187 protein-coding genes, 3 tRNA genes and 3 pseudogenes (2 of these 193 running past the window's edge) are annotated in these 230,686 nt (G+C 55.7%); 92 read left to right on the plus strand and 101 right to left on the minus strand.

What is annotated here, in order from left to right:
- The 5 genes from SH661x_RS14035 to ltrA form a co-directional block, all read right to left on the minus strand.
- Positions 1-437, minus strand: the 5' portion of a protein-coding gene (locus SH661x_RS14035) for a hypothetical protein (protein WP_437222499.1). 817 nt of this gene lie to the left of the window's left edge; the window shows 437 of its 1,254 coding nt (coding positions 1-437); the start codon lies at positions 435-437; its stop codon lies beyond the left edge, outside the window.
- Positions 438-868: 431 nt separating this feature from the next.
- A complete protein-coding gene (locus tag SH661x_RS14040) occupies positions 869-1,540 on the minus strand; it encodes a sigma factor (RefSeq protein WP_437222501.1) in 672 nt (223 codons plus the stop codon).
- Positions 1,541-1,646: 106 nt separating this feature from the next.
- Entirely contained in the window at positions 1,647-1,769 is a 123-nt protein-coding gene (locus SH661x_RS14045; RefSeq protein WP_437222504.1) for a hypothetical protein, read from the minus strand.
- Positions 1,770-1,778: 9 nt separating this feature from the next.
- Complete coding sequence (locus tag SH661x_RS14050; RefSeq protein ID WP_437222506.1) at positions 1,779-1,964, minus strand: hypothetical protein; 186 nt, start codon at positions 1,962-1,964, stop codon at positions 1,779-1,781.
- Between the two features lie 396 nt (positions 1,965-2,360).
- Positions 2,361-4,031: a group II intron reverse transcriptase/maturase gene (gene ltrA, locus SH661x_RS14055; protein ID WP_437222508.1), complete on the minus strand. Its 1,671-nt coding sequence runs from the start codon at positions 4,029-4,031 to the stop codon at positions 2,361-2,363.
- A 586-nt stretch (positions 4,032-4,617) separates the two neighbouring features.
- On the opposite strand from ltrA, the gene SH661x_RS14060 reads away from it, so the two are divergent.
- Both SH661x_RS14060 and SH661x_RS14065 read left to right on the plus strand, forming a co-directional pair.
- The gene (locus SH661x_RS14060) at positions 4,618-5,472 is read left to right on the plus strand and encodes a hypothetical protein (RefSeq protein ID WP_437222511.1); all 855 of its coding nucleotides are present in this window, start codon (positions 4,618-4,620) and stop codon (positions 5,470-5,472) included.
- Positions 5,473-5,529: 57 nt separating this feature from the next.
- A complete protein-coding gene (locus SH661x_RS14065; RefSeq protein ID WP_437222513.1) occupies positions 5,530-5,658 on the plus strand; it encodes a hypothetical protein in 129 nt (42 codons plus the stop codon).
- A 422-nt stretch (positions 5,659-6,080) separates the two neighbouring features.
- Here SH661x_RS14065 and SH661x_RS14070 read toward each other — a convergent pair whose 3' ends face one another.
- From SH661x_RS14070 to SH661x_RS14100, 7 genes are all read right to left on the minus strand, one after another.
- Positions 6,081-7,505, minus strand: a complete 1,425-nt coding sequence (locus SH661x_RS14070) for a transposase (protein WP_437222516.1) — start codon at positions 7,503-7,505, stop codon at positions 6,081-6,083.
- Between the two features lie 3 nt (positions 7,506-7,508).
- Complete coding sequence (locus tag SH661x_RS14075; RefSeq protein WP_437222518.1) at positions 7,509-8,111, minus strand: hypothetical protein; 603 nt, start codon at positions 8,109-8,111, stop codon at positions 7,509-7,511.
- A gap of 1,040 nt (positions 8,112-9,151) precedes the next feature.
- The gene (locus tag SH661x_RS14080; protein ID WP_437222521.1) at positions 9,152-10,390 is read right to left on the minus strand and encodes an MFS transporter; all 1,239 of its coding nucleotides are present in this window, start codon (positions 10,388-10,390) and stop codon (positions 9,152-9,154) included.
- 126 nt (positions 10,391-10,516) lie between these two features.
- Positions 10,517-11,494, minus strand: coding sequence for a dihydrodipicolinate synthase family protein (locus tag SH661x_RS14085; RefSeq protein WP_437222523.1), 978 nt, complete (start codon positions 11,492-11,494; stop codon positions 10,517-10,519).
- 113 nt (positions 11,495-11,607) lie between these two features.
- On the minus strand, positions 11,608-13,260 hold the full coding sequence (locus SH661x_RS14090) for a fucose isomerase (RefSeq protein ID WP_437222525.1): 1,653 nt from the start codon (positions 13,258-13,260) through the stop codon (positions 11,608-11,610).
- Positions 13,261-13,544: 284 nt separating this feature from the next.
- Complete coding sequence (locus SH661x_RS14095; RefSeq protein ID WP_437222527.1) at positions 13,545-15,194, minus strand: ribulokinase; 1,650 nt, start codon at positions 15,192-15,194, stop codon at positions 13,545-13,547.
- Positions 15,195-15,251: 57 nt separating this feature from the next.
- The gene (locus SH661x_RS14100) at positions 15,252-16,283 is read right to left on the minus strand and encodes a sialidase family protein (protein WP_437222529.1); all 1,032 of its coding nucleotides are present in this window, start codon (positions 16,281-16,283) and stop codon (positions 15,252-15,254) included.
- Positions 16,284-16,535: 252 nt separating this feature from the next.
- Between SH661x_RS14100 and SH661x_RS14105 the strand changes: the two genes are divergently transcribed.
- Entirely contained in the window at positions 16,536-16,814 is a 279-nt protein-coding gene (locus tag SH661x_RS14105; RefSeq protein ID WP_437222532.1) for a hypothetical protein, read from the plus strand.
- A gap of 3 nt (positions 16,815-16,817) precedes the next feature.
- On the opposite strand, the gene SH661x_RS14110 is transcribed toward SH661x_RS14105, so the two are convergent.
- Positions 16,818-17,855 carry an IS630 family transposase gene (locus SH661x_RS14110; protein ID WP_437221960.1) on the minus strand — a complete coding sequence of 346 codons (1,038 nt, stop codon included), beginning with the start codon at positions 17,853-17,855 and terminating at the stop codon, positions 16,818-16,820.
- A gap of 581 nt (positions 17,856-18,436) precedes the next feature.
- Between SH661x_RS14110 and SH661x_RS14115 the strand changes: the two genes are divergently transcribed.
- Positions 18,437-18,625, plus strand: coding sequence for a helix-turn-helix transcriptional regulator (locus tag SH661x_RS14115; protein ID WP_437231204.1), 189 nt, complete (start codon positions 18,437-18,439; stop codon positions 18,623-18,625).
- On the opposite strand, the gene SH661x_RS14120 is transcribed toward SH661x_RS14115, so the two are convergent.
- Positions 18,558-18,794, minus strand: a complete 237-nt coding sequence (locus SH661x_RS14120; RefSeq protein ID WP_437231245.1) for a hypothetical protein — start codon at positions 18,792-18,794, stop codon at positions 18,558-18,560. The genes SH661x_RS14115 and SH661x_RS14120 overlap by 68 nt on opposite strands.
- A 586-nt stretch (positions 18,795-19,380) precedes the next feature.
- Between SH661x_RS14120 and SH661x_RS14125 the strand changes: the two genes are divergently transcribed.
- Positions 19,381-20,421 carry a DUF1559 family PulG-like putative transporter gene (locus SH661x_RS14125; RefSeq protein ID WP_437222534.1) on the plus strand — a complete coding sequence of 347 codons (1,041 nt, stop codon included), beginning with the start codon at positions 19,381-19,383 and terminating at the stop codon, positions 20,419-20,421.
- A 993-nt stretch (positions 20,422-21,414) separates the two neighbouring features.
- On the opposite strand, the gene SH661x_RS14130 is transcribed toward SH661x_RS14125, so the two are convergent.
- Positions 21,415-21,969, minus strand: coding sequence for a transposase (locus tag SH661x_RS14130; protein WP_437222537.1), 555 nt, complete (start codon positions 21,967-21,969; stop codon positions 21,415-21,417).
- Between the two features lie 14 nt (positions 21,970-21,983).
- On the opposite strand from SH661x_RS14130, the gene SH661x_RS14135 reads away from it, so the two are divergent.
- A complete protein-coding gene (locus SH661x_RS14135) occupies positions 21,984-23,051 on the plus strand; it encodes an IS110 family transposase (protein ID WP_437222539.1) in 1,068 nt (355 codons plus the stop codon).
- A 608-nt stretch (positions 23,052-23,659) separates the two neighbouring features.
- Here SH661x_RS14135 and SH661x_RS14140 read toward each other — a convergent pair.
- The 12 genes from SH661x_RS14140 to SH661x_RS14195 all read right to left on the minus strand — a co-directional run bounded on the left by SH661x_RS14140 (position 23,660) and on the right by SH661x_RS14195 (position 40,242).
- Positions 23,660-25,096, minus strand: a complete 1,437-nt coding sequence (locus SH661x_RS14140) for a transposase (RefSeq protein WP_437222541.1) — start codon at positions 25,094-25,096, stop codon at positions 23,660-23,662.
- A gap of 74 nt (positions 25,097-25,170) precedes the next feature.
- Positions 25,171-25,506, minus strand: coding sequence for a GYF domain-containing protein (locus tag SH661x_RS14145; protein WP_437222544.1), 336 nt, complete (start codon positions 25,504-25,506; stop codon positions 25,171-25,173).
- A 567-nt stretch (positions 25,507-26,073) separates the two neighbouring features.
- Positions 26,074-26,352, minus strand: coding sequence for a hypothetical protein (locus tag SH661x_RS14150; RefSeq protein WP_437222546.1), 279 nt, complete (start codon positions 26,350-26,352; stop codon positions 26,074-26,076).
- 1,004 nt (positions 26,353-27,356) lie between these two features.
- The gene (locus SH661x_RS14155; RefSeq protein ID WP_437222549.1) at positions 27,357-28,799 is read right to left on the minus strand and encodes a DUF1501 domain-containing protein; all 1,443 of its coding nucleotides are present in this window, start codon (positions 28,797-28,799) and stop codon (positions 27,357-27,359) included.
- A gap of 3 nt (positions 28,800-28,802) precedes the next feature.
- Positions 28,803-31,928, minus strand: a complete 3,126-nt coding sequence (locus SH661x_RS14160) for a PSD1 and planctomycete cytochrome C domain-containing protein (protein ID WP_437222552.1) — start codon at positions 31,926-31,928, stop codon at positions 28,803-28,805.
- Between the two features lie 299 nt (positions 31,929-32,227).
- On the minus strand, positions 32,228-33,382 hold the full coding sequence (locus tag SH661x_RS14165; RefSeq protein WP_437222554.1) for a 3-keto-disaccharide hydrolase: 1,155 nt from the start codon (positions 33,380-33,382) through the stop codon (positions 32,228-32,230).
- Between the two features lie 158 nt (positions 33,383-33,540).
- A complete protein-coding gene (locus SH661x_RS14170; protein ID WP_437222557.1) occupies positions 33,541-34,995 on the minus strand; it encodes an alkaline phosphatase D family protein in 1,455 nt (484 codons plus the stop codon).
- Positions 34,996-35,756: 761 nt separating this feature from the next.
- The gene (locus SH661x_RS14175; RefSeq protein ID WP_437222559.1) at positions 35,757-36,734 is read right to left on the minus strand and encodes a DUF1559 family PulG-like putative transporter; all 978 of its coding nucleotides are present in this window, start codon (positions 36,732-36,734) and stop codon (positions 35,757-35,759) included.
- A 76-nt stretch (positions 36,735-36,810) separates the two neighbouring features.
- Positions 36,811-38,316: a hypothetical protein gene (locus tag SH661x_RS14180; RefSeq protein WP_437222561.1), complete on the minus strand. Its 1,506-nt coding sequence runs from the start codon at positions 38,314-38,316 to the stop codon at positions 36,811-36,813.
- A 6-nt stretch (positions 38,317-38,322) separates the two neighbouring features.
- A complete protein-coding gene (locus SH661x_RS14185) occupies positions 38,323-38,928 on the minus strand; it encodes a sigma-70 family RNA polymerase sigma factor (RefSeq protein WP_437222563.1) in 606 nt (201 codons plus the stop codon).
- 427 nt (positions 38,929-39,355) lie between these two features.
- Complete coding sequence (locus tag SH661x_RS14190; RefSeq protein ID WP_437231205.1) at positions 39,356-39,862, minus strand: IS5 family transposase; 507 nt, start codon at positions 39,860-39,862, stop codon at positions 39,356-39,358.
- Complete coding sequence (locus tag SH661x_RS14195) at positions 39,748-40,242, minus strand: transposase (protein WP_437222566.1); 495 nt, start codon at positions 40,240-40,242, stop codon at positions 39,748-39,750. Before SH661x_RS14195 ends, SH661x_RS14190 begins: the two co-directional genes overlap by 115 nt.
- Before the next feature lie 85 nt (positions 40,243-40,327).
- Here SH661x_RS14195 and SH661x_RS14200 point away from each other — a divergent pair, with 85 nt between their 5' ends.
- Positions 40,328-41,188 (plus strand): IS5 family transposase, encoded by an 861-nt coding sequence (locus SH661x_RS14200; protein ID WP_437222568.1) that lies wholly within the window; start codon positions 40,328-40,330, stop codon positions 41,186-41,188.
- Positions 41,189-41,520: 332 nt separating this feature from the next.
- Here the strand turns inward: SH661x_RS14200 and SH661x_RS14205 are convergent, their stop codons facing one another.
- From SH661x_RS14205 to SH661x_RS14220, 4 genes and pseudogenes are all read right to left on the minus strand, one after another.
- Entirely contained in the window at positions 41,521-41,907 is a 387-nt protein-coding gene (locus SH661x_RS14205; RefSeq protein WP_437222570.1) for an IS5 family transposase, read from the minus strand.
- Between the two features lie 8 nt (positions 41,908-41,915).
- Positions 41,916-42,311: an IS5 family transposase gene (locus SH661x_RS14210; RefSeq protein ID WP_437222573.1), complete on the minus strand. Its 396-nt coding sequence runs from the start codon at positions 42,309-42,311 to the stop codon at positions 41,916-41,918.
- An 85-nt stretch (positions 42,312-42,396) separates the two neighbouring features.
- Positions 42,397-42,939, minus strand: coding sequence for an IS5 family transposase (locus SH661x_RS14215; protein WP_437222575.1), 543 nt, complete (start codon positions 42,937-42,939; stop codon positions 42,397-42,399).
- Positions 42,940-42,950: 11 nt separating this feature from the next.
- Positions 42,951-43,205, minus strand: a pseudogene (locus tag SH661x_RS14220) (transposase); the annotation flags it as partial.
- A gap of 196 nt (positions 43,206-43,401) precedes the next feature.
- Here SH661x_RS14220 and SH661x_RS14225 point away from each other — a divergent pair.
- The 6 genes from SH661x_RS14225 (at position 43,402) to SH661x_RS14250 (ending at position 49,221) form a co-directional block, all read left to right on the plus strand.
- A complete protein-coding gene (locus tag SH661x_RS14225) occupies positions 43,402-43,695 on the plus strand; it encodes a hypothetical protein (protein ID WP_437222577.1) in 294 nt (97 codons plus the stop codon).
- A 1,727-nt stretch (positions 43,696-45,422) separates the two neighbouring features.
- Positions 45,423-45,923, plus strand: coding sequence for a hypothetical protein (locus tag SH661x_RS14230; protein ID WP_437222579.1), 501 nt, complete (start codon positions 45,423-45,425; stop codon positions 45,921-45,923).
- A gap of 16 nt (positions 45,924-45,939) precedes the next feature.
- Positions 45,940-46,299 (plus strand): His-Xaa-Ser system protein HxsD, encoded by a 360-nt coding sequence (gene hxsD, locus SH661x_RS14235; protein WP_437222582.1) that lies wholly within the window; start codon positions 45,940-45,942, stop codon positions 46,297-46,299.
- A gap of 27 nt (positions 46,300-46,326) precedes the next feature.
- Positions 46,327-47,802, plus strand: a complete 1,476-nt coding sequence (gene hxsB, locus SH661x_RS14240; RefSeq protein WP_437222584.1) for a His-Xaa-Ser system radical SAM maturase HxsB — start codon at positions 46,327-46,329, stop codon at positions 47,800-47,802.
- 10 nt (positions 47,803-47,812) lie between these two features.
- Positions 47,813-48,994 (plus strand): His-Xaa-Ser system radical SAM maturase HxsC, encoded by a 1,182-nt coding sequence (hxsC, locus tag SH661x_RS14245; RefSeq protein WP_437222586.1) that lies wholly within the window; start codon positions 47,813-47,815, stop codon positions 48,992-48,994.
- 11 nt (positions 48,995-49,005) lie between these two features.
- Positions 49,006-49,221, plus strand: a complete 216-nt coding sequence (locus SH661x_RS14250) for a DUF350 domain-containing protein (protein ID WP_437222589.1) — start codon at positions 49,006-49,008, stop codon at positions 49,219-49,221.
- A gap of 312 nt (positions 49,222-49,533) precedes the next feature.
- Here SH661x_RS14250 and SH661x_RS14255 read toward each other — a convergent pair whose 3' ends face one another.
- The 4 genes and pseudogenes from SH661x_RS14255 to SH661x_RS14270 all read right to left on the minus strand — a co-directional run bounded on the left by SH661x_RS14255 (position 49,534) and on the right by SH661x_RS14270 (position 55,141).
- On the minus strand, positions 49,534-51,414 hold the full coding sequence (locus SH661x_RS14255; RefSeq protein ID WP_437231206.1) for a DUF4132 domain-containing protein: 1,881 nt from the start codon (positions 51,412-51,414) through the stop codon (positions 49,534-49,536).
- Positions 51,415-51,420: 6 nt separating this feature from the next.
- A pseudogene (locus SH661x_RS14260) lies at positions 51,421-53,979 on the minus strand (DUF5724 domain-containing protein); the annotation flags it as partial.
- A 12-nt stretch (positions 53,980-53,991) separates the two neighbouring features.
- On the minus strand, positions 53,992-54,666 hold the full coding sequence (locus tag SH661x_RS14265; RefSeq protein ID WP_437222591.1) for a hypothetical protein: 675 nt from the start codon (positions 54,664-54,666) through the stop codon (positions 53,992-53,994).
- A 1-nt stretch (position 54,667) separates the two neighbouring features.
- The gene (locus SH661x_RS14270) at positions 54,668-55,141 is read right to left on the minus strand and encodes a hypothetical protein (protein WP_437222593.1); all 474 of its coding nucleotides are present in this window, start codon (positions 55,139-55,141) and stop codon (positions 54,668-54,670) included.
- Positions 55,142-55,157: 16 nt separating this feature from the next.
- Between SH661x_RS14270 and SH661x_RS14275 the strand changes: the two genes are divergently transcribed.
- Entirely contained in the window at positions 55,158-56,594 is a 1,437-nt protein-coding gene (locus tag SH661x_RS14275) for a transposase (RefSeq protein ID WP_437222594.1), read from the plus strand.
- A gap of 432 nt (positions 56,595-57,026) precedes the next feature.
- Here the strand turns inward: SH661x_RS14275 and SH661x_RS14280 are convergent, their stop codons facing one another.
- Together SH661x_RS14280 and SH661x_RS14285 are read right to left on the minus strand one after the other, a co-directional pair.
- A complete protein-coding gene (locus SH661x_RS14280) occupies positions 57,027-57,278 on the minus strand; it encodes an exodeoxyribonuclease VII small subunit (RefSeq protein ID WP_437222596.1) in 252 nt (83 codons plus the stop codon).
- Positions 57,271-58,410, minus strand: coding sequence for an exodeoxyribonuclease VII large subunit (locus SH661x_RS14285; protein ID WP_437222599.1), 1,140 nt, complete (start codon positions 58,408-58,410; stop codon positions 57,271-57,273). The genes SH661x_RS14280 and SH661x_RS14285 overlap by 8 nt, the downstream gene beginning before the upstream one ends.
- Before the next feature lie 4 nt (positions 58,411-58,414).
- Here SH661x_RS14285 and SH661x_RS14290 point away from each other — a divergent pair, with 4 nt between their 5' ends.
- The gene (locus tag SH661x_RS14290; RefSeq protein WP_437222601.1) at positions 58,415-58,660 is read left to right on the plus strand and encodes an alpha-ketoglutarate-dependent dioxygenase AlkB; all 246 of its coding nucleotides are present in this window, start codon (positions 58,415-58,417) and stop codon (positions 58,658-58,660) included.
- 97 nt (positions 58,661-58,757) lie between these two features.
- On the opposite strand, the gene SH661x_RS14295 is transcribed toward SH661x_RS14290, so the two are convergent.
- The 6 genes from SH661x_RS14295 to SH661x_RS14320 all read right to left on the minus strand — a co-directional run bounded on the left by SH661x_RS14295 (position 58,758) and on the right by SH661x_RS14320 (position 65,065).
- Positions 58,758-59,024, minus strand: coding sequence for a hypothetical protein (locus tag SH661x_RS14295; RefSeq protein ID WP_437222604.1), 267 nt, complete (start codon positions 59,022-59,024; stop codon positions 58,758-58,760).
- A complete protein-coding gene (locus tag SH661x_RS14300; protein WP_437222606.1) occupies positions 59,021-59,557 on the minus strand; it encodes a hypothetical protein in 537 nt (178 codons plus the stop codon). The genes SH661x_RS14295 and SH661x_RS14300 overlap by 4 nt, the downstream gene beginning before the upstream one ends.
- A gap of 66 nt (positions 59,558-59,623) precedes the next feature.
- The gene (locus SH661x_RS14305) at positions 59,624-60,181 is read right to left on the minus strand and encodes an NADAR family protein (protein WP_437222609.1); all 558 of its coding nucleotides are present in this window, start codon (positions 60,179-60,181) and stop codon (positions 59,624-59,626) included.
- A 2,370-nt stretch (positions 60,182-62,551) separates the two neighbouring features.
- On the minus strand, positions 62,552-63,100 hold the full coding sequence (locus SH661x_RS14310) for an RNA 2'-phosphotransferase (protein ID WP_437222612.1): 549 nt from the start codon (positions 63,098-63,100) through the stop codon (positions 62,552-62,554).
- 111 nt (positions 63,101-63,211) lie between these two features.
- Positions 63,212-64,609 carry a dihydrolipoyl dehydrogenase family protein gene (locus SH661x_RS14315; protein WP_437222614.1) on the minus strand — a complete coding sequence of 466 codons (1,398 nt, stop codon included), beginning with the start codon at positions 64,607-64,609 and terminating at the stop codon, positions 63,212-63,214.
- A gap of 111 nt (positions 64,610-64,720) precedes the next feature.
- Positions 64,721-65,065 carry a hypothetical protein gene (locus SH661x_RS14320; RefSeq protein ID WP_437222617.1) on the minus strand — a complete coding sequence of 115 codons (345 nt, stop codon included), beginning with the start codon at positions 65,063-65,065 and terminating at the stop codon, positions 64,721-64,723.
- A 739-nt stretch (positions 65,066-65,804) separates the two neighbouring features.
- Between SH661x_RS14320 and SH661x_RS14325 the strand changes: the two genes are divergently transcribed.
- From SH661x_RS14325 to SH661x_RS14375, 11 genes are all read left to right on the plus strand, one after another.
- The gene (locus SH661x_RS14325) at positions 65,805-66,104 is read left to right on the plus strand and encodes a hypothetical protein (protein ID WP_437222619.1); all 300 of its coding nucleotides are present in this window, start codon (positions 65,805-65,807) and stop codon (positions 66,102-66,104) included.
- A gap of 87 nt (positions 66,105-66,191) precedes the next feature.
- Positions 66,192-66,386 (plus strand): hypothetical protein, encoded by a 195-nt coding sequence (locus SH661x_RS14330; protein WP_437222621.1) that lies wholly within the window; start codon positions 66,192-66,194, stop codon positions 66,384-66,386.
- A 16-nt stretch (positions 66,387-66,402) separates the two neighbouring features.
- Positions 66,403-66,576: a hypothetical protein gene (locus SH661x_RS14335; RefSeq protein WP_437222623.1), complete on the plus strand. Its 174-nt coding sequence runs from the start codon at positions 66,403-66,405 to the stop codon at positions 66,574-66,576.
- 46 nt (positions 66,577-66,622) lie between these two features.
- Complete coding sequence (locus tag SH661x_RS14340) at positions 66,623-66,844, plus strand: MoaD/ThiS family protein (RefSeq protein WP_437222625.1); 222 nt, start codon at positions 66,623-66,625, stop codon at positions 66,842-66,844.
- 72 nt (positions 66,845-66,916) lie between these two features.
- Positions 66,917-67,999: a hypothetical protein gene (locus SH661x_RS14345; protein WP_437222627.1), complete on the plus strand. Its 1,083-nt coding sequence runs from the start codon at positions 66,917-66,919 to the stop codon at positions 67,997-67,999.
- A gap of 16 nt (positions 68,000-68,015) precedes the next feature.
- Entirely contained in the window at positions 68,016-68,606 is a 591-nt protein-coding gene (locus tag SH661x_RS14350) for a hypothetical protein (RefSeq protein ID WP_437222629.1), read from the plus strand.
- On the plus strand, positions 68,596-69,252 hold the full coding sequence (locus SH661x_RS14355; protein WP_437222632.1) for a ThiF family adenylyltransferase: 657 nt from the start codon (positions 68,596-68,598) through the stop codon (positions 69,250-69,252). The genes SH661x_RS14350 and SH661x_RS14355 overlap by 11 nt, the downstream gene beginning before the upstream one ends.
- A gap of 172 nt (positions 69,253-69,424) precedes the next feature.
- Entirely contained in the window at positions 69,425-69,793 is a 369-nt protein-coding gene (locus SH661x_RS14360; protein ID WP_437222635.1) for a DUF1257 domain-containing protein, read from the plus strand.
- Complete coding sequence (locus tag SH661x_RS14365) at positions 69,790-70,005, plus strand: DUF2997 domain-containing protein (protein ID WP_437222637.1); 216 nt, start codon at positions 69,790-69,792, stop codon at positions 70,003-70,005. Before SH661x_RS14360 ends, SH661x_RS14365 begins: the two co-directional genes overlap by 4 nt.
- A gap of 70 nt (positions 70,006-70,075) precedes the next feature.
- Positions 70,076-71,575 carry an AAA family ATPase gene (locus tag SH661x_RS14370; protein ID WP_437222639.1) on the plus strand — a complete coding sequence of 500 codons (1,500 nt, stop codon included), beginning with the start codon at positions 70,076-70,078 and terminating at the stop codon, positions 71,573-71,575.
- Positions 71,576-71,770: 195 nt separating this feature from the next.
- Positions 71,771-72,082, plus strand: a complete 312-nt coding sequence (locus SH661x_RS14375; RefSeq protein ID WP_437222642.1) for a hypothetical protein — start codon at positions 71,771-71,773, stop codon at positions 72,080-72,082.
- Positions 72,083-72,086: 4 nt separating this feature from the next.
- Here the strand turns inward: SH661x_RS14375 and SH661x_RS14380 are convergent, their stop codons facing one another.
- Positions 72,087-72,308, minus strand: a complete 222-nt coding sequence (locus SH661x_RS14380) for a helix-turn-helix domain-containing protein (RefSeq protein ID WP_437222645.1) — start codon at positions 72,306-72,308, stop codon at positions 72,087-72,089.
- A gap of 180 nt (positions 72,309-72,488) precedes the next feature.
- On the opposite strand from SH661x_RS14380, the gene SH661x_RS14385 reads away from it, so the two are divergent.
- The 3 genes from SH661x_RS14385 (at position 72,489) to SH661x_RS14395 (ending at position 74,706) form a co-directional block, all read left to right on the plus strand.
- Positions 72,489-73,340, plus strand: coding sequence for a hypothetical protein (locus SH661x_RS14385; RefSeq protein WP_437222648.1), 852 nt, complete (start codon positions 72,489-72,491; stop codon positions 73,338-73,340).
- 173 nt (positions 73,341-73,513) lie between these two features.
- Entirely contained in the window at positions 73,514-74,458 is a 945-nt protein-coding gene (locus SH661x_RS14390) for a hypothetical protein (RefSeq protein ID WP_437222650.1), read from the plus strand.
- Positions 74,455-74,706: a hypothetical protein gene (locus SH661x_RS14395; protein ID WP_437222652.1), complete on the plus strand. Its 252-nt coding sequence runs from the start codon at positions 74,455-74,457 to the stop codon at positions 74,704-74,706. The genes SH661x_RS14390 and SH661x_RS14395 overlap by 4 nt, the downstream gene beginning before the upstream one ends.
- Before the next feature lie 166 nt (positions 74,707-74,872).
- Here SH661x_RS14395 and SH661x_RS14400 read toward each other — a convergent pair whose 3' ends face one another.
- From SH661x_RS14400 to SH661x_RS14430, 7 genes are all read right to left on the minus strand, one after another.
- Positions 74,873-75,289, minus strand: coding sequence for a hypothetical protein (locus tag SH661x_RS14400; RefSeq protein ID WP_437222654.1), 417 nt, complete (start codon positions 75,287-75,289; stop codon positions 74,873-74,875).
- Between the two features lie 33 nt (positions 75,290-75,322).
- Entirely contained in the window at positions 75,323-76,078 is a 756-nt protein-coding gene (locus SH661x_RS14405; RefSeq protein WP_437222656.1) for a hypothetical protein, read from the minus strand.
- Between the two features lie 97 nt (positions 76,079-76,175).
- Positions 76,176-76,601, minus strand: a complete 426-nt coding sequence (locus SH661x_RS14410) for a hypothetical protein (protein ID WP_437222658.1) — start codon at positions 76,599-76,601, stop codon at positions 76,176-76,178.
- A 1,062-nt stretch (positions 76,602-77,663) separates the two neighbouring features.
- On the minus strand, positions 77,664-78,956 hold the full coding sequence (locus SH661x_RS14415; RefSeq protein ID WP_437222660.1) for a reverse transcriptase domain-containing protein: 1,293 nt from the start codon (positions 78,954-78,956) through the stop codon (positions 77,664-77,666).
- Entirely contained in the window at positions 78,956-80,464 is a 1,509-nt protein-coding gene (locus SH661x_RS14420) for a hypothetical protein (RefSeq protein WP_437222662.1), read from the minus strand. Before SH661x_RS14420 ends, SH661x_RS14415 begins: the two co-directional genes overlap by 1 nt.
- A gap of 491 nt (positions 80,465-80,955) precedes the next feature.
- Entirely contained in the window at positions 80,956-81,330 is a 375-nt protein-coding gene (locus SH661x_RS14425) for a hypothetical protein (protein ID WP_437222664.1), read from the minus strand.
- Between the two features lie 491 nt (positions 81,331-81,821).
- On the minus strand, positions 81,822-83,327 hold the full coding sequence (locus SH661x_RS14430) for a hypothetical protein (RefSeq protein WP_437222666.1): 1,506 nt from the start codon (positions 83,325-83,327) through the stop codon (positions 81,822-81,824).
- Between the two features lie 1,018 nt (positions 83,328-84,345).
- Here SH661x_RS14430 and SH661x_RS14435 point away from each other — a divergent pair.
- Entirely contained in the window at positions 84,346-84,639 is a 294-nt protein-coding gene (locus SH661x_RS14435) for a DUF1580 domain-containing protein (RefSeq protein WP_437222668.1), read from the plus strand.
- Positions 84,640-84,750: 111 nt separating this feature from the next.
- Here SH661x_RS14435 and SH661x_RS14440 read toward each other — a convergent pair whose 3' ends face one another.
- The 4 genes from SH661x_RS14440 to SH661x_RS14455 all read right to left on the minus strand — a co-directional run bounded on the left by SH661x_RS14440 (position 84,751) and on the right by SH661x_RS14455 (position 87,938).
- A complete protein-coding gene (locus tag SH661x_RS14440) occupies positions 84,751-85,803 on the minus strand; it encodes a hypothetical protein (protein WP_437222670.1) in 1,053 nt (350 codons plus the stop codon).
- Between the two features lie 62 nt (positions 85,804-85,865).
- Positions 85,866-87,095: a tyrosine-type recombinase/integrase gene (locus tag SH661x_RS14445; protein ID WP_437222673.1), complete on the minus strand. Its 1,230-nt coding sequence runs from the start codon at positions 87,093-87,095 to the stop codon at positions 85,866-85,868.
- A 117-nt stretch (positions 87,096-87,212) separates the two neighbouring features.
- Positions 87,213-87,286 (minus strand) — tRNA-Arg (locus SH661x_RS14450).
- A 424-nt stretch (positions 87,287-87,710) separates the two neighbouring features.
- Positions 87,711-87,938, minus strand: a complete 228-nt coding sequence (locus SH661x_RS14455; protein WP_437222675.1) for a hypothetical protein — start codon at positions 87,936-87,938, stop codon at positions 87,711-87,713.
- 446 nt (positions 87,939-88,384) lie between these two features.
- Here SH661x_RS14455 and SH661x_RS14460 point away from each other — a divergent pair.
- Positions 88,385-88,471 (plus strand) — tRNA-Ser (locus SH661x_RS14460).
- A gap of 234 nt (positions 88,472-88,705) precedes the next feature.
- Here the strand turns inward: SH661x_RS14460 and SH661x_RS14465 are convergent.
- From SH661x_RS14465 to SH661x_RS14525, 13 genes are all read right to left on the minus strand, one after another.
- A complete protein-coding gene (locus SH661x_RS14465) occupies positions 88,706-89,890 on the minus strand; it encodes a tyrosine-type recombinase/integrase (RefSeq protein ID WP_437222677.1) in 1,185 nt (394 codons plus the stop codon).
- A 62-nt stretch (positions 89,891-89,952) separates the two neighbouring features.
- A complete protein-coding gene (locus SH661x_RS14470; protein ID WP_437222680.1) occupies positions 89,953-90,234 on the minus strand; it encodes a hypothetical protein in 282 nt (93 codons plus the stop codon).
- An 85-nt stretch (positions 90,235-90,319) separates the two neighbouring features.
- Complete coding sequence (locus SH661x_RS14475) at positions 90,320-91,537, minus strand: hypothetical protein (protein ID WP_437222682.1); 1,218 nt, start codon at positions 91,535-91,537, stop codon at positions 90,320-90,322.
- 86 nt (positions 91,538-91,623) lie between these two features.
- A complete protein-coding gene (locus SH661x_RS14480; protein WP_437222684.1) occupies positions 91,624-92,280 on the minus strand; it encodes a HesA/MoeB/ThiF family protein in 657 nt (218 codons plus the stop codon).
- A complete protein-coding gene (locus SH661x_RS14485) occupies positions 92,280-92,915 on the minus strand; it encodes a hypothetical protein (protein ID WP_437222687.1) in 636 nt (211 codons plus the stop codon). Before SH661x_RS14485 ends, SH661x_RS14480 begins: the two co-directional genes overlap by 1 nt.
- A complete protein-coding gene (locus tag SH661x_RS14490; RefSeq protein ID WP_437222690.1) occupies positions 92,902-93,981 on the minus strand; it encodes a hypothetical protein in 1,080 nt (359 codons plus the stop codon). The genes SH661x_RS14485 and SH661x_RS14490 overlap by 14 nt, the downstream gene beginning before the upstream one ends.
- Positions 93,982-94,115: 134 nt before the next feature.
- Positions 94,116-94,298, minus strand: coding sequence for a hypothetical protein (locus SH661x_RS14495; RefSeq protein WP_437222692.1), 183 nt, complete (start codon positions 94,296-94,298; stop codon positions 94,116-94,118).
- A gap of 96 nt (positions 94,299-94,394) precedes the next feature.
- Positions 94,395-94,613, minus strand: a complete 219-nt coding sequence (locus SH661x_RS14500; RefSeq protein WP_437222695.1) for a MoaD/ThiS family protein — start codon at positions 94,611-94,613, stop codon at positions 94,395-94,397.
- A 148-nt stretch (positions 94,614-94,761) separates the two neighbouring features.
- On the minus strand, positions 94,762-95,055 hold the full coding sequence (locus SH661x_RS14505; RefSeq protein WP_437222698.1) for a hypothetical protein: 294 nt from the start codon (positions 95,053-95,055) through the stop codon (positions 94,762-94,764).
- A gap of 75 nt (positions 95,056-95,130) precedes the next feature.
- Positions 95,131-95,394, minus strand: coding sequence for a hypothetical protein (locus SH661x_RS14510; RefSeq protein ID WP_437222699.1), 264 nt, complete (start codon positions 95,392-95,394; stop codon positions 95,131-95,133).
- The gene (locus SH661x_RS14515; RefSeq protein WP_437222702.1) at positions 95,345-95,566 is read right to left on the minus strand and encodes a hypothetical protein; all 222 of its coding nucleotides are present in this window, start codon (positions 95,564-95,566) and stop codon (positions 95,345-95,347) included. The genes SH661x_RS14510 and SH661x_RS14515 overlap by 50 nt, the downstream gene beginning before the upstream one ends.
- A gap of 108 nt (positions 95,567-95,674) precedes the next feature.
- Entirely contained in the window at positions 95,675-96,148 is a 474-nt protein-coding gene (locus SH661x_RS14520; RefSeq protein WP_437222705.1) for a hypothetical protein, read from the minus strand.
- The gene (locus tag SH661x_RS14525; RefSeq protein WP_437222708.1) at positions 96,148-97,365 is read right to left on the minus strand and encodes a hypothetical protein; all 1,218 of its coding nucleotides are present in this window, start codon (positions 97,363-97,365) and stop codon (positions 96,148-96,150) included. Before SH661x_RS14525 ends, SH661x_RS14520 begins: the two co-directional genes overlap by 1 nt.
- 143 nt (positions 97,366-97,508) lie before the next feature.
- On the opposite strand from SH661x_RS14525, the gene SH661x_RS14530 reads away from it, so the two are divergent.
- Complete coding sequence (locus tag SH661x_RS14530; RefSeq protein ID WP_437222711.1) at positions 97,509-97,730, plus strand: helix-turn-helix domain-containing protein; 222 nt, start codon at positions 97,509-97,511, stop codon at positions 97,728-97,730.
- Between the two features lie 7 nt (positions 97,731-97,737).
- Here SH661x_RS14530 and SH661x_RS14535 read toward each other — a convergent pair whose 3' ends face one another.
- Positions 97,738-98,049: a hypothetical protein gene (locus SH661x_RS14535; RefSeq protein ID WP_437222714.1), complete on the minus strand. Its 312-nt coding sequence runs from the start codon at positions 98,047-98,049 to the stop codon at positions 97,738-97,740.
- A 354-nt stretch (positions 98,050-98,403) separates the two neighbouring features.
- On the opposite strand from SH661x_RS14535, the gene SH661x_RS14540 reads away from it, so the two are divergent.
- The 3 genes from SH661x_RS14540 to SH661x_RS14550 all read left to right on the plus strand — a co-directional run bounded on the left by SH661x_RS14540 (position 98,404) and on the right by SH661x_RS14550 (position 99,495).
- Positions 98,404-98,658, plus strand: a complete 255-nt coding sequence (locus tag SH661x_RS14540) for a hypothetical protein (protein ID WP_437222716.1) — start codon at positions 98,404-98,406, stop codon at positions 98,656-98,658.
- Positions 98,659-98,736: 78 nt separating this feature from the next.
- Positions 98,737-99,099, plus strand: a complete 363-nt coding sequence (locus SH661x_RS14545) for a winged helix-turn-helix domain-containing protein (protein ID WP_437231207.1) — start codon at positions 98,737-98,739, stop codon at positions 99,097-99,099.
- A 120-nt stretch (positions 99,100-99,219) separates the two neighbouring features.
- Complete coding sequence (locus SH661x_RS14550) at positions 99,220-99,495, plus strand: transposase (RefSeq protein ID WP_437231208.1); 276 nt, start codon at positions 99,220-99,222, stop codon at positions 99,493-99,495.
- 330 nt (positions 99,496-99,825) lie between these two features.
- On the opposite strand, the gene SH661x_RS14555 is transcribed toward SH661x_RS14550, so the two are convergent.
- The 4 genes from SH661x_RS14555 to SH661x_RS14570 form a co-directional block, all read right to left on the minus strand.
- The gene (locus SH661x_RS14555; protein WP_437222719.1) at positions 99,826-101,379 is read right to left on the minus strand and encodes an alpha-L-fucosidase; all 1,554 of its coding nucleotides are present in this window, start codon (positions 101,377-101,379) and stop codon (positions 99,826-99,828) included.
- A 449-nt stretch (positions 101,380-101,828) separates the two neighbouring features.
- A complete protein-coding gene (locus SH661x_RS14560; protein WP_437222721.1) occupies positions 101,829-104,471 on the minus strand; it encodes a hypothetical protein in 2,643 nt (880 codons plus the stop codon).
- Positions 104,472-104,788: 317 nt separating this feature from the next.
- Positions 104,789-105,850, minus strand: coding sequence for a DUF1559 family PulG-like putative transporter (locus SH661x_RS14565; protein WP_437222723.1), 1,062 nt, complete (start codon positions 105,848-105,850; stop codon positions 104,789-104,791).
- A 77-nt stretch (positions 105,851-105,927) separates the two neighbouring features.
- Positions 105,928-107,013: a Gfo/Idh/MocA family protein gene (locus tag SH661x_RS14570; protein WP_437222725.1), complete on the minus strand. Its 1,086-nt coding sequence runs from the start codon at positions 107,011-107,013 to the stop codon at positions 105,928-105,930.
- Between the two features lie 421 nt (positions 107,014-107,434).
- Between SH661x_RS14570 and SH661x_RS14575 the strand changes: the two genes are divergently transcribed.
- The 4 genes from SH661x_RS14575 (at position 107,435) to SH661x_RS14590 (ending at position 112,410) form a co-directional block, all read left to right on the plus strand.
- Entirely contained in the window at positions 107,435-108,550 is a 1,116-nt protein-coding gene (locus SH661x_RS14575; RefSeq protein WP_437222727.1) for an ROK family protein, read from the plus strand.
- Positions 108,551-108,816: 266 nt separating this feature from the next.
- Positions 108,817-109,785: an aldo/keto reductase gene (locus SH661x_RS14580; RefSeq protein ID WP_437231209.1), complete on the plus strand. Its 969-nt coding sequence runs from the start codon at positions 108,817-108,819 to the stop codon at positions 109,783-109,785.
- Between the two features lie 89 nt (positions 109,786-109,874).
- Positions 109,875-110,936 (plus strand): TauD/TfdA family dioxygenase, encoded by a 1,062-nt coding sequence (locus SH661x_RS14585; RefSeq protein ID WP_437222729.1) that lies wholly within the window; start codon positions 109,875-109,877, stop codon positions 110,934-110,936.
- A 148-nt stretch (positions 110,937-111,084) separates the two neighbouring features.
- A complete protein-coding gene (locus tag SH661x_RS14590) occupies positions 111,085-112,410 on the plus strand; it encodes an MFS transporter (RefSeq protein ID WP_437222730.1) in 1,326 nt (441 codons plus the stop codon).
- A 904-nt stretch (positions 112,411-113,314) separates the two neighbouring features.
- Here the strand turns inward: SH661x_RS14590 and SH661x_RS14595 are convergent.
- The gene (locus SH661x_RS14595) at positions 113,315-114,553 is read right to left on the minus strand and encodes an ISL3 family transposase (protein ID WP_437222029.1); all 1,239 of its coding nucleotides are present in this window, start codon (positions 114,551-114,553) and stop codon (positions 113,315-113,317) included.
- A 49-nt stretch (positions 114,554-114,602) separates the two neighbouring features.
- On the minus strand, positions 114,603-115,568 hold the full coding sequence (locus SH661x_RS14600) for a DUF1559 family PulG-like putative transporter (RefSeq protein ID WP_437222732.1): 966 nt from the start codon (positions 115,566-115,568) through the stop codon (positions 114,603-114,605).
- Between the two features lie 485 nt (positions 115,569-116,053).
- On the opposite strand from SH661x_RS14600, the gene SH661x_RS14605 reads away from it, so the two are divergent.
- Entirely contained in the window at positions 116,054-117,958 is a 1,905-nt protein-coding gene (locus tag SH661x_RS14605; protein WP_437222735.1) for a chloride channel protein, read from the plus strand.
- Between the two features lie 578 nt (positions 117,959-118,536).
- On the opposite strand, the gene SH661x_RS14610 is transcribed toward SH661x_RS14605, so the two are convergent.
- Positions 118,537-119,336 (minus strand): IS5 family transposase gene (locus SH661x_RS14610; protein ID WP_437221910.1). Its coding sequence is split into 2 segments (ribosomal slippage): positions 118,537-118,997 and positions 118,997-119,336, totalling 801 coding nucleotides; the frame shifts between segments, so codons are not numbered across the junction.
- Positions 119,337-119,472: 136 nt separating this feature from the next.
- Here SH661x_RS14610 and SH661x_RS14615 point away from each other — a divergent pair.
- Both SH661x_RS14615 and SH661x_RS14620 read left to right on the plus strand, forming a co-directional pair.
- A complete protein-coding gene (locus SH661x_RS14615) occupies positions 119,473-120,393 on the plus strand; it encodes a DUF1559 family PulG-like putative transporter (RefSeq protein ID WP_437222737.1) in 921 nt (306 codons plus the stop codon).
- 106 nt (positions 120,394-120,499) lie between these two features.
- Positions 120,500-121,537 carry an IS630 family transposase gene (locus tag SH661x_RS14620; protein ID WP_437221960.1) on the plus strand — a complete coding sequence of 346 codons (1,038 nt, stop codon included), beginning with the start codon at positions 120,500-120,502 and terminating at the stop codon, positions 121,535-121,537.
- A gap of 145 nt (positions 121,538-121,682) precedes the next feature.
- Here the strand turns inward: SH661x_RS14620 and SH661x_RS14625 are convergent, their stop codons facing one another.
- Both SH661x_RS14625 and SH661x_RS14630 read right to left on the minus strand, forming a co-directional pair.
- The gene (locus SH661x_RS14625) at positions 121,683-122,528 is read right to left on the minus strand and encodes a hypothetical protein (protein ID WP_437222739.1); all 846 of its coding nucleotides are present in this window, start codon (positions 122,526-122,528) and stop codon (positions 121,683-121,685) included.
- Positions 122,529-123,592: 1,064 nt separating this feature from the next.
- The gene (locus tag SH661x_RS14630) at positions 123,593-125,542 is read right to left on the minus strand and encodes a recombinase family protein (RefSeq protein ID WP_437222741.1); all 1,950 of its coding nucleotides are present in this window, start codon (positions 125,540-125,542) and stop codon (positions 123,593-123,595) included.
- A 653-nt stretch (positions 125,543-126,195) separates the two neighbouring features.
- On the opposite strand from SH661x_RS14630, the gene SH661x_RS14635 reads away from it, so the two are divergent.
- Both SH661x_RS14635 and SH661x_RS14640 read left to right on the plus strand, forming a co-directional pair.
- Positions 126,196-127,632 (plus strand): transposase, encoded by a 1,437-nt coding sequence (locus SH661x_RS14635; protein ID WP_437222744.1) that lies wholly within the window; start codon positions 126,196-126,198, stop codon positions 127,630-127,632.
- A 79-nt stretch (positions 127,633-127,711) separates the two neighbouring features.
- Positions 127,712-128,860 carry an IS5 family transposase gene (locus SH661x_RS14640; RefSeq protein WP_437222747.1) on the plus strand — a complete coding sequence of 383 codons (1,149 nt, stop codon included), beginning with the start codon at positions 127,712-127,714 and terminating at the stop codon, positions 128,858-128,860.
- Positions 128,861-129,012: 152 nt separating this feature from the next.
- Here SH661x_RS14640 and SH661x_RS14645 read toward each other — a convergent pair whose 3' ends face one another.
- Positions 129,013-129,936 carry a helix-turn-helix transcriptional regulator gene (locus SH661x_RS14645; RefSeq protein ID WP_437222750.1) on the minus strand — a complete coding sequence of 308 codons (924 nt, stop codon included), beginning with the start codon at positions 129,934-129,936 and terminating at the stop codon, positions 129,013-129,015.
- A 451-nt stretch (positions 129,937-130,387) separates the two neighbouring features.
- On the opposite strand from SH661x_RS14645, the gene SH661x_RS14650 reads away from it, so the two are divergent.
- From SH661x_RS14650 to SH661x_RS14685, 8 genes are all read left to right on the plus strand, one after another.
- Positions 130,388-131,512: a DUF1559 family PulG-like putative transporter gene (locus SH661x_RS14650; protein ID WP_437222752.1), complete on the plus strand. Its 1,125-nt coding sequence runs from the start codon at positions 130,388-130,390 to the stop codon at positions 131,510-131,512.
- A gap of 41 nt (positions 131,513-131,553) precedes the next feature.
- A complete protein-coding gene (locus SH661x_RS14655) occupies positions 131,554-132,006 on the plus strand; it encodes an Ig-like domain-containing protein (protein ID WP_437222754.1) in 453 nt (150 codons plus the stop codon).
- An 85-nt stretch (positions 132,007-132,091) separates the two neighbouring features.
- Complete coding sequence (locus SH661x_RS14660; protein WP_437222756.1) at positions 132,092-134,035, plus strand: thioredoxin fold domain-containing protein; 1,944 nt, start codon at positions 132,092-132,094, stop codon at positions 134,033-134,035.
- A 177-nt stretch (positions 134,036-134,212) separates the two neighbouring features.
- Entirely contained in the window at positions 134,213-136,039 is a 1,827-nt protein-coding gene (locus SH661x_RS14665) for a hypothetical protein (RefSeq protein WP_437222758.1), read from the plus strand.
- Between the two features lie 100 nt (positions 136,040-136,139).
- Positions 136,140-138,125, plus strand: a complete 1,986-nt coding sequence (locus tag SH661x_RS14670) for a protein-disulfide reductase DsbD family protein (protein ID WP_437222760.1) — start codon at positions 136,140-136,142, stop codon at positions 138,123-138,125.
- A gap of 62 nt (positions 138,126-138,187) precedes the next feature.
- A complete protein-coding gene (locus tag SH661x_RS14675; protein WP_437222762.1) occupies positions 138,188-139,417 on the plus strand; it encodes an OsmC family protein in 1,230 nt (409 codons plus the stop codon).
- A gap of 197 nt (positions 139,418-139,614) precedes the next feature.
- On the plus strand, positions 139,615-140,514 hold the full coding sequence (locus SH661x_RS14680; protein WP_437222765.1) for a helix-turn-helix transcriptional regulator: 900 nt from the start codon (positions 139,615-139,617) through the stop codon (positions 140,512-140,514).
- 187 nt (positions 140,515-140,701) lie between these two features.
- Positions 140,702-141,352, plus strand: a complete 651-nt coding sequence (locus SH661x_RS14685) for a hypothetical protein (protein ID WP_437222767.1) — start codon at positions 140,702-140,704, stop codon at positions 141,350-141,352.
- A gap of 91 nt (positions 141,353-141,443) precedes the next feature.
- On the opposite strand, the gene SH661x_RS14690 is transcribed toward SH661x_RS14685, so the two are convergent.
- The 5 genes from SH661x_RS14690 to SH661x_RS14710 all read right to left on the minus strand — a co-directional run bounded on the left by SH661x_RS14690 (position 141,444) and on the right by SH661x_RS14710 (position 146,566).
- Positions 141,444-142,508 carry a metallophosphoesterase gene (locus tag SH661x_RS14690; protein WP_437222770.1) on the minus strand — a complete coding sequence of 355 codons (1,065 nt, stop codon included), beginning with the start codon at positions 142,506-142,508 and terminating at the stop codon, positions 141,444-141,446.
- Positions 142,509-142,791: 283 nt separating this feature from the next.
- Positions 142,792-144,063, minus strand: coding sequence for a purple acid phosphatase family protein (locus SH661x_RS14695; protein WP_437222773.1), 1,272 nt, complete (start codon positions 144,061-144,063; stop codon positions 142,792-142,794).
- Positions 144,064-144,133: 70 nt separating this feature from the next.
- Positions 144,134-144,568 carry a carboxypeptidase-like regulatory domain-containing protein gene (locus tag SH661x_RS14700; protein ID WP_437222776.1) on the minus strand — a complete coding sequence of 145 codons (435 nt, stop codon included), beginning with the start codon at positions 144,566-144,568 and terminating at the stop codon, positions 144,134-144,136.
- Between the two features lie 77 nt (positions 144,569-144,645).
- Positions 144,646-145,818, minus strand: coding sequence for a DUF1559 family PulG-like putative transporter (locus SH661x_RS14705; protein WP_437222778.1), 1,173 nt, complete (start codon positions 145,816-145,818; stop codon positions 144,646-144,648).
- Positions 145,819-145,993: 175 nt separating this feature from the next.
- Positions 145,994-146,566, minus strand: a complete 573-nt coding sequence (locus SH661x_RS14710; RefSeq protein WP_437222781.1) for a sigma-70 family RNA polymerase sigma factor — start codon at positions 146,564-146,566, stop codon at positions 145,994-145,996.
- Positions 146,567-147,571: 1,005 nt separating this feature from the next.
- Between SH661x_RS14710 and SH661x_RS14715 the strand changes: the two genes are divergently transcribed.
- From SH661x_RS14715 to glnT, 8 genes are all read left to right on the plus strand, one after another.
- Positions 147,572-150,610, plus strand: a complete 3,039-nt coding sequence (locus tag SH661x_RS14715; RefSeq protein WP_437222783.1) for a PVC-type heme-binding CxxCH protein — start codon at positions 147,572-147,574, stop codon at positions 150,608-150,610.
- A 93-nt stretch (positions 150,611-150,703) separates the two neighbouring features.
- On the plus strand, positions 150,704-151,606 hold the full coding sequence (locus tag SH661x_RS14720) for a DUF1559 family PulG-like putative transporter (RefSeq protein ID WP_437222785.1): 903 nt from the start codon (positions 150,704-150,706) through the stop codon (positions 151,604-151,606).
- 321 nt (positions 151,607-151,927) lie between these two features.
- On the plus strand, positions 151,928-152,245 hold the full coding sequence (locus tag SH661x_RS14725; protein ID WP_437222788.1) for a carboxypeptidase regulatory-like domain-containing protein: 318 nt from the start codon (positions 151,928-151,930) through the stop codon (positions 152,243-152,245).
- 139 nt (positions 152,246-152,384) lie between these two features.
- Positions 152,385-153,548, plus strand: coding sequence for a hypothetical protein (locus SH661x_RS14730; protein ID WP_437222790.1), 1,164 nt, complete (start codon positions 152,385-152,387; stop codon positions 153,546-153,548).
- A gap of 177 nt (positions 153,549-153,725) precedes the next feature.
- Positions 153,726-155,192, plus strand: a complete 1,467-nt coding sequence (locus SH661x_RS14735; RefSeq protein WP_437222793.1) for a Gfo/Idh/MocA family protein — start codon at positions 153,726-153,728, stop codon at positions 155,190-155,192.
- A gap of 161 nt (positions 155,193-155,353) precedes the next feature.
- A complete protein-coding gene (locus SH661x_RS14740; protein ID WP_437222796.1) occupies positions 155,354-156,292 on the plus strand; it encodes a fatty acid desaturase in 939 nt (312 codons plus the stop codon).
- A gap of 59 nt (positions 156,293-156,351) precedes the next feature.
- Complete coding sequence (locus SH661x_RS14745; RefSeq protein WP_437222799.1) at positions 156,352-157,377, plus strand: alpha/beta fold hydrolase; 1,026 nt, start codon at positions 156,352-156,354, stop codon at positions 157,375-157,377.
- 32 nt (positions 157,378-157,409) lie between these two features.
- The gene (gene glnT, locus SH661x_RS14750) at positions 157,410-158,711 is read left to right on the plus strand and encodes a type III glutamate--ammonia ligase (RefSeq protein ID WP_437222801.1); all 1,302 of its coding nucleotides are present in this window, start codon (positions 157,410-157,412) and stop codon (positions 158,709-158,711) included.
- Between the two features lie 160 nt (positions 158,712-158,871).
- Here the strand turns inward: glnT and SH661x_RS14755 are convergent, their stop codons facing one another.
- Complete coding sequence (locus SH661x_RS14755) at positions 158,872-160,329, minus strand: DUF1501 domain-containing protein (RefSeq protein WP_437222804.1); 1,458 nt, start codon at positions 160,327-160,329, stop codon at positions 158,872-158,874.
- 67 nt (positions 160,330-160,396) lie between these two features.
- Positions 160,397-163,021 carry a PSD1 and planctomycete cytochrome C domain-containing protein gene (locus tag SH661x_RS14760; RefSeq protein WP_437222807.1) on the minus strand — a complete coding sequence of 875 codons (2,625 nt, stop codon included), beginning with the start codon at positions 163,019-163,021 and terminating at the stop codon, positions 160,397-160,399.
- Between the two features lie 863 nt (positions 163,022-163,884).
- Between SH661x_RS14760 and SH661x_RS14765 the strand changes: the two genes are divergently transcribed.
- From SH661x_RS14765 to SH661x_RS14860, 20 genes are all read left to right on the plus strand, one after another.
- Complete coding sequence (locus SH661x_RS14765) at positions 163,885-165,294, plus strand: MFS transporter (RefSeq protein ID WP_437222810.1); 1,410 nt, start codon at positions 163,885-163,887, stop codon at positions 165,292-165,294.
- Positions 165,282-166,217 (plus strand): acetamidase/formamidase family protein, encoded by a 936-nt coding sequence (locus SH661x_RS14770; RefSeq protein WP_437222812.1) that lies wholly within the window; start codon positions 165,282-165,284, stop codon positions 166,215-166,217. The genes SH661x_RS14765 and SH661x_RS14770 overlap by 13 nt, the downstream gene beginning before the upstream one ends.
- A gap of 27 nt (positions 166,218-166,244) precedes the next feature.
- On the plus strand, positions 166,245-167,444 hold the full coding sequence (locus tag SH661x_RS14775) for an aminotransferase class V-fold PLP-dependent enzyme (protein ID WP_437222815.1): 1,200 nt from the start codon (positions 166,245-166,247) through the stop codon (positions 167,442-167,444).
- Positions 167,441-169,834 (plus strand): penicillin acylase family protein, encoded by a 2,394-nt coding sequence (locus tag SH661x_RS14780; protein WP_437222818.1) that lies wholly within the window; start codon positions 167,441-167,443, stop codon positions 169,832-169,834. Before SH661x_RS14775 ends, SH661x_RS14780 begins: the two co-directional genes overlap by 4 nt.
- Entirely contained in the window at positions 169,828-171,417 is a 1,590-nt protein-coding gene (locus SH661x_RS14785) for a N,N-dimethylformamidase beta subunit family domain-containing protein (RefSeq protein ID WP_437222821.1), read from the plus strand. Before SH661x_RS14780 ends, SH661x_RS14785 begins: the two co-directional genes overlap by 7 nt.
- Positions 171,418-171,425: 8 nt before the next feature.
- Positions 171,426-172,319, plus strand: a complete 894-nt coding sequence (locus tag SH661x_RS14790) for an amidohydrolase family protein (RefSeq protein ID WP_437222823.1) — start codon at positions 171,426-171,428, stop codon at positions 172,317-172,319.
- Positions 172,320-172,455: 136 nt separating this feature from the next.
- Positions 172,456-173,412 (plus strand): dihydrodipicolinate synthase family protein, encoded by a 957-nt coding sequence (locus tag SH661x_RS14795; RefSeq protein ID WP_437222825.1) that lies wholly within the window; start codon positions 172,456-172,458, stop codon positions 173,410-173,412.
- Positions 173,413-173,578: 166 nt separating this feature from the next.
- Positions 173,579-174,532 (plus strand): LysR family transcriptional regulator, encoded by a 954-nt coding sequence (locus SH661x_RS14800; RefSeq protein ID WP_437222828.1) that lies wholly within the window; start codon positions 173,579-173,581, stop codon positions 174,530-174,532.
- A 242-nt stretch (positions 174,533-174,774) separates the two neighbouring features.
- Entirely contained in the window at positions 174,775-178,230 is a 3,456-nt protein-coding gene (locus tag SH661x_RS14805; protein WP_437222831.1) for a DUF1553 domain-containing protein, read from the plus strand.
- A gap of 11 nt (positions 178,231-178,241) precedes the next feature.
- Positions 178,242-179,729, plus strand: a complete 1,488-nt coding sequence (locus tag SH661x_RS14810; RefSeq protein ID WP_437222833.1) for a DUF1501 domain-containing protein — start codon at positions 178,242-178,244, stop codon at positions 179,727-179,729.
- Between the two features lie 110 nt (positions 179,730-179,839).
- Positions 179,840-180,838, plus strand: a complete 999-nt coding sequence (locus tag SH661x_RS14815) for a DUF1559 family PulG-like putative transporter (protein WP_437222836.1) — start codon at positions 179,840-179,842, stop codon at positions 180,836-180,838.
- 57 nt (positions 180,839-180,895) lie between these two features.
- On the plus strand, positions 180,896-181,354 hold the full coding sequence (locus SH661x_RS14820; RefSeq protein ID WP_437222839.1) for a hypothetical protein: 459 nt from the start codon (positions 180,896-180,898) through the stop codon (positions 181,352-181,354).
- 258 nt (positions 181,355-181,612) lie between these two features.
- Positions 181,613-182,710 carry a hypothetical protein gene (locus SH661x_RS14825; RefSeq protein ID WP_437222840.1) on the plus strand — a complete coding sequence of 366 codons (1,098 nt, stop codon included), beginning with the start codon at positions 181,613-181,615 and terminating at the stop codon, positions 182,708-182,710.
- A gap of 939 nt (positions 182,711-183,649) precedes the next feature.
- A tRNA-Ile gene (locus tag SH661x_RS14830) sits at positions 183,650-183,723 on the plus strand.
- A 778-nt stretch (positions 183,724-184,501) separates the two neighbouring features.
- Positions 184,502-185,671 (plus strand): XylR family transcriptional regulator, encoded by a 1,170-nt coding sequence (locus SH661x_RS14835; protein WP_437222843.1) that lies wholly within the window; start codon positions 184,502-184,504, stop codon positions 185,669-185,671.
- A gap of 404 nt (positions 185,672-186,075) precedes the next feature.
- Positions 186,076-187,155: a DUF1559 family PulG-like putative transporter gene (locus tag SH661x_RS14840; protein WP_437222845.1), complete on the plus strand. Its 1,080-nt coding sequence runs from the start codon at positions 186,076-186,078 to the stop codon at positions 187,153-187,155.
- Positions 187,156-187,372: 217 nt separating this feature from the next.
- On the plus strand, positions 187,373-187,849 hold the full coding sequence (locus tag SH661x_RS14845; RefSeq protein WP_437222847.1) for a hypothetical protein: 477 nt from the start codon (positions 187,373-187,375) through the stop codon (positions 187,847-187,849).
- Positions 187,850-187,865: 16 nt separating this feature from the next.
- Positions 187,866-189,338 carry a sulfatase family protein gene (locus tag SH661x_RS14850; protein ID WP_437222850.1) on the plus strand — a complete coding sequence of 491 codons (1,473 nt, stop codon included), beginning with the start codon at positions 187,866-187,868 and terminating at the stop codon, positions 189,336-189,338.
- 197 nt (positions 189,339-189,535) lie between these two features.
- Complete coding sequence (locus tag SH661x_RS14855; RefSeq protein WP_437222853.1) at positions 189,536-190,165, plus strand: DJ-1/PfpI family protein; 630 nt, start codon at positions 189,536-189,538, stop codon at positions 190,163-190,165.
- Between the two features lie 58 nt (positions 190,166-190,223).
- On the plus strand, positions 190,224-191,540 hold the full coding sequence (locus SH661x_RS14860; RefSeq protein WP_437222856.1) for a Gfo/Idh/MocA family oxidoreductase: 1,317 nt from the start codon (positions 190,224-190,226) through the stop codon (positions 191,538-191,540).
- A gap of 301 nt (positions 191,541-191,841) precedes the next feature.
- On the opposite strand, the gene SH661x_RS14865 is transcribed toward SH661x_RS14860, so the two are convergent.
- Both SH661x_RS14865 and SH661x_RS14870 read right to left on the minus strand, forming a co-directional pair.
- The gene (locus SH661x_RS14865) at positions 191,842-192,990 is read right to left on the minus strand and encodes an IS5 family transposase (RefSeq protein ID WP_437222747.1); all 1,149 of its coding nucleotides are present in this window, start codon (positions 192,988-192,990) and stop codon (positions 191,842-191,844) included.
- A 112-nt stretch (positions 192,991-193,102) separates the two neighbouring features.
- Positions 193,103-194,140, minus strand: coding sequence for an IS630 family transposase (locus SH661x_RS14870; RefSeq protein ID WP_437221979.1), 1,038 nt, complete (start codon positions 194,138-194,140; stop codon positions 193,103-193,105).
- 152 nt (positions 194,141-194,292) lie between these two features.
- On the opposite strand from SH661x_RS14870, the gene SH661x_RS14875 reads away from it, so the two are divergent.
- Both SH661x_RS14875 and SH661x_RS14880 read left to right on the plus strand, forming a co-directional pair.
- Positions 194,293-195,204 (plus strand): sugar phosphate isomerase/epimerase family protein, encoded by a 912-nt coding sequence (locus SH661x_RS14875; protein WP_437222859.1) that lies wholly within the window; start codon positions 194,293-194,295, stop codon positions 195,202-195,204.
- 1,214 nt (positions 195,205-196,418) lie between these two features.
- A complete protein-coding gene (locus SH661x_RS14880; protein ID WP_437222861.1) occupies positions 196,419-200,066 on the plus strand; it encodes a CsgG/HfaB family protein in 3,648 nt (1,215 codons plus the stop codon).
- 437 nt (positions 200,067-200,503) lie between these two features.
- Here SH661x_RS14880 and SH661x_RS14885 read toward each other — a convergent pair whose 3' ends face one another.
- The 7 genes and pseudogenes from SH661x_RS14885 to SH661x_RS14915 form a co-directional block, all read right to left on the minus strand.
- Positions 200,504-201,331, minus strand: coding sequence for a hypothetical protein (locus SH661x_RS14885; RefSeq protein WP_437222864.1), 828 nt, complete (start codon positions 201,329-201,331; stop codon positions 200,504-200,506).
- A gap of 205 nt (positions 201,332-201,536) precedes the next feature.
- A pseudogene (locus SH661x_RS14890) lies at positions 201,537-201,635 on the minus strand (VOC family protein); the annotation flags it as partial.
- Entirely contained in the window at positions 201,632-203,056 is a 1,425-nt protein-coding gene (locus SH661x_RS14895; RefSeq protein ID WP_437222866.1) for a DUF1501 domain-containing protein, read from the minus strand. The gene SH661x_RS14895 and the pseudogene SH661x_RS14890, both read right to left, overlap by 4 nt.
- Positions 203,057-203,127: 71 nt before the next feature.
- Complete coding sequence (locus tag SH661x_RS14900) at positions 203,128-206,349, minus strand: DUF1553 domain-containing protein (protein WP_437222869.1); 3,222 nt, start codon at positions 206,347-206,349, stop codon at positions 203,128-203,130.
- 153 nt (positions 206,350-206,502) lie between these two features.
- Positions 206,503-207,483 carry a DUF1559 family PulG-like putative transporter gene (locus tag SH661x_RS14905; protein ID WP_437222872.1) on the minus strand — a complete coding sequence of 327 codons (981 nt, stop codon included), beginning with the start codon at positions 207,481-207,483 and terminating at the stop codon, positions 206,503-206,505.
- A 106-nt stretch (positions 207,484-207,589) separates the two neighbouring features.
- A complete protein-coding gene (locus tag SH661x_RS14910) occupies positions 207,590-209,296 on the minus strand; it encodes a FecR domain-containing protein (protein WP_437222875.1) in 1,707 nt (568 codons plus the stop codon).
- Between the two features lie 6 nt (positions 209,297-209,302).
- Positions 209,303-209,863, minus strand: a complete 561-nt coding sequence (locus tag SH661x_RS14915; RefSeq protein ID WP_437222877.1) for a sigma-70 family RNA polymerase sigma factor — start codon at positions 209,861-209,863, stop codon at positions 209,303-209,305.
- 250 nt (positions 209,864-210,113) lie between these two features.
- Between SH661x_RS14915 and SH661x_RS14920 the strand changes: the two genes are divergently transcribed.
- The 3 genes from SH661x_RS14920 (at position 210,114) to SH661x_RS14930 (ending at position 213,390) form a co-directional block, all read left to right on the plus strand.
- On the plus strand, positions 210,114-210,506 hold the full coding sequence (locus SH661x_RS14920; RefSeq protein ID WP_437222879.1) for a diacylglycerol kinase: 393 nt from the start codon (positions 210,114-210,116) through the stop codon (positions 210,504-210,506).
- 150 nt (positions 210,507-210,656) lie between these two features.
- Complete coding sequence (locus tag SH661x_RS14925; protein ID WP_437222881.1) at positions 210,657-212,477, plus strand: C45 family autoproteolytic acyltransferase/hydolase; 1,821 nt, start codon at positions 210,657-210,659, stop codon at positions 212,475-212,477.
- A gap of 190 nt (positions 212,478-212,667) precedes the next feature.
- A complete protein-coding gene (locus SH661x_RS14930; RefSeq protein ID WP_437222883.1) occupies positions 212,668-213,390 on the plus strand; it encodes a YebC/PmpR family DNA-binding transcriptional regulator in 723 nt (240 codons plus the stop codon).
- A gap of 161 nt (positions 213,391-213,551) precedes the next feature.
- On the opposite strand, the gene SH661x_RS14935 is transcribed toward SH661x_RS14930, so the two are convergent.
- The 3 genes from SH661x_RS14935 to SH661x_RS14945 all read right to left on the minus strand — a co-directional run bounded on the left by SH661x_RS14935 (position 213,552) and on the right by SH661x_RS14945 (position 217,940).
- On the minus strand, positions 213,552-215,006 hold the full coding sequence (locus SH661x_RS14935) for an MFS transporter (RefSeq protein ID WP_437222886.1): 1,455 nt from the start codon (positions 215,004-215,006) through the stop codon (positions 213,552-213,554).
- Between the two features lie 10 nt (positions 215,007-215,016).
- Positions 215,017-216,543, minus strand: a complete 1,527-nt coding sequence (locus tag SH661x_RS14940; RefSeq protein ID WP_437222888.1) for a M81 family metallopeptidase — start codon at positions 216,541-216,543, stop codon at positions 215,017-215,019.
- Between the two features lie 275 nt (positions 216,544-216,818).
- Positions 216,819-217,940, minus strand: coding sequence for a mandelate racemase/muconate lactonizing enzyme family protein (locus tag SH661x_RS14945; RefSeq protein WP_437222891.1), 1,122 nt, complete (start codon positions 217,938-217,940; stop codon positions 216,819-216,821).
- Positions 217,941-218,166: 226 nt separating this feature from the next.
- Here SH661x_RS14945 and SH661x_RS14950 point away from each other — a divergent pair, with 226 nt between their 5' ends.
- The 7 genes from SH661x_RS14950 (at position 218,167) to SH661x_RS14980 (ending at position 227,272) form a co-directional block, all read left to right on the plus strand.
- Positions 218,167-218,793 carry a GntR family transcriptional regulator gene (locus tag SH661x_RS14950; protein WP_437222894.1) on the plus strand — a complete coding sequence of 209 codons (627 nt, stop codon included), beginning with the start codon at positions 218,167-218,169 and terminating at the stop codon, positions 218,791-218,793.
- A 547-nt stretch (positions 218,794-219,340) separates the two neighbouring features.
- Complete coding sequence (locus tag SH661x_RS14955; RefSeq protein ID WP_437222896.1) at positions 219,341-220,282, plus strand: DUF1559 family PulG-like putative transporter; 942 nt, start codon at positions 219,341-219,343, stop codon at positions 220,280-220,282.
- 149 nt (positions 220,283-220,431) lie between these two features.
- Entirely contained in the window at positions 220,432-220,893 is a 462-nt protein-coding gene (locus tag SH661x_RS14960) for a hypothetical protein (RefSeq protein ID WP_437222898.1), read from the plus strand.
- A gap of 153 nt (positions 220,894-221,046) precedes the next feature.
- Positions 221,047-221,991: a DUF1559 family PulG-like putative transporter gene (locus SH661x_RS14965; RefSeq protein WP_437222901.1), complete on the plus strand. Its 945-nt coding sequence runs from the start codon at positions 221,047-221,049 to the stop codon at positions 221,989-221,991.
- A 169-nt stretch (positions 221,992-222,160) separates the two neighbouring features.
- Positions 222,161-222,580: a hypothetical protein gene (locus SH661x_RS14970; protein ID WP_437222904.1), complete on the plus strand. Its 420-nt coding sequence runs from the start codon at positions 222,161-222,163 to the stop codon at positions 222,578-222,580.
- Positions 222,581-222,705: 125 nt separating this feature from the next.
- Positions 222,706-225,783: a PSD1 and planctomycete cytochrome C domain-containing protein gene (locus SH661x_RS14975; RefSeq protein ID WP_437222906.1), complete on the plus strand. Its 3,078-nt coding sequence runs from the start codon at positions 222,706-222,708 to the stop codon at positions 225,781-225,783.
- Between the two features lie 82 nt (positions 225,784-225,865).
- Entirely contained in the window at positions 225,866-227,272 is a 1,407-nt protein-coding gene (locus SH661x_RS14980; RefSeq protein ID WP_437222908.1) for a DUF1501 domain-containing protein, read from the plus strand.
- A 14-nt stretch (positions 227,273-227,286) separates the two neighbouring features.
- On the opposite strand, the gene SH661x_RS14985 is transcribed toward SH661x_RS14980, so the two are convergent.
- The 3 genes from SH661x_RS14985 to SH661x_RS14995 form a co-directional block, all read right to left on the minus strand.
- Complete coding sequence (locus tag SH661x_RS14985; RefSeq protein WP_437222911.1) at positions 227,287-227,739, minus strand: (deoxy)nucleoside triphosphate pyrophosphohydrolase; 453 nt, start codon at positions 227,737-227,739, stop codon at positions 227,287-227,289.
- Positions 227,736-228,476 carry a 1-(5-phosphoribosyl)-5-[(5-phosphoribosylamino)methylideneamino]imidazole-4-carboxamide isomerase gene (gene hisA / locus SH661x_RS14990; protein ID WP_437222913.1) on the minus strand — a complete coding sequence of 247 codons (741 nt, stop codon included), beginning with the start codon at positions 228,474-228,476 and terminating at the stop codon, positions 227,736-227,738. Before hisA ends, SH661x_RS14985 begins: the two co-directional genes overlap by 4 nt.
- 222 nt (positions 228,477-228,698) lie before the next feature.
- Positions 228,699-230,686 carry the 3' portion of an efflux RND transporter permease subunit gene (locus SH661x_RS14995; protein ID WP_437222916.1) on the minus strand. 1,087 nt of this gene lie beyond the right edge of the window, so the window shows 1,988 of its 3,075 coding nt (coding positions 1,088-3,075); the start codon falls outside the window, past its right edge; its stop codon occupies positions 228,699-228,701.

Here is a 230,686-nt window from a genome sequence, read left to right on the forward strand (position 1 = left end):
ATTGGTTGTTGCTTGTACTCTCCATCACGTCGAACACGACGGGCATTGCCTGCCTTCAGAGTGGATAGGCCATTTTCTGAAAGCCCGATTGCATCGACCAATCCCTCGATCACATGGACTTCATCCCCTCCCAGTTCGTCAACTTTCACCACAAATCGTGTTCCGCGATCAATTAACTGAGAACTAGGGGTCAAAACTTCAAATCCTTCACTTCCGTCCGGAGCATGCACCGAACAGCTTCCATAAGAAACCAGGATCTGCTCAACAGTATTAATACGAAATACTGACGGTGCGGAAAGAATGGCTTTTGCCCCGCGAGGAAACAGGAGTTCCAAATGGCCTTGCTGAAGGACATATTTGTGATCGAGTTCCAACTGTGACCCGACCTTGGGAGTTAAGTCCTGATAAAAAATCGCTCCCGCTTCCTGCAGAAGCACCACCCCGCGATCATGTGCCGCAATCAGAACGGCCCCATCAATACCGGTCTCTTGCTGAGCAAGGTTCGTGGCTGGCTGATACCCCTCAGGTGGAGACGTCATCGAGAAGAGGGAGAAAAGAATGAATCCCAAGATCAGAAGAGAGACTGACGACATGCCGACAATTCGCCAGTTGAGTCGCCAATCGGAACTGCATGGCGAAGAATTCAATTGGCGCGCCAGCTGAACGAAGAACTCCTCTTCTTCCAGGCCACTTTCCAGACGCCGGAGATTCCGATGATTGTCGATCTGCGTCAGATAAACAGAGCGAGCTTTCGAATCGCCCGACAAAATGGCCTCCAAGCGGAGGTGATCCGCCTGCGAGATCTCTCCGTCAAGAAGCTGACCAATCAGGAGGTGAAAGTCCTCAGGGAGCAGCGAACTGGGTTTCATCATTCACTCCCTTCGATGGCCAGTTTTTTCTGCACACACTCAGCGAGAACCTTTCTGATCCGCCACAGTTGATGATAGAGCGATTTCAATTTCACTCCGTTGACTTCCGCCATTCCCTTTAGCCCTCGCGAGGTCTCGTAAGCTTTTTTGATCAATTCTCGATCACTGGCTTTGATGAGCTTCAGGCAGGCCTGCAGATGCAGAAGAGAACCTTCCCGACCATCAACTTCGGCAATTCGCTGATCTGCGAGCTGAGACATCAACTCAGAGTTGAACTGCAGATGTTTTCGACTGGCAGAACGGAGAAAGTTTCGAACCTCATAGAAGGCAACCCCACAAGCCCACCCACGAAAGCTCCGGCTACGATCATATTCGTCGAATTTTTGCCACAACAGAATACTGCACCGCTGCAAAACATCTTCCGCATCCGCGGCGTTCGGCAGCAATGCATGAATGTAAGACGCCAGAAATTCGCGAACTTGTGAGAATTCTCTAACGAATTCTTCGCCTTTATCGATGGGCAGTGAGTGTGGGGCCAACAAATCGCCGCTTTGTCCAGATGAAGTGTTCGAATGTTTCCGTCTGATAGAAACTCGTAACGATGTCGGAAATGTTCTGCAAGAATTTCCGCTGGATTTCCATGGCGCAATCCGCCAAATTCCGCAAGACATTTGCGGCAAGACAAATGTGGCAATATCGTGTTTAAACCTACGTGATAATTTATCCTCTGAAAAATGCCGCTCTCAAGCCGCTGCAATTTCAGCGAAAGTCCCTGAGTCAGTTTGGAATTCTGGTGATCCGTTCGGTCAGATCACGCATGCGGAAGACGATGACGTGGATCACCCTTTCGGCTTTCTGCACCTTGCCGGTGATCAGCAGCGCTGCTGAGTGCCGCGCCACGCGGCAGAATTACTCCCAGGTGCTGTGCCATACGACCAGATTCACCTGCACGGCCTCGTCTTCCATGTTCATGAACGTGATCCCTTTGGCGGTACCCGGACGCTGCCGCAGCAGGATCTTGCCGGCGACTTTCACGATGCTGCCGTCGTCGATTTCCCGCAGATCGATGGCCGGGATTGCTCCCAATCGCAGCACAGCGTCGCGCAGAAATTTGAACAGATGGGCCGTCGAGGAACGCCGACAAACGACTGTCGTGGCCGATCAGTCAGCCCTCAAACTCTGAGAGCAGCTGACGGACTCAGCCGATACTTGCGAGATCGGCAACGCATTTGTGGACAACTTTCGCTCCGCTGCCCTAAAGTGGTTTGCCCCCTACACGGTCAACCTGTACTCGGGCGCTTGCCGCAGCATTCTGCGAAGGATTGCCTCCGCCACGGACCGGGAACTCGCGAAGTACATCCAGTTCATGAAGGAAGAGAACAAGATTCTCAGGGCGGGAGTTCCTGGTGGTGTAGGCCGGGGGATTTCACCCCGGCCCCAACCCCAAACCGGACGTGCGAGTTTCCAGGCATCCGGCTTTCCAGACGTCTCTCAACGGTCTTGGGCAGTCTTGGCCTGATGACATTCCTGACATAGGATCTGGATGTTCGTCAAACGGTTGGCCTGCTCAAAGCTGGCAAAGCAGTGAACGGGTTCGATGTGATCGGCTTCTGAGTCTTCGTACGTCACGGTCGTGCCGCACGTTCTGCAACGGGATCCATCGCGGAAGAGTGCGAACACTTTGGTGTCCAGGCGTCCGGGTCGCCGACCTTCCAGCAAGGGAATGTCCGCTTCCCAGTCCAGATCCTCCAGATAGCAGCCTGTGCCAGGCTGGTAGGGTTCGGGGGCGCGAAGGTGATAGGTCATCTTCGTCTCCTGTGCCCGCAACAGCATGCAGCTTTTACTTATGCCGATGCCAGCTCCGGTTCCATACTTGCCCAGGCACCGCGGCGTACTCAGGTCAAACTTTCGGCACAGCGCTTTCGTCGCAATCCAGAATGCGTAGTAGTCCACCGTGTTCGCTGCCCGATTGAAATCATGGGCAATGCGAAAATAGTTGGACCAGCCACGGATGATGGTCGACCCGCGAATAATGCGGGCCGCACCACTTTCCTGCATCGGTCGATAGCGCATAGCTTCATTCAGCCTTTGCACGACACGCGTCACCGCTGTCCGGGGAACATTGACCTTGGGCACCAGTTTGCCGCTTTGCCCAACTCCCAGAGCCAGGTGAAAACCGAGAAATTCGAATCCGTCGCGAACGTGGGTGATGCGGGTCTTTTCCTCCGACAACTGGACACCGCATTCGCGGGTTAGTAATAGTCGGATGCGCTCACGCAGTCTCTGCGCATAGCGTTTGGAACTCCGCGTGATGAACACGCACCAGTCGTCCGCATAACGCACGAATCGAACATTGGGACGTTGCCAGCGGGCAGCGTCATCACCGGCCTTGCCGTAGCGACCTTGTTCATGCAGGAACCAGTCCAGCTTGTTCAAGACCACATTGGCCAGTAATGGTGAGACGACCCCGCCTTGCGGCACACCCTTCTCGGTTGGCTGCACAACCCCTTCAACTTCCACGCCAGCTTTAAGAATGTGCTGAATGAGAGCCAGGAAGCGGTTGTCCATCACCTTTTCTCGCAGGCAGCCCAAAATGGCTTTGTGCGAGATTTCATCGAAGCACGCCTGAACATCCCCCTCAATCACCCAGGTGAACCCTGTCAACAGGGTTTGCTGGCAGCGATTGATGGCATGCTGCGTACTTCGATGAGGCCGAAACCCATACGAACTGTCATGGAATTCCGCCTCGAAGATCGGCTCCAGGGCCATGCGAATGGCTTCCTGAACGATCTTATCCCGCAGACAGGGAATGCCCAAGCCTCGCAGTTTGCCATTGGCCTTGGGAATCATCACCCGTCTGAGAGGACGCGGCTGATACGTTCCACGCTTGAGTTCCAGGCGCAGTTGCTCGAGGTGATACCGGCGTCTTCTTTCGAAATCTGCCGGTGTCACTCGATCTACGCCTGCTGCTTTCCCTCGGGAACGTCTCAGGACCCGGTCGCACGCCGCCGCAATCCATTGCGGCTGATGCATCAAGTCCATCAGATTCCGTACCCGCCCGGCATAACGATCGACGGGAAAGAGTGGAGAATCCGAGTCCTTGTGCTCCCGGTGTTGCTGCGACTGTTCCCACAGTCTCTTCTGGACCACTTCCACGTTCATCGGGAACCCTCCCGATGGCTGAACCTTTCCGCAGTCCAGAACGAAACATCCTGTCGCCCTTCGCCAAGTGGCCGGCTTTCCCGGCCTCGGACTACTACGGCGACTCCGCCACTCGTCCGCTTCATCGGTGGAGTCTGAGCCGATGCAGATCGGCCTGACTGCGTGACCACCCTATACGAACGAGCTTCCCTGGTTCCCTTGTTGACACTCAAACATCCACGCTTAGGCTTCGATGCACGGACACCCGTCAGCGGACTGCTGCTCCCTCGGAACATCGCGGAGTCACTGGTTGTTCCTGCGAATCTCATGATCCATCCGATCATTGGGGCTGGTCGCCTCTGACCATGGCTTCCAGCCGTCCGAGCCATTCCCTAGTCCAGGCCACAAACCCTGGACGACCTCAGTATTGGCGGGAATGAGGGGTATGTTTCCCGAAGGTGTTCATCGATTCCTGTGAGTAGCCATACGCGGACTCTACCTGGCGGGACGACCACGGCTATGAGGTGTCGCCTGTGCCCCGCGTTGTCGGGAGAGTTCTCTGGCCGATTGAATCACGCGATTCCATCAACGTACTCCCTAGGTACAAGTGGCCGACCAGACGGCCACGGTTCAAACGAACATTGCCAACAAAGTGTCCCGCCCCTGGATTCATCCTGAATCCAAGAACGGTACGTCAGGCACACGCCAGATCCACACGAAGCCTGCCGGGCGAGAACGACTGATCAAGTTTGGCAAAGCACTCGGAAGAGCAGTGGAGGAACTGCTGACGATCGTGTCTCCTTCAACGTTCTACCGCTGGCTGCGGGAAGAGGATGTTCCAAAACGAAAGCAAAACCCCAAAGGAGGCCAGAGGAAACCCAGAGAGATCCGAGAGTTAGCCATCCAGATCGCGACGGTGACCGGGTTTGGATATTCCCGCATCCTGGGAGAACTTCGGAAGCTGGGGATCAAGAAGATGAGTCGACAAACCGTCCGGAACATCTTGAAAGAGGAAGGGATTCAGCCTGGACCGGATCGAACCAGCGACTCCTGGTCCAATTTCCTGGAACGCCACAAAGAGATATTGTGGGCGACCGACTTCTTCAGCGTGAAGACCGTGGCCAGACGCGGCCTCCAGGACATGTATGTGCTGGTTCGGCTGTGCGTTTCGACTCGGGAAGTGATCGTATCGAATTCCACGGAACACCCAACGTCTGCCTGGGTCTGCGAGCAGACCCGGAAGTTCGTTGACGAAACCGCTGGCCGGGAACACAAGCCGGACATCGTGATGCACGACCCTGACATCAAGTTCAGCCAGGAATTCACAGACACCCTCAAGGCTCACGGTCTTCGAACCAACAGACTTCCCAAGCGAAGCCCGAATTTGAACGGACGCTGCGCGAAGTTTGTTGGCACAATCAAATCAGAGTGCCTGTCCAAGTTCATCGTCTTTGGCAAGTGACATCTGGATCACCTCGTCGCGGAGTTCAGCGAGTATTGCAACCGGCACCGAAGTCACATGTGCCGAGGACATTTACCGCCCGTCCGGGAAGAACCGGAGGATGTCGAAAAGCTCAGGCTGGATGAGATCGATGTGAAGTCGTTTGTCGGAGGACTCGTGAAGGGGCTCGAGCGTAAAGCGGGTTGACGTCACCGACGTTCTCATCGCTTTTAACCACCGCGAATTGGGAGGCGATTAAGGACCTCGAGTTTCGGACCGCTCGCAGAAACTCTGCGTGATCGACCAGATCTGAGTGGACGTATTGGCTCAACTGAATTCTGACTCGCTCAGTCTTCGGCGCCGACTTTTCGTGGAGAGTCCTTTGTCGTCAACAGTTTTGGCTCGTTTACATCAATTGGACAGCGCGGGAGCGGGATCACCTGCCACCAGTGGGAGACGAGCCTGAAGAGGCCTCAAAGCTGAGCCTCGACCAAGTCGAAGTGAGGGCATTTGCCGGTGGTCTAGTGCATTCACACCACCGCAAGGCAGCTTGAGCTATTGAAGAGAATACACCGTTTAACAATCTCTCCCCTCTGGGGAGCCGGTGATACCGGCGCGGCCGTAGAATGTTAGCAGCCCGTTGAAGTTGGCATGATTTGGAGTTTCCGGGGTGTACGTGGTCGCTGTGGGGTCAATTGCCAGTTGATGTCTCGGAACGCCATCGGATGAGCTGTCCTTGCCTGGAGCGATCGCAGGCGGTTTCTCAGGGCGGCCCAGAGCAGCGTGCAGGTTCCCCAGAGTGCCAGAATGGCCCGGATTCCGCCTTGCAGACCTCGGGGTTTGCCGATGCCGAATGCTTTGAGCATCAGCAAACCCAGGTTCCTGGCTGCAGCCACGAGCAGGTAACGCTTGTTGATCTTCTCGAGTCCTCGCAGCCACGTTCGCCTCGCTCCGCCGGTTTCGCACACATGGGCGAAGCTGCGTTCCACCTTCTCGCTGCGTTGACGCTGCAGGTCCTTTCCCTTGGATCGACTCATGCGCTGGCGGTTGTTGAGCACTGCCTGTTGGACCTCCTCCGGCTTGTCGATCCACGTGCGATGATGTTGTGAATTGGGCTCGGGGATGTACGTTCGCAGTCCCAGCTGCGTGGCCTGTGTGATCGTCTCGTTCTTGTGATACCCCTTGTCTGCAGCGACCTCTTCAATCTCTTCCGGACTGCCAGCGAGGATCACGTTCTGCTGGGCATTCACCACACTTTCGATGAGCGTGCCGGCATCACTGTTCGTCCCATGACACACCGTGGCGGAGAGGATGAACTCATTCTCCAGGTCGATCACATGCTCAGCCTTATAGCCCAGATGAGTGCGGCCATCTTTCATTTTCACGATGCGGGAATCGGGGTCTGACGACGATTCCCAGTCGGCATTGGAGACCTTCTTCTTCCCCTGCTGATGACGGGTTTTATCGAACTTCCGCAGGTCATCGTCGCTGGGGGTCTCTCCCTCTTCGATCAGCCCTTCCTCCTGCATCAGGCGTTTGAGGAACTCCTTCCAGTCTTCACCCGAGTCCTTTCTCACGATTGTTTTCATGGCGGCGTTGGCCTCCAGCAACGTGGAGTCCACACCGGTTGATTTCAGCTTCAGGAGACCGTGCTCATCGATGATGCTGAGCACCTGCTGGTGAATCTCCAGCGGCAACCGGTCCCGGATGCGGGTGAGGCTGCTGTGGTCCGGGGTCTCTTTCCCCAGCGGAATGCCCAGGAACCTTCGCAGCGAGAGAGAATCTTCGCACCGCCAGGCGATGCCAGGCTGGGAGTCGATCCCTTCAAAGTACCCGACCAACAGCATGCGGAAATAGACGCCCGGAGGGATCGACATGCGACCTGTGCTGGCATAATACGGCGAGCAGAGGTCCTCGAGAACCTTGTCGAATCCCGCCTTGGCCAGCACCTGATTGAGCTTGTCATAAAAGACATGCCCCGGCCCTTTGGAGAGATTCGCTGTCGGAGTCCAGAACTCCTGCTGCTGCGACTCCTCCCGCTTCCCCAACGCCATCGGTCACCCTCCCTGAATGCCTGAAATCCGAACCACCGGAAATCTACCAGACCTGTCAAGCGAAGGGACGATTTTCAACGGGCTGTTAGGAGCTGGCTTGACTGGATCTGATTCCTTAGCCGTCGATTTCCCACGCCGGAGCGCAGCAACACAAGCCAGATCCGCCAGCACTGAGCCTGGCACCACTTCATTCTCCGCTCCCCACTTAAACACTTTCCTGATCCGGTGAATGTGGAGATTTACTTGAGAACGGCAGTGCCGCTTTGCCAGTTCCTCTCTCACCGTTTTCAGCTTCAGAGGCGAAAAGTCTGCACAGGGGAGAGTTCCGTAATGCTTTTCCAGAACCGTCAGGACGTACCGAAGCGTCTTCACCTCATTCGATGAATAGCTCTCCGGAGCAGAGACCAGAAACCGCATGCACAGATCGGAAACAACAGGAAGGCCGACCACTGAGTCCGCTTGTGGTAGATGCTTCGCGGCCAGTGCCCAGTATCGAGTTCGACTCTCAGAAGAGTTCCAGGCTCCCAGGTAAACCCGCTTGCCATCAAGCCAGACATAAGCCAGATTCGATGCTTTGTGCCAGCGGAGTCTGGGCAATTTGAACATTATGCAACTCAAGAGTTCAGACCAGTCCTGACCCAAAAAGTGGGTCAAAACGCTTCTGAGAGTTGCAGTTTGGAGAGATGGGACTTGCTGTAACCTACAGCGGAGTCTCAAGTTACCCGACCGGGATTCGAACCTGGACGAACAGAATCAAAAGCAAGATCCAAAAGCACCACAAACACGCACTCTACCGCATGATTTCCGCAGTTTAAGAGATTTGAGATGCGTTTCATATCCTTTCAAAACCGTTTTTTGAAGACCGCATGTTTTCTGCGATTTGGTGGTAGGTCCGGGTAGGGAAGGTGGTAGGTTGTGGTAGCCCGGCAAAGCGTGCCCTCACGAATTGGGCGAGATGTTCAATAAACTTTCCGGATTTCCCGTCATGGGTAGAAGCTGCGATCCGAAACCTGGGGTCTCGTCCCGCACACAGGGATTCTACGTGATCAACCAGCTTTGACTGGACGCTGAGGTTCAGCGGAAATCCGACTCCCTCAGATTTCGACGCCGACTTCTTTGTAGTTAACTCCTTTTTGCCAAATACATCAATTGGACAGCGAGGGCAGGTCCACTTTTGCGGCAGGTTCAAACACCTGGACCACCTCGTCGCGAAGTTCAGCGATGATTACATCCGGCATCGAAGTCACATGTGTCGAGGGCATTTGCCGCCCGTCCGGGAAGAACCGGAGGATGTCGAAAAGCTCAGGATGGATGAGATCGAGGTGAAGTCGTTTGTTGGTGGGTTGGTGAAGGGGTTTGAACGCAAAGCTGCTTGATTTCGCCAAGTTCTCATCGCTTATAACCACTGCAAATTGAAGGTCGATTCAGAGCCTGGCGTTTCGTTCCACGCGCTGAGAATCCTGCGCGATCGACCAGCGCTGAATGGACGCAGTAGGTCAAGTGAACTCTGCCTCGCTTAGTTTTCGGCGCCGACTTTTTGTTGAAATTCCTTTGTCTTCAGCATATTTGCGTCGCTTCCATCATTGGAACAGCGTGATTGCGACTGCTGCCAGTCCTCGCACCGGGGAGTTTTCTCCGAAGCACGGCTACTTCTGCTCAGGCCGAATCAGCAGGACAAGAACGATTGAGATGACTGCTGTCATCGCGAAGAGACCGAAGATGACGTTCAACGGGACGCTGGCATCCCGGAGGGCTCCGAATCCCCAGTCTGCGACTCCGCCGCTGCTGATGCTGACAAGGTTCATCAGTCCGTAACCAGTCGCCCGGAGTTCCGGTCGGGCGATCTGACACAGGATCGGCATGTTATTGCAGTCGAAGAAGCCCCAGCCGAATCCGAACAACGCCAGGAAGATCACCGCCGACAACAAGGTCGATGCGTTGCCCACACCGAACAAGGCAGGGATGATCAGAGACATACCGATCGCGCTGACATAGATTCGCCCGCGAATGCTGACTCGCATCCATCTGTCGGACCACCATCCACCGATGAGCGCCCCAAAGATTGCAGCCACCTGCCAGTAGAGCGTCGCGCTGACGCCCGCACGCCCCTGACCAATGTGAAACTGCTCCTTCAAGATGGCAGGCATCCAGTCCCGAACCACCCATCCCGCCAGTGCGGGTAACGTGAAGAAGCCGACGAGCAGAAGAAACGATCGATTCTGCAGAAGTTCAGAGACGGCACGAGGGAAGGATGGGCGCTTCACCTGTTGAACATCCTGTTCACTGGCAGCGGGTGCATTCCGGAGAATCAGTACCAGTGGAAGCGCGTAAATCATTCCGAAGAGGCCGCTGCTCCAGAACAGGAAGCGCCAGCCCAGTTCCGGGGCATCCGCAATGTAACCGCTGAAGCCCCCCGCGATGACGCCAAAGTAAATTGCCATCTGATGCAGTCCGACGGCCCGAGACCGCGTTGGACCTTGATGATAGTCAGCGATCAACGCCAATGCGGCCGGGATATAGAATGCCTCGCTGATTCCCATCAAAGACCGTGCCAGAAGCAATTCCTGATACGAAGTGACGTTTCCCGTCCACGCGGTGATGGCAGACCAGAGGAACAGGCTTCCACAAATGGTCAGACGCCTGCTGAAGCGGTCAGCGATGTAGCCACCGACAGGGCTAAGAAAGGCATAAACCCATTTGAACTGGGCCAGCATGTAACCCCAGTTCGCTTCAGTGCCGATATCCGGAATGCTCTCCATGACCGAAAATTTCATGGAGGCCAGCATCTGACGATCGAAATAATTCAGAGCCGCCACCGGCATCAATAAAATCACATACAGCCAGGCAAGTCTCAAGGAGGATTTGGCTTGTCCAGGCAAGGTCATCGTCAAGTTCCGTAGATTCGATCAGGAGTCAGAGGACAAAAGCGGGGCGCGATGTTCGAGATGCCGCACATTCACGAGAGTTTGTCGCGAGCTCGAAACAATTCCCGGCCTCGAGGATCTACTGGATCAAGGTGATTTTTCGAACAGGATTTCCTCTTGGCTGCGGTGTCTTCCGGCAATTCCATCCCTTTGACGATGCAGATAAGGCAACACAGGATTGAGCAGCTGACGGAGTTGTTCCCTGTCAGCCGGGTGAAAACGCTGAAACGGTTCTGCCATGAAGTCGTCACAGATCTCCAGCAGCGACAGCGCACATTTCGTGGCTTTGATGAATCGCGAGCCGTATTTGCCGACCTCATAGATCTTCTGGAATTGTCGAATCAGTGGCATCAGTTCAGCGAGCTGTTCCGTGTCATTTGTCACGGCCGCATGATAACAGTCGACAAACAATTGCGGGAGAACGTTTGCTCCACCCGCAACGGCGCCGTTCCCCCCCATCTGAACGGCATCAGGGAGCAACACTTCCTGCCCGATCATGAATGACCATTCTGGACGAAGCGAGCGGATGGAGATCAATTTTTTAAAGTACTCCAGGTCGCCACTGCTGTCTTTGATGCCGACAATTCTCTCCAGCTCGGAAAGTTTCTGGACTGTTTCGAATTCGAACCAGATCTTCGTCAGGCTCGGCATATTGTAGAGCATCAACGGCAGCGGCAGTTCATTCACCAGATGCTGAACATAGCTGGTCAGTTCAGTCTGACCTGCCGGGAAGTAATAAGGGGCAGCCAGAACAACGGCGTCCGCCCCTGCATCTGCAGCGTGTCTGGCCAGATGGATCGATTCTTCGAACGCCGTGTCCGTCACGCCGACCAGAACAGGAACTCGACCTTCGACCTGTCGGCATACTCGAGTGATCAGCTCGCGACGTAAGCGATAACTCAGTCCGGGGGCTTCACCGGTTGTTCCCAGCAGGAACAGCCCGTGGACCCCGCCTTGAAGCTGATGATCGACAAGGCGATGAAGCCCCCCGAAATCCAGTTGATCCCGATTCGCCAGAGGAGTCACGAGGGGTGGGATAATTCCGTGAAATCTTGGTTTTGACATCGATACTGATCTCTCTCCGGGGTGTTCTTTGAATTCTTTTTCTCAGCCAGGGATCTCGGCGGAAGGTCCAGCTCAGCCCCTGTTATGATGTGCGGTCCTGGCAAGGGACCACTCTATTCATGCGAGATTTGACCGCAGAGTGTCACTTCGATTCCCAATGCCTCGGCCATTGACGACTTCACCCAAAGCGATCGGTTCGCGGAATTCGCGCAGTCCGCGTAGACGACCTGAATGTGATTACTTTGATGTTTGGCCATCAACTGGTCGCGTGACACGCCGTGAAGTACTGCATGCATGATCGGCCATTGAAACGTCGTCTCCCGCCAGCGGCGCTCTGTCTCCTCTTGCGGAAGTTTGACAACATGTCCGCGGCCGATATCCATCTTGAGCTTCCCGTCATCGACGAAGATGCGTGACCAGATGATCTCGCCGGGACGTGAGACGCCTCGAAGTGTGCTCCCGCCGTTTGGAAAATACATGGGGGGCTGACGGTGTCCATCTGCTCCCTTCCAGCCTCCGATGAAATGTGCCGGAGGGGCCGCGCCGCTGATCAGAAAGACCCAGACATAGTCATCCACCGTCCCGGATCGGTCCCAGTCTCCCCAGCGGATGTCGTGAAGCGTCGTTTCCAGTGGTTGGCCAAGTGCCTGATGTGTCCGGTGAATCAACAAAGCATCCAGCCCTGCACACTCGTCAACTTCGTTGAAATGCGGCACCGGACTGTTCTGATAGAGCACTCGTGTTCCATCACGGCTGTGAACCGGGGGGCGCTCGGTGTTATTGAGAATTCCTTCAACGAGGTCGCTCGCGGGAAGCAGATCCTTCAGTCCTTGTTGATACTGAATGCCCATCAGATCACAGCCGAAATCATCAGCCAGGCGAACGGCGGCAATATACATCCTGCATTGCAGACGGATCTGGTCCTCGGTCAACTCGGAAGAGTGATCGTGCCCCGTGTGGAACTTCATCCCGGCTTCTTCCAGCCAGGCACGCACGTCGGCAGCTTCGCGTTCCGACGTCTGCATGGTTTCGTAATAAAGAGATGACTGACTCAACCGTTCTTTGAAGACTCCGCAGGTGTGCAGGAGATGGTCGGGGATTATTGCGTTGTACATCCCCATGCACCCTTCATCGAAGATCCCCATAATGGCTTTGTCTCGCTTTAACGTCTCAGCGAGTTTACTTCCAAGTTCTAGGGCCTCCGGGGGAACGTCGAAATGACTCACCGAATGTGCATGGAGCTTGGGGTGGGGACAGGATCCGGTTTCCAGCCATCTCATCAACCCTCTGCGGAACATCTCATCCTGAAAGTTTTCACTCCAGAGTGTTGAGTATTCCACCTCTGCCTTGGTGAGAGATCCGTTCAGATTGAGCATTCCGACAAGTCCCGGCCATTGCCCAGACCAGTTGGCCACAGTGAGGATCGGTCCACGGTGCGTTGTCAGACCTGGGAGCACATGGTGCGAGTACTGCCAGACAGCCTCGGCCACAATCAGGGGAACGTCTGGATCAAGATGGCGGAAGATTTCCAACCCTTCCCGTTGCGATGCGATGAACCCGTGCTGTTCTTGTTCCTTGTAAGGATGCGCACGGACAACTTCATAGCCGAGCTCTTGAACGGCATTGCTCAGCGCGGTTTCCATTTCGCGCTGGGCAGGCCAACATGCCTGATTCGCCGACAGGCGCAGGTCGCCGTTCGCAATCAAGGCGACTTGATTCGAGGATAGCTGAGAAGCAGAAGTCGGACGTTCAGCTTGAGTAGTCATGTTACTGTTCATAGTCAAGTGGCTGCGGAAAGGCGGACTCGTCTGCCCTCACTGAAATCCGTCGGGTTCCAGAGTCGGTTACTCTTTCCAGGGCCATGTTGCCGTGCGCCGGAGTTGACGAACTGTTGTTCGTCCAGCGGCGTATGGATGAATCCATTACGGATTTGACTTGGAAAACGCCGGAGAAAGCGAATCGAGATTCATTGGTCATGCACCGCAGTCAGTACATCTAGAAATGGCTGCGGAAACACGAAAAGAAAGGTGATGTCGAAGTCCGTGCGGAATCATTCTGAAGTAGCAAGGGGTTGGTCGAAATTCTGTTCTTGGCGAAGACGGTCTGCTTGTCGTCGATAATGTTGATATAAGTGTGCGTACTCAGAAACTGCCTGCCTGTTCGGTTCGACGTGGCGAGAACCGAGATTGTCGCCGGTCATGCTGCGGATGGCGTCTTCCATTGAACGGAAGCCGGTCCGTTCAGCACCCGCGAGTGCCCCCAGGATCGCTGCTCCGAGTGCTGGCCCTTGTTTGGATGGATGCACCTCAACCGGTTCTCCCAGTACGTCAGCGTAGATCTGAACGAGCAGCGGGTTGTGATGCGGAAGACCGCCGGACGCCACAAATCGAGTGACCGGAACGCTGTGCTCTCGGAGCAGGTCAACAATCCAGCGCAGGCCGTAGGCTGTCGCTTCCATTGTCGCCCGGTAAAGGTGCCCCGCATCGTGATGCAACTTCAATCCGGAATACTGACCCGAAAGCCGGCCATCCATGAACGGAGTTCGGCAACCGTTGAACCAGTCGATACAGGCGACACCATCAGATCCCTGGGGAAGCCGGGCGGCTGATTCGGACAGGCGGCTGAAATCCCCATGCCCCGCCAACCTCCGGACCCAATCGAACGCATCTCCAACTGCGGCCTGACCGGTCTCATAACCATACAGTCCAGGGAGAATGCCGTCCTTCACAATCCCTGCGATTCCCGGGACCGATTGCTCTTTGGTTGCGTTGAGCATGTGACAGGCACTGGTTCCCATCACCATCACCATCACTCCGGGTTCGGCGGCACCCACTCCTGGCACCGCAGCATGGGCGTCAATGATTGCTGCGCTGACAGGGGTCCCGGCAGGAATGCCCATGCGGTCAGCCCAGGCTGGAACCAGTCCACCGACACATGAACCAGGAGGGCAGAGCCTTCCCGGCATCTTTTCACCGACGACATCGGCAAGTTTTGGGTGCACCTCGTCCAGAAACGCGGCCGATGGGAACCCATCCCGTGCACTCCACATTCCTTTGTATCCCGCCTGGCAGGTTGATCGCGGCAGTTCCTTTGCGGTGCCTCCCACCAGTTGCCAGACAATCCAGTCTCCTGCTTCGACCCAAACGTCCGCGGCTTCATAGGCCGCCTCCGCGTGATTGAGCGTTTCGAGAACTTTCGGGAAAAACCATTCGAGTCCAATCACTCCTCCATACCGAGCGAGGAACCGTTCTCCTCGTCGATGTGCAATCGTGTTGATACGATCGGTTTCTTGCTTGGCAGCGTGATGTTTCCACAACTTCGGCCACGCATATTTTTCCGCGGAAAACTCCGGGGTCAGGCAAAGCGGTGTTCCGTCGCTTCGTGTTGGAAACATCGTGCAGCTGGTGAAGTCCACACCGATGCCAATAATCTGCTCCCCCGCGATCCCCGCAACGCTGATTGCCTGACGCGTTGCCTTCGTCGCAGCCTTCATCCAGTCGGACGGATGCTGAAGTGCGAAATCGACCGGAAGTCGTTCCTGTGTTGTTGGAAGCCGGTCGACAATCTGACCAAGTTCATAAGCTTCTGTGGCGACACCGAGCTCGCGTCCCTGTAAATCGACGATGAGAACACGAACCGACTCCGTTCCGAAGTCGAGTCCTAGAGCGGCAGGCTGAGTGTGTGGGGAGTGAATGGACATGAAACCTGAACCGGAGTATTGGCGATATTGAGGACGGTCAATTGTTCCTGGCAGAAATCAATGCGTTTCGGGAAGTAACTTCGGGTCGATCACGACATGCTTGATCCGCTTTCGCTTCCAGGTGTAGGTCACATGAACAAGGTCGTCACTGGTCTGGATGATTGCCGGATAGCTGTATTCGCCTGGTTGGTCTTCCAGCGTCAGAACCGATTTCCAGTTCTCTCCATCTGAAGAAATGGCGAGTTCCAAGGGAGTGCGGCCCTGCTCTGTATTGTTAAACACCAGCAAATGCCGGCCATCACGGAGTGTCACTGCGTCCGTTCCCGAGTTGGGGTTCGGAAGTGAGAGTGCGGTCATCTCTCCCCAGGTTTTGCCGAGATCTTCCGAATGGATCTGAAAGAGGACTTTCTGTCGCGTTCTCCCCAGAGCCATCAATCTGTCTCCTCCCAGAAAGAGAATGCTGGGCTGGATTGCCGAAAAGGTGAGACCATCGTTCACGGGAGCGGTGACTTCCCATGTCTTCCCCCCGTCCGTGCTTCGTTCGAAGTGAACCTTCCAGCCGTCATGCTCGCTGCTGCTGCCGCTCAGTAGATCACCATTCGGAAGTTGAACCGGTTTATTCTTGACCGGGCCGAAGACACCATCAGGGAGCCTGACCGGGGGGCTCCAGGTGGCACCGTTATCGCGACTCCTCGACAACATCCCCCACCAGGAATCGGCGGTCGGCCCCACTTTATAGAACAACATCAGGTCGCCGGACCGAGGTTGAAACAGAACCGGATTCCAGCATGCGAATCGCGTCCCATCTGGCTGCACTCCCGTTAACACTTCACGGGGAGCTTCCCATTGCTCACCGAGCCGCCGGGAGACCCAGATTCCGACGTCGTTTGCCGATTCTTTTGTCCCGCCAAAGAACGCCGTTACGAGCGTGCCATCCGTTGTTGCTTCAATCGTGGAGGCATGCACACTCGGGCAGGGATCCGATTCGAAAACAAACTCGCTCTTCAGAACAGGAGAAGAGACGGATTCAGCACTCGCGACAGAAGCGATCGCAATTGCGGTCACCAGAATCGGTTTAAGAAAGTTCATTGTTGTCGCATTCAGATCGATGTTAATACAATTGCCGGGTTCCGGACTGATCCTGAAACTCGAATCTCAGCCTTCTCAACCCCGCCGTAATGTGATCGCCCCGGAAGGGAGAAGAGGGGCGTGAATGTCCCAATTGACAGCATTGGGTTGTGAACTCAGCGGCGTTCCCCGCTTCCGTGATTGCAGAAACTATAGGCATGCCTGTATACTTGTGTCTTTCTGAATAGTGTCGGAAACTATTTTGAACAACTCATGAAGAAGTCTGCTTCGCTGACGCATACCCGCAATCCGCTTCCCGCATCCGGGCCAATCGACATGTCGATTGCGGGGAATCAGATCGGAGCGCCTCTGTTTCATCGTGTGGCAGTGATCTATTCGCAACTCGCCTCGCGAATCACCTGGCATTCGCATGAGCAGTTTGAAATTCTGCTTCTGGCGGAAGGAGCAACCTCTTACGAATTCTCTGATGGACAGATCTCCGATCTTCCCGGTGGGCACTTCCTAAATAGGACCTCCACGTCCTCGGAGTGAGTTTTAAGCGGCTTTGGCGAAGGAGTGTCGCATGTCGAGGTAGTGATTATTATTCACCTCGAACCATTCGTACGCCTGGTCAATCAGTTCTTCCAAGGTCTGGCAGCGGTGGTTTCTCGTGATCGTCTCGTGCAGGTGCCACCAGACTCGTTCAATGGGATTCGACTGCGGAGCATACTTGGGAAGAAAATGGACTTCGATCCGGTGACTCCATTTCTGCAGATAGGCTTTCACCGCTTTCGAGTCATGAAATTTGGCGTTGTCACAGATGACATGGATCTTCCGGAAGCTCCTGAGTCGGAAACGCAGGTCGTCCAGATGGGCCAGGAACTGGACCGTGTTTCGTCGCCAGCAGGGACGACTCACCAGCAGTGTTCCCGTCCCCCAGATCAGCGAGCCTGCCACATGGCACTTCTGATTGTTCCCCGGCGTGACCACCTCGGCCTGCTGACCTTTCTTCATCCACATGCTGCCAATCTTGGGGTTCAAATTCAGGTCCACTTCATCCTGAAAGACGGCGACTTCGTTGTGGGAAAGATTCTTCAGAAGATGTTGGATTGCCTGAAATTTCTCAGCGTGCTGGGGATCAACCGGGCCGACCACTGGACGGGGGCGACGCCAGACCAAGCCCAGCCGATGCAGTCCCCGGCGGATCGTTTCTCCGCTCAATCGCAGGCCGGTTTCAAACGCCAGCAGGTGAGCGAGCGTTTCACAGGACCAGCGGGAGCGGAAATATCCAAAATCCCGGGGAGTGGACTGAGTGACCCACCGCAGGACCTGTGTCATCCAGACTGGAAAGGAACGCTGCGGAGACGGTTTTTGCAGAACAGCAGCGACTCCCCCTTGCGTGAACAATTTCAACGTGGTCGAAATCAGGTCGAAGCTGCAAAACAGCACGGTTTTGATCTGCTGCCAGGTCAGGCCTTGGGCCCGGAGCAGAACAATATGAGCCCGTCGAGAAGTGGAGAGATCGGCTCCAGAGCGATAGGCCTGCAAAAGCATCTTGCGTTCCTGAGCTGTGAGCTGGATACTGCCATCCATGGCTTGACTCCTCGAAAGGGAAGTGGTGGTACACCTCCCCAACGTAGACCAAGCCTGTTTTTGTTCCTACACCAATCGAAAACGACGCTCCGGAAACGATGTGGAGCTATTTAGTCATTCCACCCGGAGTTCGCCACCGAGGTCTGTTTGATGTCCGGACACCCGTTCGATTACTGGGTGTCATGTTGAATCCGAAGGCAAATTCGTCATTGCAACGGACACCATTTACGGCCAAAGAGTTGCGGTGGATTCATGATCAATGTGTTGAGGGGGGGCTGGCTGTCTGTCAAATGAACACCGAGTTGCGTCGACTCACGCGGGTTCTGTCACAACTGGTGATTTCCGATCGGACATCAGACCCGGTCTTCGAGTCCAGCGTCCGCTTGAATTTGTGCGCGACGATCATGGAAGCTGCAAAGCTGTTAACGGCAAGTCGCGCCCCCGAGGCCTCGCACGCCGTGGACCTTGTGACCCGATACATGCAGGCCAATCTCCGGGAGATGATTTCAATCGATGATGTTGCTGCCGTTGCCTCGTGCAGTCGCGTGCGACTTTTCAGAATTTTTAAGGAAGCGACTGGAATGCCCCCCAACGACTTCCTCCAGCGCCTTAGAATTAAGCAGGCTCAAACAGATCTTCTGGAAACAGATCTTTCAATCACGGAAATTGCGTTCAACAACGGTTTTTCAACCAGCCAGTATTTCAGCACAGTGTTCCGGAAATATACGGGAGACACTCCGGCCCGATTTCGGAAGCGGAGAGAGCCATGACACAACCGACAGCCAGTTGAAATCGCCTTTCCAGCTGACAGGTGGTGTCGATTGCGGGCGGTTGCGACTTCGAGAAGGCAAGGGATCGGGAGGCACCGGGGAAGCGGGAAGAGCCGGAGCAGTTGGAGATCTGGAAGCTCTCCCCGTTGCTGGAGGCGAATGCCGTCATAAAGACACTCGTGGGAAAGGACTCGGGCGAAGACTGGGAGGACTTCCTCAGATGAAGGATGCGGGAAGAAGGGCTTCTCGAGGCGGGGAGAGTCCCAGCGACGACGCCCTGCGGAAGCTCCATGTGACTACAAGGAGGAAGCAGGGGCATTGGTGGCACGTCGGGAAATGTGGCTTACATCCTGTCCATTCAAATTGAAACGAACTTCAAGGGACGGATAATGTGTCCCTTTCGCGAAACCGGCAGGATCGGTGAAAACGGAAGGAATCGCAATGACGCTTGTTCAAATTTGTATCAGGCATCATTTGGAAAGACTCCCGTGCACACATCGCAGTATATTGACGCGATGAAATCACATGGTTGATCGATTTCGGATCCTGAATTCCTCGATCGAATGCGGCTGCCGCGAAAGAGCGTTTGTGTAGACAAGCAGCTCGTGTGGCTCCAATGACTCAGGCACGTCCATTTGAAGATGTGTCTTGTATCGTCGGATTGTCAGCGATGATCGTTCGAGAGAACCATCCGTAGATTCCGTCCGCCTTTTCCTAGTTTTGTTCTCGTTTTTATGTCGAGCCCGGAGCTTTTCATGAATTGCTGTCAAGTGAAGTTAAAGAGAGGATTCACGCTGATCGAATTGCTGGTCGTCATTGCGATCATCGCGGTTCTGATCGCTCTGTTACTGCCTGCAGTGCAGCAGGCACGGGAAGCGGCCAGAAGAACGCAATGCAAGAATAACCTGAAGCAGATCGGGCTGGCCGTCCATAACTATCACGACACGACAAATGTATTCCCTGGAGGAACATTTGGGCCCGGCGATGTCGGGACAAACTGGCGCTTGGGCATTTTTCCTGGAATCGATCAGGCTGCACTTTTCAACCAATTGAACTTCACCGCGTCTGGGAGAAAATTTAGCGCCATTGGTGCTGATTCCACCACGAATGTCGCAACGTTGAAAGGACTTGTCATTAGTACTTATGTTTGTCCATCAAGCCCGCTCAATCCGAAGGCGAAGAACGACCTCCTCAGCGCCAATTCCCAGGACATTCAGATTCCAATGTACGTTGGCATTTCAGGAGCAGGAGTCGTCTCTGGGATAAATGTGCAGTTTCCTAGTGGCAACAATGTGGGATTTGCAAACAAGCAATACGGGGGAGTCATCACCAATAACGGCACGTTTCTCCACAACCAAACCGTCAGAATGCGCGATATTACGGACGGAACGTCGAATACAATCATCATCGCGGAACAGTCAGGCAGTGTCGGCGGCCAAGACAGAAGAAGCGGTCATTATGGTGGATATACGGGAACACCGATTCGCAAGTCAGTACCAGATTCGCTCCCAACCGGTTCCGACACAGAATATACAAATGCCCTTGGGGAAAGTAAGCCCAATTCCTGGAGCGTCGGAACTGCGAACGTCTATCACCGCATCAATTCTCAAACTGCCCCTCTTGCAGAAGGGACACAGCCTTATGGTCCAAGTGGTGTACTGAATTCGTATCACACGGGCGGCATACATGCCCTGCTGGGTGACGGCGCCGTGCGATTTATCAGCGATAATATCGATATGAACAATCTCCGTTGTCTGGCCGCTCGCAACGATGGTCAGGTTCTCGGCGAGTTTTAATTGTCCAATTAAAGCAACAGAAGTCTGCGACACGTACATCGAATCGATTGCAGCTTGCATCGTGAGCCGCTTGATGACACGGAAATGGAATTCATTGTCATCAAGTATCTCGCTGGACGAGCTGGAATTCGCGTTGAATGACCTGGACTATCCAGCACTTCCGGGGCCACTGTTCTCGATGCATCAGGATCAGAAGTCCCTTCGCCCTTCAGACTGCGGAAAATCTGGATCGTCCAGGTCAAATCGACATTGACACATTTTGTTTGGGTTTCGCGACTTCGGGTATGTCTTCACTCCAGAAATCGAATCCGATGAGTTGGCTCAGACGCGTCACTTCACACGCGTAGTCCGCTCTCCGCTTCTGCAACGAACGCACTGTCCACGGCGTGGGAGTTCGTCGTGTCGCGAGCGAGTGAACGGTTTCTGTTTACGTGCAATCGTTTTAGTGCATCGGGATTATTATGAGACGACATGGTTGTTTGATCGCCGCAATCTTATATTTACTGGTCGCGGTCGGCTGTTATCGCGGAGCCGGACATCGAGAGTCAGGGTCAGTCACCGGTGTTGTGAAGATTGGCGCAAATCCGTTGACTGAGGGGGCTGTCGGATTCTACGCACAGAAAACCGGGGATTCCGCAGCTGCTGAGGTCGGAGCTGATGGCACATTCTTTCTTGCGGAACTTCCAGTTGGAGAATACGCCGTTAAAGTCAGCCCCCCGCCTCCGCAGCCACCGAGAGAGGGGGTTTCCTCACCAACGAAAGAATCCAAGATCCCAGAGAAGTTTCGTCAAGCATCCACGTCTGGATTGACGATTGTCGTTCAACCGGGAGCCAACAAGCTGGATCTGAATCTGGAATAAGAATGTTCATTCCAGGTGATTCACATCACCAGAGATCCCTCGGTTCCGTAGCCGGCGTGCGTAAGTGAGTCAAAAAGGCCGTAAAACACTGTGATTGTAAGAGGTTATCTCAAAAACCGGTTCTTCCCACAATTTAATGGCTTGCTGATTCTGGGAGCAGCTTGAGTTTGCCGCAGAAGAACAGGATTCTTGTTCGGAAGTTGGCGAAGTTCCTGAATCCTCGGGCGGCGGATTTCAGGGACTGAATGATGTTGTTGAACCCTTCCGCTGCGGCATTGCTGATCCGGTGGCGAAACCAGTTCAGGATGTTGTCGATCCGCTTTTGGATCATCTTCGCCACACGCTTGATTGGCATGAGTCGGCAACGGATGGCCCAGCTGAACCAAGTCTGGAAGAACTCGTCCGCTTCCTCCGCACTCCGGCAGTCCCAGAACCAGCGGAACTGTTCCCGAATGGCCCACGCCCGGGCCGTCTTCAGCTGAGCACCTTTGATCTGGTCGAACTCCGCTCGCTTCTGCTCACTGAGGTTCTCCAGGTTGTAAAGCCACAACGAGTGTGTCCCCTTGAGCGTCTCGTCCTGCTCTTTTATCAGAGACTTGTGCTCGGCTCCCTTTGATATCGATGAAAGAGCAATTGCGATTGGGAGCGGAATTTCCCAGTGTGGAAGTTTCCCGACCCTTTTTCTCACCGGAGAACCTCGCCATGCTCTTTCTTGGAATCGATCAGCATGCCCGTCAGCTCACCGTTTCACTTCGCGACCAGAGTGGCGACGTGCTACTCGCTCGTCAGGTGTCCACGCAGCCCGAGAAGATTCTGGAGTTCGTTGACCAGCTGACGAGAAGGTGTGCTCAGAGCGAAGAACAGTTCATTGCTGTGGTCGAAGTCTGCGGCTTCAATGACTGGCTGATTCGCATGCTGCGGGACTACCGCTGCCACAAGGTGATCCTCATTCAGCCGGAAGAACGCAAACGCTGCAAGACGGACCGGCGTGATGCCGCAGCGTTGAGTGAGTTGCTCTGGGTGAACCGGGATCGCTTCCTGGAAGGCAAACCCGTTCGAGGCCTGCGACAGGTGACCATCTGCAGCACGACTCAGCAGGAGAACCGCAAGCTCAGCACGCTTCGCAAAGAAGCGGGTCAGACTCAGACGCAGCTGGTCAACAAGATCAAGCACATCCTCCGTCGGCACAACCTGCAATGGGAACTGCCGACGAAGACTTTTCCCACCGTGAAGGCCATTGCCTGGCTGCGAGAGATTTGTTTGCCAGAGATTGATCGACTGGAGATGAACTTCCTCCTGGCGGATCTGGCTCAGATTCAGGAGAGACTGCTGGAGCTGGAGAAGCGCATCGCCCAGCGGGGTCGTGACAACCCGAATGCCCAGCTGCTTAAGACCATGCCGGGGATCGGTGCGTTCACAGCGATCTCGCTGGCAGCTGGGATTGGTGACGTGCAGCGATTTCCACGTGCCAGAAGCCTGGCGAACTACTGGGGACTGACTCCCGGCTGTCGAAACAGCGGTGAGAGCAACCAGCGGCTGGGGAGAATCACCAAGGCCGGCAACAACACGGCCCGCTGGCTGCTGGCCCAGGTGACGTATCAGGTGCTCCGCAAGGATGGTCGGCTGCGGGAGCGGTACAAGAAGATCAAGAGACGACTAGGAAGAGGCGTGGCTCGAGTGGCCGTCATGCGGAAGCTGGCGACCGTGATCTGGCACATCCTCAGCAAACAGCAGAGTTATTTTGAGTGCCGAGCCATCGCCAGAGCCTGAAGTCGACAGCAGTTGATCCGCATCCATCACCCTGTTCACCAAGGAGACCCATCAAAAAGATTTCACCCGGTTGTTCGATCCAGGTGAGTTACATTGCCTGAGATCCCTCCCGATCAGTCCAGCTCGCACGGAACCGTGGATGTCGCTGTTGATGAGAACCGATTCAGCAGAATGACACGTCCCTTTGAATGGAGCAGACTCCTCGGAGAGGAATTCGCATCTCGGTAAATCCGCGTCTGCTCAAGGCAGCAGAGCGATCCATGAGACCATGGATCGTGCCTCGCGAAGGAATGTGTGGGGAGCAATCGCATCCGACAAGAACGATTGCAACCTCCCGTCGCAACGACAACCGGTGAGATGATCATGCAGAACAAAGCACACAGCACAGTCCACACACCATGAACCTCGAAACAAAGCCCAGAACTTTGCCGATCGCACTACACACCCACACCAGGAAAACCCTGTCCCGCTTGACAATCTCTTTCAGGAACGGTTCCGTAGGCCATCGCTCTTACAGGGATTTTGCTTCAGCTCTTCTTGGCGATAAGTTCTTTCTAGAATGCCACTTCAGACGACCGTGAATACAAGCCAACAGGCTCACTCGGTTTCTAACAGTCCGTTGAAGTTGGCATGATTTGGAGTTTCCGGGGTGTACGTGGTCGCTGTGGGGTCAATTGCCAGTTGATGTCTCGGAACGCCATCGGATGAGCTGTCCTTGCCTGGAGCGATCGCAGGCGGTTTCTCAGGGCGGCCCAGAGCAGCGTGCAGGTTCCCCAGAGTGCCACCAGGGCCCTCAGTCCCCCTTGCAGATGCCTGGGTTTGCCGATGCCGAACGCTTTGAGCATGAGGAGGCCCAGGTTCCTGGCTGCAGCCACGATCAGGTAACGCTTGTTGATCTTCTCAATTCCTCGCAGCCACGTTCGTCTCGCTCCGCCGGTTTCGCACACATTGGCGAAGCTGCGTTCCACCTTCTCGCTGCGTTGACGCTGCAGGTCCTTTCCCTTGGATCGACTCATGCGTTGGCGGTTGTTGAGCACTGCCTGTTGCACTTCCACTGGTTTGTCCGTCCACGTCCGATTGTATTGTGAGTTCGGTTCCGGGATGTACGTTCGCAGTCCCAGCTGCGTGGCCTGCGTGATCGTCTCGTTCTTGTGATACCCCTTGTCGGCAGCAACCTCTTCAATCTCTTCCGGACTCCCAGCGAGAATCACGTTCTGCTGGGCATTCACCACGCTTTCGATGAGCGTGCCGGCATCACTGTTCGTCCCATGACACACCGTGGCGGAGAGGATGAACTCGTTCTCCAGGTCGACCACATGCTCAGCCTTATAGCCCAGATGAGTGCGGCCATCTTTCATCTTCACGATCCGGGAATCGGGGTCTGACGAGGATTCCCAGTCGGCATTGGAGACCTTCTTCTTCCCTTGCTGATGACGGGTTTTGTCGAACTTACGCAGGTCTTCGTCGCTGGGATCATCGTCTTCTTCGATCAGCCCTTCCTCCTGCATCAGGCGTTTGAGGAATTCCTTCCAGTCTTCGCCAGAGTCCTTACGGACGATTGTCTTCATGGCGGCATTCGCCTCCAGCAGCGTGGAGTCCACACCGGTTGATTTCAGCTTGAGAAGTCCATGCTCATCGATGATGCTGAGCACCTGCTGGAACACCTGCTGGTGAATCTCCAGCGGGAGTCGATCACGAATGCGTGTCAGGCTGCTGTGGTCCGGGGTCTCTTTCCCCAGCGGAATGCCCAGGAACCGTCGCAGCGAGAGAGAATCTTCGCACCGCCAGGCGATGCCTCTTTGGGAGTCGATCCCTTCAAAGTACCCGACCAACAGCATGCGGAAGTACACGCCCGGGGGAATCGACATGCGACCCGTGCTGGCATAATACGGGGAGCAGAGGTCCTCGAGAACCTTGTCGAATCCCGCCTTGGCCAGCACCTGATTGAGCTTGTCATAGAAGACATGCCCCGGCCCTTTGGAGAGATTCGCTGTCGGAGTCCAGAACTCCTGCTGCTGCGACTCCTCCCGCTTCCCCAACGCCATCGGTCACCCTCCCTGAATGCCTGAAATCCGAACCACCGGAAATCTACCAGACCTGTCAAGCGAAGAAAGGAAATTCAACGGGCTGCTAGAATCGCTCCTGCGGATTTCAGCCTGTCTGCCAACTGAATCCCTTGAAAGCGGCTTTTTCCATTTCCCTCGCTGGCAGCATGAAAGCGTCGTTGCTGTAACAACCGCGCGGCTGCCTTCATGGTAGATTTCTCGGTCGGCTTAGACAGGGCGCTTGCGAACATTTCTTTGACTGCCTCAGCGCTCAGCCAGGCGGAACTACCGACTGGCCGCAATTCGTCCCGATTGTCAATGCGGTGGTGCTGAATCAAATCATCCAGGTCTTCTGTGGAAATCGGTCCACGAAGTTCGCCACGATGTTTCCAATACCACTCCTTTGCCATGGTCAGTCCTTCTCAATGTTTGACAGATTCTGTTCGCTGGCCGATGTGGATTGAGCGATCTGAACGGGTACGTCGGGTGCAGTCACAGAAACTTAGTTACGCCAGCCCAGAGAACGCAGAAACCTCGCCTCGGAAAGATAATCTAGGGCCAGGAAAACCAAGCCAGAACACTTGCTATCGGTCCACTTTGAAAGTTCAGTCGCTGCAATCCTCGATCTAGCAGTTCGCTGGGGGCGATCCCTTCTGTCGTTGTCAGGCGGCGATTCTGATGGATGAAGTTAGTGATGAGCGTGCCGCTGGGAAGCTGAGGTTTCCACAAAGGTGTTCCTGCAGATCCATGTGCAATTCTAGCTGGGCGACAGCGATCAATTGACCCCCAGTGTCCCCGCTGGCGCTGAAACGGAGGATGGTCGTACGCTGATGCAATGAAATGTCACCATCCGTGAAATCATCAAACTGCATAGTGACGAGACATGGAGCTAGAGAAATATAACGACGAATGCGAATTCCAGTCTCTTTGCGCAGCCAGAAGTCTCTCAATGGTTGGCGTTTGGTATTTACGGTTCTTCAAACCTGCAGAAGCTGACATGGATGTCCCTCAAGCGGTTTTAAATCCAGCGACAGTTCGTATTCCAGCTCGATGTTCTTGTAAAACGAAATTGCCATTCCATACCGACAAGCTTCGGCTTCGAGTAGGTAAGAAAACAACGGCTGTTCGAAACAGTCAGCAGATTCTCCGACCGGGCAGATAACGACCGCGATGGGCTTTTCAGCTGTTGTCAACCACCGGCGATGTCGCTCCTCGGTAGGGTCGCAAAAGAACCGGTAAGGCTGGGCCACTGCCATGGGGGTTGGAATTTCAAACTGATCCGCCAATGCCGCTTGAAATTCATCCGCTGTCGTATTTTCGAAACGCGACAAGCCAATCGTGATTTCGTACAGAGCATCTGACGGAACCGAATCCCTTCCAGGAGGAACTGATCGCCTTGTCGAAGACGCGGATGATTTTCGAAGTCGATCGAGTACTGGAAGTCGCAAAGTCATTCGAAGGACTTAGACGGATGATACTCCATTTTCTGAACGAATCCTCAATGACTTGCGCGTGCCGGTCCCATTCTGGCCGGATTTTCTGAACTTCGAGAGAGGGTTCAGCAACTACCACAGCTGAAAGGGCAACTTCATCCATGACGCGACCAGCGCTCATCAGTAGGCAGAGAATCAATGGACAACGAGTCATGAAACGGAATAGTCCAGAGCTGAGAATCGAACGTCCAGAATGGATCCAGTCGACCACTCGGGAAGACTTTGAACAAAGCAGATGAGCACATAAATGATCAACTCTTTGCTTGGTGCATTGGTGCCTCCACCCTGACTGGAAATTGGGGTTGGATTTTCATGCGGTTTGAAGAGTTCCAGGACCTCGAATTTGGCTCACATCACAGAGAGAATCGGAAAGAGAATTTCCTCTATGGCCACGGTGAATCTCTTAAAATCCGAAACGTTCAGAATCGGAGACGGTCGATTGGTTAAAGTCATTAGAGGTGGTTTCAAAACCTCATTTGAGCTGTATTCGGGAGGGCGACACTCCTGCGGAGCCGCGTGAAAGTCACGCTTCACTTTGTTTGCGGCTCGGCAGGAGCCTCGCCCTCCCAGTTTTGAAACCGCCTCTAGAAATAGCCATGAAACTGGACGTGAGTCAGCACGGAATAACTAAAGTAATCCAGCGACGGTATAGGTCACCTGTGACGCTGGTTTCCGATGAGTGTCAGTGGTAGAAGAACTCCATCCGCTGGGATCGCAGGGGTTCGGACCAGGTGAGAAAATTCGAAGTTGGTCTTTCTGTTCTGCCGCTACATTAAAATCGATTGGATCACTTTTCCGCCCACGTCAGTCAGGCGGAAGTCGCGGCCTTGGAAGCGGTAAGTCAGCTTCTGATGGTCAATTCCCATTAAGTGCAGCAGTGTAGCGTGAACATCATTCACGCCGACCTTGTTCTCTGTAGCGTAGTAACCGAATTCATCCGTCGCGCCGTAACTGATTCCTGGCCGAATGCCACCACCAGCGAACCACATTGTGAATCCGGCAATATGATGATCGCGACCGTTCCCTTGCGCCATCGGTGTGCGGCCGAATTCACTGCCGAAGACGATCAGCGTGTCATCCAGCATGCCTCGCTGTTTCAAATCAGTGATCAGCGCTGCAGCCCCGCGGTCCACTTCTGCAGCGGTGCCGGCGGAATGTGCTTTCACGCTGCCGTGATGGTCCCAGTCACGGTGATACAACTGGATGAAGCGGACACCCCGTTCGGCCAGCCGACGGGCGAGGAGACAATTGGAACCGAATGAACCATCCCCCCCTTGCGTTCCATAGAGTTCGAGAATGTGCTTGGGCTCCTGGCTGATATTCATCAGATCCGGGACACTGGTCTGCATCCGGAATGCCATTTCATACTGGCTGATTCTCGTCGCGATTTCTGGATCATGCAGAGCCTCGTTTTCAATCGCATTCAGCTTCTGAACTGCCTTCACCACGTCCCGCTGTCGGTCGAGATCCACCCCTTTGGGATTGCTGACGTATAAGACCGGGTCACCCGTGCTGCGAAATTCGACCCCCTGGAACCGGCTGGCCAAAAAACCGGAATGCCATTGCCGTGCTGCGATCGGCTGCTTCTGACCGAATTTCCCGGTCGAGATCATTACGACGAACCCGGGCAGATCCTCGGTTTCGGCACCCAGCCCATAAGACAGCCAGGAACCGGCGCTTGGACGTCCGGGGATCATGCTCCCGGTGTTCATAAAGGTATGTGCCGGATCGTGATTGATGGCCTCCCCGTGCAAGGAACGGACAATGCAGATGTCATCAGCTACCATCTCCCCCAGCAGCGGAAAGATCGTGCTGATTTCCTGGCCGCTTCGACCATATCTCTTGAACTCATGCTGCGGTGCGAAACAGTTCAATTTTTGCCCTTGAAGCTGGGCAATCTGTTGACCCTTCGTAATGCTTTCGGGCATGGGCTTTCCATGCATGTCCTTGAGCGTCGGCTTATTGTCGAACGTTTCCAGGTGGGACATGCCTCCCGCCATATAGAGCCAGATCACGCGTTTCGCTCTGGGAGGGACATGCAAGGGATGAACCATCCCCGGCCAGCGATCGGAGCCGGTCGGGGCGGCCTTGATCGGAGATCCTGCCAACGGATTCAATAACGAGGCCAGTGCCACGGATCCAATGCCTCGCGCACCCCGTCCCAAGACTGCACGCCGTGTCAACAGTTGTTCTAGAGTGCGGGAGTTCATGGCTCAATTCCGTGTGATGGTGGCGTGCAGGTTCAAGATCGTGCGGGTCACACTCGTCCATGCAGCCAGCTCGGCCGGATCGAGATCCCCTGCCGGCAGACGATCTCCCACGGTCAGGAGATCATGAGCGGCATGCGAGTCAGCTTTAAACTGGTTTAGATGCTTTTCAAACATCTCTAGAAGCAGGGCGGCTTCTTCGGGTTTCGGCGTTCGAGAAAGGGCTCGCTGAAACGCGAAATCGAGTCGCTCATCTGAAGAAATGCCTTTCTGACGCATGATCAGCTCAGCAAAGGCGCGAGCGGCTTCCACGTAAGTTGGATCGTTGAGCAGCACCAGGGATTGCAAAGGAGTGTTTGAGCGCGGACGGTCTGCGGTGCATTCCTCGCGGCTGGGAGCATCGAACGCCAGCAGGCTGGGGTGCAGGTACTGCCGTTGCCAATGTGTGTAGAGCCCGCGACGATAAAGATTGGCTCCTTTGTCGTTCTGCCATTCTCGTTCGGGAAAGTTCAAATAGGCCCAGTAACGCGGCGGTTGATACGGTTTCGCGCTCGGGCCGCCGACTGTCTCGACAAGAAGTCCGCTGATCCAAAGGGCATTGTCCCGCACCATCTCTGCATCGAGTCGAAACCGTCCCTGTCGGGCCAGGAAGTGATTGAAGGGGTCCTTCTCCTGAAGCTCGGAGGAAACGTTGGAGGCTTGTCGGTAGGTCTTCGACATGACAATCTGTCTGATGGCGTGCTTCACATCCCAGCCGCTGTCGATCAATTCGGCAGCCAGCCAGTCGAGCAGCTGCGGATGTGTGGGCCACGCACCCTGAGCTCCCAGGTCGTCGAGCTTACGTGAAATCCCTGCCCCAAAAAACAACTTCCAGAGCCGATTCACTAATGTCCGAGCGGTCAGTGGGTTTTCTTTCGACACCAGCCATTCCGCCAGATCTTGCCGCGTGAACCGTTTCTCACTGACCGGCAGCTGAGGCAGAAATTCGGGGGTGCCGGGTTGCACGTCCTCGCCGGAATCATCCATCCAGTTACCACGTGGTAACACACGTATCACGCGAGGTTCAACGGAAACTGTTGCTAACATGGTGGGCAGGGATTCGTAGAACGCAACACGCTGTGTTTGAATTGAAGCCAACTGACTCCGTACCGGTTCCGTGAGTGGCGAAATGGAACGATAATATCCTGCCAATTCTTCCTTCTGATGGTCATCACGTAGGGCAGAGTCAATTCCTATAATTTTGCGAATGTTGTCCGGCAGCTTGTCTAACGACCACGGTGTCACGGGCCGCGCAGCCGATGTGACCGAAATGCGAAAATGTCCCAGCGAATGCTGCCCATGTTGGGAATGATGCGACAACTTGAGAGACAGCTTGTTCCCCTCCGCAATCTTGAGGTCTGGCTGTGTTTCCAGCACTGCCGATTGCGGCTTGCCAATTTCTGGCAGAATGGCCCAGCCCAAGTTGGCCCCCTGCCCATCTCCATCGATCACAGCGGCAATGGCCCATTTTGCGTAGGGATTGCCCTGGCCTGTCAATACCTGCTCGAAACTTGCTGAGGGGTTAGCCAGGAGAACCGGCTGTTCACTGCCATCAGCAGCCTGAATGCTTGCCACCACTTCGCTGAGCACAAAGTTGCCGTTTCCCGCACGTCCCGGTCCTTTGCTGGGAAGTGAATCATGTGGCAACACCTCGATGCGTAAGGCGGTGATGTTCTCCACGGGTTCCGCAAAGGCCAGCGTATATTCCTCTGATGCGGGATTGGCGCCGCTGGCCAGAATGGAAGAACCTTCCTGGACCGTCAGTACCGTTTCATTGACGGAACGAAGGCTTGTGGGTTCGAGGACTTTCCATTCAATGACTCGGGCAAGGTCCTGTTCCCACTGAGACTGGGCGTCGATCAATTGAGGGGTTGACGTTTCCAGTTTCTGTTTGAGCTTTGCGATTTCGTCATCAAATCGCGCCAGTTGGACATCTTGTTCCGGTGTCGTGATCACAGTTGTGGGACCAAATTTTCTTCCTGTATAAAGCCCCTGCTCCTGAATGTCTGCGAAAAATGCTTCGAGACGATAAAAATCACGCGTCGTGATGGGATCGAATTTGTGATCATGGCATTCGCAACAACCGGTCGTCAGTCCCAGCCAGGCGCCGCCGATATTCCGCACGCGCTCCGCAGCATATTTTGCAAGGTACTCTTTGGGTTGTGCGCCCCCCTCCTGAGTCATCATTCCCAGGCGATTATATCCGGCGGCAATTCTTTGGGAGAGCGTGGGCTGTGGGAGAAGATCGCCCGCCAGTTGTTCACGCGTGAATTCGTCGAATCGCTGATTTGTGTTGAATGACTCGATCACCCATTCACGAAAGGGAAACACGTCAACAGCTTGATCACCATGGTAGCCAACACTATCAGCATAGCGCACCAGATCCAGCCACCACATGGCCATCCGTTCGCCAAAGTGCGGTGATTCGAGAAGCTCATCGACGAGATTTTCATACGCGGCATCACTTCCATCGGCAGCCAGCTTTAAAACCTGCTCGGGTGTGGGAGGTAAGCCGATCAAGTCGAATGACAACCGCCGTGCCAGCGTCACGGAATCTGCCTGTGGAGATAGTTGCAAACCGTGGGTTTGCAGTTCTGCCAGAACAAACGCATCAATGGGATTCCGCAAGCCAAGCCCTGAATCTTCGACATCGGGAACAGAGGGTTTGTGGATGGGCAGAAACGACCAGTGCCCTTGATACTCAGCCCCCTCATTGATCCATCGCTTCAGCTTGTCGATCTGATCCGGCGATATTGACTTGTTGCTCTCCGGCGGCGGCATCTTCAGGTTGGGATCATTCGATGTGATCCTCGCGATCAGTTCGCTCTCTTCGCTTTTACCCGTGACAATGGCGAACTCACCAGAACTGGCAGCAACACTCGCCGCCTGGGCGATATCCAACCGCAAGTCCGCTTCGCGATGACTTCCATCGGGTCCGTGACACGCAAAACAATTCTCCGAAAGAATCGGGCGAATGTCGCGATTGTATTCGATGCGATCACCGGCGGAGAGATCCGCTCCCGCTGACGGAAATGCACCGACTCCCCATACGAGGAACATTCTCAGCAAGGGCCGGATTCGGTTGACGTTCATTGAAGTGGAATTTCGTGATCGCAATATTTGAAAAGCGCAGTGCTTGCAGCAGATATCCAACAAAGCATCCTCTGACGAATCAGTCAGTAATGCTCAGCGTGATCAGATTTTTACATCGTCACCCGAGGAGCATCGACAACCAGTTCGGCATCCGCGTTGGCCTGAAGGTCCGGGAGAAATTTCGGTTGTGGTCCATATTGGTGGAAAGGAGCGTTGAGGGTAGTCCACGAACGAATAGATAGATATCCACCCTGCCAGGATCACAACCGGCAACGAAGCCACGTGTGTCGGCGTCAGCTTTATGGGCACCGGCCACCTATCGAATCAGAAACTGAGGGGTCTACGCTGAGAACTCCCCGCATTGCGTAAGAATTCAAAGGCGTCGGAGGCCCGGACAACGGCAGATGGACCCAATTGTTCGAGCCCATCGTATCTGGTGTTTTCGGAATCAGCCAGATATTCCGATATTGCACCGGGTTGGAATGATCCTGCAGCTTGGTCGGCAGCGGCTGAGGGCCTTCAGCAATGCCTCCTCCGGTCTTATTGGGGATGAGAGCATGGTCATGCACAAGCACTCCGTTCTGCCAGATAGTGATCTGCATGTCTGAGACCTTTTGGCCCGCCGAATCGAACTTCGGCATGGTGAAGTCAATGTCGTAGGTCTGCCAGGCCAGTGGCGGAAAGCACATGTTCACGTCTGGACGCTTGGTTCTGTAGATCGAACCGCATTCATTCTCGATCCCTGCGCGTCCGAACGAATCCAGCACCTGTACCTCGTACCGCCCCTGCAGATAGAATCCGCTGTTACCCCGATCCTGTCCACGGCCTTTGGGTTTGAAGGGCAGCTGAAATTCCGCATGCAGTCGCATGTCCCCGAACGCTTGTGAGGTCTGTGTTCCTTCCCGGAGCAAACCATCTTTCGTGATTTTGGGATTCACAAATTGCTCGGTCGGCCCTCCGGAAAACAAGATGATTGCCCCCTGAGGCGGGATCGCCCCCATCGTGGGACTGACGCGTTCGACTTTTTGTAAGTCGCCCGAACGCGACCCTTCTTTGGAAAAGATCGCTGCGGTCTTGCCGTCCACTTCGATCCTGTAATCCGAGCCGAAGAGCCGCACGATGTCTCCGACGGATTTTCCTGTATATTCGAAACGTTGTTTGCCGGACCAGCCCGCTCCAGGGAGTCCGCCGTAATACTTGCTCGCTACGAAATTCCCGTCTCCGAGCGCAACGACCTGCAGGCCAACCGAACGGCTGCTGCGATCCGAACCTAATGACCGCTGCCAGCCCCGGTACTCTCCTTGCAGCTCATAGTCGGGGCCAGCTTCGTCCGCGTTCAGATAAGCAGGGGGAGGTGTCGGTTTGCTGTTGTTTTGTGCCTGAACGGGAAGCGAGGTAGCGGCCAGTGCCAGCGCCACGGAGAGATAATGAATCTGATTTCTTGAAACGCTCACGATAGGTCAGTCATCGTCTGGAATGAGACTCTAAAAGGTAAATCCCTCACCGAGACTTAAGAATACGCCCACCGCGAGATGTTGAGTGGTGCGAAATATGCGGAATTTGTTCATCGAACAGTTCTTTTGAGTTCGCAGCATCATACTGTGTCTATTTGCTATACCCTCGGCGTCTGGTAGTGGTGCAATACCTCGCCCAGCTCATGATGGAATTTGAAGGTGATCGTTGCTGGCTGAGATGGCATCGCCGGTAAGACCTGAACGTTGAGAAAACCTCCCTTGGCTTCCCGCTGCAGGAATTTCTGCTTGATCAAACCCTCGGGATCAGTACTCCCTGGTTGGCCTGCGAGGATGCCGGGAACAGCATTGGCTTCATGCAACGCCCCGACTGAAAACTCCTGAAATCCGGATGGATGGATCGCGTGGTACTGCCAGTGCCGGTCGCCACACACGAGAAAAAGTTCTTCGGGGGAGAAGTCATTCTCTTTTAACCATGCGAAGAATTCTTCTCTTTCGTGATGAAACCCCCGCAGGTTCGTGTGATTGTCCCGTTTACTGTTGCGATCCGGGCCAACGAGCGGGGTCGGTGAGATAATTATTTTGAAGGCCGCGTCACTCTCTTTAAGAGTCTGCTGCAGCCACGCGTATTGCGTCTCTCCCCACAGGGACTTCATGGCGGAATCATCGGTGTTGTTGGCGGTGCGATAGTCGCGGCCTTCCACCAGCCAGATCTGTAAATCCCTGGAAATGCGATGAGTGCGGTACGTGTTTCCTTCGTCTCCGACCGGCAGAATCGGAACCTGCTCACGGAAAATTGCATGCCCCAATTCCACCGACGGTTCACGGCCCACCGTCAGATCGGAATCATCGTAGCGAAAATCGTGGTCATCCTTTTCCCAATAGACTGGAACATCCTGCAGCAGTTCCACAAACCGCGGCATCACGAACTGCTCGTGCCACTTCTTGCGCAGCTCATCGGGTGTCTTAGCGGGAGTCTTTATCGGATGGTCGTAGTAGACATTGTCACCGGTCGCGACGATGAAGTCGGGATGCAAAGAATGAATCACTTCCAGTGCCGGGTAGCCGAGTTTCGAATCTTTGTGCTTTGTCCGATGGAAAAAGGCGTAGTTCATGCAGGACCAGACAACAAAATCGACCGGCACCGATTCGGCTTCCCCTGGGAGTGTTGTAAACGACCCGATCGGCCCCAGCTGCGATTGATCGCGGTGCGGACCATACTGAGGCCGATAATAATACTTCGTTCCTGGCTGCAAATCCGAGATTTCGCTCCTGACGACGTAATCGCGGTCAGCAACCGCCTCGATCCAGTCTGTCCATCTTGAATCCCGAAAGTCCTCGTGCCGGGAAATTTCAAATCGGGCAACCCCGTCCGCTCCCGGCACATCGCCATCGACCGGTCCCGTACTGGCTGTCAGCCGGGTTTGCAGGAGCGCAGCATGAGCGGTTGGCTCGCCAATCCACTGGCCTTGCGCGAGAGAGAGTGTCGTTTTCGTGCCAGCGGCCCGCGTTCGCTTGATGACGAACGGCACGGCGCACAGCCCGGCAAGCAAATATTGCAATCCAGAGAGAAACGTTCGTCGGTTGTAGGGCATCGATCAACCTCAATTCCTAGATCATGATGAATTACGTCGTTGTCGGAAAAAACATTCCCGTCACGTCAATCAGACTTTCTCCCGGAGACGGACCAGAAGGGGTTTAACATAGACTGCGGAAAGAACGCAGAGAGAGACACGATTGATCGCTAGAGAACACACGCAGCTGGACAACCATTGTCAATTTCTCTCTGCGATCTCCACGTTCAAGAGTTACCCCGCAGTGCCTGAAGATGATCTTCGGTCAGGGGCTCAGCTCAAACACAAAATGGTTCGCTCCAGAATCCTCTGAAACGGTAGCAGTGAGGCCGCTGGTACTGGGGTGACCATACCTCGCGGGGATGAGCGATTTACGAATCCTGTCAAGCTCCACCTGACTCATTGTTTCAAGTTCAGTGGGGCTGATCGGGCGGGAATCTTTGGCTGCGAACGCGGCCAGCCGATGTTGACCCGCAACGGCGCCGTGTCTCCCTTGAGTCATTAAGGTGAACCTTCCATTTTCATCAGTCATTCCCATGGAAGCTGGGCCGGGCTCTTCCGGCAGGAAAGTCACGCTCGCATCGGGCAGCGGCTTCCCGTTGAAAATGAGCTCTCCAGTCACCGGAAATAACCTCGCCTCTGAGGACCCTCCGCAACCGCTACAAGCTGCGAAAAGGACGGCACTTAAAACCAACATCCTTCGCCGACAGGCAAGCATCATCGATTCACCTCCAGAACATGACAATCGTCAATCTACTGCACTTCAGCATGGGATCGCTTCATTAAAATTGTCCCAGCACTTTTCCGTCTGCTTTTGCCCCCAGTGACTGATACGTTTCATAGTCGATATTCTGATTAATAAAATGAACGGATCCGTCCACAAGCAGAAAATGACCTCCTCCAATGTGGGCGGAACGAAATGCACGCTCGTAAGTGAGAGCAGATGTCGGAACTGTGCAACTTGGATTGCTTACTGGACCACTGGGGCAGGTCGACTTGTCATTCAGCGGAACGATTGTCGACACCACGCCGCAAGTTGAACCGTTACTCCAATAGGTTCCTGATCGACCGTTCTGGTTCACGCACTCAGGGAGTATTTCACCAACCTGAAACGTGTTCGAAGATCCGTCCGTCGCATCACGCATCCGGTGAGAGAGGCACCCCATGGCGAACATGCCCGAAACTAGAGTCAGGGACTGCGCTCGATCGGCATCTCCGGCGGGTTGCTCCCGAAGGTCATTCCATGAGTTGCAGGCCGTCGTGGAAGAATTCACTCGCTGTGAACCCATGGACCCACCATAGCTGATCTGGTGCAGAAGCTGAGCTGTATTGTTGCTGTTCGGAACGAATTGAGGACTCGGGTCGCTCGGGCAACGGTAGAGGCCAATTACACGGCTCGAGGCATACGAACCATCGGCCAGTCGTGCAGAACGCAGGTCTTTACTAAAGTCCAATTGATTATAAACAGCGGATTGCTCAATGTACGGCAAAAGACGGACCGGCCAGACTACTCTCGGTAGTGAGTCTCCATTTTTGTCAGTTCCGTTGATGGGAAACACACTGTAGGCATCGTGGTAATTATGTAATGCAAGACCAATTTGTTTGAGATTGTTTTTGCACTGCGATCGACGAGCTGCTTCACGAGCCTGCTGTACCGCTGGCAGCAGCAGTGCAATGAGAACTGCTATGATGGCGATCACAACCAACAGTTCAATCAAAGTAAATGCGGCTTTTGAACATCTGGACTTATTTCCCTGCATGGCTTTACTCCCTAAAGAGAACTCAACAAAAAATGGCCACGCCGCAACACGCGGCGATAACGAGTCGCATCACAATTCATAATGAATCCGCTGAGACCAGCACGCGGAAATAGTCATCATTGGTACGTACGGTCAGTCGAAATCGAAGTGTGCGTCCATCTTCACTCAGTTGGAGAAGATCGTCATCCTTTCCTCCCACTGTTTCGACTGTGTCATAGGATTCGACGACTTGATCGTTCCGAACGATGCGGGCGATCTGTGACATCTCTGCCGCCTGAGTCACAACAGCGAGCGCTGGTCGTGCAAAGCGGATCTCTCCTTCCACTGACTTCAGTTCTCCTGAAGTTTTCCCAGTCGCTACAAGATAGCTGTCGAACGGCTGGCCCGCAGAGAGTGAGAATGTCCTCGGAGCCGTAGTCGTGGCCAGTTTCTTGTCGTCTTCAAGATGAGTCGATAAAAGAGAATTAAACTTCAATAGCTGGCCTGCTGAGACGCCGGTTCCCTCCAGCACAAGGTGGATTCCGTTAGATTCTTCATTCTCGACTTGCCAGGCAGATGTGGGAAGGTGTGCATGAAACACAACCTTCGGAGAGATCATTTCAATTCCATAGAGATAGGCGGCAGGTCGGGCGAACAACCGGGGCATGAAGGGAATTGGCCCGATCACGGAGGTTGAGGTCGCGACTCGAACTGCATTTCCTTCATTCACGGAAACGGTATCTGATCCCGCCGTCTTTCTGGCTGCGACAGAGCCCCTCATAACATGTAACTCCGCATCTCCCTCGACATTCACGTCCACACCAAATTCAGTACCCAGGTCGATCAATTCCCCGCCCGGAGTCCTGACCTTAAATCCGGAAGCCTCACGCGGTACCCGACACATCATTGTCCCTGCAGCAAACTCGCAGGAATTCGTTGAGGTAATCGAGATCTGGGGATGTGGAACTGCCTCTGAGCTGGCGAGATAGCATCTCGCGCCGGAAGCGAAACGAATGATCAAATGATCGCCGGTCAGTTCCAGCCGATCCCCCGGCCAGATCCCATTCGATTCCAATGCTGCGGTGCGGACTGCAGCATTTTCATTTTCATCTCCGAGCGCCAGTGCTTCTCCGCTTTCGATCCATGCTGCAGCCGGCGGCATCCAGCTCTCCACCAAACGTTCTTTCTCTCCGAGGACGGGCGTCGTCTCTTGTGGCCGTAAGCCGATGGGCACTTCCTCTAAAGTCTTCTGCTCCAATTCCTTGGCAACTTTCGGAGCCTCCTGAAGTGAGACAATCCCAATCGCGAGTGCAATCACGACGCACGCGCTCATCGTCAGGGCAGCGATCGTCGAACTCATGAACCAACGCAGGAGACCTGGCCCAGAATCGGCTTCGAGCACGGCTTGGCGTACATTGCCCTGATGTCCGACTGCACGCAAGATCTCGCTGAAGAGATCCAGATATTCAATGTAGATGAGCCTAGCTTGATCATCATGACGTAAAATCTCATGCAAACGGTCGGCGTCCGCAGGCACGATCCGCTCATCCAGGTAATCGTCAATCAGATCCAGCAGCTCATCTCGGCTGGCAGCGGTACTCATCTTGAACTACTCCAAACCAAGGGACTTATTGACGCAGTCAAATAGACCGCGACGAATTCGTCGTAGTTTCTTGTACAGCGAATTTGGGCGGCGTTTGAGATGGTCAGCTGTCGCATCAATTGTTGTCCCCGTCCCGTAACAAACGTGCAGCAATTCCTGATCGCTTGCAGACAACTTCTGCAGACAGTCTTGCAAAGCATTCTTTCGCAGTTCGAGCAATTCTTCGGCGCCGGTATGAACACTGGCCATTTGACTGATCAAGGCGTCACCCCACGACAAAGATTGTGGGCGACGCAGGCGATGAAAGTTGCGCACTAGATTGACGGCAATGCGACGCGACCACCGCATAAAACTCAGATTCGAGCTTTCCGAGGAAAGATCGAACTCACCCGATTTCCGCCACAGCAGCAGGCAACACTCCTGCATCAGGTCATCGGCAGCATGAACATTGCCAACCAATGAAAGAATGAAGCGATACAGCGAGTTGTAATTCGAAGTGACCAGGCAGACGAACTGCTCGCGTTGCCGGTCATCACTCGATTCTTCTGGCATGGCATCACTGGAAGCATCGCCCCGAAACGCAGCTTCTAATTCTGGACGGACGCTCGACATCTTCCACGGCCTTCAAGTACTGAAAACTTGATAGTGACGGCCGACGTGTTTCCTGCTCAATCCACCCATCTTCAGATGTGTGACGACGGAGAATGCCGACTGTCTACCTTACTAATGTGTCCGGGGTGCGGAATTGGCCTCGAAATTTTGGGAAATTTTACCATTACAATTGAATTCGAAGACGTATGACAAACTCGGACGTCTCCATCCGACTTAAAGCAGTTGATCTAAACACTCTAGCCAGAATCACTTCTGCGAAGTAGGACGATGCAACGTCGTCATTTTTCGTCATTGTGCGGATTGAACAGCCGTCAAAACTGATCGTCTGTCGAAAGAAATTTCAGCCGGAATCGTCGCGTTAGGACGCCTACGCGCTGGTCGGTTGTCCAGTGACTGGTGAATTCATCCTTCCGGTTTACAGGCAGTTTCAAAACCACTTAATGATGGTGAATAGACATCCCAGTTGAACAAAACCTTCGAATAGATGGTCATAGTATTCGTAGCGCACTGTCAGTCTTCTGCAGTTGAACAGCCAGCTGATCGTGCGCTCGACTTTGAATCGTTTCCAGTACCTCCGCAAAGGCCGGCCATCCTGGGTCGCTGGCTTCTTTCTCCCTCGGCGATGCGGACAGATCAGCTCAATCTGACGATTCGCCAGATTGCTCCGCAGCCAGTCCGCATCGGCTGCTTTGTCAGACAACAACCGTTGGGCTCTCTTCCCCAACAGGCAGGTGTCGACCAGGGTTTCCACCGTGTTGACCTCCGCATGGTTGGCCGATGTGATGAACGCCGAAAGCGGAATCCCTTCGCCATCCACCATCAGCATGATCTTGGTTCCTTTGCCTTTCTTGGTCTTGCCAACGGCTTCACCCCCTTTTTTGCCGGGGCAAACGTGCCATCGGCCATCGCTTCTTCCCAGTTGATCCCCTGGAATTCATCCAATTCACAGAGCAATCGGCTCCAGGCTGTCAGCCAGATGCCCGCCTCTGTCCACTCCCACAACCGTCGCCAGCATGTTGCAGGACTGGGATACCACTCTGGTAAATCTTTCCAACGAGCCCCTGTTTGCAAGACCCATAAAATCCCTTCCAGGCACTCCCGGGGGAGCACTCTGGGGCGACCACCCGCACCGGTGATGGGCGGATGCGGGAACAGGTCTGCGATCAGAAACCATTGGCAGTCATCAAGAAAAGGTGGCGGTGCCGTCCTGGAACCTGTCGTATTCTGCCGGCGTACTGTCGGCCACTTCGACAGGGAAATGATCATGTGTGTCTCCTTCTGACACACATGGTATGCAACTTGCCTGCCAATCATTTCAACGACTTACATGATTTGAAACTGCCTTGCCTTGTTGAAAAGTGTTCTTGAAGTTTGAATTTGGATGCGCTACAAGCCGTCTATGAGTCAGTCATCACGGACAAACATTCTGCTAGAAGTCACCTCCCTCTCGTTGCGGATCGCCCGCAAGTATGTGGCCCCGTATTCGCATCGCAACAGCCCTCAGAAGTTCACGCAGGAGCAACTCCTCACGTGCCTGATTCTGAGGGCTTACCTCAAAACCACGTACCGGGGATTGATCGAGTTCCTCGAAGTTTCCGAGGCTGTCCGCAAACGCCTGGGGCTGGACATGCTGCCGCATTATTCGACACTCAAGAAGTTCGCCGATCGCTCCAGCGTACTCGAGATCGTGGACGTGATGCTGCATGAACTGGTGCAGAAGTTTGCGCTGGATGCAGAAGAAGCCGCCATCGATTCCACCGGCATGGAGACGACTGCGGCCAGTGCTCACTTTCAGTCTCGGAGTGGGAAAAAGCGGACGAAATACGTGAAACTCTCGGTCTGCGTGCTGGTCGGATCGCTGATTCCCAGTGGACTGGCGGTGAGCTGGGGACCGGGGAACGACAAGTCGGAAGTCCCCGACGTGCTCGCCAAAGCCGCCACCAGTTCCCAGCCGAAGACTCTCTTCGCTGATGCCGGTTACGATGCCGAATGGGTGCATGAGTTCTGCCGGGAGGACTGGCAGGTGGAGAGCGTGATCAAGCCCGCAGTGCATCGCACGGATGGAGGGATGAATGGGAAGTACCGTTCACAAATGACCCAGGAGAAGTTAAAGGCAAAGGGGTCTGGGAAGCGGTGGCTGGTGGAATCGTACATGAGTGGCCTCAAGCGAACGACCGGATCAGCGCTGACTTCCCGTAATGACCGCAGCCTGTTCGTAGAAGCTGCCCTCCGGGTACTGGCCTACGCCCTCCGGCGTTAGCCGGGAACCCGCAAACTAACGACCTTTCAACAGAGCAAAACTGCCTGTAGTCTCCCCGAACTCACACGATCTCTTCACATGTAAAGCAAGCGACACGAAGGAAATCACACAGAAGCGGGGAGGGCTGTCCTGAACGCCGTGTCGCCGTACACATAAGGATCCGAACAGATTGTTGAATTGGCAGGACATTAAATTTTCGAGATGTGATCAGCATCGTCTCTGGAAAGCTGCGGCCACTGGTCCTGACGGGCAAACTTGTATTTCGGAGGGTGGTCCCCGACCTAGGAGATTCAGGCGAGCACCAGCGAAAGGCGACTAGGCGGTATGGACATTCAAAAGTTGTTTGTGAGGAATGCTGCCAGCCAGAGAAAGCCTGCAAAATTGCGGGCTTTCTTTTCATAGCGGGTCGCCACTCGGCGGCATCGTTTCAATCGACAGAAGAACCGTTCAATCACGTTGCGGTGTTTGTACCGATCTTTGCTGTATCGCTTTTTCTGCTTCCGGCGAGGGTTCGGACGGATGCAGGCTTTCGCCTTCAGCTTCCCGATCTGCTCACGAAGGGCGTTGCTGTCGTAGGCGGCATCCGCCACCACGTGGCCGATTGTCCCTGGGAGCATCTGATTCAAAAGCTCCCTCCCCTGCGGGGCATCACCACGCTGACCCGCAGTCAGAATCAACCGGACCAGCGATGTTCCGCTCCGATCCAAGGCAGCATGCATCTTCGTCGTCAATCCTCCCCGACTTCTCCCCAGGCATCTTCGGGCGTGGGCATCTTCTTTTTTTCATTTCTCTGACGTCGGCCTGTCGAGGCCACCGGATGAGCTTTGATACTGCTGGAATCCAGGTGGAGTTCCGTGAGATCCGGATCGGACAAGGCTTTGGAAAGCTTCTCCCAGACTCCCTTGGCACTCCATCGATCGAAACGTCTCCAGATCGAATTCCAGTTGCCGAAGCGTTCCGGCAAGTCGGCCCAAGGAATCCCCGTCTTCAGGACAAACACCACCGCATCCACAAACAAACGGTTGTCCACTCCTGTTCGTCCCGGATCCCCTGGTTTGCCAGGCAACAGGTCTTTGATCTTCTCCCACTGTGCATCCGTCAATTCATGACGATGTCGACTCATCTTCAGCTCCTTCTGAATGAATCCACATCCTCCAAATTCTCCCCCTCCAACGCTAGATGAATGTCCATACCGCCTAGAGCGCCTTTCATAACCGTCGGAGTGTGATAAGAGCACAGGCCAGGTGGATCCATCCGGAGTAGCGAAGCATTGTTGTTTCGTAGCGGATGATTGTTCTACGGAAATTGTGCAGCCAGCTGTGAGTTCGCTCGACCGTATAGCGACGCTTGTACTTCCGAACCGACCGACCATCCTGTGTCGGCTTCCGCTTGCGGCCTTTGCGATGAGGGCAGACCAGCTCAGTTCCACGCTTCTCCATCAGCCGTTTTCTGAGCGGATCGCTGTCAGCAGCCTTGTCGTACAATAGGTGGTCTGGTGCTTTGCCGGGAATTTGCATGTTGTCCAGCAGCGGCTCGATCAGCTTCACTTCGCTTTTGTTTGCCGCTGCGAAGTAGACTCCCAGGGGAGTTCCCTCGGAATCAACGATGTCGACCACTTTGCAGCCTTTACCGCACTTGGTCTTCCCGACTTGGTCCCCCCTTTTTTGGCCCGGACGAACCAGGCATCCGCAGCCGCTTCTTTCCAATCGATCCCCTGCAGGTCTTCCAGTTCCATCAACAACGAATACCACAGCCCCTCAAAAATGCCCCAGCGAGTCCATTCATCGAAACGCCGCCAACAGGTGCTCGGGGAAGGGAAGCATTTTGGTAATTTCTCCCATTGGCAGCCTGTCAAAAGTACAAACAGAATCCCCTCCAGGCAGGCTCGTTGCGAGTGGGGAGGCCGTCCTCCCTTGGGCTGCGAGAGCGGTTCCGGGATCAGATGCTTGATGCGATCCCATTGTGCGTCCGAGAGATACGTGTTCCCAACCAGATCAATCTTCCGTGTACACGGCATGAGCGAAACTCCTTTCGCTCAAACCGGTACGCAACTCGCTTGCCAAGCAGGGTTATGCAAGGCCCTCTAGTTCATCAAACACGAGCCCGTCATCTTTCTTCTCCACTTTGATATCGATGAAAGAGTATTTGCGATTGGGAGCGGAATTTCCCAGTGTGGGATATTCCCAACTCTTTTCTCACAGGAGAACCGCGTCATGCTCTTTCTTGGTATTGATCAACACGCCCGTCAATTGACTGTCTCACTTCGCGACCAGCAGGGGGATGGCATCCTCGCTCGTCAGGTGTCTACTCAGCCGGAGAAGGTCCTGGAGTTCTTCGACCAGCTGACGCGGCGGTGTGCTCAGCGCGACGAAGCGTTCATTGCCGTGGTTGAAGTCTGCGGTTTCAATGACTGGTTGATCCGCATGCTGCGGGGACGCCTCAGTGAAAACGATCACTCCAACTCATGCTTCCGAGGCAGCCTCTCCTCGGATTTCGTCTTCACATGAATCCAGCTGGCAACTTTCTCTCGGAGTTCTCGGATCGATTTCTCAGAACTGGACGTCGAATGGACGTTCCCGTGCTCGTCAGCAGAGAGAGTTACTCCTGAACTCCAAATCTTGACCTCCTGAATCTGAGAGAGCAGGCAGGTATATCGCTGCCGATCTGTGAACGCGTCCGGAGTCGTTACCTCTGTGGTGCGAGCGGTAAAGCTGACCATCACTTCACCCGCCTGAGCGTCGACGACATCGAGCGTTCCATGCCTATTGTCCTTTGAGATCAGCCCCCAATTCAGTCGCTGAATCGGGGAAGTGGAAAGCAGCCCTGCAATCCACTCTCTGGGGAGCCTGTCCTGTGCACCATTTTGCCGCGCCAGAGAAAGAAACCGTCCAGGGTCGAATTCCTTCGAGTTGTCTCGGTGAGGATAGACATGCAATAAATACCGCGACGGCGGAACGGCCTGTTTCATCGCGCCGTTTGTGGTCGGTACAAGTGTCAGAATTCGCAGCAGAGCTCTGAGCAGCAGTGGATTATTCACCGACCCCGTGGTTCGGGCGCTAAACATCTGAACTTCGACCCAGTTCTGCTGGGACTGGCCAGCTTCGAGGAGTCCGCGTTCATCGCTTCCAAGTCGAGTCAGGTCCAAGAACAGGTCGCTTCGAAAATAGCGAAGTGATTTTGAGTCGCTTCCTGTCCAAGCTGCCTCCCGGAACGGCCGTTGGAACTGAAGGCATCGCAGTGGATATGCAATTCCTCGCTCCTGCATCGCTTGCATCAGAGCCAAGCTGAATACGCCGACGGCGCCACTTTGATAGTTGTCCTCCGGGCAACCGGACGTTGCCAGAATTTCCGGCAGAATTTGGAGAGCCCGCTCAAGTAGCATGTTTCAATCCCAGCAACTGAGGAGAAAATTTGGTTTCGCAGATCGTAGAAACTTGGCCCATTTGACGAAACTCCGCCAATCTCTGCCGGATTGCGTTGCTCTTCATCAGCGAAAACTCGGCCGTCTAGTGACGGCTGGCTCAATCTGAACACACGGAATTCTATTTCCGGAATTAGAATCCTGTCTGCCAATCGGACGAAACACTCGGCAACGCTCCCGATCTTAGGGTCGGTGCTACCGCTTGCCATCTGATCGTGTGCGACGGGAAACTGATCCACTCCAGAGCCGCTCAAAGCGGAATTTCGACTTCATTTCTTTCCATCCACAACGCAGGTCAGTTAGCCCATTCCAAGGTCAGAGCATGTCGAGGCAGCAATTTGGTTCGCTTTGGATTTTCATACCAGAAGCGAGGCAGATTCGCTCACTTTACCGAAACAGTCCTGTGGGACTATTATCTCGGAGACATCAACAGGGGACAGTACGGGCCGTGCTATGAATAAGAACGAGTTCTTTCCAGGTGGATGGCGTCAATTTGCCCTGCGGGTCGGAACTGTGGCTGCCGCAGCGCTCTCGCTCCTGAACCACTCGCAGGCCAGTGTCAGTGAAATTGGCCCCTTGAAAGAAATCCTGGATCACTCCATCTCCAGTGCATCCGAAATCATTTTCAAGTCGGACTCTTCCAACACTGCTGCGCCTCTGATTCTGACTCCATCGCATGGAAACTCACAGTTGCTGGCCAAGGGGCATCGGTCTCACTCATCGCACCGGTCCCATAGTTCTCACCGGTCCCATGTCTCCTCCAGCATCGGATCCAGCCGGGGATTTTCCTCCGATCCCTCCAGTGGCTCTCGAATGTTTTCTGGCAGTGAAGATCGGGAACCGTCTCCGCCACCGAAGAAGTCAAAGCCGTACGTTCCCAAGAAGTCGGGATCGACATTTCAGCCGTTGATCTCTTCCAAGGATCAGGATGATCGGCTGGAACGGTCTTTGACGTCTGAAGTTGAGGAGGACACCATCCACCCGGTTGAGCCACAACCGCAGCAGAACATCATCACGCCTCCACGGCAGGTGGTAACGCGTCCGAAAGACGAACCGGTGGCGACTCCTGTCGACATGACCCATCCGGAGTTTCGCTTCGAGCTGCTAAACATCGCCGCGGTCGATGATGTCGTCCGAGCGATCCTGAAGGATCATGATTTCAACAAGAACATTGTTGTCGAGAAGGGGATGAAATTCAGCGGATATCAGGTGATCGAGCTGGATAGCCAGAAGAAAGTCGTGCGGATTCAGGGACCGGACGGCACCGTCACGGACCTGACAAGAAAACCTCATGGGCAGTCTCAGAAGAAGTAGGAGTCAATTCGCTTCGATGAGCTCCCACATGATGACACTCAGCTTCGACCTGTCCTGCTACCGATTGACGGCGATTCAAAAGGCTTGCTATCGCCTCAGTGATCGAGCCACTTTCGACATTGCAATCAGCGATGGGAACTGCCAGGTCCATCTCAACACTGCAACGCCGGAAGAGGGCGACCATGTGGTGACTCTCCTCAAGCGGGAAGTCCTTGACCAGGAACTCCGGGAAGTGGTCGCGGCAGAAACCGGTCGCGTGTGTGATCTGCTGCTGGCGCAGGCCTTTTCGCCTGTGTCATTGCTGGATCAGAGGGGAGAAACGGCAGATTTTCGGGATGATCCACTCGGAATCGGAACCCCCGATTTCCCCCAGTAGCCGCAGACGACTTTCATCGGGCCAAAGATGCAGTTCCTTCCAATCCTCAACGACCGTTTCACTCCAGAAACGCATTATCGCACCGGGCGTTCCGCCGCCTATTCGTTGTTGCCATTCCGATTCATTCGTTTGGACTCTGAGCGCTATGTGGTGACAAACTTTGTCGGGGAGCACTTCGTTCTGCCGGAGCGACGCTTGCAGGAGTTCATTCGACACCAGCTGCCTCAGAACTGCCCGGAATATGATGAGCTGAAAGCAAAACATTTTCTGGTGGATGGCGACTCCACCGTGGCGCTGGATCTGCTGTCTGTTAAATACCGCACGAAACAGGCGTTTCTGTCGAACTGCACCGGACTGTTTCTGTTCATCGTTTCCTTACGATGTGATCACAGTTGCCCGTATTGTCAGGTGTCCCGGCAGTCCACGGATAAGAACGCGTTCGACATGAGTCCGGAATCCGCCGAAAAGGCGATCGAGTTCATGTTCCAGTCTCCCTCGCCCACGCTCAAGGTCGAGTTTCAGGGAGGGGAGCCCCTGCTGAATTTTGAGTTGATCCGAGCCATCGTGGAACGAGTCAATGCTCGAAACCAACACGAAGGCCGGCAGATTCAGTATGTGATCACCTCGAATCTCGTCTACCTCACGGACGAGATCCTGGAGTTTGCCAAGCTCCACGAAATTGACTTTTCGACGAGCCTGGATGGTCCAGAAGGACTGCACAACCGGAACCGCCCCAGACCGGGTGCCAACAGCTATCAACTCACCATGGATGGGATTCGCCGGATCCGGGAGTCGTTGGGAGCAGACCGTGTGGCGGCACTCATGACGACGACGGAGGCGAGTCTCTCACAGGTCCGGGAGATCATTGATGAGTACGTCGCTTTGGAATTCGACTCCATTTTTCTCAGACCGCTGAGCCCTTACGGCTTTGCCGTCAAAACGGGTATGGCCAGTCGCTACCAGACGGACCAATGGCTGGAATTCTATCACCAGGGGCTGGCGCATCTTCTGGAATGGAACCGACGAGGCATTCCGATTCGGGAAGAGTATGCGAGCCTGATCCTCAGAAAAATGCTCACTCCCTATCCGACGGGGTATGTCGACCTGCAATCCCCCTCCGGGATCGGAATCAGTGTGCTGGCCTTCAATTACAACGGCGACATCTACGCCTCTGATGAGGGACGCATGCTGGCGGAAACGGGTGATCAAACGTTTCGACTCGGGAACCTGCATGAGCAATCGTTCGATGAGGTACTGTCTACGGAACGCTTCGTCGAGATGATTCGAGCCACGATGGCGGAGGCGATGCCGATGTGCAGCGATTGTGGATTCCTGCCGTATTGCGGGAGCGATCCCGTTTACCACCACGCCACGCAAGGTGACCTCGTGGGGTTCAAGCCAACGAGCGGGTTCTGCCAGAAGAACATGGGCATCTTCCGGCAGTTGATTCAGCTTCTAGAGGATGATCCTTCCGCAGCGGCCATTCTGAGATCATGGATTTAGGAACCGTTCTATGATCCATCTCAATGCCCACTTTCGCGACTTGTGGGACGAAGATCCGTTCGTCGTCCGCATCACTTCCGCAGCAGCCACTCCAGAAGATGCGTTGCTGCTGGATGCTTTCAACGCGGACGAGCAGGGGAGTCCGCGTCTCTGTCTGCAGAAGACTCCCGACAGCGGCCAAGTTCGATCTGGAATGAGAACGATTCTGCTTCCGGCTCGGTTGGATCATCTTTCACCGGGAGATGTTATTCGGGTCAATCCCCGTGCCGGGGAAATCTGGGTCATGTATCGTCGGAATGCGAACACGAATTCGATGCTCTTGACCGAACAATGCAATTCCAACTGCATCATGTGTTCCCAGCCACCCAAACGGGGGGATGACCGGTTCCTGGCAAGAGCCTATCTGGAAGCAATCCCGCTGATGTCTCCGGAAACCCCAGAAATCGGGGTTACCGGCGGTGAGCCGACTCTGCTGGGGGACCTTCTGTTCGAAATCCTGCGAAAATGCAAGGACCACCTTCCCCAGACGGCGGTTCATCTGCTTTCGAATGGAAGAATGTTCAACTATGTCTCACTCTGCCAGGAATTTGAGAGATTGGAGCATCCCGACTTGATGATCGGGATTCCGCTCTACTCAGACATCGCGCACAAACACGACTTCGTGGTCCAGGCCCAAGGAGCCTTTGACCAGACGCTGCGAGGAATCATGAACCTGCAGCGCTGCGGTCAGCGCGTGGAAGTCAGAGTTGTGTTGCATCGAGAAACGATCAAACGGCTGCCTCAACTGGCCCGATTCATCGCTCGAAATCTCCCGTTTGTCGAGCATGTCGCGCTGATGGGGCTGGAAAACATGGGCTATGTGCGGATGAATCTGGAGGCCCTCTGGATCGACCCCTCGGATTACCAGCCGGAACTCATGGAGGCAGTCCAGATACTGGACCAGGCAGGCATGGTCGTGTCCATCTACAACCATCAGCTTTGTCTACTCAACCAGGAACTGTGGCCCTTTGCACGCCAAAGCATTTCCGACTGGAAAAACGAGTATATGGAGTGCTGTCAGCACTGTGCGGCACAGGCACTGTGCGGTGGCTTCTTTGCCTCGTCTAGGATCAAGATGAGCGACCGGATTCGGCCGCTCTCCGTCGAAGACATACCGGATCACCTCAGAACTGTCTCTGACCCAACAACTTGAAAGATACGACTATGTGGGAATCGTTGCTGCATTCTGTCCTGTTTGCCACGACGTTTGGAATCATTGGAATCATCCTTTCGTTCATCGGCTACAAACTCTTCGACATCGTGGAGACGCGGATTGATTTTGTGGAGGAGATCAAGAAGGGAAACATGGCCGCAGCATCGGTCATAGCGGCGTTCCTGATTGGCATCTGTTTCATCATCGGCAGGACTTTGGGAAGTTAGCCACTGCGCAGACATCGAACTCCAGAGCGTTTCTGTTTGTGTTCAAGGACAGGGAGTTCCAAAATCATTTTAGTTGGTGAACAGGCATGCTAGTTGAGCGAAATATTTCATGAGGTCGTCACGCTTTTCGTGACGCACTGGCAGCCTATCCGCACGATCGCGCCGAAGTGATCAACGCCAAGAGTGGAAGGCCTTCCATCGCCATCAGCATGCTCTTGTTCCCTTTGCCCTTCTTGGTCTTCCCGACTTCGTTATCCTCTTTTTGACAGGGGCGAACGTGCCATCGGCCATCTGATCGCACATTTGATCGGGCTATGCTCGCAGTTGTTCCAAAATAGAGGGATCCTGAATTTCCTGATCGCGGGCGAGAAGCAGGACTTTCGAAAGGACCTCGGCGGAACGGGGATCATCGTCGGCAAACGGGAGGAACAGGCGGCCGCGGTGCTGGGCGTGTACCGGCACAATACAAACCGATCCTCCCGGCAGACGATGGACGCTGCCGCTTCCCAGATGGACGCTGTACTGCGACAAGCTGCCGTCCACCAGCACCTGGTTCGCTTTGATCCGGATGTTCTTCAGGCCCATCAGCTGCGCGGTTTCCTTGACCAGGCTGGCCCGCATCTCCACGGTGCTGGCACTTGCTTCGGGATCGACTCCTCCCCGGTGGGCAACACTGACCACCAGATCGCAGTCCCGCATCACTTCGCTGAAAACGCGGCGCGGCACGTCCTTTAGTAATAATTCCGAAACCTGCTCATTTTTCCGTTGAGAGAAGCGAATGGAATCGAAAGTCAGACCTTCGACTTCCAATGGAGTCGTGATGCCGTGGTTGAAATCGACGAGGGCGGTCAGTCCGAGGTCATGAAAGGTTTTAAAGACACCGTCTCCGGTGTTCCAGCCGCGATTCCCCCAGAGAGCGTAGGCCTGCTGGGGATTGACTTGTTGGCCGGCATACCGATGCGAAGCATCCCGATCTGCCCGCTCCTGTTTGGTCAGGACATATAACTCGCGAAAGACCTGTTTGAATGGTTGAATCCGCTCCGCCTGAAAACAGTCTCGCTGCCAGTCCGCCCAGTTTTTCGCCAGAAACAAGTCGTCCGGATGAGCGATCCGCAGCAGTTCCCCCTTCTTGACCGGCTCGAGTTTTCCGGAGAAATCACGCAGTGCTTTTCCTTGATGGTCGGGGTATCCCAGAATTCCGTCTCCCACCAGGACCAGTCGTTGGAGGAGTGGAGCAACAAGCGGGTGAGTCATCAGGGAGATGAGTTCCTGGTTGCTGAACGTGTCACCGCGACACATGCACTGCTCCAGGGCAGCACGAAGCCGGGAGGCCTTGCGCTTGATGTCTTTGGATCGTTCGAACAGTTCGGCAATCTTCGGATCCTTCTTGATCGCGGCGGGAACGGACTTCAGTGGTTTCTCTCCACGGGCGAATGAGAGCACCGGTTGAGAGGCTTCGTTCAATTCCAGCGTGACGCTGACCCCCTCTTTGGTCGCGGTCACCGGTCCTTGGGAGAGATCCTTCAACTCCTCGGCGCCCAGCGCCCATTCCAATCGGATCGGATCGGCATAACCGGCTGTCGCGGCAAGATTTTTCAGGCCCGTGTCGAGAGCCTGCATTGCCTGCGGTTTGGTGAGTCGGCTCAATCCGCGGGCGTATCGCTGGTAAGCCTGCAGAATGTGGAATCGACGCTTCAGTTCCGCATCGCGTTTGGCTCCACTGGGAAGGGGATAGAGCCCCAGCAGGCGGACGTTGTCTTTGAGCTGCCGCTGTTCGATTCCGGCGATCAGTCCTTTTAAGTCCGCTTTCCCCAGCAGGACATCGGCAATGGACTGGGCTTTTCTCGCCTGTGCGGGATTTGAAGCGAATCGTGCCGCCAGGGCGAGCTCCTGCCAGCGTTTGGGCCCCAGCATGTCATAAACACGATGAAACCACGCCACGTCGACAGCTCCGGCTTCTCGATCCGAGAGCGATAATGGCGTTCGTTCCACAATCAGACGCTGCCACGGAGTCAGGCGGGGTGTGGGCGGAGTTGCCGGGGTTGTTTCGGGATCGGTTTCTTCCGCAGCGTCAGCATTGGAGGAATCCGAATCATCGTTGACGGCAGAGGCATCCACCTCGGGGGCTTCATCGACAATTCCGGCTCCTTCCGCAGCCTTCTCTCCCACGTTCGATCCCCACAGAAACGACATGTGTGCCAGAAACCAGTAAATCCCTTCAGACAGGCCCGGCCAGCGAAAATATTCTTCGAGATGCTTGACCCACTGCGGGGCCAGGAACGCCAGTTGAATCAGACGTTCTTCCGGGAACTCCCTGGCCTTGACCGCTGCTTTCATCGCCTCACGGAACTGCTCCGGAGATTCATCTTCCGCCGGATAGGTGACAGAAGCCAAGTGTGTCAGCACTTCCGAGAAATGCCCCTGACGGTCATACGCGTGCGCAACTTTGAATCCTGTCTTTCCCAGTGTCGCCAGGATCCGACGCAAAGTGTCGATTCCGTTGAGCGAAGCGATATCCAGGGCGGCCCGCGTCGCCATCGTCGGAGTATCTCCCCGCATCAACTCGATTTCCAGAATCTTCGCGATAGCGCGATTCAGCAGTTCGCGGACTTCAGGAGACTCCTGAAGAAACTCTAAGTCACGTTTTTCCAGACGACGACTGGTCAAACTGTTCAGCAACCAGAACTGGCGATGATGGGAATCCGGCTCTCGCGGACCAAGGAGTGCGTCCCCCACATCCGCCAGATGTGCCAATTGCGCACGGTAAGCCTGAAAGAGGATTGCGTCACTGGAACGATTTCGCATCGCTCCAGGATGTGGACGATCATGCCAGCACGCAAATTTCCAGACTCGCTGCAGCTGCGTCGGCTCCAACTCCTGAAGAGAGCATTCAGACAGGAGCAGACGCCACCAGTGAGACACCGGCGATTGTTTTCGCCAGTCCTCGAGATCGTCGACGCTTCCAATAGAGCGAGAATAGATCTTTTTCCCGGTTGGTCGAGCGTGATCGGGATGCAATGCCTGCAGGTCTGCAGGAGCGATTTTCGAGGCGAGCGTTTCCACACAGTCCATCAGATAATCGACTGTCCCACGGGGAGGTTCGATCACGAGCGTCCACTCCAGCAATCGACTCACCAGACCGGGATAGCGAAGCTTCGGAATTTTGAATCGAACCAGATCCCCGATCCGCTTTCGTTCAGCAGAACCTTCCAGCCAGGACTTGGCGGATGAGTACGCAAAACGCTCGGCGAATTCGACAGCGTATTTCGCTCTTAAGAGTTCCAATCCATCCTTGTCTCGCAACTTCGCCGGACGGTTCTTGACCCAGTCCTCCCGCACCTGACGAAGCGGGAGTTCGCGAAGTCCAGGACGAGTTCTTCCAACAAAGGGGAACCCCCAGGTCACCGTTCCCAGCAGCACGGTGTTCTTGTGAATCGTGATGGGGGTCTCCCGATGAGAATGAATGAGCTCATCCAATCCCAGCAACGATTTTTCCGCAGCCTCCGTCCAGAAGGCGACTTTCCTTTCCTTCGGCGGTTGACCGGGCGAGAGCTGTGAGGGGTCGAACAACCCCAGTCCGTTTTCCAGGGAGAGTCCTGCGGTCGAAGATGTCTTTGCCTGAATGGAATCGAGGTGGATCTCTTCTTCCTTGGTGATCTTCTTACGTCCCTCCCGATAACTCGCGGCACGGGATAAGCATTCGTCGACAGAACGTTCCTGTTCCTTGATTCCTCGCACCAGTTCCAGACCTGCCAGACGTTGGGGAACTGACTTGGAGCTCAACAGTCGATCGGCACTGGCGAGAGCCGCTTCGTCCGGCAAATTGACGAGCAGGTGAATCACACCACTCCGGAGATCAGCCGCTTGACGTGTGAGCAATCCTTCGAGCTGCTCAGACTCCTCGCTGGTGAGCGTGATCTTCTCCAACGCTTGGAGCGCTGCCCGGCGGACGTCGGAGGAGGAATCCCCCGCCAGCCGAATCACCATTTCCCGGACGTCCAGATGCCAGTTCGGATTGTCTGCGAAACACGCAAGAACTCGAACTCGCGCCCAGGGATTCAGCATGGGCAAATAGGAGACGAGACGGGAAAAGGGACGGTCTTGCAGCGATGCCACCAAGAGATTGGCCACCTGCGAACGATCAACTTTCACCTGTGACCAGGGCCAGACCAGCGGAGGGAGAACCTCCGGCTTGGCTGGAAGCCGCGAGATCAACCGTTCGAAACGTTCGAACTGGTCGTCACTTGCATCGTCGGCTTCGCCGATGGCAGTCGCTGCCAGGTAAGCGATGCGCAGGTCCTCATCGTCCATAACCCGCCGTAAGGGAGAGGTCGTCAACTGGGGCAACTGGAGGTGGCGTAAGTGCACGACCGCGACATGCCGCAGTTCCACCTGTTTTGAAAGCAGCAACTTCGTGGCGGGAGCAATCGAATCGGTCGCATCGAAGATCGACATCGCCCAGAGTGCGAGATAAGCCGCTTCGGGATCTGAACCGGCAGCGGCTTTCTTGCGGGCCGATTCATCAGCGAGGAACAGGCTGACCTGCCGGATCGTCTGATTGATGAGCCTTGTATTCTCGGAATCCCAGGCATACCCCAGCCACACATTGAGTGCACGCGTGATGGCACTGAAGCGGGCCAGATCCTGTTCCAGAATGACCTTGAGGAGACGTTGAAATGCTTCCGGGTGAGCCAGATCGACCGTTTCCAGAATGACCTGACGCAGTCCTTCCTGACGTTGCGCCGCGAGCAGCAGTCTTTCGACAAACTCTCAGCCTTCCGGTCTGTCGGCAGCCAGCAATCCTCCCACAACGTGCCGCCCGAGACTGCCATACTCATGTTCATTGCGACCGCATTGCAGCAAGATCTCGAAGACTTCATCCGCTTCGCGTCCGCCGGAGTTGATCACTGCCGCCAACAATGGGACGACCTGTGATTCCAGTGAATACCATCGAATTCTGGCATAAGGCGCCCAGACAGCGCACCAGGCAGGTGTGAGAATTTCCTGCTGATAGCCCTCTGCAAACCTCAAGAATTCCCGCAATAAATAGTATTGTTGTGCTAATGCCACTTCGGGAACTTGTGGCGCCCGATACCCTTTCCGTTCATAGCATCCTTGAAAGGGGGCTGACTGTTGCCATACGAATGTCTTGTCGAGTGCGGAAGCCAGCTTCGGAAACGGGATGGACAGAATCCGTGATCGGTCCTTGGCAGCTAGGGCGAGAAGCTCCCGGAACGATTCCTCACGGTCCTCCTGATCCTCCGTCAATTTTTGTCCCTGCTCATCGAGAGCATAGAGTCCGCAGGCAATTTTTCGGAGCTTCTTCGGGAGCTTGAGATACTGCGGAAGGAATCTCGTGGGAGCCCCGCTTCCGACCCCTTCCTCAGAAGACTCTTCCACTTTCCATTGACTGAGAATCTTGTCGGCGGCTTCCTGGCTGAGCACATTAACCTCCCGCAAGCAGAGTGAGTCGTAAGAAGGTGATTCGGCTGTCTTCCAAAATCGGAACCTGCCGATCGAGTTCCTTGTATTCCACTTCGTCGATGACCACGAGAAACAACCCATCCTCAAATGCCTGGAGAGCAGAGCCGATGGCAGCTTCTTCATTGACCGGCTGTAGGCCGACTTCACTCTCACCCAGCGTAATCCGGCCTGTTTCCGCGGCGTCTGCAATCTGCCGGGACGTCAGGACCTTGAGCCCCTGACGGTCTTCCTGCCGTCGGCGAAATGCCTGCACCTGCTCACGGACGATTCGGGTGATGATGTCCCGGAGCGTCACTCCCCCCTCGCCACGCCACTCTGGAGGGAGCGGTATCGACCAGTCCGCGAACAGCGGTTTGCGTTGCCCTAGCAGCGCGTTGAATTTCCTTTCTTCGCTTGACAGGTCTGGTAGATTGCCGGTGGTTCGGATTTCAGGCATTCAGGGAGGGTGGTCCATGGCGTTGGGGAAGCGGGAGGAGTCGCAGCAGCAGGAGTTCTGGACTCCGACAGCGAATCTCTCCAGAGGACCGGGGCATGTCTTTTATGACAAGCTCAATCAGGTGCTGGCCAAGGCGGGATTCGACAAGGTTCTCGAGGACCTCTGCTCCCCGTATTATGCCAGCACAGGTCGCATGTCGATCCCTCCGGGCGTGTACTTCCGCATGCTGCTGGTCGGGTACTTTGAAGGGATCGACTCCCAGCGTGGCATCGCTTGGCGGTGCGAAGATTCTCTCTCGCTGCGAAGGTTCCTGGGCATTCCGATGGGGAAAGAGACCCCGGACCACAGCAGCCTGACACGCATTCGTGATCGACTCCCGCTGGAGATTCACCAGCAGGTGTTCCAGCTGGTGCTCAGCATCATCGATGAACACGGCCTGATGAAACTCAAAGCGACCGGTGTGGACTCCACGTTGCTGGAGGCCAACGCCGCCATGAAAACAATCGTGAGAAAGGACTCGGGAGAAGACTGGAAGGAATTCCTCAAACGCCTGATGCAGGAGGAAGGGCTGATCGAAGAGGGAGAGACCCCCAGCGACGATGACCTGCGGAAGTTCGACAAGGCCCGGCATCAGCAGGGGAAGAAGAAGGTCTCCAATACCGACTGGGAATCCTCGTCAGACCCCGATTCCCGCATCGTGAAGATGAAGGATGGCTGCACTCATCTGGGCTATAAGGCCGAACATGTGATCGACCTGGAGAGCGAGTTCATCCTCTCCGCCACGGTGTGTCATGGAACAGCAAGTGATGCCAGTACGTTCATCGAAAGCGTGGTGAATGCCCAGCAGAACGTGATTCTCGCTGGCAGTCCGGAAGAGATTGAAGAGGTTGCTGCCGACCAGGGGTATCACAAGAACGAGACGATCACGCAGGCCACGCAGCTGGGACTGCGAACGTACATCCCGGAACCGAACTCACAATACAATCGGACGTGGACGGACAAACCAGTGGAAGTGCAACAGGCAGTGCTCAACAACCGTCAACGGATGAGTCGATCCAAGGGAAAGGACCTGCAGCGTCAACGCAGCGAGAAGGTCGAACGCAGCTTCGCCCATGTGTGTGAAACCGGCGGAGCAAGGCGAACGTGGCTGCGAGGATTGGAGAAGATCAACAAGCGTTACCTGATCGTGGCTGCAGCCAGAAACCTGGGCCTGCTCATGCTCAAAGCGTTCGGAATTGGCAAACCCAGAGGTCTGCAAGGCGGAATCCGGGCCATTCTGGCACTCTGGGGAACCTGCACGCTGCTCTGGGCCGCTCTGAGAAACCGCCTGCGATCGCTCCAGGCAAGGACAGCTCATCCGATGGCGTTCCGAGACATCAACTGGCAATTGACCCCACAGCGACCACGTACACCCCGGAAACTCCAAATCATGCCAACTTCAACGGGCTGCTAATCCCTTCCCGCGAATCAGCATGTTGGCATCCTCCCGAATGGAGCCCGGATGGCGGGTGATGATAGCAAAAGCTCCAGCTGATGTCCTGATGTGGACAACAGTATTCATGCTTTCTCAATGTCATCACCGGCATGCTGGTGTTCCGCTTTACCGTTCATCAAAAACCTGAAGCAGCATGTCGGGTGTGATCGAGGATTCTTCTCGAACAGAGTTGCAAAGGGTCGATCACGTCAACTCCAGCGAAACATCAAGAATTCAAGACGGAGCATGATTGAACAACAGCGAAACGGACCTCAAACAATTGAGGACAGCGTTCTATAATTAGAAATCACCCCATTCGCGTTGCCCGAAGGAACGGCAGGGTTGTGCTCACCGGAATTCATCCAATCGCGAAGTGCGGTCCTGCTTGATGGCTGAACACTCCGATTCTGTTTAATCGCGGTCTGCACTTGCAGCCGAATCGAGTTGTTCCTTCTGCCGGTCCATTTCCAAGAACACCTTCTGCAGCTCGGCCTTGGTCGATTTCAGCGTCGCCTGCATCGACATGATCAGCTCGGCCGCTTCCTTCGCCTCAGAGGACAACTGATCCATCGGCGTCTCAGAGCGGTCCAGCCGGTTCAAAATTTCATCCAGCCGCTGCTCCTTCTCTTCGTAGGTCATGGCGGTCAGTTCTTGTTCAGTCATCGGAACGGCTTTCCACGTTTGTAATCCGGCTGGTCACGGTTCCATCGTGGACCTGCGTCAAAATTTCCTCACCGAAAGCCAATTGGCTCGTACTGCGAATCACCTGCCCATCCGTGGTGCGGCTGATGGTGTAGCCCTTTTTCAACAGCTGTTCCGGACGCATGGCCTCCAGCCGTCTTTGCTTTTCCAGCAGCCGAGTGTCTGCCACTTCCCGCCGGGCGTCAAAGTTCCGGAACTGCACGCGTGCACGGACCTTTCGGAGCCCCGTTTCCAACTGCTCGAACAACAGGATCACCTTCATCAGCGAACGAACCCGCCATCGTAAATTCTCCGATGTCCGCAACACGCAGTTCTGATAGGCCACGGGGACTCTCAGCCGAGTGCTGACCAGCCCCTCTTCCGTCTTTTGGATCTGGCGAGCCGATGCCGTCTGAAGTCGGAACCTGCTGTGATCGAGTCGACTGGACTTCTGGTCTGTCTGGAGTCGAATCGAGGCACGCACGCGCTCAACCCGCCGCTGAAGACGCTCCTGGATCCAGGTGATCTGCTTGCGGACACCTTCCCGAAGTCCCCATTGAGCACGCGCGAGAACTTTTTGCGAATCCACCCATCGCTGCTCCACATTCATCTGGATCGACTGTTCCGCACCGTCCAGCTTCTCCACAGCTCGTTCCAGGGAACTCCGGGTTCGTTCCCGCAGGGTCGCTACCGAACGCTCAAACCGTCCCTCATGCCGGGCGGCCTGCTCCGTCAGCACGGTCTCCAGGTGACTGACGTACCGTCCGAACCGTTCTGCCTGGATTTGCAGCTGCTTTCGGGTTCCCTGGGATAATCCGTTTTCCCGAAGCTTGAGTTCTCTTTCGGCGAGATCTCGCCGTCGATCGACCGTTTCAGTGAGCCTCTCGCTCGCCAGCTGCAGTCGGTCATCGACTTGTCGAACTCGACTCAGCAGCGCCTCCGCGACCGCTGTCGGTGTCTTGTGGCTGGTATGAGCGATGTGATCGAGCACACACAGATTGATTTCGTGGCCGATCCCCACCCAGACCGGGTATTTGCAGTTTGCCACGGCCAGAGCGAGCCGTTCATCATCCATCCCGGCCAGATCAAGAGGAGATCCCCCACCTCGGATCACGCAGATGCACGCCGACGACGAACCGGAGATGGACAACGTCATCGGATCATTGTCCCTGGGAGCGACCCGGACATTTCGAATCAAACACAACAAGTCGAGGGAGACGAGGAGCTTCCAGGTTGGCAACGGCACTCTCATCATCATGGCCGGGACGATGCAGCAGTTCTGGAAGCACGAAGTCCCGAAGACCAGGGAGAACATCGGCGAGCGCATCAACCTGACATTCAGGCACATCAACAATGCGCAGTAACTACCCGTACCCCGCCCCTTGTTCTGGTACTTCACTTCAGTTCGGTCAAGTCTTCAGAAGTGGTAGGCGACTCGATGTTGAAGGCCAATGACATGGATCACAGCAACGAAGTCATCTGGTCGGTTGGGGCCGTCTTTCTCCTCTCATAAAGAGCGTGCCACGCTGGGAACGCGGTCGTTCCGCCAGCCAGCCCTACAGTTCCACAATGAGTATTGAGGCAAGACAATCCCTCCACCTGAAACCAGTGCTCGGGGGATGCCGCCAAATAGGCATACTTCACTGTTTTCAAACGCACCGAGGAAAAATCTCTGGAGCATTCGTTGAAGAATTTGCGGTCGTCGAAGCTCTGTGGATCAATACTCACCACCTCGTCTCCTTCTCCAAATCAATTCCCCATTCCTCCAGGACAAAATCTGGAACGACTCGAAAGCATCCTCGACCATCGGCCCATTTGAGGATTTCGGGACGTTTGGCGACTTCAGTGCAAAGCCGGGAAGGGTGTGGTTGAATGCCGACTCGGCCCAGATCGAGTCGGTCGGCGTCCCAGCAGGTTTGGATGGTGATGTCGGGATGTGTCCGCTCGTGAGTGTGCCCTTCGCAGGCTCGGGAAAGAAGTGAGAACAGGTAGTCACCCAGATCAAGGACGTTCCCTCTTAGTTCCCTCGCAAAGATTGCCGCTCGAGGACCGTGATCAGGATCATGCACTTCATTGATGCGACGGGAGTCGTGCAGGACTGCGAAAAGCGACACGACAGTCACATCAGCTCCAGTTTCTTCAGCGAGTCGCAAACCGTTGTCCAGCACCCGTGCCCAGTGGGAGACACCGTGATCGCCATTCAGAGGGAGATGGTAGTCTTGCAGAACGGCATTCAAGACGGGTGTCAAATCGATTTTCATCTGATTCCCTGAATCGATGTGCAATTTCGGTGCGAATTCTGTTGATGGAGAGTGACTCGAAGTCTTTCAGGCATTCACTCGATTTCTCATTTCGTCTCGCACATTCATCAGTGCAAATCCGAGCCAGTTCTCGCCCAACCAGGTCTCAGGATCCATCGATCGCTCATCTTCTGCTTTGAGACCGATCCCCCAGATACGATCATTTGGGCTGGCCTCGACCAGAATTGTTTCACCTGTATTAACCAGAAATTGTCCAAGATCGTTGTTCTGACTGAATTTCGCCAAATTGCCAGTCATCACAAGGTCTCTGGCATTTTCCTGCCAAACCAACTGTTGAAAATTGCTGACCGTCCGTCCGAGTTCTTTGGCGATTTTCGGATCAGAGGACTCAACAATCCGATTTGCTGTATCCGTGTCATCGAAAAGTCGGGCCTTTGAGGCCATCATCCAGTGTTCAGCGGTGGGATAAAGGATCTCACCAATCTCAAATGGAGAGGGATACCATTGGCTGAAGCAGGATTTCGTGACCTTGCCGTCTTTTCTGGACTGATGTCCCCAGAAATACAGGTAGTCAAAGGACTTACCTGTGCGACAACGTTCCCGGAGGTGTTCCAGAGTCAACATGTTCCCCTTTCCAGTGAGCCTTGCTTTGTGGTGGCATCGTGTTCCTGATGCCTGTTTCACAAGCGTGATGTGCCGACCACCGCCAAGGACGGACTGCATACTGATTATTATTCAGTCCAGATTGCGGCTTCCTTTGCTCGAACATTCTTCAATGATCTAACAGCGGCTGGCGATCCGAATGACCCGCTCGATTGGAGTCCCATTCAGGGTATGGACCAGATCATATGCGGTGTCCGGCAGATCGCCCAACCAGCTGCTGCCAAGACACCCGGAACACTTTCACAGGAAGGTGTCTCAGCCAATCCCTCCTCGAATCTACCGAAGTTTCATTGAAGGGGACTTGTTTAAAAGGAGATCCCTTCGAGAGGTATGCACGGTTAGTAACGCCTGATACGTCGGCTTACGTCAACTTCGGGCAAATTGCGGCCAAGAATCTCAATGAGGCCGATCCGGACCGCTCTGACGATGAGCGATTGAGGTGGGAGTGGGAGATCACAGGCCTGGAACGGACCTCCATATGTTCTGAGGTCAGCTCCGGGGGTGTCACTGATGATTCGTGGCCGGGTATAACTATGGTAACAATATTCTCGCCCCGTGATCATGAACCAATGCTCATAGAGTGTACGATCTGAATACACGCCAGTCCTGCCGCACTTGTCGCAGTCAGCATTCGACCGTCGCCCAGTTCCATTGCAAGTCCAGCAATTCTTACGTTCCGACCTCGCGACCCGCCCATCGACGAGGTTGTCCTGGTTTGCCTCGATCCACAAGTCCTTCAGGGGATAGAGCCCCGTCAAAGGAATTACCTTCTGAAGTCGATTTGCGAATCGCAGTAACTCTGCCAGGGCAACTTCAGCAGAGTCATGCCGTTCGAAGTACAGTCCCCAAATCTCTTCAGGGGTTCTGCCGTCCGGGAGTTCTCGCAGCTGATCTTTGAAGTAGACAGGAATCAGTGTTGGCCCGTCGAAAATGTATTTGTGAGCTGAGCCGTCTGTTTGATATCCAAGCTGTCGCCAGTAATCAGCAGGGGCAACTCTTCTTTGGTAATCGAGACCGTCTCGATGTTTACAATTCACCCATCTTACGGCGTCCTCGATCAAGTGCCTCGGCACAGTCGGGTGAGCCTCAACGAGCCGCTCGATTTCGACTTGGATCCCCGCTTTGCGAAGTTTCCTCTGTCGGAAGAGACACTCAATTTCGTTGCGAGGAAAGTTATCGGAATTGAAAACAGCATCCACGCGGCTCCGCAGGTATAGACATTCGAGGCAGTTTCTTCCGGTTCGATCCGGTTGCGGTAAAAAGCGAAGGATGTGCCGGTCTGTCCATCCCTCTTCCTTTAGTTGCTTTTTGTTCAAATAATCGGTGCGATTGAACGATTGCGTGTTGTGTCTCTCGTCTTTCGACAAAACAAAAAGCGGGCTACTCATCTTAAACGCCTTGCTAGTAAGAGAATGATCGCTGGCGATCGGAAGAGTGAGACTGTGAAGGTTAATGACCTCCTAACCTTCTCATGGGCAGCGGCCAGACAAACTCGTAGTTTCAAGACACTGAGAAGCTGTATGTGTAGACGCATCTTAGGCAGGCCATCTTGGATCGAGATCGGTAAAGGCACTCAGCAGACTGAGCATCCAAAGTTTGAGGCATCCTCAAACTTGGCAGGAAATTATCCCGCTTGGATGGACGGAGGTAAGTATCCCAGGATTACGCTCACGGATAATTCCAGTGAGCAATCGTATCCGCTCCTGATCAGCGGACGCCGAACCCCTGGATTTGGCGATTGAGGGAATAAGTTTTTGCTAATTGCATAGTCGAAGAACTGGCTGACAGGATGGAATCATGCAAGAGGCGATTGTGGTCGTCAAGGCATTCTCGACGCCCGCTCGGCTGAATTTCAGGGAAACCCCCCCTCGGCAAGCTGCAAGATTTCGCGAAGGTAAACCAAGAGACCCTGAGAGCGACATAGTAGACTCGCAACGACAGTACTTAGAATAGGTGACGTTTGTACTGACCTCAGACAGTTACGCCGTCAATCTGACGATCTTCTGGTATTCTGCCCGGGTGTCCGCTCATTTCGAGACGACCCATCCGCTCAAACACCGCAATGTCATTGAACGCTTCTTCTGTCGAATGAAACGGTGCCGGAGAGTGGCTACCCGTTACGAGAAGAAAGCCTGCAATCATGCAGGCTTTCTCTGGCTCGCCGTACTCGTCACCAGATCATTTTGAATGTCCATACTATCTAGCCTGCTCGAGTGTGATCGATCGTTGTCGGGCCGCAACGAGATCAAGTGAAGGCGGGAGATGCACGCTCGTTCGAGGAGTCAGAAGCTCACCGTGACTCTTGAAGGAAACTTTGTAATGACCAGAATTTCAGCGCTCCAGACTTTTGATGAACTGTCTGGGAACATGATATGTCAGCCAGACACCGTTCTGTGACAAGTAGAATTCGTTCCCAGCAGCGTACATTTCCGCAGCAGCAATGGTGAGGATCACCGGCTCGCCACGTCGTTTACCAACGGATTCGGCAGTCCGAAGATCCGCCGACAGATGGACATGCTGTCGGGATCCGGGTATCAGTCCCCGCTCCAGAATCAGGGGAAGGAATTTTCTGACAGTGCCATGATAAAGCAATTCTGGCGGCACCTGTGACTCCAGCGCAAGATCGACGTTCAGCGAATGGCCCTGATTGGCGCGAATGCGTTGACCATCCTCGCTGATGACGAACCGCTGCTTATCGTTTTCATGCACAACTTGCCATAACAGTTCGAGATCCAGGTGCTTGCCCCTTTGATTGGCTGCGCGAATCAATGTTTTGATGTCAGCCCATCCGTGGCGATCAAGTTCCAGGCCAATAAGCTCGGGATTGTGGCGGAGGATCAGACTCAGAAATTTGCTTGTGGACAGAATTGATTGAGACATCTGATTCAATCTACCGAATCCGCTGTCAATGCGCCAATCTCCATGGATCCTTACGGGCCAGAACAGCGATGGGGACGCGGCCGTCAGCGCTCACCTGGTCCTGTATCCAATCTACAGCACTCGCAGGTATTCCGCCGTCATCGTCGGGTAAGCCAGCAACATCGATTTCAATTGGGCAGATGTCGTGTGAGAGTGAATCGCCAGAGCGAACAGATTGATGACCTCTTCGGCATGCGGTCCAAGAATGTGAGCACCAAGAATGCGGTCTGATCGGCGATCCACAATGACCTTGCAGGCCGCAGCAGGGCTGCACAGCTTGCGAACTTCTCCCTTGGTGGAAAGATCCTGAAACCGGACGTCCAATTCGAATCCCTGATTCCGAGCATCTGCTTCGGAAAGCCCGACCGCAGCCAGTGGAGGGACGCTGAACACGACCTGGGGAACAGGGCCGTATTTCACTTTCTGCAATCGGTTGTTGTGCTCGCTGCTAGACGTCTTGTCAGAGGTCAATGATCGACTACGGAGTAGATTCGAAGCGGCCACTCGCGCTGATGCCTCGGCCGTCGTTGTCAATTTCGGAACTCCCGTGTCTGCACAGTCTCCGGCAGCAAAAACAGTCGGGTTGGTGGTGCTTTGCAGAAACTCATTGACCGCGATGCCCTGTTTTCCAACGGCGATGTCGCCTGCTGGCAGGTTCAAGCCATTCAGATTCGGCACCCGCCCGCCCCCGTGAACGACCATGTCCGTGCTTACCGTTCTTTCGCCTGCAGGCGACTTCAACATCACCTGAAGCTGACCACCTTTCCGTTCGATGGATTTCGCTTCTGAGTTCGTGAGCACCTCGATGCTGGCGTCTTGTGAGCATTTCACCAGCAGTTCCACCAGATCGGGATCAAACGATTTCAGGGGGAGAGGATGCCGGTCGACAATCGTGGCTGCGGCTCCAGCTCGCGCAGCGGCATGAGCGAACTCGAACGAGATGTACCCGCCACCCAGAAACAGCACGCGATCCGGCAAGGTTCGTCGTTCCATGAACTCATCGCTCGTGACAACGAACTCTTCACCGGGGATTTGAAGAGGAACCGGATTGGCACCCACCCCAATGAAAATGAAGTCGGCCTGCAGCAGGTCTTCCCCAACTCGAATCACCCGTTCGCTCTCAAACTGCGCAAGTCCGTGAAACGTGGCGATTTTCCGCTTCCGCAGCTTGTCTTCAGTCTGCTCTCGGACCGGAGCTGTGAATTCATGCTGAAACCTGACGAGATCCGACCACTCGATCCGGATCTGGTTCCCCCGTGCTAACCGGCCCAGGGCCTGCTGCATCTGACCGACGAGTGCTGCGGCGTTCGAAAAGACTTTCTTGGGATTGCATCCGCGCAGGGCGCAGGTTCCCCCGAATTCACGCGATTCCACAACCGCGACGTCCCATCCCTCTTTGGCACAGGTCGTCGCCACGGTTGAGGCAGCAGGACCGGTTCCCAGGCAGATCAAACCAAACTTGCGAGGCACATCAAATTCCAAAACGCGAGCTCACCCGACAGGCGGATGTTTGTCAAAGTCAGTCAGAGTTTCAGCGACAGCAGGACAGCGATCACCCTTGTGACGCTGATTCCGCTGCCGTTATGTCTTGCGTTTGGCTTTCTTCTTCTTAGGAGACGCGGCTTTGGGTGAACCCTTCTTCTTGCTGGCTTTGGCGGTCTTGGCTTTCTTCGCAGGTGACTTGGAGGATTTCTTAGCAAATGTTGTCTTCAGCGACTTCTTCGCTCCCGAGGTGAGCTTTTTGACCACACCCGATTCGGCGATTCGGTCGGCATTCGAACCAGCCAGCCCACCGACAACGGCTCCCACTGCGGCGCTGACCGGGCCCAGGAGTGCACCGGCGGCCGCTCCTGCAGCGGCTCCTCCCATCATCTGCAATCCAGCTTTGGCATCAGCGTTTGTCGTCTTTGCTTTCTTCTTCGCCATCGACTGCTCCTTGTCATTGATCCTGATGCGACTGTTTCAACATCTCTGCTCAATTCAATCGATTTTTGACAGTTGTCAACGGACAAATGGGCAGGAATGCTGGCTTTGGGCGTCTCGACGCGTTCAGTACCGATACGCTCCCCTTTGAGGACCTCGACGCGAATCAGCCGGTTCCACGAACCCCGCGGTGACGCTCTCGAACGCCACGTCGAGATGTGATCCATATAGCGGAGCCTGTGCGAAGATCAGTTTGGAGTTGGGGTTTGCTTCCTTAACCGACGAAAGTCAGCCTTCAGGACGTTCGGTGCGGTCATGGTGACGCGCTGGACCCATAAAAAAAGAGACTGCCGAATACGGGCCAGTCTCGGCAGTCTCCCCGCGCGGCACGAGGCCGCAGCGACGATCATCATCAATCGCGAGCTCGAAGAATGCAATCCCGCGAGCATCCATCATCGTCTGTCTCTCCTCACTCCTGACTCGACTCCGACAGCGAGAATGACCATCCACAAGTTCTGAAGCCGGACCAGAACCTCTCATCAAGCAACGACCGACTCGGCGTTTTGATCCCTCTCTCCAGGTCACCCTTCACTAAATATCATCCGATTTTGCGTCATAATCAGTGACCCCCGTGGCTTAGCTTTCCGCGTTCGCAAAACCCGTGCTTTTCGAGCGATTTTTCCGGACCAAGTGGCTTCCTTGGGGATTTTCGACACCCATCCCTCACTTTCAGGAGACCCTCATGATCGCGTTGCCGACACCTTCCTCTGCCGCCACAACCCGGTTTCCTGGCGGCCAGTTGGTCAGTACTCCCGCTGCGCTGGAAGTCCTGACTTCCACCGACATCCAGACGGCGCTGACTCGCCATTTTCAGGGGGATTGGGGTGACTGCGGGCCTGAGGATGCTGCCGCCAATGATCAGGCGCTGCAGTCTACCGAGCGACTCTTCTCGGTTTATCACTCCGCGGCGGGCGTCCGCTTCTGGGTGATCACCGAAGCGGACCGCTCGGTGACAACCGTGTTACTCCCCGACGATTACTGATTCGCAGTTGCTGAACAGAACCTGACTTTTCGACGACTCCCCAACCGGGGAGTTTTTTCATGTCCCTCACTCCAGGAGATTCCAATCATGAACCAGCGTGAACTCAATCGTGCCATCGCCCGCATCACCGGAGAACGCCTCGCCACCATCTCCCACATGGGATTTGTGACGTTGTCCTCCGCACCGGATCCCGAGGCCCACTATCTCGACTGGGATGAGGTCGATGCCCAGCGCAATGTAGCGCTGTTCCGGCAACGGCGTGCCTCTCCCATTCTCTCTTAACGGAAGCCAGCCCCTGATGGGTGCCCGACACAAGCTGAATGCCGCAGCCGTGCACGCGATCCTGCTGATCGCCGGCACGGTGGCGTACCTCGTGCGGTCCTGGATCGTGTTCTGGATCCTGGCCTCCGCCCTGCTGGCCAGTGCCCTGCATTCCGGCCAGATCCGACCGGACCGCAAACGCCGCCGCTGAGACCAGTGGCGGTGTTTGTTTTCATTCTTCAGAAAGAGATTTCCCCATGCGCATTCTCCTGATCAACAACGATGGCGGCGGGTTCGCCGACCACATCGAGATTCCTGCAGGACAGACCATTTCCCAACTGTTCTCCGACCGACTTCCTCACGCCCAACCACGTGACTACCTGATCCGGATCAACCGGCAACCTGCTGCCCAGGGCCAGGTCCTGCAGCCGGGTGACCGCGTCTCCCTGACCCCCGTCAAGATTGAGGGGGCCACCTGACCTGGTTCGATATCCCCGTTCCCCGGCCCCTGGCAGTACTGCCAGGGGCCTTTTTACTGAGGAGACTCCCGCATGCACCAGGATCAACTCCGGCTCCTGAGCCGGACCGCCGGTCGACTGCGACACCATTACCACTCCCGCTGTGCCCCACCTCCGCTTCCATTCCTCCCCCTGGATCTCTGGCAGGAACTCACCAGGTCGATCCGGCGACGGCAGCTGGCTCACCGGAACGGACTGTTGCAAGCCCAGCAGCTCCTGCGAGAGCGGTCCAACCGCCAGCTGGAAGAACTCTCGGACCGGATTCGGCTGAGCCTCCGGGCTGAGGCAGAGCAGGGGACCGCTCCTCCGCTGCCGTCACTCCGCAGCCTTTTTGAGGAACTTCAGCACCTCCATGAAGAATTTGAATCGGTCTCGATCCAGCTCCGGGAAGGGCTGATCACCGTCCAGACGGCAGCGATCGTGCTGGAGGGGATCGACCTGGGCCGGTTTGACATTCGGCTGAAGATCGCTGACCTGGGACGAACCCGGCCTTACGAGGTCATTGCCCTGGATCCACATCCCGCCGGGTGCAGCAGCGAGACGACGCATCCGCATGTCAGCGGCAACGTTCTCTGCGAAGGGGAAGGACAGGTCCCCCTGCGGACGGCGTTCGCTCAGGGGCGGCTCTGCGATGCATTCCTGATCATTCACGGGATCCTGAACACCTATAACCCCTCCTCTGCCTATATCGCGCTCAGCGAATGGGACGGTGTCCCTTGTCACGACTGTGACGACAACACCGGGGAGGAGGATGCGTACTCCTGTGGTCGCTGTGAGGTGACTCTCTGCTCCCGCTGTGCCAAAAGCTGTGAGAACTGCAGCGTCGACCTGTGCAGCGAGTGCGAAGCCAGCTGCGAGGCATGCGGACAGCCATTCTGTTCCCGCTGTCTGAGCGACTGCCCGGACTGCGATCAACCGTTTTGTGCTTCCTGTCTGAACGAAGGACTTTGTGATGCGTGTCTTGAGGAACAAAACTCCGTCCAGCGCTCGCTGGAAGAGGATGATGAAGAGGATCATTGCCAGGAGGCTGCTGCGACGACCTCGTCGGAAACGCTGTCAGGCTCCAGCGCTGCGCCTGACACACACCGCCTGGTCGAAGCTCCGGCACCTGCGTGACCGGGGACCGACCGAAGTGGGCGGGTTCGGGATCTCCGATCCCGAGGACCTGTTCCGGGTAAGGGATGTGCAGCTGATCCGGCAACACTGCACCGCCATCACCGTCAAGTTCGATGATGTCGCTGTCGCCGACTTCTTTGATGAACAGGTCGACCAGGGACTGCGGCCTGAGCAGTTCGGCCGAATCTGGATTCACACGCATCCGGGTGAGTGTCCGCTCCCCAGCGCGGTGGATGAGGAGACGTTCGAGCGGTGCTTTGGAGCCTGTGACTGGGGGGTGATGTTCATCCTCGCCCGGAACGAGGCCACGTTCGCTGAACTCCGGCAGCGGAACGGGGGACTGCGGATTCCGATGCAGGTCCAGGTGGAGTCGCCTGGACCGATCCCGAATGGATGCATTCAGGTCTGGGATGCGGAGTATGACCAGCAGGTGATCTTTCAGGAGCCGTGCCTGGAGGAATCCTGGCTGGATGACCTGTTCGATGTCCGGGAAGGGTGGCCCCTGGACGATGCGTCCGACCCTGCCTGGCTGTTTGAGGCACGGACGTTTGCGGATCGACACGGGAACCGGCAACGCAGGTTGCCAGGAGGGGATCTTGAATACTGACCGATGGGTGAGACAGCAGGAACTGGTTCCGCGGCAGCAACTGGAGGGGCTGACCGCGACGGTGATCGGCGTGGGAGCGATCGGCAGACAGCTGGCCATCCAGCTGGCGGCAATCGGGGTCCCGCAGATCCAGCTCGTCGACTTTGACAGCGTGGAGATGCAGAACATCACGACGCAGGGATATTTCCAGGCGGATGTCGGGAGTACCAAGGTCGATGCGACCTCGCAGATCCTCTGGCAGATCGATCCGGCGTTGCAGGTGGTTCCAGTCGCGGACCGGTTTCGTCCTGGCTTGGAGCTCGGGTCCGCCGTGTTCTGCTGTGTCGATTCGATCCGGACCCGTGCCGCGATCTGGCGAGCGGTGCAGGATCGCTCCGCATTCTGGTGCGATGGACGGATGCTGGGGGAAGTGCTGCGAGTTCTGACCGCCTGCGATCCGGAGACCCGCCGTGCGTACGGCAACACTCTGTTCGCTCCTGCGGAAGCGCAGACCGGCAGTTGCACGTCCCGGAGCACGATCTACTGCGCGGGGATCGCGGCGGGACTGATGGTCCATCAGTTCACCCGCTGGCTCCGCAGGATTCCGGTCGACCGCGATCTCTCGCTGAACCTGCTGGCCTCCGAACTGATCGCCGGCGAGTCGTGATGAGTTCCAGGCCGCTCTCCTTCAGCCGGGGGTTTTAGGGCGTTGCCTTGATGACCTTCCTCACGCCGCCTCGCGAGTTCCGTTTCCGAACGGGCTCGCGAGGCGGATTCGTTTGGGGGACCGATGTCGGTCCTCCCAGTCTCTCGATTTTATTCCCTCAGGAGATCCCTGCGTGTCACACATCGTTACGATTCAGGTGGAGATTCGCGATCCGATCGCGATCCAGGCCGCCTGCCAGCGTCTCCACCTGCCCGAGCCCACTTCAGGTCAGTTCCAAATGTTCACTGCGACCGCTGCCGGCTGGGGAGTCCAGCTCCCCGGCTGGCGGTATCCGGTGGTCTGCGACATCGAGCAGCGCCAATTGCACTTTGACAACTACGGCGGCCGCTGGGGTGAGCCACTCCAACTCGACCGGTTCCTCCAGGCCTATGCCGTCGAGAAGTCGATGCAGGAAGCCCGGCGAGCAGGGCACAGCGTTCAGGAACTGCTCCTCCCGGACGGCACGATCCAGCTGACCCTCGAGGTCGGAGGTGCCGCATGACCCAGATCCGGATTCTGATTTCGAAGACGGGCCAGATTCAGCTGCAGACGCGGGGGTTCTCCGGAGAGAGCTGCCGGGCCGCCAGCTGGGAGCTCGAACAGGCCCTGGGCCTTCCGCTCCAGGAACAGCTGACCGGGGAGTTTTATCAGTCGATGGGCAGCCAGGAGCAGATGGCTCTCCAGCACGGGGAAAGCCCGGAGCCGGGGTTCTGAACGAGCGGACCGTCCGCTCCCCTGTTCTTTGTTTTTTGACGACACGTTCCCACCCCACTCAGGAGTGACCATGACCCTTGCCCAGACCTTGAATGAATATCTGCGGGCCTGCTTCACCGGCATCTGGATCGTCTCCCATGAACATCAGGATGCCCTGCAGACGATTGCGGAACTCTGCCGGGAGCAGGACTGGCAACTGGCCCACTGGAACCTCGAATCGGGCCTGAGCGGTTCCGGTTCAGACCCGCTCTCCGCATCCCCCGCCCATCCGGTTGATCCCCTCTCCGCCATTCGTTCGCTGAACGCACTGGCCACTCCGGAAGGAACAGCGATCCTGGTGCTGGAGAACTTTCATCGGTTTCTGCAATCCGCAGAGATCGTGCAGGCCCTGGCCCAGCAGATCCTGGCTGGCAAACAGAACCGGACGATGCTGATCATCCTCTCACCCCTCCTGCAGATTCCTGCGGAGCTGCAGAAGCTGTTCATCGTGCTGGAGCACGAACTCCCTGATCGACGACAGCTCCTGGAGATCGCTCAGGCGATCGGAACCGATCCGGGAGATCTGCCGGAAGGAGCCGAGCTGGAACTGATTCTGGATGCCGCTTCGGGGCTGACCCGCTATGAAGCGGAAGGAGCGTACAGCCTCTCACTCGTTCGCCACGGACGCATCACCCCCGAAGCGCTCTGGGAACTGAAGACCCAAACCCTAAAAAAAGGAGGGCTGCTGACTCTGCATCAGGGAGAGGAAGACTTTACCAGCCTGGGAGGACTGGCAGCACTCAAGGCATTTACCAAGCGGTCTCTGCTCCCCTCGGCAGGGAGGCAGAGTGTGGCCCGTGCCCGGGGAGTGCTGCTGCTCTCCCCTCCCGGATGCGGGAAGAGTGCGTTCTGTAAGGCATTGGGCAAAGAAGTCGGTCGGCCGGTGCTGATGCTGGAGATCGGACAGCTGATGGGCTCTCTGGTCGGTCAGACGGAGGAGCGGACTCGGCAGGCCTTGCGGATGATCGATGCGATGGCCCCTTGCATTCTGATGATCGAGGAGCTGGAGAAAGCGTTCGCCGGTGTCGGCAGTTCGGGGAACGCGGACAGCGGAGTCTCCGCCCGGATGTTCGGAGCGTTTTTGGTTTGGCTCAATGATCATGACTCCGATGTCTACGTGGTCTGCACCTCCAACGATGTCACCCGCCTCCCTCCCGAGTTCGCCCGGGCGGAACGGTTTGATGGGGTGTTCTTCCTGGATCTGCCCAATTCGCAGGAGCGACAGGCGATCTGGGGGCTGTTCCTCCGGCAGTATGCCCTGGATCCCGCACAGCCGGTTCCCAACGACACTCACTGGACCGGGGCGGAGATCCGCGCCTGCTGCCGGCTGGCAGCGCTGCTGGAGCTACCGCTCCTGGAGGCGGCCGAGCACATCGTGCCGGTCGCCGTGACCGCGCACGAACGGGTGCAGAACCTGAGGAGCTGGGCGGCAGGGCGTTGCCTCTCCGCGAATACCCCCGGGATCTACCAGCGTCCTGCTCCCAAGACCAGATCCTCCCGCCGCAATGTCCGCCGGGAGGATCTGAACTAGACCAGTTTGGTCTATCATGTGCAGGCGATCCAGGATTTTCACCGCATGAAAGTCCCTATTATCGCCTGCGGAACGTAATAGATTATTTGCAAAACCAGCTTTAGACCTGCGTCGTTTTTTCATCTGTCGCGTTTCGTCACGCGATGAATGACATGACACCAAAATTTTCAGGATCCCCCACAGAAGGAGGTTGATGTGCTCACTGCCCGACACCTCGCACTCCTGCGAGCCGCATTGCAATATTTTGAAGAGGAGTTCGGCCCGCACGGAATCGAGGCGATGGCGGAGTCTCTGGAGGAGCCGTTCCGTGATGAACTGTCGGCCCGGGAACTCCGGCCGTTGCGGGGATGGCTCAGTGAGTGCGAACTCCGATACGCCCTCTGCGACCTGGCGGGGGAGCGCTGGCTCTCGGGGCACCTGTTCCGGGAGCCGCCGACTCTCGATCAGGCCATCAACGCCAAGCACGGCAGAATCGTTACCGTGCTGGTGGGGCCATCCCGGGACTGAAGAATCACAGTCCCTGCATCAGCTCCGAGATCGTCAGGCCCAGTGTTTGCGCGATCGTCTCGATGTTGCGGAGGGCGAGGTTCCGTTCGCCCCGCTCGATGCCGCCGATATAGGTGCGATCCAGACCACACGCTGCGGCAAATTGTTCCTGGGAGTACTGCTGCTCCTTTCGCAAGGTGCGGACCCGCAGTCCAAATCTCACCAGAATGTCCGCTCGCTGGGCCATTCGGGTATTTGACTGTTGACTATCGGTATCGTTCTACGGACGATGAGTATCATTTCGCGGGCCAGCTGAGCGGGATTGCCTCCCCCTGCAGCCCGTGCTCCGGAGCTGCTCCCAGACCTGCCGGGATTGTTCCGGGGGACTGCTGATCTCCATCACCCTTCTGATCGAAAGAGGTTTTCCATGAGTGAAGAACATGAAGAACATACTGAGTCAGCGGCTGCCCACCCCTGGCGCTCGCCCCGCACCTGGCCCTGGAGTCAGATCTTTATCCTGTTTTTCGCTATCGGCCTGTGTTTCAGTGGACTGAATTTAGTCCTGAAACTGTTCGGCTCGGGTGTTCCCGAGTCCGTTCAGGGGCGTGTCGGGCTGTCCCAGCTCGGCGCTCTGCTGGGATGGCTGATTGCCCTGGCCCGCGCGCCACGGAACCCGCAACAGGCAGCACCGCTCGTCCCTTGGTTGAGGACCATCAACCTGAGCCTGTTCGGGGTGTACTTCTTGCTGATCCTGCTCGCGTCGCTGATCCCTGCCATCCATGCCGGGAGGAGCGCGGCGCGCATAACCGACGAGACCAGCCCCTCTCCAGCGCCCCAAGAATGGCGGAGGGTCCAATCCAGGAGTGGACTGCATACCGTGGTCCTCCCCCGCAACTGGCAACCGGTGGTGGGGAGTGATGGGGATGTCTGGGAAATTCTCCAGGTTCGGAATTCACAAGACGTCTGGTGTTGCTTCAGTTCCGAATCCAGGGCCGACTTCACATTCGATTCGATTGAGGATTATGCGGAACTCGTCCAGTCCCAGCTCAGCCAAGAACTGCAGGAGTTTCATGTGCTGAAGAAGTCGATCTCCCTGGTTCCCGGCTCTCACAGTGTCGAATATGAAGCAGCTGCCGTCATTGAGAAAGTCAGGCTGATTTTCCTGATGCGGTTTGTGGAAACGCCCGAGCACTTTCTGCAATTGCGCATCTGGGGTTCTCCGACCGCCGTTCAGAAGCACGAGGCCGAGCTGCGGATGATTCTCAGTGGGGGCCCTTGAGTCCGGAAGCCCTTCAGAAGCATTCGTGGCGACGGAACGGGGACCCGCGACCCGCATCCGGAATGAGCTTCCAGTCAGGGGCGGTCGACACAGACGAAAGGGCAACCAGCTGGGGCTAACGACTTAGCCCGGCAGCGATCATCACATCCATCACCTCAGAACAGGAGCAACTCATGATGACTCACGTCAATCCTTCCGGAACCGCTCGCGGCTCTCCCCCCGCGGAGCGGATCCGGGCCACCATGGCTGCCGTGCGGCTCTCATTCACATGGCTGGGTGTGCGGAAAACGCTCACCCGCGCACAGAAGGCGCAGGCCGCCGAAGCGTTCGGTGCCGAACAGAAGTATCTTTCCGCCGGCAAAAAGCTGCTCGATACTTCTCATCCCGCATTCAAAGCAGTCACCGCGATCAAAGGGCGAACCATCGCCTACTGGAAGGGGATGTCGCTCCCTTACCCGGAGCCCGGCATCCGCTTGATCCGCCAGTGCTCGATCCAGGCGTTTGACTCCCGGATGCTGGAGTTCAAATCCGAACTGCAGACCGCCGTGGAACAGCTGCAGTCACGGTTTGCGGAATTGCGTCAGCGAGCCCAGGAGCGGCTGGGGGACTTGTACGCCCTCTCGGACTATCCCAGCGAACTGCTCGGCCAGTTCCTGATCGAGCATGATTTTCCATCGGTCGAACCACCGGACTACCTGCAGCAGCTGAATCCGGAACTGTACGCGCAGGAGTGCCGCCGGATGCAGTCACGGTTCGAGGAGGCGGCCCGGTTGGCGGAAGAGGCGTTCCTGACGGAGTTCAGTGAGCTCGTGTCGCATCTGTGTGAACGTCTCAGCGGCGATGAGGATGGTAAGCCCAAGGTGTTCCGCGATGCGGCGGTGGTCAATCTGCAGGCGTTCTTCGGAAGATTTCGGGAGCTGAATGTCGGTTCGAGTGAAGAACTGGAGCAGCTGGTCCTGCAGGCCCAGCGGGTGGTTGGGCGAGTCAGTCCCCACGCTGTCCGGTCGAAGGACGCTGTCCGCACCCGGATGGCGACCCAGCTCTCCGGCGTCCAGTCGGTCCTGGATGGCCTGCTGGTCGATCGTCCCCGTCGCCGGATCCTGAGGGGGCAGGCATGAACCTGTTCATCTCTTCCCAGGGGACGATCCGGGGACTGTATGCCGAGAGCTTCGACCTGCATGCACTGGGGAGACTCTCCATCCGCCGGGCCTCACATGTGGAACCGACGGTGGAGGGGGAGTGGAAGGTGGATCTCTCCCCCGTCGATGGCCCTCTCCTGGGACCTTATCGATCCCGTTCCCAGGCGCTCGCTGCGGAGACCTGCTGGATCGAACAACATGCCCTCTCCGGCCTCCGGCACAGTTAGGCTGTATCGACCTGAGCAGTCCCTGGCCTCCCGGGGTCCCCAGCGGATCCAGGGAGGCCAGGACTCTTGTGCTTCCCTGAATCCGGTCGGCTGAGCGTTTTTTTTAGCTCGGAGTTCGCACCACCGATCCGGGCACGATCGCACGACCAACATTTTAATCCCGGAATTAGAATTCCTCATTATGTGGGTACCGCGGCGTTCGAGTCTTCCGGCGCACAGGGCGGTCAGGCTGCGAGGCTTCGAATTCCGTCCGCACCAGCGCTCTCACGAATGACATCGTGGACTGTCGTAATATGCGGTCCTGGTCCGACAGGAGCTGCATCGCCCACATCATGCCCGCAGGGGAGGGCATGACCAGGGTCGACCGCAGCAGACGAATCGCACGCCGGCGGGTCATCAGAGCCGTCTGTGGATTGGAGGCAGAATGGATCAACGCGTCGGCGATCACCGGATGATACTTCTCCGCCACGAGGCCAATCACCTCCTTCAGGCGCTGGAACATGATTTTGCGACTGTCGCTGAGCGCCTCAAGGAGGTTATGCGGGCTCACGTCCTCGGGCTGAAGTTTGCTTTTCTGGGTCATCGGTCTCTCCTGTGGTCGTGAAAAAAGTGGCGATCAGTTCGTGACTGCGGCCCCGTGAATGGCGCGCAGCCGATTCCGGGTCCGGCTCTCATAGGTCTCGCCAGCGGAATCCACCGGCACGGATGCAGGCGGACTGTTCGAAAGAACTGCTTCTGACGGATCGGCTTTCTGAGGAGTCGCGGTGGCGGACAGCAATGCCGCTTGCGCGCGGAGACGTGGTCGCATCATCTGCATGGCGGCGAGGGCTTTGATCGCCCTTTCATGATGGTTGAACGCGGCATTCAGCCGCTTGAGGCGAAATTCCTCCCACTTGCGGTGGCCCCCCGGGGACGTCGCCTCCGTCCTCGCCAGATAATGCACCTGAAGCCACGTGCTGATGACCTGTTCGATCAACAGGTATTCCAGAGGAGAATCCGCCTCCATGCTCAGGCTCACCTTGAGGGCGTTCAGGCCACGACGAACCTGTTCCTTTCGCATCAGATCGTGACCCGCAATCAGCTCGATCCAGGCGGCGTGCGAGATGATCGCCATGTCTCCCTCCTTGTTCCAGAGGTGAGGGTTGTGGTCTAAAGCAACTCGCAGAGCCGGTAACGCACTGACATCACCGAGCCGGGCTCGCAATACGAGGTTCGCGAGGACTTCTTCAGGGGTACTGGGGGGCGCCGGGGGAGATTCGGTCGATTGAGCATCGCCGCCGCCCGGAGTCGGACCTGGCCCGTTTTGCGGATCAGCAGAACCCATCCCGATCATGTTGCAGGGGAGACTTCCCGCAGACCGGTTTTTCGCCATGAATGCCTGGAGTTCCGCCTCCTGTTCCTCAGGCGTTTGGGTCAGGAATCGATCTTGCGGCTCATAACCTGTCAGGTGGATCGTTTTTTTCAGGGTTTTAGCAGTCGATCGTGACTGCTTCGAAGTCCGTAGCTTGCGAGCCTTCGCAGCAGGCGTCTCTTTCCCCTTCCGGGATTTCGGGGCGGTTGTCCCGGCTGTCGACTGACTGGATTTTGCTGGCATGACGTCTGACCCTCCATGGTCCTGAATTTGTCTGATGAAAACCAAGAGAGAGAAGCACCGCTTCAGTAAGGAAGGAACATCGCTGTTCAAGCCTCCTGGAGAGTGCGACCGCCTCATATGTCCTCGTCACTTCCTTCTCGATCATCTGCAGGTCTGCGACCCCGCGCTCATGACGGCTCTGGATCTCTGCTGCAGCGGCCTCGGCCATCGGGCCGCTGCCGAGGTACTGGCGTACGACCCGGTCTCCAATCCGTACCGATCGGTAGTAATACTTGCGGGTTCCTCGCGTCTGCCAGCTCATTGAATGTCCTTCGTGTACTACAAATCGCGAAAGCATCAATTCTCATACTTATCAACATCGATAAATTTTCGGAACCTCAAAATTGACTCACGCGTTCGCGCGAAGGATGAGTGTTGCTGACCCTGTCATGGCATTGTTTCGAATTCTCTCGGTTCGAGCTCGCGAAAAATGCTGGAATTCGTGTGCTCAGGGAGTCCGAAGAAGCGGACGGCTGGGCTGGTTTGTGCGAATCGATCCTGCACGGACACGTTTTGAATCAGGTTCTGAGTGCCGAACTCTGGTCAATTCTCCTGGTGAAGCGCTCCGGGCGCGCACGATTTCCAGCCAGGAGCTTCTCGGGTATGCCAGTTTGCCGGCCAGACCCTGTCGATTCGCGCAGAATTGCCCTCCAGAGTCCTTCATCCCGACCAGAATTTCCGGGTTAGTGAGCGACAGCAATTCGATTGTGGCTTGAATCCAACCGTTGGACTGGAGCGAACGAGCCTGAACTGACGCCCCCGTGACGAAGGAAGGGCGTGAAAACAGGCCAGCCACTGTGGAGCAACAGCCGGGATCCGGAAATCCGCGAGGGGCAGGGACACCAGAACGCCAGATCACGCACCTGAAGCCACGTCCTGACGAGCTGTTGGATCAGCTGGTCTTTCAACCGGGAATCCGCATCCACATTCAGGCTTACCTTGAGGGCGTTCATGCCCCGACGAACCTGTTTCTTTCACACCAGATCGCGCCCTGCAATCAAGTGGATTCGCCGGAGCGGCCCTCAACCGACTTCCTCACAGTTGTCTCTTCCTGAAGTGCAGCGGCACATGCTATCTGGCCCCAGTCAAACATCGCCAACAGAATCTGAAGGCAGAGAACAGAGAAGGCAAGCCATCACAATCACATCACCACGACGGATGCCCCCCTGATTCCCGGAATGTTCAATGGGCTTTGATGGAAGTTGCTGCAAGTCGCCCAGCATTTCAAAAAAACAGCCGGCGTGAACTTCCCACGCCGGCATCGGAGTCAAACTCCGTCAAAAAAACTCCGCGAGGCGGAGCCGCGGATAACCAACAAGTGGTGTTACCGTTGTCTCCGGCGAGAGATCTTGTGATACAGACGCTCCCACCGTCTCCAAGACTTCACCACCATTCGCCCAATCGATTCCCGGGAGAACTCCCGCAAACCGTAATGTGCGAGCAGGTGGTAGATCTTGTCCGTGACATACTCACGCCTCACCATCGCCGGCCCATACGTCTGGATCCATCCTCTGACGAACTGTTTTGCAGCATCATCAGGATTGGAGAGCGTATGAGCTGCAAGCAGCAGTTGCTGGAACTCTTGCCAGGCATCCTTGCCGAAGAGGAAGACAACCTGTCTCTCGGTATTGAGTTTCACTCTGAATCCGAGGACGTCAGCTGTCGTCCCTGGGATTGCGAGATCCACCACACCATCCTCCCCTTTCAAGTTCAGCCCCGACATCTGGAGTCGTGAGTTGACTCGTTCCAGCAATTGCTGACCTGCCACAACATCTTGTACCGGGTACACCAGATTGTCGGCATACCGGAACCAGGATGACAGACCTTCCGCCTGAAGCGGAAGATCGTGTGCGTAATGTAAAATCAGATTCAACGCCATGGGCGACCAACTGCATCCCTGTTTAAGTCCAGTCCTATTGTTCACATCTTCGCCGGTGGCAATAGTCATTGCCAGTCGCAGGACCTCCTCACTTACACGGACTGAGTGATTCTGAGTTGATTGCAGGGATTCCTGACTCTCTGAGAGCCGCCGCTGGAGCTCCTCCAGCGGCACGTTGTCGAAAGCCTGCCGGACGTCATCGATCGCGAGCACAGACACATCGTCGCGCTGCATGCTGAGACTCAGCTCAGCCAGCATCTCCCAAGTCCCCCGACGCTTTCGGAACCCAAACGAGTTCTTGAGGAACATCTGATCCATGAACGGCTCCAGGGCGTTATAGAGCGCCCTACTGACGATCCGGTCTCGGAGATTACTCAACTGGAGCACACGGACTCCTCCATTCCGCTTCGGCAGCGCAACACTTCGGGTCGACTGAGGTCGATAGTTTCCCGCGGCAATCGAATTTGCCAACTCGTCACACACATCTCCCATATCAATCGGAGAGATTTCGGCGGCCTCGATTCCATCCGGACCCGGAGCCCGACCACCCCACTCCCGCAAGTCCCGAGCAGCACGATACAACGCCTCTCTGCCAGCCACATCTATCAGCTCGATCGCGTTCCGTTCCAGGAGCGATCGGCGATCACGCTTTTCTTTTCGCTCACGGTACGCCTTCGCTCCGAGTTCCAGCTGCTTCCTCACCGGCCGTTGCAAATAGCTGTCTGAAAGAAATGTCATTACTCCGCCTCCATGACCAGTTTGAGAGCTTCCGCTGGGCTGGTCGAATCGACCGCCTGTCTGGAATGGTACGCCTGTCGGCGACGACTCCAGGACTCCAGGAGGTCATTCCCTTGGTCATCAATGTCGATTAGCAAAAGCGGATCACGGACGGATCGGGTTTCCAGGAGTCGGTCCGGTATAGCGGGTGGTCCAGGACTGCCTGTCGCATCGATCAGCACATCCCGACGTTCGATCCGCCCCAATCCCCCCCGGGTGGCAATGACGATTTGGCTGTCGCTGGGCGAGCGTTCTTGGATGTCAGTGATCCATTGCACCTGTTTCTCGCTCAGTGAGACATCATTCACCGATGAATGCAAGGAGACCGAAGCCTGCGGGAGCTTCAAAGACAACGCATAGGCATGCTCCACCGAGTCAGCCAGGATCCCGACACGCAGACCCGCACGAGTCCACTGCACTGACTGAATCTCCGGGCCGAGGTCCCTCAACTGATGGATCGACCCGTCGGAGATCGCCTGTGCCAGTTTGGCGATACGGCCGTTTCTTGATTTGCATTTCCAGATGCAGTGACGCTTCGTCTCGAGTACATCCCGACTTCTGCTGCAGGAGGGATGCTGGTGCTCGAATGACATGACCTCGATCTGACGCTGCAGCATCCCGTGCCTGGGGATCGTCAGCACCTTTTCTCCGAACAACATCAGCAGGATGTCCCGCTGCTGGATCGTCAATGGGTAGCTTGCCGGCAGGAGGCCGAACAGGCGAGTCTGCTCACCCAGCTGTGCCAGCCACAGGTTTCTCAGGGGGACAACGGCCTGGCCCAGAGACAGAGGATGACTCGAAAACGTGGGACGCAGCGAAAAGCACTCCGTAGGCTGAAAGACGATGCAAATGTCGATCGTCTTGGCGTCCACGCAGCCGCAGGCCGCTGCCGAGTACGGGCAGACCACCACGCGCGGACATCTTGCCATGGATGTGTGTGGGCGGATCACTTCTGCGGCGGGGAGGATGCGTCCGAGTTGATGGGCCGTTTCCTGTCCCGTACAGAGGATCAGAATGCGTAATCTTGGCCAGGCGAGGATGATCTGTCGCAGCAGTTGGACAGGCGACACGGGACTGGGCCGCATCCGCTCATCGAAGTAGCGGATGATCCCCCGTTCATGTTTGCTGATGAATCCGAGCATCCGTCGATCCGTGGAATCCTGATCCTCATCAGCGATTCCGGATTGTGGACGGGGGAGTCTCCCCGGGGGAGAGTGTGTCCGCTTGACCTCGTAGCCCTGCTCCCAGAGAAACTCTTCGATCAGTGGCTCGAGACCAGGGCCGGTGATTCCGCCACCCGCATTCTCAGGATCCGGGTGGACCAGCCGGACCGCATGCCGTGTGATCACCGAACCGTAGGTGTCATCATTTTCCATACCAAATCCGGTGGTGCGGAGATGTTCCAGTTCCGGAACGTAGGGATGAATGTAGAGATGCTGATTGTGACGATCCAGGATCACTGTAGACATGGATTCTATTTCCGAGATTAAATTGTGACATGAAATTCGTGGTGCGGCTGTGATGAGCGGTCTTGCGACGCATGCTGGTTCGACTGAAGAGACATCTCACTCCGCAGGAGCTCGTTGGAGAGCACTCTTCATCACATCCATTGCTGGCTCTGGCCATCATGGGTCGAAGATTCTCTTTATGACTCTAGCTAAGGATTCCGATGTGTTGACCGCTCTCTTGACGCAGCGTGGCAGCAGGAATCGGCTTTTAAAATTGAGCGCAGCAAGGTACTGAAGGTTGATCTCTCAAGAGAGGCTGATGCACTGACGTTGGGATGATAAATCGGAACGTCGCGCACACAAGTGTACCGCCGTCATTTCCGGGAGTGATGAGGATGCGTCAGGAAGGACGAGAGAGGGCAAAGTGCTCCTAACTCGTCCTTCATCTCGCAAAATTCAAAACTCAATTTGATTGTTCAGTGCCGGTTCACCGGTTTTATCCCCAATGTCGGTCAAGGATCCGTCACGCTGCGATATGCCTTCTCGACATTTTCGGGGATCAGCCAGATCTTGAGAGTTTCGTCAGGGTCGCCCAGATATCCCTCAATATAGATCAGTTCCATGTCCTTTAGCTCAGCCAGGCAGTAGTCGAGCTTTTCAGGGTCCATTCGGATATCCCGGGCAAGAACCCGGACCTTGCGTTTCAGGTAGGTTCGCTTTCGATGATCTTTATTTGTGAGCGGTTCCCCATTCGAAAGTTTTCCATGCCAGAACATGATCATCGAAAATGCTCGGTCAATCCCTTCCAGAGAATGATCGGCGAAAAACTTCTTGATCCATTCAGGCCGGTGGCGGCGGACATTTTTCTCCACTGGGGGAAGGATCAAGTCTAGGGCACATCCTCTCCATTCCTCTTCCGGCGGAATTCGCGGGACAATTTTGTTGCCGACGAATCTAAATTCCCTCATGTCGATCGCGAAGAAAGACAAGCTTGTCCCGGAGAATGACGAGAATGAGACTTGCTTTTCATCGAAGTTCTCCTGTGGCGTCCAAAGACCTTCCGAATCCTCGTCATCAATGTTGTGTGAATCCATTTCAGAGTCCTTACTTCAGTGTTATCTAATGTTGGTTCAAAGTTCCGTATGTAATCGAGAACGACCAGCTGCAATCTCGGGAGCGTCTGCTGGTGCTTGTCGTCTGAGGCAGCAGTCCTCTCCGTCCTGATGTACCCTCGCGTCGATCGGGACTCTGTGATGGATCAGCAGGGGGACCCATCACAGCATCAACGACCAGCAGGTAGCGGCGGCCGAACGGACGCCGCTGGCGTGGAATCCACACTCCAGCGTCAGCGGCCCGTGCGACATCCCGCCGTCTTATCTCAGAGTGGTTGTGCCGTTTCCTCAGGCTCATCCGACTCGACAGGCAGGTCGTGTCGCTCCGTGATCACAAACCGGTAACGGGTTGCCGGGGGATGGCCATGAAATCTGGCCCGCTTCTTCTCGAGGCGCAAAACCATCTTCTCGGCATCCGTCTCAATCTCGAATGTCTCCTCCCGGTGAGAGGTTAACACGATGCCGATTTCTCGAGCCCGGGACTGATCGTTTTCTCTGCTCCCCTTGGCAATCAGTTGTCTCTGGAGTCCAAGCTCCTGGACGTTCTCCGCCCATGTGGTGGCGGAGAGCCACTCCCCTGGCTTGTGAGCTCCCAGAAGAGCGATCCCCCTGCGGATTGGATCGTCCGCCGTCTTGCGTGATACATAATTTCGAAGGAAATCCTTGAAATCGTTGACCTTCAGGATTCCACCGATGGCTTGTGCCCAGGCAGTAAAAGGGTGTTTGACACTGAAATCAAGCGGTTTCCCGTGCTCCCTCCAAAGCTCGATCATTCCCCGAAGTTCTGCCGCAATCTCATCTCGATATCGCGGCAGGAAGTCGTATCTTGGATTTCCAATCGGACTCGATCGATCTGCGACATTCCCGACTGGGTTCAGGCGGATTGGAAGCGATCGATTCATGAGGTCTTCTGACAGGCTCCCCTCGTTCGTCGAGAGCGCGAAAACAAGATCGTTTGGACGGCTCAGCGGCAGGTGGCCCGTCGTACTGTAAAAACATGGGTTGCTACTAGTGATGGTCCTCTCCAGAAATGCCGAGGCAATCGGTCCGCTCTGGCCATTGCTCCGGATATTCTCGATTCTGATGACTCCGAGACGAGGATGCGAATTCAAGGTCGCGACTATGGACCGCTCCAGTGGCCAGTCCGTGGAGGAGTAGCTCACCGATACCTGTTCTTCGATCCCGACGGCGAAGTCGATGACGGTATCCTTGCCGCCGTGAGACTTGGTACTGGTCACGGCGATCAGAGGTTTGCCGCCCAACCACATGTTCCGGAGCATGACTGTGAGCGCGGCCGCCACAGCATTTGTCCGGTCGGAATGGTCCTGAAAATCCATCACATCCAGGAACTGGGTTATCCGGTCCTGCGATCTCTTGATCTCTGGCTGACTTCCCCTGACGAGGTATCTGTGGTCAGGCCCAAGGTCGTGGTAACCTGGTGCGAGCAACTCGAACTCCTCCGAGTGAATCGGAGAATCGATAATTTTGTCGACCGGCTGGAACTGTTGCAGGAAGGCCTCAGATCGCAGCATCGTCTGCAGATGGCGGCCTGAGATACTTTCGGGACGTCGTCGGCCATTCTTCAAACTTGTCACTTGTACCCTGTCGACCACGAGTGAGGCTAGTTCCTGGCCCTTGGTAATTGGTCTGGCATTGAATTCCCCTCGCGGCGATGCGAGCAGTAATCCGCCGCGATACTCTGGAGACCGGAACAGATCTCCCGCCGAGCTCAGTCGCTTGCCAAAGCCGGCATACAACCCTGCCAGTGGCACATTTTCATTCCAGTCGAATTCATTTTCATTCCTCAAGGCAGTAGGGATCGGAAAATCACCGCGAGATCCGTCCTCGCAGGTCCGCACATCCATTTCGTACACATCATTGCGATCGCTTCTTTCAATTGCCTCTAGATTTGAACATATCATTGCTGATTATTTTTCTGTTAATTTTGAAACTCGCGGTGCGCAAATCGCACTCACACGCACTTAAGTTGAGTCCTTCGTTCCCGCTTCTCGGGGACGCGGCGCACAGCAGGCACACGCGACACATTTCAGAATCCCAACTTTGATTCCCGCTTCTCGGGAACGCTGTGCACACCAGGCACACGCGACACACCATCACAGAGGGTGTTTTGAAGTACTCGTGCAATTCATTCGCTCATACAGGCGAATGTTGCATTCTCAGACTGTCTGCTGAGTCACAGCGGTTTGATCCCCATACGGCCAATCCGTACTATCAAACCAGAATTGTCTTGCGCTGAGGGAGTCCCATGAGATCTTGACTCTTCTCTCCGAAGCGAATTCTCGAGCGGAATGCAATGCCATCAATCGGGCCAGCGGGCATCGTCCGCTTCACTTTTCGATCTGTGCCATATACCCCCTTTTCTTAAAGGTGACTACTCGGATGTCAGGCCAACATTCTCCCCAGAAGCGCTGGCGGGTCAAGGACTTTTTTGCCGAATTTGCGTCTGATATGGAACCTCAGATTTTTCTGGTTTGGCACGAAATCTCATAGTGGTCAGCCTATCGCATGCCTTTTGTCAGAGAACGTTCAGAGCACTGTCCTATATAGCATATTTATACTGTCGCAATCCGATGCGACGTTCTTCGTTGATATCGTCCCTGAAGTTCATGAAACTAACAACTTCAATCGAGATGCGAGCGGGATTCCTTTCGTTCATTGCGACTGAACATTCCTGTAAGATCTCAGCTCATCCCAGCAACGTTCTCAGGTTCATGTCTGAAACTTCGGCGGTCACGAATGAGTTGGCCCCGATTTAAGAAGTCACCAGGCATGATTGATCTCAAGACTGAAAACGTACTCTCGATGACCGACGCTGCCAAACAGCTGCCCACCCGGCGGCGAGGGAAGCGGATCGCCGTCTCCACGCTCTACCGCTGGGCGGACCGGGGGCTCCGGGGGCGAAGGCTGGAAACAATCACCATCGGCGGGGCGAAGTTCACGTCGCTCGAGGCACTGCAGCGATTTTTTGAAGAGCTGGAAGAGAATGCAGCCAGTCCTGTGCGATCCACCCACGCTGTCGGCGAAGCTCAGGCGGCGCGGAAACTGGACGCCGAGGGATGGTGAGGGGTGTCCTCAAGATCACTGCTGAACGAAACTGCCCGGGGCAGTTCTACCGTTGGGTCCCATCACCACGCAGGCTGGCCCCTTGTTCATCCGATCAAGAGTCGACCGGTCTCAGGAGGGCTTGATTTCCTCCAGTCTCCAGCCTCTTTCGCGGACATTCCGGATCGCTAGCCCCAGCGTTTTGACTTTACCCCTCAGCGTCGACAGGGCACTCTCCAGCTTGTTCTGTTCACTGCGCTGATCCCCAGGATCGGGAACTGCAGCCTCCGACCAGATCTGCTCCAGGGCGTCCCGATGCGTGTACGTCTGCCGATTCCGGTGAAGCAACCCGAAAATCTCCCACTCGATGTGTCCGGGCAGATGGACCTGCCGGTTCTCCCGGACAACCCGCTTTTGATCCGGAATCAGAAACGTCCCGAGATAGCTCTTCGAAGACGGTGTGTACTCCGGAGTGCGGAGCAGTTGTTCCAGCCGGCCATGAACGTCGTGGACTTTGGCCAGGTCCCAGGTCGGATAATAGGTTGAGAAATCAGTGTCGAGATGCCCCAGATACGGAAACTCCTCGTAGAGCACCCGTATCGATTCCGCGAGTCTTCGGTGGAACTCGACCTGAAAGTACGCCACGGAATTCACGGGATCCCGGAGCGAGGATCCTCCTCCGGAGAACGTGTCGAACATCTCCTGCGACAGGAGCACCCCGATGTGAAATGCAGCCTGCTGAACAGCGGGAAGCCTGGACGAGAAATCCTCGATGGCGTTCTCGTACTCTCGGGAGGATTCACCGAACAGCGGCGACATCTGCACCAGCGCGCGGTTCAAATCAAAATCGTTGTCCAGTTCGAGGTCCCGGTACCGCTCCAGAAAAGCGGCGCGGTCGGAACTCCCCCAACGATTCAAATAGTTCTCCAGACATTCCTCCTGGGCCTGGATCAGCCTCAGGCATTGGGAGGAGAGTTCTGGGTTTTTACACCGCTGGCTCATTTCCTGGAGCCAGCTGATGACGCGGGCGGATTCCGCCCGCGCTCGTTGCAGCGGGGGAGGCTCATGGAATTCATCCTCCCAGAGTCCACACCAGGCCGCTTCGAGCAGACTGCGAAAGTGGCACAGGTGGCTGGCAATCTGAAAACTCCGGAGAGCCAGTTGGAGGGAGAGGTCGGTATTCACAGAATGGGTTCCTGAACAAGTGAAGCATCCCGTCCTCGTGAGGCTCGAAGCTGCGGATGCGGTCAACCGATTTGCTGGGCAATCCGGATCGCCTCCGTGAGGTTTCGTTCCGCATAGACCTGGGTGACATCGGCTCGCGTGTGACCGAGCGTCACCTGGGCTGCTTCCAGGCCAAACTGCTTGCGAATTTCGGTGGCTCGACTATGCCTGACCTGCAGGGGACACCAGTCGGGAATCGGCTCCTCGGCAGCCCGCGACCGGTTCACTTTCAGGATCGCATACTTGATCGCGCGGCGATAGGAATCCGTGTCATATCGCTCCCGCTTCGCCCTCGTCGAGGAGGAACTGAATGGTACAGGGGACTTGAGGGTGGAAGGCAGGGGCGTCTGCCGCAATACCCGGCGTTGGCGATTCCGCTCCGCTTCCGAATCCCGGGGGCTGAACAGAAACTCCTCTTCGGGACGGGCGAGAAAGGGGGCCAGCAACGCCTGGGCCTTGGGGCCCAGGGCCACGGTTCGGGTATGGCCCCGCCACTGATTCTTGTGCTCAGACGGGGAATAGATCCAGATTTCGCGGGTCCGGTCGATGTCACAGGAGCGCATAATGACTACCTCGCAGGGACGCATCCCGGTCAGCCACTGCAGCTGGACCATGGCAGAGACCACCGACGTCAGGCCAGGCAGGACTGGAGCCACCCATTCCCAAGGGACAGGTTTCACAGGATCTGTCTCCCGGGCATCGCTGCGACCATAGCGCAGTCCATCGACCGCCCGCAACCCTTCATAGACAGAAGGCGGAATCAGCTGTTCTGACACCGCCCATTTGAAAATCCGTTTGAGTCGGTTCAGACGGTTATTGATCACTCCCCGCGAGAGGCGTTCCGCATCGATCATATGGGTGCGAACAGCTTTCAAGGCAATGGGACCGAACTCCGCCGCCAGGGCCGATCCGAACAGTTTGCGGAGCGGCCGGGCTGCGTGTTTCATTTCGGTGAACTCCTTGGTGGGCTGCCCCCCTTTGGAGTAATACCCCCGCGCGAATTCGCGATAAGCCAGCAGCATCTGGTTGATCGTCGGGGACGGGACTGGTGAACTCCGGGATGCAGCCGCAGAAGTATGCGGCAGGCCAGTTCGGCGGTCGTGGATCCAGGCAGCGATGAGCCGGTGATACTTCTCCAGGCTTTCGGGAGAGTTGTAGGAACCAAGGTAATGGTCCTGCCCGTCGATGCGGACGACGCCCAGATTCTTGGGGCGATAATGGCGATACTTTGGCTGAGAACGATTCTGAGGCATCTGCGGCTCCGTAGCTCGTGAAAAATAGTACCGGTACTACTTTCACAGGGTCTTACGGCCGCGCTGTCCGATCAGGGACAGGTGCTTAACTCAAATGCTCGGCACGACTTATAAAAATGCACCCCTCAGGGTTCGAACCTGAAACCTTCGGTTCCGTAGACCGATGCTCTATCCAATTGAGCTAGGGGTGCTGTGGATTTCGTGAAGGCGAATAATACTGATTTCGCTCAGCGACGCAATCGTAGAACGACGCAAACCAGCGAGGGCTACAAAACAACGGTCAGATTCAATTGCCAGCCTGGATTTCGAGCTTTTATGGGATCCAGGTCGCCCCAGAGTGAAACAGGCTGCCGGGATGCTGCAACACTCCAAGTCTCGGGAAGGCTTTCCTTATAGATGATGACGAAGGATCACGCGTGCCGGGAAGTGTCTTCCAACTCTGCCGCGGTCCAACTGTTTCTCGAAGCGACCACGAAGTGTTTGGCAGCCCACTCATCCTACAATCTCAACCCGCCTGGCCCTGCCTCAGGGGAGTGTGGCGGCGATTCTGGGTAATTCATTGCTCGAAACCTGTGTTGTTCGCCGCCGGAACGCCACACTTTCGTGACATTCGCTCTAAAGTTGCGGGTAGAGTCGGTGGAGTTTGCGTCGGGAGGTGGTGAATTGCCAGCGGACGTTGCTGGCGGTCACGTTTTGCTCCGCTTGCCAGGCTGTCATTTCGGATTGCAATTCGGTCACGGTCGGGATTCGGCAATTCAGACATTGGTGGCTGATCACTCCCAGTTCGATCTCCGTCATACTCAGCCTGCTTCCGTTGCGGGGAGTGGGCGTCGATCGGGCCATGAGAGAGCCTCCTTGCTCGAAATGAGTTCAACACAATGAGTCTCCCCAAAACCTAGCAACTTATTCGATGCCAAGTAGTAGAGTCTGCCCGCATCTAAACTGGACCACCAGGCCGCCGAAGTTGCTCTCGTCAGGTGCATCGTCGTTCATCTGTCTGTGACTATGGTTCAGGGGGACGAGTGCGGGCAAGTTTTGCGGTTCGAGACAATCGTTCTTCAAGTTCTGCGATCTGGCTTGCCAGAACTCACCAATTCATTAGACTTTGCTCTCACCCGCCGCAGCAGACGCCGCGAGTTGCTGGTGATGCGGTCGACAGTCTCGGAGATGCATTTCCGTCAACAGGCGAGCCGTAGAATCCTGCTCTATAGACGTCCTCTGGCTCGAACCCTTCTGAATCAGTCGGGTTTTGACGACAGGCGGTTGGTATCGCGGGAAGGCGAGAATTCGGAGAGATGGCAGAGCGGCCGATTGTGCAGCACTGGAAATGCTGTGTGGTAGAGATACCACCGGGGGTTCGAATCCCCCTCTCTCCGCTTTTCTTGAACTCCTCGTTGCAAGTTCATTGAAATCAATGACTTGCAGTGGGGAGTTCTGATTGGCACAGTCGACTGTGCCGAAACTGTGCCAATCAGGGATGAGTGAGGATCAATGGAGTAGTCCTGAGCGGGTCGCTTGGTTCTCATCGGACGTGGGACGGGCTGTCTCCTTTTTTCAAAAACCTCTTCAAAAACTGTCCCGGAACCACGCTGGCTCCGGATTTATTGCTTTCAGTATAGGCGCACTTGTTCCATTTGACGACGAGATTCGTCATCGTGCAGATGATAGTAGCGGTGGACCATCTTGCTGTTGCGGTGCCCAAGCCAGCTCATCAGTACCCGCTCCTTGACGCCCACGTTCGCGCAGTTGGAACAAAAGTAGTGTCGGAATGAGTGCAGGCGTCCATCGAGGAACCCAGGTCCGTCTCCCTGTGACGGGAATTGGGATGCAAGAGGCGTCAGAACATCGCGGATCAGGATCCGTCGGACCGTGTCCGCTTTGATCTTTCCACCCAGCGGCCCATGGAACACCTTTCCGTCTGGATGATGGGTGAGGTTTTCCAAGACGGTCCGCAGTTCATTCTGGATCGGGAACGAGCGGCTGTAGCCCGATTTAGTCGTTCGTTTTTCACGGGTGCTGCGGCTCTTGTGTGCGGTTTCATCCGTGAGCGTAACCATGCCCTTGTCGAGATCCATGTCCGACCAGCGGAGGGAGGCCAGTTCCGAGATCCGCAGGCCGGTTCCGGCCAGTCCGATCACGACATCTCGGAGCCAACGGAGTTCTTCTGTCTGGCAGTGTTTGATGATCGCCTGAACTTCTTCCTTTCGCCAGCAGTAGGTATCCGTTCCGTCGGCTTTCTTCATCGCGTATTTGAATGCCACGTTGGCGGGAAGATGGTCGTATTCGATGAGGTACTTGAGGACCTGCTTGAGCGTATTCAATTCGAGGTATTCGGTTGCATAAGCGTATCCCTCGCCATCCAACCAGGCGGCATAGGCGTCGAAAATCTGGCGGTTAACTTGGTTCCAGTATTTCAGCCCTTGCTGCTGGGCAAAAGGTAGAAACTTGTCGAAGACTGGCCGATAGCGTTTGGCGGTAGAGGGACGGGGGCCGCCGGAGATCAATGGACGGCGGACGTATTCTTCATAGAGCTTGCGGCCATCTGCCAATGTCACCAGTTGCGCCTCTTCGGTCTGGAGCAGACGCCGATCGGCCAGTCCATGTTGGACAGCGAGGTTCAAATCCAGATCGTCGAGGTCCCGCAGGGCTTCCGCGCGATCCCGGGTTCCCAGCGACCGGCGTCCCAGCGACGGTTCGTTCCCTCGACCGTCCGCCAAATAGACTCCATCGCGGATGCCCAGCAGCCAGCGGTAATACCGGCAGCGGATTTCTTCTTTTGTGCGAGGTTTGGGCACGAGGATTTCCTTTCTATGCAAGAGGATGAACTTCGGGACGAAACGACTTCTGAAGGACCCGTTCAGCGTTTCTTCCAGCGGAGACGCGGTCCCGGGAGATGGGGAGAGGAAGCTGGCTTGCTCACTTGCACGGGAGAACGGGCCGGTTTCGGGGAAACTTCGGCAGCCTGCTCCAGCAGACTCGCCGAGAGCAGGACCCGTGTCCCCGGCCCGCCCGGCTGCCAGACCTGAAAAGTGCCGTCCTTGATCCGGCGGCGGATGGTACTTTCAGACAGCGTGGAAGCGACAGAGAACTCTGTGACGGAAAGATAGTCTTGGCTGCGAGTTACATTGAATTTAGACATAACAGAAACCGATTAGAGCAAGTGATTGTTCCCACTTGTTCCCGGTTGCCAAATAGTGCACTCGCTATTTTTCGAAGCCCGATTGTCAGTCGTCGAACGTCGGATTTTCTCCCAGCCGCTGCCGAAGAGTTTCAATCGCAGGTTCATGTTCGGGGCCAATCTGAAATCGGTCGAGGATCTCAGTGTTGGTCAGTCCTTGAGAAATGAATTCCTGCAGATCGATGAGCAAATCCTGCATTCTCCCCGAGGCAGGAGCCAAAGCATTGGATTCTACGTACGTTCCTTCCCTGTCTGGGGTGGAGATCGCAGAATCGGGAATGTGGCGGGGACCGCCAGTCCGATGCGGACGGTGACGTGCCACGTTCCCAATGACTTCGACGACATTTTCCAGCAGCTTGACGATGGCGAATACACGCAGCCAGATCGCTGGTGTGTAACGGTGACCTGTAATCAATTCGAATGCTCGGCGATAACGGTTATTCACCGTGCTGAGCGGAAGCTGCAATTGTTGGGCAACCTCACGTAAGGTCAATTCCCGTGAATTGTCGTAAGAGCCGTTTCTCCAGCCTTCGCGCAGATCCCAGACTTCCAAATATCCTGGATACTGGTCGATCCGCTCCCGTTGGCATAGTGTCTCCTGAGTCTCACGCCACTGCGACATCGCGATCTCGAGATCCCGTTCAATGACCCGTTGAGAAGCCGAAGGTGAAACGGAGAGAATGGGTTCATCTACGTAGCCATCCAGACCAGGATCGGTCCGCAGGGTCAATTGAAGCAGTGCCTCGCCCTTCTGATCGTCTTCATTTCCTCCGGGAGCAAAGCGGTTCAACAACAGGCAGCCCAACTGAGTCAGTGTCTCCTTCGGCAAGGCCCCGATTAGCAATCCCACCAGCCCACGGTTCGTCACGGGATGGACCGAGCCAGCGAGTAAGCTCTCAGCGGTACCACTGCCGGGAATGTCATCAAACTCGATGCTGGGATCAGTCGGCGGGCCGCTCACGCCGATCGAACCCAGGAGAACGACCGCCGCTTGACGGAGTTCTGCTTCTCCGGGTTGGGTCAACGGAGCGTTCTCGTAAAATTTCGCCACGGAAGTCCAGAAGGAAAGATAAATCGGATGGCGACGGGTCACCTCCCAGCGGTACCGAGTCGGTAACGAACGCAATTGGCCGTAAGGGCGCGGCAGCAAGGCGAAAGGATGTTCGTCAGGATGTTCTTCGGAAGGCCGGTCGTGCGTCATCGTTCCATCCTTAATCGGAATATTCGATTCTGCTTTTGACGCACTGTTGACAGTCGCTGTCATCAGCTCATTCCCATGTTCCGAAGATGATGGCAAGTGATACTAGAAAAGCAAAGCTTCCAGGTCCGCTGCCTCGTTTCAGCCGCAACTCATTCTGCTCCGGAGAACAGTTCCGAGCTCAGCAGATTTAGCGACTGATCCCTTTCAACAGGCACTCCCCGCAGCCAGCGGGTGAACTGGTGGAGCATCAGGCCTGCCGCGATGGATGCGCTGTAGATCGTGGACTTGCTGGTGCAGGCGCCGGATTGGGCTTCGGACTGGGCAAACAGGGTTGTGGTGTAGTGGTCGCTGGAGGGTTGGTCGGTGGCGGTGAGGATCCGCATGACTTCACCGAGCATCCGACCGTCGCACCAGAACTGGCAGCGGTCTTTCAGGGACCGCCAGATCGCAGCTCGCGCGGTGATCGAGTCGAGGCAGCTGAATACCGCTTGGCCGATTTCCATACGCGACCGGAACCGATCGGGAATCGTCTCGATCTTCAGCTGCGGATCAATCTGCCGCAGCAGGCTGGCGGTGGCGTCGACCTTGGCCTGCCCCAGGTCGGCGTGATGGTAACCCTGAGTGGTGATGTTCGAAGGCTCGACCACATCGAAGTCAATCAGCTGGATTCTGCGAACGCCGATCGCGGCCAGCTGGATCGCCACCTGCCGCCCGATCGCGCCCACCCCGATCACGGTCACTGTCAGTTCCGCCAGCTTGTGCTGGGGAATCAGGTCCTGTTGTCGCTCGAATCGGTCGTGGACCATCAAGGCACCTCCTGCAGGGACTCGTTGAGTGTTGAGAGTGGAGTGTCGAGTGAGGTTTCATGCAGACCCCGTGCTGCTGGTGCTGCGAACCCCCAGGCGGCTTCCAGCTCGGGCCAGTCGGCGAGGACGTGGTGGTCCTCGTATCTCCCGTCGTGAACCCGATCTCCTTGAAACGGTTCCGGGATCAGGACATTGTTGAGGTACTCTTCCTCCCAGTCCGTGAACGCGCTGGCGTCAAACGGCTGTGAATAATCGATCTCAACCCGCATCGGCAGCTGGGCGTTTCCCTGACGCCAGTGGAGCTGGGCGTACGTGCTGTCATTCCGGGCCAGAATGAACATCACGGCCCAGTCGCAGCGTCCAAAGCATCTCTGGAACGTCTCCACATCCACGCTGCTGGGCTGTGGACAACTGCCCGGATGGGTGTGGATCCAGATCCTTCCACACTGCTCGGGAGTTCTTCCCTGGTCGACCTGGTTCTCAAAGTACTCGGCGACCGAGAGGTCATCGAACTTCACGGTGACTTCGGTACACACTTGCCGGACCAGCTGAATCTCCCGCACACAGAGCACATCATCGGGATCGGAGATCCCGAATGCTCCCACTTCTGATGGTCCGGCATCACGCAGGTACAAGAGCTTCGACCAGGCGGTCGGGCTGAACTTGAGGGTCGGTTTGCGGAACTTCCTCTGCCGCGGACGGCGGATCTGTCGTCTCAGGATCGGTCGGGTCTTCGGGATCGTCTTCATCGGGTTCACTTTCTTGTTGAGCTTCCAGGCAGCTGGGACAGAGGTTGTCTTCCAGGCAGCTCTGGCAGAAGGAGTCTTGGCAGTCCGCACAATCACTCAGGCAACCAGAGCAGTTCGATTCGTCGCAGCCGGTGCAGCAATGCTCACAGTTGGGGCAGAGGGATTCCGAACAGCTGCTGCAGCTGCGGACACAGTCTTCACAGAGTTCACACTGACACCCGTTGCAACTGGAGGTGTCTTCGGGAGAGGTTGTCCCCCCACAGTCCGCACAGCTCATCCCCTCCCAGTCCGCCAGAGAGACATAGGCGCTGCCGGAGTTGTAGGTCTGCAGGACGCTGCGGATCAGCAGAAACAGATCGAAGATCCGGCCTTGCTGTAGCGCGCTGCGAATCGGGAGCTTGGCCTCCCCTTCGCAGAGCTGGCTGGCGTGGACATGGGGATGCGTCGTCTCACGATCGCTGCCGGCGGGATGCGGATCGAGGGCGACGACTCTGTAGGGAGAGTGATCTCCGAGGGAGACGTAATCCAGGCGGATTTCGAAGGCTCCCAGGTCCACCCCTTCCAGGATGATGGGCTCCGTCCGCACGGTCAGATGGCGTTTTTGTAGATCCACCCCCACCTCCTCAAACTCGGCCCGGAGTGCCAGCAGGTCTTCGTAGAGGCTGCGGAGGGAGGGAGGTTCCGCGGGTGGAGCCTGCGCGAGGGCCACCGCCACCAGATCCCGGCACCGGGAGCCGAGCCGGTCCAGCTGCCGCAGATACCGTTCTTCAGCCTGCCTGCCGGCGTTCGGCAGGTGATGGTTCCGGCAGAGTCGCCGCTGGCGATCGGCCTGCTGCACCAGTTGCCAGCACGCCTCCGGTGGTTCGGGGACCGAATCGTCAGTCTTCCGGGTGAAATAATCCTCGTGCATGCGCCCGGCAGCGCGGAGCAGCAGCCGGTCGGTTCGGTTCATGGGGGGCCTTTAGGGGTTAGGAGTTAGGGGTTAGGAGTTAGGGGTTAGGAGTTAGGGGTTAGGGGAGAAAATGGGACAGAGGCCGGATTGGCTGACCTCTGGCCTCCGCCCCCTGATCCCTCCCACGCGGCCGCTCAGCGAAAGTGGCGGGGGAACTGCGGGCCCGGGCGGATGTCACCATCGTGGATGAAGATCGCGATCAGGATCGCGGCCGAGATCAGGAACACGTCCCAGGAACCGGTGACGATTCCCAGACCGCCCGCAAGGAGCAATGTTCCCAGCAGAGACAGACAATTGAGCCGTAGGCGGGCTCTCATGGAGGACTCCTTGAGGTCAGGGGGCAGGAACGACAAAGGGACAGCGGCCAGATTTGCTGGCCTCTGTCCCCTGTCCCCTCCCCTCTGCCCGCAGGGCTACGCTCCTTCGATCTTGGTCGGTGTGATCGAGACGCGGTCGCAAGGCTGCAGCGTGTAGTCCGCACTGGTCGGCTGGCGATTGACGCGGATCAGGTAGTCCTGCGGTCGGCCTTGCTTGATGCGATCGGTAAACAGCATGTGGACGGTCGTCCCTTCGGCAATCTCAATGTGGTCGGCAAAGCCGCTGCCGTCGTTGTTGATGTAGAGGATTCTCATGGGGGCTTTCGGTTTGGGTAGTGGGTAGTGGGCAGTGGGTAGTGGGTAGTGGGTAGTGGGCAGGAGTTAGGATTTAGGAATTAGGAAAGACGCATCTGTGGCTTTTCCCTATCTGCTATCTCCTAATTCCTATCCCCTAACTCCTAATTCAATATTCTTCCGGCAACAGGACGGTCGTCGCTGAGCGGTCCGCTTCGGTGATGATCCACAGCTTCGTTCCATCGGCGGCGTGGTAGACTGAGAGCAGGCGATCGCCATCAAGCAGCGCCTGCTCGTTGGCTGCGGCATCCTCGGGATCGCAGTCTCCCCAGTCGCCGGACAGGTGCCTCTTCAGGGCCGTACGGACATCGTTCTCGGAAAGCTGCTCACGAGCAGTGACGGTGATGACCGTCTGCCCGGATCGAAACTTGGTTTGAGGCGACGTGGCAGTGATCTCCTTCATAAAGGTTCGATAGGGTTGGAATGCGGCATCACAAACAGGCAGCCGGACACGCGTCCGGCTGCAACAACTCATCGCTCAGCGCGGACCGCGGGAATCATCACTTGGGTTTGAACAAAGAGCCTGCACAAAGCTCAGCAGAGACCAGGCCAGGAGCGGCCAGGCGATGAGGACCCAGGCATCGACCAGAACAGCCAGGGCCAGGCAGATCACCATCCAGAACCCCAGGTAGCGATACAGAAACCGTTCCGCACGGTCTCGCCGGTTCTGATCAGCACGCCGGTTCCGCAGCTCAGGCAGTCCTTGGCAGAGACCGGCGAGTCTGCTGCACGACCGGGACATTGCGTCGCAGGTCGAGGTCATCCCAGTCCACCATTTGCGGAGTGAGAATGTCCGGTTCCGGGTCGAACCGCGTTTCGCTCAGGTCGACCACCGAGAACCCCCGGCGGCGGATCTCGCGCAGTTCTTCTCCCGTGGCCTGTGCCACAGCGGTATTCAAATCACATTGGGTCATCGTCTGTTCCTTCCAAGACAAAGAAAAACGACCACCCCCACGCGGAGCGGTCGTGTCCAAAACACCACCGCCCCGCGAGATGCGAGGCTCACTTTTTAAAGCATCAGATCAGTGAGCCACTTCTGCAGGCGGAACCTGGTTTGATTTCCAGGTCTCGCCCAGCCAGGCATCCCCATGGAAATACGTCTGAAAGGACTTCCCCGCCAGACAGAACGTGACCGGGATCTCCTGCTCGGGATCGAATCGCTTCAACGGAAACCGTGCCATGAGGGCATTTTCCTGGTTCGGTTCCCAGACCTCAAAGCTATGTTTGAATTGATCTTCACCTGAGGGATCTGCAATGAGATCCCCTTTGGCAGTGATCAACACGATCCCGTTCTTGAGGTTGCCGACGTACTGGTGCGAAATGACAATCACCAGTGTGGGCTGACCAAAGAGCGATTGCTCGACGATGCCTGAAATGTCGGGCACCACACGGGGCCGCTGACTGTCCTGCCACTCCCTGTACAACCGGGACGTGAACATCCCCAGTCCCAGGATGACGATCAGGGCGATAACGATGTCAGTGAGGCGCTCGAACATTATGGGTTCTCCCCTTCCACAGCACCGCCATCAAGGTCAGCGATCACCTGGCCATTGTTGGCGACGACATGCAGCCCGATCCGCTCTTCATCCTGCAGCCGCACCAGCACATGGTTCCCGTCCGGAGACAGAAACAGATGCGGTACGGTCAAGTTGATGCCGATCGATCCGGACCGCAGCTGGCGGCGACGTCCGCTCCGTGTGTCCACCAATTCGATCTCTACCGGAAACCCCTCCTCGCCAAAGGCTCCGCGGGCATGGACCGCGTAGGGACCGGAGCGAAAACGGACAACCTGCAGGGTCTTCCAGGGGGCATCCTCGGCATCCGCCGCATCGATTTCCGCAAACTCGGATTGCAGGTCATCCGGCAGCGGATCAAACCGGACTTCCTTCCTGTCCGGGTCAAAACAAACCATCCCTTTCCGGGTGGGACAGAGCAGCTTCCGGCCCTGCCAGGTTCCCTGCGGCAGGGGATACGTCAATGCTAAACGCTCCGTTTCGCTGATTCGACGAGTTCCCCACGCTCCGATGGCCGCCTGGACCGCGGAGGTCATCTGCAATGGCTGTTCCCAGCCGTCCCAGCTCGTATAGAAGAATCGGGGGCCTTCGGGAGCCAGCTTCATGGCCAGATAGCCGGAACCATCGGGACACAGCGGAGAGACATGCAGCGCCTGGGCCAGCACCAAAGCGGGAGGAGCCGTCGTGAGCTCGGTGAGGGTCTCCTCGGCGAGATCATAAACGACGAAATGTCCTACGAAAGCTGCGGAGTTCTTGTCCGGAGTGGATGGGGGAGTCCCCGCATAGCCGATCAGGATCCTCTTTCCCGAGGGACACCAGTAACAGCAGGAGGGGCCGATCTGGCGAGGATTATCGTTGTCTCCCCAGACATCCAGCAACCGTGTCACGGTCTTCTGCTCCAGCAGAGAATACAGGTTCAGGGCAGCCGCATGAGATTTGGATCCTGAAGCGCCTTCGGGAATTGCCAGTTGCAACCCATGCGGGCTCAGGCCGACGTTCTGGGGACGGACAGAACTGGCGGGAAGGAGTGTGCGTGTCGTTTGCTGCCGCAGGTCGTACTGCAGCACCGCTCCATCCGTGCGGGCGTAGAAGAAGCTCTGCGAATCGTAGGACCAGACGGGTTCAGGAGCCGGTCCGCAGCCGGAGGCCAGAAACACTGCGGCCACCAGGAGTAAGCATGTGAGTGAGATTCTGATCATCAAGGCCCTTTCAGAGTGGTGAGGGATCCGGAATCGAACGCTGATTCCAGAAGTTGTTCGAATGCCAAAATACTCAAAGTCATCATTGCAATGATACTCATCGTCCGTGGAGTTGTCCTGCCCGTCGGCGGTTCAATGTCGGCATGGCCAAGAAACCGGACATTCTGGAGCGATTCGGAGAGCGCGTGCGGACGCTGCGGAGTGAGCAGGGATATTCGCAGGAAGGGTTTGCGGCTGCCTGCGGGCTGGACCGCACGTACATCGGCGGGATCGAGCGGGGAGAACGGAACCTGGCCCTGCGAAATATTGATGTGATCGCCCAGACCCTGGGAATCTCGCTGGCCGAACTACTGCGAGGGCTGTGAGTCGAGCTCACGCGGCCGACGGAAAAAAGAGCACGCTGACTACGCACTGGCCCGGCTCCATCGCACTCAGTTCAGCCTCATCCAGAGAACTGAAGAGTTCTGGATGAAGCAAGAGACCCGGTGCTCGGTCGCAGCAGGCGTACATCAGTTCGCAGTGGCTCACAAGATCCCGCAGTTCTCGTGTCTCATCGACTGCCAGTGGAGGATCGAGCAGCTCATCAAAATAAGGCTCGGAAACGTTCGCCCCATGCGGGCTCATCTCCTCATCAAAGAACATCAGCGCTGCACGAATGACAGCCAGATGCCGTGACGTCAGCAAAGAAACCTCCTTGGCCCCGCAGGGCGGTTCGGGAATGGGGGAAGAGACGGGGTGATTCCACCGTCAGCAGCGACGATGAAGCCGTCAGCTCGGAAGAACGCCATGCCGGCAGAGTTACACCAGAGGAATCATCTTATATGCCACGTTTTCGGGCTGAATTTAGCTGTCGAACGAAGCACTGAAATTCTATTGAAGGCATCAGTCCAAAAACATAGCGCCTATCGGTGGTTCGGAATTCAGCGAAATAGCTCCACATCATTTCCGGAGAGGAAATTTCAACTGGAGTAGGAACAAAAACAGGCTTGGTCTACGGTTTGGGAAGTTCTCACACAACCCTTTCCGAGGAGCCAAGCCATGGATGGCAGTATCCACCTCACAGCTCAGGAACGTAAGATGCTTTTGCAGACCTATCGCTCGGGAGCCGACCTTTCCGTCGCTCGACGAGCGCATAATGTCTTGTTGCTAGCTCATGGCCTGACCTGGCAGCAGATCAAAGCTGTGCTCTTCTGCAGCTTCGACCTGATTTCCACCACGCTGAAATTGTTCACTCAAAAAAGAGTCGCTGCGGTTCTGGAACAACCCGCTTCGCAGCGTCCCGTTGCGGCGTAATGATGACGGGTCTGCGGTGGGTGTCGCAGTACTCCCCGGGATTTTGGATATTCCCGTTACCGCTAGTTCCGCGAGACGCTGACCCACCTGCTGGCGTTTGACACCGGACTGCGTCTGAGCGGAGAATCGATCCGCCGGGGACTGCATCGGTTGGGGCTGGTCTGGCGTCGCCCTCGACCTGTCGCGGGGCCCGTTGATCCCGAACACACCCAGAAATTCCAGCGAATACAGCAATTGCTGGAGAATCTTCCTCACAGCGAAGTGGCTGTCTTCGAGGACGAAGTCGACCTGAATCTGAACCCCAAGATCAGCAGCGTGTGGATGAAGAAAGGTGGGCAAGCCGAAGTGGTCACGCCAGGAAACAACCGGAAGCGCCATGTGGCAGCCTCGCTGGTCTGGGGCACCGGGACGCTGCTGGTGAGTCGTCCCCACTGGCGGTGAAGCACGGTTCACTTTCTGGCCCGTCTGGACAACCTGCGTCTCCGGCTCAGGGGCCGCCGGAAGATTCATGTCATCTGCGACAACGCCAAATTTCACGACGCGAAGGCAGTGCAGGAATAGCTGGCACGCTGGAGACATCGGATTGAAATCCACTTCCTGTCCAAGTACGCCCCGCAAACGAATCCCATTGAACGAGTCTGGTGGCACCTGCACGAAACGATCACGAGAAACCACAAATGCCAGACACTGGAGGAACTGATTGATCAGGCGCATGAATGGTTCGAAGTGCACAACAACTACTATCTGGACATGCGACACTCATTCGCCAAGCCGCTTAACAACCACTCCGGTCAGGTGGGGGCCTGTTTAGATGTCAGCCGAAGTAGGATGTCATAAACACGAAACGATCAGACAGGCCACGCAGCTTGCGACAGCAGCGAGAAACCAGGGGCTCTTGATGTTCAAGGTGTTCGGCCTCTGAAATCTGAGAGGCCGGAAGGATGGAATGGTGTCATTCTTGCACTTTGGGGCGTCTGTCTGCAGCTCTGGACCTGCCTGATCACGTTGATCTTGCTCTGTCGCCTCCAAAGCCGTCCACGATGGCTCCCACAGCTACAAACACTTCCGCCACCGAAATCTCAACGCCACCATCAGTCGCTGGATGAAATTAGCTTAATTTCAATAGAGTGCTGTACTGGCGATGAGATCCGGGGCTGCAATTCCGGATTATTTCGCCAGTTTCAAGCGAACGGTGCCATTCACTTCCTTGTCTCGCGGAGTAAGTTTTAACCGGGTCGGCGTCTCTTTGGTCACCTGCTCCATTCGATAAAGCAGGTACTCGGAATCTTCCTGGCTGTTTTTCCGCACCCGGTCCTTGGCGAGGCGGTCTCGAATGATCAACTCGACGTTTTCCATTTCAACGAAATTTCCCTCAGCGTCAGTGATTGTCATACGAAACTCGCCAGGCTTTCTGATGTGCTTGGAAATATCAAAGATGCCCTGATTTTGTTCGAGCAGATCGGGTGTCCAGGTAATCACCTCGACCCAATCATGTTCGATGGGGTTGTCCGACTCCTGGATGTCGATCAACTCATCTTCAATCCCCTCGACGGCATATGCTGCGATCCGGGTCAGGATTGGCTCGCCTGCAGATTTGGTCACGCGTAAACGCAATGCGGCGACTTTCTGAGACGGGAAGCGATCGATTCTTTGATATCCCACCGATAATCCGTTCGGGACCAGTGTCACCCATTCATTTCCCTGCATCCCCTCCACAACGTATTCTCGAATTCGTTGCCCTTCACGAATATCTTCTGCGAGAATGATGTGATTGATCGAGGCTGCCTGTGGAAGTCTCAAAATGAATTCTATTCCGCTTCCCCCTGTTGACTCGGCGACGGAATGCCCGAAACGCCGTTGGACTTCAGCAGCGAATTCCTTGTAGCGGGTCACGTGGGAATCCGGGATCAGTCCAGACGTGTCTGGAGTTGAATTCAGCAGCAATGGGCATCCCCTGCCGACGGAGGTGTAATAGGTTTCGATGAGTCGGGGAACACTCTTCATCATCGAATCGGTGTTCGGTGCCCAGAACCATTTATGGTCCAGAAGCGTGGTATTGATTTCGAACGGCAGCCAGACCTCTCCATTCGGATCGCTGTGTGCTGCGGTGGCGATGCCTGACTGGGCGTCGGACTTTCTCACGGTTTGCCATGTCGGGTCGGGGGCGATTCCATTCTCGTTCCCGGACCAGCGAATCGTTGCATGCGGTCCCTGGAACTGCATGGCTGTCGGGGCATATTTTTCGACAATATCCTGCACTGGAATAATCAGGCTGCCATCAAACCAGACTTCGACCATCGGGCCGTATTTGGACAGTACTTCGACCATTTGTTGTCGATAGACTTCATTGTACTTCGACTGATCATCCGGATTGGCTGTTCTTCCCCCGGGACCTGCTCGCCACTGGTCATCGATGGGAGAGACATAAATCGCCATCTTCAAACCGTGAGCCCTGGCGGATTCTACCAGTTCCGCAAGAACATCTCCCTGGCCTCCTTTGTAGGCACTCTCTTTGATGCCATAGGTCGAGGTCTCCGTCTGCCACCAACAGAAGCCGCCAGTGTGCTTGGCGACAAACAGCAACTGGCTTGCTCCCCAACTCTTCGCGACTTCGCACCATTGATTCGTGTCCAGCTTTTCCGGATTGATGGCAGATGCCGGAAGTGAATGATCGTCATATTCGTTCCCCTGCCAGGTGCAAGGGTCCAGGCAAATGAACATTGAGTTACGCGACAGCCATTCCACTTGCTGTGGAGTAGGTTGCGCACAATGCAACTGCTCGTGCTCATCGCCTGCGAGTATCGTTTGGACTTGCAGGACCAGAACGATCATGAATAGCAAGATCCAGAGCGGATGAACTGCACGTCGAGTTCCCAAATTCATCACGTTAAACTTCTCCTGACATGTTATGGCCTCATCACCTGGGGAAAGCCCCCAAGTTCAATGGGGCTGCTACTGGTTGCAGCCCTCGCTCGGCGAGTAGATTGAGGAGCTGGAATGCCTCGAGTTGACTGCATGGCATCGGACAATCGCTGGCGTGAGCACGCGCCTGCGGCTTCCTACCCTTTGACGCATCTTTGAATGCGCACCCTGATCCGCTGAGGCCGACAGCGCTGTCGGCGGGAATGACTTCTCCCATGCGAAGCTACGAAGATTCGGACTTCTTTTCTTTACCGCGACAGCCGAAGAACTTTGGTTTGCATCTTTCCAAGATGCAAACGCAGCCGATTTCCCTGTATGGTAAGGGGCGCGGTTTCGTTATAGAGACCTTCTGCCCGGGTTCGTACCCCAATTCGAGGATTCTCGAGCTTCAGCTCAACTGTGCCTTCGTTCAACGTGGGATTGTGCACCGCGATGTAGATCTCCTCATCCGTCTTTTGTCCGTAACGTTCAATTTGAATTTCCTGAAATTCTGAACGGATTCCCGTCACGGGTTGCCATGTCGCCTGGTAAAGTTTATCGAGTACCGGAATCATGGGCTTGAGTACATCTACAGGAACGTCTCGACCGGGATAAATCCCCCAGAAAAGGTGGTAATCCAGAATGGCCTGTGAAGGGGGATCATAGGGAAGAAATGTGATCGGGCGCCGAGGACCAGCGATCACCCGAAAGTATTGAGGTTCGATGACCTGCGTATTTTCGAGCCCAAAGACATCCAGTTCCGGGGCAGTGAACGTCATCGGACCAAAGCAATTTGCCATGATAATCATATTCCGTGGAGCGAAGTGCCGTCGAACTTCTTTCAGCCATTCGACAGCTCCGAATCCCTTGGGAGCCATGGGAAGTTTTGTCACGGGATCGAATGCCACTGGCGACTGCATATAAGCAAAGTTTTCGCGACGAAAATCGTTAGGAACTTCCAGAAAACTGTCGAGGCAGAAACCATCGATGGGACTCCAGCCCAATTTGGAGATGGCGTCATCAAAATACTGGAAGTAGTCATGAATGATCATCGATCCGCGACCATCGGGGATTGCCGGCGCGAGGTTTGCTGGTGACATCACTCCGAAACCGGAATCTCCAATCCAGCCAGGACGATAGCCCAGTCCTAAGACTGGTTCGCCATTCCTGTCATACATGACGCTGGCGTTCTGACTGCTTAACAACTTCGAAAGATATTCCTTGGAATCTCTTAATTGAAGATGGCGATTGCTGGTTGCCGCTTTGGAATAATGTAACGGGAGAAAGGCTGCCCATTCCTGCTGGTCTCCAGAGGAAAGCTTTTCCAGCCGCTTCTGGGCGTCGGGTGTTGCGGGGGCAGGCAGGTCCCCCATGCTGAATTGCAGAAAATCTGGCTCTATGTAAATCAGGTTCTTCACACCGTTCCGGGCGTTCCATTCCCAAGTCTCCTGATCATTTTCGGCAGCGGTCCATTCAAATCGCAGTCCGCTGGCGATCAGATCCTCCGGGGAATTCTGAGCTTTGCGACGTGCTCCATCCACTTCCCACCCGCCGCCGTGCCCCACCCGATCAAGAAAGTTTTCAGGATGAAGCTCATACAGGCTGGCGACTCCGCTACGAATGCCCCAGGCGGGTTCCACTGCAATTATCTCCAAGTGGAATTCACCTGCGGCGAGGTTTCGTCCATCGAAACCCTTTTCAGGGATCAGTCCAAAATCGAAGGCAGCATACATCAGCCGCTCACGCGGATTGACCGCCAGGCGAAATTGCACCGGGCGCTGCTGGTCAATCAACAGTCCGATTCCTTTTTTTCGTTGAGCGTCAGATAACACCGCCAGAGGAAATGTGGCGTTCTGGACTTCGTAAGTCGGAACTTTCTTCATTTCCTCAAACGGTTGGACTGAGTTGTTCAGGTCGAGAAACCAATTCCAGGTCGAACTCGGAGAAATCGGGAGTGCCACATAAACTGTAATGGCACGGTCTGATGCCTGAGTTGACTCGACAATTCCATCGACAAGTATCCGATTCTTTTCCGCCCGATAGGTTGCATTAAATTTGATATCAAGCGAGGGAACCTCTCCGATCTGCTGAATTCCATTAACCGTTTTTTCGAGGACTCCTCCGACCATCACCGGTGGCTGAGTGGTCTTGGCGTCACGGAGCAGGATCCCTGAAATCTGTGTACGGCCGTCCCCTACCGATTGTCCGAATGTTGTGATCTTCTGAATCCCGCCATTTGAGGACAGCGTGAGCTTTAGACCGTCCTCGGTCTCCAATGAATAGGCAGCGTCCTTTGCTCCTCCCGTCAACGCTCGCGGTTCAAAGACCGCGCCATCGAAAAGAGTTTTATTTGGGTCTTCGCCTTCCAGACGCAAATTCTTGAACGTCATCTTGTAGGTATGCGGATAGTTGTGCGGCATATCATACAAATAGATATCAATGCTGGAGACTTCAGATCGCATCCAGCCCGTCATGTCGATGGTCACCTTCTGCCACTTTCCCTCACTCAAGTCGACGTTGATGCACTGTTGTTTAGCCGGTTTGCCTTCGATACTTTCGTGTCGGCATTTACGGTCATACAGGCAGAAGGCTATATATTTGCCCCCTTCGCGAATCCCTGGCGCAGTGCTCTCCAGAAGCACGTCACAGGAAATGCGGTTATACAAACGCCAGTCCTGTGGTTCGGGCGATCCCCAGTTCAGACTGGGAAATCCTTCTGCCCCGCCTCCCACATTCACCTCAGCCTGAAGCGGATTTTGGGAAAGAATTTGAACTGTGGTTTTTCCGCCTGAACTGGAGTTCCATTGATTCGAATTGCCGGTCAAGGGCAATTCAATTGCCGTGGCGATGGAAGCCACTTGCACAAACATGGCTGTCAGAAAACAGGTCTTCAAAAGTTGAGATCGCGTCATTGTCGGTACTGAATCGAGGACGTTGGCGGTGTGATAAGGTAGGCAGGCACGACCTGATTTCAATAACAGATCGCATCTCAAAGGCAGGAATCGTTCAGGGGAGGCAACGCGACTGAGCGCGTTGCTCTTTGCCTGTAGATTCACAAATTCTCATCAGGATTTCGGAAAAGCAATCGTTGGTTCTGATAGGAGACCAAGTGGAATATGTCAGTGGGCAACGTTCCGCGGGCCCATGTTGGCAACGGTCTATTCTCACACGCAGAGCAAGATCTCATGCGAGAGATTCGGATCCTCTGAATCGAATAAGCAGTGGGGTGCTAAAACTCTTGGGCGACCTCTGCTCCATCCTTGGAGCCCAATGCTCCCCAGACCCCGTATGGACTTTGCCCGCTCGTTACCGGGTTCGCGTTTTGCGTTCCAGCGTCGATGCTGTTGCTGATGAAATGTACCGATCCATCTGCCATCAAAACATGGGCACCGCCGACATGGTGACTGGATGCTGCCAGCCAGCCACCTTGGTCAGGGTCATACCAGACACATTGCGATTTATTGGGAGGGGCGCCCGTACTGAAGGAGGTCATCAACGTTCCCCCATCACTCCAGAATAAACCCGCATACTCCTCGGTTCCATAATTTGATGGATACGATGTTCCTGGAAACCAGTTCGTACATTGTCCCGGGGAACTTTGGTCACTGGTCACCAGGCCGGAATTAATATCTTTGGCTTGCATGCTGACGCCCCGCTCTCCCATGGCAATGGTATTGCTCAGTCCGTCCGTAACATCCCTGAACCGAACGCTAGACTGGAAGCCGAACAACCCTCGAACCCTGCGCGAGTTTCCTAATCTTGTATCACCAGCGCAGTAAGCATAGTTCGTGTAACCGACGGGAGTCAGATTATATGGGCGAGGGGAACTCGGACAGGCCAGCGTGCTGATCTGAACTTGATAGACCCCGCCGTTCCAAGGCTCATCCGGCGCCGCTTGAATCTTTTGGAACAGCGGTGCCTGATCATAGAATGGAAGCAGAAAGACATGTGCACTTTGTCGGGCGTATGGAAAGACAGCTCCGGCTGATGCATAGTTAGGATCTTCCGGAGGACGCGTTGAGGTAATGGCACCCGGTCCCCCCTGGCGCGGCGGAAGAACGGAATGCGTTTCGTGGTAGTTATGCAGCGCCAGCCCTAACTGCTTCAGATGATTCTTGCACTGCGATCGCCGTGCTGCCTCGCGGGCCTGCTGCACCGCTGGCAACAACAACGCTACCAAGACCGCAATGATCGCGATGACGACGAGCAGTTCAATCAATGTGAACCCACGACGCATTGAACTAGAGAGTAGAGGGACGCTTAATGCCGTTTGAAGACGAAGTCTGAACATGAATTTCTCCCGATTTTTTCAAATTCGAACCTGAAAGCAACAACTGTCAAAATAGGAATTTCTCACTCCAACAATTCTCAATAATTCTTCAGGAATGCGTGACCTTTAGATAGGTCACAATGGAGACACGGCTGCTTGAATTCCACGACTCGACCGCTGTCGATTGACTCCTGAGCCGCCAGGCACATGGCCACTGACCAGCGTCCCTCTTCGGCTGTACACAATTGAATGGGTTCCCCCTGAATCAACCGCGTGAATCCTGACAACTGATCTTCCAGCTCGAATATTTCCCCCGTGGTCTTGGGGATGGAAATGTCTTCCACGGCGTTGCCGTTGAACACTCGCAAGGCATAGGTCGGCTGGCGCGTTCGGTCCGACGCGCCGCTCCATGAGGCCCAGATCGCCCCTTGAGTACCCGTAACCTTCACGGTTTGATGATGTTCAAATGCGCTCAGCGTCTGGGAGATCACGGCATAGGCTCCAGAAGCAGTATGCATGATCGCGCTGAAGTTGTCCTGCAGTTCAGGATGGCCGATTTGCTTCGAGTTTGCGGTTGCATAAATCGAGACGGGATCGCCTGTCGATTCGAGATACCAGCGGGCCAGATCAAAAAAGTGAATCGGCTCTTCCAGAACCCAACTTCCGACGCGATTGAGATCGTACCTCCACTCCTCAGCACCCCTGCGGTAGGAATTTCGCGATAATTCGACCAAGACATACAAGGGGGATCCCATGAAGCCACTGGAAATCAGCTCCTTGACCCGCCCCCACAAAGACGAAATCCGCAACTCATGCCCCACCACAAGATGCCGTTCATTCTCTCGGGAAAGTAAAATGAGATCATCACATTCTTTGAGCGAGAGCCCCATCGGCTTTTCCAGCAGGACATGCAGCCCTCGCTTCAAGGCTTCCTTTGCCACCGGGTGGTGGAGATGGCTGGGAAGAACAATGCTGACGGCGTCAAGATCCTTTCGCTCCAGCAACTGATAATAGCCTCGATGAACGGCAGCTTGTGGATGATCGATCGCAGCTGCTTCTGTCGATCTCGCCGAACTCGCAGCAATCGCAACCAGCTGCGCATCAGGGGCCTTGCAGATTGCCTCAGCATGGCGCTTCCCCCAAGCCCCGTAGCCGATCAAGCCGTAACGAACAGGTCGCCTCATTGAAGGTGGTCCCTGAATCCCGCTTTCATTCCTAATCCTTCCGACGAGAACTCAACTGGGCATGGCCCCTCAATTTGCATGAACCGGCGCGATATATAGCCTACCCTGTCGGCCACGGAGCCAGGAAAGTCAACGACGCTCTCTCTGAATATTGTATTGGCGAACAATACAACTCAGCTTGGAAATACAAATGTGACTTCAATGTCGCCCGGAGGCCATATGCAATGCCCAAAAGAGCAACTTACAAAAGAACGGAGCCATCAATATCGTCCACGCTGCCGAAATCGCCTTTTCATTAAGAGTCGCTTGACAAATTTTCAAAGGAAAATAATAAGTACTCTTTCTGAGAATTGACTGCAAGGGGATGTTTGAAAAAATCATGAAAATTGGCGAAGAAGCAGTACGAACGCTCGAGTCCCAAATGGTGCGTCACCTTCGAAATACCCATGGGGTATCGCGGGTGGAACTTGCCCGGCGAATGGATCTTTCGCCTTCGACGGTGGGACGTTACGTTGACCGGCTGATTGAGAGTGGCTTCCTCCAGGAAGGGAGCAAGCTGGCCCAGGCGGCCGGACGTCCGCCTACGGTATTAGGACTGAATCCCGCCGCTGGATGCTTTGTCGGGATCGATATTGAACGACGTCAGTTCTGGATCACGGCTGTCGATTTCGCGCAACAGCCATTGAATTCAAAGCGAATTCGAATTCAGCCCACAGAGTCAGCTGAAGATGTGTTTGCGAAAGCAGAACGGGTCATCGCCTCCATCGTCGGTTCTCACGGACCATTGCAGGGTATCGCCATGGGCGTTCCTGGAGTGTTCGATATGAAAACGGGAACCACGTTGCATTATGAACACATCAGGGGATGGCAGAAGCTGCCATTGAAACAGCGATTTGAAAAGCGGTTCGGCGTCCCTGTCTCGTTGGAAAACAATATCCGCGTCATGGCCCTGGCCGAAGAACTTTTTGGCCAGGGCCGCGACGTCAACGATTTCATCTGCCTGGGCATTCGCAGCGGGATCGCTGCCGGGATTGTGATTGATCGGCGACTGCACACGGGGCCGGATCATCTTGCAGGTGAGATTGGAAATTGGCCCTGCGACCAGGGATTGCCGCTTGAGCAACTGGCATCTCTGAGTGCCATTCTGAAAATCCTCGAAGAAGCGATTCAAGCCGGAGAAAGAACATCCCTGTCGCTCCGAGATGGATCACTGAGGGTCCAGGACGTTCTCGCTGCTGCTCGCGAGGCGGACCCTCTGGTTCTGGATGTTCTCTGGAATGCCGGAAAGGTCGTCGGCGGCGTTTTGGCGCAGATGAGCTTTGTGTTGAACCCGGAACGCATCATTATTTCCGGTCCCTTGGCAGAACTGAAGAGCCAGTTCATTCGATCGATTCAGGAAACAATGGAAACAATGGTACGCCCCCCGCATGGATCGATGCCGAACGTGGTTGGCTCGACTCTGGGAGAATACGCCGGTGCATTAGGGGGAGCAGCATTGGCCGTTGGGCAATGGTCTCCTCTTTTAATAAATAACTAGGGAATGCGGACATTCACATGAAGTTCGATCATTAGAAATCTGAAACACGAATCTCGAAATCCGAGCAAATCCGAATGTTTCAAGTTCGAAGAACTCAGATGGCCTGACTGTTTGTCATTGAAATTTGTTTTATCTCGAATTTGGTGCTTCGAATTTCGGCTTTCATGGGAGGGCGAACTCGGTCCATTCCCTGTTAGCGGGTGAAAAGCAGTTTTGTAAATTCCATTCGTTGCACTCAGAATTCATTTAAATTGTCGCTACCTCCATTGATATTGAATACCGGCCGTCGACTTCCCTCCATTGGGCTGGGCCTGTGGAAAATTCCTCGAGAGGAAACTGCGGATCTCGTTGTTCAGGCCGCGAAATTGGGGTATCGGCATTTCGATTCCGCCAGTGATTATGGCAATGAAGCTGAAGTAGGAATCGGGCTTCAGCGCATCTTCAAAACGGGAATCTGCAAGCGAGAAGAACTCTGGATCACTTCCAAGCTCTGGAACACGTACCACCGTCCTGAACATGTCCTGCCAGCTGTCAAAAGGACGCTGCAAGATTTGAAACTGGATGAACTCGATTTATACATGATGCATTTCCCCATCGCGTTGCAGTTCGTGCCGATCGAGCAGCGTTATCCGGCCGGCTGGCTTTTTGATCCTGACAGTCTTACCCCTTCCATGTTACCGGACCAGGTTCCTCTCAGCGAAACTTGGGAAGCGATGGAGGAGCTCGTCACAGCAGGGCTGGTGCGGGACCTCGGAGTCTGTAATTTCGGCGTTGCCCTGTTACGGGATCTTTTGGCACATGCAGTCATTCCTCCCGCTGTCCTGCAGGTGGAACTCCACCCGTATCTCACTCAGGAAAAGCTTCTGAGATTCTGCAAAGAATCGAACATCGTGACGACCGCATTCTCTCCGTTAGGTGCACAATCTTATTTCTCACTTGGCATGGCGGATACAGAAGAATCCGTTCTGAACAACCCGGTCGTTCGCCAGATTGCGGTCCATCTACAACGCACTCCTGCGCAAGTCGTTTTGCGCTGGGGATTGCAACGTGGGACAGCCATCGTTCCCAAGACAACCCACCCTGAACGGTTGATTGAAAACAGAAACCTATTCGATTTCGAATTGAGCGAAGCAGATATGCAGGACATTGCCGGTCTGAACTGCTTCCGCAGGTTTAATGATCCCGGAGATTTCTGCGAGACGGCGTTTCGGACCTTCTTCCCCATTTACGAGTAAACGGATCCTCCCTGCTAAATGCGATTGCTCCCCCATAGGCACAACTCCACATTTTTCAGAAAATTCCATCCGCAATTCAGGATGTCCCGATGATCGACGCCGTTACCGTGATTCCCTTTCACGTTCCTGGTCAACAGTCCTACGGAAACTCTGTTTTCCCTTATGGTGTGCGCTGTATGTCCACAACATTGACCCGGAGTGACACTGAGCTGTGGATCGCAGGACAACGGAAAGAACTTTTGAGATCCGCTACGCAACACGGTGCGATCTTGTTTCGTGATTTTCCTTTGAAGACGGCAGAAGACTTTGATGCCTTCGTCACTTCATTAGGAATTTCGAATTTCCCTTATCGTCAGTCGCTTTCCAATGCTGTTCGCAAAAACCGCACAGAACGAGTCTTCACGGCGAACGAAGCTCCTCCCGAAGTTACGATCCTCTTTCACCACGAAATGGCTCAGACGCCGATCTATCCGGAATGGATCTTGTTCTTCTGCGAACTGGCCGCACAGGAAGGGGGAGCCACGCCAATTTGCCGGTCTGATATTCTTTATGACCGCCTCAAAGAACTCTCCCCCCAATTTGTCACCGACTGCGAACGAAAGGGGTTGAAGTATTCCAATGTGATGCCGGAAGACGATGACCTTCAGTCGGGAATGGGACGCAGTTGGAAAGGAACGTTGGGAGTTGAGACACGCATACAGGCCGAACGGCGCCTGCAGGAACTGAACTATTCATGGCAATGGCTGGACGATGGAAGTCTGCGTGTCACGACACCGGCTTTACCTGCCGTCAAAGAAATCCAGCCGGGACGAAAGTCGTTTTTTAATCAGTTGATTGCAGCCTTCTTAGGTTGGAAGGACTCTCGAAATACCATCTCTGAATCGCTTCGGCATGGTGATGGAACGCAATTGGATCGTGACGCGGTTCTGCAGACAGTGGCGCTGGCGGAGGAATTGGCCTTTGATCTGCACTGGCAGGCGGGCGACGTCGTGCTGATTGATAACACTGTCGTCATGCATGCACGTCGAACGTTTAAGGGGCCGCGTCAGATCATGGCCTCTCTGGCGGAAATGCGTCATCACGCGCTGATTTTTCCAGATAGAGGAGAGGGGTTCACTCACGGGGGCTCGGCATGTCAGGTCTCGCGATGAAAAGATGCGGAAACGTTGACTTCAGCACGTTCTTCCAATGCGTGGATCAGAAAGATCAAGGCACTCGGAAGTTTCAACTATGAAGATTTCCCTTGTCACCATGATCTGTTGAGTGAGAGTGTTCCGAATGCCGGGCGGAAACGATCCTGTGAAGACATCAGTCAGTGAACTCCCTGATTTTTCGGACTCTGCTGAAATTTCTCTCGACAACGGGCCCTGGTATCAGGGCGTGACGTGGTATCAATGGCTGGTCTTGGCAATCGCTTGCGCCGGATGGATCTTTGATGTCTATGAAGGTCAGATCTTCAATATTACCCGCAATCAGCTGCTTTCCGAACTGCTGCCTCAAGACGTACATGCCGGTCAGATCCGTCAGTATGGAGATTTGTTTCTAGGAATCTTTCTGCTGGGCGGCACGATCGGTGGAATCGGTTTTGGCTCCCTGGCCGATCGCTTCGGCCGCCGTCCAACAATGGCGCTGACGATTCTCATCTATTCCATCTTTTCCGGCCTGACTTATTTCGCCGAAACCCTCTGGCAATTGGCCTTATTACGATTTTTGGTCGCAGTGGGGGTGGGGGGAGAATGGGCAATCGCAGCAAGTCTGGTCGCCGAAGTGTTCCCAGCCAAAGCCAGAGCCCAGGCTTCAGGTCTCTTCCATGCATCCAGTGTCCTGGGCACCTGGTTGGCTGCGATTGTCGGGATGCTGGTAGCAAGCCAGTGGCGCAACGCCTACTTAATCGGAGTTCTCCCTGCGATGCTGATTCTCTGGGTCAGAACCAGCCTCCGTGAACCGGAACGATGGGCTGTGCAGCAACAATTGGTGGGCCGTCCCTCGATGGGGCGATTTCGCGATCTCAGGGATGTGCCCCTGTGGAGAAATCGGGCTGTACTGGGGATGTTGCTGGCTGCTGTCGGACTGGGAACATTCTGGGCCGTGGGCGTCGAAGGACAAAACCTTGCGGAGGAACTGCTGGTACGCCAGGGAGTGGATAAGCGGGATGCCGTCCATTCTGGTCAGTTCGCCTATGGAATTGTGCAGACAGCAGGTGGCGGCATCGGATTGCTGACATTCGGCCCCCTCTGCGCCCGCTGGGGGCGTCGTCCTACCTTTATCCTATATCACTTGTTTGCCTTTCTGATTGTTCCCGTCACCTGTTTCGTACCCCAGAATTATTCGCAGTTACTAATATTGCTACCCATCTTCGGCTTTCTGACTGTGGGGATGCATGCCGGCTATGCGATTTACTTCCCGGAATTGTTTCCGACCCACATCCGGGCAACTGGAACGAGCCTCTGTTTCAACGGAGGACGAGTGTTGGCAATAGCGGTCCTGATTTTTTCAGGATGGGTAAAAGGATTGCAGGGTGTCGATCTGCGCTGGGCTGTGACGGCACTTTCTCCGATATTTCTGCTCGGAATTCTAATCGTCTGGAAAATGCCGGAGACTCGCAATCAACAGCTTCCCGATTAACATAAAATTCTAAGCTTTTCTCAAATGTACTCTTTGCGGAGCCTGACCAGCGGCTCATCAACCTGTCGTGAAAACGTTCACCTGTGGCGCCCGCGCCGCACGACAAACACTTCCAGTCACGCTGTTTGAAGTTGGCGACATGCACTGAAACTCGATCACGAACACCGTTGTGATAGAGGTGAGCATCGGCGCGATGTCCGATTGAAATATTGGACCAAAAACCCCTTTCGACAAAGAAGTTTCAATGAGAATTCGGCGCTGAAAACTGAGGCAGTCAAAATCCCGATGACCCATTGCATCGATTCAAAGATGCGTCGACTAAGCAGATTTTCTGCATCTGGAACCAAACTCCAGGCTCAGGATCGCCTGCCAATCTGCAGTGGTTAACAGTCGATGGGAACTCGGCAATGTCAGGCAGCTTTAAATAAAAATCCTTCACCAGCCCACCGGCAAGCGACTTCACCGGTGCTTTGCAATTGATGTGTTCGACAAAAAGTCATTAACAACAGAGAGGTTTCGACGCGAAGTCGGTGCAGAAAACGGAGCGAGTCGGACTTCAGTAGACCCTCTGCGGGGCGACTTACTCAAATTACTCAGATTCCGCTTCACCGAAGGAGCGGTTATCTCGTGTACGCTGCCAGCACTCACTGAAACCCGGGACGAAAGGGACCGCGTGATCAATTCCAAGAAGGAGCATGGTATGATTCTCCTTTGAATTACGGGACATTACTCTCCCAAACCGGAAAATCTCGCCCCGTTTCGCCATGACACTTTCTTCGAAGGCAATGGCCCTTTTTCAGGGATTAGAACTCGCCGAGAACTTCGTCTCCTGAGCGGGTGCCCAAGGCCCGCCAGGTGCCAAGGTCAATATTGCTCGAAATACTGCGGAGGTTCTTCCCACAATTTAATGGCTTGCTGATTCTGGGAGCAGCTTGAGTTTGCCGCAGAAGAACAGGATTCTTGTTCGGTAGTTGGCGAAGTTCCTGAATCCTCGGGCGGCGGATTTCAGGGACTGAATGATGCTGTTGAACCCTTCCGCTGCGGCGTTGCTGATCTGGTGGCGGAACCAGCTCAGGATGTTGTCGATCCGCTTTTTGATCATCTTCGCCACACGCTTGATCGGCTTGAGTCGGCAACGGATGGCCCAGCTGAACCAGGTCTGGAAGAACTCGTCCGCTTCCTCCGCACTCCGGCAGTCCCAGAACCAGCGGAACTGTTCTCGAATGGCCCACGCCCGAGCCGTCTTCAGCTGAGCACCTTTGATCTGCTCGAACTCCGCTCGCTTCTGCTCACTGAGGTTCTCCAGGTTGTAAAGCCACAACGAGCGTGTCCCCTTGAGCGTCTCGTCCTGCTCTTTCATCAGAGACTTGTGCTCGGCTCGCCGGACCTGATCGACAGCCTCGTTCAGATGCTTGGCGATGTGGAACCGGTCATGCACGACTTCTGCATCAGGAGCATGAGCATCCACGCTGTTCTGATACGCCTGCCACATGTCCATCGCCACCGCTTCGATCTGTTCCTTCTGCTCCCAGGAGAAGGTGTTCCACAGCGTGTCGGCTGCGGTTTCGTCACGTCCGGGGGAGACTTCCAGGACTCGGCTGCCATCGATGTCGGTCATGATAGACACGTAGTCCTGCCCCTTCAGAAAACTCTTCTCATCCAGGCCGACATGCCTGATGTCTGTCAGGTCTCGAGTGATCAATCCCCGTTCGACCGCTCGGTCCATAATCCGTTGCACGCTCATCCAGCTCAGCCGCAGATGAAGCCGGGCCTTCTCGATGCTGCTGGCCACCTGCAGCAGACGAACGGCAAAGGCTTCGAACACCAATGTGAACCGTCCGTGCGGCTCGGCCCAGGGGACTTCAATCGTCTTCACTCCGCAGTCGGGACACTCGGTGCGAGGGATGCGAGCGGTGAGAAGGGTCTCGAACTGCATGGTGTCCAGATGCCGCCAGGACCGCTGCGGAGCATGATCCTTCAGCGGCCGCACCGCCGAACATTCCGGACAACAGACTGCTGCTCCCGGCACATGCTCAATCTGAATCTGAACCCGCTTCTCCTCCAGCGAGAGATCGACATCCACCACCCGCCAGGACCGGTCCAGCCCCAGCAACAACCCGTAATGCTCAGAAAGTGTGTTCATGAACAACAGCTTCCAAAACTGACCACACTCCCGCCAGATTCAAACAACCTCACCCACAAAATTCCGGGAAGACCCTACTGCGAACGGCCCCATCTGCCAGCAGCGAGTTCACCATGCCGGTATGCAGGCTGCGACTTGTGATCGCGGCCCAAGTGCTGCCGGTCGGGCCTTCCGCGCCAGAGACATAGTCTATGTCGGTGTATGTTGCACCTGATGTATCGGTGCAGCTGCCGCCACACAGAACTTGGGTATTCGGGGCCAGCGCTGTCGTAAAACTGTAATGAGGTGAACGTCCCTCAACCCATTCGGAGTGACCGGAGGCACGGATCGTGGTGGAAGGCCCGATCAAGCTGGAGACTTGAGCAACATTTGGAGTCGCTCCTTGGGGGTCTGTTGTCGGTGCCGCGGCTGGTCGATGATATGGCTGTCGAGCGCGGACTTCGGACATCATGAGTGTATTGCTCAGTCCGTCCGTGAAGTCACGGGGTGAGAGTCGCGAATTCTGCCCGAAAGCGCCGGAACCAATTTTTTTGGAGGTCGCATCCCAGACCAGCCATTCACCGGCGTTCCCAGCATAACAGATTGGCCAGTGCTTGACGGACCCGTCAGTATCCAGAGACGGCACGATCTGCGTCTCACTCGGGCAATGGAAGATCGGAATCTTGACACCTGAGACTTTGACTCCTGCTGCATTCGCCGGTTGTGAGCCGTAGGGATAGTCATAGTTGATGAGGTTGGCGAGGTTCGCTCCTTCTATGAATGGCAGCAGCCGAGCTTGCGGAGAATAGGCACCGCCACTCGCCAGCGTAATTCCCCCCATTGGGAGAACCGTATAGGCGTCCAGATAGTTATGCAGAGCAAGACCTAACTGTTTCAGGTTGTTTTTACACTGTGCCCGACGGGCCGCTTCGCGTGCCTGTTGCACCGCAGGCAGGAGCAACGCAATGAGGACCGCAACAATCGCGATGACAACAAGGAGTTCGATCAGCGTAAAGCCAGAACGTCGACGAGTCATTTCAATGGCCACTTTCGAAGAGATTTGAAGAGCGTGGACTGAGAATCTGGGGTGTCGATCCCATGAGGGAGGCACGGCGTGAACATCGAGCGTTGCTAAGGTGGGCGGAACAGGTCATCGAGTTGATCGCTGCGACACTTTCTTAAGACTGAAACTCAATCTCAGGTTTCACGCAAAGGTTAACCGCTATTCGTCATGTCACAATCAACGGACTCCTTCCATTGCCAATAAGTCATTTAATTGTTAGTTGACTGTTATGCTTATGTAATCTCACGTTTAGATTCACGTTAACTTGGTCAGCCCTTCGGTTCAGATGATGTGACTGAAACGAAGCTCAGCAAATTCCGAGGGTGGGCGCAATGGCATCTTTTTTCGATCTCAACAGTTGACCCGAGGGGCATCCTTGCAGCGTGAGTCGAAGCTTCAGTAAGTTGCGAAGTCTGCTTTCGCGAACGTGAAGAAACTGAGGGGTGCATTCAGAGATTATGACGAATCAGCAACCGGCCAAATCGGCGACGATCGATGGGTTAACCGTCTCGCCCGCACTGGATCTTGTCACGAATGCAGCACAGGTCCCCGCGCAGCATGCTCTCATCGATGGGCGTGTTCTATTGCTTTGTGTCCTCGCGGTAGGTCTGGGGGCAGTCGCAGCATTTGTCTCTCAATTCCTTGTCGGGCTGATCGACGCTATTACGAACCTAGCCTATTTTGGTGAATTTTCATTGGAAATGCGGGCTCCCGCAGAAGCGATCCCGCGACTGGGACTGTGGTCAATTCCGATTCCGGTAGTGGGTGCTCTCATCATTGGCGTGATGGCAAGATTTGGTTCAAAAGCAATTCGAGGTCATGGCATTCCTGAGGCGATGGAGCAGGTGCTTACCAATGACAGCCGAATTCCCGCCAGAGTCATCCTGCTCAAACCGCTGTCATCCGCGATTTCGATCGGTACTGGTGGACCTTTTGGAGCGGAGGGGCCCATCATTGCAACAGGCGGAGCATTGGGGTCGGCCCTGGGACAGCTGATTCATACAACTTCAGCCGAAAGAAAAACGTTGCTGGCCTGCGGTGCTGCTGCGGGGATGGCGGCAACTTTCGGCAGTCCTGTTTCGGCAGTGCTGCTGGCTGTCGAATTGCTGCTGTTTGAATATCGTCCCCGCTCGATCATTCCAGTGGCGCTGGCCGCCTCTGCTGCCACTGGAATTCGCATGATGATTGAAGGCATGGAACCTGTCTTTGCCATGACTGACCTCCAGCAGCCTCCGGGAACAGCCTTGGCTGCATATGTTGGCCTGGGCGCTGTCATGGGACTGGTCTCAGTCATTGTCACGAAAGCGGTCTACTCAATTGAAGACACCTTTGAAAAGCTACCGATTCACTGGATGTGGTGGCCAGCCATTGGAGCCATCGCAGTGGGAGTCGTCGGGTACTTTGCACCGAATACTCTGGGGGTGGGTTATTACAATATCAGCAATATCCTTTCGAACAATCTGACAGTGTCGGCGGTCCTCTTTCTCTGTCTCATGAAGTTTTTGTCCTGGTCCATTTCACTTGGCAGCGGAACTTCAGGAGGAACACTGGCACCGCTGTTCACAATTGGTGGAGGGATTGGCTTCGTTCTTGGAACTTGGCTTTCCGACTATGTCCCCTGGCTGGGAGTGGATCCACGAATCGCCGCGCTGGTGGGAATGGCGTCCATTTTTTCAGGTGCCTCTCGCGCAATGCTGGCTTCTGCCGTATTCGCTTTCGAAACGACATTGCAGCCCTTCGGTCTGCTTCCCCTGCTGGGAAGTTGTGCGACGGCGTATCTCGTTTCTGCCTTGTCGATGCGAACATCGATCATGACCGAAAAAATCTCGCGTCGAGGCGTACGCACTCCAGAGGAATACAAAGCCGACGTTTTGGATCAGGTCAATGTCCGTGAGATCGCTTCAACCCATCCCGTCACAGTCCATGCAGATGATACTGTTGAGCAAGTTCGCGTATGGATGGCATCCGGGGCTCCGAAAAGTTCACATCACGGATTTCCGGTGATCACATCCAGCGGGGTGTTAATCGGCGTTGTCACTCGCCAAATGTTGACGGACGCGACTCTTGAAGGAGGGGCGAAAATTTCAGAAATTGTCAGGCAGCCGGTACGCTTTGTCTATGAGGACAGCTCCGTGAGGCAGGCGGCAAATCATATGGTCAGACACGGAATCGGTCGCCTCCCCGTCGTCAGCCGTCAGGCTCCACACCTAGTTCTCGGGATTGTGACCCGAAGCGATATTCTTTCCGTATTTCAGCGAAACGTGGAAGAGTTTGAACTCCAACCACCGACCATCAAACCTTTCTCGTTCAGCTCAGGGAGTCGACAAAAGACAAAGAACTCCTCCGATGCATCTCCTCGGTAGGAGCACTTTCAATAGTGACGATGGGATGTGTTCCATTCCATTGATGCGAATTTTCTGGAGAATTTGGCGGGGATTCGTTCAAACGGAGTCGGTAAATTGAAGACGACATAATTGTCATGATTGCCTTAGCAGCCGTCCCCAATGCATTTCCAAGCTTGAACAGCCCCTGCGGTTCGGTAATCCTGCATCATTCGGATCAGCCATTTATTGAGCTCGTAGACCTCGACGACGGCAATGAACTGTTCTTTGCTCTGAGTACAACGCGGCATGAGCAAATCAGAGAACTCCAGAACGCTCTCCGGCTACGTGGACACCTGACGAGCCAGCAGCACATCACCACTCTGATCGCGCGATGAAACAGTCAATTGTCAGGCATGTTAATCGATTCCAAGAAAGAGCATGCTGCGGTTTTCCTCTGATAAAAGGGCCTGACGACCCCCATGCAGGGAAATTCTATCCAGCTTGGCAATTGTTCTTTCATCGATTTCAACTGACGAACGCGAATTCGAATTTTTCTCAAAACACCGTGTCCGGTTTCCACGGTTCGTCTCCACTTACTAAGGGCGTCCGGACAAAACCTATTCAGCGATGAGATATCTCCAGGTGATGAGTGAGTTGGCGATGTCATGGAACGCTTGGTGCACTTCCTCCAGCCTGTCCCAGCGAATCCGCAACCTGCGGAATTGTTTGAGCCAGCTGATGGTCCGTTCAATCGGCCAGCGGGTCGCACCCAGAGACGAGTCCTGCCGCTGACCTCGTTTGGGAATGAAGGTCTCAATGCCAGCCAGTCCCAGCAGGTCCCGAGTTGCCTGGCAGTCGTAGCCTTTGTCGGCGGTCACACTCCGTGGGCAATCCAGGGGGCGTCCCCGCTTGCCACCAATCTTCGGGTACCTCAGAAACACCAGTGGCAGAAGTTGTTTCAGATCATGAACATTGGCGGCCGTCAGGATGTTCGCCAGCGGAATCCCATTGTGAGTGGTCATCAGGTGAGACTTGCTGCCGCAGCGACCACGATCCGTCGGATTCGGTCCGGTTTTTGTCCTCCCAACGGGGCCTTGATCAATCCGGCATCGACGAGCACGTCCGCCAGTTCCAGACGCCCGGCTGCGTTCAGCACGGTGAGGAGGTGGCGATGAATGTCCTGAAAGACTCCCAGGTCGATCCACAGCTTGAGACGTCGATAGCAGGTCTTGTAGGAACACCCCAGTTCCAAGGGCAGGTCCTCCCAGGCGATGCCGGTCTTGAGCACGAACAGAATGCAGGTGAAGACGGTCCTGTTCTCCGCTGGCGGTCGGCCGCCTTTGACAGAGAACTCGTAAGTCGGAAAGAACGGCTCGATCTCGTCCCACAAGTCATCACTCAGCAATCGGGTGGCCATATCAGTTCCTCCGTGAACGGGAAAAACCAGACCTTCCCAAAATTTTCAAACCATGCCAACATTAGTTTTGTCCGGAACCTCTAAGTAAATTGAAGGCGATCAATCGATATTTGTTCAATCCTGAAGGAGGTGGTCAATGCGGAATGTGATTTTATCCGGCCGTCGGGGATTTACTCTCATTGAGTTGCTGGTTGTGATTGCAATTATCGGAATACTTGTCTCTTTGCTGTTGCCCGCGGTCCAGCAGGCTCGTGAAGCAGCGCGCCGGTCCCAGTGCAAAAACAACCTGAAGCAGCTTGGACTGGCGATGCACAACTATCACGACGCCCATCAGGTATTTCCTTATTCAACGATCAATCGAGTCGATAGAGAAGCGATCGGCGGAACCGTTAACACGCGGCAAACGTGGTTTCACCTGATTCTGCCTTATCTGGATCAGGCAAACAAATATCAGCAAATTACAACGTACTTTAACAACGGACGGGTCAGTTATCTTACGGTGCCAAATGCAATTAAAGAGACCGCCGTGCCTGGATTCTGGTGCCCCAGCGATCCCACAGCTCCCAAAATTCATACAACAAGTGATCGGCAGGGATTTGCCGGAAATTATCTACTTTGTAGCGGTTCGACCGCGATGGGAGCAACGGGAACGTATCCGCAACTCAACGGAATGTTCTATCATATTTCCCGAACGCGAGCCCGGGATGTCTCCGACGGTTTGTCCCAAACCATTATGGCCAGTGAGATGGTTCAAGTTGGTGACCAGACAGTGGAATCTGGATCAGGCAATGTTTCCTGCGGTATTTCTGATGGACGGGCAAGATACTGGAACGGATTTTACGGAGGCGGAATCTTCACCACAATTCGTCCGCCAAATACGCCTGTTGGCGATGTGGCTTATCGATGTCGAGGCACGGCCTATGCCCCTTGCCGTCAATGTGCCGGGACAACAATTGAGGCGGAAACACATGCACGCAGTATGCACATCGGAATCGCAAACATGTTGATCGCCGACGGAAGTGTGGCATCAATCTCCAACAGTATCGATACTAAATAGCTCCACATCGTTTCCGGAGCGTCGTTTTCGATTGGTGTAGGAACAAAAACAGGCTTGGTCTACGTTGGGGAGGTGTACCACCACTTCCCTTTCGAGGAGTCAAGCCATGGATGGCAGTATCCAGCTCACAGCTCAGGAACGCAAGATGCTTTTGCAGGCCTATCGCTCTGGAGCCGATCTCTCCACTTCTCGACGGGCTCATATTGTTCTGCTCCGGGCCCAAGGCCTGACCTGGCAGCAGATCAAAACCGTGCTGTTTTGCAGCTTCGACCTGATTTCGACCACGTTGAAATTGTTCACGCAAGGGGGAGTCGCTGCTGTTCTGCAAAAACCGTCTCCGCAGCGTTCCTTTCCAGTCTGGATGACACAGGTCCTGCGGTGGGTCACTCAGTCCACTCCCCGGGATTTTGGATATTTCCGCTCCCGCTGGTCCTGTGAAACGCTCGCTCACCTGCTGGCGTTTGAAACCGGCCTGCGATTGAGCGGAGAAACGATCCGCCGGGGACTGCATCGGCTGGGCTTGGTCTGGCGTCGCCCCCGTCCAGTGGTCGGCCCGGTTGATCCCCAGCACGCTGAGAAATTTCAGGCAATCCAACATCTTCTGAAGAATCTTTCCCACAACGAAGTCGCCGTCTTTCAGGATGAAGTGGACCTGAATTTGAACCCCAAGATTGGCAGCATGTGGATGAAGAAAGGTCAGCAGGCCGAGGTGGTCACGCCGGGGAACAATCAGAAGTGCCATGTGGCAGGCTCGCTGATCTGGGGGACGGGAACACTGCTGGTGAGTCGTCCCTGCTGGCGACGAAACACGGTCCAGTTCCTGGCCCATCTGGACGACCTGCGTTTCCGACTCAGGAGCTTCCGGAAGATCCATGTCATCTGTGACAACGCCAAATTTCATGACTCGAAAGCGGTGAAAGCCTATCTGCAGAAATGGAGTCACCGGATCGAAGTCCATTTTCTTCCCAAGTATGCTCCGCAGTCGAATCCCATTGAACGAGTCTGGTGGCACCTGCACGAGACGATCACGAGAAACCACCGCTGCCAGACCTTGGAAGAACTGATTGACCAGGCGTACGAATGGTTCGAGGTGAATAATAATCACTACCTCGACATGCGACACTCCTTCGCCAAAGCCGCTTAAAACTCACTCCGAGGACGTGGAGGTCCTATTTAGCGATTCCATGATGCTACATCTCTCGTAAAGAATTTTTCAGCTTGGACGGTATCTCGGATCGCCAAAATTCGTCTCGAGAACAGATCCTCTCTTTGACGGAATCTGCCAATAATCAATCTTGCTTTGCTTTAGTCATTCCGAGTTCATTGCGGATTCTTTCCCAATCCTCTGTTAACTTCGGATTGATTTTGTGAAATATTTCCGACGAAAGAAGTGTGCCCGCAGATGCCTTTGCACTTTCGTATGCAGCAAATGTGTCCAGGATTGTTGCTTTGTCTTCGTTGGACCTTATACGCACTCCCCCTCGGAAGAGATCGTAAAGCCTTTCATAAACTTTTGCACAGCGAGCTCGAAAAACCTCCAATGTTAGCCATGACTCCAGCACCTCTGCAGAAAACACGACTTGTGTGATCCACGAAAGGATTTCAAAGCTGCAAAATCGATTTGCCCAAAGAGCCAACCACGTAATTGCACAAACCCCCGCTTTCAGCCGCTCGCAGAAAAGCATTTTTCGTGCAACTGCCTCACTAAAGAGAGCGTTCTCCATCGTATTAGCCCCCATCCGTACGATGCCGGCTGAGAATTCATTGTTGTAATACGCAACCGTTTGGTCCTCAGACAGCTTTGACTCAAACGAGTTTCCCAAGAACTGCTTACACCGAGCCCTTTCCGCATACGGTATCAGAACCAACCGCTGCACCGTTCCGAGTCCGAAATAGGTAATGCCGAGAACAAGGAATGCCGTGTGCATCGTCGCGATTATCGGATAGTTTGAATCGTCCGCGTAAGGCAGCGCAAATGAAAGAAAGACAACCAATAGGTAGATTATTCCACTGGCCGTTGCTGCTCGTTCGGCAGGTTTATAGCGTTGTGACACATCGTCTCGCCGCTGAGGCTGTTCGTCTAGCATATCGATGACACCTTTTTGATTTTCCCAGAATGGGCCAGTATTGCTCATGATTCCTCGCACACCTTGGACTCAGTCTCTCAAAAAATTGCCTGACAGTAAAATCACGGGTGCCAAAACACTTGAGCAATTGCGTCCATGCATCTGTTGCGAGAGGGATTCACGCCGCCTTCGTATCGGTCCATTGAGATGAATGAATCCCCCTGATGTCAGAGAGAATTCAAGCATGCAAATGTAGCCGCAAGGGACTGCTCCAACTAAAACACCTATCGCAAACTACCGGTTCCAAGAGATCGCAGCACTGGAACTGGATTGCGGAGAACTAGCAGCCTGTTGAAGTTGGCGTGATTTTGAGATTTCTGGGTGTGAGTGGTCGCTGTGAGGTGGACTTGCGGTCGATGTCTCGGAATGTCTTCGAAAGTCTTGTTCTTGCCTTCAGTGAGCGCAGGCAGCTTCTCAGGGTGGTCCAGAGCAGCGCACAGATTCCCTAGAGTGCCACTAGCGCCCAGATTCCTCCTTGCAGGTGTCTGGGTTTGCCGATTCCGAATGCTTTGAGCATGAGGGAGCCCAGGTTCCTGGCAGCGGCCACGATCAGGTAACGCTTTTTGATCTTGTTGAGACCTCGCAGCCACGTCCTTTAAGCTCCGCCGGTCTCGCAAATGTGGGCGAAGCTGCGTCCACTGTCTCGCTCCGCAGCCCAACGCAGCATTTCCGTTCGTGGAGCCGACTGACTTCATGTCTTACCATGCGAAAGTGGCAGCTATCTGGAAATGCTAAAAAAATGACCCATTGCGGGCTGCCAGGAGGCAGCCCGCAAACACATGCAAGGAATCAACGTTTTTTGATGACTGCCTTACGTCGGTCCTGTCCGCGCAGCGGATTTTCCGGGTTCTGTTGTTGGCGCCTGGCGATTTCGACGGCGACTGCGACCAGGAGAGGATGAAGTGGACTTTCCTTCGGGGTTGGGGCTGGTTGCTGTAGAGATTGGATGCGAGTCAAATATTTTCGTGGGATCATAAGGGTTCCCTAAGAGCCTAAAAACGAAAACGCCTCCAGAGAATGTTCTCGGAGGCGTCGTTGAACGGTAATTCGATCAATTCATCAATTATGAAAAATTAGAGTCCCGGTGGCTGATATCCTTCCCGCCGCTCAAAGCGGTATCGGGGATTGCGGGACCGTTTCAACTTTCGACTCTCGGATTCTGCAGGCGGTTCCGTAACGAGCTCAAAAGGACTCGTCAGTCCTCGTTCTCGCATCAAGCGATCCAGAAGGAGAGCCCTCTGAACTGTCGCCTGGTGAGTATTCAAAGAGGCGGCCACCTCCCGTTGTTTTTCTTTCGCCCCACAGCGCCGGACCGCCACCTCCCGAATGTCGACGCGTGTGATCGGCGCGAAGAGATCCAGCGTCAGTTCCCGTGTGAGAAACTCCTGGACCATCGGAGTTCGACCCATGTCGGAAACAATTCCGCCCAACGAAAGTTTGATTTTCGCACGCGGATAGAAACCACCCCCATCAATCAGGCGGACCATGTAGACGTGGAATTCCGTGACGACCTGACGCAGCAAATCCCCGAAATCGAGGGAATCTGTGGCCAAATCACGTGCGGCCTCCTCAAACTGCTTCCGGAGTTCCGCGCCGGTCGCAGGAATCAGGGGCCGCTGGCACGACCGGGCCTGCAACCGGCTTCGGCGATTCGCAAGTACCTGCTCTTGTTGCTTCAGACGGTTCAGTTCTTCCGCCAGCAGACCGTGAGGGCCACACTGCCGGATGGCTGCCATGATATTGTCGGTTTCCTGCTGCAACTGGGCTTCTTGAACCCGCAGACATTCCCAGTCCGCCGGATCATCAGCGAAACTGGTGAGGGCAGCTTGGACCAGTTCCCGGAACTGGTCTTCGAAGCCATCCAGCTGAACCAATTCGGCCGTGATGGCAGCCATCACCTTTTCAGCGGCCAAGCCGCCATCAAAACCAAATGAATTCCAGCACTGGTAATGACGTGACCCGTCGCACATCAGATTTTTCGCGACGCCGTTCCCTCCCCAGACCATTTGCCGTCCGCAATACAAGCAGGTGGCACATTTGCCGGGAAAGCGAGACCGTTTGCCTCCGGTTCGGATCATCACATTTGTTGCCGGATCAGGATGCCGCCCACAGTGCTCGGTTTTCTTCTGCATGCTCGTCAAGACCGCATCCAGTTGCGTCGCATCAACAAAGTGGGCGAGATGGGGTTCGGACCGGCAGGTTGGGCCATCCGGATTTTTGACGGAGATCCGGCGACCTGTCTTATGATGTTTGATGGAATGGCGGGCTCCCCGCTGCGGCTGCCCCTTCAGTATCGGATTATGGTAAAGACGGCGTACCATCGCTCCATCCCAGACCTTGTTCTGACAATAAGGTCCAGTGGGGACGCCCTGATTGTTGAAGTAATCTGCGACTGAAGTCCAGCACCGTGATCGCTCCAGGATCTTCAGACCTTCCTCAAGAATGGGAGTGGCGGTCTCGAGCTTGGTCCATTCACTGAAATGCTTGGCTCCTTCAGGTTTGTTGTATCCGAAGATCGGGAGAGGTGTCGCACCTCCATTTCGTTTGAACCGATTCATCTGCTTATGTTTGATGCGACGGGAAGTGTGCGCGCAATGGCTGACATGGTCTTTGCAGGCAGAGATCAAATCCTCTTCCCAAGTCGGCTCTGACGTATCGCATCCATCATTGGGCGCGACGCATCGAATCCCGTTGTCGACTGCGATCCCCCAAAGCTCGACTGCTGCAGTCCCTCGGACCAGGCGACCGACGTCTTCCATAAACATGAGATCATCCAGGCGGTCTTCGAGTCGCTTTTCGACTTCCCGGAGTTCCGGGCGATCCAATCGCTCTCCTTTTCCCGTGGTTGAGATGACAAAAAACTCACAAGGACCGTCGTATAGTTCAGCAATCTCCTGCTTGGCATGATCGACTTGATCATCCAGGCTGATCTCTTTCTGGTTCTGGCAACCGCTGATTCGAGCGACGATCACCACACGCAGGACGGAGCCATTGCGAGGTGTAACAGGGACTTTCCGGGCCATGGGGATCTCCACCAGGAGACACGCCCCACTTCAGACTGATTGTCACAGTGTGCCAATCAGCCTGACAACCGCTGAGAAACCGTGACCACCATTGACTCAGGTTGACTATCCGTAAATCCCGGCCTCAATGGACACTTGCGTCTCAAGTTCCGTGTCGGCTGGGCTTTACGAAAACCCTCGCGGAGTATCCCCCTCTCTCCGCTCAGTTTGTAAGTAGAGATCTGGCAGAGGTTTGAAACCTCCGCGAAAGTGATCGACGCGCCAGCATGTCAGATACTGGCGCGGTGGTCTGGTTGCTGCAGTTTCCGCCGTGAGCGGATTGGTTCGGGTTAGCCGCAAGGCCCCGGCGATTTTGCAGAAGACGCGTAGGTCAGCCGGCGCGCTTCACCGCAATGAGCGGTTCTTTCCAACGAGTTTCCCCGGGAAGTTTCATCGCACCGCAGGCATCGGCCGTTCCTGCGGTTCACCTCGTTTTCACCGGTGGACATATTTCTTTCTTCGGCCGTGAAATCCTTCAGGCGGGAGTGTTTTCACGTAACACATCCACGCTTCGAGAAGAACGCCTTAGCAGCCCGTTGAATTTCCTTTCTTCGCTTGACAGGTCTGGTAGATTGCCGGTGGTTCGGATTTCAGGCATTCAGGGAGGGTGACCGATGGCGTTGGGGAAGCGGGAGGAGTCGCAGCAGCAGGAGTTCTGGACTCCGACAGCGAATCTCTCCAAAGGGCCGGGGCATGTCTTTTATGACAAGCTCAATCTGGTGCTGGCCAAGGCGGGATTCGACAAGGTTCTCGAGGACCTCTGCTCCCCGTATGATGCCAGCACAGGTCGCATGTCGATCCCTCCGGGCGTCTATTTCCGCATGCTGCTGGTCGGGTACTTTGAAGGGATCGACTCCCAAAGTGGCATCGCCTGGCGCTGCGAAGATTCTCTCTCGCTGCGAAGGTTCCTGGGCATTCCGCTGGGGAAAGAGACCCCGGATCACAGCAGCCTGACCCGCATTCGGGATCGGTTGCCGCTGGAGATTCACCAGCAGGTGTTCCAGCTGGTGCTCAGCATCATCGATGAGCATGGACTTCTCAAGCTGAAATCAACCGGTGTCGACTCCACGTTGCTGGAGGCCAACGCCGCCATGAAGACGATCGTCCGTAAGGACTCGGGTGAAGACTGGAAGGAGTTCCTCAAACGCCTGATGCAGGAGGAAGGGCTGATCGAAGAAGATGATGATCCCAGCGACGACGACCTGCGCAAGTTCGACAAAACCCGTCATCAGCAGGGGAAGAAGAAGGTCTCCAATGCCGACTGGGAATCGTCGTCAGACCCCGATTCCCGCATCGTGAAAATGAAAGATGGCCGCACTCATCTGGGCTATAAGGCTGAGCATGTGATCGACCTGGAGAACGAGTTCATCCTCTCCGCCACGGTGTGTCATGGAACGGACAGTGATGCCAGCACGCTCATCGAAAGTGTGGTGAATGCCCAGCAGAACGTGATTCTCGCTGGCAGTCCGGAAGAGATTGAAGAGGTCGCTGCCGACAAGGGGTATCACAAGAACGAGACGATCACGCAGGCCACGCAGCTGGGACTGCGAACGTACATCCCGGAGCCGAACTCACAACATCATCGCACGTGGACCGACAAGCCGGAGGAGGTCCAACAGGCAGTGCTCAACAACCGCCAGCGCATGAGTCGATCCAAGGGAAAGGACCTGCAGCGTCAACGCAGCGAGAAGGTCGAACGCAGCTTCGCCCATGTGTGTGAAACCGGCGGAGCGAGGCGAACGTGGCTGCGAGGATTGGAGAAGATCAACAAGCGTTACCTGATCGTGACAGCAGCAAGAAACCTGGGCCTGCTCATGCTCAAAGCGTTCGGAATTGGCAAACCCAGAGGTCTGCAAGGCGGAATCCGGGCCATTCTGGCACTCTGGGGAACCTGCACGCTGCTCTGGGCCGCTCTGAGAAGCTGCCTGCGATCGCTCCAGGCAAGGACAGCTCATCCGATGGCGTTCCGAGACATCAACTGGCAATTGACCCCACAGCGACCACGTACACCCCGGAAACTCCAAATCATGCCAACTTCAACGGGCTGCTAGCAGGTTGCTGCAAAAGTCTGATTGTGAATTATGGAAAGTGCGCTAAACTCCTCGTTCCCAGTGAATGAGGAGTTTTTTCATGCGTGGTCGTCCGGGTGATCAGGATCTTTTGTTTTATACGATCAATGTCGAATCCCGAATTCGCCACGATCACCCGCTCCGCAGCCTGAAGCGGACGATTGATGCCATTCTCACTGAGATGAGTCCCCTCTTTGCTTCCGCCTACAGTCAGACAGGTCGCCCCAGCGTTCCACCTGAGCGAGTCTTGAAGGCCTTGCTGCTGCTGGCGCTGTATTCGATTCGCAGTGAGAGGCAACTGGTCGAGCGGATTGATACGGATCTGCTGTTTCGCTGGTTTCTGGACATGTCGCCGGAAGATCAGGTCTTTGATGCCACGGTATTCACTCACAACCGTCCCCGGCTGGACGAACATGGCCTGACGGCTGCCTTTTTCGATGCCGTGCTGGTCAAAGCACTGCAGGCAGGTCTGTGCAGCGACGAGCATTTCAGCGTGGATGGATCGCTGATCGAGAGTTATGCATCAATCAAAAGCTTTCGGCCCAAGGAGGAGAAAGATCAGCAGGATGACGATTCCAATTCGTTCAAGCCTCGCAACTCAGAAGTGGACTTTCATGGGCAGAAAAGAACCAACGAGACACACGTCAGCCGGACAGATCCTGAAGCCAGGCTGTACCGTAAAGGGAGTGGCAAAGAAGCCCGATTGTCGCACATGGGGCACGCTCTGACCGAGAACCGCCATGGTCTGGTGATGGGTGTCATCGCTACGCCAGCCACAGGGAAAGCAGAGTGCGAAGCGGCACTGTCTCTGCTGGATCGTCTCCAGGCACGCCATGCTCGTTCACCGAAAACGCTGGGGACGGACAAGGGATACGACAGCGGCCCGTTTTACTTCGAACTGGAACAGCGCGGTATCGAACCTCACTGTGCCATGATCCGGCAGCCCGCCCCCAATCCACAGCATGTCCGTCCATTCCGGAAGGACGAAGTCGCAGCGAGGAGTCGTATGAGAGGGCGTCTGGAACGTCTGGGGTATCAGCTCAGTCAGCGCTGCCGCAAGAAGGTGGAAGAATACTTTGGCTGGATGAAGACGATTGCGGGCCTGTCCCGCAGTCGTTGGGTCGGACGCTGGAAGCTTCAACAACAACTGGAACTGACCGCAGCGGCCTACAACCTTGTCAGGCTGCGAAAACTGTTGGCGTCCTCATAAAGAACCGGGCCCTTCCGCAGATCAGCGTGCTCGGGAAGAGCAAACAGACCTGCGGAAGGGAGTCGAAATGGCCATGAAACCCTCTGCCAACAACATGGCGACGCACAAAATACAGCTTGCTCGAAGAAAAGCGAGACTTTTGCAGCAACCTGCTAAATTTTGTTGCGAAAAACCTGAGGAGTTATCCCGACCTCTTTCGTGAAGGCCCGCGTGAGATGCGAGTGGCTGGCGAATCCGCACTGTTTGGCGATCTCTGCTAAGGTCAGGCTTTTTCCGTAGTGAGCCATCAACTCCTTGGCACGCTGGATCCTCAATTCGAGCACATGATCATAAACGGTTTTGTTGGTAATCCGCTTGAAGACTTTCACCAGATGCGAGCAACTGACGTGCGTTGCCCCGGCAATTTCCACGAGCGAAAGTTTTGAAGACAGGTTGGCTTCAATGTAATCCAGCGACCTGGAAACGATATTGTTTCCATGTCGCTCATGTGATGCTTTGAGTTGACGTCCTTCATCCTGCAGCAGCAATAAGCGGCCGATCAGACTGATGAACGTTCCTTCCAGGACAATCTTCTCGCCAATGGATTGTTCGCGGGACTGAGACCAGAGTTTCAGCATCAGCGAGGTCAGCTGCGGATCATTCAGAGTCCGGACGGGAGGACGCTTCAGGGCCGCTCCCTCGTTTCCCACAAGCACGTCCAGTTCCTTCTCCGGGAATGCCAGATATTGAAACTGGAACGGACCGGTGCTGTTCCCTCTCATGCGGCATTGGGCATAAGGAGGAACAACGACCGTTGAACCATAGTTACATTGCCTTCGAAACCAGCCCCCGCCGTAGTCAATTTCCCATTGGCGTGACGGGAGGCTCTCCAGACACATGGAGATGTAGTAATAGGGCATCGGCGGTCCCGGAAACGCCTGCAGATAGTGCACTCGGCCGAGCTGCAACGACCGACGGACACTCGAGCGAAATTCCTGCTCTTTGATATTGGGTGCGCCCAGCCGGCTTTGAAAAACGTCCAGATAACTGATCTCACGCTCGTGAGGAGCAGGCGTTTGAGTTTGCAGCGTGTTCATCTTGAAATGCCTTGAGTCTGAATCATCCATAATGACGAGCGACGAGTGCTTCATTTCGCCAGGTGAAAGGCCTGCAGGGTGAGTTGCAGTCACCCTGAATGGGGCATGGCATGACCCCTTCATAGCCCCGCGGGTGGGGCTTTCATCTGCAATGTAGGTTGAACTGTGTGATGTTTCGCATCGGAGAAAATGACATCGTGCAAGTCTGCTTTCCTGAAACAGGACAGTTCGGCGAAAAGTGTTAGTGAAGCGTGATCCGGTCTTTGCATTTCTGAAACCCCTGCGCAAAATGTTGCCGCACAGAAACAATCACGACTGGAATGGTAAATATTCATCAATCGGTCGTCAATATCGACATCATGTTCCGCAAAGTGTGGAACAGACTAGTGTTGCAGCCACTGTGGGATGGGCTGCGAATCGCGAAATCCTTGAAATTCTGGGAGAAGGAAACATGCTGCAGGAGAAAACTGCCCCGAGAGTCTCGCTTCGACAGAGTCGCAAGCAGGCGTTCACTCTCATCGAACTACTGGTCACCATTGCCATCATCGCCGTTCTGATTGCGTTGCTTTTGCCGGCCGTGCAGCAGGCCCGCGAAGCTGCACGGCGATCGCACTGCAAGAACAATCTTAAGCAGCTGGGTTTGGCAGTCCACAACTACCACGACTTATATAGTCGATTCCCGGCGGGGGTCCAGCAGCCGCAATTTCCCGCCAATATCGACCTGAGAGATGCACGATCAGCAGACGTTCCCGGGTCCTGGAACTCGTGGGGATGGGGGTCGGTTCTGCTGCCGTTCATTGAACAAGCCCCCTTATACAACACATTCAATTTCAGTGAACCCTGGACCGCAGCGCAAGGGCAGACTCCGATCTCCACATATCTCTGCCCTTCGGACACCGGTCCGCTTCTGAATCCGTATTTTAGCGATCAGGTTGCCGGCAAGGATGACAGTGCAACTCCCCAGCAGCGACTCGCGAAGTCGAATTACGTTGCCAGCAATGGGGTCGGAAGCCTCACGAACCTGAGAACTCATGCTGTCGTCCTGTATCCAAAAGGGATGATGATGCTCATCAACCAGACGGGTGAGGGGGCGAATCAGGCGGGGATGTCGGGATTGTTCAGCAGTGTCCGGGTGCGAGACGTCAGCGACGGTTTGTCGAACACCTTGTACTTCGTTGAGCGGGCGACGGGGCCGGTCGGACTGTCGTACGCAGGGACGGCGGACGAAGTCGGTGGGGCCATCTGGATTGGGACGCCGAAGCTGGCATGGGGGACGTCTCGAGGGGTTGCAACCACAGCCAATTCCGTTTCCCCGGGACCGCCTCCTGTACTCGTCAACGCTGGTTATTCCCACAACCTGGCACAGCTGCCCGGTGCAACCAATGGTGCGGTCGTCCTGGCTGTGAACGCCATTGGAAGTATTCGCGGAAATCAGGGGACAAGCAGCCTGCATACCGGTGGAGTGAATGTGGCATTGGCGGACGGCTCCGTGCGGTTCCTCAATCAGAACATTTCCTGGCAGGCTCTTTCCAATCTCGCTCGGATTGCCGACGGAGAAATCGTTGGTGAGTGGTAGACCGCCAATCTTGACCACGAAAGGAAATCAGAGGTTTTCGCATGAGTAAGTTGGACCGTTGGAAATTTGATGCAGCTGTCATGTTTGTGGCCATGTGCATTCCGGCTTTCAGTGGATGCAGTAAACCCCCTTTCAAATATGTTCCGGTCTCCGGAACGATCACTCTGGCTGGAAACCCTGTTCCTGGGGTGACCGTGGTCTTTGTTCCGCGGGGGGACGGGACCAGTGCGATCACCGGAGAGCTGTCGTCCGGCCTGACCGACGACAATGGGCGTTTCACCCTGAAGACACCCACTGGACTGAAGGGGGCGAAAGTTGGTCCCCATCAGGTCTCGGTGATTGAAGACGAACCGATCCCGGAGCCCAACCAGCTTTTGCAGACCATCCGCAAACCGGGGCGGATTCCGCGACGGTACGAAAAGGAAGGAGCGCTGTCTTTTGAAGTTCCAGAACGCGGAACCAGTCAAGCCGATTTTGTTTTGGAAAGTAAATAACAAAGACCGGAAGTAAAGATTCGCTTCCGTTCACGCCCATGAGCCCTGAACTCCACTGAACATACAATGCAGGAGAACTGATTCAATGTCATTGCATCGAAAACACCAAGATCCCCCTCGGGTCGGACGTTTCGCTTCCCAGGGACCGGTTTTCCGGTCCGGCACAATGCTCTTTCTCGGGTGGGGAGCTGCCATGCTCTCCTCTCCGGGAACAGGATTCGCCGAGTCCGAATTGAAACCCGCTCAAGCAGCGGAAACCGTCAAGACGAACGAAGCAACTCCAGCTTCTTCCAAGTCCGAATCAGAGACTGAGTCGAAGCTGCATTGGGTCACCGACATCGAGGAGGCCAAGAAGACCGCCCTGGCGGAGAACAAAGGATTGCTGCTCTTCTTCACCGGTTCCGACTGGTGCGGATTCTGCATCAAACTCGAGAAAGAAGTCTTCCACACACCAGAGTTTGAAAAGTGGATCGCCGACAAGTATGTCCCGGTCGTGCTGGATTTCCCCCGGGGAAAACAGCTCGCCGACGCTTTGAAGGAGCAGAATGAAAAGCTGAAGAACGCCTTCCAGATCAACGGGTATCCCACCGTTTATACCGTCGATGTGGAACTGTTCCCGCATGGGCGGATCGTGGGATTCGGCGGAACCAAACAGTTCTGGAACGGCGTCGAGCAGGCAACCGAGCAGGCTGGACGTATTCGTGAGATTACCGGCGGTGTCGCCATCTCCTCGATCTCGGACCCGGTGGTGCTGGACAAACTGCTCACCACCGTTCCTGAAGATCAGTTGAGATATGGATGGATCCCTGAACTTGAGCGAATCATTGCCGCAACCGGTGAGAACAATCACCCGGAACTCAAAGACAAGTGGTCGGAGAAGCTGGTCGCGATCAACAACATCATTCTCGACGAGAAGATCGTTTCTGCAGCCATCAGGACGTATCAGCAGAAGAAGCGCAGCGGAGCTGAACCGCAGGAAATCCTTGAATTCCTGAACGCCGGAATCGCTGATGCCAATGGACGCAAGGTTCAGTTGCGACACTTCCTGTCGACGAAAGCCACGTTTCTTCGCGAGCAGAAGGACTTCGTCGAGTCACTGGCTGTGGTCGATGAAATCCTCGCTGCCGACTGGGCAAACGACAGGGATCGCGCAACAGCCCGCACACTGCAGCAACGGCTCTTTTTGAACCTCGGCCGTTTTGATGAAGGCATTGCGATCATCAAAGAAGCGGGGGCAGAACGCGAATACCCTTCTGATCAGGAGCGTGAATTCCAGACGAAGTATCAGATTGCCCAGGAACTCAATCAGGCCGGTCAGTACATCGAAGCGCTCAAGTACTGGCGAGAGATCTTCGAGAAGCCGGGTTCGAACCTTCCTCGTGCCGCATACACCCATGCCGACACAGCAGCAAATCAGAGTGGAACCGATCTCGGATTCCGTGCTGAAGTGCTTCTGGCCTGGAGTCAGGCGTCCGAAGGACAGCGACAGAAGGACACCAAGTACGAGAAAGCATCCCTGGCAGCGGTGGCGTTTGCCGCCTTGGGACAACCGGATCGCATCAAGGAAGCAACGGCACTCGTCGATCTCGACGATGCTGCCGAGGCTGCCGCGAATCCTTCCCGCCGCAGAAGAGAAGCTCCATTGCTGGAACCGGGGCAGATTATTCCACTTGCCGGGATCGAGACGCCAAACAGTCCGCCCGTCGTCCGAACCGGGGCATCGCTGGCAGATGCGCCACACGTGATCCTCAAGGCTGCCGCCGGATCGAAGGGCGAAGCATACGAATATCTGGCGAAGCAATCGCATTCGATCGGTCGTGCTGTCTATCTGCTGGAAGCGGCGTTCGCGTATCGCCAGGAAAATCAGCAGACGAAAGCGGATGAACTGGCTGGTGAAGCGGCCCAGATCGCGTCCAGTCTCGATCCGAAATTGCCGGACCGGGCGGGCGTTGGCTATCTCGAAGAACTGCTGGCACGATGGACCAGCGAGAAGAACACCGCCTCGAATGTCAGTTCTGGCGTGAACTGAAAGGGGTGTGTTGCCGTGATCCCTGGCTGCTTGCGAGGGATCACGGATGTTCTGGATGACGTACTGACCCGCCGGTGAAACTCAGAATCGTTTCACATCAGGCAGGTCTGAAAACTTTGATGTCGACAAAACTCAGACGTTGATTTCCCAGCCCTCCTCGATTCACCAGGTTTTTTCATGTGCCGACGCAGTATTTCCTTATGCCTGTTGTCCTGGCTTGTTCTGAGTCTGATCCCTCATCTGCAGGCCGCCGATCACATCCTGACGATCGGAGGAGGACCTCATGCCGGGAGTAATCAGCTGTCGCTTGAGAACAACGTCCGTTACTTCCAGCGAGTCCTGTCTCGACTTCAGATTCCGGACCTTCAACAGAAAATCCTGTTCTCGGACGGCGGTGATCCTCAGCGGGATCTGCAGTTCGAAGGGGAACGCAATCCTGAAGATTTGAGGAGCCTGCTGGCCGAAATCATCGGCCCGGCGACCGGTTCAAAGTTTGATTATCGGTCCAGCTTGTTGCCGATTGTGGATGGAACAGCCGAGCCATCCACGATTGAAGAGACCCTCAAGCAGTATGGAGTTCAACTGGTCAACGGAGACCGGTTCATCGTGTACTTCACCGGTCATGGAGGTCGCGCTCGGGGCTCGGTCCCGGCAGGTGGTCCCAATGGGGCATTCCGCGGACGGCGTGGGTTCGGTGACCAGCGTGGTCCCGGAGAGGGGCGAGAATTTGAACAGGGCGAATCAACGATCGACGGGCGCGACCTGGAACAGGACCGTAATCGAGTTGAAGAACCTGAACCGACTCCTACCCCCACTCGAACGGAACAGGATGGTCAGGAGAATCTCAGCAAGGTGGCCGAAGAAAATGGCTCCCCGGATGGCGAGCGTTCTGAATCCGAAGAGCGGAGAAACAGATTCAGCGAAGGTGGCCCCCGGGGCCGCGGGCCGCGTCGCGAGGAATTCGCCAACAACATTCTCCACCTGTGGAACGGAACAGATCTGTCCGTGACGGAATGGACGGAGAAGCTGGATCAGCTGCCGACGGATGTTCCGGTGGTCGCAGTCATGGTGCAGTGCTTTAGCGGGGGCTTCGGGAACTTCGTCTTCAAGGGCGGAAATCCCGCGAACGGCCTGGCGGAACATCCTCGTTGCGGTTTCTTTTCCACCGTCCCGGATCGAATCGCAGCGGGCTGTACTCCGAATGTGAATGAAGCGGAATACCGGGAGTATTCTTCCTACTTCTTCGAAGCGCTCTGCGGGGAGTCACGTATCGGAGAGTCCGTCGTGCTGCCCGACTACGATCAGGATGGCCAGACTTCCTTCCTGGAAGCCCACGCGTATACGGTCCTGAACGCGGACACAATTGATATCCCCGTGCGGACGGCTGACATCTACGTTCGGCAGGTTTCCAACACCAGGGACGGTGAACACAAGCTGACCGCAAATTCCCCGATCACCGAACTGCTGTCAGATGCCAGTGCCAGCGAGCGAGCTGTTATCGAAGGGCTCAGTCAGAAGTTTGATCTGACAGGAAGCGATCGTGGCAAAGACGTGGAGAACGCTCTTCGCGCCGAACGAGAAGAGAAGCAGCGAATCGATGGAGAGCTCCGCCGGAATCGCCAGACTGTCACCACGATCAAAAAGGAAATCAGCACCGCAGTGAAGAAGCGTTGGCCTGAGATTTCCAGTCCGTGGCATCCGGAATTGGCTCGCATCCTGGCGGAAGAAGGTGAAGACGTTCGACAAACGATTCTCAGCCATGATCGTTATGCGGAACTCAAGAAGGAGAACGACGAAATCAAGGATCTGACGGATCAGAATGAACAACAGGAGCTACGGATCGTCAAGCTGGAACGATTGAAATACTGGCTCGACACCGTTGCCCTTGCCGGCAATCTGAAAGCCCACGCAGATCAGGAGAAAGTCGAGGGCCTGCGTCGCATTGTCGAACTTGAGTCGACCTTCCTGGTCACAAAGAAGCAAGTTGCGGAAGCCTCCGAATGACGTTTCGCGAAGTCTCCCGTTCATGAACGATCTGACCTCGACCGGCAGAGTCAGATGTTCAAGTTCCCTGTACATGCGACATAGTGAGTGAGCTGAATTGATGGATCGTTTGCTTTGGTGCCTGGTGTTCATCTCCGGCATGACTTTTAACCTGTCGGCTCAGGAAGTCGGCACAGAGACGCCGGGGCTGGACTTTTTCGAGTCGGACCTGGGCCTTGCAGAGGGGGCGAGCGACGGCGTCGAACCCGAGGTCTCTGCGACTCTGGTTCCGACAGGCCGGCCGAATGAAGTCCAACTGCAAATCAAGCTGATTCTCCCGGACGGAGTCAACTCCTACTCGCTCGATGACGGATTTAGCAAACCGACACAGATCGTCCTGAAGGCTGCCGGATGGAAAGAGGTTGACTCGAGTTTCAACATTCATCCCGCTCCGGAAAGGGAGTTTGATCACACGTTCGACCGCGAAGTGGAGAAACTCTACGGAACTGTTACGTTCTCAAAGCGTCTGATCATTCCCCCGGGAACAGCGATCGAATCAGCAGTGCTTCACGGGAGCATCGATTATCTCTACTGCGACCGCGATCTCTGCCAGCCCGCGCTGCAGGAATTTTCAGCGAAAGTCCAGACTGCTGATATCGGGCATTACAAACCAGCAGGGAACGCCCCCTCTGACACGCCGACGCCCGAGGAGGTCAGCCCTTCAACCGCTCAGAGTCTTGTCAAGACTCACCCATCCGAGTCCCCGGACTCTTCGGGGGCGAAAGCTGAATCGCGAAGTGCGGCTTCGGGGGATTTCGTCCTCGACGAAACTGCAGGCAGTTCGACTTTTGCCGCTGAACTGCTGACATCATTTATCGCGGGAGTGCTGATGAATATCCTCCCCTGCGTCCTGCCTGTTCTTGCGATCAAGATCCTCAGCTTCGTTCAGCAAGCCGGTGAAAGTCGAACGCGGATTTTGGCACTGAACCTCTCTTACACTGCCGGCGTTCTGACAGTGTTCCTCGTCCTGGCGACACTTTCGGTGGTGCTGGGACAGTCACTGGCATCGCTGTATCAGAATGTCTGGTTCATGATCGTGATGACCTGCATCGTGGTCACGCTGGCGTTAAGCCTGTTTGGCGTCTTCGAATTTCCCGTGCCGGGGATCATCCCCAGTGCAACGAATCATCACGAAGGACTCGTAGGGGCGTTCAACACCGGGATCATCGCCACGGTGATCGGGACTCCCTGCCTGGCTCCCTTCGTATCAAGCGTCTTTCTCTACTGTCTGACGCAACCCCCCTTCGTCGTTTACATCATGTTCACCTCCATGGCGCTGGGAATGGCCTCGCCATTTCTACTGACGGCAGTTCTGCCATCTCTGGTGAACAAATTGCCGCGACCCGGCGAGTGGATGGTGAAGTTCAAGCAGTTCACCGGGTTTTTCATGCTGGGAACGGCGGTATTTCTCATCTTTTCGATCCCTCTGCCTTGGCAGGCTCCGCTGCTGGTGATTTTGCTGGCGGTGGCCCTCTTCATCTGGATGTGCGCAAATCTCACGAGCGGCAACGACGGTTCCTTGAAGACGACTCGCAGGCTCGTCTATGCAGCTTTGACCTCCACCCCCGTGCTGGCTCTTGGCATCTGGCTGCTGGTTGAGAGCCCCGTCACGTCGGCATCTTCGCAGTCTGAGCAGCCGAACCCCGATGCAGCAGCTCAGATGCCTTGGCAGGAATTTTCGAAGGAGCGGGTGGTCCAGTGGAGATCAGAAGGGAAAGGAATGCTGATCGATTTCACTGCCAACTGGTGTGTGCTTTGCAAGATTAATGAAAAGGTTGCCCTCGACCGCCAGGAGACGATCGCCTTTGTCAAACAGCATGACTTCATTCCGATCATGGCGGACTTCACCAGAGAGAATGAAGAGATTCTTGAATTTCTCAGACGCTTTGGGCAAGACAGCGTCCCGCTAACCATCATCATTCCGCCCGGAAAGGAAAGCAAAATCATCGCATTGCGAGGAGCTTACTCACTTCCCACGCTACTCAACAAATTGAGAGAATCCGTCGATCCAGTCCCTGAACAAGTCGTTCTCCACGCTTCGCATTGAATGCCGTAGAAGCTTCGAACCTCCGAAAAGTCCAATCGAATATGTTGCAAAGTTTTCAGAACTTGTTGTTTCGTCCACTGATGGCAACCGGCTTGCTGTGGTGTCTCTCAGATCACTTGCCTGCACAGGCGGTGCATCAATCCGATGACTGGGCCCAATCCCCCGCAGCTTTGAACGAAGGAAATTCGTTGATCGATTTCCAGAGACGTTTCCAGAAGGCGCTCACCGACCTGAAGGGGGAGCCCGCACTTGACCAGCCGCTGAAACTGACTGCCAACGTCGTGGCAGAAAGCCGAACAGGCATTCGCAGACTCCGCATCCGAAACTTTCAGATCCTCAGTGACGGATTCCGGGAGACTGCAGAATTCGAACTCGGACCGGGTTCCTGGCCGAGTCTGGTGGGGGTGCTGGGCAGTGCCGTTGCGGGTGACTTCCTGACCCAGGCTGCGAGCAAGGGAATTCCCATTGAGGAGCTGGAAGTTGTGTTCACAAGTCGTCCCTTGCCTGCGCGCTCCCAAGCGACCGGAGCACAGATTGTCTATCCGCAGAATCTGCAATACACAGCGTTCATTGTCTCCCCTGCTTCCGATTCCGAACTGGAACAGCTTCGGGTGGATGTGGAGAAGACGTCGGCGGTCCTCAATCTCGTGAGTCAGTCACAGGAGATCGAACATGGTCACCTCACCTTGACCAAGACCCCTGCACACCCCGAGGGGAAGACCCTCGCGGGCTTACGGGAGTTTCTCGAAGACAAACGTGCGGCCAGTCAGGGGGCTCTTCCGATTGAAGGAGCCCGCCCGCCTCAGAAGCGGGTCCCGGGCGTCCCGCCACTGCGTGCGCACATTAAAGTCGAGGGGGGGACCGGCATTCGACACATCCGGACCGATGACAGAAACTTTCAGATTCTTCACGACTACCCGCGCTATCTGGGAGGCAACAATCTCGGTCCAATCCCGGAAGAACACCTGCTGGGAACTATGATTACCTGTCTGGCCCACATCTATGAAATCGAAGCTGCGAAGAAACAGGTGATTCTCGATACGCTCGAATTGGATGTCGAAGGGACACTGACCACGCAGCCGGGCAACGTCGATCATCCCCCCAGCTTTAAGGACATTCGCTATTCCGTTCGCATCGGTTCACCTCAATCCCGCGAGTCGATCGAGGAACTCCAACGCTCCGTCGAATCGACCTGCCCGATCTTCAACATGCTGAAGAATTCGCAGACAATTCACGGCTCGATTGTCCGCGGACCTTACACTCCGGAGAAAGAAGCTGCGGCCAAGCCGTGAATATCGCGCACGTTGATGGGGAGCCTCAGGCGAAGTGCGATCGCAGATTCGGAATGGAAAGTGAATTCGCTGATTTGCGGACGTGGCGATCGACTCGCCCATACCAGGAACCTGGCAAGACAGTCTCGCTTGACGAGGCGGATGGAGTTCCCCGAGTATTGATGAAAACTTAGCCAACGCGCAAGTATGGGGCCACCATGGCAGGCGACTCATCAATACGTGAAAACCACATTTCCACTCAGGGGAAACGGACATACGTCGTTCGTGCTGATACGTCAGATGAACGGGACTGGCTGGCTTCTGCCCCAGTTGTACCTCAACTTGGCTTTTATCGAATTGCCCACTGCGGTCTGATGGACGCGGTGCATCCCATGAAAATCGTGCGTTCACAACTCTCCGGGACTTTCTTTCTAGCCTGCTTTGAAGGAACTGGTGAAGTTCTGATTGACGGGACCTGGCAGGAGGTCAGCGCTGGATTTGCATGTGTGCAGCCGCGCTACATCAACAATGCTGTCCGCGCGAAACCGACCGGGACGTGGAAGTTCTGCTGGGCGCGATATGCGGAATCCGCTGTTTCTCAAGGGCTCGTCTCAATCTATTCTCCGACACTCCGCAGGTTTGATCCGCTGCCGCTGAAGTCTGCAATTGAAGGACTCTACTGTGAAGCCCGATCCGGCGACTCGCCCGGCGCACTTTTAAACTGGACAGGGCTGGTTCACCACTACGTGCTCTCGTTTGTCGAGCCTCTTCGCGGGGATGATCGTCTGCAAAAGGTCTGGTCAAAAGTCTCCCGCAAATTGCATCACCCCTGGACTCTGAATGAAATGGCGAAGATTGCCTGTGTCAGTGTCGAGCATCTGAGGCGGCTGTCGACGCAGTCTCTGGGACGCACGCCTATGCAACATCTGACTTTTCTACGGTTGCGTCGTGCCGCTGATCTCCTGTCGACCACCGATGACAAAGTCTCAACGATCGGAAGATCCGTTGGATATGAGAATCAGTTTGCGTTCTCGGACATGTTTCAACGCTGGTCAGGCCTCAGGCCGACGGCGTTTCGCCAAAGAACACGGCGTGGCGAGAACGAAGGCCGCAAATAACTGAGATTGCCCGCTCGTTTCGATGATGCTCCCCCTGGAGCTTTGCAAATTTGCAGCTGCGAATTCAAGGGAGACAGCAGCCTGAGCTGAACCCTCTCCTCAGGCCCGGTCCCTTTCGATCGAGCAGTCATTCACATCTGGAATCGTTTTCAAAATCCCTCAACATCTTTTTCCGATCCGTAAGTCGATGAGATTTCCGAAGGTAGCGATTCCTCGACAACTGAGCTATCAGGCATGCATCTGCCTGGTGATTCTCAATGTCGGTTGCATCCCCTGGGGACAACCCGCTGGGAAGCCCACCCTTGAGGAAACGTTGCTGGCTGAGGCACCCGCTGCTCTTGCACAGTCAGCGAGGACTACAGGCGACCCCCAACGAGGTGCGCTCGTCTTTCACAGTCCTTTGCTCGCCTGTTCGAAGTGCCACAGGACTGGACAGGAAACAACCGGCATCCCTCAGCTTGGACCCGATCTCACTCAGTACGACGCAAAGCTTTCCGATGAAGAGATTGTGAAGGCCGTTCTGACACCCTCCTCATCGATTCGCAGGGGGTGGGAAACCGTTGTCGTCGCCACCGACGATGGACGAACATTCACAGGTCTGGTCGACGAAGAAACCGACGAATCAATATCCCTGCGTGATCTCCAGACAAGTCACGTCACTAAGATTCCACTCTCAGAAATTGATGAACGCAAAAATTCCGACGTCTCCATCATGCCCCCCGGTCAGGTGAATCTGCTGGAGGACCGCGAGTCGTTTTTGGATCTGATCACCTACCTGATTGCGATTCGTGATGGCGGAAAGGAACGGGCTCGCGAACTTCAGCCCTCTGCAGAATAGCTCGTCTTCTGCCTGCCATAATCGAGACTATCCAGCGAGAATCCCCAGAAGCGCCGGCAGATTCCGCTGAGACAGGGGCTGACTCCCGAAATTATGGAGTCGTCTTCAGAGCCTCGCAGGGAACCGAGAATTGATGCTGTCGGACATCAGGCACCAGCTTTGTCCCCTCACACAGTTCTCCCGTCCGAGGATCGAACGTGATGATGTCCATTCGGCCTTCTTCCGGGAAAATTCGAATGAGTCGCAGCCACCCGGAACCGTAGTCCTGAAGAATCTCGTGAACAAGGTTTCCCTGTTCACCGGGGGTCGACGCGGAGAGGGCTTGCGTTCTGCTCTGGTCTCCGGAGAAGACCGCGAGGAGATTCGGGTGCTTGCTGTAGCACTTTTCCCAGAGTTGCTGGGGAGAGTTGCCGCGTTTGCCATGGATTTTTATCCACTTCATCCGCCCTTTGGGATCGGTGATATAGCCGGCATCTTCCTGCGGATGAAGCTCCGGCCCCCATCCCATGTGTGATGTGACGAACGCCATGCGATCACGATTTGCAGCGAGCACCCCGTTCGCCCACTCGACCACGTCCTCGGGAGCGTTGCATTCCAGGTGCATAAAGAGGAAGTCCCGACCACCGGCGGAAAACAGCTGGTAGCTGTTGGCATTATTGGCAGAGATCTTTGAGTTCGCATCTGCCGGTTCAAAGCATCCGCCATACCAGCTGCAATCCTGAAAGCGGGACTTCGGGAAGAACTCCTGGAACAGCGAGGAGTCTCCCTCAGATGTCATGTCATGGTTACCGACCGAAATTCCATACGGAACCTTCCCGTGAATGCCATCCATGCACTCCTGTGCGACCTTCCATTGACGAGGTTCATTGATATCGACGATGTCTCCGACATGACTGACAAATGCGATCGATTGCCGGTCCAGGTTGGCAGCAATCCATTTTGTGTGTGCTTCAAAAATGGGGTTGGTGACGGGATCGTGGTTGTCCGGCTTTCCCCCTTTGACTCCTTCTCCACGATAAGATTGGGTGTCAGGAATCACAACAATGCTGAACGAACCGGCAGGCGCCGATGACAACTGCTCAGCCTGAAGTGTCGACGAAGCCGAATTCACGGCAATCAGCAAGGAGAACGCCCATAAGGTCGGTTTGAAACGCATCACTTTTCCTGAACGTTGTCATGGATGAAAGTTGTCCGTCCGGCAATTCCTGACAGTCACTGCCGGAAAGGTGAAGTCTAGAGCGAATCTCACGAAAGCGTGGCGTTCCGGCGGCGATAAACACAGCTTTCGAGCAATGAATTACCCAGGATCGCCGCCACACTCCCCTGAGACAGGGGCTAGACCAGTCTGGTCTAACATGTGCAGGCGCTTACAGATCTTCACCGCGTGAAAGCCCGTATTATCGTCTGGGGAACGCGACAAGTCTTTTTGCAAAACTGCCCTATCGCGACGCTCTTTTGCTGACGGTGTGGCAGACATCCGCGACTTTGCCGGATTCTTCGAGCGCCACGTGAAAGCGATCGTCCCCTTCGAGGCGATGAACAGTCATGTGGTACTGGCTGCTGGCTCGTGCCAGATAGGGACGATTCTCAGGATCTTTGAGTGCCCGCAACTGCCCCCACGAGCCGTCTCCCAGGTAAATCACCCCATGTTTGTCGTACAGGCCGTTCGTAAGCGGATGGGTTCGCTTAAAGGTGTGGTCATGATGTTCGAGAACGACATCCACCTTGTACCGCTCAAACAGTGGACACCACAGTTCACGCTGGAGATGCCCCGTTCCCGGCTTTCCGGAGCTGGAAGTCGCTCCACGATACGAGGGGTATGCCGGGACATGATTGACGACGATCAGATGCGGACATTCGCGGCGGTCCGCCAGCGTCTTCTCCAGCCAGCTGGTTTGCTCGCCGTCAATCGGGCTGATATGGCCCGTATCCAAAAGGACCAGACTGAGATAGTCTCCGATGTCCAGCACGCCGTAGGTTGTCTCGTGATACAGCCCGTCAAAAACACTCAGATATTGGGGGGACTGCTTTCTGCTGGCATTGTACCCACCTTCCACTTCATGATTTCCGATGCACGAGATCATGGGGATCAGCCGGCCTTCGGAATCGACCATGCCCGCCCGATAGTTCCGGAGAAACCGGGTAAACGTGTCGGGAGACTTGCCGTTGTCGTAGGCCAGATCGCCTCCGATGAGGGCAAACCGGGGATCCTGTTTCGCAGCGAGCAGATTCGTGCGGATTGAATGCTCATTCGTTCCGACATCACCTCCCGACACGAACTGGATCACATCAGTTGATTTCGCCGGCATCGTACGGAAGCGAGAGATCGGTCCCTGCCTGCCGATCCGAAATTGATATTCGGTTCCCGGCCTCAGCCCCGAGAGGTCAGCCCGGTGAACTTTGAGATCTGTGCCCGGGTATTCTTTCAGGCGGACGGTCATCCGTCCCCAGCGATCTTCCCCGAACGGAGAGAACTCGATCATCTGGTCACTGGATCCTTCAGCGTCCAGCCACTGGATCGTCATGCTGGTGCAGGGATCTGCCTGCCAGGTCAAAAACAATGTGTCCGGTCCAGAGACGGGATTGCCCGGTAGCTTTTCCTGTTCTTTTGAAGAGGACTTCGCCATTGTGAGAGGCGATCCCGCAAAGAGCCCGGCCGAGAGGCCAGCTAACGTCGAACCTAGAAATTCGCGGCGTTTCCAAGTCTGCATATCGATTGTCTTTCTTGATGTTCTTCGCAATGGGACGGGCAGTGTTTCACCACTCAACGCGAAGCTTTTCTCACTTCGAGAGCGTGAAATTCAGCTGATTCTTCTGATCGGGAGAGACGGTCGCCACGAGGTCGGTCTTCGTCAGATCGCGATATCGGTCTGGCAGATGGTAGACCTCGCGGATGCCACCTCCCGGCAACTCATGCACATCCACCTTGTAGACGAGGACCTTATATTCGCCTGCCGCCGCCCCATCACTCGGGGAGAAGGTCTGCATTTCGAATGACCCATCTTCACGGGTTTTTGCAGTCGCCGCGAACGAATGGTCAACGGGTGAAAAGACCACCACTGCGTCAGCAGACGGCTCTCCAGCGAACGAAACAACCCCTGTCACCGGATAGAGTGCCGGACGTCCAGGAATCGGCTTCTTCCCACATCCGGTGGCCAGAGATGACAGCATCGCCAACACCAGCCACAGGGAACTGCGTTGGGTTAATAGTTCCATCGTTGTACCTCACCTGATCGGGTGGAGAAATCGGCCCTGTCTCAGCTCACGGCTTCCATGAACACCAGTTTGATCAATCAGAATTCACCGGGGACTTCCGACCCCGAGATGGACCCCAATGCCCCCCAGACTCCGAATGGACTGGGACCGGTGCGGACATCTTTCAGAGACAGATTTCCAGTGTTCACGTTCTCGCTGATGAATCGAACTGCGCCATCCGCCATGAGGATGTGGGCGCCTCCAGTGTGCCAGCTGCTGACGGGAACCTGCCCGTTCGAGTGATCATTGCTGCTTTGCATGCAGGCTGGAGCGTTGGGGGGCAGCACTTCGTTGACTCCGGTGTATGTGCAGACGCCATTTGCCCAGCCATTCCCGCGCCAGTTCTTGTTGCTGCCCATGTTCGTCGTCAGTTTTCCTGTCGACTGGTCACCTTGGAGAAGGCACGTGATGCTGTTGTCGTACCCTGGGTCAGTGCCGCGTGCACTGGCAACTCCCCCACGAATATCGTTGGGGTCGTTGCTCGTGGCGATTTCTCCCATGGCAATGGTATTGCTGCTGCCATCGGTAATGTCTCGAAACCTGCGGCAGGTCTGAAATCCAAACATTCCTCGTCGGTCGTTCCTGACGGAGACTCGTGCGCTCACGGTCTCCGAGCCGGTAATCTGTCGATTGTTATCTCCCCAACTGAAGGCATAGTTGGTCTGGCCGCCCAGTCGATTGACAAGAATTTTCTGCGAAGTCGGGCAGATCAAGGTCGGAATGTCCTGCATGAACGGGCTGTACGCCTCACTTCCGGTTCCGGGACGCGGGCCGAAAGCCGAATAGTTCACACTGTCAATCGTCTGAGGACTGCTGATCTGGTTGTAAAGCGATGCCTGGTCGAAATAAGGAAGCAGCCCGACAAAGCCACTCACGCGATTGACGTTGTCCATCGTCGCCCGAACGGTTCCGCCATCTGCATGTCCTGTGCCTCCACGTCCGTACGGGAAGCATCCGTAGGTTTCATGATAGTTGTGCAAAGCGATTCCCATTTGCTTGAAGTTATTCTTGCACTGGGATCGCCTGGCTGCTTCACGAGCCTGCTGCACTGCAGGCAACATCAGGGAGATTAATACTCCAATGATTGCAATCACGACCAGCAGTTCAATCAGCGTGAATCCGCGGCGAGACTTCTGGGACATCAGGCGCATTTGGAACACCTCGAAACTCATCGACATCAGGATCTCTTTCACGTCAGTTTCCGTTTTCATGCACTCACCGCGTTTCTGGGCGATGAGCGTCGATTGATTTCTCGATTGACAGGTTGGCAGCAAATGAAAGCTGGACCGGGACGGCACCATCTTTGAAGAACACCAGGTACGTGATTGCACTCGCCCGATCGCATTGAAAACGCTGCTTCCATTTGAATGTGCTTGATTCCGCCTTTTACTCCACGTTTTTCAACTGCCGATCAACACATCGGAACAAAGCCAGCCGGGTACGATGAATTGCCTGATAAACCGCGGCGGGGCTTCTCTGTAATTTGCGAGCGGTTTCAGTGATCGATTCCTCCTGCTCGTAGTAATATCGGATCAGTTTCCGTTCACTGACCGGCAGGCGCGAGAGGCATTCAAGTAAACGTTCCCGTCGCAGCTCGAGCAGTTCCTGGGCTCCAGCTGGAATCAACATCAGCCGGTCGATCAGGTCATCATCTAACGACTGAACATTTTCCCGCGTCCTGCGGTGATGATTCTTCACCAGCCGTCGAACGAATCCTTTCGCCCAGTGGCTGAAGCTGCCGTCTCGATCAAAGTCATCAAACTTTCTCCACAACAGCAGGCTCGCCTCCTGAACACAGTCCTCGGCATCCGCCGGATTCGGAAGGAGTGTTCGAGCATAAGCGTAGATCGAGCGATAGGACGGGGTCAGCAAACGAACGAACTCTGCTTCTTTGTTGCATGTGGACGTGTCATCGCGGCGGCCAACGGCAGTCGCTTTCGACGATTCTGAGAAAGTCAAGGGCACTCAACACCGCAGGTTACGGACAATCTTTCGCTGTCACAGGGAAGCTCATGGAAGCTCGGAGTCCCGCCCTGCCCGGGGGAGAATCTTCTCAGCTGAATCCACAGGATCTGGCTGATCAGTATCTCTCATCCGGTCATGACTTGATCCTGACAGATTCCCCTGCAACTTGATTGTCCGCATACGAAGTGTTTTGACAGATTTCTTCGCAAGACATCCCGATTTCACCGGAACTTCACACAGCCATGCGAATCTTTTTTGAGCCTTCATGAAACCTTCGTAAACCAAATTCTCTCTCGGACGTGAGCGTGCTTTCGGGGAGCGATCCCCGAGTGGCTGTTGTGGTGGAAAGAATGTTTGATCCAACCGGAAACTCAGGCCGGATGACGCTTCTGAAGACGAGGCTCGCCGGGCGGTCGGCACCCGGGAACGAGCGAGTCAGAGACTCAGGCCCGGGAATCACAGGCGAACGTCGTTCGCTGCAGTTGTGTCACGTCTTACGTTGGAAGTTCCGGACGGCTGCCACCGCTTTTGCAGTTTCGGTTCAGGAGCTTTCAATGACAGAGTTTGCCAGAGCGTTTACCAACTTCCGTCGACAGCCTGGTCGAAGTTCTGTCGGCATTGAGGACGGTCGGCATGCGCACAGGGCTCACGCCATAATCGAGTTCTCCGAGACTCGTTTTACTCTCCAGATGCCACCTGATCCGGAAATGCATCGCATATTGCTGTAATTCTGACGCATACCTCAACGAACCTGTGCAACCGCCCCACTCGTGTCGGTATGAAAGCCGAGATGTGGCTGGGCACCCGGGATGAGATTGGAAATTTCGGTAAAAATCCCCATTTTCGATCAAAAAAGTGGCCACGATCCCGGCTCTGGAACAATACATGTGGTTCCGTAGATAGCTGACGACATTTCCGGAGGAACATCCCCGCGTCTGAGTTTCTTGCGTGGATCTCTGGCTTCGCTCCTGATGTCGTTCCGCCCAGATTAGGATTGAGATGGCAGTGACTCGATGTGTCTGTGCTGGTGTCCTCGTTGCGTCAATTCTCAGCTATGCTCATGTCGCATCGGCGGAAATTCCGAAACCCGACGATGCTCCCAAGCCAATGTCGCCTCTCGAGAGTGCAAAAAGCGTTCAGCTTCCAGACGGCTTTTATCTGGAATCGGTGGCTTCTGAGCCGCTGATTCAGCAACCATCCGGGATTTGCTGGGATGCTCAGGGAAGACTCTTTGTCTCTGAGCTGCATGGCTACAACCTGGAAGGGCACTATGACATTCTGGAGTTAAATAAGACTGGTGAACTCGACAGGGTTGTTCAACGAATCCACGCGAGTGAAGAGGCCAAAGAGGCAGCCAGGCCAGGTACCTATGGGACGATCAAGCGTCTGGCAGACAGTGATGGGGACGGCGTCCTGGATCAGGCTGTTGTCTTTGCAGATCGCTTGCCCCCATGTCATGGGATCTGTCCCGCGCGAGATGGACTGATCGCCATCTGTACGACAGACATTTTATTTCTGGCCGATCGCGATGGAGATGGCAAGGCGGAGGTTCAGGAAGTTCTCTTTCAAGGTTTTTCGGCGTCTGGGCTGGAACGGAGTATCAACTCTCCGCAGTGGGATCCTGATGGGTGGATTTCCGTCTCCATGTCTGGTGATGCAGGGACGATCACCGGGCCTTACCTCCCAGCTCCGGTCAACTTGCCCCATAGCGATTTTCGGATCAAGGCTGACGGGACTGCGATTGAGCCGATTCTCGGAGTCAGCCGCACATTCGGGGCGGCATTCACCGAACGCGGAGAGCGGGTCGTCGTCACGACAGCCGTCCCGGCAATTTTTGCGGCTCCTATTCCATGGCGATATCTCAGTCGTAATCCAGATTACGCTGCCGAAGGTCTGGAGATCTGGTCAGGAGGCCAGCGGACGTACCCTGCCAGCAAGCCTCACCCCTGGCGGACGCGGAGGGCAGAAGATCCGGGGTTCTCGAAGTATTACACAGATGGCTACGGGATCGTGGAAACGGCTCCCAATGGATATTTCACGTCAGCCTGTTCGCCCCTGGTCTATCGTGACACGGTCCTGCCTGGGCTGCATGGTCAGATCTTCACCTGCGAGCCCGCCCAGAACATGGTTCACCGTGCCCTGCTCAGCCGAGTGGAAGCCCGACTTCATCTCAGTCGCGCACCGGAAGAGGAGAAGTCTGAGTTTCTGGCGTCGAAAGATTCGTGGTTTAACCCGATCTCCCTGGTTCACGGCCCGGACGGCTGCATCTACATCGTCGATTTCTATCGCGAAATCATTGAAGACTATTCCGCTGTCCCTCGTTACCTTCAACAGCAGTATGGACTGACAAACGGAAACGACTTTGGACGCATCTGGAAACTGACCCATCGTGATGCCCAGCCATTGCCAGTGCGGGACATGTCTCATCTGAGCGGTGCTGAACTCGTCGAAGAGTTGCAAAGTCCCGGGCTCTGGAGGCGTCAGACTGCACGGAGACTGCTGGAGGAGCAGCAACAGGTGTCCGAAGCCCCAGCGATCGCTCGTCTTGTTGAAACTTCAGATTCCCCGGAAGTGGTGATCAATGCTCTGGGAACGCTGGAGAATCTTGATCGACTGCAAGTCGAAACCGTCCTGGCCGCGCTTTCATCGACAGATGCCGGCATCCGTATTCGGGCGTTAAGACTTGGGGAGCCCTGGCTTCATAGCCATCCGGAAATTCTTGTCCGCACCCTTGAGGCCGCGAAAGACGAAGACCTGTCGGTGGCATTGCAGGCCGCCTTGTCTCTCGGTGAAACGTCAGATCCTCGGGCGATTGCGGCGTTGGCTGATCTTGCCCGGAACAGCGGTCACGTGGACTGGATTGATACAGCCATCATCACTTCGCTTTCAGGGCGAGCAGGACGAATGCTGCAACTCTTGCTCACCGATCAACCTTTAGAGAACGCCGGACGTCTGCTGAGCCCGCTGGCTGCTGCAGTCGCAGCACGAAAGAACCCTGAAGAGCTTTCCGCACTGCTGACGTTTCTGCCACAGATCGAAGATCTCTCTCTTCAGCGACTCTGCTGGGAAGGTTTGGCAGCTGGGCTCTCAGGCCCGGTTCTCATTGCCCTGTCCCCAGAGGCATCCGCAGCCTTGAAGGCGACTGAACGCCATGACGATCCCCAAATTGCCGAGGTCGGCAAATCACTGGTCCAGAGACTCCAGATCGAAACTCCTGAAGAACGGCTGGCACGCATCACCGAAGCCTTGAACACAGTGCGTGATATTCAGGCCAAGGTCGAAGACCGTCTCGCTGCAGTCTCGGAAATTGCCGGCGAAAACGATCCTCAAGTCTCTGCCGGACTGCTGACCACAATCAGCGAAAGCACTCCACAAGTACGCGACGCCATCCTCACCGCTGTATTCTCCCGTCAGGATCGGCTTCCCGCAGTGGTCTCGGCGCTGGAAGAGAATACGTTTCCGGTGTCATTCCTGTCCGCCGTGCAACGATCGGCCCTGTTGACGCATAACCAGGCCGATATTCGCGACCGCGCGAGCCAGTTGTTTCATGCGAGAGATCGGGACATTCAGCAGCTTCTCAGTAAATATTCCGCTGCTCTGAATCAGGAACGGGATCTTTCGCGAGGAGCGACCCTGTATGCCAAGCATTGTGGAACCTGCCATCAGGCTCATGGAGTCGGACATGCAGTCGGCCCTGATCTGGCTGCGGAATTCAAGCGTCCGGAGGAAACCATCCTTCGGGACATCATCGATCCCAGCGGCACGATCACCGCGGGATACGGAACCTATACCGTGGTCAGCACGGACGGGCGGATCATTTCTGGCCTGCTGGCGGCGGAGTCCGCGAGCAGCATTACCCTGAAGCAACCTGAAGGGAAATCGCAGACGATCCTTCGCAAAGATGTCGAAGAGATCAAGGCGAGCAATGTTTCGCTCATGCCGGAAAATCTCGTTGAAGCACTTCAACCACAGGACGTGGCGGATATCCTCGCGTGGGTCAGGACCGTTAAAAAAGAAACGGCCAGCGAGCCGAAGTAAAAAATTGGAAGCGATGTCGATTTCTCAAATTATTCACCTCCTGAATTCAGAACAGTTCTTCTTTCTTTCTCGTTTCTCTAGTTGGAGTCAACAATGGTTCGCCGCAGTCGACTTACGGGTTTTACCCTCATTGAATTGCTGGTGGTCATCGCCATCATTGCGGTCCTCATCGCCTTGCTGCTTCCCGCTGTGCAGCAAGCCCGGGAGGCCGCCCGACGATCGCAGTGCAAGAATAATCTCAAGCAGCTGGCGCTCGCCATGCATAACTACCACGACACGCATTCCGTTTTTCCCTTTGGATACAGCACTGTCGATCAGGGGATCATTAAAGCTCCTGCTGGAAGTGTTAACCACTCCGATACACAGCTTGGGTGGGGAACGATGCTCCTGCCCTATATTGACCAGGCCGGGCTGTACAATCTGATTGCCTCCAAAAAAGGATTCGACGGACCGCGATGGTGGCTTCGTCCAGATCTGAACGACGCACCGGGGGCGAAAACTCCGATTTCGACATTCCAATGCCCCTCCGACCCAATGGGTGGACTGAACACCAAACTGGGGAACTTCGGGAAAACGAACTATGTCGCAGTCGGTACAGAAGACCATGCAAACTGCATGTTCTCGAACGACTTTGCTCCTGCGGTCCGTGTGCGAGACGTCACCGATGGGCTGAGCAATACCGGGATGATCGGTGAAGTGACCACGATGGGCAAGTACTCCGGATTTGTGTGGATGGGAGCGTACGACAATGTGGCTGAGTGGAACTATGCTATCTCGCCCATGATCTACAACCACCCCGACCCATATACGTATCCCGCAGGATCATTTCTCATCAATGGCACAAACTATCGCGCGTTCAGCAGTGCACATGTCGGGGGAGCGCACTTTGCCCTGGCCGATGGAAGCGTGATCTTCATGTCCCAGAATATCTTTTACGCGGACTACGGACGATACGGCAACAAGGCTGATGGCGAAGTGTTTGGAGCACCCTATTAATTGAAGGCTGCCGACGTAATGCGTCAAAGGTGCAAATCGCAGTGTTCTGCAGACTTGTCACCTGGTAACTGCTTATCAATCCGGCATCTCGCCAGCCCCTGCAGGTCCGTTGGCGAGATGCCTTGGATGCCCTATCGTTATACGCAGTCTGGTCGCGAGCGAAGTGCTTTCAATTTGTTCGAGGTGATTTTCACTATGCGCATCAAACCAAACCATCATCTGACATCTCTTTTTTGTTTCGGAATGCTTAGCTTGCTGGGTCTGGGTTGCAGTCATAAAAGCGACCAGCCAGGTCTCGGCCGCGTCCAGGGGACGGCGACAATGGATGGAAAAATTCTTGCTGGAGTGATGGTCACATTTCTTCCCCAGCAGGAGGGCCGGATGTCGAGCGGAGTGACTGATGAAAACGGCAAGTATGAGTTGATCTACATGGGGGAGACGAAAGGAGCTGTCATCGGGAGCCACAAAGTGAATATCAACACATTTCGTCCCAGCGCTACCGTCGAATCCTTCGAGGGGAGAGGCTCTCGCCCTAAATTCACCGAGTCGATCCCTGCGAAGTACAACTCGCAAACAGAGCTGACAGCGACGGTCAAGTCTGGTGACAACATGATCGACTTCAACTTGTCTTCCAAGTAAGAGTTGTCCCCCCCCTTCCCGAGAGTATGCAGGAGTTGAAATGCCGACAGACACAAAAGCAACTGACACCCTGTCTCGTCGGGAATTTTTTGGCAATCTGGTGCGTAGCACTGCAGTTTTCGGACTATCCACGTCCTGCGTGAGTCACGCACTTTTGGGCGAAGACCTGAAACAAGGGATCGATGCCGTTCGTAAGAGAACGCTCGATTTCATTGAATCCATGCGGTTCACAGACGGAGCTTACGGTCGTTACCGGTACGCCGCCGCGAGTTCGAAGCCGACCCTTTACAGTTCGTCGTATGCTGCCATGACTCGGCTTCTGTATCGCGACTTGAAAGGAATCACCGAAGCACAGAGAGAAGAATGGGTCGATTACCTGCAGTCACACCAGGATGATGATGGACTTTTTCGGGATCCTGTTATCTTTGGCGAAGGATGGTATACGGATGATCCACTCTGGTGCGGACGTCCGCATCTGAGCTGCCATGTCCTCACCGCGATGTCCTGTCTGGGCGCCGTTGCGAAGAAGCCGATGCGATGGCTCGACCAGTTCCTCAATCGGGACGATCTTGTGCGCTGGCTGGAAGGTCGGGACTGGGGAAAGCAGGTGGCCTGGGCCGGGAATGAAGTGCTCAATGTCGGGACAATCATGCAGTATGCGCGTGATTTCCAAGGGAACGATCGCTGCGGCGCAGCTGTGGAAACCATTCGTGAATGGATGACGGAACGTTGCGACCCGAAGTCCGGCCTGTGGGGAGTAGGAGCACTCGACCTGCGCGAGCCCATGGAACTTTCTCATGCTGTCCAGGCTGCGTACCATTTCTGGCTTCTGTGGTTCTATGACCGTCAACCCATTCCCTATGCAGACAAGGCAATTGTCGAGGTGCTGAGGACTCAGAACTCCCAGGGGAGTTTCGGCTGTGGTGTCCACAACAGTTCGAAACCAGAGGACGGCAGTGCCTGCGAAGATATCGATTCGATTGACCCACTCGCGCGTCTGATGGCGACTTCGAAAAGCAATCGCAGCATGATCGGAAGATCCTTAATGCGCGCCGAACCCTGGCTTCTTTCCAATCAGGTAGAAGATGGCGGCTTCTATTTCATGCGACGCCAGGGATTCTCGTACGGGCATCCGCAATTGACTTCAGAAGCCAATGGGGGAGGCATGTTTCCAACGTGGTTTCGGACTTTGACACTTGCGTATCTTGGCAAGGCGTTGCCCGAATCCGTCTGCGGCCAGTTTCAATGGAAGTTTTCCAGATGTCCTGGACTCCAGTTCTGGGATGACGGCGAAATGAGTTAGACCAGTTTGGTCTATCATGTGCAGGCGATTCAGGATTTTCACCTCATGAAAGTCCATATTATCGCCTGCGGAACGTGATAGATTATTGTCAAAACCGCTCCTAGTTCGTGGTGATTGGCGAGTTCGCCGCAGACTCAATCGTTCATCCCCAATCGCTTTCTAAGTCGAGAATCAACGATGTCGCTCTCACGCAGATATTTCTTGAAATCCGCTGCGGCAGTCGCGGCGGGTGCGGCGGTCGCTCCGGAGTTCCTTTGTGCTCAGGAGTCAAAGCCGGGTGGGAGTGCTGCCGAGCGGATTGCCGTGGCCGTGATCGGCATGGGAATTCGCGGGGCGGTCCATGTTGATTCCACTGTGGGCCGCGATGGGGTGGAGATTCTCTATCTGTGCGATGCAGATCTCGCGAGGGCCGGATCGACACAGCAGCAGGTCGAACAGGGCCAGGGGCGAGCACCGGAAGTCATTCAGGATTTTCGCCGCGCGCTGGATAATCCGCGTGTGGATGCGGTCTGCATTGCCACTCCCAACCATTGGCATGCGCTGCAGGCGATTCTCGCCATGCAGGCGGGGAAGCACGTCTATGTTGAGAAGCCCGCATCACACAATGTCTGGGAAGGTCGGCAGATCGTCAATTGGGCCAGAAAGATGAACAAAGTCTGCCAGTGCGGGACGCAGTCCCGCTCCAGCCCCAGCCTGCAGGAAGCGGTCAAATGGGTCCGGGAAGGAAATCTTGGCAACATCCAGTATGCCATCGGGACCTGCTATAACCCGCGGCCGAGTATCGGCAAAGTCAATGCCCCGATTTCCATTCCCTCCTCACTCGATTACGACCTGTGGTGCGGCCCAGCAGCCAAGGTCGATCTCTACCGTCCCAAGCTTCACTACGACTGGCATTGGGACTTCAATACCGGCAACGGGGACATGGGGAACCAAGGGATCCATCAAATGGATATCGCCCGGTGGTTCCTGGGAGAAGAAGCAATCTCTCCACGTGTCATGAGTATCGGAGCCCGTCTGGGATATGAGGATGCGGGGAATACTCCTAACACCCAGATCGTCTATCACGGATACGAAAAAGCCCCGCTGATCTTCGAAACTCGGGGGCTTCCGCACAAGGATTTGAACTATCAATCCGGCATGGACAACCTTCGAGGCTCTCAAGTCGGGGTGATCATCCAGTGCGAAAAAGGATATGTCCTTGTTCCTTCCTATTTTGATGCCACTGCACATGATCCTGATGGAGGAGTTTTAAAGTCCTGGTCTGGGGGTGGAGATCACTTCGCAAATTTCTTTGACGCCGTTAGGACCGGTCGGGCGGAGGATCTGAATGCGGACATTCTCCAGGGGCACCTCTCCAGTGCCCTGTGTCATACAGGGGCGGTCAGTCACCAGCTGGGCGAACAGCTGACCGGCACGCAGATCGAACAAAAGGTGTCGGGAGACCCGCTTTGGACTGACGCCTACCAGCGAATGGCTGCTCACCTCTCGGCCAACGGAGTTGATATGAATCACGCCCTCCTTTCATTCGGCCCCAGTCTGGAAGTGAATCCTCTCACAGAACGATTCCATAACAACAATCAGGCCAACCAGTTACTGAGTCGTGATTATCGATCTGGATTCGCTGTTCCGGAGGTTTCGGCCTGATGATGAAAATCAAATTCAAGTCGTAACTGGTCTTGAACCAGGGGCGTGCATACAATATACATCTATTCGATTTTGTCGTGGAGTCATCGCGCAAGTGACTTCCGCTCGGTGGTCGAACTCTGTTTTTCAGGTGAACGGCCATTTCACAGAAGCGGTAATTTATGTCATCTGAGATGATCGCCGATCCCCGTGACATGGGGACATCAGGCTTGGCGGGGCGGAGTGCTTTAGACATCGGAGTTGTACGGGCGCTGAGCAAGCGGTCCGACTTATCGGGCCTCTTGCGATATGCCGTACATCTTGGGGTGATGGGACTCACCGGAACGCTCGTTTACTTTGCAATGCCGCACTGGATCCTGCTGATCCCGGCGATGGTCTTGCACGGTTTTACCATTGTCACCATGTTCGCCCCCATGCATGAGTGCGTGCATCGGACTGCTTTTGACAGCCGGATTCTCAACGAAATCTTCGGCTGGCTCTCCGGTCTCTTCAGCTTCTATAACTTCACGTATTATCGCTACTACCACACGTGGCACCATCGATTTACCCAGGATCCGGAAAAGGATCCGGAGTTGATGGATCCCAAGCCACGGAACGTCTTTGAGTACATACTGGAGATCAGCGGGATCCTGTTCTGGCTCCCTCGCCCCTGGCTCTTCCTCAAGCTGGCACTGGGACGCACGAAAGCTTATCCGTTCATACCGGAGAAGGGACGCAAGACCGTTGCACTCTCAGCAGGCCTGCAGCTGGCTGTCTATGTGGCTGGGATCGTCTCGATTGCGCTAGGGTATGACCAGGTCCTTTACTACTGGTTCCTGCCTGCGATTCTGGCCCAGCCATTTTTGCGGGCCATCACACTCGCGGAACACACCGGTTGCAGTCAGGATGAAAACGGACTCACGAACACCCGGACGACGCTGACACTCTTTCCGGTCCGGCTCCTGATGTGGAACATGCCGTTTCACACTGAGCATCATCTGTATCCTTCCATCCCCTTTTTCCGTCTGCCACAGGCCCACCGCGAACTCAAGCAAAAGCTGGTTCATCTGGCCCCCAGCTACGTCTCGGCGAATCGCGAGATCGTGCGGCAGTTAAAGTGAAGTCAGGAATAGGGAGCGCGTCGACGGGCATCAAAATCTTCACGTCTTGGCATTGATCCATGGTCAACTCCCCATCCACATGCCCGATCTTCACACTCCGGGACTTTCCCCTGCAGAGCGGGCAAGTCCTGCAGGAAGCCCGTCTCGCGTATCAGACTTATGGAACACTGAACTCTGCGCGATCCAATGTCATTTTGTACCCCACCTCTTACGGTGCTCACCATTGCGACATTGAATGGCTGATTGGACCAGGTCGAATTCTGGATCCGACTCAGTACTTCATCATCATTCCGAACATGTTCGGAAATGGATTGTCTTCGTCCCCGAGCAATTTCACGGAGGCATTAACCGGTCCACAGCAACCGGTGTTCACGCATCTCGACAATATTAATGCTCAGCGACAACTGCTCTGGGAACAGTTTGGAATCGAACAGCTGGCCCTGGTCTACGGCTACTCGATGGGAGGACAACAGGCACTGCACTGGGGGGCATTGCATCCCGAACGTGTGCAGCGCATTGCTGCCATTTGTACGTCAGCAAAGACGTCTCCGCACAACTATGTCTTTCTTGAAGGGTTGAAAGGAGCACTCACAGCCGATCCCGCATGGAACGGTGAACGGTTTGTCAGCAAGCCGGAACGGGGGCTGCGGGCGTTTGGCCGCGTGTACGCTGGCTGGGCTCTTTCACAGACGTTCTATCGTCAGAAGATGTACCTCGAGCTGGGGTACGCCTCGCTGGAAGATTTTCTGGTGCGTGACTGGGAGGCGAGCTTTTTAAGACGCGATGCCGGCAACCTGCTCGCGATGATCCAGACATGGCAGCGGTCCGACATCAGCGACAACGATCAATTTCGCGGGGACCTTCCGCAGGCCCTGCGCTCGATTCGCGCTCGCACATTTCTGATGCCCTGTCAGACGGACCTGTACTTCCCTGTCGAGGACAATCAGGCAGAAATCCGACAGATGTCTCACGCCGAGCTCCGACCAATTCCTTCCATCTGGGGACATCGGGCCGGCAATCCCTCGAAGAACCCAGCTGACGAAACCTTTCTGCGAACTGCCATTGCCGATCTGCTCAGCGCCTGAGCGGCCCGGAGAATTCGATGACTTGAGATCTCATGACTCTGCAACAGCAAGCCGAACAGCTTGGCATCCGGTACTTTCTGGTCTCTTTTTCCGATCTGTTTGGGACGTCACGGGCGAAGCTGGTTCCCGCCAGCGCGATCGATGAAATGTCCAAAAAAGGAGCAGGTTTTGCCGGGTTCGCCACCTGGCTGGGGCTCACCCCTGCCGACCCGGACCTGTTCGCCATCCCCGACCCGGCCAGTCTGACTCAGCTACCCTGGAAGCCGGAGATTGGCTGGCTGGCGGCAGACTTATGGATGAATGATGAACCACTCGCCCAATCGCCGCGACAGGTGCTCAAACGGTCTTTGGCGAAAGCAGCCAGTCGCGGTTTCGAGCTGCGAACGGGAGTCGAATGCGAGTTTTTTCTACTGACTCCTGACGGTCTTTCTCCCGCTGATACGCGAGACATTCAGGCCAAGCCCTGCTACGACCAGCAGGCACTCAACCGCAATTATGATCTCATCTCGGAGATCTGTGACGCGTTGGAGGCTCTGGGATGGGAGCCGTACCAGAACGATCACGAAGATGCCAACGGGCAGTTTGAAATCAACTGGAAATATGCGGAGGCCCTCAAAACCGCGGACCAGCAGACGTTCTTCAAGTTCATGGTGAAGACTCTGGCCGAGAAACATGGCCTGCGGGCGACGTTCATGCCCAAGCCGTTTTCGCACCTGACCGGCAACGGCTGCCATATTCATGTCTCGATGTGGGACCGGGAGCGGCGGGTGAATCTCTTCCAGAGCAGCGAAGACAATCTGGGCCTGACTCCATTGGCCTATCAGTTCATCGGGGGAGTGATGCATTCGGCCGAAGCGTTGTGCGCGGTGATCAACCCCACTGTGAACTCGTATCGACGCATTCGCGCCGCGGTCACGTCGTCAGGATCCACATGGTCTCCCAACGTGATCAGCTACGGCGGCAACAATCGCACCCACATGATCCGTGTTCCCGATGCCGGACGCTTCGAACTTCGTCTGCCCGATTGTGCTGCCAATCCGTATCTGATGGCAGCAGCAATTCTCGAAGCGGGACTGGATGGAATTGAGCATCACCGCGACCCCGGTCCGCCGCTCGACGTCAATGTTTATCAGGCTCCCGCGATCGTCAACGATCTGAAGCGACTGCCCGATAACCTCCTGGACGCCCTCCGCGCTTTGGAATCCAGCCAGGTTCTGACGAAAGGGCTCGGACACGAATTCGTCGATGCCTACCTGAAACTCGAGCGCGAACAATGGCGCGACTATGCCAGTCACATTTCCCAATGGGAAACTGTGCATACTCTGGACTGTTGAACGTGAAACTCGTGACCTGCGAAGAGCGAACATCGTCACTCAACGGCAGCCTGACGTCAGCAACTCCTCGGGCTGCAATCACACAGACTCGGCATCAATAAAGCCCCCTGTGGCCTGTCTGACTCCGGGATCAGGGGCATTTCCGTGGACTGCGGAAGTCTTACACCCGTTGGAGAATTTCCTTGACCACCTGACCCGGCTGGCCATCGATCAACGTCTGTTTTCGTCGTGCCCACTCGTAGGACTGTTCGTTCACGTCGATGCCAAATTGATGCATCACGGTGGCGTGATAATCATAATTTCGCACGATGTTTTCCACGGCGTGATGCCCCCATTCGTCCGTCTTGCCGTGGACATGTCCTCCTTTAAACCCGCCGCCCGCCACCCACGTGCTGAACCCGTAGGTGTTGTGGTCGCGTCCGATTGCATCTCTTCCCGCGTCATTCTGGATCACGGGGAGGCGTCCCATTTCCCCTCCCCAGTGAACGATGGTCGTGTCCAGCAAACCCCGTGCTTTCAGGTCTCGCACGAGAGCCGCAGACGGTTGATCCACTTTTGCACAGACTGCAGGCAGGGAGTGAATGATTCCAGTGTGACTGTCCCAGGCCTGATCCGAGCAGTAAATCTGAACGAATCGAACCCCGCGTTCGATAAATCGACGGGCCAGAAGGCAGCGGGAGGCATACTCGCGCGTCGCGGGATTTTCTGAAAACATCCCGTACATCTCCTGCGTGCTTTTGCTCTCCTTGCTGAGATCGAGTGCTTCCGTTGCAGCAACCTGCATCTTTGCTGCCAGTTCGTAGCTGGCAATCCGGGCATTCAGGTCGTTGAACGTTGGATAGTTCGCAGCGTGACGCTGATTGAGTTCGTCGAGGAACCGCAAGGAGCGTTGCTGCGGTTCACCGGCCACGTGAGCGGGAGGAGTCAGATTCAGAATCCGGGGCTCCTGGGGCCGCACCACCGTCCCCTGATAAACGGAAGGCAGAAATCCGCTTTGCCAGTTTTCGACCCCCAGCACCGGGAGAATGCCGGGGTCTGTCAGGGCCAGAAATGCGGGCAGGTTGTCTGCTTCACAACCCAGTCCGTAGGTGATCCAGCTTCCAATGCTGGCCCGTCCATCTCCCACTCGTCCCGCCTGAAGAGCCTGAATCGACTGCCCGTGATTGTTCACTCCGGTGTACATGGACCGGATCAGACAGATGTCATCCGCGACCTGCGCGGTGTAAGGGATGAGATCTGAGAGCTCCATTCCGCACTCGCCATGATGTTTGAACTTCCAGGGTGAGGCGAAGACCTTGGAGCTGGCCTGAGCCGCATTGTCGTAAACGACGGTTCCGGGATACGGCTTGCCGTCGTACTCGTCGAGCAGCGGCTTGGGATCGAACAGGTCGTGATGACTCGGCCCTCCCTGCATCCACAGCGAGATCATCGCTTTCGCCTGAGGCTCATGCATCGGCGGTTTGGGGAGAGTGTTGTAGACGACCGGCTCAAGAGGAGGCTTGGCTGGACTGCCAAACGCATTGTCATGCTGTAGCAGCCAGTTGAGAGCAACAGAACCGATTCCCATTGCACTCCCCGCCAGAAAATGACGGCGGCTTCCACATGTCGAATGATCCATGAGATGTTGTCTCCCTGAACGTAATGCTCTCTTCGGAGCCTGCTTCTCAATCATTTAAAGGCTGATCCTAATCAACGTACAGGAACTCATTCGAACAGAGCAGCATCTGACACAAGCTGTCGAGAGCACGCTGTTGTGGGGTCAACTCTCCGGGAGCGTTGATCTGGGAAAGCCGTTCCTGCAGCAGAGTCGCCTGTTCCTGAATAAAGGATTCTGCTGAAGCCAGTTCAGAAGGTTCGGGTGTGCGGCAGTACGCAAGCTGCCACGCCTTCTCGATCTGAGTATGCAGATTCCCGGGAGCGGCTGCTTCGAGCTGCCGGGCGAATCGACTCGAATAATCCAGAATGAACTGACTGTTAATGAGCATGAGCGACTGCGGACTGCCCGTGGATGTACGACGAACGGCGCAATTGGGCGTCATGATGGGCATATCAAACGGTTCCAGAACCGAATACGGGCGACTCCGTCTTGCTTCGACGTAAACGCTGCGGAGATTTTCGCGGCCGTTGAGTGGGATGACCGGGCCCGGATACCCCGTCACCAGGTTCTCAATTCCCAGCACCCATGTCCCTGTCTGATCCGCGATCACTTCGACTGCAGGCCCGTACATGGTCGTGTTTAATGCTCCGCTGATGGTGAGGACAGAATCGCGGAGTGTTTCGGCATCCATCCGTCTGACTTGAGCCCCTCCGTAGAGCAGGTTTTCCGGATCGACCTGTTCCAGTTCTCCGGGCAGTCGGGAAGACTGTCGATAGGCTGACGATCTCATGATCAGCCGGTGGATGTGTTTCACGCTCCAGCCAGAGTCAATCAATTCGCTCGCCAGCCAGTCGAGCAATTCCGGGTGAGTCGGCTGGGCTCCAAGAGATCCGAAGTCGGACAATGTGGCGACGATGCCGCGGCCAAAATGATGGTGCCAGATCCGATTCACCAGCACCCGGGCCGTGAGGGGATGATCAGGGTGAGTCAGGTATCTGGCGAGCGCCGTTCTCCGCCCGGATCGCCCTGCGACCGCGGCTGTTTCGACACTCACGTTCAAATTCTGGTTCATTGCTACAACGGTCAGTCCGCCAGGGTGAACCTCTTCCGTCGGCTGATTGAAGTCACCGCGATAGAACACGAAGCTGGTCGGAATTTCCCCCGCTTCGGTCAGGGCGTGAACGAAGTGCTCTTTCGGTTTCGTTTTTCGAACTTCGGCAGCCCGTTCGGCCATCTTCTTCAGCTCATCGGCTCCTGCCGGATCATACAGGTATAACGAACCGTCAGTGACATTCAGGGCCGGGTATTGCTTGAGAAGCGCGGTTTGCTCTTCTGTTCGTTCGGAAACGGGAATGTTCGGTAACCCTTGAGCGATGGATTGAACCTCCGCGGGCAGTTTTTCCAGTTCCTTTGCGAAACTGGCGTCGATGAGGACCTTTTCACGTGCCTTGCGTTCGGCTTCAATCGCCACTGCCTGCGCTTCTATCCTCGCAGCCTCCTCGCGATCAGCAGCGGTGTATGTGGAGATCAGACGCTGTTGCGGAGTCCGCCATTGCTTTGTATTGAGGGCCGGTTCAAGGATCGCACGAAGCTGATAATAATCCCGGGTCGGGATCGGATCGTGTCGATGATCATGGCACTGAGCACAGCCAACCGTGAGGCCCATCAGAGAGGACGTCACAATTTTCAAGGTCTCGGCGAGGACGTCATGCTGCGCGACGTTCGGATTATCGACGTTGCCTCCCGTCCCGTCGGGGGCCATCCTCAGAAATCCGGTCGCGGTCAGTAATTCGACATCCTCCGGCGTGAGGTTTTCCAGCGGGGATGTGATCAGTTCATCACCGGCGAGCTGCTCAAGAATGAACCGGTCAAACGGCTTGTCCTCATTGAAACTGCGGATGACGTAGTCTCTGTAACGCCATGCGTGTTTCCGTTGGCGGTCCACATTTGTGTAGCCATCCGAATCGGAGTAACCCGCCACATCCAGCCAATGGCGCCCCCAGCGTTCCCCGTAATGAGGTGACTCCAACAGGTGCTCAACAAGTTGATCCCACTTCTCCGGAGTGAAGTCCGTGTTGGCGGCTGCGATCTCCTCGATTGAAGGTGGAAGTCCGGTCAGGTCCAGAAAGCCGCGTCGAATCAACTTTGCCGCGGGAGCGTCAGGCGAAAAGCCGAAACCCTGTTCTTCCAGTTTCTCCAACAGGAACGCATCCACCGGGGTGCGAACACGCTCGGCGTCTCTCACTTTCGGAATGGGAGGGCGAGTCACTTTCTGATACGCCCAGTGCCCCAGCTCTTCTTCGGTAATCAGCATCCCGGTGATCGACTCGGGTTCTGGCCGTGCTGTCTTTGCTCCCGAGTCAATCCACTTCCCAATCAATTCGACTTGAGCAGGAGTCAGCCGGTGAGCCTTGTCGGGGGGCATGTCCCCGTCGCGGACATATTGAAACAGAGGACTCTCTTCTTTGTTTCCTGCCACGACAGAGGGCCCGGATTCTCCACCCCGGATGGCGAACCTCGCCAGCCGCAGATCGAGTCCCCCTTTGGCCGGTGACGATTCTCCGTGACAATGAAAGCAGGTTGCTTTGAGAATCGGGCGGACGTCCTTTTCAAACAAGACATCCGATGTCTTTGACGTTTCTGCCAGGAGAGGAGAGATCAGGCACGGCAGCAACGCGGCACCAAGCAGGGCTCGCATTCTCGTGGTTCTCATGGTTCACTCAGGCGTACGAGGTGGGAATCCGAGCACTCTCACTTGCCCGCGTCCACGTGATCGACGCTTCACAGTCAAACCGGTCTGCGAAAAGACTGAACCTATGTCTGGACGGGACAGCAGGATTGATGCAGGGGATACTAACAGGGTGGGGGGATTCGGCAGGGCGACAGACCCTGGCCCTCAGTCTGCCGTCACGTGACTGATGGTACGAAAAGCCAGCCGCTGTGAATAGTCCCGAATGGCTGTCGGAACCTTCAGATGGACGAGCCGCTCAGGCCCCTTCTGACTCGCCCCGTTTCAGGCGTGGCTATCCTGCCCCGGTCTGAGGGGAGTGTGGCGGAGATTGAGGGGGATTCTTCGCTCGAAAGCTGCATTGATCGCCGCCGGAACGCCACACATTCGTGAGGTTCGGTCTCGTACTACAGTTCGAATTCTTGAGAATCTCAAGGATTGATCTGTCAGCGTACGAAGCGTGCTTCGAAGAAATCAAACTGCACGTGTACGGCACAACGCGATTCCGGATGATGGTGCCGGAGAAAAAGCTGGTTTTCCAGATATGAAATAGTCCCTGCCCAGGAGCATCTGTAGAATCTCGAACCATGGAGTTTCGGAGTCATCGACGTGGCTGCAGCACGGACTCGTCGAGTGGAGAACAGAGGCCTGAAGCCGCGTGAATTCGCCACCAGCCATCGCCCCTTGCAACATGAGATTTCCGGGAGCGCCCCCTGAACGCCTGCCTCACGAACCGCATCGCAACCGGCACTGCCTTGCAGGCCATCAACGATCGCTGTCCGCACGCTTTCATTTCCGGTTGAATCGTCCCTCGTCGAGCGAGCAGTGGTTTTCCGAAAGGGGCGAAAATGACTAGCGAGGCAAGGGGGATCGCCAACCCTGCGGCTGATACCGGGCCAACCGATGTTGCTGGAGCCAAACCGACCCGTGCTCGCTATGGGGTGCTGGCCTTTCTTTGTGCTTTGTTCTTTATCCTGTATGTCGACCGCATCTGTATTTCACAATCGGTCGGTGCGATTCAGGCGGAGTTTCAGCTATCGAACCGCCAGATGGGAATGATCCTTGTCGCGTTCACGATTGCCTATGGTCTGTTTGAACTGCCTGCCGGGTATCTTGGGGACCGCTACGGGTCGAGGAAGATCCTGGCACGAATCGCAGCGTGGTGGTCGCTCTTTACAATTCTCACAGCCTTCTGCTTTGGGTTCTATTCCCTGTTAATTGTCCGCTTCCTGTTTGGTGCCGGCGAAGCAGGTGCATTTCCCAACACTGCAAAGGTGATTTCACGCTGGTTCCCCATTCAGGATCAGGGGCGAATCCAAAGTCTCATCCTCGCGTCTTCCCTAGTAGGGGGAACGGTCGCCCCTGCGGTCTCGGGATATTTGATCCGCTACGGTGGCTGGCGAATGCCGTTTATCCTGTTTGGGACGCTGGGAATCCTGTGGGGCATTTGCTTTGCATGGTGGTTCCGGGATCACCCCGCCGAGCATCCTGCGGTGAATGATGCAGAGCGCGCCCTGTTGAATCATGCGGTCGAGCCATCGGGCCCGTCGGTCAAGCGAATTCCCTGGCGTTTGGTCGTTCGACATTCAGGGATCTGGCTTCTCGGGGCCATTACAACCTGCAGCGCGTTTACTTCGTATCTGTATTACTCCTGGTATCCGAAATATCTGACATCCGCCCGTGGAGTGGAGCTGGTGGAAGCGGGCTGGCTCGCGTCGCTGGCTCTGGCGGGAGGGATGCTCGGTGCTTTGGCGGGAGGGCAGATCGAAGACCGCATTCTGGCAAAAATGCAACGGCCGTTTCAGGCCCGGCGCTACTATTGTTGTGGTTGTTTCCTGCTGGCTGCAGCGTTCCTGTCTCTGAGCGTCCTCGCCGAGTCGGCTCGTCTATCGGCATTGCTGGCGTCGTGTTCATGTCTGGTCATGACTGCTCAGCTCTCCAGCTGGTGGTCGAGCATCCGTGAGTTGAGCGGCCCTTATCTGGGATCCCTGTTCGGGGTCATCAACTCCATGGAAGTCCCTGGCGCTGTGGCCTCCCAATACTTCTTTGGAGCCTGGGCGGACTGGCAGAGCCGACTGGGGTACACGGGACGAGCCCAGTGGGATTCGGCATTTGCGGTCTACATCGCCCTGCTGGGGGTCGCGGCTGTGTGCTGGCTGTTCGTCAAAAATTCAAGCCTCACAGCAGAAGAAGATCTGGCCCGGATGAACCTGATACCTCAAGAATCCTCCATGGAGTGCGACCCATGCAGTCCATAAATCGAACCCAGATCAGCTACCAGTTTGACCGCAGCTTGCCCCCCGTGTTGCGGGTCGCTTCCAGAGAAACCTTTCACGTTGAAACGGAAGACTCTCGTTCCGGTAAGACTCGGACCCCAGAGACCATCCGTCCGGAGTACGTCCAGGAGCTTCGTCGAAGCAGTCCGTATTACGGCAACCCGGTGACAGGTCCGGTCTTCGTCGAGGGGGCCATGCCCGGCGATACGCTCGCGGTTCGGATCGAAGAGATGAAATGTGACACGCTGGGTTATTTTGGCTACTGGCCGATGACCTACGGTCTGGAAGACTGGCTGTCCGAACCGGTGACCGAACTCGTGGACATTCAGCAGGGATTTGTCAACTGCACATTGCAGATGGCCACAGGCCCGCATTCACTGCAAATTCCCGTTCGCCCCATGATCGGCTGTATTGGGACGGCCCCCTCAAGCGAGACTCCCGGCACGAACACCGCCGGACCATTCGGCGGAAACCTGGACGTCCCCGAGGTCAGTCCGGGAAACACAATCTATCTGCCGGTCTCTGTCCCCGGAGGGATGCTGTTTCTTGGGGACTGCCATCCCTATCAGGGAGATGGAGAAGTCAGTGGGTGTGAGATGCGGGCTTCGGTCACCGTGACGGTGGACGTGCTCCGGAACTGGAGCCGGAACATGGTGTGGCCGCGGATCGAAACGCCAAGTCACCTGGTCACTATCGGAGCAGGGTGTCCAGCGGAGCATGCCCAGTGGCTGGCCATTCGCGAAATGATCCTCTGGCTCGAAGAACGATATGGATGGACCAAAGCCGACGCCCGCAAGCTGCTGTCGGTGACCGGAGACTTACGGCCCGGACAGATGCTGGCGGTTCCCTACACCATGCGGTTTTGTGTGCCGAAAGAGCATCTCCCAACTCAACCTCTTTCCTGACAGCGTTATCACCAAGGCGAACATTCAATGAGCATCTATGAGGAGTGGGGGCTGCCGCCGATCATCAACGCCTCCGGGGCTGTGACCCGACTGGGCGGGGCTCCCATGCCAGACATCGTCCTGCAGGCGTTCTGCGAAGCGAGTCGAGAATCGGTGGCACTCGACCAGCTGCAGGGTGTCGCCAGTCGCGTCATCGCGGAAGTGACCGGGGCCGAAGCGGGTCTGGTGACCAACGGATCTTCCGGAGCATTGTTGCTGGGAGCAGCGGCGATCCTGGCGGGCAACGATCCCGGACGCATGGAAAAACTTCCACACTGCGACGGTTTCCCCGATCAGTTTGTGGTCGCCCGCGAACAGCGGAACCCATACGACCATGCGGTGCGTGCTGCTGGAGTCCGGTTTATTGAAGTCGGATATCATGAACCCGTGGCAGGCTCTGGTGTCCGCCGGGTCGAAAGCTGGGAATATGAAAGTGCTTTCAATTCACAAACTGCAGGGGTGTACTATGTGTACGACCCTTATTCGCGTCCTGCTTTAAGCGAAGTCGTCGCTGTCGCTCATGCACACGGTCTGCCGGTGCTGGTGGACGCTGCTGGGGAGGTGCCGCCCCGTTCGAATCTGCAAAGCCTGCTGGCGACTGGTGCTGATCTGGTGGCGTTCAGCGGAGGAAAAGGAATTCGCGGGCCACAGGCGTCGGGGATTTTGTGCGGTCGACGAGACCTGATTGCATCCGCAGCGTTGCAGATGCTGGATCAGGACGACCATCCGGAATTGTGGGAACCGCCAGAGAATCTGATTGATCGTTCCCGCTTCAGAGGCCTTCCTCGTCAGGGGATTGGGCGTTCCCTGAAGGTCTCCAAGGAACAGATCATGGCGTTACTGACCGCCCTGAAGCTGTTCAGTTCAGGATCCTATGACAAGGACCGGATCACGCAACAGCGTCACCTGGAACAGATTGCCGCCGCAATGGAAGGGACTCCCACCCACTGTCGGCTGAACGTTCCCGAAGACGGTGAGACGCTGCCGTCGCTGGAGATCACGCTTGACGAGAAACGTCTGGGACGCAGCGCGACCGAGGTCTGCCGCAGCCTTCGCCGAGGGTCACCACCGATTCAGGTGGGTCATTCGCTCCTTCATCAAGGCAAGCTGATGATCAATCCGTTGCACCTGAACGAGGCACGGACTGCAGAGCTGGCCCGACGACTGCGAGAAGAGGTGTCGAAATGAGATCGCCTTCCATCAAGGACATACTCGTTCGGCTCGGCCGTGGAGATTCAATTGCATCCGTCTGCTCCGTGACGGGCCTATCGCGAGAGGAATTCAACCAGCTCTGGAAGGAAGAGTGCCGCCGCAGGGTTCCTGCTTTCGATGGGAACCTGTCGTGTGAAGCGTTAACGGCCCAGGTCCACATCGAGCGGGACGCCTGGGGGATCCCTCACGTCCGCGCAGCCAATGATCTCGATCTGTTTTTCGGCTTTGGCTACGTCACCGCACAGGATCGGCTCTTTCAGCTGGACTACACCCGACGCAAGGCCCAGGGGCGACTTTCAGAGATCCGTGGCGCCGAATGCCTTGAGTCTGACCGACTGTACCGAACCCTCGATCTGACAGGCATCGCGCAGCGGGAATTGACCGGTCTTCCTGAAGAAACCCTGCATTTGCTCGAGGCCTACAGCGCCGGGGTCAACGCCCAGATCGAACAAAGCCGAGACCTGCTTCCGATTGAATTCGACCTTCTTGATTATCAACCGGAACCATGGAGCCCGCTGGATTGCCTGACGATCGAAGGGGAATTTCGCTGGTACCTGACGGGACGTTTTCCCGTTATCGTGATCCCCGAACTGATCAAGCGTGTTCTCGGGGATGGGGAGCCTTACCGCGCCTTTCTGTCCGGAGAGGAGGACGCGGAGAGTATTGTCCCGGCCGGCTCTTATCCCAGTTCCGGAACCGTCCCCGTGTCGATGGGAGGGACAGCCAGTGGACGCGAGGACGGCCCTGGCAGTAACAACTGGGTCCTGGCTGGAAATCGGACATCGACGGGGATGCCGCTGGTCGCCAGTGATCCGCACGTTCTGTTCGGAGCTGTTTCAATCTGGCAGGAGGTTGTGCTTCAAGGGGGCTCGTTCGAAATCTCAGGCGCAGCTCTGGCGGGGATGCCCGCTGTGATGCTCGGTCGCAACAGGCATCTGGCCTGGGGATTCACCAACAATATCTGTTCGCTCCGGGACCTGTATCAGGAACGGACCGACGCTGCTCACGCGGGTTGCTTTCTCTATGACGGGGTCTGGGAACCGGAACAACGACGCGAGGAAATCATCCGTGTCCGTGATGGGGAACCGAGTCATCTGACGGTCCGGTCGTCTCGCAACGGACCGATTGTGGATGAATTTCTTCCTGTCGCAGCGAAAGGATCAGGTCCGGTTTCATTGCGATGGAGAGGGACAGAGCCTTGTGGATGGCTGACCGCTTTACTGGGGATGAACCGGTCGAAGTCCTGTCAGGAATTCTGCGAGGCCACTCGCCCCTGGACCGCCCCGACTTTCAATCTCGTCGTTGCCGACGTCGACGGCAGAATCGCTCTGCAGACCACGGGACGCATCCCCCTTCGGAAGATTGCAGAACGTGGTTATCGTCCCGGTTGGGATCCCGAGCATCAGTGGATCGGCTCGGTCCCCTTCGAAGGTCTGCCCCGTTTGACTGATCCTGAACGCGGTTTTGTTGTGACCGCGAACAACCGGCTGGTCCCTGACGACTACCCGTATCCACTCTCCGGCACATGGTCGAGCGGCTACCGGGCCAAACGCATCCGGGAGCAACTTGAAGCTCATCCCGTGATGACCGGGGAACTTTGCCAGCAACTTCAGCTGGACGTTCTGTCAGGACGGGCACTGGCGGACGTTCCGCGCCTCGTCAACTTACTCGCGGAGGAGACTGACCCTGCGGTGCGGGCGGCCGTCCAGATTCTCCAGGAGTGGAATGGCGAAGTCCGCGCGGACTCGGTCGCAGCGAATCTGTTCAACGTCTTCTTTCGCCACTGGTGTTACGAAGTCACCGCGGAGCGAATCCCCGAAGAGATCGCAGAGTTCGTCTCCGCAAACGCCAATGGACTGGCGACACGGCTGTTGGAAGAAGACAGCCTGGGTTGGTTTCATCGCCGGGAACGAAGCGATGTTGTCCGTTTAGCGTTTCATAAGACTCTCGACGAACTGACCAGACGTTTTGGCTCGGAGATGTCGGAATGGACATGGGGCAAGGCCCACACAATTCTCCAGAAGCATTTCCTTTCCGGACGAGGAGACCTTGGGGAGCTGCTGGACCGCAGTGGTGCTCCAACATCCGGCGATGGGACGACCGTCTTCAATGCTTCCCCCGGTCCCACTTACGAAGCCTACATGGGGGCGACATATCGCATGGTCGCCGACCTTGCCGACCCTGCATGCGGTCTCTGGGCGGTGGAGATGGCCTCCTCCTCCGGACACCCGGGAAGTTCGCATTATGACGATCAGTTTCCGCTGTGGAGCGAAGGGAAACTTCGTCAGCTGTCCATCGACATCAGTGCGGACGAGGCAATTACGAGACTTGAATTGAATCCGGCAAGGGGATTGCAGAAATGCTGATCGGATATGTCAGTGATGAGCGATTCGTCGCCCTGTCGGACGCGCTGCTCGAATTCACCAACGGGCGAGGAGCATCTTATGAGGCGCGTTCACGGGCCAGCGGTGCGGTCCACTGCGATCTCCCTCCGGGAGAATATCTCGTCACCATTGTGAAAGAAGGGTACGGCTCCAAACGTGTCACTTTAATCCATCCCTCGGAGCAGCCGTTTCATTTTCGTCTGCTTTCCGATTGCCTTCTGGGCTACGCCTGGCCGAAATGCGTTCGATCCGGAGAGTCTTCTGAATTTCGTGTCCACTCTGTGGAGCCATATCACCTTGAGCTATGGCGATACGGCTGGAAAAAGGAGCTCGTCAGGAAACTGGGATGGTTCGATGATCACGGCCCTCGGGCCACAATGCAGATCACTCCGGATGGTGATTACTCTCAAACCGGAATTCGCTGGAACAGTATCGGATATCAGAACTCGAGTCATCGTCAGCACGTCACCGCGCCTTCTCAGTCCGGACTGTATTACTTTCATGCGTCGACCCGGTCGGGAGACAGCTTTACCTTCCCGTGGGTCGTTGCTCCCGAGCAGCCGCAGTCGCGTGTGGCTGTCCTGATGTCGGACATCAACTGGAACGCGTACAACCCGTTTGGAGGCCGGAGTAATTACTTCAACTGCGACGTTCTCCCCTCGCGCCCCATCGTCAATTCCCGACTCGAATCGAAGCGCTACCGCAGTGAAGGGTTTCAGTCGTGGGGAGCAAACGAGTATGCGCGACTGTCCTTCGACCGACCGGAACCGATCAACCACATCGATCCGGCCACAGACGTTTCGGATCCCATTGCGGGCCGAGCGGCCTGCCATGTCGCCGCGGCGGAATGGCGACTGCTCGGATGGCTGGAACGGGAAAAAATCTCGTACGACCTGTACACCGAAACGCAACTCCATCGAAAGGTGCTGGATCTGTCCGCATACAGCGTTCTCCTGCTGGGCCCCCACCCGGAGTACTGGACCCGCGACATGTATTATCGCGTCAAAAACTGGGTCTTCCACGAGGGCGGGCGACTGATGTACCTGGGGGGCAACGGTCTGAACTGTGAGGTGACTCTTGATGACGAACACGGAATGGTCGTCCTCAACGGGGCGATTCGAAGCCTCTGGCCCGAGGGAATTGGAGCAGAAAGCCGCTTTGCCAAGCGGAATGAATCCGAAGCAAGCCTTCTGGGAGTGGTGTTTACTCCCGCAGGGATTATGACGGGAGCCCCTTATAAAGTCGTCGACGCCGATCACTGGGCGTTTCGGGGGACAGGTTTAAAAAATGGCGAACTCTTCGGGGAGCGAAGCCTGCATGAACGCTGCCCGGGAGGGGCTTCCGGACATGAGACAGATAAGAGATCCGTCTATTCTCCCGCCAAGACCCATCTGCTCGCCAAGGGACTGAATCCCGGCGATGGCGGTGCGGAGATGGTCCATTTTGAGACTGCCAGTGGGAGAGCGGTCTTCTCCACCGGTTCCATCAATTACATCAGCTCACTTCTCGTTGATGACCATGTCTCCCGTCTGACCGCAAACGTTCTCCATAGATTCCTGGAATAACTGCTCCCATGCTTGTCGACACGCATACAAATCTGTTCTGGTATCCCGATCATCTCTCGGACGAGTTCGTCGATGAATCCTGGGCGGCGAAGAAGGCAAAGCTTCGCCTCTCACCGGATGTTCATTGTGACGTGAATGAAGCTGGCTACCGTAATAATTTTGATTCACGCCCGCAGCAGCTGCTGGAAGCGACCAGAAACTGCGACAAGGTGATCGTGTTCGCCATTCAGGCTCCGTTCATCGGCATTCGGGGCTCTCAGGAATCGGTGGCCGATTTCGTACGGCAACATGCCGACCGATATGTCGGCTGGTGTTCTGTCGATCCCAATGACCCCGCCTGCGTCGAGCAGTTGACGTACTACGTTCAGGATCTGGGGCTGCGGGGACTGAAGCTGGGACCGATCTATCAGAACTTTGACCCATCCGACCCTAAGCATCTTCCGCTCTTCAAGAAGGCGGAAGCACTGGGGATTCCCATCATCTGGCATCAGGGGACTTCGTTCGTTCGCAAAGGCCCGTTGAAATATTCCAACCCCGTGTTGCTGGAAGACATCGCGATTGCCTGTCCGGAACTCAGAATGATCATCGCGCACATGGGGCACCCCTGGGAGACAGAATGCTGTGTCCTGATTCGAAAGCATCCCCACCTGTACGCAAACACCAGCGCGCTGCATTATCGACCGTTAAGACACTATCAGGCGTTCATGACTGCACTGGAATACGGAGTCGAGCACAAGCTGATCTTCGGTTCGGACTTCCCCTCAGCGACTCCCGAACAGGCAATCGCGGGTTTGTGGAAAGTGAATGACATCGTCGAAGGCACCCGCTTTCCTCGCTTTCCGCAGGAAGCCCTGCATCGCATTATTCACGACAACTGGAAGCAGGCGATCAGCTTCCAATAGATTTCGCATTGGCGATCACGTGACAACAGACTTCAGTGATTCAGCACGGGTCTCATCCACGGGGAAGCGATAGGACAAATCGACTCCCGCACACATCTGCCTGACACATTGCCGACAGTCTCCCGAGGAAAATTGAATGACGGTTTCCAAACTGGACCTTTCCCGATTGAACACGGTTCAACTGGTCCCTCCGACTCCATTCACAGCGGACACGAAATCGATTCGGCCTGAAGTTCTGGGCGAATTTGTGCGTTCGGCTGTGGAAGCAGGAATTCGAGTCTTTCTTCCCGCAGCGGGCACCGGCGAATTTCACTCGTTGAGCATTCAGGAGGTGATTAAATGTGTGCGCGTGACCAGATCGGCCGCAGGGAGCGATTGCACGGTTCTCGCACCGACAGGCCTGGGAATCGATCACGCCATCGAGATTGGGGTCCGGGCAGCGGATGCTGGAGCGGATGGTCTGCTGGTCATGCCACCGATTCACCCATACCTGTCGGATGACGGATGCCGGGATTATCTTCAGACGATCGCCCGTGAAGTCCCCCTGCCGCTGCTGGCTTACAAGAAAGGTCCTGTTCCCAGCGACACTTTGTTAGGCGAACTTGGAGCATCGGGACATCTCGTGGGCGTGAAGTACGCCGTCAATGACCTGGATGCCTTTCGAAGATTTTCCAGCACGCACGGGGCCAGAATGAGTCTCTCCTGTGGAACAGCGGAGCGCTACGCACCGTTTTTCATGCTGGCTGGAGCGGGAGGATACACCAGCGGAGCGGGATGCCTGTGTCCGCGTCTGACACTGGCGATGTTCCGCGCCCTGTCATCGTCAGACTATTCCGAAGCCTGGCGCATCCTGCAGATCATCCGGCCCATCGAGGACTATCGGGCCAGGGAGAATGATGCTTTTAACATCGGCGTTGTGAAATATGGACTGGAGGTTCTCGGGTTCCCCTTCGGCCCTCCGCGAGCTCCACAACGGCGGTTGACCCCGGAAGATTGTGCCGAGATACGTACGCTTCTGGAACCAATCCTCCTGGCTGAGGCTGATCTGAAAAGTCAGGCCGGATTAAAATTGCAGAAAACCTCGGACCGTTAAAGAAGTTTTGGAGAGATCGATCGTATGACATGGTCGATCAAAGTGATATCCAGACACTAAATTTCCGAGTGACCTGCAGATATCAACGATTGCCAATCTAGCCCGGAGTGAGCGTCCTCCACTGAGGGTTCCGAAACAAGTCGGTGCTCTAAATAACGGCGAGTCGATGAAAGATGGACTTCGGTACAAAGACCTTCAGCTGGCAACCCTACGCAGCTTTTGCGAGGTTGCTGTCTCAGGAAACTTCACGGAAGCAGGCAAGCAACTGCATCTTTCGACATCGACAGTGTGGCAGCAGGTCCGTGCGCTGGAGCGGAAACTTAAGGTCCGGCTCGTCCGAAAGCAGGGAAGGACAGTTGTTCTGACCGCTGAGGGGAAGCTGCTCCTGGAGTTGGCCCAGGAGCACGTGACCGGTCTGGATTCGCTGGTCCGACTTTTCGAAACGGGGGCATACGATCTCCCGCAACATCTGATCATCGCGTCTTCACCGTACTTCATGTCCTACCATTTGCCGCAGCCCACGTGCCAGTTCATTGCAGCAAATCAAACGATCCAAGTGAACTTCAGCATTCTGGACACACCGGCGGAAATTCTCAGGTCGGTCGCCCGTGGCGAGGCGGATCTGGGGCTGACCGTGAAGGACCCTGAGGAGCAATTCGCCCCGACCTTGGAGTTTGAGGAGGTCTTTTCCATCCCGTTGGTCTTGATGACCTCATCCAAGCATCCTCTGGTTCGGAAGAAAACGGTCAAGCCTGAAGACCTCACCAACTATCCACTGATCATGACTCCTCCCAAGGGCTGTGACTCGCGGGCTTTGCAAAAAATTCTGCGACGCCACAGCCTGGCCGACCGGATCCGTCCGGTGATGGAAACCAAGCAGATGGAAATCATTGCCCGTTACGTTGCTCTCGATGTCGGAATTGCGGTCTGTCACATCAGCCTTGATGCCAAGCGACTGTTGCCCGGGATTCACCTTCGCGAGCTGGACCCTCAGCTGCCAAAGCTCTCAGCTGTGATTGTGGTCCGCAAGGGGGCACATCTTCCTTCGTCGGTGGAAGAATTCCGGACCACACTCCGTAAGGCCTGGACAGCAGCAAACGGTGCTCAAGGCACGACTTAACGAGTTTCTTTCTACCCTCGTTCATCGTCGAGTTCTGATGATTTCACTGGAGAAAAACCTGCTTTTTCAAAGCAGAAATAGTGATTGATTCAGGGGTTATGTAAGATCCTCCTGACAACTCGACTCACGGCAGAAGAGCAACCGTCTGCCGCCCCGCATTCAGATTTTGAGTCAGGGACCGCTCAGAGATGCAACATCCGATCTTGAGGAATGTCCAGCTCTTACGTCTCGCCGCAACCACGATGGCCGTGCTGCCATTCCTTCTTGTGACTGCAGCGACAGCTTCTGAGATCGACTATGAAAACGACATTCGAAGCCTGTTGAAACAACGCTGCTGGTCCTGTCACGGTTCACTCAAGCAGGAATCTGAACTTCGGCTCGATACGGTCTCGCTGATGCGCAAAGGGGGCGGCAGCGGACCTGCAATCGAACCAGGCAAGCCCGAACAAAGCCTCTTGATCGAACGCATTTCGTCTTCAGACCCGGCCACCAGAATGCCCCCGGAAGGAGCGATGCTCACCTCGGAACAGATTGCGAAAATCACAGCGTGGATCGCAGAGGGAGCGACCGCCCCGGAAGAGGAAGCTGAGGACGATGCCAGTAAGCACTGGTCGTTTCAAACTCCGGTTCGGCCGCAGCTCCCGGATCTGAAAAATTCTCAAGCCCCGGCAAACCCGATCGATCAGTTCCTGCTGGCAAGCATGGAACAGCATGGCTTAACGCCCCGGCCGCTGGCAGACAAAGCAACACTGCTCCGAAGAGTCTTCCTGGATCTGGTGGGAGTCCCGCCAACACGCGAAGAACTCGCCGATTTCCTGAACGATCCTTCTCCTGACGCCTACCCAGCCCTTGTTGACCGCCTTCTGGAAGACCCGCGGTATGGACAACGCTGGGGGAGGCACTGGCTGGATGTGTGGCGATACAGCGACTGGTACGGACGGCGGCAGGTCCCGGATGTCTGGAACAGCGCTCCTCAGATCTGGCGATGGCGAGACTGGGTTGTCTCGTCGCTGAACAAGGATGTCGGTTATGACGAAATGGTCCGGCTGATGCTGGCCGGGGATGAGATCCTTCCGGAGGATGACGAGAGCGTCGTCGCCACCGGGTATCTGATTCGCAACTGGTACGCCCTCAACCGCAATGACTGGATGCGTCAGAATGTTGAGCACGCGGGAAAGGCGTTTCTGGGCCTGACTTTCAACTGTGCTCACTGCCACGACCATAAGTTCGACCCGATTCTCCACACGGACTATTTCCAGATGCGGGCCTGGTTCGAACCGATCGGGATTCGGCAGGACCGCGTGCCTGATCAGGCGGACCCCGGGCTTTATCAGGAATATGTCTACCTTCAGCAGCGTAAAATCCAGCGGAACGGTCTGGTCCGAATTTTTGATCAACAACCGGAAGCCGCCACATGGTTTTATACCTCAGGCGACGAGCGGAACCGGTTGACCGACCGGGGAAGTATCCCCCCTGGGGTGCCGGCGTTCTTCTCGATCACCCCCCCCAAAGTCGAGCCCATTTCCTTTTCGCCCCCAGCATTTTACCCAGGCCTTCGGCCTGAGATTCAGCAAACGATCCGCGCTGATCTGGAACGGGAACTGAGCGAAGCCGAGGACGAGAAAAAGAATGCACTGCAGCAGTTGCAGGAGTCTGCATCGGACCATCAGTCACAGATTGCTGCGGCACGAAGCACTCTGGATGCAGCCATCTTGACCGCCAGCAAGCTGCAACCGATTGGTGCACTCGACGGGAAGCAGTCGTTGGTCCTGAATGCGTCGTCGGGAAGACGAACATTAATGAACTCCCTGAAGTCGCTGGCCAGTTTTCCCGACGGGCTGACCATCGAATTTCGAGTGCGGATCATCCAGGACACCCATGCCAATTTCCAGCTCGCCCAGGATCTTGGCGGCGCGTTGACTTCAGCGTTCGTCGGCTTTGAACAGGGGAACATCCTGTCCTATTCCCCAGGGTCGACATCAACGATCCAGGTGGGACGCTATGACATGAGCAAAGGGCAGGATCAGTTCCGCGTGGTCATGAAACTCGATCCGGCAGCCGATGACTGCGAATTAAGCGTCCATTCCGAACGGGACGGGATTCAGCTCGTGAACGCTGCCAAAATCGCACTCAATGGGTGGAATCCCGTTGAGCACCCCAAAATGGGGATTCTGCTCGATGCTCGTGCCGGAAGTGCGGTGGTCTTCGATGCGATCAGGGTTCTTCCTCCGCCTGATGCAGAAGCGTCTGGTCCGTTGGTTGCATTCGAGTTCGAACCGCCAACCTATGCTGAAGGCAAGGATGTCGCGACGTTGGAAGGCTGGTCGGAATCCGACCTCTCCTTTGCTCCGGGGACGTCGCAAGTGAAGGAAATCATTTCTCCGGATTTTGAGGTGCAGAAAGCAGAACTGGCACTGAGGAATCTGGAGCTTCTGGAGGAGGCCCGGCAACAGCGGATCGCAGCCGCTGAGATGAAAATTGAAGCGAAGTCTTTGCAATTGAAATCGTTGGACGCCCGGATCGCTGCCGATCGTGCAAAGTATGCTGATCCACCCCTTCCGTATTTTCCGGAGCTGGCACGCGAGGCAAGTCGGATGGAACGGCAGGTGGCACTCCTGACAGCCCAGTCGGATCTGCTGAAGTCCGAGGTGGCCCAGAAACTCGCCATCGCGAAGCCGGAGGACGACACAGATCGCAAGAAAGAACTCGATACTGCAAATGGTCAGGTCAAGGCGGCTCAGGCGGCCATCGACAAAGCAACTTTGGACTTATCGAATGAGGCCCTCAATGAAACCTATTCCGCGCTGACCCCGGTCTATCCGGCGACAAGCACCGGGCGGCGGCGTGCGTTCGCTGAATGGCTGACCCAGCCCGACCATCCTCTGACTCCCCGTGTCGCAGTCAATCATATCTGGGCCCGTCACTTTCGAAGTCCCCTGGTCGCCTCCGTGTTCGACTTCGGACGGAATGGAGCTGTCCCGACCCATCCGGAACTTCTCGACTGGCTGGCAGTCGAGTTTGTGGAGTCGGGCTGGAGTATGAAACACCTGCACCGCCTCATGGTCACCAGCGACGCCTATCGCCGGGTCACGTCAGCGGGGCAAGACGCCAAGGCGAACATCGAACTGGATCCGGACAACCGTTATCTCTGGCGGATGAATTCGGCCAGAATGGAAGCAGAGGTCGTACGTGACAGCATCCTGGCTTGTGCGGGAAAACTTGACCTGACGCTTGGAGGGCAGGAACTCGAGAACTCGGAAGCTCTCACAACGTTCCGCCGCAGTCTGTACTACACGTCTCATCCTGAAGGTGACATTGGGATGAGTCCGTTAGGAATTCTCTTTGACGCACCGAATGCCACCGATTGTTATCGCCGAACTGAAACGGTGATCCCCCAGCAGGCCCTCGCTCTGACGAACAGCGATTTTGTCCACTCGATGAGTGTGGAAATCGTCAAGCAACTTCCTCCACTCCGCAGTGAGAGCGGTGGACTTCAGCTGGATAAATACATTCAGGCCAGCTTTGAACACATTCTGAATCGACAGCCAACGGATGCAGAACGTCAGGTCTGTCGTGACGCCATCGCTCAACAGCGCAAGGTGCTCAAATCAGAAAACGTTCCGGACCCTGACCGCCGTGCCTGTGAAGCGCTGATTCGATCGCTCCTGAATCACAACGACTTCATCACAGTCCGCTGAAAGAGAAGCCAATGCGACAACGATCCGAACAAGAGGCTGGTTGCAAGTGCCACTCCGGCAATCGCCGTGCATTCCTCTCCGACATGGGGCTGGGACTCACCGGGATGGTGCTGGGATCCATGCTCGCTACCGACGGACATGCCAAGGAAGCGGAACCACAGTTGCTCGGGCAGCATCTGCCGCCTAAAGCAAAGTCGGTCATCTGGATCTTCCTCTCCGGCGGCTACAGCCATGTCGAAACCTTCGATCCAAAACCGGCGCTCAATCAATTCGCTGGGAAAACATTTGACGAAACGACGTTCGAAAACCCTGTGAAGTCGCCGCTCCACGCAAAGCGATTTCGTTCTGTGACTGCGGAAGAAGTTTCTGTCCGCGAAGTCTACCCGTCCATTTATCCCATGCAGGTGGGGTGGAAGAAGCACGGCGAAAGCGGCATTGAAGTGACCGACTGGTGGCCGAACCTGTCCCGGCACGTCGATGACATCTGCTTCATCCGGAACATGTGGACGACCGACAACGACCACGCTGCGGAGAACCAGATCCACACCGGTCGCCATCGCCTCGACGAGCAGCAACCCTCGATCGGTGCCTGGGCACACTACGGTCTGGGGACGCTGAATGAAAACCTTCCCAAGTTTGCCGTACTGGGGCTGCCCACTGCCTCCGTGACCCGCCAGTCGATCGACGGATATTATCTGGGCCCGCAGCACGCGGGAGTTCCCCTTCAGCTCGATCCGAAAAATCCGCTTCCGTTTGGCACCCGTCAGACTTCGCAAAGTCTGGAGCAGCAGCGACTCGAATATGAATTGATCCACAAGCTCAATGGTCTGGCCGCTGTGGAGTATCCGGAAGACCAGCAGCTGCAGGCCCGCATTAAAAGCTATGAACTGGCGTTTCGGATGCAGTCGGCGGTGCCTGAGGCAGTCGATCTTGCCCAGGAAACGCAGGAGACCAGGGCACTTTACGGGTTAGATCAGCCCGCGACCAAACTGGTTGGAGAACGCTTCCTCGCGGCCCGGAGGCTGGTGGAACGGGGAGTGCGGTTCGTGCAGGTCACCACGAACTCTTACGGTGCCTGGGATGCCCATTCGAATCTCAAGAAGAATCATACAGATCTCTGCGCCACAGTTGACTTGCCGACCGCCGGTCTGATTCAGGATCTCAAACAGCGGGGACTGCTGGAAGACACGGTTGTGGTTTTCTGCACCGAGTTCGGCAGAACCCCCGGACAGGAAGCTCGAGGAGGGACGACAGAGGGACGGGACCATCACCCGAACGGCTTTACGATCTGGATGGCGGGAGCCGGACTCAAGAAGGGGTATGTCCACGGGGAGACGGACGAACTGGGCTATCACGCACTAGGAGAGGGGCATTATGTGACGGACCTGCACGCGACTGTGCTTCACTTACTGGGGCTGGATTCACGAAAACTGATTTATCCCGGCCGAACCCGGCTGGAAATCGACTATGGCGAAGTCATTCATGATGTCCTCGCCTGAGTTTCAAAGTGCTCACATTTCATTATCGCGCTCGCTTAAGTACTGGGCTGACCCGTTCGGGCAGACCTTGCATTGTCTTCGTTTGTTCTCTTCTGAAAAGGGCAATCTGAATGTCTCAATCTCATGCACTTGGTCGACGGTCTTTTCATCTCCATCGTCACGGCGGCTTTACGTTAATCGAGCTGCTCGTTGTCATCGCGATTATTGCTGTCCTGATCGCGCTCCTCCTGCCCGCCGTCCAGCAGGCCCGCGAAGCGGCCCGTCGCAGCACGTGCCGGAACAACCTGAAGCAACTTGGACTGGCGCTGCATAATTACCACGATAGCCACGGGCTTTTCCCTCCCAGTTGTATCGTGGTGAACGCGGGAACCACGTGTGAAGATTATGGGGGGCCAGCGGTGAGCGGCCTGACTCTCCTCCTCCCCTATCTTGACCAGGGAGCATTGTATAACAACTACGATTTCAATGCGGGGCAGAATGGGAAGAGCAACAGCGGTGTCCAGGGACGCATCGCGAACCAGGACGTTGCGAACGCCAATATTCCGGGCCTGCTGTGCCCCTCGGATCCGAACAGGCTTGTGCAGGTCACCGGAGCCTGCGTGCGTTATCCATTCCCTCAAGCAGAAAATAGTGGCGGGACGAATTACGTCTTCTGCGCCGGATGGGGAACGGCTAGCTGGGCTCCCGTTGACGCGAAAACGATGGCGAGTGTCGTCGGCATCTTCGCACAGAACGGCAAGCGGAGTTTGCGCGACGTCACCGACGGTGCATCAAACACCTTCGCGATGGGGGAAGTGCTCTGGGTCGATCACAACGGGAACGTTGCGAGCAACAACGGTCTTGGTGGAAAGCCCTCCTGGTCTGTGGGAATTGGAACGCAGATCAGCTTCACCACCGATGGCGGTATCAACGCGAACTTTCCCAAAAAGGGCCCGAACACTACGGACGGCGCTGGCGTTCGGGCTGCTGCTCTTCAAAGCGAACATGTTGGCGGTGGGACTCTGCTGATGGGAGATGGAAGTGTTCGCTTCGTTTCAGAAAATACCAATCAGGACACGATGAACGCGCTGGCAACTCGAGCGAACAACGAAGTTGTCGGTGAATTCTGAAGTCTTTCTGTGCCGGTCAAGACCTTCGATGAACTTTCCTCTTATTGAAGATTGAACATGCCTGCAGTTCTTTTTCGGACGTTGCCTTTGTGTCCAATCCATAGTCGATCGATCGTTCCCCTGTTGCTCGCATTGACGTTCGGAGTCGGGCTGCCCGGATGTGGTTCAGGCCGAGGGGATGCTCCGCCGAAGTCTGTGACTCGAGGTAAAGTCACGTACCAGGGGAAGCCGGTTGAGAAAGGAATGATCCGATTCATTCCCGTCGCAGGCCCTCCTGTCCAGACGGAAATCATCAACGGAGAATATCACGTCACTTATAAGGGAGGAGTCGCCCTCGGAACAGCCAGCGTTGAGATCGATGGTTATCGGGAAACCGGTCGAATGATTCAAGTGGGGGCTGACAAGTCAGTTCCCGATCTTGAACAGTTCCTGCCTGAAAAATTCAACAGAACCAGTTCGCTGTCCGTCGTCATTACCGACGCGAAGCTGAACACACATGATTTTTTACTCGAATGACGTTCAATCCGATTGTGTCATCAGCGATCTCTGACTTGCAAACTCCCCAGTGCGGGAACAGTCAGGTTGCACTGTGATGTGGACCGATCCGGCGAAGGCCTGCGTTTGCAGGCCTTCTAACCATGACGAGCGCCGTCCGCAAGGTTGAGTCCCACTCTGCATGGCGCGTTCAACACCCCCCTGATCTGACCGGCATTCAATCTCTCTGAGGACATCGGCGATCAGTGATACCGAACGGAAGAGGAAACCGATTTACGTATGAACGTTCACTCTCCAGCACCTTCAACCAGGATGCAGAACAAACCGTGGTATTGGGTGGTGACATTCATCGCCAGCATGACCCTGATCAATCTGCATGAGACGCTTCGCGCTGAGACTCCCGAATATGAATGGGAGAAGATCACGTTAAACGCTCCGTTCGCTCCCCGCGATGGGGCGGGAATTCTCAGCCTGAACGGGAAGATGTTTCTCCTCGGTGGCTGGAATCCACTTCAGAAAGACCGGGAAACCTTTCCGAGGATCTGCAATAACGAAGTCTGGTCCTCCAGCGACGGAAGAAGCTGGGATCTGGTCAAACCCAATACATTGACTGCCTCGCCGTTCGACCCGACATCCGACTGGGAAGGCCGACACACCGCCGGGTACGCTGTCTTTCGCGACCGCATGTGGATCATTGGCGGTGACTGCAACCAGGGACATTACCAGAACGACGTCTGGAACTCTGTGGACGGGAAGCAATGGGCTCAGGTGAATGCGGGAAAGGATGTCCCCTGGGGACCCAGGGCGCTGCACCACACCGTCGTGCACGACGACCGGCTCTGGGTGATGGGCGGGCAGACGATGCCGGCATTTGCACCTGCTGAAGAGAAGTTCTACAGCGACATCTGGACATCAACCGACGGCGTCAACTGGAAAGAAGTCCGTCCTGAAGGTCCGCATTGGTCCGCTCGAGGAATGATCGGCGGCAGTGCGGTCATGAACGGGCGCATCTGGATTCTCGGCGGGGGAACGTACGAGACCCCGACGACCCCCGAGCGAAAGTTCTACAACGATGTCTGGAGTTCATCGGATGGCGTTCACTGGAAAGAGCACACATCAAAGGCGCCTTGGAAGCCTCGGCAGTATCATGACGTCGCTGTCTGGGATGAACGGCTGTGGGTGATGGAGGGCTACTCCACCCCGGAAGGGAATCGCAACGACGTCTGGCATTCAAGCGACGGAGTCAACTGGACGGAGATTCCGAACACTCCCTGGAAGCCTCGTCACGCAGCCAGCCTCGTCCAGCACAATGGATCGTTATGGATGATCGCCGGAAACAACATGGAGCCGGATGTCTGGCGCCTGAACCGCAAGTGATTCACGTCATTGGGAAAAGTGAAGGCGCTTCGTTCTCGATGAATGGACGATTGCGAAGTGGATCTGAAGTCTCCAGTTCTGTTCTCCCCGCCTCTTTTCACCGAAGAGAATCGGAGCATTCTCTCCCCTGGGATCGACCGATACTCCGTTAGCCCCTGTCTCAGGGGAGTGTGGCGACGATTCGTTGAGATTTGTCGTTCGAAAGCTGTGTTGATCGCCGCCGGAACACCACACTGTCGTGAGATTCGCTCCAGGGTCTGCCAGAGTTGCAACTGAGTGCAGATGCAGCAAAGGGATCAGTTGTTCGAAGAAAAGCGGTGGCACTTCGCGAACGCAGGTGAACCACGCTCCGTCGGGGATCCCCTGCTATGAGCAGTGAAACATCGTCCACGTCGCTGATGGTGATCTCGCGAATGTTCGACTCAGTCGCACAGATGCAGCTTTGAAGGCGAACTCGGATGTTGCCTCATCAGATGATACAGCTTCGCCTCCAAGGATCCGGTGATTCATCCATGCCCTCGGCCATCTTGCCGAGGGAAACAGCTCGCAGTTCTGGAGGGATCGCCCAATCGTTCCGAATCCCCCTCCGAAGCAATCGAAGATCCGCTCGCCAGTTCGGCTCAAATGCCTCCGCTGTGCCAATACCGCCAAAGTAGAACGACTGTTTGTTGCCCTTCTTGACCCAGCGGCCAGGGGGGGATGCGGAGTCGACGGGAAGACTTCGCATGGGTTCCTGCACTTCGGTTTGCGGGAACAAGCGGAGCGTGTAGACTTGGGCGCAGCTGCACCTTGGGTCAGAGCTTGGTGCTGCCCAGACGCCCGGATGTTGCAAGCATCGCGGGTGTCCTTTTTTGACAACAGAAGGTGTCGCTCAGGAGTATCTCCCCCCGCGATGAACCCGAAAGACAACTACGCAACCAGTTACTGAAAAACACCTTAGGGGCCGTAGCTCAATCGGTTAGAGCAGCGGACTCATAATCCGTTGGTTCTGGGTTCAAGTCCCAGCGGCCCCATTTTGTATTTGACCGAATGATTCGCGAGATGAACGCATGATTGAGCAGTTCGTTCCGAATCCAGTGTCAATCCGTCCTTTTGATCTTGGCTGAAATGGTGCGTTCGGCACTCTGAGCGGGACGGTGATTTGTTAGAAATCGGGGACCGAGGGTTCCCCGTACTTTGTCGGGATTGCCCCCGCGCTGCACACCAGGTCGCTGTTACGGAAACTGAAGCGATTCCAGAATCAAGTTGGTCAAAACAGCCGTCGTCCCCGCCCCAGTGAAGTCTCCGAGTCCGTGTCTCAGGGGAGTGCGGCGGAGAATCGGGCGAATCTATCGATCGAAAGCTGTGTTTATCGGCGCTGGGACGCCACACTTCGTGAGCTCCTCTCTAGCGTGAAATCGTGTCCACAGGATCATGCTGCCGACTTTCCAAAAGTCACCGGTCCGCAATTGCCACTTCCCCGGTTCGGATGTCGACATGACGGGTCCAGGGATCGTGGCTTGCTGCAAGGTCCAGAATGCGATGGCAGGGTCCGTAGTGCTGTGAAACGAAATCCGAACGACTCCGTTGATTCGGTGCCGTGGCCGAACAGCTATGCTTTTCGACTCCGATGTTGATCGTCCGGGAATCCGCCGAATCCCAGCTTCAGCATGGGGCTGCGAGCATCGTCAGAGTTTTCAATGGCGAGCCGCTCTTTTTCAAGGCCTTTGTTCGACTGTGGCGCTTACCTACAATCGTCAAGGAGTTTGAAACTAACCGCACTCGAAGTTCTCTGCTCTCGGCGCCCAGGTCATGAAGTCTCCCCCCAAAGACATTCCGCATGTGGCCATCCTGATTGAAACATCCCGGTCGTACAGCCGTGGACTGCTTCTGGGGGTGCGGAAATATTTGGCGCTGCATGGGCCGTGGTCTGTGTTTGTCGAACTGCGCTCGCTGGACTCGGAAGCACCTCGTTGGCTCAGTAACTGGCGAGGAGACGGGATTTTGACGCGGACGGGCACACAGCGAATGGCTGATGTCATTCGCGAGGTGAATGTTCCGACTGTCGAATTAAGGTCGACACGCCTGGACCACAATTTTCCGTTTGTCGGCGCGGACAACGAAATCATCGGCCGCATGATGGCCCGGCATCTGCTCGAGCGTGGATTTCGCCAGTTCGCCATTTACGATCTCGACACCGAGGAATTTTTCGAACAGCGTCGCGAAAGCTTCGTTCGTACGATTTCACAGTCGGGATATTCCGTCAGCATCCTCCGCACCCCGGACCATCGTGAATTGCCGGCGGACTGGGAGTCTCATCAGGAGAATCTCGTGCAGTGGCTCCGACAGCTCCCTAAGCCAGTGGGCATTATGGCCTGCACGGACCAGCTGGGGTTCTGGTTACTGGATGCCTGTCGTCGTGCGGATATCCCGGTTCCTGAAGAAGTCGCTGTCGTGGGCGTGGAGGATGATGAGACGCTATGCGAAGTTTCTGTCCCTCCGATGTCCAGCATGCGATTGAACGGAGAGAAGATCGGATTCGAAGCGGCCGCGCTGCTGGAGCATCTCATGTCGGGAGGGAGCGCTCCTCAGGGACCGATCCTGATTCCTCCAGTCGGCATTACGGTCCGGCAGTCGTCCGACATCCTTGCGATTGAAGATCGCGATCTCGCGGCCGCGGTGCGGATGATCCGCCAGCAGGCATGTCTTGGAGTGACGATCGACGACGTACTGCGAAAGGTTCCGGTCTCGCGAAGTTCATTGGAACGAAAATTCCGTGAGCTGCTTGGAAGGTCTCCTCAGGCTGAGATCATCCGCTTCCGGATCGAACGAGTGAAGCAGCTCCTGCGGGAAACGGACTGGACGTTAGAGCTCATTGCCCCCCGCGCGGGATTTGCTTCTCCACAGGTCTTGTGCCAGCGGTTTCGGAAACATGTCGGCATGACTCCGGGCAACTACCGGGAGCAATCACGGCTGCAGTGAAGCCGGAAGTCTCAGTGAAGGCTTCAAAGACTCACAGCACGATCGAGTGGACGCGGCAATGAAATCGCTTCAACGCAGCTTGAACAGCTCGATTTCGCAGCACTCCAGTCAATTAATCCGACTGAACAAAACTATTCAAAGAATTACCGAATTCATGAATGCTTTATGCGTTCTGGGACTATATGATTCTCCAAGGATCGCGACACGACACCACTTTTCCGTCCTTAAGTATTGCTTCCGAGTGGGTTGTGTCTCGTCATGGAAGCGACATGTCAAATTGACAAAAATCATTCATATTTTTACGCAAAAGTGAAATGCAACAATCACGATAGGCTTGGTAAATATTCTCGTTCAGCAGCGAGCGTGCGCTTACTCATCACATTCTGCAATGTATCGAGAGGACCATGAACAAACCAAAATCTTATACGTCACGTGACACCACTTCCTTCCCCAACGGCTCTCTTCCAGAAGGGCGTTCATCCCGCACGTCCGGGTTCACCTTGATTGAACTGCTCGTCGTCATCGCAATCATTGCAGTCTTAATCGCACTGCTGTTGCCGGCTGTTCAGCAGGCGCGGGAAGCGGCACGCAGGACGCAATGTAAAAACAATCTCAAGCAGATCGGACTGGGTCTGCAAAATCATGCGGACAACTATCGACGATTTCCCGCAGGCAGCCTGATCAACGGAACAACGCCTGTCAGCTCGACATACCTGGATGAAAAGCTCGCCATCATGAACTGGGGTGTTTCAATTCTTCCCTTCATTGACCAGGCCGCTTTGTGGTCCAAATACGACCCGACGGTATCCCCCAGTGATACTGGCACGAATGCTGAGAAAAATCTGGAGGTCGTGCAAACATTCCTGTCTGTCATGATGTGCCCATCGGATGTCAACAACCGCACCATGGACACTCCAGTTCGAGTGACCAAAAAAATGGCGCACGGCTCATACAAAGGGGTCTCCGGGACGCGGATTAGTAATACCTGGTTCTGGGATTATCCGGATCCGGCCAGCAGTCTGCCGAAGCTTGCAATCAACATGCAAACGCGAGGCCCGTTGCCGGTGGCCGGCGGTCACACGACGGGAGCGCTTCAGTCTGGATCAACAAGGCTGGAGTCCGTCCGATTCCAGGACATCACAGATGGGTTATCGAACACGGTCCTGGTGGGAGAGTACTTCACACCAGGCAACCGTCAGTTCGCGGCTTATTGGGGATCTGCGGAAAACTTCGCAACGCTGAGCTCGACGCAACTGGAGTCTTATACCCGCCTGGGGGACTACGACGCATGCAATGCTCCCTTCGGAGGGGCAAACCCACAGCTTTCGCAGTGTCGGAGAGCTTTCGGCTCCGCTCATAGCGGAAACGGCATCAACTTTTTGTTGTGTGACGGGAGTGTCCGATCGATCAGTTCCTTTGTCGATGGAACGCTGTTCGTCGGTCTGGGCACAATCAGTGGGAATGAAGTCCTCGGGGAATTTTGACAGGAATCAGGGTGCGTAGCGACCGCATCCCGGAGTTCTCAAGCTCTCTTGTCAATTCCGAGATCTGCGTCTGAACGCATTCTGCGATCAGTGAAAAACGTTCACGGAGAGAAGTCTCAGGGACAGGCGCCCCGCAACGTTTTCAGGGACACCAGTTATTCATTTGGGTCACCCTTCAGAAGAGAGCCCTTACTTCGGATCAAGAAGGCTCCATGCAATGTGGTCAAAGTTACGTACAAGTGGGCGATTGATGGGGGCGGTGGTACTGCTCTTTTCAGGATTCAGCTGCCAGCCCCAATTTCGAACCGCTACTGTGTCAGGACGGGTGACACTGAACGGAACCCCGCTCCCGAAAGCCACCATCGGCTTTGAACCGGTCGCGCCGTCCGGCACGATCATGTCAGGACCGGGATCTTATGGCGTTACTGACGAGAACGGCCAATATCAGCTCACGTCTCTGGATCGCAACAAGCGGGGGGCGTTGGTCGGCAAGCATCGAGTCTGGATTCGCACTCTCCTGGAAACAGAAGATCCAGACGGAAAAAAACGCAAACTGGAGCGGCCCGAGCTCCTGCCGGAGCGATTTCACGATGCGACGGAATTGACCTTCGAGGTCCCCCGGGCTGGAACAACTCAGGCCAACTTTGACCTCGTACTCACCGGGACCGAAAACAGTCGCGGTTCAAAAAAATAGAAAGAGAAGGTCCAAGATGCGACTTCTGCTCCCGAAGCCCTGGATGTTCCTGGGACTGGCATGCAGTTTCTTTTTCGGAGCCGAGCTTCAGGCTGCCGAGGTTCCCCGGAATGTCGTTGTCATCCTCGCTGACGACTTTGGTTATGGCAGCGTTGGATTTCAGGGTGCCGAAGGACTGAAAACGCCGCATCTGGATCGGCTTGCCCGGGAAGGGCGTCGCTTCACTCAGGCTTATGCTCCCGGATCGGTCTGCTCGCCCTCTCGATATGGCCTCCTCACGGGGCGGTATTTTTGGCGAACTTCGATCAAAGATGGCGGCGTGCTTGCGGGCAATGCGCCGCTGCATTTCGAGCCGGATCGCCCTAATCTGGGCTCAATCTTTCAGGAACAGGGATATCGGACGGCTGCGATCGGGAAATGGCATCTGGGACTGGGGGGAGGTAAGGAAACCGATTGGAACGTGTCTTTACAGCCCGGGCCGACCAGTCTCGGATTCGACTATTTCTTTGGCATTTCCGCCAATGCACTGATCCATCCGCTGGCGTATATCGAAAACGATGGCCTGCTCAATCGAATTTCAGGGCAACCCGTTTCCGTGGAGAAGACTGAAGGTGGCCAGACAACTCATGGAATCTCTCCTGTGAGGGAGCTTGACGAAGTCATGGATCGATTCACTGAAAAAGCAGTTGAATGGATCGAGGGAAATCGGGACGAACGTTTCTTTCTGTACTTCTCTCCCAATGCAGTTCACGAACCTCTCACTCCCTCTTCCCAATGGGTGGGAACCAGCCCCTATGGCCCCTATGGAGACTTCATCCAGCAACTCGATGGTTCCGTCGGACAAATTCTGGACACGCTGGACCGGCTCAATCTCGCCGATGACACACTCGTGATCTTTACCGGTGACAACGGGGGCATTGTTCATCCCAACAACAAGGGGGCCTCCACGGCCATTCAAGCGGGACTGGCGATCAATGGAGCGTTTCGAGGAGGCAAACACGAAATCTGGGAAGGGGGATTTCGGGAGCCTTTCGTCGTACGCTGGCCAGGAAAGATCCAACCCGGCACCGTCAGCGATGAAATCATCAGCCTGACAGATCTTCTAGCGACGCTGGGGAGTTTAATCGGGGCCGACATCCCGACCGATGCTTCCGAAGACGGGTTCGACGTCAGTCCAGCCTTGCTTGGAACAGGGCCATCTCCCCGGGATTTCGTCGTGTTGCAGGACTCGTATGCAATCTATTCCATTCGCAAAGGACCGTGGAAACTGATTGAACGGGAAAATCCGCCAGCCTTCACCCACCGCAATCCAAATGCGGAGAAACGGCAGAATTCATATTGGCGCAAGCAGCCGAGGCAGGACGAACTTTTCCATCTCATCGACGATCCGGCCGAGACCAAGGACGTTGCGGCAGAACACCCGGAGATCGTCGCGGAACTGCGAGCTGCCCTAGCGAAAATCCGCAACGAGGGAAGAAGTCGGCCTTAGTCCGCGGGGAGAGCAATTTTCGAAGTTGCCCGGTGGAATTGAGGTGAGACGGGTTGTTCAACCCTGCGGTTCGACTCGGGGACCGCGCAATGAATGCGATCTCCCCGGGAAGTCATGAGTTTTGGTCATCTCCCAAAGACAGAGACAACGAATGAAGTCGCTCTAACCTGTTTAAAAAGTCAGCATCGAGTCGTGAAATGAGTCTACGAGTCCTCATCATTGTGGGTGATGCCACTGAAACCGTGGATACCCTCTACCCCTTCTATCGCCTGCAGGAAGAAGGGTTTCAGCCGGTTGTGGCTGCTCCGGAAAAGCGGACTTATCAGATGGTCTTGCACGAGAACCGTCCCGGATGGACGATCACCCGGGAGTGGGAAGGCTATCAGATTCAGGCGGACATCGCGTTTGAGGACGTGGTGCCGGAAGACTATCTGGGAATCTTCTTCAGCGGTGGCCGGGCGCCCGAGTATATCCGGGACCATCCCGATCTGATCCGCATTACCCGCCACTTCTTTGACGAGAACAAGCCGATCGCCAGCGTCTGCCATGGCGTGGAAATCCCCGCCCGCGCCGGGTGCGTGAAAGGACGCCGCATGGCAACCGTGGCGAAGTGCCAGTTCGACCTGGAGGTCTGCGGGGGCATCTATGTGAACGAGCCCTGCGTGATCGATGGCAATCTCGTTTCCGGACGGACGTTTCATGACAACGGGGTTTATGTCGGCCCCTGGATCAAGATGCTTGTCGCGGCCCGCCGGAAGGCGCATGGCAGTAACGGAAACGGGAACGGTGCCGAACACTATCGGTTCGCAACGGCACCGCGGGACTGAATCGCAATAACACCGGGGCGATGCACATGCTTCCTCCCGTGCTGACGAGGAGACAACCTTGAAAACAAACCGACGCAGTTTCCTCCAGCGATCCGCCGCCATGACTGCTGCCGGACTCTGGTTACCCGCATCTCTGACACCCCAGGCAGCGGAAACCACAGCTGCCCGTTCGCCGAACGAACGCTTTCGGATCGGTTCGATCGGCATGCGATATCAGGGCTCTGTGATTGCGGACAAATCGCAGGCACACGGGGACATTGTGGCCATCTGCGACGTAGACCGGGACATCGCGGAGAAGGCACGTCAGCAATTCGGCGGCAAAGCCCAGCTCTATGAAGACTATCGTGACTTGCTTCAACGTGACGATATCGATGTGGTGACGATCGGAACTCCGGATCACTGGCATACAGCCATGGTGATCGACGCCTGTCGTGCCGGAAAAGATGTGTACTGCGAGAAACCGCTGACCCTGACGATCGATGAAGGGAAGCTGCTCAGGAAAGTCGTTCAGGAGACCGGCCGCGTCATCCAGGTCGGTTCATGGCAGCGGAGCGATTCCCGATTTCGCCAGGCTTGCGAACTGGTTCGTGCCGGCAGGATCGGCAAGCTGCAAAGCGTGAATGTGGTACTCGGAAAGAACGTAACTGGGGGACCCTTCGAACAGATGAAGCCACCTACCAAATTGAACTGGGACCTCTGGCAGGGTCAAACCCCGGATGTTCCCTATACCCCGGAACGTTGCCATTACACGTTCCGCTGGTGGTACGAGTATTCCGGTGGTCAGATGACGGACTGGGGTGCCCACCATATTGATATCGCGCAGTGGGGCCTGGGAATGGACGATTCCGGCCCCACCTGGATTGACGGGCGGGCGGAACTTCCCCATGTCCAGAACGGTTACAACGTCGCCACCAGTTTTTCCGTGAAATACCGGTACGCCAACGGCGTTGAACTCACGGTTCTGGATGATGGCCGCAACGGGGTGATGTTCGAAGGAGACCAGGGGCGAATCTTCGTCAATCGGGGAACTGTCTCGGGCAAACCGGTGGAGGAGCTGGATGCGAGCCCCTTTCCCCGCGAAGACTACAAGCTTTACGACTTCGACAATCTCGCTCGTCCTGAACGCGCTGGGAAGCTGGACGCCATCATCAATCACATGGGGAATTTCTTCGACTGCGTGCAGTCCCGGCGAACACCCATCTCCAGCGTCAATTCCCAGCATCGTTCTGTCACCGTCTGCCACCTGGGAAACATCTCGATGCGGCTGGGCCGCCCACTCGAATGGGACCCGGAAAATGAGCTGTTTGTGAATGATCCTGAAGCGAACTCCTGGCTGCAGCGGGAACAACGCGACCGTTACGCCATTCGGGGATGAGTCCTTTGAGTCCATGACTCTGAGTCTTCTCCACGCGTACTCATTAGCCCCTGTCTCAGGGGAGTGTGGCGGCGATTCAGGGAGAATTGTCGTTCGAAAGCCGTGTTTATCGCCGCCAGATCGCCACTCTTTCGTGAGATTCGCTCTAGCAGGTTGCTGCAAAAGTCTCGCTTTTCTTCGAGCAAGCTGTATTTTGTGCGTCGCCATGTTGTTGGCAGAGGGTTTCATGGCCATTTCGACTCCCTTCCGCAGGTCTGTTTGCTCTTCCCGAGCACGCTGATCTGCGGAAGGGCCCGGTTCTTTATGAGGACGCCAACAGTTTTCGCAGCCTGACAAGGTTGTAGGCCGCTGCGGTCAGTTCCAGTTGTTGTTGAAGCTTCCAGCGTCCGACCCAACGACTGCGGGACAGGCCCGCAATCGTCTTCATCCAGCCAAAGTATTCTTCCACCTTCTTGCGGCAGCGCTGACTGAGCTGATACCCCAGACGTTCCAGACGCCCTCTCATACGACTCCTCGCTGCGACTTCGTCCTTCCGGAATGGACGGACATGCTGTGGATTGGGGGCGGGCTGCCGGATCATGGCACAGTGAGGTTCGATACCGCGCTGTTCCAGTTCGAAGTAAAACGGGCCGCTGTCGTATCCCTTGTCCGTCCCCAGCGTTTTCGGTGAACGAGCATGGCGTGCCTGGAGACGATCCAGCAGAGACAGTGCCGCTTCGCACTCTGCTTTCCCTGTGGCTGGCGTAGCGATGACACCCATCACCAGACCATGGCGGTTCTCGGTCAGAGCGTGCCCCATGTGCGACAATCGGGCTTCTTTGCCACTCCCTTTACGGTACAGCCTGGCTTCAGGATCTGTCCGGCTGACGTGTGTCTCGTTGGTTCTTTTCTGCCCATGAAAGTCCACTTCTGAGTTGCGAGGCTTGAACGAATTGGAATCGTCATCCTGCTGATCTTTCTCCTCCTTGGGCCGAAAGCTTTTGATTGATGCATAACTCTCGATCAGCGATCCATCCACGCTGAAATGCTCGTCGCTGCACAGACCTGCCTGCAGTGCTTTGACCAGCACGGCATCGAAAAAGGCAGCCGTCAGGCCATGTTCGTCCAGCCGGGGACGGTTGTGAGTGAATACCGTGGCATCAAAGACCTGATCTTCCGGCGACATGTCCAGAAACCAGCGAAACAGCAGATCCGTATCAATCCGCTCGACCAGTTGCCTCTCACTGCGAATCGAATACAGCGCCAGCAGCAGCAAGGCCTTCAAGACTCGCTCAGGTGGAACGCTGGGGCGACCTGTCTGACTGTAGGCGGAAGCAAAGAGGGGACTCATCTCAGTGAGAATGGCATCAATCGTCCGCTTCAGGCTGCGGAGCGGGTGATCGTGGCGAATTCGGGATTCGACATTGATCGTATAAAACAAAAGATCCTGATCACCCGGACGACCACGCATGAAAAAACTCCTCATTCACTGGGAACGAGGAGTTTAGCGCACTTTCCATAATTCACAATCAGACTTTTGCAGCAACCTGCTAAATAGGCCCTCCACCGAACCGGAGTGAGGTTTAAGCGGCTTTGGCGAAGGAGTGTCGCATGTCAAGATAGTGGTTGTTGTTCACCTCAAACCATTCATACGCTTGATCGATCAGTTCTTCCAGAGTCTGGCAGCGGTGGTTCCTCGTGATCGTCTCGTGCAGGTGCCACCAGACACGCTCGATCGGGTTCGTCTGCGGGGCGTACTTGGGCAAAAAGTGAACTTCGATCCGGTGGTTCCATTTCTGCAGATATGCTTTCACTGCCCGTGAGTCATGGAATTTGGCGTTGTCGCAGATGACGTGAATCTTCCGGTAACCCCGCAGCCGTGAACGTAGGTCGTCCAGATGAGCCAGAAACTGAACCGTGTTTCGCCGCCAGTGAGGACGACTCACCAGCAGCGTCCCTGTCCTCCAGATTAGCGAGCCTGCCACATGGCACTTCTGATTGTTCCCCGGCGTGACCACCTCGGCCTGCTGGCCTTTTTTCATCCACATGTTGCCAATTTTGGGGTTCAGATTCAGGTCCACTTCATCCTGAAAGACAGCCACATCCTGGGGAGAAAGGTTCTCCAGAAGCTGCTGAATCCGCTGGAATTTCTCGGCGTGTTCGGGATCAGCTGGTCCCACGACAGGTCGAGGGCGACGCCAGACCAGCCCCAGTCGATGCAGCCCCCGGCGGATCGTTTCACCGCTCAAACGCTGCCCGGTTTCGAACGCCAGCAGGTGGGCCAGTGTTTCACACGACCACCGGGAGCGAAAATATCCAAAGTCCCGGGGAGTGTGCTGGGTGACCCACCGCAGGACATTCATCATCCAGGCCGGGGTGAAATGCTGCGGAGTCTGCACCTCCAGAACCGCAGCGACTCTTCCTTGACTGAACAATTTCAGCGTGGTGGAAATCAGGTCGAAGCTGCAAAAGAGCACGGTCTTGATCTGCTGCCAGGTCAGGCCATCAGCTCGCAACAGGACAAGATGCGCTCGTCGAGAGACGGAAACATCGACTCCAAAGCGATAGGCCTGCAAAAGCATCTTGCGTTCCTGAGCTGTGAGGTGGATACTGCCATCCATGGCTTGGCTCCTCGGAAAGGGTTGTGTGAGAACTTCCCAAACCGTAGACCAAGCCTGTTTTTGTTCCTACACCAACTGGAATTTCCACTCCGATTGAGGTGTGGAGTTATTTAGACGCCCACTCAAGCAAAGAACGTTCAATGAACATACTGATGAACCGTCGTCAGGCGTGCCAGCTTCTGGTGGCTGCCGGGACATTCGGACTTCCCCACGGCAGCGGCATTCTGCAGGCGGCGCAGCCATTTCGTCTCAATTACTCCCTGGCTTCCTCAATGTATGGATGCCTCCCGTTAGCGGAGGTTCTTCCCGAGGTTCGCAAGGTCGGAGCGGATTCCATCGATTTGTGGCCGATGAAACATGGCAACCAGCGGGAGCAGGTTGACGAACTGGGCCATTCTCAATTTCGTCGTCTCCTCCAGGAGAATGACGTCAAACTGGGGATGACGACCCGGTATGATCTGGGGCCTTTTAAACTGGCTGATGAAATCGAGTTCGTTCATCAACTCGGCGGACGGATGATTGTGACGGGTGCCCCATCCTGCCAGACGCCAGCCACCCGCGAACAGATAGAGAAGTTCGTCCGGGATCTGCAGCCGCATGTCCAGCTTGCGGAGCAGAAGGGGGTGATCCTGGCCATTGAAAACCACAGCAACTCGCTACTTCATACCCCCGATTCCTTGCGGTACTTCGCTGAGTTCGCACAGTCTTCGCATCTGGGGATCGCTCTCGCCCCCTACCATCTGCCACAGGATCCGCAGCTGCTGAAAAACCTGATCGTGGAGATCGGCCCTCGGCTGGTCCATTTCTATGCCTGGGAACACGGCGATGGCTGTATGACGAAGTTGCCCAAGGACCAGGAGCTCAAGCAGCTGCCCGGTCGGGGACTGTTGGACTTCGCTCCGCTGATCGCCGGTCTGAAAGAGATTCAATACGCCGGCTGGACACAGGTCTTCATGCACCCGACTCCGCGCGGAATTCCAATCATGGAAACAGCCACCGAAGTGACTACAACGATCAATCAGTCCCGACAGTATCTCGACGATCTGGCGAACAAGTCGGCCTGATGTGCGTGAAAGCTCGACCATTCGTCATGCCCCCACATTGAAACTGTCCTTATCGAGAGTGAAGTCTTCCGTGGAGTTCGAACTTTTGTGAAATCGACAGTTCTGTCTCGGAGTCAGCTTCCATCGGTGACGCCGCCCTGTCTGTCCGTGATATCAGTCGCTTGCCAAAATGTAAGCCTGTTTACGGGGCGAAATCTGCAACACAAAATTCGTAAAACGTTCTTTTCCACAAACGACATGAACGTAACAATGCGGGGCGACGTCATAATTCGGTGAAGGAAAGTCAGCAGGCATTCCGGATCTGCCATCAGAGGAGTGAGATCCCATCTCTGATCGAATCACGCTTTTGCTGCGACTTCTTCTGACATGACGTGGTTGCATAACTGATCAGCATCAAAGTTCACGCGTGAAATCCATAGCGGCTCGGCAGGAGCCTCGCCCTCCCGGTTGTGAAACCACGTCATGCCTCCCTCTCGCCAAGTGAGTCGACAAGTCCGATGAGTCCGTTTCGTCGCCTCCAATCCTCCTTGTGATTGTCGAAGCTTCTTGAGAAATGCCGACTCGTCGGTTATTAGTAGATCTGGATCGCTCGAACCTATTCGAATGATGAATTCATTGATTTATTTGAGACTGCTAAAATTGCACGAGCTGGTTTCATAACACTTTGTGATCGCAATTCGGGAGGGCCAAGCTCCTGCTGAGCCGCATAAAAGACCACGCGTTCACTGGCTTGAGGCTCGGCAGGAGCCTCGTCCTCCCAGTTATGAAACCGCCTCATGCATCCCAGACGAGTTAAACATTCAATCGGACTTATCAAAAAGATCAAAGTCCTCCAAGGCGGTCGTTGAAAATCCGAACAACGAACGTTTTGCTTCCAATGCCAGGTGCAGTTAAACGTGACTCAACAAAACTTTTTCAGAGAAAGATAAGGAGAGAGAGTCCTGCAATCATTGGAAAGAATGTTAGATGGCTGCCTGCCGCTTTGGGAGTCGAAAGTTTCGTCGAACAGTTCTTGAGCTGGTTTCATAACCCTTTGTGATCGCGATTCGGGAGGGCAAAGCTTCTGCTGAGCCGCATAAAAGACCGCACATTCACTGGTTTGAGGCTCGGCAGGAGCCTCGCCCTCCCAGTTATGAAACCGCCTCTTCTACGATCAATGCTGAGGGAGTCACTGAATGAAAGTATGGGCCAGGGCTTTCACATTCATTTCAATCTTGAGCTTTCTTCCTGCAAGTCTCTTTGCGGAAACTCCTACAGAGAAAACGCCACGGATCGCAGTCATTGCGATCGGCAGCGGAGATGATCAGACGGCCAAAGTTCTGGATCTGTTGCAGCTGGAATTGGGCAAAGACCCGAAACTGCAGATTCTGGAGCGAACCACACTTGAACAAGTTCTTCAGGAGCAATCGCTTGTTGCTGCCTTTGGCAAAAAGACCGACGCTCAGCAGGCTTTCGAACTCGGTCGACTCATCTCTGCGGAACTTCTGCTGCTCGTGGAGTCGATTGAGGAAAAGCAGAGGTCGGCCCCAGCAGGCGGAAATGCACCTGGAAGTCAGGTCATTCTTCGGCTCCTGGACACAAAGCATGGATTCAAGCTGGCGGAAGATTTTCAATCGCTTGCTGAACCTGAAGCATTGGAAGATCACGCACGCGCTCTTGCCGCCTGGGCTTCCACGAACGCGTCCAAGCTGGAATCAATTCACGAACCTCGGCATGTCGTGGCAATCTCCAGCGTGACCAGTGACGAACATTCATCGACCTGGAATTGGATTTCGGACATTCTCCCTGCCGGCCTGGAGCGTCAACTTGGTCGACATCCCAAAATCATCCTTGCCGAGCGGCATCGAGTCGCTCCGCTGCTCTTGGAACGGTCTGTCACAACCGACCTGCCGGAATCAATCCTTCCTTCAGCGGTGTTTTTTCAAGGTCACTTTCAGCTGGAACGGGAGAAGGGTCTGGATGCCGTTCTGGTGACGCTGGAAGGTCGCCAAAAGGGAAGCCAGCTCTTCGAAGTTCAAGTACGAGGCTCTTTCAATAAACTGGATCAACTCTCTGCGGATCTGGCGATGGCGGTTACGGAAAAGCTGGATCTCGGGGAGTCTTTCCAGCATCTCGACGCCACTGCCGAGACCGCTTTGCTGATTTCCCAGGCCAGATGGCTGATCAGGGCTGGCCAGCCCGAGCGTGCGATCCCGCTACTGGAATCTGCGGTCGCACTCGACCCGAAGAACATCGTCCCCAAGATGCTGATTGTGCACGCCAGTCACTCCGCGTACTTCACGTTTTGCAGATGGACGCATCCAGCTCACGTGAACAAGACTCTCCGGTCAAGTAAATCGTGGAGGTATGACGAACAAATTTTGAATCTCGTGCCGATGATGATTCGGAACCTGAATCTGTGTTCGCAAGTCATGGACGATTTAAAGATCCGTGACGGACAGTTCCAACACGATCAGTTCTTTCAGGAGTTCGGATTCGCGAATATCGAATTTTCATCGCTTCAGGACTGCCTCGCTTACCCGCAGTTTCTCACCCATAAAGCCGACGAACACCCACTCGTGGAGCAAGCCATTGGCCAGATGCAGCCACTTCTCCGCGAGTGTTCACAGAAGATCTTTGAGCGATTCAATCAATACAGCAGTGCTCTTCATTTCTCAGAAGAAGGATTTATTCATCTGGCCTGCTGGAAGTGGGACACTCCTGAAGAGTATCTCCAGGAACTTCTGCAGCTTCTGGAAAAACACGCCAAAACGAGATTTCGGAATATCGACCATCTGCATTTTATCATTGAGACACGAACGAAGTGGAGAGACAGACAGGATCTGCATGATGTGTATCTGACGTTTCTGTCACGCCTCGCTGAGCATCCGGATGTCGCCATCAGGGCGATTGGCGAAGCGACCCTGGTGAAGTATTGCATCGACGCGATTGGCCAGACTCAGCGAACGACTTCAACCGACTATCTTGAGGAGTATCGGCTAGCGTCTCAGCTGGCGCTCATGAGAATGGTCGGTAAACCGGAAGTCGCGGGAGGAGAGCACAACGCAGAACTTGGAAATCAAATTGCCCTGGAGGCATCACAACATCACTTCCGACGGTACCTGGAACTGTTGATCCAAGATCTGGAGCAGCCCCAGTCGGAACTCTACCCGATCATTAACGGGAAATTTCATGAACTCACTCATCCCAATGTCAAAATTGACGACATTGAACAGGGGCGACTCTACGAACGATTCGTGCGGGCTCAACTGCCGCATATCCGAGCACAGGGTTATCTGATTCCGATTCCCTTTGGATTTAAGCGGTTCAATTTTCCGACAGGTGGGCTCACTCTGGCGGTAAAGTATCTTGAAAAAGGGGGCGATCCGGCCAGTGCTGAACGACTGCTTGAAGATGTGCTGAAACTCGATCTTCGCCGGGAGGAACGAACGCCCCTGAATGTGACGCTCAATGAATTGCGGAGCAGGCATCTCACGACATTAAAGGCGATCAATCCCGATTTCACATTCCAGCCCCCAGTGCTGAAGTATCGACCGGAGATCCGTGAAGTCCTGGACAGAAAACAGGTGAACGACAAATTCCAGATCCGCGAGCTGGAACGCTATCGCGGAAATTCCAGTGGTGGAGCTCAATTCCGCGGCATAGTCCGCACCGATACTGGATTGGCCATTATCGTCTCCGGTTCGAATGGAATTTCCTCCCATTCCCGAAATCTTTTGATCTGTGATGTGATGCGACTTGATCCCGAGTCACTTTCCCCACTGTCACTCGATCCTCTGGATGTCGAAGTCAGCCGATCCATGAAGGATTTCAATCGCAGTGGCTATTCGGATTGGGGGACATCGACGTGCATTCAGGGCGAGACCATCTATATTCCTATCCCCGGATATGGCATTGTAAAATCCGAGCCCGGTCAGCGTGGCACCCTGTTGACCGAAGAGAAAGGTCTTCCGACGACTGCCGTGAGCACGATGGCCTGCCAGGACGGAAAATATTTCTTAAGCATCAACGGAGGATCGGCCCTGTTGGAATTCAACCCGGAGTCTCTGGAGACCCGGCAGATCTTTCCTGACGCTGACTTTCCCTACAAAAACGCCACAGTCTCCGCAATCCTCGCCGATCCGGAACGTCATGCCCTGTGGGTGGTCCTGAGCGTGCGCACGAATCGCCTTCTCCATCTGTATCAAGTCGATACCCGCAATGGAAAGATGACGCGGCGGTCCCCTTCTGGCCCTGTGCCTGAGACACCCGACATCACCAGACAGTTTTATTCCCCAAGGTACCTTTGGTGGCAAGGAAATCAACTCGCACTGTATGAATCTCAGCAGGGCGCAGTGGCGCTGATTGATCCCGAGACGGTTGGAGTCAACTGGCTGTGTACGACCCCTCAAGTACAAAAGTGGGGATGGGACTCGTTGCCACTTCCGGCCCGCTACGCTTCGGATGTCCAGGTTGGCAGTGCATATTCCAACCAGCCTCGGAAGGTCGGCGTGGAAACAGACGGTGGCTTCGTTGCCTGGGGCGTAGAAACGAATAAGGATCAGGTCACCGTTGGCTTTTCCAGAGAGCTGGTTTCACTTTTCTATTTTCCAGTGGATCAGAAACAAAATCTCTCGATCGATCGATTGCTCAGTCATGATGGCCAGGAAGTTCCTGATATCAAATCGATCCCTGATCGCCCTCTGTGTCTGCAACCTGGCAAAGCCCTCCAGGAAGAATTCCAGTCGAGAGAAATCCGCGGAACGATGTCGACTCCCAATGGACTGTTGATACTCACATCCGAAAAATTATATTGCCTCCCGGAGTTCGCGCTCTCGCGGAAATCATCTCCCGCAGCTGGAACTGATGAGCCTCCTCCGTAGAACGAGTTGCATCACTCGATCATAGCGACGGCTCTTCCCTACAATGACACGGGTCGAAGCAATTCCGGTCTCAAATCAGGGTGAGTGAAGCCAGGAGCAAAACACTGGAGAGTGTACAGTCGATTTCGAGACGATGGATGTCATGACGCACTTCCAGTCGCTTATCACCGTTTCTCTGAGCATTTCAAATCATCCTATGAGAGAAGGGGGGGTCACAACCGGGAGGGCGAGGCTCCTGCCGAGTTGTTATGGATTTCACGCGTGATCTTTGATGCGGCTCCGCAGGAGCGTCGCCCTCCCGAAGCCATTGACTGATCAGTGATGAAACCACTTCATGTCAAATCTTTTCGAGATTCCGGGAGCCATTCATCCTCCGCGTCACAATTGGGAAGTAATTGTGGATTGGTGAAATGGGTCTGACGCCCAGGACAGTTCGGTCAGACTGGACTCAGACTCGTGGCGGAATCCGTTGAAAGAATCGCAGCGCGGAATCGCTCAAACCAGGGACCAGGGTTGATGAAGGATTCGGCCGGCAGAGTCCCATACTTCTCCAACGCGGCCTCGACAGGATCCCAGCCAACTCGCGACGCGACTTCGAACGCCCGCAGCCCATTACGAATTCGTTCTGCTGATGATGTGAAGTCGCGAAACCGGAGAATGGTGAAGGCTGGAAAGTACGAAAACCGAATCCAGGGACGCAGCGCGATGGATTTCATCAGAGGCCATTCAAATTCGTCAACTCCCTGCTGAAGTCTGGGGCCGACAATATGCTCTTGCTCGTACAGGAAATGGGCAGTGAAGACCTCTTCCTTTTCGGCGTCTGACAATGTTGTTCCAGTCCGTTCGGCATCGTGAACACGGTTCAGTTGGTCCAGCAGTTCCGGAACAACGAACTGGCCTGCTGCCGGGTGATGACCGAATTCCCGTGTGAACACAAAATTGACATAGGTGTCGACGCAAACACGCCAGTTGATCTCTCGGAATTCATCAGCAAAGTCCGCCAGGCGTTCCATTCTCTCCACGGCCTGTTCCGAGCAGCGATGAATTCCGTTGAGCAGACCTCCGAGTCTCATCCCGAATCGGAAGTATCCGCCGGCCCAGAGTGCTCCGTGGGCGGCAATGAGCGGAAAGACATGATTCCGGCCCGATTCAAGATACACATGCCGATAAACAGCGGCACGCTGGGTGAGGTCCGTGAGTCCGCCTGCCAGACGGATCGCATCCGCATTGAGGGCGTGATAGCGCTGCTGCATTTCGATGGTCATTATTGTGATCCCCGCTAATCCACTTGCCATTCGGTCTGCAGCACTTGACCGATGGAGTGATGAAGAATTAACCGGGGATTCACAAATTCTTCGAGTTACGCGGGAGGACATTGTCCCTGACACACTCGAACCGCTTGTAATCTGACTTTATCAGGGACGATGTGTCAGCATTGGCGGGAAAACCAGCACGAATCTGCTGCTAATCCTGAGGGATAATCTGCCAGGAAACGCCCCATTTGTCCTGACACCAGCCGCACGCACTCTCCTGCCCTCCATTGGCTGCGAGTGAAACCCATGACTTCAGCCCGTGACCAGCTTTTTAAAGAAGCTCCCTTCGTTGACGGTCGGACGTTCCGGTCGACCTTTATGCAGATACGTGAGTTCCATGTTGGAGAGACCGAGCAGATGCAGGATCGATGCATGCAGGTCGTGAATGTGCAGTCGATCTTCGACGGCTCGCAAGCCCAGTTCGTCTGTAGCACCGATTGTTTGTCCACCGCGGACGCCCCCTCCCGCCATCCACATGGTAAACCCGGTCGGGTTGTGATCGCGGCCATCTCCTTTTTCTGAAATCGGCGTGCGTCCGAATTCGCCTCCCCAGACCACAAGAGTCTCATCGAGCAGCCCACGCTGCTTCAGGTCTTTGAGCAGACCGGCGACCGGCAGATCCATCGACCGGCAAAGCTTGGAATGGTTCCCTTCAAGACCTGAATGTGCATCCCATTTGCTCCCCGCGCCATGATAGAGCTGGATGAATCGGACTCCGCGTTCCACCAGCCGTCGCGAGAGCAGACACATCCGGCCGAAGGCTTCGGTCTCGTTCTGATCTGTCCCGTATAGCTGATGCGTCTGAGCGGATTCTTCCGTTAAGTCGACCGCTTCCGGGGCCTGTGCCTGCATACGGAACGCCAGTTCGTAGCTGCGAAGTCGGGCATCCAGTTCACTCTGCTCCGGATGAAGATCGGCAAACGATCGATTGAACTGGTTCAGCAGACCGAGTTTCATCTGCTGGCGTGAGGGGCCGATTCCTTCTGGCGAGTTCAGATTCGGGATCGGCTGATTCCCTTCGGAGAGGTGAACCCCCTGATAGACGGCGGGCAAGAAGCCGGCACTCCAGTTCCGTGGCCCGTTCACCACAGACGAACGGTTGTCCTGCATCACCACAAAGGCGGGCAGATTCTGATTCTCACTCCCCAGCCCATAACTGACCCAGCTTCCCAGCGAGGGACGCCCCCCCGTGATCGCGCACGTATTCATCTGGCAGACGCCGGATGAATGATTGATTCCTTCCCCCCAGCAGGAGCGAATCACCGCAATCTCATCAACGCATTCGGCGGTGTGCGGAAGCCATTCCGAAACCCACGTGCCCGCTTCCCCATGCTGTTTCCATTTGCGGGGACAGGCCAGCAGCGGTGAATGGAATTCGCCCATGGAGGTGATGACCTGACCGAAACTTTCCGGAATCGGCTGCCCCGCCAGTTCGTTCAGCAGCGGCTTGGGATCGAACAGGTCGATATGGCTGGGGCCTCCTTCCATGAAGAGGAAGATCACGCTTTTGGCTGAGGGTGCGAAGTGTCCCAGTGGACGCGGACTGGCCGCCGAAGGGACCGGGCCGGCAGGAAGTGGTGACTCCGCCAGCATGCCGGACAGTGCGACCGCCCCAAACCCCGCTCCGCTGCGAGTGAGGAACTCCCTGCGAGTCGTCGGGATGTGAATGTGTGCCATGGCTGAATCTCTTTCGCTTTCAACAGGATCTCGCGGCCCCACGATTGATGTTGGCACCGGGTGGCGAAACGTCAGTCGACGTATAAGAACTCATTCGAGTTCAGGAGGACATGACATAAGTCCACAAACGCCGCTTCCTCAGGAGACTGCGCCAGAGCTCCATGTTTCAAAGGATGAATCTTTAATCCCCCTGAAGAGGTGTCCTGAAAAATTCCCGGCGCAGGTTCGAACTGCCAATACCCCATGGTCCCGGGGATGACTCCTTCGGAAGTGTAAAGCAGTTGCGAGCGATGGAGCGCCCCTCTGGAGAGGCGAAGGTCATCGATCAGTCCGTCAAAATAACCATCATTCGCATTGCGCGATCCCAGCGCGATGGGGGCATCGCATGCCACTCCGCTCACGATCGATAGAGGAAGCTCCGCGACCTGCAACGGCTCATCATCATTCGACAGGTCCTTCAGGTAGAACGTGACACTCCCGGCCCTCTCGCCCGTGGCCAGCCGGACGCTGGCGGCCGCGTAATAGGGCTTGTTGATTTCGACATGTTGATCAGAAAACACGGGAACTTCATTCCGTTTCCCAGCCTGATCGATCCCGTAGATCTGCAGCACCAGTGTCTGTGGCTTTCGCCGCGAGCCCTTTCCGGTGATGCCAAAGGCCCATCCGCTGCGGGAGCTTTCGTTCACCTTTGCCGCCAGCGTCCGGACATTGCCGGAGTCGAAGATCGATCGCAGCTGAAAGAATCCTTCGATGGTGAAGTCTTCATCCAGCAAGCATTTCTCTGCGGGGACAAGGAGTTGTCCCTGCTTGCCGTCAGCCTGCAGCAGCAGCGCCTGACCATCGCGATAGGGCATCTTACCGGTCGGCAGGTTGGGGAGTTCCGCCGTCTTCGACGATCGCCCGATCTCCTCTGTTGTTTCGAGGAGAAACTGCTGTGCGGCGTTCAGCTCATCAGGACGAGGATCACGTCCAAGTGCGAGGCGCCACAATTGCCGGATCCGATCTTCCTGAGTGATGCGGTTTCCCGAAAGGCTTCGCGCGACCGCTTTCGAGAGGTGTGACGAATGCCGCAGCATCGTCTGACTGTTGATCAGGAGCAGCGACTGCACAGGGGATGTGGTCGTGTCACGAGACGCCGAACTGGAGAAAAACTGTGGCAGGTCGAACACGTCGAGAAGCGGGTCACGGCTGTTCCGCATGTACAGGGTGTAGATGGAACGGCGCGGCTGGTCGGGTTGAACTCCGGGTCCACCACGCTTGAGATTCAGTTGACCGGAGACGGCGAAAATCGCATCGCGAATCTGCTCGGCATCGAGCCGCCGGGTGGGAGCCCGCCAGTGCCAGATGTTGGCTGGGTCTTTCCGCTGACACGCCTCGAAATCGGGATGCGATGTCGATTGCCGATAAGTCGCGGAAGTGACAATCAACCGGTGCAGATCCTTGAACTTCCATCCCTGATCCACGAATCGCACGGTGAGCCAGTCCAGCAACTCCGGATGACTCGGGGGAGCGCCGAGCCGTCCGAAGTCGCTGCTGTTTTCGACAAGTCCCCGGCCAAAGTGAAACTGCCAGATCCGGTTGACGACGACGCGCGTCGTCAGCGGGTTGTCCGGCCGAGTCAGCCATCTGGCAAGCGTGGCACGTCGCCCTGTGGAATCGGGAACCGGGACCGGAATAATTTCGGCAGGTTCACTTTCCAGCAGCGTGAGGAACCCGGGTTGAACTTCGAGTTTCTTCTTAGGAATCACGGTGGGGGACGATGCTGAACCGACGTCCGTCGCTGCCATCGGAGTGGGGAGGGGGGCAGGGGCCTCTTTGGAAAACGCGGCCAGTGCACGTCTCAGAGCGAGAATCTTTTCTTTCTCATCCCCTTTCATCCGGCTGTCGAGCCGCTCATGCTCGTAGAGGACCTGACGCCAGGCGAGTGCCACCAGCTGCTTCTCCTGAGGAGTCCGTTCCGAGTCGGGCTTGTGGATCATCTCCTTGATGTCATCCGGGAAGATGGAGACCGCTGCGACTTCGCCCCGTTTACGAACGGCTGATTCCAGTTCTTCCAGCTCCGCCCGGATCTTTGCCGTCTTTTCCTCATAGACTCGCAGCTTTTCAGCATGCGTGGATCGTTCTGCATCGGTCGCTGCAATGAGATCATCGCGCGGCATCAGCGGTTCGAAGAACGCGCGCAGGCGGAAATAATCCTTTTGCAGAATCGGATCGTACTTGTGGTCATGACACCGTGCGCACTGCATTCCCAGCCCCAGAAAGACGTCGCTGGTCGCGTCGGTCACTTCGTTCAGCATGACGTCCCACTGACCGCGGACATCCCGGGCGTTGTACTCATAAATGCCATGCCGAAGAAAGCCGGTGGCGATCAGTGCCTGAGGATCGCCGGGAAAGAGTTCGTCGCCTGCGAGCTGCTCCTGCACAAAGCGGTCGTACGGTTTGTCGTCATTCAGCGAATCGATGACATAGTCGCGGTACCGCCAGGCTTGAGGACGGTGATGGTCGGCGCGATAGCCATCGGAGTCGGCATAGCGCACCAGATCCAGCCAGTGACGCGCCCAGCGTTCTCCATATTCCGGGCGGGCCAGAAGAGTGTCGACCAGCCGTTCATAAGCGTAGGGGTCTTCATCCGCAACGAAGTTTCGAACTTCATCGGGTGTGGGAGGAAGACCGATGAGATCAAAGTAGAGTCGACGGATGAGTGTCGAGCGGTCGGCCTCGGGAGCCGCCGTCAGCCCCTGATTCTCGAGCCCCTGAGCAATGAAGGCGTCAATCTCATTGCGTCCCCAAGTCTCATTCTGAACGGAAGGAACATCAGGCTTGCGGACAGGTTGAAATGCCCACCACGCGCGGTCTTCATCCGTAAACTGTTTTCCTTCGACTCGAGTGGCGATCTGCCCTTCATCACCGGGCCAGGGGGCTCCTGCGGTGATCCAGTCGGCGAGGATCTGAAGCTGTGCCTCTGGCAGCTTTCCGCCGGGGGGCATCTGAAAGGAATCGTATCGGACAGCTTCCAGCAGCAGGCTGTTGTTTGCATTTCCGGGCTCGATCGCGGGTCCGGATTCTCCTCCCAGGAGCATCTGCGAACGGGAGTCGAGTCGCAGCCCCCCTTTCTGCTGCTCTGCACCGTGGCACTTGAAACAATGTTCCGCCAGGAGCGGACGGACCTTGTTTTCGAAGAACCTGATTTCCTCCGGAGTGGGGGACTCAGCGGAAGTGATGCGTCCAACAACCGTGAAGAGGATCAGCCCGTAGATTCGGGTCAGAATCGCTCGTCGAAAAGTTCCACACATTGTTCATTCATTTCCAGGCGGGAAAGTCAGTCATGACGTGAAGATTAACGTCATGACTGCTCTTGATCACGCTGCTGAACGATTTCGGCAGCACATTCGGGAGGGGACGGTGACGCATGAACGCCGCGCGTTCCGCGGGCAATTTCTAGGGCTCTAAAGCTCCAGCGTGGGAACTTCGCCGCTGCTCCGGCTGGCGGTGGATTTCAGAGCAGTGATGTCGACGCTGTCGGAGACAAACTTGACCGCGCCGTCACACATGAGAACATGCGTCCCGCCGGAGTGCTCGCTTCCCATGCTGACGTCGTTCCATTTGTAGTCACCGCCGGAATACGCATTCGGTGAGAACATGACGTTTTTAAATGCAAAACTATCGGTCGTGCCAGAACCGCGAGTCCAGGAACGGTAGCAGTTCAGTTCCCGTCCATCTCGGGCCCGGGTGTTCGAGATTTCAAACATCAGGAAAGTCGAAGTTGAGCCGTCGACGATGTCGTTGAATCTGATCTTACTGTTACGGGAAAGGACTCCATGCTGGGAGAAACCGCCCCAGGCTGTTGTGCTTGCCGGATTCACGGAGCATTCGTTGGCAGCCGACCAGACCTGGCAGGTGTACAGGCTGTCGGTAAATCCGGTCGCCCCTTTCGGACCGCCGTTTCCGTAGTAGTGCATGGTATACCGGCTCGCACCTGACGAGTCTTTGATCTTGTTGGAACTGGGACACAGGAATGTGGCGATTTTCACTGAAGACTCCGAACCGGGGTCAGGGACCGCCACCGGATTCCCCCGACGGGCTCCGTTAAAGTTGATGGACTGGTAGAGATTCGCCTGATCGATGTACGGGAGGATCAAGGCGTGAAAGCCATATTCGTTTCCTCCGGTGCAGGCGGGATTGGCTCCGCCACAGGCCCCGGACTGAGTTCCGTAAATGGCTCCCGGAGGAAACGTGTTGTGCGAGTCATGGTAGTTATGAAGCGCCAGCCCCAGCTGTTTCAGGTTGTTTTTGCACGCTGAACGCCGGGCGGCCTCTCTTGCCTGTTGCACTGCCGGCAGCAGCAGCGCGACCAGCACTCCGATAATGGCAATCACGACCAGAAGTTCGATCAGGGTGAATGCGGATCTTTTCGCACGGTGTGGCATCGTTAAGCTTTCGATAAAAGTGAAATTGAATCAGAACAACGCAATCGAACGGAACGGGACCGGAAGGCCGATTCATGGCACTCCAAGTCCTTTTCTCTGGAATGACTCACTCGCTTTCAGCTTTCGTAATCGCCGGGAATCCGCCAATAAACACGGGGTCCAGGACGTGATTCCGGTCCTGGCTGGCGTTCTCAAAAAACAGTCCCGGCACTTTGGCCCCCTCCGCATAGCCAAGATCGGACAGATCGATCCCCACAGCCAGTGCGTAGAACGGCAATGACATCTCCGCCCCCCGTCGTGCAGTGGCCTGCCCCGAGGTGAGGTCGTCCAGCGACTTCGGGACCTGCTTGAAGGTAAACACCCGAAACGGGGCGACTTCGCGTGCATTGGCAGTGTTGAGAGAGATGTCGAATTTCGTGATCAAATGCGCCCGCGTTCCAGCTTCCGCTTCAATCGGACTGACGCGAAAACGATCTCCTTCATGCGGGTAAACCACGGACTGCACTTCGAAGAGCACCACGTCAGGACCGGGGCTGTTGGTCACCGGCTCATGGAACCGAACCGCCAGTCCCGGTTTGTTGTGATAGTCCGACCAGTTTTCTTCAGCGGCCCGGGGGCGATCAGGATCGTGATCGAAGTTGATCACCCCGGTGTTGAGGGCCCGATCATGCGTTAACAGTTCGGTCACATCGGCAGGAAGATCAACGTCGCTGGCCAGACTGTTGGGATTGGAGAAAGAGGAGAAATGCAGCAGTTCGATCCCGATGAGTTCATCCACGGGATAGGTGATCAGTTGCTGGCCCCGCTGAGCCGTGACGCTCAACAACTCTCGCACCGCGGGACCATCCCCATGCTTCTTTGCTTCGTAGGAAACAATACGATCGGGAAGAGCGCGCTGGTACTGGTGGGGATTGAAGCGAATGGCCTGCAGGCCTTCTGTAGGGGCGGCCACCCGGGTTGCTTCCCCCTGAGTCAGTGTTTTTGGGGCCATCGCCTCTTCCGATTTCATCACAACCTGTGCAGCACCTTCAATCACCTGCACGTCGGAGTTCCCAGCATCATTCACGTCGACGGAAAATCGGGTTCCCAGATCGATAACGGTGCTGCGGGGGGTCCCGACTTCAAACCCTTCTGCACCCTCAGGAGCATGAACAGAGCAGCTTCCAACCTTCAGTTCCATACGGTTTGAAGAAGAGGCACGGAACACCGCGGGGGCCTTCAGCAGGGCGGTGGCGCCCCCTGCGAACTCCAGTTCTATCATCCCTTTGACGAGAACATATTCGTGATCCACCTTCATCCCCGCTCCCAGTTCCGGAACGACCTCACGCAGCAGCTCCGCGCCGGCCGATTGCCTCAACCGGACCGGCGGATCGGCCTCGTCCGGGGCAAGCGCCACTGTGATGGGAGTGTCGACGGGCGCGATTGTGTTTACGGGAAGCTCAGGGGTTTCCGCCGGAACGACAACAACGGGAACTTTGGGCGAGTTGAGCCAATCCGGGAACACCATCGTTGCTGCCAACAGCAAGCCGGCGGCGACGACCGATGCCGCGAGGCGCCAGGAACTTCGACGAGTCGATGAAGTTGAACCTTGATGCCGGTGCAACTGCGAGTCTGCCACCGGATCGGGTTCGGGCCGCTGCCTTGCGACCTTCTGCAGGGCGAGATGCAGATCGATTCGGGAAAAGTAATCATCCTGCGCCTGCGGGTTGGAAGTCAGGATCTGCTCCAGACGACCATGCTGATCCGCGGTGATCTCCCCATTCAACAGGCAGTTGACCAGTTCATCGAGTTCCCGGCGATCGTTTGTGGACATGGCTGATTACTCCACCGCCAGCTGACGCTGGACGCAGTTCAACAGCAGTCGACGGATCCGGCCCAGCTGGTTGTAAAGAGTCTGTAAGGGCTGATTCTGTGCCTCCGCGAAGTCTTTCAAGGTTCCGTCCTGTTCATAAGCGACTCGCACCAGTTCACGATGAGATTCGGACAACGCCTCCAGACAGCCCCGCAGCACCGGCATCATTTCCGCCGCCTGATCCAGAGACTGCCGACGGCGATCCGCAAGTTGCGACATCAATTCGGAATTGAACTGGAGTCGATCCCGCTGGACCGATCGCAAGAAGTTTCGAACTTCATAGAACCCCACTCCGCAGGCCCAGGCCAGAAAGCTGCGATCACGTTCGTACTCCGGGAATTTTCGCCACAACAACAGGCTGCATCGCTGAAAGACATCCTCAGCGTCCGCCTGATTCGGGAGCAGGGAATAAATGTATGCCGACAAGCGCTCCCGATCTCTGGAGAAGAGAGTCAGGAACTCCTCGTACCGGGCTTCCGATGAGAGTTCGGCCCCGTCGGTCGAGTTCGATTCTGTGTGATCATCCATCGTAAAAGGTCACTCCAGACATATATCGTTCGACGTTGATGCGGCTTACCGATCAAAATCACGAGTTTTTCTGCGGATTCCCTGTAACACCGGCAGGGAACAGACATTGTGATCCCCGGTTTCGCACTCCAAACCGAGGATTGAAGAGGGCATCTTGACCTGAATTCCGCTTCAAAAGTAAATTTCCGCCACTGCCATTGTCCCCCGGCAGTAAGCGTCTTCGCAATCCCCTTCCCGCTCCTCAGGTCGCATGTCTACGGAACTCCTGGACGATCCCGTTGAGAAACCTCGGCGTTCTCCCTGGCGACAACGCCTTGTGGATGCCGAGACAGGTTTGCGGTTCGGAATCCGGGCCGACAGTACGCTGTTCGTCTTTTTCTTTTGTTCAGCCACCGTCCTGCTGGCCAGTCTGGTCATGGGGCTGACCACACTGGAATGGGCGATCCTGATCCTGGCTTTGGGATTCGCACTGTCGGCAGAGTTGTTGCATCAGGTGTTAAAGCAGATCTCCGACAATCTCGAGGGACGCTTCGCGGAAATCATTCTTCTGGGAACGACAGCCGTCGTCGCGGCGCATCTGACAGCCGCTTTCGTCTCGGGGCTTCTGCTCTGGAAGCGGCTATCCACGTTGTGGAGCCCCTGAGCGCGGTTTCGCCCGACAACTTCTTCTTCGCTGGGGCAAGTCTTGCCAGAATTTCGTTTGTGAGAGACAATCCGCAGATTGAAATCCAGGCAAGTGTCCTTGCATGCTGACCGGTCAGATCTGACTGACAATCTCCAATTCGGGGCCCCCATGATTATCGTGCGTTCACGTTGTTGTTCAGTCCTCGTTCTGATCGTGGCCTGTGCAATCGGCACCCCCGCGCGGGCGGACACTCCTCGCCCCGAACTGAAACAGGCGCTGCTTCCCTGGGCAAAGATTGTCGCGGGGACAGACTCCGATTACTCGATTCACGGGGAATGCAGCCTCCCAATCGATGGGTCCGCTCAGGAAGTCACTCTTGAATTCAATCGGACTGACGCGGAGTGCTTCGATCTGGCGATCACCCACAAAGACTATGCGGTCGAGATTCGACGCCGCGAAGACCTGCTGGCACTGATGCTGCCGCTGCATCACGTTGTCTATGTGAGTCGAGGCACGATCGCCGGCCCGGATTCTTTGAAGCCGGATCGCTTCCTCAAGCGGATCTGCGGACCGGGCACGCAGGCAGCCAATTATTTGCCACTGCTTTCTCCGGAACAACCGGAAGGTCTGGTGGCCCTCGTGCTCTCTCTCGCGAAGCTGAAATACAACGAGTCGGAAAACCGTTATCAGGCGGGATCCCGGTTCTCACTCGAAGTCCTGCCGGAAGACCAGGGCTTTGAGATCTCTTCAGGGGATTCGAAGGTTCGGCTTTCTCTGGGAGCTGCAGGCGAATTGCGGCCGACCGACCAGTTCGGCGATCTGAAGGTGATCGAGCTTCCCCGTTCAGAACTGGAATCCCAGCTGGCCCGGGGATGCGCCCGCGGCCTGGAACTGCTGATCCCTTCCTCTTCGTTAACGAAGCCGGCGCAGCAGCCCAGGAAAGTTCCACACGGGGAACTGCGCTGGGTGGATGGTCAGCGAGTCGTCCTGCTTTCCGGAACTCCCGAGGAGATTGGCACAGCTCACGGCCAGCTGCTCAAGGATGAATCCACACGCTGCATGGATTCGGTGTTGAATGTCTTTGGAACGCTTCAGACCGTGCGAACCGGACGATGGTTCCGGCACGATCTTCAAGAGGCTGCCGAACGCCTTTTGCCTCACATCCCGGAACGACACCGTCAGGAAACCCGAGCCCTGGCCGCCAGTCTTGATATGGAACCGCAGCTCGTCGAAGAGCTCAACGTCTTTCCCGAGCTGTTCCACTGTTCGGGGTTCGCCGTTTTCGGAGCGGCCACCCAAGGGGGCAAGCTGTATCACGGCCGCGTCCTGGACTACATGACCATGATCGGCCTGCAGGACTGTGCTGCCACCTTCATCATGGCTCCCGCGGAACAGATTCCGTTCGCCAATGTCGGATACGCTGCATTCATCGGCAGCGTGAGCGGGATGAATACGAAAACAATTTCTCTGGGGGAAATGGGAGGCCGCGGAGAAGGGGCCTGGGACGGCGTTCCGATGGCGACCCTGATGCGACGTGCCCTCGAAGAATGTTCAACTCTGGAGGAAGTCATTTCTCTGTGGAGGGAAAGCCCCAGGACCTGCGAATACTATTATGTGTTCGCCGAAGGGAAGACCCGCAACGCGGTCGGCGTGGCAGCCCGTCCGGAATCGATTGAGTTCATCCAGCCTGGAGAAGCACACGCCCTTCTGGGGCCGGGAATCCCGGACGCGGTGGTGCTGTCGGCTGGTCAGCGGCTGGAGGCGCTTCGCTCGAGAGTTCAGGAGAAGTACGGGCAGATCGACGCCGAAGCGGGGCAGTGGTTGATGTGTCGGCCGGTGGCCATGAAGTCCAACCTGCATAACGTCCTTTTCGTCCCCGAAGACGGACTGTTCTACGTGGCGAACGCAGACCACTTGCATCCGGCAGCCGAACGTCCGTATGTCCAATTGAACCTCAACCAGCTGCTGGAGTCGATGAACGCGGAGTGAAGAGAGCCGTTTCTGGCCCGCGAGAGCCAAGCCGGGAGACGATCTTCCCGGGACGTCGCAGAAGTTCGCTGCGTTCGCTAGCCTCCTCTGACGCAAATCGGTACTGTCAGCGGGGATCGAGTTTTTATGACTTGTGGGGTCGATACGGGAGCGTTTCGACGGTTTCCCACAAGATGAAGAGGAGAAGGTGATGGGAAGAGATTTCGAGAATCGCAAGAACGCGATCTTCAAGACAGCTGCGCATAAGTCGAAACTGTATTCCAAATACGGCAAACAGCTGTACGTTGCCGCCAAGAATGGCGTTCCCGATCCCGAGGGAAATCCCGCCTTGAGAAGTCTGATCGACAAGGCCAAGCGGGATCAGGTCCCGGCCCACGTCATCGAAAAGGCGATCCAGAAGGCCAAAGGGGCAGGCGGCGAAAACTTTCTCCCCGCCCGCTATGAAGGGTTTGGACCGGGCGGTTGCATGGTCGTGGTCGACTGTCTGACCGACAACAACCAGCGGACCATCTCCGAAGTTCGGAACTGCTTCACCAAGACAAACTCCAAGCTCGGGGCCACCGGATCGGTCGCTCTGTGGTTCGATCAACTGGCAGTGCTGGTTTTCAAAGGGGACAGCGAAGATCAGGCCCTCGAAGCCCTGCTGGATGCGGACGTCAACGTGAACGACGTTTCATCCAAAGAGGGGACGATTACGATCTTCGCCCCACCTAGTGAACTCTACAAAGCCAAAAATGCGTTGCTGCAGAAGTTCCCCGGGCTGGAATTCGACGTGGAAGAGATCACACTTCTCCCGCAAAACAGCAAGCAGGTCGGCCCGGAAGATCGCCCGATGTTCGAAAAGCTGATGAACATGCTGAACGAATGCGACGACGTGCAGGAAGTCTATCACAACGCCGAGCTGGTCGACTGACCGGAGTCGATCTCGAACACGCAATGCGTCACGAGATCAAATCCCACTCACACAAAGAATGTTGAGCTGCACACATCAAGTGTGCGGCTCAACATTCTTCGACAGTCTCTCGAATTTCGTCTTTCGCAGTTCTTCACCGAGACCATTACCGGCCGATGCTATCACGAGACCCGTTCTGAGTTTTTCTCGTTCAGCGCCATCCAGCATCCGGCTGCGACGACATAAATCGCAATGTAGGTCAGGAAGACGAAGTGGAAGCCGGCGATCGCCGCCTGATGGTGGGTTTCGACAGGGAGCGACGGAAGAGGAACATTCTCGGCCACTGCCTTCTGGGCGATGAAATACTGAACCGCCGTTCCTGTAAACCAGGCTGCAACGGCCGCTCCTAAAGTGCCGACGGTATTCATCATCGCAGCAGCGACTGCGGTGTGCTCCTGACCGATCTCCTGACAGGTCGCCCACGCAGCACCCAGCGTCAGATCGACGCAGAATGCCGCGAGCGAGACGCTGATGCAGAACACATGCAGATCATTCGCCTGATGAGCCACGGTCCAGCACAATGCACACCCCAGCATCGCGCACGTCCCCAGCAACCGCCGAGAGCGGCGACGATTCTGCAACCGACGGTCAATAAAAGAGACCATGTAACCGCCCCCCAGACATCCCAGTGCACCCACCCACAGCGGAGCCCCCGTGTACAAGGCGATTAAAGTCGCTGAGGCAGAGTTGGGAAAGCGTTGCTGAAGATAGGAGGGGAGATACGTGATGTTGAACACCCAGCCATAGTTCAACATGGAGTAGGCCAGGCACAGGAAAATCAGGTTTCTGTTGGTCAGCAGCCATTTCCACGGGACGGCGGCATGCGAGTGAGAATGAGCAGTGACTGCAGCAAGCTCGTCTGTCCTCCCATTGCTGTCGGGGTGATCCTGAAACACCAGGCGGAACAGCACACACCAGCAGACCCCGATTGCACCGAAGATCAAAAATGCGACTCGCCAGTTGATCAATGGAGTCGACCAGCCTGTTCCCGACACAAGCACCGCCCAGATAAATGGGGTGATCCCGCCCATGATGCGACCGGACATCCAGATCAGTCCCTGGGCGAACTCCCATTTGTGTGGCGGAAACCAGTTGTAAAGGGCTCTTGTGATATTCGGATAGGCCCCCGCTTCCCCCGCTCCAAAGAGAAATCGAAGGAGGATCAAGGTTCCCAGACCGCCGAACGTCCAGCTCCCGAACCGAAACCCCACGAGCCCGGTCAGTGCTGTACAGACCGACCACCAGAGAACAATGCGGATGAGCATGGACCGTGGCCCGAGTCGATCTCCAAGCCATCCTGTCGGAATCTCAAACAGCCCGTAAGCAATCGCGAACGCGGTGAACGCCCATTTCAGTTCAGCGACGCTGCCCAGGTTCAGTTCGCTGGCGACCGAGGGAGCCGCCACCCCGAAACAGACCCGGTCCAGATACGTGATCATCGACAGCCCGCAGAGCAGGGCGAGCACCATCCAAGGCCCGGACGAAGACTTGCGGGCGATTTGCGCTGTCGTCCGTCCTTCAGACGGTCCGGGATTCATCACCTCAGTTGCCGGGGATTCCACTGGAGTGTGAGTCATTGAGCCATTTCTATCGGGAAAAGGTCTTTGCCTGCGGCTGCCATTGAACTTCCGGGTCCAGCGGGAACACTGGTCGACGGCACTGCACGTGCCCCAGTGTTGGAACGTTCGCGCTGGTCGATCCCGGAGCATCGACGTTGATCATCTGACACCAGTCCGCATACATGTGCTTCTGGCAATGCGGCGACTTGACAATCGTGATCTCAAAATTCCTGGGATCCTGTCCATTCGACAGGAAGAGTGATCGGTCGAAGAGATGAACCGGGCGGCTGCTCACAACAAGTGTGACCGGGCCAGCCTGCAGGACGGCAGTTCTCCCCGAGTTCCACTCCTGACCGAACGATTCGCTGCGAATCCGCCCATCGGAGAGGAGCCGCACCTGCGCTGTGATCGACACAGACTGAAAACGCTTCTGGTCGAGAGTACCGCCGACGTCAACCTGAATGGTCGCTCCGACACCAGCTGCGAACGCTGCTTCGACTGCCGGTGCATCGACGACAGGCACCAGCATGGTGCGTTCGCAACCCTGTGAGAGAAGTTCACGGAGGATTTCGACGCTGTCGCCGGAGGCTCCGGAACTGGTGGCGTCCGCAGCATCGACGAGTGCCACTTGCCGTTTCGATTCCAGCGCCTGCTGAACCGCCTGCGAAAGTGGAACCAGCTGTGCCTGCATCCGCTGCCGATGCTCCCAGAAGTTTTCTGCCAGACGAACAGCTTCTGTGCGGGCCAGTTCGGGATCGTTGTCAGTCACGACAACGGCATAGGATCGAAGTTCCGGCACGTCGGTGAAGGGATTGCCGATGAAGAAGCCGGCGGAGAGTCCCCGAGGCCCCTTTTGAATCTCCTGAGCCTGGGCAATCAGACGGCCGAAGAGACCGGACTCAGTAATCAGTTCATCCCCACGAACAAGTGCGGGGAGTTCGACTTTCGCAATGACCGGGTGAATCTTTTTATCGAGAAGCTGCACCAGCAATCTGGCCGCCCGTTCGCCCGTCTCGAAGAAATCGACATGAGGGTACGTGTGATACACGGTGATGGCGTCACAGTGTTTCAGCATGCGATCCGTCAGGACCCCATGCAGGTCGAACGAAGCGACAAAGGGAATCGATTTGCCGAGAATGTCGCGGGCAATCTCCAGCAACCTTCCCTCGGGGTCATCTTCGCCCTTGGCAGCTGTAGCCCCGTGAAGGCAGAAATAAGCTCCGTCCACGGGACCGGCATTTCGAAGTGTCGCCACCCACTCCGATTCGATGCGGGCATAGTCCTCAGCCGGAATGACTCCGCCGGAGGTAATGCCGCGAGCGCTGAAGGTTGGTACCAGTTCGATTTCCGGAACAGAATCGAAGACGCTCAACGCGCCGCCAATCTCAGCCCGAATCGACCGATGCAGCTTCAGGACCTGCTCACCCTGATTGACATAAAAATCTGAATACCGTGTCGGTACCGGATTGAACGAGCAGATCTCGTGGAGGTACTCAGCAATCAGAACTCGTCGCTGGGAAATTTTGGCGGGCTCCTCAGGGATGTTGACGAACAAACTGCAGCGGGGAACTGCGTGACAGGTTTGCACTAGTTTGCAGGAGATCGAACATCATGCAGTCTGCGCCGGAAGTTTGCTGACACCGCGATGGACACGGCGGCAGCAATCTTCTCCATGGACCGGACGACGCACCGAGAAGCGGAGTCTAAAGAATAGAACACTTGAACGCGCGGCGACTGCGGCGGGACGTCCCACGCCCGGAGACTAACCTGCCGCTTCACCGCGTTCAATCAGCTTCCCTTCGGACACTCTGCAATCGAGTGGGACCGATCTCAGCGAGACTCGTCCACCAACGCAGATTTCACGAAATCTTCGTTGATGGTAATTCCCAGACCCGGACCCTCTGGAGGAGAGATCCAGCCATCGACAGCCTGAATACGTTCGTTGGTCAATTCGTGTCGCAGCGGCGAATCTTCCACACAGTCTTCGAAGATAAAGGCGTCTTTGCAGGTGCTGAGCCAATGAATGCTCGCAGCAACCGTCACTGGACTGGTGTAACAGTGATTGCACAGGCGGGCCCCGATCTCTTCGACGCGCTGGCGAATGTAGTTCGCTTCGCTGAAGCCGTTGCGGGAGAGGTCGACCTGATAAACGTCCAGGCAGCGGCCATCGATGAGCGGTCGGAATGAATAACGCCCGCACTCTTCTTCGCCGGACGCAATGGGGACGGGAGACCGGTCACGCAGCCAGCGGTACCCTTCATAATCATCCGGACGAAGAGGTTCTTCCAGCCAGCCGATTTTCTGTTCGGCAAAGGCGTTTGCCCGATCCAGTGCAGTGCGGGCATCCCAGACGCAGCCGGCGTCGACGAGCAGAATTCCGTCGTCCCCCAGCCCCTTACGGGCCCCTTTCACGAGGTCGATGTCGACGGCTTCGCTGTGCCCCATCGGTTCCCATCCGAACTTGACAGCACTGTATCCTTCTTCGCGGAAACGCTCTCCAATCCGGGCGGTTTCATCACCGTTCTTACCGAAAAGGATGGAAGCGTATGCTCTCAGGCGATCGTGCTTCTTTCCTCCGAGCAGCCGGTGAATCGGCTCCCCGAAGTGCTTCCCCTTAATGTCCCACAGGGCCAGGTCGATAGCAGCCATGGCTGTAATGGTTGTTGATCGTCGTCCACAGTACATGGACTGGCGGTACATCTTCTCCCAGAGCCGATCGGTCTCGAGGGGATTCTCACCGATGAGCAAACGTCGCAATCCGGTCGCAACATTATGACTGAACGGGGCGTCGATGACCGCTTTGACCATCTCTGGGGAGGAGTCAGCTTCACCGATTCCCTCGAGCCCGTTGTCTGTTCGCACTCGCACCAGGACGGAGTCCTGGCTGCTGGCTGTTTTCGCTTCCACGTTCTTAATGCGGAGGATCTGGCAGATGACCTGCGTAATTTTCATCAGAAACACTCGTTGTTGAAATTTGCGGGAGTTTGAGTCGACGACCCGGCTACATTGTTCCTGGTTGCCGCCAATTAATCAACAATCCACCGCCTGATTGTTGACAAATCTTTTAAATAATCCTACAGTCACGATGGTCATTGCTGATGCGTGGCTGGTTTTTTCTCTAGCAGTAGTGACTGTAAGACTGTTGTGCGGGTCAGTGTGAACGCGGAGGGATGGAGTTGTGGCTCAAGAATCGGAAAGCGGCAATCAAACATATTCCCAGGAAATCGCCGAGCAGCTGCGAGGCGACATTCTCTCGGGTCGAATTGCCGAAGGGGGCAGGCTGACGGAGCAGGAACTGGCCAAGCGTTTTGGAGTGGGGCGAAGCCCGGTCCGGGAAGCAGTTCTGCGGCTGTCCATGCAAGGACTGTTGACCTCCCGCCCCAATCGAGGCGCCGTGATCTCGCCGGGAGCTCCCCTGGAAATCCGAAAGCTCGTCGTCCCCATTCGCCGGACGGTGGAAGCATTCGCACTGGAAATGGTGTTCGACAGCCTGACCGAAGAAGACTTTCAGAAGTGGGAAGACATTGTCGCCCGCATGGAGAAGGCCTGCAGCGAAGGGGACCTGTTCGCCATCGCAGATCTGGACATTGCGTTTCATCGCACGCTCGTCGAGCGAGCCCGTCAGCCGGACCTGCTTGTCATCTGGGATGCGCTGGTTGGACGCATTCGATCTCACTTTCGACGCATGCAGCGTGGGAACGGTGAGGCCAATGAAATTTACGTGGAACACAAGGCGATTCTCGAGTGCTTCCGCAAGGGATCGCTGGAAGAGGCAAAGCGGCTGTTGCGGGCGAAAATTGATTGACTCGCAGAAGGGGCCGTCGGGGAAATTTTGGAAATTGTCAGATTCATCCAAATTCGATTTGTCTGCGGTCTGAACCCCTGCATATCGTTTGACAATTTGAGGTCCTGGGGATGTCGGGCCGACGACCCAGGTGTGCCATCAAGGGCGATTTGAGCAACTGAATTGTTCCTACAGAAATCCAATCCGCTCATCCAAAGGTGTTGTTAAATGAGGGCATCTGCCAGACGGTCCCCCGAGACGGAGCCTGACGTAGTTCGCAACCGGGCAGAGGCTGATTCAGATTATTCCCGCAATCGACAACGAACAAACAAATCTCAAGTTGGATGTGAAACCGAGGTCAAACCGATCGGCGTCGACTTGAAAAGTTCAGCTTGAAACAGGCTGCTGTGTCAGCAGCAACGTTCCCTGAAATCACTCCATGGAGGCTGGCAGTTCGCGATCGATCAGTGCATCAGATCGTGTTGCGTCATTCTTTTGGTTTCAATCTTGTCTGTGCAGATGCACATCCATAGGTCAGTTTTTTTCGTTTCCGCAAAGGTCCCTTCAAATGAATCAAATTTCGAGGCACGCCAAACGAGGATTCACGCTCATCGAGCTTTTGGTGGTCATCGCCATTATCGCAGTCCTGATCGCCCTGCTGTTACCGGCAGTTCAGCAGGCCCGTGAGGCGGCCAGACGCTCGCAGTGCAAGAACAATCTGAAGCAGGTCGGTCTGGCTCTCCACAACTACATGGACGCGCACCGGACCCTTCCCCCTGGATATGTCGAATTGTCATCGGGATACAACCAGTTCACCTGGATCACCATGCTGCTCCCCTATGTCGAACAGTCTGCCCTGTTCAATGGGATCAACTGGGCGATCAGTTCAGGGAGCACGCAACCTTCCGGGACAGGATCTGACAACTTCAAGATGGTCAGCACGAAGCTGCCGGTGATGACCTGTCCTTCCGACATTCCGGGAGCTCTGGGATGGAACCTCTTCGCAAAAGGGAACTACGGCGGAAACAACGGACTGGGTCCACAACAGTTTATCGGGACTGTCCCCACGCTTCCAAAGCGTGCTAATGTCGGCCCTTTCGAAGTGAATTCCAGCTGCCGGCCCCAGGATTTTACAGACGGCATGAGCAATGCCGTACTGGTGGCTGAGTATCGCCAAGGCGGTTCGAGCGGAGGCCACGCGAACGATATTCGCGGCAATATGCATAACAACGAAGGCTGCCTGGTCAACTTTGACTACACCCCCAACAGCTCGGCAGCAGACGGCATTCGAACATCCGGCTGTACAACCACAAAAGACATGCCTTGCACCGGGGCTTATAATGCCTGGAACACGTTGAATATGACTCTCACTTCCCGCAGCCTCCACACAGGCGGGGTTCAGATCCTGTTGGCCGACGGATCCGTGCGTTTTGCCAGCAATAACGTCAATCAAACGACCTGGCAGAACCTGGGCGTGCATAACGACGGCAACGTTCTTGGCGAATTCTAAACGCTCTTAGAGACGGTGGATCATCATCCAGTTGCGTCCTGCGTTGCACCGCAACTGGATGACTTCTTCGCCCCAGAATCCTCTTGCCGATATCGCTTTTAATCATTTGCTTTGCTCCTGCCCCAGGCACCTTCAGAGGGATTTGAGAAATGTTGTCAGAACGTGGTTGTCGAGGAATCAGCGTTACAACCGCATTGATGTGTATCATCGGACTGGTCGGGTGCGGCGCTTCCCAGGGGCCGGAACGCGCCTCCGTCTCGGGTGAAATCCGATTGAATGGCGAACCGCTGGAAAACGGATCGCTCATCCTTTCCCCAGCAGAAGGTGTTGTGGGACCGACGAGTGGGGCGACGATCAACAACGGCAAGTTCGAGATTCCCCGCACCGCAGGACCTGTTCTCGGAATGCATCGCATCGAGATTACAGCGATGAAAGAAGTCAAAGGGAAATCGACTTCCGACGCCCCTGCGAACGAACCTGTCGGACCAATGAGTCCGGGTGCGGAGTACGTACAAGTTATCCCCGCTCAATACAACAAGAAATCGACACTGTCATTGAATGTCCAGCCTGGAGCGAACCGGTTCGACATTGATTTAAAGAGTTCTCCGTGACCAATGGTCAGGACGAAACGTGACATGAGACCTGTTTTCTTGCTGAGAACCGACGGACTGACAACGAGATTGAAGGACTGCGACTGGTAGCTTCGAATTCCATAGAGAGATTCTCTGCGTTACATCCGTGCCACTGATTTTAAGGTGATTGACATGCGCAATTCTCGAATGCTCAGGAAGTCTGGTTTCACACTCATCGAACTCCTCGTGGTGATTGCTATCATCGCCGTTTTAATCGCATTGCTTCTGCCCGCTGTTCAGCAGGCACGCGAGGCGGCACGACGCTCACAGTGCAAGAACAATCTCAAGCAGCTCGGACTCGGGTTCCACAATTACATGGACACCCACAACGTCCTTCCACCCGGGTACATTCAACTTCCGAATGATGAAAGTAATTCCGAGTGGACCTGGGTCGCCGCTCTTCTTCCGTTTATCGATCAGGCTGCAATGTTCAATAAACTGGACTACAACATTCCTTCCGGCTGGACGAGTTCAGATCCGAGCAATCCTCAATATAAGAACTTCATCATCACCAGTACGTTCTTACCAGTGATGACTTGTCCCAGTGACTACACTTCCACAGCTATTGCGTATGATCAGATGGCTCGCGGGAACTACGGCGCCAGCAACGGGGTGGGGAATCTGAAATACATTGGTCTCTACAGCGGGAACAGCTGGGTCAACCGCGCTGGCGCGGGTCCTTTCGAAGTGAACTCCCGGACAGGGGCTCGTGATTTCACCGACGGGATGAGTAATTCCATCCTTGCAGGGGAACTACGGAAATCAACTGACAATGACTTGCGTGCTGTGATGCATTACCCCGAGGGACCGTTTATTCACTTCGATAATAATCCGAATTCAAACACACCGGATTTGGCACGCGACTCGTGTGTGAGTATCCCCGGTGTTCCATGCCAGACGAACTTCACGGGGTATTTCAACCGGGACATGAACCTGAGCTCACGCAGCCTTCATACGGGAGGAGTGCATGCGTTGATGGCGGACGGGTCATGTCGATTTTTCAGTAACAACATCGCCAATGAGACCTGGAGGAACCTGGGAGTTCATAATGACGGGAACATCCTCGGGGACTTTTAGAGAATGACGGCGTGGGTGCTGGTAGCGAGTCTGGTGCGCCACTGGTGAATCCTTCTGCGCAAAGCGACCGCCGCCAGCAGCCTGAAACCGGACAGGGATAGTCTTCATCACAAATTTTTGAGCGGGGTCAGTCGTCATGCTCGCATCGATCATTGTTTTCAGAGTCCCCATGTTCGTTCTTCTTGCGGCTGGATTTTGTGTCCTCGGCGAGTTGGGGTGCGGATCGAATGCAGCCAGAAAGGATGCTGCGATTGTCCATGGGCAGATTTCCCTCGATGGGGTGCCAGTTGATTCCGGCATTGTGTCACTGATTCCGCAACCGGGTGTCGTCAGTCCGGCAGGGGGAAGTGCCATCAAGAATGGCAGTTTCGAGATTCTCCGTGAACAACAGCTGGCTCCCGGAGAGTACCGAGTGGAAGTGACCGTCACACCGAAATTCGATCAGCCGCCCTCGGGCGGATTAATGGCGAAGCCTTCCAGCAAAGAAAAAGTTGCAACTTCGAAGTCCTTCAAAAAGCCGACACAGACAATAATTCTGAAGTCCGGAGAGAATGATTATCAGATTGACCTGAAGTCTGACGTAAAATGAATGAAGTGGTTGCGCGATGGCTCCAGTCCATCTTGCATTGAGATTTCGTCCCGCCCAGAGAGTCGTCCTGTCGCTACTCCTCCCTCCTCCAGTGGCACGCGATGATCGTCGATTCGAGTTCAAATATGGCACATTTCCACACGCATCGATCCTTCAGGATCCTGCTTGGCCTCTGCGTGAGTTTTTCCAGCACAAACCTGCTGGTTGCCAGTGATGAACCAGAGGCCGGCAGCGGTCCCAGTGCTGATGAAATCAAGTATTTCGAAAACGAGATTCGCCCCCTGCTGGCGAAACACTGTTACGAGTGTCACAGCACGGAAGGAAAGCAGGAAGGGGAATTGCGGCTGGACTCTCGCAGCTTCATTGTGGAAGGGGGTGCCAGCGGCCCGGCGGCAGTTCCGCAGAAGCCTGCAGACAGTCTGATCGTCGAAGCTGTGCAGTACCGCGGACTGGAGATGCCCCCAAACGGAAAACTGCCGCAGCCCGACATCGATAAGATTGTCCGCTGGGTCGAAATGGGACTTCCCTGGCCGAAAGAAGATGAGCCGGCGGCGGATGGTTCGACAAAGAAGACAAAGACTTTCGAGATCACCGAAGAACAGCGGGCACACTGGTCGTTTCAACCCATCTCCGATCCCGCTCCTCCTTCCGTCGACAACCCGGAGTGGAATCAAAACCCCATCGACCGGTTTCTTTACTCCCGCTGGCGGGCGGAAGGAATTCAGCCGCAGGAACTCGCGGACCGACGGACATTGCTGCGTCGCGTCACTTACGACCTGACCGGATTGCCTCCTACGGTCGATGAGCTGAACAGTTTCCTTGCGGATGAATCTGCAGATGCCTGGACCCGGGTGATCGACCGATTGCTGGCTTCGCCTCATTATGGGGAACGCTGGGGGCGGCACTGGCTGGACGTTGTCCGTTATGCGGACACCAGCGGCAATGCCAGCGATCATCCGGTCGCCGACGCGTACAAGTATCGCAACTATGTGATCGACTCGTTCAACAAGGACAAGCCGTACGACCAGTTTCTGCGCGAACAGTATGCAGGAGATCTTCTGGCGAAAGAGTCTCCTCCCGAGCAGTACACCGAGCTCGTGACCGCGACAGGGCACCTCGCTATCTCGCGTCGATTCGGTTTCAACGACACAAACTTCCTTGATTTCCATCTGACGATGCAGGATCTGCTCGACACGATGGGTCAGTCGGTATTGGGATTGAACATCGGCTGTGCCCGGTGTCATGACCATAAGTTCGAGCCGGTGTCTGCCAGTGACTACTACGCGCTGTACGGCATTTTCGCGAGCTCCAAGTTCTCGTTTCCCGGCGCTGAGGAGACGCCTCGTCCCAAGGAGCTGATTCCTGCGGTTCCGCCTGAGGAAGCCGAAGAACTTCAACGAGAGTGGAAGCAGCGACTGGCGCAGCTCGATCGCGAGATCGAAGCAGCGACACTTCCGATTCTGAATCTGGAAGGGAATTTCGAAGAAGGTCAAACGCTTCCGCCGACGTGGCGTCATGACAAAGAGGCGATTGTCGTACAGGGGGCGTCCAGCACTTTCACAAATGTGTTTCCACCGGGTCAGCAATCGGTTCAACTGCCGAATGCTCCGGGGAATCTCGGATGTCGCAGACCTCTGCCGACCTGCACCGTGGAAACTGAGTCGCCATTGCACCTGAACCTGGATTTCAGGAACGTCGATATTCAGGCGGGGGGCGATGGGTATTATCGCATTGCACTGGACCATCCTGAAAACAACTTTTCGCCCGCGGTGGAACTGTTCGTGAATGCCGGGCATCTGGCCGTCCGGGACGGGGACGGACTCAGGGAGATTGCTCCCTTGAAACTGGAGAGCTGGTACAATCTTCAGCTGGAAGTGAACTGGCAGAAGAAACAATTTTTCGGGGTCATCTCGGACGGAAGCCAGCAATGGACGTTTGAGGCAGTTCCATTTCATCCAGACTGGGATGGGACCGTCAACTCCTGGGTTGTCGATGGTCATGGAACGGACAAGGAAGCTGTCCGGCCCGCCCGACAGCTCGACAATTTCTTCGTTCAAGCCACACCCTTTCTGCCTGCTGGGGCGACAAATTCAGAGACAGCTTCATCAAATGCGGAATCGATTGCCCAGCTGCGTGAGTCGCTGAAGCGGCTGCGTCAGGAGAAGACATCGCAGGAAGCTATCTCTGCGTATCCAACGGTCTACGGCGTTGTCGAAGGAACTCCTACGAATGTGCGGATTCAGCTGCGAGGAGAGCCAGGACGACTGGGAGAAGAAGTTCCGCGTCGATTCCTCCAACTGCTCGGTGGGGAAGCGGTGTCGGAGGGGAGTCAGGAAAGCGGACGTCGGGAGCTGGCGGAATGGCTGACATCGCCGAGCAACCCTCTCACTGCACGGGTCATGGCGAACCGCATCTGGTTCTATCACTTCGGCAGAGGTATCGTGGCGACGCCCAATGATTTTGGCGTCCGTGGAGAAGCGCCAACCGATCCGGAGCTGCTGGATTTCCTGGCAACGACATTTCGAAAAGAAGGTTACTCGTTCAAGTCGATGCATCGACTGATTCTGACGTCACGGGCTTACCAGCTCTCGAGCCGGACTTCGCCGGAGTCGCAGAAGATCGATCCGGAAAACAAGCTGTACTGGCACTACAACCGGCATCGACTGGATGCGGAATCCTTGCGGGATACCTGGCTGGCCCTCAGCGGTGAGCTCGACCTGGCGCAGGGAGGAGAACATCCATTCCCTCCTTCTTCTCAATGGGGATATTCCCAGCACAACCCGTTCGACGCGGTGTATGATTCGAAGAAGCGTACTGTGTACCTGATGACGCAGCGGATCAAACGGCATCCATTCCTGGCACTCTTCGATGGAGCCGACCCGAATGCATCCACCGGGAAACGCGAGGCGACAACCACTCCTTCGCAGGCACTGTTCCTGATGAACGATGAGTTCATTCATCAGAGATCCACAGTGCTCGCGCGGCGGTTGCTGCAGGAATTTCCGACGGAGTCTGCACAGATTCAGCAACTGTATGAAATGGCATTTTCGCGTCCCCCTTCGGAAACGGAAATCAGTCACGCCGAGCGATTCCGCCGAAACTACGCGGAGAAGTTTGCCGGCGACGCGGACAAAAACGTTGCAAGTCTGGCAGCTTATGTCCGTGTGATCCTGAGCAGTAATGAATTTATGTACCTGAACTGACTTCAGCCCGCAGCTTGTTCAAAAGAACCATCTTGCAGGTTGAAACTGAATCATCATCGTCTTGAAAACAGGAACTGAAGTCATGTTCTCTTCATACCCGATGTCCCGTCGCCAGATGTTACAGCGTGCAGCCGGGGGTTTTGGCGCGATCGCCCTGTCCGGGATGCTCGCCGAGCTGGATGCCGCTGCTTCGACGTCGAGCAACCCGCTCGCTCCCAGACAGCCGCACTTTCCCGCCAAGGCAAAGAACGTCATTTTTCTGTTCATGGGAGGAGGAGTCTCACATGTGGATACCTTCGACCCAAAGCCGAAGCTGGCAGAGGATCACAACAAGACATTAAACATCCACAACTTCCGTGGGCATCTTGGGAACTTCACCCAGCATTTCAAGAAGGCGCAGTGGGAGTTCCGGCCGCGGGGCGAATCGGGCATTGAGGTGAGCGATCTCTTCCCGTATGTGGGAGATACCATCGACGACATCGCCCTCATCCGGTCACTCACCACAGACCATATTGCCCACTACGAAGCCACGCTGGGGATGCACACCGGGTCGTTCAACTTCTCGCGCCCGAGCATGGGATCCTGGGTCAGCTATGGACTTGGAACCGAGAATCAGAACCTGCCGTCGTTTGTCGTCATCACAGGAGCAACGCCTTACGCACGCGGTCAAAACTGGAGCAACGGATTTCTCCCGGGCTGTCACCAGGGACTGCAGGTGTTCCCCGGGACAATGCCGATCGCCAATATGAATCGACGGGTCCCGACAGCCGATCTGCAGTCGATGGAACTGGAACTCCTGCGGGAAATGAACGTGGAGAACCTGCAGCAGGTTGTTCACGACGACCAGCTGGAAGCACGGATTAAGTCGTTTGAAACCGCGTTCGGCATGCAGACCCAAGCCCCGGAAGTCTTCGATCTTTCTGGAGAAACGCAGTCGACGCTCGACCTGTACGGTCTGAAGAGTGGCGATACGACGAGCTTCGGGTGGAACTGCCTGATTGCCCGCCGCATGATCGAAAAAGGTGTGCGGTTCGTGGAGTGCATTGACGTCGGTTCCACGAACAACTGGGACGATCACAGCAACATGCTCAACCATGCACGGCTAGCGAAAAACGTCGATCAGCCGATCGCCGGCCTGATTCAGGATCTCAAACAGCGCGGCCTGTTCGATGAAACGCTGGTTGTCTGGACGACCGAGTTCGGCCGAACACCGTATATGCCGGAAAAAGATGCCACGGGACGGGACCATCACCCGATGGTGTTTTCAAGCTGGATGGCGGGGGCGGGGGTCAAGAAGGGGATCGTGCACGGCTCATCGGACGAGTACGGAATCTCCGTGGCCGACAAACGGGTTCACGTGCATGATTTCCACGCAACGATCCTGCACCTGCTGGGAATCGACCATACGCGACTGACGTTCCGTCACAGCGGCCGGGATTATCGACTGACTGACGTGTTCGGAAACGTCGTCCACGACATCCTGACCTGAGATGTGGAAGCGGATTAAGCCAGTCGCGATTGCGTCCCGCTGTCTCCAAAACGGTCGAGGAGCTTCTGAACTGCAATCCGGTTTCCCTCGGGAAAATTCAGGTGTGCGAGTTCTGAAATGGGCGTCCAGCGGAAATTCCCGGCCGGCTGAGATGGTGGTTCAGCAGGTCGGCAGAGGAAGAACGACAGGTCGAGACTCCCGTGTTCGTAACGGTGTTGAACGTGGTTGATGAGTTCGACCACTTCAACCCGCAGCCCGGTCTCTTCAAAGCACTCACGCAGCGCGCATGCTGCCGGGGTCTCTCCTTCAAGACATTTCCCGCCGGGAAACTCATGCTTCCCGGCAAGAACCGTCTCCGCGTCCCGAACACCAACAAGGACACAGCCGGAGTGCTCCACAATCGCGACGCCGATCCTCAAGGCGACGCGGGAGGACTCCTGATCGGTTGAACCGGGATGTGTCGTCATGATTGTGCAACTCGAACCGCTTCCGCGACGTCGACGGTCCCTTCGTAAATGGCGCGGCCGGTGATCGCCCCGACCAGATTCGGGTGCTGTCGGGAGATGTCTGTCAGCTTGCGGATATCCTCCATGGTGGTCACCCCGCCCGAGGCGATGACCTTCAGTCCCATGCCTGCCAGCGTGCGGAAGTCTGCCAGGGTGCCGTCATCGATCCCCTGCATCATGCCGTCATTGGCGATGTTGGTGTAGATCACCGCACCAAGTGGAAGACCGACGTACTGCTTTGCCAGCTCCATGGCGGACGTCGTGGAATCGGCCAGCCAGCCCTCCGTCGCCACCATCGAGTTGCGGGCGTCGAGCCCCAGACAGACACGTTCCGGAAACCGGTTGACGATGTTGCTGAACCACTCCGGCTGCTTGAGTGCCTGCGTCCCGATGATCACCCGGGCAAGGCCGACGTCCTCAAGCATCTCCCGCACAGTTTCGTCGGTTCGAATTCCCCCTCCCAGCTGGCAGGGGATTTTCACTGCTCGAACAATTCTGCGAATCACGTCGAGATTGACCGGGCGACCCGCTTTCGCCCCGTCCAGATCAACCAGATGCAGCCGCTGGCCGCCAGCATTCTCCCATCGCTGGGCCATGGCGACCGGGTCGTCGCCGAAGACGGTTTCCTGGGCGTAATCCCCTTGACGGAGCCGTACGCACTTGCCGTCTCGCAGGTCGATTGCCGGGAGAATTTCCATGGTTTGCTTGTTCCTTTGATTGAAAACTGGGGGAACAGATAGTGGACATCGACCCTCGGGGAGTCAAGAGTCAGTGGTCAAGACAATGCGATAACGGCTTTCTGAAAGCTCGCACTCGGAGAGTGCGGGGGACATTGGGGGCACGCATCGAACATCGTATGCCGCACGCTCCGAGTGCGGCAATCCGGCCCCATTTTGCAATCCGCCTCAACGGCACTTCGCTCAAACCGCAGGTTTGCGTTTGAGGAAGTTCCCGAAGCTATCGATGAGTGAATACGTCACCGGGGTCACCAGCAGTGCCAGCAGCAGACTCAGCACCTGTCCGCCGATAATCACCTTGGCCATGCTGGCGCGGGCTCCCGCGCCGGGTCCCTGTCCGACCGCGATCGGTGCCATCGCTGCCACGAGCATCACGGTCGTCATCAGGATCGGACGCAGGCGGGTATGATTGGCTTCCAGAATCGCAGCATCGCGATCCATCCCTGCGCTGCGCAGCTCATTCGTCTTGTCGATCTGCAGAATCCCGTTCTTCTTCACGATCCCGATCAGCATAAACAGACCGAACATCGCATACAGGTCCATCGGCGTGCGGAAGAGCATCAGTGAGAGCAGTCCGAAAGGAATCGTCACAGGCAGCGCTGCCAGAATGCTGATCGGGTGCATCCAGCTTTCGAACTGTGCTGCCAGAATCAGATACATGAAGAGAATGCTCAGTCCCAGCGCGACCGCGAAGTAGTAAGCGGTCTCGCCCAGCATTTCCGCCTGTCCTCCATACGAAACTTCGTACTCCGGGGGCATGTTCATTTCTTTGACGATCTGATTGGCTCGGTCGACCGCTTCCTTCAAGGTGACATCTTCAGGGTGAGCCCGCACGGTGACAGTCCGCTGGCGATTTAGACGATCAATCTGACTGGGCCCGCGTGATTCAGATAGCTTCGCCAGGCTGGTGAGCTGGACCAGACCCGCCGTCGGCGAGGGGATTGTGAGATAGTCGAGATTCTGAGGATTGTCCCGGAACGACTTATCCGCACGCAGCCAGACGTCGTACTGCTCGCTCCCTTCTTCATACTTGGAAACGATCTGTCCGCCTACCAGCACGTTCAGGCTGCTGGAGATCGCCTGCACCGGAATTCCGAGATCGCTCGCCCGGTCGCGATCGATTTCCACCTGCAGTTCCGGCTTGCGAAGAGAGAGGGTTGTGTCCACGTCGACGAGCCCCGGGATCTTGCGAAGTTCGGTCGCCAGGGTCTCGGAATACTCGGCAAGTTTCTCGAGGTCGGGTCCACGCAGGTTCATCTGGAAGATACGGCTGTCACCGTTTGCTCCCCCTCCGATCGTCGAAACATCCATGACTGCCGTTCGCAGTTCGGGGTAGTCGACCAGGATGTTACGAGCCCGCTTCATCACATCAAACTGGCTGTATTTCCGCTCTTCCAGAGGAATGATGGCTGCGTGAATGGATGCGCGGGTGACGTCTCCCTGTCCTTTGCCTCCGCCGTTGCTTTCCCCGACGACGGTAAACAGATGAGTCACTCCCGGCAGGGCCTTGATGCGATTTTCGATCTCATGGACGACAGCAGTGGTTCTCTGAAGCGTATACCCTTCCGGGGTCAGAATACTGACCTGAAATTCACTCTGATCATCGCGAGGGACCATGTTCACCCCCATCGTCATGGCGATGGGGACGGTTGAAAACATGACGAGAACGCACACGAACATCGTCAGGAACCGATGCCGCAGGGCGAATCGCAACGCGACGCCGTATGCGCCGTCAATGAGCTGGTAAATCCAGCCTGATTTTGAGCTGGCACCTGCCCCATGTTCCAGCTTCAGGAAGCGTGAGCACAGCATCGGCGTCAGAGTGAAGGAAACGAAAAGGCTGATGAGAATCGCGATGGCCACAGTCAGGCCGAAGCTTGAGAAGAACCGTCCGACGATTCCGCCCATGAAGGCGACCGGAACAAAGATGACCACCAGAGACAGACTGGTCGCGAGCACCGCCAGTGCGATTTCACTGGTCCCTTTGCGTGAGGCGGTCATGGCGTCCATTCCTTTTTCTTCCATGTAGCGGAAGATGTTTTCATGCACGACCACCGCATCATCAATCACAATCCCGATCGCCAGAATCAGCGCCAGCATCGTGATGTTGTTGAGCGAGAAGTCCATGTATTGCATGAACAGGAACGTCGGCACGATTGACGTGGGAATCG

The sequence above is a fragment of the Planctomicrobium stercoris genome, assembly GCF_051465655.1.
Taxonomy (GTDB): Bacteria; Planctomycetota; Planctomycetia; order Planctomycetales; family Planctomycetaceae; genus Planctomicrobium.

Coding starts and splice junctions, on each gene's coding strand:
- SH661x_RS14070 (WP_437222516.1), bottom strand. CDS start 7,505: ATGGCGTTGGGGAAGCGGGAGGAGTCGCAGCAGCAGGAGTTCTGGACT.
- SH661x_RS14320 (WP_437222617.1), bottom strand. CDS start 65,065: ATGGCGAAGAAGAAAGCAAAGACGACAAACGCTGATGCCAAAGCTGGA.
- SH661x_RS14770 (WP_437222812.1), top strand. CDS start 165,282: ATGCAGTCCATAAATCGAACCCAGATCAGCTACCAGTTTGACCGCAGC.
- SH661x_RS14475 (WP_437222682.1), bottom strand. CDS start 91,537: ATGACAGCGACTGTCAACAGTGCGTCAAAAGCAGAATCGAATATTCCG.
- hxsB (WP_437222584.1), top strand. CDS start 46,327: ATGCAGTTCCTTCCAATCCTCAACGACCGTTTCACTCCAGAAACGCAT.
- SH661x_RS14175 (WP_437222559.1), bottom strand. CDS start 36,734: ATGCAGGGAAATAAGTCCAGATGTTCAAAAGCCGCATTTACTTTGATT.
- SH661x_RS14400 (WP_437222654.1), bottom strand. CDS start 75,289: ATGACCCAGAAAAGCAAACTTCAGCCCGAGGACGTGAGCCCGCATAAC.
- SH661x_RS14785 (WP_437222821.1), top strand. CDS start 169,828: ATGCTGATCGGATATGTCAGTGATGAGCGATTCGTCGCCCTGTCGGAC.
- SH661x_RS14915 (WP_437222877.1), bottom strand. CDS start 209,863: ATGGATGATCACACAGAATCGAACTCGACCGACGGGGCCGAACTCTCA.
- SH661x_RS14795 (WP_437222825.1), top strand. CDS start 172,456: ATGACGGTTTCCAAACTGGACCTTTCCCGATTGAACACGGTTCAACTG.
- SH661x_RS14275 (WP_437222594.1), top strand. CDS start 55,158: ATGGCGTTGGGGAAGCGGGAGGAGTCGCAGCAGCAGGAGTTCTGGACT.
- SH661x_RS14480 (WP_437222684.1), bottom strand. CDS start 92,280: ATGGTCCACGACCGATTCGAGCGACAACAGGACCTGATTCCCCAGCAC.
- SH661x_RS14885 (WP_437222864.1), bottom strand. CDS start 201,331: ATGACCATCGAAATGCAGCAGCGCTATCACGCCCTCAATGCGGATGCG.
- SH661x_RS14210 (WP_437222573.1), bottom strand. CDS start 42,311: ATGAGTCGACATCGTCATGAATTGACGGATGCACAGTGGGAGAAGATC.
- SH661x_RS14470 (WP_437222680.1), bottom strand. CDS start 90,234: ATGTCTAAATTCAATGTAACTCGCAGCCAAGACTATCTTTCCGTCACA.
- SH661x_RS14840 (WP_437222845.1), top strand. CDS start 186,076: ATGAACAAACCAAAATCTTATACGTCACGTGACACCACTTCCTTCCCC.
- SH661x_RS14775 (WP_437222815.1), top strand. CDS start 166,245: ATGAGCATCTATGAGGAGTGGGGGCTGCCGCCGATCATCAACGCCTCC.
- SH661x_RS14805 (WP_437222831.1), top strand. CDS start 174,775: ATGGCCGTGCTGCCATTCCTTCTTGTGACTGCAGCGACAGCTTCTGAG.
- SH661x_RS14845 (WP_437222847.1), top strand. CDS start 187,373: ATGTGGTCAAAGTTACGTACAAGTGGGCGATTGATGGGGGCGGTGGTA.
- hxsD (WP_437222582.1), top strand. CDS start 45,940: ATGAGCTCCCACATGATGACACTCAGCTTCGACCTGTCCTGCTACCGA.
- SH661x_RS14620 (WP_437221960.1), top strand. CDS start 120,500: ATGGATGGCAGTATCCAGCTCACAGCTCAGGAACGCAAGATGCTTTTG.
- SH661x_RS14635 (WP_437222744.1), top strand. CDS start 126,196: ATGGCGTTGGGGAAGCGGGAGGAGTCGCAGCAGCAGGAGTTCTGGACT.
- SH661x_RS14960 (WP_437222898.1), top strand. CDS start 220,432: ATGTTGTCAGAACGTGGTTGTCGAGGAATCAGCGTTACAACCGCATTG.
- SH661x_RS14335 (WP_437222623.1), top strand. CDS start 66,403: ATGGGTGCCCGACACAAGCTGAATGCCGCAGCCGTGCACGCGATCCTG.
- SH661x_RS14900 (WP_437222869.1), bottom strand. CDS start 206,349: ATGTGTGGAACTTTTCGACGAGCGATTCTGACCCGAATCTACGGGCTG.
- SH661x_RS14865 (WP_437222747.1), bottom strand. CDS start 192,990: ATGCGTGGTCGTCCGGGTGATCAGGATCTTTTGTTTTATACGATCAAT.
- SH661x_RS14385 (WP_437222648.1), top strand. CDS start 72,489: ATGAGTGAAGAACATGAAGAACATACTGAGTCAGCGGCTGCCCACCCC.
- SH661x_RS14180 (WP_437222561.1), bottom strand. CDS start 38,316: ATGAGTACCGCTGCCAGCCGAGATGAGCTGCTGGATCTGATTGACGAT.
- SH661x_RS14640 (WP_437222747.1), top strand. CDS start 127,712: ATGCGTGGTCGTCCGGGTGATCAGGATCTTTTGTTTTATACGATCAAT.
- SH661x_RS14200 (WP_437222568.1), top strand. CDS start 40,328: ATGAGTCAGTCATCACGGACAAACATTCTGCTAGAAGTCACCTCCCTC.
- SH661x_RS14160 (WP_437222552.1), bottom strand. CDS start 31,928: ATGAACGTCAACCGAATCCGGCCCTTGCTGAGAATGTTCCTCGTATGG.
- SH661x_RS14510 (WP_437222699.1), bottom strand. CDS start 95,394: ATGTCCCGGTCGTGCAGCAGACTCGCCGGTCTCTGCCAAGGACTGCCT.
- SH661x_RS14820 (WP_437222839.1), top strand. CDS start 180,896: ATGCCTGCAGTTCTTTTTCGGACGTTGCCTTTGTGTCCAATCCATAGT.
- SH661x_RS14380 (WP_437222645.1), bottom strand. CDS start 72,308: ATGGCCCAGCGAGCGGACATTCTGGTGAGATTTGGACTGCGGGTCCGC.
- hisA (WP_437222913.1), bottom strand. CDS start 228,476: ATGGAAATTCTCCCGGCAATCGACCTGCGAGACGGCAAGTGCGTACGG.
- SH661x_RS14740 (WP_437222796.1), top strand. CDS start 155,354: ATGTCATCTGAGATGATCGCCGATCCCCGTGACATGGGGACATCAGGC.
- SH661x_RS14405 (WP_437222656.1), bottom strand. CDS start 76,078: ATGGCGAAAAACCGGTCTGCGGGAAGTCTCCCCTGCAACATGATCGGG.
- SH661x_RS14935 (WP_437222886.1), bottom strand. CDS start 215,006: ATGACTCACACTCCAGTGGAATCCCCGGCAACTGAGGTGATGAATCCC.
- SH661x_RS14705 (WP_437222778.1), bottom strand. CDS start 145,818: ATGAAAACGGAAACTGACGTGAAAGAGATCCTGATGTCGATGAGTTTC.
- SH661x_RS14495 (WP_437222692.1), bottom strand. CDS start 94,298: ATGAGAGCCCGCCTACGGCTCAATTGTCTGTCTCTGCTGGGAACATTG.
- SH661x_RS14500 (WP_437222695.1), bottom strand. CDS start 94,613: ATGAGAATCCTCTACATCAACAACGACGGCAGCGGCTTTGCCGACCAC.
- SH661x_RS14975 (WP_437222906.1), top strand. CDS start 222,706: ATGGCACATTTCCACACGCATCGATCCTTCAGGATCCTGCTTGGCCTC.
- SH661x_RS14195 (WP_437222566.1), bottom strand. CDS start 40,242: ATGATTGGCAGGCAAGTTGCATACCATGTGTGTCAGAAGGAGACACAC.
- SH661x_RS14370 (WP_437222639.1), top strand. CDS start 70,076: ATGACCCTTGCCCAGACCTTGAATGAATATCTGCGGGCCTGCTTCACC.
- SH661x_RS14435 (WP_437222668.1), top strand. CDS start 84,346: ATGATTGATCTCAAGACTGAAAACGTACTCTCGATGACCGACGCTGCC.
- SH661x_RS14625 (WP_437222739.1), bottom strand. CDS start 122,528: ATGAGCAATACTGGCCCATTCTGGGAAAATCAAAAAGGTGTCATCGAT.
- SH661x_RS14145 (WP_437222544.1), bottom strand. CDS start 25,506: ATGGCAAAGGAGTGGTATTGGAAACATCGTGGCGAACTTCGTGGACCG.
- SH661x_RS14445 (WP_437222673.1), bottom strand. CDS start 87,095: ATGCCTCAGAATCGTTCTCAGCCAAAGTATCGCCATTATCGCCCCAAG.
- SH661x_RS14345 (WP_437222627.1), top strand. CDS start 66,917: ATGCACCAGGATCAACTCCGGCTCCTGAGCCGGACCGCCGGTCGACTG.
- SH661x_RS14290 (WP_437222601.1), top strand. CDS start 58,415: ATGCACGCCGACGACGAACCGGAGATGGACAACGTCATCGGATCATTG.
- SH661x_RS14225 (WP_437222577.1), top strand. CDS start 43,402: ATGCTCTTTCTTGGTATTGATCAACACGCCCGTCAATTGACTGTCTCA.
- SH661x_RS14870 (WP_437221979.1), bottom strand. CDS start 194,140: ATGGATGGCAGTATCCACCTCACAGCTCAGGAACGCAAGATGCTTTTG.
- SH661x_RS14780 (WP_437222818.1), top strand. CDS start 167,441: ATGAGATCGCCTTCCATCAAGGACATACTCGTTCGGCTCGGCCGTGGA.
- SH661x_RS14330 (WP_437222621.1), top strand. CDS start 66,192: ATGAACCAGCGTGAACTCAATCGTGCCATCGCCCGCATCACCGGAGAA.
- SH661x_RS14110 (WP_437221960.1), bottom strand. CDS start 17,855: ATGGATGGCAGTATCCAGCTCACAGCTCAGGAACGCAAGATGCTTTTG.
- SH661x_RS14735 (WP_437222793.1), top strand. CDS start 153,726: ATGTCGCTCTCACGCAGATATTTCTTGAAATCCGCTGCGGCAGTCGCG.
- SH661x_RS14205 (WP_437222570.1), bottom strand. CDS start 41,907: ATGCATGCTGCCTTGGATCGGAGCGGAACATCGCTGGTCCGGTTGATT.
- SH661x_RS14125 (WP_437222534.1), top strand. CDS start 19,381: ATGAATTGCTGTCAAGTGAAGTTAAAGAGAGGATTCACGCTGATCGAA.
- SH661x_RS14365 (WP_437222637.1), top strand. CDS start 69,790: ATGACCCAGATCCGGATTCTGATTTCGAAGACGGGCCAGATTCAGCTG.
- SH661x_RS14120 (WP_437231245.1), bottom strand. CDS start 18,794: ATGACGGCATTCGCCTCCAGCAACGGGGAGAGCTTCCAGATCTCCAAC.
- SH661x_RS14080 (WP_437222521.1), bottom strand. CDS start 10,390: ATGACCTTGCCTGGACAAGCCAAATCCTCCTTGAGACTTGCCTGGCTG.
- hxsC (WP_437222586.1), top strand. CDS start 47,813: ATGATCCATCTCAATGCCCACTTTCGCGACTTGTGGGACGAAGATCCG.
- SH661x_RS14390 (WP_437222650.1), top strand. CDS start 73,514: ATGATGACTCACGTCAATCCTTCCGGAACCGCTCGCGGCTCTCCCCCC.
- SH661x_RS14645 (WP_437222750.1), bottom strand. CDS start 129,936: ATGAACACGCTGCAAACTCAAACGCCTGCTCCTCACGAGCGTGAGATC.
- SH661x_RS14965 (WP_437222901.1), top strand. CDS start 221,047: ATGCGCAATTCTCGAATGCTCAGGAAGTCTGGTTTCACACTCATCGAA.
- SH661x_RS14595 (WP_437222029.1), bottom strand. CDS start 114,553: ATGAACACACTTTCTGAGCATTACGGGTTGTTGCTGGGGCTGGACCGG.
- SH661x_RS14570 (WP_437222725.1), bottom strand. CDS start 107,013: ATGAGGCGACCTGTTCGTTACGGCTTGATCGGCTACGGGGCTTGGGGG.
- SH661x_RS14905 (WP_437222872.1), bottom strand. CDS start 207,483: ATGCCACACCGTGCGAAAAGATCCGCATTCACCCTGATCGAACTTCTG.
- SH661x_RS14105 (WP_437222532.1), top strand. CDS start 16,536: ATGAAGAAGTCTGCTTCGCTGACGCATACCCGCAATCCGCTTCCCGCA.
- SH661x_RS14660 (WP_437222756.1), top strand. CDS start 132,092: ATGTCATTGCATCGAAAACACCAAGATCCCCCTCGGGTCGGACGTTTC.
- SH661x_RS14090 (WP_437222525.1), bottom strand. CDS start 13,260: ATGACTACTCAAGCTGAACGTCCGACTTCTGCTTCTCAGCTATCCTCG.
- SH661x_RS14875 (WP_437222859.1), top strand. CDS start 194,293: ATGAACCGTCGTCAGGCGTGCCAGCTTCTGGTGGCTGCCGGGACATTC.
- SH661x_RS14565 (WP_437222723.1), bottom strand. CDS start 105,850: ATGTTCAGACTTCGTCTTCAAACGGCATTAAGCGTCCCTCTACTCTCT.
- glnT (WP_437222801.1), top strand. CDS start 157,410: ATGACTCTGCAACAGCAAGCCGAACAGCTTGGCATCCGGTACTTTCTG.
- SH661x_RS14520 (WP_437222705.1), bottom strand. CDS start 96,148: ATGTTCGAGCGCCTCACTGACATCGTTATCGCCCTGATCGTCATCCTG.
- SH661x_RS14420 (WP_437222662.1), bottom strand. CDS start 80,464: ATGTCTACAGTGATCCTGGATCGTCACAATCAGCATCTCTACATTCAT.
- SH661x_RS14605 (WP_437222735.1), top strand. CDS start 116,054: ATGACGAATCAGCAACCGGCCAAATCGGCGACGATCGATGGGTTAACC.
- SH661x_RS14800 (WP_437222828.1), top strand. CDS start 173,579: ATGAAAGATGGACTTCGGTACAAAGACCTTCAGCTGGCAACCCTACGC.
- SH661x_RS14140 (WP_437222541.1), bottom strand. CDS start 25,096: ATGGCGTTGGGGAAGCGGGAGGAGTCGCAGCAGCAGGAGTTCTGGACT.
- SH661x_RS14655 (WP_437222754.1), top strand. CDS start 131,554: ATGAGTAAGTTGGACCGTTGGAAATTTGATGCAGCTGTCATGTTTGTG.
- SH661x_RS14230 (WP_437222579.1), top strand. CDS start 45,423: ATGTTTTCTGGCAGTGAAGATCGGGAACCGTCTCCGCCACCGAAGAAG.
- SH661x_RS14310 (WP_437222612.1), bottom strand. CDS start 63,100: ATGTCTCAATCAATTCTGTCCACAAGCAAATTTCTGAGTCTGATCCTC.
- SH661x_RS14115 (WP_437231204.1), top strand. CDS start 18,437: ATGCCCCCCAACGACTTCCTCCAGCGCCTTAGAATTAAGCAGGCTCAA.
- SH661x_RS14185 (WP_437222563.1), bottom strand. CDS start 38,928: ATGTCGAGCGTCCGTCCAGAATTAGAAGCTGCGTTTCGGGGCGATGCT.
- SH661x_RS14075 (WP_437222518.1), bottom strand. CDS start 8,111: ATGTTCAAATTGCCCAGACTCCGCTGGCACAAAGCATCGAATCTGGCT.
- SH661x_RS14670 (WP_437222760.1), top strand. CDS start 136,140: ATGGATCGTTTGCTTTGGTGCCTGGTGTTCATCTCCGGCATGACTTTT.
- SH661x_RS14895 (WP_437222866.1), bottom strand. CDS start 203,056: ATGGCACACATTCACATCCCGACGACTCGCAGGGAGTTCCTCACTCGC.
- SH661x_RS14505 (WP_437222698.1), bottom strand. CDS start 95,055: ATGAAGGAGATCACTGCCACGTCGCCTCAAACCAAGTTTCGATCCGGG.
- SH661x_RS14835 (WP_437222843.1), top strand. CDS start 184,502: ATGAAGTCTCCCCCCAAAGACATTCCGCATGTGGCCATCCTGATTGAA.
- SH661x_RS14810 (WP_437222833.1), top strand. CDS start 178,242: ATGCGACAACGATCCGAACAAGAGGCTGGTTGCAAGTGCCACTCCGGC.
- SH661x_RS14250 (WP_437222589.1), top strand. CDS start 49,006: ATGTGGGAATCGTTGCTGCATTCTGTCCTGTTTGCCACGACGTTTGGA.
- SH661x_RS14715 (WP_437222783.1), top strand. CDS start 147,572: ATGGCAGTGACTCGATGTGTCTGTGCTGGTGTCCTCGTTGCGTCAATT.
- SH661x_RS14515 (WP_437222702.1), bottom strand. CDS start 95,566: ATGACCCAATGTGATTTGAATACCGCTGTGGCACAGGCCACGGGAGAA.
- SH661x_RS14755 (WP_437222804.1), bottom strand. CDS start 160,329: ATGGATCATTCGACATGTGGAAGCCGCCGTCATTTTCTGGCGGGGAGT.
- SH661x_RS14745 (WP_437222799.1), top strand. CDS start 156,352: ATGGTCAACTCCCCATCCACATGCCCGATCTTCACACTCCGGGACTTT.
- SH661x_RS14525 (WP_437222708.1), bottom strand. CDS start 97,365: ATGATCAGAATCTCACTCACATGCTTACTCCTGGTGGCCGCAGTGTTT.
- SH661x_RS14855 (WP_437222853.1), top strand. CDS start 189,536: ATGAGTCTACGAGTCCTCATCATTGTGGGTGATGCCACTGAAACCGTG.
- SH661x_RS14135 (WP_437222539.1), top strand. CDS start 21,984: ATGCTCTTTCTTGGAATCGATCAGCATGCCCGTCAGCTCACCGTTTCA.
- SH661x_RS14955 (WP_437222896.1), top strand. CDS start 219,341: ATGAATCAAATTTCGAGGCACGCCAAACGAGGATTCACGCTCATCGAG.
- SH661x_RS14685 (WP_437222767.1), top strand. CDS start 140,702: ATGAGATTTCCGAAGGTAGCGATTCCTCGACAACTGAGCTATCAGGCA.
- SH661x_RS14615 (WP_437222737.1), top strand. CDS start 119,473: ATGCGGAATGTGATTTTATCCGGCCGTCGGGGATTTACTCTCATTGAG.
- SH661x_RS14695 (WP_437222773.1), bottom strand. CDS start 144,063: ATGCAGACTTGGAAACGCCGCGAATTTCTAGGTTCGACGTTAGCTGGC.
- ltrA (WP_437222508.1), bottom strand. CDS start 4,031: ATGAACGTGGAAGTGGTCCAGAAGAGACTGTGGGAACAGTCGCAGCAA.
- SH661x_RS14255 (WP_437231206.1), bottom strand. CDS start 51,414: ATGTCGTTTCTGTGGGGATCGAACGTGGGAGAGAAGGCTGCGGAAGGA.
- SH661x_RS14150 (WP_437222546.1), bottom strand. CDS start 26,352: ATGGCAGTGGCCCAGCCTTACCGGTTCTTTTGCGACCCTACCGAGGAG.
- SH661x_RS14085 (WP_437222523.1), bottom strand. CDS start 11,494: ATGTCAAAACCAAGATTTCACGGAATTATCCCACCCCTCGTGACTCCT.
- SH661x_RS14100 (WP_437222529.1), bottom strand. CDS start 16,283: ATGAACTTTCTTAAACCGATTCTGGTGACCGCAATTGCGATCGCTTCT.
- SH661x_RS14725 (WP_437222788.1), top strand. CDS start 151,928: ATGGATGGAAAAATTCTTGCTGGAGTGATGGTCACATTTCTTCCCCAG.
- SH661x_RS14270 (WP_437222593.1), bottom strand. CDS start 55,141: ATGCCTGAAATCCGAACCACCGGCAATCTACCAGACCTGTCAAGCGAA.
- SH661x_RS14980 (WP_437222908.1), top strand. CDS start 225,866: ATGTTCTCTTCATACCCGATGTCCCGTCGCCAGATGTTACAGCGTGCA.
- SH661x_RS14815 (WP_437222836.1), top strand. CDS start 179,840: ATGTCTCAATCTCATGCACTTGGTCGACGGTCTTTTCATCTCCATCGT.
- SH661x_RS14170 (WP_437222557.1), bottom strand. CDS start 34,995: ATGCCCTACAACCGACGAACGTTTCTCTCTGGATTGCAATATTTGCTT.
- SH661x_RS14985 (WP_437222911.1), bottom strand. CDS start 227,739: ATGACGACACATCCCGGTTCAACCGATCAGGAGTCCTCCCGCGTCGCC.
- SH661x_RS14760 (WP_437222807.1), bottom strand. CDS start 163,021: ATGAGAACCACGAGAATGCGAGCCCTGCTTGGTGCCGCGTTGCTGCCG.
- SH661x_RS14340 (WP_437222625.1), top strand. CDS start 66,623: ATGCGCATTCTCCTGATCAACAACGATGGCGGCGGGTTCGCCGACCAC.
- SH661x_RS14410 (WP_437222658.1), bottom strand. CDS start 76,601: ATGAGCTGGCAGACGCGAGGAACCCGCAAGTATTACTACCGATCGGTA.
- SH661x_RS14825 (WP_437222840.1), top strand. CDS start 181,613: ATGAACGTTCACTCTCCAGCACCTTCAACCAGGATGCAGAACAAACCG.
- SH661x_RS14415 (WP_437222660.1), bottom strand. CDS start 78,956: ATGACATTTCTTTCAGACAGCTATTTGCAACGGCCGGTGAGGAAGCAG.
- SH661x_RS14560 (WP_437222721.1), bottom strand. CDS start 104,471: ATGACGCGATCTCAACTTTTGAAGACCTGTTTTCTGACAGCCATGTTT.
- SH661x_RS14910 (WP_437222875.1), bottom strand. CDS start 209,296: ATGTCCACAAACGATCGCCGGGAACTCGATGAACTGGTCAACTGCCTG.
- SH661x_RS14065 (WP_437222513.1), top strand. CDS start 5,530: ATGTGCCGAGGACATTTACCGCCCGTCCGGGAAGAACCGGAGGATGTC.
- SH661x_RS14680 (WP_437222765.1), top strand. CDS start 139,615: ATGGCAGGCGACTCATCAATACGTGAAAACCACATTTCCACTCAGGGG.
- SH661x_RS14630 (WP_437222741.1), bottom strand. CDS start 125,542: ATGGCCCGGAAAGTCCCTGTTACACCTCGCAATGGCTCCGTCCTGCGT.
- SH661x_RS14700 (WP_437222776.1), bottom strand. CDS start 144,568: ATGGAACTATTAACCCAACGCAGTTCCCTGTGGCTGGTGTTGGCGATG.
- SH661x_RS14040 (WP_437222501.1), bottom strand. CDS start 1,540: ATGTCTTGCGGAATTTGGCGGATTGCGCCATGGAAATCCAGCGGAAAT.
- SH661x_RS14585 (WP_437222729.1), top strand. CDS start 109,875: ATGATCGACGCCGTTACCGTGATTCCCTTTCACGTTCCTGGTCAACAG.
- SH661x_RS14095 (WP_437222527.1), bottom strand. CDS start 15,194: ATGTCCATTCACTCCCCACACACTCAGCCTGCCGCTCTAGGACTCGAC.
- SH661x_RS14790 (WP_437222823.1), top strand. CDS start 171,426: ATGCTTGTCGACACGCATACAAATCTGTTCTGGTATCCCGATCATCTC.
- SH661x_RS14305 (WP_437222609.1), bottom strand. CDS start 60,181: ATGTTGACTCTGGAACACCTCCGGGAACGTTGTCGCACAGGTAAGTCC.
- SH661x_RS14325 (WP_437222619.1), top strand. CDS start 65,805: ATGATCGCGTTGCCGACACCTTCCTCTGCCGCCACAACCCGGTTTCCT.
- SH661x_RS14155 (WP_437222549.1), bottom strand. CDS start 28,799: ATGAACTCCCGCACTCTAGAACAACTGTTGACACGGCGTGCAGTCTTG.
- SH661x_RS14575 (WP_437222727.1), top strand. CDS start 107,435: ATGGTGCGTCACCTTCGAAATACCCATGGGGTATCGCGGGTGGAACTT.
- SH661x_RS14555 (WP_437222719.1), bottom strand. CDS start 101,379: ATGTTCATTTGCCTGGACCCTTGCACCTGGCAGGGGAACGAATATGAC.
- SH661x_RS14490 (WP_437222690.1), bottom strand. CDS start 93,981: ATGAACCGAACCGACCGGCTGCTGCTCCGCGCTGCCGGGCGCATGCAC.
- SH661x_RS14600 (WP_437222732.1), bottom strand. CDS start 115,568: ATGACTCGTCGACGTTCTGGCTTTACGCTGATCGAACTCCTTGTTGTC.
- SH661x_RS14540 (WP_437222716.1), top strand. CDS start 98,404: ATGGATGGCAGTATCCACCTCACAGCTCAGGAACGTAAGATGCTTTTG.
- SH661x_RS14720 (WP_437222785.1), top strand. CDS start 150,704: ATGGTTCGCCGCAGTCGACTTACGGGTTTTACCCTCATTGAATTGCTG.
- SH661x_RS14930 (WP_437222883.1), top strand. CDS start 212,668: ATGGGAAGAGATTTCGAGAATCGCAAGAACGCGATCTTCAAGACAGCT.
- SH661x_RS14850 (WP_437222850.1), top strand. CDS start 187,866: ATGCGACTTCTGCTCCCGAAGCCCTGGATGTTCCTGGGACTGGCATGC.
- SH661x_RS14530 (WP_437222711.1), top strand. CDS start 97,509: ATGGCCAAGAAACCGGACATTCTGGAGCGATTCGGAGAGCGCGTGCGG.
- SH661x_RS14300 (WP_437222606.1), bottom strand. CDS start 59,557: ATGAAAATCGATTTGACACCCGTCTTGAATGCCGTTCTGCAAGACTAC.
- SH661x_RS14395 (WP_437222652.1), top strand. CDS start 74,455: ATGAACCTGTTCATCTCTTCCCAGGGGACGATCCGGGGACTGTATGCC.
- SH661x_RS14665 (WP_437222758.1), top strand. CDS start 134,213: ATGTGCCGACGCAGTATTTCCTTATGCCTGTTGTCCTGGCTTGTTCTG.
- SH661x_RS14920 (WP_437222879.1), top strand. CDS start 210,114: ATGTCTACGGAACTCCTGGACGATCCCGTTGAGAAACCTCGGCGTTCT.
- SH661x_RS14690 (WP_437222770.1), bottom strand. CDS start 142,508: ATGCGTTTCAAACCGACCTTATGGGCGTTCTCCTTGCTGATTGCCGTG.
- SH661x_RS14280 (WP_437222596.1), bottom strand. CDS start 57,278: ATGACTGAACAAGAACTGACCGCCATGACCTACGAAGAGAAGGAGCAG.
- SH661x_RS14765 (WP_437222810.1), top strand. CDS start 163,885: ATGACTAGCGAGGCAAGGGGGATCGCCAACCCTGCGGCTGATACCGGG.
- SH661x_RS14650 (WP_437222752.1), top strand. CDS start 130,388: ATGCTGCAGGAGAAAACTGCCCCGAGAGTCTCGCTTCGACAGAGTCGC.
- SH661x_RS14970 (WP_437222904.1), top strand. CDS start 222,161: ATGTTCGTTCTTCTTGCGGCTGGATTTTGTGTCCTCGGCGAGTTGGGG.
- SH661x_RS14455 (WP_437222675.1), bottom strand. CDS start 87,938: ATGGCCCGATCGACGCCCACTCCCCGCAACGGAAGCAGGCTGAGTATG.
- SH661x_RS14945 (WP_437222891.1), bottom strand. CDS start 217,940: ATGAAAATTACGCAGGTCATCTGCCAGATCCTCCGCATTAAGAACGTG.
- SH661x_RS14925 (WP_437222881.1), top strand. CDS start 210,657: ATGATTATCGTGCGTTCACGTTGTTGTTCAGTCCTCGTTCTGATCGTG.